The organism is Mesorhizobium sp. NBSH29, from assembly GCF_015500055.1.
Classification (GTDB): Bacteria; Pseudomonadota; Alphaproteobacteria; order Rhizobiales; family Rhizobiaceae; genus Neomesorhizobium.
This window is the reverse complement of record NZ_CP045492.1, coordinates 57429-285793: the sequence shown is the minus strand read 5'-3', so window position 1 is coordinate 285793 and position 228365 is coordinate 57429. Positions and strand designations below refer to the sequence as shown.

The 228365-nt window shown below is 58.1% G+C and carries 226 protein-coding genes, 2 tRNA genes and 2 pseudogenes (2 of these 230 cut by a window edge); 118 read left to right on the top strand and 112 right to left on the bottom strand.

Going from position 1 to position 228365, the window contains the following annotated elements:
• The 6 genes from GA830_RS01410 to puuE form a co-directional block, all read right to left on the bottom strand.
• Nucleotides 1-1505, bottom strand: partial view of an ABC transporter substrate-binding protein gene (locus tag GA830_RS01410; RefSeq protein WP_195163368.1) — the 5' portion only. Its footprint begins 85 nt before the window's first position; only the first 1505 of its 1590 coding nucleotides appear in the window; it begins with the start codon at nucleotides 1503-1505; its stop codon lies off the left edge, out of view.
• A gap of 149 nt (nucleotides 1506-1654) precedes the next feature.
• Nucleotides 1655-3664: a CocE/NonD family hydrolase gene (locus GA830_RS01405; protein ID WP_195163367.1), complete on the bottom strand. Its 2010-nt coding sequence runs from the start codon at nucleotides 3662-3664 to the stop codon at nucleotides 1655-1657.
• 105 nt (nucleotides 3665-3769) lie between these two features.
• Nucleotides 3770-4363, bottom strand: coding sequence for a nucleoside deaminase (locus GA830_RS01400; RefSeq protein WP_195163366.1), 594 nt, complete (start codon nucleotides 4361-4363; stop codon nucleotides 3770-3772).
• Nucleotides 4360-4863, bottom strand: a complete 504-nt coding sequence (locus GA830_RS01395; protein ID WP_195163365.1) for an ureidoglycolate lyase — start codon at nucleotides 4861-4863, stop codon at nucleotides 4360-4362. Before GA830_RS01395 ends, GA830_RS01400 begins: the two co-directional genes overlap by 4 nt.
• A complete protein-coding gene (locus tag GA830_RS01390; protein ID WP_195163364.1) occupies nucleotides 4860-5693 on the bottom strand; it encodes a bifunctional allantoicase/(S)-ureidoglycine aminohydrolase in 834 nt (277 codons plus the stop codon). The genes GA830_RS01395 and GA830_RS01390 overlap by 4 nt, the downstream gene beginning before the upstream one ends.
• 14 nt (nucleotides 5694-5707) lie before the next feature.
• Nucleotides 5708-7141: an allantoinase PuuE gene (gene puuE, locus GA830_RS01385; protein WP_195163363.1), complete on the bottom strand. Its 1434-nt coding sequence runs from the start codon at nucleotides 7139-7141 to the stop codon at nucleotides 5708-5710.
• 226 nt (nucleotides 7142-7367) lie between these two features.
• On the opposite strand from puuE, the gene uraH reads away from it, so the two are divergent.
• From uraH to xdhC, 4 genes are read left to right on the top strand one after another with little or no spacing between them, the layout of a single operon-like run.
• Nucleotides 7368-7730: a hydroxyisourate hydrolase gene (gene uraH / locus GA830_RS01380; protein ID WP_195163362.1), complete on the top strand. Its 363-nt coding sequence runs from the start codon at nucleotides 7368-7370 to the stop codon at nucleotides 7728-7730.
• 4 nt (nucleotides 7731-7734) lie between these two features.
• A complete protein-coding gene (gene xdhA, locus GA830_RS01375; RefSeq protein ID WP_195163361.1) occupies nucleotides 7735-9219 on the top strand; it encodes a xanthine dehydrogenase small subunit in 1485 nt (494 codons plus the stop codon).
• A complete protein-coding gene (xdhB, locus tag GA830_RS01370) occupies nucleotides 9216-11555 on the top strand; it encodes a xanthine dehydrogenase molybdopterin binding subunit (RefSeq protein ID WP_195163360.1) in 2340 nt (779 codons plus the stop codon). The genes xdhA and xdhB overlap by 4 nt, the downstream gene beginning before the upstream one ends.
• A 2-nt stretch (nucleotides 11556-11557) precedes the next feature.
• Complete coding sequence (xdhC, locus tag GA830_RS01365) at nucleotides 11558-12367, top strand: xanthine dehydrogenase accessory protein XdhC (RefSeq protein ID WP_195164705.1); 810 nt, start codon at nucleotides 11558-11560, stop codon at nucleotides 12365-12367.
• Nucleotides 12368-12373: 6 nt separating this feature from the next.
• Here the strand turns inward: xdhC and GA830_RS01360 are convergent, their stop codons facing one another.
• Nucleotides 12374-13294 carry a LysR family transcriptional regulator gene (locus GA830_RS01360; protein ID WP_195163359.1) on the bottom strand — a complete coding sequence of 307 codons (921 nt, stop codon included), beginning with the start codon at nucleotides 13292-13294 and terminating at the stop codon, nucleotides 12374-12376.
• Between the two features lie 157 nt (nucleotides 13295-13451).
• On the opposite strand from GA830_RS01360, the gene GA830_RS01355 reads away from it, so the two are divergent.
• The 4 genes from GA830_RS01355 to GA830_RS01340 are packed head-to-tail and all read left to right on the top strand — an operon-like array spanning nucleotide 13452 to nucleotide 17789.
• Nucleotides 13452-14669, top strand: a complete 1218-nt coding sequence (locus GA830_RS01355; protein WP_195163358.1) for a urate hydroxylase PuuD — start codon at nucleotides 13452-13454, stop codon at nucleotides 14667-14669.
• Entirely contained in the window at nucleotides 14666-15985 is a 1320-nt protein-coding gene (gene guaD, locus GA830_RS01350) for a guanine deaminase (RefSeq protein ID WP_258045522.1), read from the top strand. Before GA830_RS01355 ends, guaD begins: the two co-directional genes overlap by 4 nt.
• Nucleotides 15986-16026: 41 nt before the next feature.
• The gene (locus tag GA830_RS01345; RefSeq protein ID WP_195163357.1) at nucleotides 16027-16527 is read left to right on the top strand and encodes a heme-degrading domain-containing protein; all 501 of its coding nucleotides are present in this window, start codon (nucleotides 16027-16029) and stop codon (nucleotides 16525-16527) included.
• The gene (locus tag GA830_RS01340) at nucleotides 16524-17789 is read left to right on the top strand and encodes a glycerate kinase type-2 family protein (protein WP_195163356.1); all 1266 of its coding nucleotides are present in this window, start codon (nucleotides 16524-16526) and stop codon (nucleotides 17787-17789) included. Before GA830_RS01345 ends, GA830_RS01340 begins: the two co-directional genes overlap by 4 nt.
• A gap of 3 nt (nucleotides 17790-17792) precedes the next feature.
• Here GA830_RS01340 and GA830_RS01335 read toward each other — a convergent pair whose 3' ends face one another.
• On the bottom strand, nucleotides 17793-19184 hold the full coding sequence (locus tag GA830_RS01335; protein WP_195164703.1) for a glutamine synthetase family protein: 1392 nt from the start codon (nucleotides 19182-19184) through the stop codon (nucleotides 17793-17795).
• A 79-nt stretch (nucleotides 19185-19263) separates the two neighbouring features.
• Here GA830_RS01335 and GA830_RS01330 point away from each other — a divergent pair.
• Nucleotides 19264-19437: pseudogene (locus GA830_RS01330) on the top strand (type II toxin-antitoxin system VapC family toxin); the annotation flags it as partial.
• A 24-nt stretch (nucleotides 19438-19461) separates the two neighbouring features.
• Here GA830_RS01330 and GA830_RS01325 read toward each other — a convergent pair.
• Both GA830_RS01325 and GA830_RS01320 read right to left on the bottom strand, forming a co-directional pair.
• Nucleotides 19462-20436, bottom strand: a complete 975-nt coding sequence (locus GA830_RS01325; protein ID WP_195163355.1) for a WD40 repeat domain-containing protein — start codon at nucleotides 20434-20436, stop codon at nucleotides 19462-19464.
• 15 nt (nucleotides 20437-20451) lie between these two features.
• Nucleotides 20452-21507, bottom strand: a complete 1056-nt coding sequence (locus tag GA830_RS01320; protein ID WP_195163354.1) for a CobW family GTP-binding protein — start codon at nucleotides 21505-21507, stop codon at nucleotides 20452-20454.
• Between the two features lie 277 nt (nucleotides 21508-21784).
• On the opposite strand from GA830_RS01320, the gene GA830_RS01315 reads away from it, so the two are divergent.
• The 5 genes from GA830_RS01315 to GA830_RS01295 all read left to right on the top strand — a co-directional run bounded on the left by GA830_RS01315 (nucleotide 21785) and on the right by GA830_RS01295 (nucleotide 26110).
• Nucleotides 21785-22255 carry a MarR family winged helix-turn-helix transcriptional regulator gene (locus GA830_RS01315; protein ID WP_195163353.1) on the top strand — a complete coding sequence of 157 codons (471 nt, stop codon included), beginning with the start codon at nucleotides 21785-21787 and terminating at the stop codon, nucleotides 22253-22255.
• Between the two features lie 87 nt (nucleotides 22256-22342).
• Nucleotides 22343-23287 carry a DMT family transporter gene (locus tag GA830_RS01310; RefSeq protein ID WP_258045520.1) on the top strand — a complete coding sequence of 315 codons (945 nt, stop codon included), beginning with the start codon at nucleotides 22343-22345 and terminating at the stop codon, nucleotides 23285-23287.
• 64 nt (nucleotides 23288-23351) lie between these two features.
• Nucleotides 23352-24374, top strand: coding sequence for a LacI family DNA-binding transcriptional regulator (locus GA830_RS01305; protein ID WP_195164701.1), 1023 nt, complete (start codon nucleotides 23352-23354; stop codon nucleotides 24372-24374).
• A gap of 253 nt (nucleotides 24375-24627) precedes the next feature.
• The gene (locus GA830_RS01300) at nucleotides 24628-25599 is read left to right on the top strand and encodes a 2-hydroxyacid dehydrogenase (protein WP_195163352.1); all 972 of its coding nucleotides are present in this window, start codon (nucleotides 24628-24630) and stop codon (nucleotides 25597-25599) included.
• 103 nt (nucleotides 25600-25702) lie between these two features.
• Nucleotides 25703-26110 carry an AprI/Inh family metalloprotease inhibitor gene (locus tag GA830_RS01295; RefSeq protein ID WP_195163351.1) on the top strand — a complete coding sequence of 136 codons (408 nt, stop codon included), beginning with the start codon at nucleotides 25703-25705 and terminating at the stop codon, nucleotides 26108-26110.
• Nucleotides 26111-26113: 3 nt separating this feature from the next.
• Here GA830_RS01295 and GA830_RS01290 read toward each other — a convergent pair whose 3' ends face one another.
• Complete coding sequence (locus GA830_RS01290) at nucleotides 26114-26887, bottom strand: gamma-glutamyl-gamma-aminobutyrate hydrolase family protein (protein WP_195163350.1); 774 nt, start codon at nucleotides 26885-26887, stop codon at nucleotides 26114-26116.
• Nucleotides 26888-27182: 295 nt separating this feature from the next.
• Between GA830_RS01290 and GA830_RS01285 the strand changes: the two genes are divergently transcribed.
• Nucleotides 27183-28292, top strand: a complete 1110-nt coding sequence (locus tag GA830_RS01285) for a TRAP transporter substrate-binding protein (protein ID WP_195163349.1) — start codon at nucleotides 27183-27185, stop codon at nucleotides 28290-28292.
• 123 nt (nucleotides 28293-28415) lie between these two features.
• The gene (locus GA830_RS01280; RefSeq protein WP_195164700.1) at nucleotides 28416-29510 is read left to right on the top strand and encodes a TRAP transporter substrate-binding protein; all 1095 of its coding nucleotides are present in this window, start codon (nucleotides 28416-28418) and stop codon (nucleotides 29508-29510) included.
• 246 nt (nucleotides 29511-29756) lie between these two features.
• On the opposite strand, the gene GA830_RS01275 is transcribed toward GA830_RS01280, so the two are convergent.
• The 3 genes from GA830_RS01275 to GA830_RS01265 all read right to left on the bottom strand — a co-directional run bounded on the left by GA830_RS01275 (nucleotide 29757) and on the right by GA830_RS01265 (nucleotide 33106).
• Nucleotides 29757-31484 (bottom strand): TRAP transporter large permease, encoded by a 1728-nt coding sequence (locus GA830_RS01275; protein ID WP_195163348.1) that lies wholly within the window; start codon nucleotides 31482-31484, stop codon nucleotides 29757-29759.
• On the bottom strand, nucleotides 31481-32065 hold the full coding sequence (locus GA830_RS01270; protein WP_195163347.1) for a TRAP transporter small permease subunit: 585 nt from the start codon (nucleotides 32063-32065) through the stop codon (nucleotides 31481-31483). Before GA830_RS01270 ends, GA830_RS01275 begins: the two co-directional genes overlap by 4 nt.
• A 135-nt stretch (nucleotides 32066-32200) precedes the next feature.
• The gene (locus GA830_RS01265) at nucleotides 32201-33106 is read right to left on the bottom strand and encodes a branched-chain amino acid ABC transporter permease (protein ID WP_195163346.1); all 906 of its coding nucleotides are present in this window, start codon (nucleotides 33104-33106) and stop codon (nucleotides 32201-32203) included.
• 87 nt (nucleotides 33107-33193) lie between these two features.
• Here GA830_RS01265 and GA830_RS01260 point away from each other — a divergent pair, with 87 nt between their 5' ends.
• The 9 genes from GA830_RS01260 (at nucleotide 33194) to GA830_RS01220 (ending at nucleotide 41351) form a co-directional block, all read left to right on the top strand.
• On the top strand, nucleotides 33194-33781 hold the full coding sequence (locus GA830_RS01260) for a CGNR zinc finger domain-containing protein (protein WP_195163345.1): 588 nt from the start codon (nucleotides 33194-33196) through the stop codon (nucleotides 33779-33781).
• On the top strand, nucleotides 33774-34328 hold the full coding sequence (locus GA830_RS01255) for a hypothetical protein (RefSeq protein WP_258045519.1): 555 nt from the start codon (nucleotides 33774-33776) through the stop codon (nucleotides 34326-34328). The genes GA830_RS01260 and GA830_RS01255 overlap by 8 nt, the downstream gene beginning before the upstream one ends.
• Before the next feature lie 94 nt (nucleotides 34329-34422).
• Nucleotides 34423-36735 carry a putative bifunctional diguanylate cyclase/phosphodiesterase gene (locus GA830_RS01250; protein ID WP_195163344.1) on the top strand — a complete coding sequence of 771 codons (2313 nt, stop codon included), beginning with the start codon at nucleotides 34423-34425 and terminating at the stop codon, nucleotides 36733-36735.
• 121 nt (nucleotides 36736-36856) lie between these two features.
• Nucleotides 36857-37633 (top strand): N-acyl amino acid synthase FeeM domain-containing protein, encoded by a 777-nt coding sequence (locus GA830_RS01245; RefSeq protein ID WP_195163343.1) that lies wholly within the window; start codon nucleotides 36857-36859, stop codon nucleotides 37631-37633.
• An 80-nt stretch (nucleotides 37634-37713) separates the two neighbouring features.
• Entirely contained in the window at nucleotides 37714-37863 is a 150-nt protein-coding gene (locus GA830_RS01240) for a DUF3096 domain-containing protein (RefSeq protein ID WP_195163342.1), read from the top strand.
• Between the two features lie 101 nt (nucleotides 37864-37964).
• Nucleotides 37965-38195 (top strand): aa3-type cytochrome c oxidase subunit IV, encoded by a 231-nt coding sequence (locus GA830_RS01235; RefSeq protein ID WP_195163341.1) that lies wholly within the window; start codon nucleotides 37965-37967, stop codon nucleotides 38193-38195.
• Nucleotides 38196-38267: 72 nt separating this feature from the next.
• Entirely contained in the window at nucleotides 38268-39518 is a 1251-nt protein-coding gene (locus GA830_RS01230; protein ID WP_195164698.1) for a Re/Si-specific NAD(P)(+) transhydrogenase subunit alpha, read from the top strand.
• Complete coding sequence (locus GA830_RS01225) at nucleotides 39518-39943, top strand: NAD(P) transhydrogenase subunit alpha (protein WP_195164697.1); 426 nt, start codon at nucleotides 39518-39520, stop codon at nucleotides 39941-39943. Before GA830_RS01230 ends, GA830_RS01225 begins: the two co-directional genes overlap by 1 nt.
• A gap of 10 nt (nucleotides 39944-39953) precedes the next feature.
• Nucleotides 39954-41351, top strand: a complete 1398-nt coding sequence (locus GA830_RS01220) for an NAD(P)(+) transhydrogenase (Re/Si-specific) subunit beta (RefSeq protein WP_195163340.1) — start codon at nucleotides 39954-39956, stop codon at nucleotides 41349-41351.
• Nucleotides 41352-41417: 66 nt separating this feature from the next.
• Here GA830_RS01220 and GA830_RS01215 read toward each other — a convergent pair whose 3' ends face one another.
• From GA830_RS01215 to GA830_RS01200, 4 genes are all read right to left on the bottom strand, one after another.
• Nucleotides 41418-41897: a DUF992 domain-containing protein gene (locus GA830_RS01215; RefSeq protein WP_195163339.1), complete on the bottom strand. Its 480-nt coding sequence runs from the start codon at nucleotides 41895-41897 to the stop codon at nucleotides 41418-41420.
• A 104-nt stretch (nucleotides 41898-42001) separates the two neighbouring features.
• The gene (locus tag GA830_RS01210) at nucleotides 42002-42826 is read right to left on the bottom strand and encodes a tetratricopeptide repeat protein (protein ID WP_374939336.1); all 825 of its coding nucleotides are present in this window, start codon (nucleotides 42824-42826) and stop codon (nucleotides 42002-42004) included.
• A gap of 180 nt (nucleotides 42827-43006) precedes the next feature.
• Nucleotides 43007-43255, bottom strand: coding sequence for a 30S ribosomal protein S21 (gene rpsU / locus GA830_RS01205; RefSeq protein WP_195163337.1), 249 nt, complete (start codon nucleotides 43253-43255; stop codon nucleotides 43007-43009).
• A gap of 143 nt (nucleotides 43256-43398) precedes the next feature.
• A complete protein-coding gene (locus GA830_RS01200; RefSeq protein ID WP_195163336.1) occupies nucleotides 43399-44625 on the bottom strand; it encodes a GGDEF domain-containing protein in 1227 nt (408 codons plus the stop codon).
• Nucleotides 44626-44824: 199 nt separating this feature from the next.
• On the opposite strand from GA830_RS01200, the gene GA830_RS01195 reads away from it, so the two are divergent.
• Nucleotides 44825-45004 (top strand): hypothetical protein, encoded by a 180-nt coding sequence (locus GA830_RS01195; RefSeq protein WP_195163335.1) that lies wholly within the window; start codon nucleotides 44825-44827, stop codon nucleotides 45002-45004.
• A gap of 194 nt (nucleotides 45005-45198) precedes the next feature.
• Here GA830_RS01195 and GA830_RS01190 read toward each other — a convergent pair whose 3' ends face one another.
• Nucleotides 45199-45957, bottom strand: coding sequence for an SDR family oxidoreductase (locus GA830_RS01190; protein WP_195163334.1), 759 nt, complete (start codon nucleotides 45955-45957; stop codon nucleotides 45199-45201).
• 226 nt (nucleotides 45958-46183) lie between these two features.
• On the opposite strand from GA830_RS01190, the gene GA830_RS01185 reads away from it, so the two are divergent.
• From GA830_RS01185 to GA830_RS01150, 8 genes are all read left to right on the top strand, one after another.
• Nucleotides 46184-47437 carry a sarcosine oxidase subunit beta gene (locus tag GA830_RS01185; RefSeq protein ID WP_195163333.1) on the top strand — a complete coding sequence of 418 codons (1254 nt, stop codon included), beginning with the start codon at nucleotides 46184-46186 and terminating at the stop codon, nucleotides 47435-47437.
• A gap of 11 nt (nucleotides 47438-47448) precedes the next feature.
• The gene (locus GA830_RS01180; RefSeq protein ID WP_195163332.1) at nucleotides 47449-48264 is read left to right on the top strand and encodes an alpha/beta fold hydrolase; all 816 of its coding nucleotides are present in this window, start codon (nucleotides 47449-47451) and stop codon (nucleotides 48262-48264) included.
• Between the two features lie 16 nt (nucleotides 48265-48280).
• Complete coding sequence (locus GA830_RS01175) at nucleotides 48281-48649, top strand: sarcosine oxidase subunit delta (RefSeq protein WP_195163331.1); 369 nt, start codon at nucleotides 48281-48283, stop codon at nucleotides 48647-48649.
• Nucleotides 48646-51630 carry a sarcosine oxidase subunit alpha gene (locus GA830_RS01170; RefSeq protein ID WP_195163330.1) on the top strand — a complete coding sequence of 995 codons (2985 nt, stop codon included), beginning with the start codon at nucleotides 48646-48648 and terminating at the stop codon, nucleotides 51628-51630. Before GA830_RS01175 ends, GA830_RS01170 begins: the two co-directional genes overlap by 4 nt.
• Complete coding sequence (locus GA830_RS01165) at nucleotides 51623-52189, top strand: sarcosine oxidase subunit gamma (protein WP_195163329.1); 567 nt, start codon at nucleotides 51623-51625, stop codon at nucleotides 52187-52189. The genes GA830_RS01170 and GA830_RS01165 overlap by 8 nt, the downstream gene beginning before the upstream one ends.
• A 55-nt stretch (nucleotides 52190-52244) precedes the next feature.
• Complete coding sequence (locus GA830_RS01160) at nucleotides 52245-52526, top strand: hypothetical protein (RefSeq protein ID WP_195165043.1); 282 nt, start codon at nucleotides 52245-52247, stop codon at nucleotides 52524-52526.
• Nucleotides 52527-52915: 389 nt separating this feature from the next.
• Nucleotides 52916-54145, top strand: a complete 1230-nt coding sequence (locus GA830_RS01155; RefSeq protein WP_195163328.1) for an AAA family ATPase — start codon at nucleotides 52916-52918, stop codon at nucleotides 54143-54145.
• Nucleotides 54146-54240: 95 nt separating this feature from the next.
• Nucleotides 54241-54708, top strand: coding sequence for a hypothetical protein (locus tag GA830_RS01150; protein WP_210330841.1), 468 nt, complete (start codon nucleotides 54241-54243; stop codon nucleotides 54706-54708).
• 214 nt (nucleotides 54709-54922) lie between these two features.
• Here the strand turns inward: GA830_RS01150 and GA830_RS01145 are convergent, their stop codons facing one another.
• The 5 genes from GA830_RS01145 to GA830_RS01125 all read right to left on the bottom strand — a co-directional run bounded on the left by GA830_RS01145 (nucleotide 54923) and on the right by GA830_RS01125 (nucleotide 61816).
• A complete protein-coding gene (locus tag GA830_RS01145; RefSeq protein WP_195163326.1) occupies nucleotides 54923-55699 on the bottom strand; it encodes an SDR family NAD(P)-dependent oxidoreductase in 777 nt (258 codons plus the stop codon).
• A 123-nt stretch (nucleotides 55700-55822) separates the two neighbouring features.
• Nucleotides 55823-56302: a MaoC family dehydratase gene (locus GA830_RS01140; protein ID WP_195163325.1), complete on the bottom strand. Its 480-nt coding sequence runs from the start codon at nucleotides 56300-56302 to the stop codon at nucleotides 55823-55825.
• 182 nt (nucleotides 56303-56484) lie between these two features.
• Nucleotides 56485-59619 (bottom strand): efflux RND transporter permease subunit, encoded by a 3135-nt coding sequence (locus tag GA830_RS01135; RefSeq protein WP_195163324.1) that lies wholly within the window; start codon nucleotides 59617-59619, stop codon nucleotides 56485-56487.
• A 4-nt stretch (nucleotides 59620-59623) separates the two neighbouring features.
• The gene (locus GA830_RS01130) at nucleotides 59624-60793 is read right to left on the bottom strand and encodes an efflux RND transporter periplasmic adaptor subunit (protein WP_195163323.1); all 1170 of its coding nucleotides are present in this window, start codon (nucleotides 60791-60793) and stop codon (nucleotides 59624-59626) included.
• A 201-nt stretch (nucleotides 60794-60994) separates the two neighbouring features.
• Nucleotides 60995-61816 (bottom strand): MurR/RpiR family transcriptional regulator, encoded by an 822-nt coding sequence (locus tag GA830_RS01125; protein WP_195163322.1) that lies wholly within the window; start codon nucleotides 61814-61816, stop codon nucleotides 60995-60997.
• Between the two features lie 141 nt (nucleotides 61817-61957).
• Here GA830_RS01125 and GA830_RS01120 point away from each other — a divergent pair, with 141 nt between their 5' ends.
• The 15 genes from GA830_RS01120 to GA830_RS01050 all read left to right on the top strand — a co-directional run bounded on the left by GA830_RS01120 (nucleotide 61958) and on the right by GA830_RS01050 (nucleotide 76787).
• Nucleotides 61958-62764 (top strand): N-formylglutamate amidohydrolase, encoded by an 807-nt coding sequence (locus tag GA830_RS01120; protein WP_195163321.1) that lies wholly within the window; start codon nucleotides 61958-61960, stop codon nucleotides 62762-62764.
• Nucleotides 62765-62772: 8 nt separating this feature from the next.
• The gene (locus GA830_RS01115) at nucleotides 62773-63282 is read left to right on the top strand and encodes a TRAP transporter small permease subunit (RefSeq protein ID WP_195163320.1); all 510 of its coding nucleotides are present in this window, start codon (nucleotides 62773-62775) and stop codon (nucleotides 63280-63282) included.
• Nucleotides 63279-64604 carry a TRAP transporter large permease gene (locus GA830_RS01110; protein WP_195163319.1) on the top strand — a complete coding sequence of 442 codons (1326 nt, stop codon included), beginning with the start codon at nucleotides 63279-63281 and terminating at the stop codon, nucleotides 64602-64604. Before GA830_RS01115 ends, GA830_RS01110 begins: the two co-directional genes overlap by 4 nt.
• A 20-nt stretch (nucleotides 64605-64624) precedes the next feature.
• Nucleotides 64625-65695 (top strand): TRAP transporter substrate-binding protein, encoded by a 1071-nt coding sequence (locus GA830_RS01105; RefSeq protein WP_195163318.1) that lies wholly within the window; start codon nucleotides 64625-64627, stop codon nucleotides 65693-65695.
• 165 nt (nucleotides 65696-65860) lie between these two features.
• Complete coding sequence (locus tag GA830_RS01100; protein ID WP_195163317.1) at nucleotides 65861-67231, top strand: glutamine synthetase family protein; 1371 nt, start codon at nucleotides 65861-65863, stop codon at nucleotides 67229-67231.
• A gap of 48 nt (nucleotides 67232-67279) precedes the next feature.
• On the top strand, nucleotides 67280-67666 hold the full coding sequence (locus GA830_RS01095; protein WP_195163316.1) for a helix-turn-helix domain-containing protein: 387 nt from the start codon (nucleotides 67280-67282) through the stop codon (nucleotides 67664-67666).
• On the top strand, nucleotides 67635-68075 hold the full coding sequence (locus tag GA830_RS01090; protein ID WP_195163315.1) for a type II toxin-antitoxin system VapC family toxin: 441 nt from the start codon (nucleotides 67635-67637) through the stop codon (nucleotides 68073-68075). The genes GA830_RS01095 and GA830_RS01090 overlap by 32 nt, the downstream gene beginning before the upstream one ends.
• Nucleotides 68076-68092: 17 nt before the next feature.
• Nucleotides 68093-69490 carry an aldehyde dehydrogenase family protein gene (locus tag GA830_RS01085; RefSeq protein WP_195163314.1) on the top strand — a complete coding sequence of 466 codons (1398 nt, stop codon included), beginning with the start codon at nucleotides 68093-68095 and terminating at the stop codon, nucleotides 69488-69490.
• Between the two features lie 60 nt (nucleotides 69491-69550).
• The gene (locus GA830_RS01080; RefSeq protein ID WP_195163313.1) at nucleotides 69551-70720 is read left to right on the top strand and encodes an iron-containing alcohol dehydrogenase; all 1170 of its coding nucleotides are present in this window, start codon (nucleotides 69551-69553) and stop codon (nucleotides 70718-70720) included.
• Nucleotides 70721-70815: 95 nt separating this feature from the next.
• A complete protein-coding gene (locus GA830_RS01075) occupies nucleotides 70816-71697 on the top strand; it encodes an endonuclease/exonuclease/phosphatase family protein (protein ID WP_195163312.1) in 882 nt (293 codons plus the stop codon).
• Nucleotides 71694-72533 carry an EamA family transporter gene (locus GA830_RS01070; protein ID WP_195163311.1) on the top strand — a complete coding sequence of 280 codons (840 nt, stop codon included), beginning with the start codon at nucleotides 71694-71696 and terminating at the stop codon, nucleotides 72531-72533. The genes GA830_RS01075 and GA830_RS01070 overlap by 4 nt, the downstream gene beginning before the upstream one ends.
• Before the next feature lie 304 nt (nucleotides 72534-72837).
• Nucleotides 72838-73944 carry an ABC transporter substrate-binding protein gene (locus GA830_RS01065; RefSeq protein WP_195163310.1) on the top strand — a complete coding sequence of 369 codons (1107 nt, stop codon included), beginning with the start codon at nucleotides 72838-72840 and terminating at the stop codon, nucleotides 73942-73944.
• 103 nt (nucleotides 73945-74047) lie between these two features.
• Nucleotides 74048-74917: an ABC transporter permease gene (locus GA830_RS01060; RefSeq protein WP_374939335.1), complete on the top strand. Its 870-nt coding sequence runs from the start codon at nucleotides 74048-74050 to the stop codon at nucleotides 74915-74917.
• Nucleotides 74914-75705 carry an ABC transporter permease gene (locus GA830_RS01055; RefSeq protein WP_195163308.1) on the top strand — a complete coding sequence of 264 codons (792 nt, stop codon included), beginning with the start codon at nucleotides 74914-74916 and terminating at the stop codon, nucleotides 75703-75705. Before GA830_RS01060 ends, GA830_RS01055 begins: the two co-directional genes overlap by 4 nt.
• A gap of 17 nt (nucleotides 75706-75722) precedes the next feature.
• Nucleotides 75723-76787, top strand: coding sequence for an ABC transporter ATP-binding protein (locus GA830_RS01050; protein ID WP_195163307.1), 1065 nt, complete (start codon nucleotides 75723-75725; stop codon nucleotides 76785-76787).
• Between the two features lie 40 nt (nucleotides 76788-76827).
• Here the strand turns inward: GA830_RS01050 and GA830_RS01045 are convergent, their stop codons facing one another.
• Nucleotides 76828-77529, bottom strand: coding sequence for a GntR family transcriptional regulator (locus GA830_RS01045; protein ID WP_258045517.1), 702 nt, complete (start codon nucleotides 77527-77529; stop codon nucleotides 76828-76830).
• A gap of 183 nt (nucleotides 77530-77712) precedes the next feature.
• Here GA830_RS01045 and GA830_RS01040 point away from each other — a divergent pair, with 183 nt between their 5' ends.
• The 13 genes from GA830_RS01040 to GA830_RS00980 all read left to right on the top strand — a co-directional run bounded on the left by GA830_RS01040 (nucleotide 77713) and on the right by GA830_RS00980 (nucleotide 91870).
• A complete protein-coding gene (locus GA830_RS01040) occupies nucleotides 77713-78375 on the top strand; it encodes an aspartate/glutamate racemase family protein (RefSeq protein ID WP_195163306.1) in 663 nt (220 codons plus the stop codon).
• Nucleotides 78375-79751: a dihydroorotase gene (locus tag GA830_RS01035; RefSeq protein WP_258045516.1), complete on the top strand. Its 1377-nt coding sequence runs from the start codon at nucleotides 78375-78377 to the stop codon at nucleotides 79749-79751. The genes GA830_RS01040 and GA830_RS01035 overlap by 1 nt, the downstream gene beginning before the upstream one ends.
• Nucleotides 79748-80140 carry a VOC family protein gene (locus tag GA830_RS01030; RefSeq protein ID WP_258045515.1) on the top strand — a complete coding sequence of 131 codons (393 nt, stop codon included), beginning with the start codon at nucleotides 79748-79750 and terminating at the stop codon, nucleotides 80138-80140. The genes GA830_RS01035 and GA830_RS01030 overlap by 4 nt, the downstream gene beginning before the upstream one ends.
• Before the next feature lie 40 nt (nucleotides 80141-80180).
• Nucleotides 80181-81749 carry an ABC transporter substrate-binding protein gene (locus GA830_RS01025; protein WP_195163304.1) on the top strand — a complete coding sequence of 523 codons (1569 nt, stop codon included), beginning with the start codon at nucleotides 80181-80183 and terminating at the stop codon, nucleotides 81747-81749.
• 68 nt (nucleotides 81750-81817) lie between these two features.
• Nucleotides 81818-82783, top strand: coding sequence for an ABC transporter permease (locus GA830_RS01020; RefSeq protein WP_195163303.1), 966 nt, complete (start codon nucleotides 81818-81820; stop codon nucleotides 82781-82783).
• A 4-nt stretch (nucleotides 82784-82787) separates the two neighbouring features.
• Nucleotides 82788-83660, top strand: a complete 873-nt coding sequence (locus tag GA830_RS01015; protein WP_195163302.1) for an ABC transporter permease — start codon at nucleotides 82788-82790, stop codon at nucleotides 83658-83660.
• A gap of 10 nt (nucleotides 83661-83670) precedes the next feature.
• Complete coding sequence (locus GA830_RS01010) at nucleotides 83671-84657, top strand: ABC transporter ATP-binding protein (RefSeq protein ID WP_195163301.1); 987 nt, start codon at nucleotides 83671-83673, stop codon at nucleotides 84655-84657.
• Nucleotides 84654-85715 carry an ABC transporter ATP-binding protein gene (locus tag GA830_RS01005; RefSeq protein ID WP_195163300.1) on the top strand — a complete coding sequence of 354 codons (1062 nt, stop codon included), beginning with the start codon at nucleotides 84654-84656 and terminating at the stop codon, nucleotides 85713-85715. The genes GA830_RS01010 and GA830_RS01005 overlap by 4 nt, the downstream gene beginning before the upstream one ends.
• Nucleotides 85712-87157: an ABC transporter substrate-binding protein gene (locus tag GA830_RS01000; protein WP_195163299.1), complete on the top strand. Its 1446-nt coding sequence runs from the start codon at nucleotides 85712-85714 to the stop codon at nucleotides 87155-87157. Before GA830_RS01005 ends, GA830_RS01000 begins: the two co-directional genes overlap by 4 nt.
• Before the next feature lie 22 nt (nucleotides 87158-87179).
• On the top strand, nucleotides 87180-88634 hold the full coding sequence (locus tag GA830_RS00995) for an amidohydrolase family protein (protein WP_195163298.1): 1455 nt from the start codon (nucleotides 87180-87182) through the stop codon (nucleotides 88632-88634).
• A gap of 2 nt (nucleotides 88635-88636) precedes the next feature.
• Nucleotides 88637-90115 carry an amidohydrolase family protein gene (locus GA830_RS00990; RefSeq protein WP_195163297.1) on the top strand — a complete coding sequence of 493 codons (1479 nt, stop codon included), beginning with the start codon at nucleotides 88637-88639 and terminating at the stop codon, nucleotides 90113-90115.
• 43 nt (nucleotides 90116-90158) lie between these two features.
• Entirely contained in the window at nucleotides 90159-91088 is a 930-nt protein-coding gene (locus GA830_RS00985; RefSeq protein WP_195163296.1) for a dihydrodipicolinate synthase family protein, read from the top strand.
• Nucleotides 91088-91870, top strand: a complete 783-nt coding sequence (locus GA830_RS00980; protein WP_195163295.1) for an SDR family oxidoreductase — start codon at nucleotides 91088-91090, stop codon at nucleotides 91868-91870. The genes GA830_RS00985 and GA830_RS00980 overlap by 1 nt, the downstream gene beginning before the upstream one ends.
• A 289-nt stretch (nucleotides 91871-92159) precedes the next feature.
• Here GA830_RS00980 and GA830_RS00975 read toward each other — a convergent pair whose 3' ends face one another.
• The 3 genes from GA830_RS00975 to GA830_RS00965 form a co-directional block, all read right to left on the bottom strand.
• Nucleotides 92160-92366, bottom strand: a complete 207-nt coding sequence (locus GA830_RS00975) for a hypothetical protein (protein ID WP_195165042.1) — start codon at nucleotides 92364-92366, stop codon at nucleotides 92160-92162.
• A 445-nt stretch (nucleotides 92367-92811) separates the two neighbouring features.
• The gene (locus tag GA830_RS00970; protein WP_195163294.1) at nucleotides 92812-93297 is read right to left on the bottom strand and encodes an RrF2 family transcriptional regulator; all 486 of its coding nucleotides are present in this window, start codon (nucleotides 93295-93297) and stop codon (nucleotides 92812-92814) included.
• Nucleotides 93294-93743 carry a group III truncated hemoglobin gene (locus tag GA830_RS00965; RefSeq protein WP_308460480.1) on the bottom strand — a complete coding sequence of 150 codons (450 nt, stop codon included), beginning with the start codon at nucleotides 93741-93743 and terminating at the stop codon, nucleotides 93294-93296. The genes GA830_RS00970 and GA830_RS00965 overlap by 4 nt, the downstream gene beginning before the upstream one ends.
• 1502 nt (nucleotides 93744-95245) lie before the next feature.
• On the opposite strand from GA830_RS00965, the gene GA830_RS00960 reads away from it, so the two are divergent.
• A complete protein-coding gene (locus GA830_RS00960; RefSeq protein ID WP_210330840.1) occupies nucleotides 95246-95653 on the top strand; it encodes a GFA family protein in 408 nt (135 codons plus the stop codon).
• A gap of 448 nt (nucleotides 95654-96101) precedes the next feature.
• On the opposite strand, the gene GA830_RS00955 is transcribed toward GA830_RS00960, so the two are convergent.
• Nucleotides 96102-96176, bottom strand: a tRNA-Val gene (locus tag GA830_RS00955).
• A gap of 116 nt (nucleotides 96177-96292) precedes the next feature.
• Nucleotides 96293-96655, bottom strand: coding sequence for a cell cycle two-component system response regulator CpdR (gene cpdR, locus GA830_RS00950; protein WP_195164693.1), 363 nt, complete (start codon nucleotides 96653-96655; stop codon nucleotides 96293-96295).
• A gap of 227 nt (nucleotides 96656-96882) precedes the next feature.
• On the opposite strand from cpdR, the gene GA830_RS00945 reads away from it, so the two are divergent.
• Entirely contained in the window at nucleotides 96883-97773 is an 891-nt protein-coding gene (locus GA830_RS00945; protein WP_195163293.1) for an N-formylglutamate amidohydrolase, read from the top strand.
• Between the two features lie 206 nt (nucleotides 97774-97979).
• Nucleotides 97980-98789: a histidinol-phosphatase gene (gene hisN, locus GA830_RS00940; RefSeq protein ID WP_195163292.1), complete on the top strand. Its 810-nt coding sequence runs from the start codon at nucleotides 97980-97982 to the stop codon at nucleotides 98787-98789.
• Nucleotides 98790-98810: 21 nt separating this feature from the next.
• Here hisN and blaOXA read toward each other — a convergent pair whose 3' ends face one another.
• Nucleotides 98811-99623, bottom strand: a complete 813-nt coding sequence (blaOXA, locus tag GA830_RS00935) for a class D beta-lactamase (RefSeq protein ID WP_195163291.1) — start codon at nucleotides 99621-99623, stop codon at nucleotides 98811-98813.
• Between the two features lie 175 nt (nucleotides 99624-99798).
• Here blaOXA and GA830_RS00930 point away from each other — a divergent pair, with 175 nt between their 5' ends.
• Nucleotides 99799-100284, top strand: a complete 486-nt coding sequence (locus GA830_RS00930) for a DUF1579 domain-containing protein (protein ID WP_258045514.1) — start codon at nucleotides 99799-99801, stop codon at nucleotides 100282-100284.
• Between the two features lie 8 nt (nucleotides 100285-100292).
• Here GA830_RS00930 and GA830_RS00925 read toward each other — a convergent pair whose 3' ends face one another.
• A complete protein-coding gene (locus tag GA830_RS00925; protein ID WP_195164692.1) occupies nucleotides 100293-101243 on the bottom strand; it encodes an alpha/beta fold hydrolase in 951 nt (316 codons plus the stop codon).
• Nucleotides 101244-101597: 354 nt separating this feature from the next.
• On the opposite strand from GA830_RS00925, the gene GA830_RS00920 reads away from it, so the two are divergent.
• Together GA830_RS00920 and GA830_RS00915 are read left to right on the top strand one after the other, a co-directional pair.
• The gene (locus GA830_RS00920; RefSeq protein WP_195163289.1) at nucleotides 101598-101972 is read left to right on the top strand and encodes an HVO_A0114 family putative DNA-binding protein; all 375 of its coding nucleotides are present in this window, start codon (nucleotides 101598-101600) and stop codon (nucleotides 101970-101972) included.
• 165 nt (nucleotides 101973-102137) lie between these two features.
• Nucleotides 102138-102605, top strand: a pseudogene (locus GA830_RS00915) (Hsp20 family protein).
• A gap of 56 nt (nucleotides 102606-102661) precedes the next feature.
• Here the strand turns inward: GA830_RS00915 and GA830_RS00910 are convergent.
• A complete protein-coding gene (locus tag GA830_RS00910; RefSeq protein WP_195163288.1) occupies nucleotides 102662-103705 on the bottom strand; it encodes a threonine aldolase family protein in 1044 nt (347 codons plus the stop codon).
• A gap of 364 nt (nucleotides 103706-104069) precedes the next feature.
• On the opposite strand from GA830_RS00910, the gene gltB reads away from it, so the two are divergent.
• From gltB to GA830_RS00890, 4 genes are all read left to right on the top strand, one after another.
• Entirely contained in the window at nucleotides 104070-108797 is a 4728-nt protein-coding gene (gene gltB, locus GA830_RS00905; protein WP_195163287.1) for a glutamate synthase large subunit, read from the top strand.
• 65 nt (nucleotides 108798-108862) lie between these two features.
• Complete coding sequence (locus GA830_RS00900) at nucleotides 108863-109135, top strand: antitoxin (RefSeq protein WP_195163286.1); 273 nt, start codon at nucleotides 108863-108865, stop codon at nucleotides 109133-109135.
• On the top strand, nucleotides 109132-109533 hold the full coding sequence (locus GA830_RS00895; protein WP_195163285.1) for a type II toxin-antitoxin system VapC family toxin: 402 nt from the start codon (nucleotides 109132-109134) through the stop codon (nucleotides 109531-109533). The genes GA830_RS00900 and GA830_RS00895 overlap by 4 nt, the downstream gene beginning before the upstream one ends.
• A 54-nt stretch (nucleotides 109534-109587) precedes the next feature.
• Nucleotides 109588-111042, top strand: a complete 1455-nt coding sequence (locus GA830_RS00890; RefSeq protein ID WP_195163284.1) for a glutamate synthase subunit beta — start codon at nucleotides 109588-109590, stop codon at nucleotides 111040-111042.
• Nucleotides 111043-111090: 48 nt separating this feature from the next.
• Here GA830_RS00890 and GA830_RS00885 read toward each other — a convergent pair whose 3' ends face one another.
• Together GA830_RS00885 and GA830_RS00880 are read right to left on the bottom strand one after the other, a co-directional pair.
• Complete coding sequence (locus tag GA830_RS00885; RefSeq protein WP_195163283.1) at nucleotides 111091-112413, bottom strand: DUF459 domain-containing protein; 1323 nt, start codon at nucleotides 112411-112413, stop codon at nucleotides 111091-111093.
• 69 nt (nucleotides 112414-112482) lie between these two features.
• Nucleotides 112483-113709, bottom strand: coding sequence for a lytic murein transglycosylase (locus tag GA830_RS00880; protein ID WP_195163282.1), 1227 nt, complete (start codon nucleotides 113707-113709; stop codon nucleotides 112483-112485).
• A gap of 220 nt (nucleotides 113710-113929) precedes the next feature.
• Here GA830_RS00880 and galU point away from each other — a divergent pair, with 220 nt between their 5' ends.
• Nucleotides 113930-114835, top strand: coding sequence for a UTP--glucose-1-phosphate uridylyltransferase GalU (galU, locus tag GA830_RS00875; RefSeq protein WP_195163281.1), 906 nt, complete (start codon nucleotides 113930-113932; stop codon nucleotides 114833-114835).
• Between the two features lie 39 nt (nucleotides 114836-114874).
• Here galU and GA830_RS00870 read toward each other — a convergent pair whose 3' ends face one another.
• Nucleotides 114875-116572 (bottom strand): outer membrane beta-barrel protein, encoded by a 1698-nt coding sequence (locus GA830_RS00870; protein WP_195164691.1) that lies wholly within the window; start codon nucleotides 116570-116572, stop codon nucleotides 114875-114877.
• Nucleotides 116573-116718: 146 nt separating this feature from the next.
• Here GA830_RS00870 and GA830_RS00865 point away from each other — a divergent pair, with 146 nt between their 5' ends.
• Nucleotides 116719-117720, top strand: a complete 1002-nt coding sequence (locus tag GA830_RS00865; protein WP_195163280.1) for a KpsF/GutQ family sugar-phosphate isomerase — start codon at nucleotides 116719-116721, stop codon at nucleotides 117718-117720.
• Between the two features lie 6 nt (nucleotides 117721-117726).
• On the opposite strand, the gene GA830_RS00860 is transcribed toward GA830_RS00865, so the two are convergent.
• Entirely contained in the window at nucleotides 117727-118197 is a 471-nt protein-coding gene (locus GA830_RS00860; protein ID WP_195163279.1) for an NfeD family protein, read from the bottom strand.
• Between the two features lie 10 nt (nucleotides 118198-118207).
• Nucleotides 118208-119161, bottom strand: coding sequence for an SPFH domain-containing protein (locus tag GA830_RS00855; protein ID WP_195163278.1), 954 nt, complete (start codon nucleotides 119159-119161; stop codon nucleotides 118208-118210).
• Nucleotides 119162-119552: 391 nt separating this feature from the next.
• Here GA830_RS00855 and GA830_RS20330 point away from each other — a divergent pair, with 391 nt between their 5' ends.
• The 9 genes from GA830_RS20330 to GA830_RS00810 all read left to right on the top strand — a co-directional run bounded on the left by GA830_RS20330 (nucleotide 119553) and on the right by GA830_RS00810 (nucleotide 127570).
• Entirely contained in the window at nucleotides 119553-120065 is a 513-nt protein-coding gene (locus GA830_RS20330) for a Csu type fimbrial protein (RefSeq protein WP_195163277.1), read from the top strand.
• A 57-nt stretch (nucleotides 120066-120122) separates the two neighbouring features.
• Entirely contained in the window at nucleotides 120123-120635 is a 513-nt protein-coding gene (locus tag GA830_RS00845) for a Csu type fimbrial protein (RefSeq protein WP_195163276.1), read from the top strand.
• Nucleotides 120636-120688: 53 nt separating this feature from the next.
• Nucleotides 120689-121393: a fimbrial biogenesis chaperone gene (locus GA830_RS00840; RefSeq protein ID WP_195163275.1), complete on the top strand. Its 705-nt coding sequence runs from the start codon at nucleotides 120689-120691 to the stop codon at nucleotides 121391-121393.
• Nucleotides 121394-121648: 255 nt separating this feature from the next.
• Nucleotides 121649-122158: a Csu type fimbrial protein gene (locus tag GA830_RS00835; protein WP_195163274.1), complete on the top strand. Its 510-nt coding sequence runs from the start codon at nucleotides 121649-121651 to the stop codon at nucleotides 122156-122158.
• Between the two features lie 43 nt (nucleotides 122159-122201).
• Nucleotides 122202-122711 (top strand): Csu type fimbrial protein, encoded by a 510-nt coding sequence (locus GA830_RS00830; protein WP_195163273.1) that lies wholly within the window; start codon nucleotides 122202-122204, stop codon nucleotides 122709-122711.
• A gap of 42 nt (nucleotides 122712-122753) precedes the next feature.
• Entirely contained in the window at nucleotides 122754-123263 is a 510-nt protein-coding gene (locus GA830_RS00825) for a Csu type fimbrial protein (RefSeq protein ID WP_195163272.1), read from the top strand.
• A 139-nt stretch (nucleotides 123264-123402) separates the two neighbouring features.
• Nucleotides 123403-124164: a fimbrial biogenesis chaperone gene (locus tag GA830_RS00820; RefSeq protein WP_195163271.1), complete on the top strand. Its 762-nt coding sequence runs from the start codon at nucleotides 123403-123405 to the stop codon at nucleotides 124162-124164.
• A complete protein-coding gene (locus GA830_RS00815) occupies nucleotides 124161-126548 on the top strand; it encodes a fimbria/pilus outer membrane usher protein (RefSeq protein WP_195163270.1) in 2388 nt (795 codons plus the stop codon). Before GA830_RS00820 ends, GA830_RS00815 begins: the two co-directional genes overlap by 4 nt.
• Nucleotides 126539-127570: a Csu type fimbrial protein gene (locus tag GA830_RS00810; protein WP_308460462.1), complete on the top strand. Its 1032-nt coding sequence runs from the start codon at nucleotides 126539-126541 to the stop codon at nucleotides 127568-127570. Before GA830_RS00815 ends, GA830_RS00810 begins: the two co-directional genes overlap by 10 nt.
• A gap of 10 nt (nucleotides 127571-127580) precedes the next feature.
• Here GA830_RS00810 and GA830_RS00805 read toward each other — a convergent pair whose 3' ends face one another.
• The 3 genes from GA830_RS00805 to GA830_RS00795 form a co-directional block, all read right to left on the bottom strand.
• Nucleotides 127581-128789: an NAD(P)/FAD-dependent oxidoreductase gene (locus GA830_RS00805; protein WP_195163268.1), complete on the bottom strand. Its 1209-nt coding sequence runs from the start codon at nucleotides 128787-128789 to the stop codon at nucleotides 127581-127583.
• Nucleotides 128790-128854: 65 nt separating this feature from the next.
• The gene (gene hemH / locus GA830_RS00800; protein ID WP_195163267.1) at nucleotides 128855-129916 is read right to left on the bottom strand and encodes a ferrochelatase; all 1062 of its coding nucleotides are present in this window, start codon (nucleotides 129914-129916) and stop codon (nucleotides 128855-128857) included.
• 85 nt (nucleotides 129917-130001) lie between these two features.
• Nucleotides 130002-130601 carry a YdeI/OmpD-associated family protein gene (locus GA830_RS00795; RefSeq protein WP_195163266.1) on the bottom strand — a complete coding sequence of 200 codons (600 nt, stop codon included), beginning with the start codon at nucleotides 130599-130601 and terminating at the stop codon, nucleotides 130002-130004.
• A 135-nt stretch (nucleotides 130602-130736) separates the two neighbouring features.
• On the opposite strand from GA830_RS00795, the gene GA830_RS00790 reads away from it, so the two are divergent.
• Nucleotides 130737-131135, top strand: a complete 399-nt coding sequence (locus tag GA830_RS00790; RefSeq protein ID WP_195163265.1) for a YkvA family protein — start codon at nucleotides 130737-130739, stop codon at nucleotides 131133-131135.
• An 18-nt stretch (nucleotides 131136-131153) separates the two neighbouring features.
• On the opposite strand, the gene GA830_RS00785 is transcribed toward GA830_RS00790, so the two are convergent.
• Entirely contained in the window at nucleotides 131154-132008 is an 855-nt protein-coding gene (locus GA830_RS00785) for a class I SAM-dependent methyltransferase (protein WP_195163264.1), read from the bottom strand.
• 11 nt (nucleotides 132009-132019) lie between these two features.
• The gene (locus GA830_RS00780; RefSeq protein ID WP_195163263.1) at nucleotides 132020-132421 is read right to left on the bottom strand and encodes a cupin domain-containing protein; all 402 of its coding nucleotides are present in this window, start codon (nucleotides 132419-132421) and stop codon (nucleotides 132020-132022) included.
• 136 nt (nucleotides 132422-132557) lie between these two features.
• On the opposite strand from GA830_RS00780, the gene GA830_RS00775 reads away from it, so the two are divergent.
• Nucleotides 132558-133442 (top strand): LysR family transcriptional regulator, encoded by an 885-nt coding sequence (locus tag GA830_RS00775; protein ID WP_195163262.1) that lies wholly within the window; start codon nucleotides 132558-132560, stop codon nucleotides 133440-133442.
• Between the two features lie 53 nt (nucleotides 133443-133495).
• Here GA830_RS00775 and GA830_RS00770 read toward each other — a convergent pair whose 3' ends face one another.
• The 3 genes from GA830_RS00770 to GA830_RS00760 all read right to left on the bottom strand — a co-directional run bounded on the left by GA830_RS00770 (nucleotide 133496) and on the right by GA830_RS00760 (nucleotide 137979).
• The gene (locus tag GA830_RS00770) at nucleotides 133496-135853 is read right to left on the bottom strand and encodes a 5'-nucleotidase C-terminal domain-containing protein (RefSeq protein WP_195163261.1); all 2358 of its coding nucleotides are present in this window, start codon (nucleotides 135851-135853) and stop codon (nucleotides 133496-133498) included.
• Between the two features lie 199 nt (nucleotides 135854-136052).
• Nucleotides 136053-136448, bottom strand: coding sequence for a hypothetical protein (locus tag GA830_RS00765; RefSeq protein WP_195163260.1), 396 nt, complete (start codon nucleotides 136446-136448; stop codon nucleotides 136053-136055).
• A gap of 85 nt (nucleotides 136449-136533) precedes the next feature.
• Nucleotides 136534-137979, bottom strand: coding sequence for a homospermidine synthase (locus GA830_RS00760; protein ID WP_195163259.1), 1446 nt, complete (start codon nucleotides 137977-137979; stop codon nucleotides 136534-136536).
• A gap of 278 nt (nucleotides 137980-138257) precedes the next feature.
• Between GA830_RS00760 and GA830_RS00755 the strand changes: the two genes are divergently transcribed.
• Nucleotides 138258-138629, top strand: coding sequence for a VOC family protein (locus tag GA830_RS00755; RefSeq protein ID WP_195163258.1), 372 nt, complete (start codon nucleotides 138258-138260; stop codon nucleotides 138627-138629).
• A 35-nt stretch (nucleotides 138630-138664) separates the two neighbouring features.
• Complete coding sequence (locus GA830_RS00750; protein ID WP_195163257.1) at nucleotides 138665-139285, top strand: YdeI/OmpD-associated family protein; 621 nt, start codon at nucleotides 138665-138667, stop codon at nucleotides 139283-139285.
• A gap of 70 nt (nucleotides 139286-139355) precedes the next feature.
• Here the strand turns inward: GA830_RS00750 and GA830_RS00745 are convergent, their stop codons facing one another.
• The 4 genes from GA830_RS00745 to GA830_RS00730 form a co-directional block, all read right to left on the bottom strand.
• Nucleotides 139356-140219, bottom strand: a complete 864-nt coding sequence (locus tag GA830_RS00745) for a heme-dependent oxidative N-demethylase family protein (protein WP_195163256.1) — start codon at nucleotides 140217-140219, stop codon at nucleotides 139356-139358.
• An 85-nt stretch (nucleotides 140220-140304) separates the two neighbouring features.
• Nucleotides 140305-140973 carry an aminotransferase class IV family protein gene (locus tag GA830_RS00740; RefSeq protein WP_195163255.1) on the bottom strand — a complete coding sequence of 223 codons (669 nt, stop codon included), beginning with the start codon at nucleotides 140971-140973 and terminating at the stop codon, nucleotides 140305-140307.
• Nucleotides 140919-142088: an aminodeoxychorismate synthase component I gene (locus GA830_RS00735; RefSeq protein ID WP_195163254.1), complete on the bottom strand. Its 1170-nt coding sequence runs from the start codon at nucleotides 142086-142088 to the stop codon at nucleotides 140919-140921. Before GA830_RS00735 ends, GA830_RS00740 begins: the two co-directional genes overlap by 55 nt.
• Nucleotides 142089-142188: 100 nt before the next feature.
• Nucleotides 142189-144030: a M3 family oligoendopeptidase gene (locus tag GA830_RS00730; protein ID WP_195163253.1), complete on the bottom strand. Its 1842-nt coding sequence runs from the start codon at nucleotides 144028-144030 to the stop codon at nucleotides 142189-142191.
• A gap of 158 nt (nucleotides 144031-144188) precedes the next feature.
• On the opposite strand from GA830_RS00730, the gene GA830_RS00725 reads away from it, so the two are divergent.
• Complete coding sequence (locus GA830_RS00725) at nucleotides 144189-145751, top strand: sigma-54-dependent transcriptional regulator (protein WP_195163252.1); 1563 nt, start codon at nucleotides 144189-144191, stop codon at nucleotides 145749-145751.
• A 256-nt stretch (nucleotides 145752-146007) separates the two neighbouring features.
• Nucleotides 146008-147825 carry a DUF882 domain-containing protein gene (locus GA830_RS00720; protein ID WP_195163251.1) on the top strand — a complete coding sequence of 606 codons (1818 nt, stop codon included), beginning with the start codon at nucleotides 146008-146010 and terminating at the stop codon, nucleotides 147823-147825.
• Between the two features lie 60 nt (nucleotides 147826-147885).
• Here the strand turns inward: GA830_RS00720 and GA830_RS00715 are convergent, their stop codons facing one another.
• Together GA830_RS00715 and GA830_RS00710 are read right to left on the bottom strand one after the other, a co-directional pair.
• Nucleotides 147886-148524, bottom strand: a complete 639-nt coding sequence (locus GA830_RS00715) for a 2-dehydro-3-deoxy-phosphogluconate aldolase (RefSeq protein WP_195164690.1) — start codon at nucleotides 148522-148524, stop codon at nucleotides 147886-147888.
• A 66-nt stretch (nucleotides 148525-148590) separates the two neighbouring features.
• On the bottom strand, nucleotides 148591-149277 hold the full coding sequence (locus GA830_RS00710) for an N-acetylmuramidase family protein (protein ID WP_195163250.1): 687 nt from the start codon (nucleotides 149275-149277) through the stop codon (nucleotides 148591-148593).
• A 159-nt stretch (nucleotides 149278-149436) separates the two neighbouring features.
• On the opposite strand from GA830_RS00710, the gene trhO reads away from it, so the two are divergent.
• Both trhO and GA830_RS00700 read left to right on the top strand, forming a co-directional pair.
• The gene (gene trhO, locus GA830_RS00705) at nucleotides 149437-150360 is read left to right on the top strand and encodes an oxygen-dependent tRNA uridine(34) hydroxylase TrhO (protein WP_195164689.1); all 924 of its coding nucleotides are present in this window, start codon (nucleotides 149437-149439) and stop codon (nucleotides 150358-150360) included.
• A gap of 140 nt (nucleotides 150361-150500) precedes the next feature.
• Nucleotides 150501-151232 (top strand): tellurite resistance TerB family protein, encoded by a 732-nt coding sequence (locus GA830_RS00700; protein ID WP_195163249.1) that lies wholly within the window; start codon nucleotides 150501-150503, stop codon nucleotides 151230-151232.
• 49 nt (nucleotides 151233-151281) lie between these two features.
• On the opposite strand, the gene GA830_RS00695 is transcribed toward GA830_RS00700, so the two are convergent.
• The gene (locus GA830_RS00695; RefSeq protein ID WP_195163248.1) at nucleotides 151282-151869 is read right to left on the bottom strand and encodes a TetR/AcrR family transcriptional regulator; all 588 of its coding nucleotides are present in this window, start codon (nucleotides 151867-151869) and stop codon (nucleotides 151282-151284) included.
• A gap of 254 nt (nucleotides 151870-152123) precedes the next feature.
• On the opposite strand from GA830_RS00695, the gene GA830_RS00690 reads away from it, so the two are divergent.
• Entirely contained in the window at nucleotides 152124-152873 is a 750-nt protein-coding gene (locus GA830_RS00690; protein WP_195163247.1) for an SDR family oxidoreductase, read from the top strand.
• 19 nt (nucleotides 152874-152892) lie between these two features.
• On the opposite strand, the gene GA830_RS00685 is transcribed toward GA830_RS00690, so the two are convergent.
• The gene (locus GA830_RS00685) at nucleotides 152893-154092 is read right to left on the bottom strand and encodes a pyridoxal phosphate-dependent aminotransferase (protein ID WP_195163246.1); all 1200 of its coding nucleotides are present in this window, start codon (nucleotides 154090-154092) and stop codon (nucleotides 152893-152895) included.
• A gap of 82 nt (nucleotides 154093-154174) precedes the next feature.
• On the opposite strand from GA830_RS00685, the gene GA830_RS00680 reads away from it, so the two are divergent.
• Genes GA830_RS00680 through denD form a run of 5 tightly spaced genes read left to right on the top strand, consistent with a single transcriptional unit; the run spans nucleotide 154175 to nucleotide 157770 of the window.
• Complete coding sequence (locus GA830_RS00680; protein WP_308460461.1) at nucleotides 154175-154855, top strand: GNAT family N-acetyltransferase; 681 nt, start codon at nucleotides 154175-154177, stop codon at nucleotides 154853-154855.
• Between the two features lie 10 nt (nucleotides 154856-154865).
• Nucleotides 154866-155804 (top strand): cation diffusion facilitator family transporter, encoded by a 939-nt coding sequence (locus tag GA830_RS00675; RefSeq protein ID WP_195163245.1) that lies wholly within the window; start codon nucleotides 154866-154868, stop codon nucleotides 155802-155804.
• Nucleotides 155805-155829: 25 nt separating this feature from the next.
• Nucleotides 155830-156588 (top strand): SDR family oxidoreductase, encoded by a 759-nt coding sequence (locus GA830_RS00670; RefSeq protein ID WP_195163244.1) that lies wholly within the window; start codon nucleotides 155830-155832, stop codon nucleotides 156586-156588.
• Nucleotides 156588-156788 (top strand): hypothetical protein, encoded by a 201-nt coding sequence (locus GA830_RS00665; RefSeq protein WP_195163243.1) that lies wholly within the window; start codon nucleotides 156588-156590, stop codon nucleotides 156786-156788. The genes GA830_RS00670 and GA830_RS00665 overlap by 1 nt, the downstream gene beginning before the upstream one ends.
• A 1-nt stretch (nucleotide 156789) precedes the next feature.
• Nucleotides 156790-157770 carry a D-erythronate dehydrogenase gene (gene denD, locus GA830_RS00660; RefSeq protein ID WP_195163242.1) on the top strand — a complete coding sequence of 327 codons (981 nt, stop codon included), beginning with the start codon at nucleotides 156790-156792 and terminating at the stop codon, nucleotides 157768-157770.
• Between the two features lie 11 nt (nucleotides 157771-157781).
• On the opposite strand, the gene GA830_RS00655 is transcribed toward denD, so the two are convergent.
• From GA830_RS00655 to GA830_RS00640, 5 genes are all read right to left on the bottom strand, one after another.
• The gene (locus GA830_RS00655) at nucleotides 157782-158660 is read right to left on the bottom strand and encodes a nickel/cobalt transporter (protein ID WP_308460460.1); all 879 of its coding nucleotides are present in this window, start codon (nucleotides 158658-158660) and stop codon (nucleotides 157782-157784) included.
• The gene (locus GA830_RS20275; RefSeq protein ID WP_308460459.1) at nucleotides 158650-158874 is read right to left on the bottom strand and encodes a hypothetical protein; all 225 of its coding nucleotides are present in this window, start codon (nucleotides 158872-158874) and stop codon (nucleotides 158650-158652) included. The genes GA830_RS00655 and GA830_RS20275 overlap by 11 nt, the downstream gene beginning before the upstream one ends.
• 2 nt (nucleotides 158875-158876) lie before the next feature.
• Complete coding sequence (locus GA830_RS00650) at nucleotides 158877-159539, bottom strand: DUF1007 family protein (protein WP_195163241.1); 663 nt, start codon at nucleotides 159537-159539, stop codon at nucleotides 158877-158879.
• A gap of 72 nt (nucleotides 159540-159611) precedes the next feature.
• Complete coding sequence (locus tag GA830_RS00645) at nucleotides 159612-160514, bottom strand: LysR family transcriptional regulator (protein ID WP_195163240.1); 903 nt, start codon at nucleotides 160512-160514, stop codon at nucleotides 159612-159614.
• Between the two features lie 7 nt (nucleotides 160515-160521).
• Nucleotides 160522-161706 (bottom strand): amidase, encoded by a 1185-nt coding sequence (locus GA830_RS00640; protein WP_195163239.1) that lies wholly within the window; start codon nucleotides 161704-161706, stop codon nucleotides 160522-160524.
• A 546-nt stretch (nucleotides 161707-162252) separates the two neighbouring features.
• Here GA830_RS00640 and GA830_RS00635 point away from each other — a divergent pair.
• Together GA830_RS00635 and GA830_RS00630 are read left to right on the top strand one after the other, a co-directional pair.
• Nucleotides 162253-163386, top strand: coding sequence for a type III PLP-dependent enzyme (locus GA830_RS00635; RefSeq protein WP_195163238.1), 1134 nt, complete (start codon nucleotides 162253-162255; stop codon nucleotides 163384-163386).
• Between the two features lie 87 nt (nucleotides 163387-163473).
• Nucleotides 163474-164043, top strand: a complete 570-nt coding sequence (locus GA830_RS00630) for a GNAT family N-acetyltransferase (protein WP_195163237.1) — start codon at nucleotides 163474-163476, stop codon at nucleotides 164041-164043.
• Nucleotides 164044-164090: 47 nt separating this feature from the next.
• Here the strand turns inward: GA830_RS00630 and GA830_RS00625 are convergent, their stop codons facing one another.
• From GA830_RS00625 to GA830_RS00445, 37 genes are all read right to left on the bottom strand, one after another.
• Entirely contained in the window at nucleotides 164091-164372 is a 282-nt protein-coding gene (locus tag GA830_RS00625; RefSeq protein WP_195163236.1) for an SCP2 sterol-binding domain-containing protein, read from the bottom strand.
• Nucleotides 164373-164508: 136 nt separating this feature from the next.
• Complete coding sequence (locus GA830_RS00620; RefSeq protein ID WP_195163235.1) at nucleotides 164509-165045, bottom strand: hypothetical protein; 537 nt, start codon at nucleotides 165043-165045, stop codon at nucleotides 164509-164511.
• Nucleotides 165042-165464, bottom strand: a complete 423-nt coding sequence (locus tag GA830_RS00615) for a hypothetical protein (protein ID WP_195163234.1) — start codon at nucleotides 165462-165464, stop codon at nucleotides 165042-165044. The genes GA830_RS00620 and GA830_RS00615 overlap by 4 nt, the downstream gene beginning before the upstream one ends.
• Nucleotides 165465-165471: 7 nt before the next feature.
• Nucleotides 165472-166011 carry a rod-binding protein gene (locus tag GA830_RS00610; RefSeq protein ID WP_195163233.1) on the bottom strand — a complete coding sequence of 180 codons (540 nt, stop codon included), beginning with the start codon at nucleotides 166009-166011 and terminating at the stop codon, nucleotides 165472-165474.
• Between the two features lie 53 nt (nucleotides 166012-166064).
• Nucleotides 166065-166454, bottom strand: coding sequence for a hypothetical protein (locus tag GA830_RS00605; RefSeq protein WP_195163232.1), 390 nt, complete (start codon nucleotides 166452-166454; stop codon nucleotides 166065-166067).
• 2 nt (nucleotides 166455-166456) lie between these two features.
• On the bottom strand, nucleotides 166457-167209 hold the full coding sequence (gene fliR / locus GA830_RS00600; protein ID WP_195163231.1) for a flagellar biosynthetic protein FliR: 753 nt from the start codon (nucleotides 167207-167209) through the stop codon (nucleotides 166457-166459).
• Complete coding sequence (flhA, locus tag GA830_RS00595) at nucleotides 167206-169299, bottom strand: flagellar biosynthesis protein FlhA (protein ID WP_195163230.1); 2094 nt, start codon at nucleotides 169297-169299, stop codon at nucleotides 167206-167208. Before flhA ends, fliR begins: the two co-directional genes overlap by 4 nt.
• 105 nt (nucleotides 169300-169404) lie before the next feature.
• Nucleotides 169405-169671, bottom strand: a complete 267-nt coding sequence (gene fliQ, locus GA830_RS00590) for a flagellar biosynthesis protein FliQ (protein WP_195163229.1) — start codon at nucleotides 169669-169671, stop codon at nucleotides 169405-169407.
• Entirely contained in the window at nucleotides 169668-170084 is a 417-nt protein-coding gene (flgD, locus tag GA830_RS00585; RefSeq protein ID WP_195163228.1) for a flagellar hook assembly protein FlgD, read from the bottom strand. The genes fliQ and flgD overlap by 4 nt, the downstream gene beginning before the upstream one ends.
• Before the next feature lie 5 nt (nucleotides 170085-170089).
• Nucleotides 170090-170527 carry a flagellar biosynthesis repressor FlbT gene (gene flbT / locus GA830_RS00580; protein ID WP_195163227.1) on the bottom strand — a complete coding sequence of 146 codons (438 nt, stop codon included), beginning with the start codon at nucleotides 170525-170527 and terminating at the stop codon, nucleotides 170090-170092.
• Nucleotides 170524-170871, bottom strand: a complete 348-nt coding sequence (gene flaF / locus GA830_RS00575; RefSeq protein ID WP_195163226.1) for a flagellar biosynthesis regulator FlaF — start codon at nucleotides 170869-170871, stop codon at nucleotides 170524-170526. The genes flbT and flaF overlap by 4 nt, the downstream gene beginning before the upstream one ends.
• Nucleotides 170872-170894: 23 nt before the next feature.
• Nucleotides 170895-171944, bottom strand: a complete 1050-nt coding sequence (locus GA830_RS00570; protein ID WP_195163225.1) for a flagellar hook-associated family protein — start codon at nucleotides 171942-171944, stop codon at nucleotides 170895-170897.
• Between the two features lie 4 nt (nucleotides 171945-171948).
• Nucleotides 171949-173409, bottom strand: a complete 1461-nt coding sequence (gene flgK, locus GA830_RS00565) for a flagellar hook-associated protein FlgK (protein WP_195163224.1) — start codon at nucleotides 173407-173409, stop codon at nucleotides 171949-171951.
• A 38-nt stretch (nucleotides 173410-173447) separates the two neighbouring features.
• Nucleotides 173448-174701 carry a flagellar hook protein FlgE gene (locus tag GA830_RS00560; RefSeq protein WP_195163223.1) on the bottom strand — a complete coding sequence of 418 codons (1254 nt, stop codon included), beginning with the start codon at nucleotides 174699-174701 and terminating at the stop codon, nucleotides 173448-173450.
• Between the two features lie 100 nt (nucleotides 174702-174801).
• Entirely contained in the window at nucleotides 174802-175473 is a 672-nt protein-coding gene (locus tag GA830_RS00555; RefSeq protein ID WP_195163222.1) for a response regulator transcription factor, read from the bottom strand.
• A gap of 170 nt (nucleotides 175474-175643) precedes the next feature.
• Nucleotides 175644-176234, bottom strand: a complete 591-nt coding sequence (locus GA830_RS00550) for a transglycosylase SLT domain-containing protein (RefSeq protein ID WP_195163221.1) — start codon at nucleotides 176232-176234, stop codon at nucleotides 175644-175646.
• Complete coding sequence (fliK, locus tag GA830_RS00545; protein WP_195163220.1) at nucleotides 176164-177555, bottom strand: flagellar hook-length control protein FliK; 1392 nt, start codon at nucleotides 177553-177555, stop codon at nucleotides 176164-176166. The genes GA830_RS00550 and fliK overlap by 71 nt, the downstream gene beginning before the upstream one ends.
• On the bottom strand, nucleotides 177552-178709 hold the full coding sequence (locus tag GA830_RS00540; protein WP_258045512.1) for a chemotaxis protein MotC: 1158 nt from the start codon (nucleotides 178707-178709) through the stop codon (nucleotides 177552-177554). The genes fliK and GA830_RS00540 overlap by 4 nt, the downstream gene beginning before the upstream one ends.
• Nucleotides 178710-178792: 83 nt before the next feature.
• Entirely contained in the window at nucleotides 178793-180028 is a 1236-nt protein-coding gene (locus tag GA830_RS00535; protein ID WP_195163218.1) for a MotB family protein, read from the bottom strand.
• Entirely contained in the window at nucleotides 180025-180654 is a 630-nt protein-coding gene (locus GA830_RS00530) for a hypothetical protein (RefSeq protein WP_195163217.1), read from the bottom strand. Before GA830_RS00530 ends, GA830_RS00535 begins: the two co-directional genes overlap by 4 nt.
• Nucleotides 180654-182276 carry a flagellar basal-body MS-ring/collar protein FliF gene (gene fliF, locus GA830_RS00525; protein WP_195163216.1) on the bottom strand — a complete coding sequence of 541 codons (1623 nt, stop codon included), beginning with the start codon at nucleotides 182274-182276 and terminating at the stop codon, nucleotides 180654-180656. Before fliF ends, GA830_RS00530 begins: the two co-directional genes overlap by 1 nt.
• 120 nt (nucleotides 182277-182396) lie before the next feature.
• On the bottom strand, nucleotides 182397-183386 hold the full coding sequence (locus GA830_RS00520; protein ID WP_258045511.1) for a flagellin N-terminal helical domain-containing protein: 990 nt from the start codon (nucleotides 183384-183386) through the stop codon (nucleotides 182397-182399).
• Between the two features lie 241 nt (nucleotides 183387-183627).
• On the bottom strand, nucleotides 183628-184620 hold the full coding sequence (locus GA830_RS00515; RefSeq protein ID WP_195163214.1) for a flagellin N-terminal helical domain-containing protein: 993 nt from the start codon (nucleotides 184618-184620) through the stop codon (nucleotides 183628-183630).
• 159 nt (nucleotides 184621-184779) lie between these two features.
• Nucleotides 184780-185514 (bottom strand): flagellar type III secretion system pore protein FliP, encoded by a 735-nt coding sequence (gene fliP, locus GA830_RS00510; protein WP_195163213.1) that lies wholly within the window; start codon nucleotides 185512-185514, stop codon nucleotides 184780-184782.
• Nucleotides 185511-186002, bottom strand: coding sequence for a flagellar basal body-associated FliL family protein (locus GA830_RS00505; RefSeq protein WP_195163212.1), 492 nt, complete (start codon nucleotides 186000-186002; stop codon nucleotides 185511-185513). Before GA830_RS00505 ends, fliP begins: the two co-directional genes overlap by 4 nt.
• Before the next feature lie 13 nt (nucleotides 186003-186015).
• Nucleotides 186016-186723, bottom strand: a complete 708-nt coding sequence (gene flgH, locus GA830_RS00500) for a flagellar basal body L-ring protein FlgH (RefSeq protein WP_374939286.1) — start codon at nucleotides 186721-186723, stop codon at nucleotides 186016-186018.
• Nucleotides 186720-187151 carry a MotE family protein gene (locus GA830_RS00495; protein ID WP_258045701.1) on the bottom strand — a complete coding sequence of 144 codons (432 nt, stop codon included), beginning with the start codon at nucleotides 187149-187151 and terminating at the stop codon, nucleotides 186720-186722. The genes flgH and GA830_RS00495 overlap by 4 nt, the downstream gene beginning before the upstream one ends.
• A gap of 179 nt (nucleotides 187152-187330) precedes the next feature.
• Nucleotides 187331-188398, bottom strand: coding sequence for a flagellar basal body P-ring protein FlgI (locus tag GA830_RS00490; protein WP_258045700.1), 1068 nt, complete (start codon nucleotides 188396-188398; stop codon nucleotides 187331-187333).
• Between the two features lie 155 nt (nucleotides 188399-188553).
• Complete coding sequence (gene flgA, locus GA830_RS00485; RefSeq protein WP_195163210.1) at nucleotides 188554-189024, bottom strand: flagellar basal body P-ring formation chaperone FlgA; 471 nt, start codon at nucleotides 189022-189024, stop codon at nucleotides 188554-188556.
• 2 nt (nucleotides 189025-189026) lie between these two features.
• Nucleotides 189027-189815 carry a flagellar basal-body rod protein FlgG gene (flgG, locus tag GA830_RS00480; protein WP_195163209.1) on the bottom strand — a complete coding sequence of 263 codons (789 nt, stop codon included), beginning with the start codon at nucleotides 189813-189815 and terminating at the stop codon, nucleotides 189027-189029.
• Nucleotides 189816-189824: 9 nt separating this feature from the next.
• A complete protein-coding gene (locus tag GA830_RS00475; protein WP_195163208.1) occupies nucleotides 189825-190139 on the bottom strand; it encodes a flagellar hook-basal body complex protein FliE in 315 nt (104 codons plus the stop codon).
• A gap of 1 nt (nucleotide 190140) precedes the next feature.
• The gene (flgC, locus tag GA830_RS00470) at nucleotides 190141-190557 is read right to left on the bottom strand and encodes a flagellar basal body rod protein FlgC (protein ID WP_195163207.1); all 417 of its coding nucleotides are present in this window, start codon (nucleotides 190555-190557) and stop codon (nucleotides 190141-190143) included.
• Entirely contained in the window at nucleotides 190557-190937 is a 381-nt protein-coding gene (flgB, locus tag GA830_RS00465) for a flagellar basal body rod protein FlgB (protein ID WP_195163206.1), read from the bottom strand. The genes flgC and flgB overlap by 1 nt, the downstream gene beginning before the upstream one ends.
• An 85-nt stretch (nucleotides 190938-191022) precedes the next feature.
• Nucleotides 191023-191616, bottom strand: coding sequence for a hypothetical protein (locus GA830_RS00460; RefSeq protein WP_195163205.1), 594 nt, complete (start codon nucleotides 191614-191616; stop codon nucleotides 191023-191025).
• A complete protein-coding gene (gene fliI / locus GA830_RS00455; protein ID WP_195163204.1) occupies nucleotides 191597-192979 on the bottom strand; it encodes a flagellar protein export ATPase FliI in 1383 nt (460 codons plus the stop codon). The genes GA830_RS00460 and fliI overlap by 20 nt, the downstream gene beginning before the upstream one ends.
• A 6-nt stretch (nucleotides 192980-192985) precedes the next feature.
• A complete protein-coding gene (gene flgF / locus GA830_RS00450) occupies nucleotides 192986-193708 on the bottom strand; it encodes a flagellar basal-body rod protein FlgF (protein ID WP_195163203.1) in 723 nt (240 codons plus the stop codon).
• A 9-nt stretch (nucleotides 193709-193717) separates the two neighbouring features.
• On the bottom strand, nucleotides 193718-194494 hold the full coding sequence (locus GA830_RS00445; RefSeq protein WP_195163202.1) for a DUF1217 domain-containing protein: 777 nt from the start codon (nucleotides 194492-194494) through the stop codon (nucleotides 193718-193720).
• Between the two features lie 145 nt (nucleotides 194495-194639).
• Here GA830_RS00445 and motA point away from each other — a divergent pair, with 145 nt between their 5' ends.
• From motA to GA830_RS00415, 6 genes are read left to right on the top strand one after another with little or no spacing between them, the layout of a single operon-like run.
• Complete coding sequence (gene motA / locus GA830_RS00440) at nucleotides 194640-195530, top strand: flagellar motor stator protein MotA (protein WP_195163201.1); 891 nt, start codon at nucleotides 194640-194642, stop codon at nucleotides 195528-195530.
• Nucleotides 195531-195565: 35 nt separating this feature from the next.
• Nucleotides 195566-196504: a FliM/FliN family flagellar motor switch protein gene (locus GA830_RS00435; RefSeq protein WP_195163200.1), complete on the top strand. Its 939-nt coding sequence runs from the start codon at nucleotides 195566-195568 to the stop codon at nucleotides 196502-196504.
• Nucleotides 196505-196531: 27 nt separating this feature from the next.
• Complete coding sequence (fliN, locus tag GA830_RS00430; RefSeq protein ID WP_195163199.1) at nucleotides 196532-196915, top strand: flagellar motor switch protein FliN; 384 nt, start codon at nucleotides 196532-196534, stop codon at nucleotides 196913-196915.
• Between the two features lie 37 nt (nucleotides 196916-196952).
• Nucleotides 196953-197966, top strand: a complete 1014-nt coding sequence (locus GA830_RS00425) for a flagellar motor switch protein FliG (RefSeq protein ID WP_195163198.1) — start codon at nucleotides 196953-196955, stop codon at nucleotides 197964-197966.
• Nucleotides 197967-197990: 24 nt separating this feature from the next.
• Entirely contained in the window at nucleotides 197991-199082 is a 1092-nt protein-coding gene (flhB, locus tag GA830_RS00420) for a flagellar biosynthesis protein FlhB (protein ID WP_195163197.1), read from the top strand.
• Nucleotides 199079-199519 carry a hypothetical protein gene (locus GA830_RS00415; protein ID WP_195163196.1) on the top strand — a complete coding sequence of 147 codons (441 nt, stop codon included), beginning with the start codon at nucleotides 199079-199081 and terminating at the stop codon, nucleotides 199517-199519. Before flhB ends, GA830_RS00415 begins: the two co-directional genes overlap by 4 nt.
• 3 nt (nucleotides 199520-199522) lie before the next feature.
• Here GA830_RS00415 and GA830_RS00410 read toward each other — a convergent pair whose 3' ends face one another.
• From GA830_RS00410 to GA830_RS00365, 10 genes are all read right to left on the bottom strand, one after another.
• On the bottom strand, nucleotides 199523-200257 hold the full coding sequence (locus tag GA830_RS00410) for a response regulator transcription factor (protein WP_195163195.1): 735 nt from the start codon (nucleotides 200255-200257) through the stop codon (nucleotides 199523-199525).
• A gap of 2 nt (nucleotides 200258-200259) precedes the next feature.
• A complete protein-coding gene (locus tag GA830_RS00405; RefSeq protein ID WP_258045508.1) occupies nucleotides 200260-200853 on the bottom strand; it encodes a helix-turn-helix transcriptional regulator in 594 nt (197 codons plus the stop codon).
• Nucleotides 200854-201317: 464 nt separating this feature from the next.
• Entirely contained in the window at nucleotides 201318-201554 is a 237-nt protein-coding gene (locus tag GA830_RS00400; RefSeq protein WP_195163193.1) for a hypothetical protein, read from the bottom strand.
• Nucleotides 201555-201611: 57 nt separating this feature from the next.
• Complete coding sequence (locus GA830_RS00395) at nucleotides 201612-202361, bottom strand: ABC transporter ATP-binding protein (protein ID WP_195163192.1); 750 nt, start codon at nucleotides 202359-202361, stop codon at nucleotides 201612-201614.
• The gene (locus tag GA830_RS00390; protein ID WP_195163191.1) at nucleotides 202358-203191 is read right to left on the bottom strand and encodes an ABC transporter ATP-binding protein; all 834 of its coding nucleotides are present in this window, start codon (nucleotides 203189-203191) and stop codon (nucleotides 202358-202360) included. Before GA830_RS00390 ends, GA830_RS00395 begins: the two co-directional genes overlap by 4 nt.
• Nucleotides 203188-204105, bottom strand: coding sequence for a nickel transporter permease (gene nikC, locus GA830_RS00385; RefSeq protein WP_195163190.1), 918 nt, complete (start codon nucleotides 204103-204105; stop codon nucleotides 203188-203190). Before nikC ends, GA830_RS00390 begins: the two co-directional genes overlap by 4 nt.
• Nucleotides 204102-205169 (bottom strand): ABC transporter permease, encoded by a 1068-nt coding sequence (locus tag GA830_RS00380; protein WP_195163189.1) that lies wholly within the window; start codon nucleotides 205167-205169, stop codon nucleotides 204102-204104. The genes nikC and GA830_RS00380 overlap by 4 nt, the downstream gene beginning before the upstream one ends.
• Nucleotides 205170-205187: 18 nt before the next feature.
• Nucleotides 205188-206825 carry an ABC transporter substrate-binding protein gene (locus tag GA830_RS00375; RefSeq protein ID WP_374939334.1) on the bottom strand — a complete coding sequence of 546 codons (1638 nt, stop codon included), beginning with the start codon at nucleotides 206823-206825 and terminating at the stop codon, nucleotides 205188-205190.
• A 36-nt stretch (nucleotides 206826-206861) separates the two neighbouring features.
• Nucleotides 206862-207923 (bottom strand): dipeptidase, encoded by a 1062-nt coding sequence (locus GA830_RS00370; protein WP_195163187.1) that lies wholly within the window; start codon nucleotides 207921-207923, stop codon nucleotides 206862-206864.
• 113 nt (nucleotides 207924-208036) lie between these two features.
• Complete coding sequence (locus GA830_RS00365) at nucleotides 208037-208990, bottom strand: LysR family transcriptional regulator (RefSeq protein ID WP_195163186.1); 954 nt, start codon at nucleotides 208988-208990, stop codon at nucleotides 208037-208039.
• 135 nt (nucleotides 208991-209125) lie between these two features.
• Here GA830_RS00365 and GA830_RS00360 point away from each other — a divergent pair, with 135 nt between their 5' ends.
• The 9 genes from GA830_RS00360 (at nucleotide 209126) to GA830_RS00320 (ending at nucleotide 217567) form a co-directional block, all read left to right on the top strand.
• Entirely contained in the window at nucleotides 209126-209902 is a 777-nt protein-coding gene (locus tag GA830_RS00360; RefSeq protein ID WP_195163185.1) for an ABC transporter substrate-binding protein, read from the top strand.
• A gap of 65 nt (nucleotides 209903-209967) precedes the next feature.
• Entirely contained in the window at nucleotides 209968-210615 is a 648-nt protein-coding gene (locus tag GA830_RS00355; protein ID WP_195163184.1) for an amino acid ABC transporter permease, read from the top strand.
• Nucleotides 210616-210624: 9 nt separating this feature from the next.
• A complete protein-coding gene (locus tag GA830_RS00350) occupies nucleotides 210625-211284 on the top strand; it encodes an amino acid ABC transporter permease (protein WP_195163183.1) in 660 nt (219 codons plus the stop codon).
• Nucleotides 211285-211295: 11 nt separating this feature from the next.
• Complete coding sequence (locus GA830_RS00345; RefSeq protein ID WP_195164685.1) at nucleotides 211296-212054, top strand: amino acid ABC transporter ATP-binding protein; 759 nt, start codon at nucleotides 211296-211298, stop codon at nucleotides 212052-212054.
• Nucleotides 212051-213691 (top strand): N,N-dimethylformamidase beta subunit family domain-containing protein, encoded by a 1641-nt coding sequence (locus GA830_RS00340; protein WP_195163182.1) that lies wholly within the window; start codon nucleotides 212051-212053, stop codon nucleotides 213689-213691. Before GA830_RS00345 ends, GA830_RS00340 begins: the two co-directional genes overlap by 4 nt.
• Before the next feature lie 41 nt (nucleotides 213692-213732).
• Nucleotides 213733-215097 (top strand): aminotransferase family protein, encoded by a 1365-nt coding sequence (locus GA830_RS00335; protein ID WP_195163181.1) that lies wholly within the window; start codon nucleotides 213733-213735, stop codon nucleotides 215095-215097.
• 9 nt (nucleotides 215098-215106) lie between these two features.
• Nucleotides 215107-216039: a 3-keto-5-aminohexanoate cleavage protein gene (locus GA830_RS00330; protein WP_195163180.1), complete on the top strand. Its 933-nt coding sequence runs from the start codon at nucleotides 215107-215109 to the stop codon at nucleotides 216037-216039.
• Entirely contained in the window at nucleotides 216039-216551 is a 513-nt protein-coding gene (locus GA830_RS00325; protein ID WP_195163179.1) for a GNAT family N-acetyltransferase, read from the top strand. The genes GA830_RS00330 and GA830_RS00325 overlap by 1 nt, the downstream gene beginning before the upstream one ends.
• Nucleotides 216551-217567 (top strand): histone deacetylase family protein, encoded by a 1017-nt coding sequence (locus tag GA830_RS00320; protein ID WP_195164684.1) that lies wholly within the window; start codon nucleotides 216551-216553, stop codon nucleotides 217565-217567. The genes GA830_RS00325 and GA830_RS00320 overlap by 1 nt, the downstream gene beginning before the upstream one ends.
• Before the next feature lie 41 nt (nucleotides 217568-217608).
• On the opposite strand, the gene GA830_RS00315 is transcribed toward GA830_RS00320, so the two are convergent.
• Genes GA830_RS00315 through GA830_RS00305 form a run of 3 tightly spaced genes read right to left on the bottom strand, consistent with a single transcriptional unit; the run spans nucleotide 217609 to nucleotide 220436 of the window.
• Nucleotides 217609-218913: a TRAP transporter large permease gene (locus tag GA830_RS00315; protein ID WP_195163178.1), complete on the bottom strand. Its 1305-nt coding sequence runs from the start codon at nucleotides 218911-218913 to the stop codon at nucleotides 217609-217611.
• On the bottom strand, nucleotides 218910-219425 hold the full coding sequence (locus GA830_RS00310; protein WP_195163177.1) for a TRAP transporter small permease: 516 nt from the start codon (nucleotides 219423-219425) through the stop codon (nucleotides 218910-218912). The genes GA830_RS00315 and GA830_RS00310 overlap by 4 nt, the downstream gene beginning before the upstream one ends.
• A 12-nt stretch (nucleotides 219426-219437) precedes the next feature.
• Nucleotides 219438-220436, bottom strand: a complete 999-nt coding sequence (locus tag GA830_RS00305) for a TRAP transporter substrate-binding protein (RefSeq protein ID WP_195163176.1) — start codon at nucleotides 220434-220436, stop codon at nucleotides 219438-219440.
• 136 nt (nucleotides 220437-220572) lie between these two features.
• Here GA830_RS00305 and GA830_RS00300 point away from each other — a divergent pair, with 136 nt between their 5' ends.
• Complete coding sequence (locus tag GA830_RS00300) at nucleotides 220573-221028, top strand: MarR family winged helix-turn-helix transcriptional regulator (protein ID WP_195163175.1); 456 nt, start codon at nucleotides 220573-220575, stop codon at nucleotides 221026-221028.
• Nucleotides 221029-221062: 34 nt separating this feature from the next.
• Nucleotides 221063-224287 (top strand): 2Fe-2S iron-sulfur cluster-binding protein, encoded by a 3225-nt coding sequence (locus GA830_RS00295; protein WP_195163174.1) that lies wholly within the window; start codon nucleotides 221063-221065, stop codon nucleotides 224285-224287.
• 269 nt (nucleotides 224288-224556) lie between these two features.
• Here the strand turns inward: GA830_RS00295 and GA830_RS00290 are convergent.
• Nucleotides 224557-224633 (bottom strand) — tRNA-Met (locus GA830_RS00290).
• 241 nt (nucleotides 224634-224874) lie between these two features.
• Between GA830_RS00290 and GA830_RS00285 the strand changes: the two genes are divergently transcribed.
• The gene (locus GA830_RS00285; protein ID WP_195163173.1) at nucleotides 224875-225828 is read left to right on the top strand and encodes a Gfo/Idh/MocA family protein; all 954 of its coding nucleotides are present in this window, start codon (nucleotides 224875-224877) and stop codon (nucleotides 225826-225828) included.
• Nucleotides 225829-225848: 20 nt separating this feature from the next.
• Here the strand turns inward: GA830_RS00285 and mnmA are convergent, their stop codons facing one another.
• Entirely contained in the window at nucleotides 225849-227042 is a 1194-nt protein-coding gene (mnmA, locus tag GA830_RS00280; RefSeq protein ID WP_195163172.1) for a tRNA 2-thiouridine(34) synthase MnmA, read from the bottom strand.
• A gap of 306 nt (nucleotides 227043-227348) precedes the next feature.
• Between mnmA and sciP the strand changes: the two genes are divergently transcribed.
• Complete coding sequence (gene sciP / locus GA830_RS00275; RefSeq protein WP_006203587.1) at nucleotides 227349-227624, top strand: CtrA inhibitor SciP; 276 nt, start codon at nucleotides 227349-227351, stop codon at nucleotides 227622-227624.
• Between the two features lie 494 nt (nucleotides 227625-228118).
• On the opposite strand, the gene GA830_RS00270 is transcribed toward sciP, so the two are convergent.
• A protein-coding gene (locus GA830_RS00270) for a flagellar export protein FliJ (RefSeq protein ID WP_195163171.1) crosses the window boundary here: on the bottom strand, nucleotides 228119-228365 show its 3' portion. The gene runs 131 nt beyond the window's last position; the window shows 247 of its 378 coding nt (coding positions 132-378); the start codon falls outside the window, past its right edge; its stop codon occupies nucleotides 228119-228121.

Here is a 228365-nt window from a genome sequence, read left to right as displayed (position 1 = left end):
GACGAGGCATCAATGAAGTCGTTAAACATCGGCAGGATCACTCCGCCTTCGTCACGAACCATGACGGCTGCATCGCGATACATGGCCTTGCGTTTGGTGTCGTCCAGCTCACCGCGCGCAGCGATGATCAGCTTGTCGAAGTCCGGACGCAGGAAGCGGGTGTCATTCCAGTCTGCGGTGGAAAGATAGGCAGTGGAATACATCTGGTCCTGGGTCGGGCGCCCGCCCCAGTAGGACGTGGAGAAGGGCTGCTTGTTCCACACTTCAGACCAGTAGCCGTCGCCTGGCTCGCGCTTGATTTCCACCGTGATGCCGGCTTTCGCACAGCTCTGCTGGTAAAGCTGTGCTGCATCGACAGCACCAGGGAAGGCAACATCAGAGGTGCGCAGCAGGATAGCGCCGTCATGGCCAGACTTCTTGAAGTGGAAGGCGGCCTTGTCGGGATCATAGGCGCGCTGCTCGATATCGTTGGAATAGAGCGGATAGGCAGCGTTGATCGGGAAGTCATTGCCGACAGAACCATAGCCACGCAGGATCTTGTCGAGCATCTCTTCGCGGTTCATGGCGTATTTCAGCGCGAGACGCAGGTCCAGATTATCAAAAGGCGCGGTGTTGCAATGAGCAATGAACACATAGTGGCCTGGGCCGGACACGTTGCGGATAGTAACGCCCGGAACGCGCTTGACGAGGTCCACGATCTTCGGCTCGACGCGATTGATCATGTGGACTTGACCGCCCTGCAGCGCGGACGTGCGTGCCGTGGCGTCGTTGATGACGATGATCTCGATCTGGTCGGCATGGCCGACTTTGTCACCCATCCAATAATTGGCGAAGCGCTCTCCGCCGGCGCGCACGCCCGGCTCGTTGACTGTGACCTTGTAGGGGCCAGCGCTGATGCCGGCAGTCGGATCATCCTTGCCGCCATTGGGCTGGACGATCAAATGGTAGTCAGTCATCAGGTAGGGCAGATCGGCATTGGGCTGAGTGAGGGTCACGACAACGTTCTTGCCGTCGACCTTCATGGATTCAATGCCTTTCATGATGCCCAAGGCACCTGACTTTGATTCCTCGTTGGAGTGGCGCTCAAGCGTTGCCAGAACATCTTCCGCGCTGACAGTCTTGCCATTATGGAATTCCACGCCGTCGCGGATCTTGAATGTCCATTCCTTGGCGTCGGCGGAGGCGTTGACCTCTTCGGCGATGCGGTTCTCGATCGTGCCATCCGGCTTCAGCGCCAGCAGATATTCGCCCCAGCATTTGCCGAACGAAAATGGCACTTGGCTGAGGAACGTTGCCGGGTCGAGATTGTTGGTGGCTTCACCGCCTTGCATGCCGGCCTTGAGGATGCCGCCCTTGACAGGACCTTGGGCCAGTGCGGCCGAGCCCAGCAACGTGTTGGCAAAGGCGGCACTGACGCCGAGTGCGGCGGCGCGGCCTAGAAAATCGCGCCGGCTGAGTTTGCCAACAGCAACGTGACGGCTCAGAAATTCAAGTTCTTGCGACATATGTGTGGTTCCTCACTCTGTTGGGTTCGCCTGTATTCAGGCTGTTTTTGTTGCTGGAATAGTGGACGCAAGCCTTACCTTGCGACAAGGCCGATTGCGACATTACGTGGCGTAAATGGTATGTCGCATTTGGACCAATGGCCAGAGCCTCAAAGAAAGTCCCTGGCGACAGATTCTTCGAAGTTGCGTTCAAAGACGAGTTTTTCTCCTTCATAAGCAAGAATACGGCCGGTCAAATGGAAAGTTTCGGCGTTTGAGCGCATTTTTGTAAAAGTTTCCGTTCTCACCGACCATTCTGACCGCGACAGCGTTTGCGACCAGTGCGTTTCGCCCTCTGCTGACAGTGGGTTGGAGGGATCGATACTCCAGCTTTCTCGGGCAATGCTGCCATTGACCAGACCGTGGTCACAATCGCGGATTTCGCCGAAATCGTCGACAATTTCCAGTAACACCCGGCCGGTGACGCTGTTGTGACCAACCTTGCGCGTATTGCTGCCTTCACGCAGTGTTTCGGTCTGCCAAGGGGTGGCACCTTCGGGGTCAGGGAAATGGATCGGGCGGCTGGCGTCGTCGGCCGCCAGCGGAAGCACCAGGCTTCCCTCACACACGGTCAGCGCGACCGGCTGCGGCGAGGGCCACACCATCGGCCAGTAGCTGGACGAAATGGCGATGCGAAGCCGGTTTCCGGCCACGGCACGGTAGGCGATGTCGTCGAGCTTGACGGTGACTTCCATCACCCGTCCCGGCAGGACATCTTCGGGAAATTCATGGCTGTTGCGATGGCACAAATTAAGCACGCCATAGCTTATGCGGGTGGACGCGCCGTTTGGCTGCACCTCGCACAAGCGCACTGCCACCATGGCGCGGGCGCGGTCCGCGGAAAGTTTCAGACGCATTATCGGCGTGCCGACGATGTCGCACGGCTCTTCCAGAGGGTCGCTGTCGAAGCACAATGATTTTTCGTCGTCGATGCGCTGGTCACCCGGCAGTTCCGGGCCGAGCCAGATGGCGCAATATTCGCCGCCTGCAATTCCGCAGTCCTGCGGCGAAGCGATTCGCTGAGGCGCGAGCGTGGCCGGTTCGGTTGTCAGCGCGCCACTATCCGCCAGATGGAAACTCACAGACTGTGGCGCGGTGTTTGTCCAGGCCTCGGTGGCTATCCAGCGGCCCGGACGCTCGTTGTACCATTCCTTAGGCGCGACCGAATCCATGACATAAACGCGCATTTCCGGGTCGTTCTCGACACCGGTTTCGATATCCTTCAGCCAGCGGTCCCACCAACGCAGCGCCTCCTGCAGGAAGCCTATCGCTGGCTGTGGGACGGCAAAATGCGGATATTTGTGAACCCAGGGCCCGATGATGCCCTTGGCCGGCGCCTCAACGCCGGTAACAATGCGCGAGACTGCGTTCTTGTAGGCGTCGCCCCAACCGCCGATGGCGAGTGTCGCAGCCTTTATTTCCGAGAAATCTTCGCAGACCGAGCCGCGCTTCCAGTAGACATCGCGGCGCTGATGCTTCAGCCATTGGGCGGGCAGGAACGGCTCGTGCTCGAGCCGCGAGTACCACATCTCACGCCATTTGCTGTCGCCGACCAGCGCGGGATCGGGGGGACGGGATGAATAGGAGAGCATCGTCGCGCCCCAGCCCATATTCTCATTGAGCAGCATGCCGCCTTTGTAATGGATATCGTCGGCGTAGCGGTCGTCGGTCGAGCAGAGCGTGATGATTGCCTTCAGCGCCTCGGGCTGGCGCGCCGCCACCTGCAGCGCATTGAAGCCGCCCCACGATATTCCCATCATGCCGACCCTGCCGGAACACCAGGGCTGGCTTGCTGCCCAGGCAATAACATCGGCGGCATCCTGCAATTCCTGCTCGGAATATTCGTCCTCCATCACCCCTTCCGAATCGCCATTGCCACGCATGTCGACGCGGATCGCGGCATAGCCGTGGCCGGCGAAATAGGGATGGGTCAATGCATCGCGTGCGTTCGTGCCGTCACGCTTGCGGTAGGGCAGATGTTCCAGAATGGCCGGCACAGGGTGCTTTTCGGCGTCCTTGGGCAGCCACATCCGCGCCGACAGCCGACAGCCATCCGGCATGATAATGGCAACGTCCGGGCGCTCCTCGATAGCGCGGGGAAAATCGGTAACGGTCTTCATGCAGAACTCCTGAAATGACATCAGGGCACGGACCGACGTGCAATTTCAACCCGTTACGGGAAATTTTTCTGGGGTGGACAGAATATTGCGCCCCGTTCAACGCTTTCAGTTGAGCGGAATATCGTTTTCGTCTTTGGATTGCTGATAGGTCTCGGACAACGCGTTATAGTGGGACGCAATGGCATCGGTGCGGGCCTCAAGCCGGCTGCGGTCGGGCTCGGGAAGCGCCTTGACCAGCCGGCGTAGGCCAAAGCTTTGCCAGTACGCGTTTTCAGCGTTGTAGCCGCCGGGCTCGAGCGTGAAGACCTCTTTCAAAATCTTCAGATCGTGCGGGATAGCGAAGCTGTCGCGCGAATCCTCGTGGCTGAAAAGATAGTAGAAATTGTCGAATCCGGCCCAAGTTATGGCCGAGAGGCAAAGCGAACAGGGCTCGTGGGTCGACAGGAAGATGCAGTCTTTTGTCTCGGGACGATCGCCCTTCGGCATTTCGTAAAAGCATTTCAGGCAGTGCATTTCGCCATGCCAGAGAGGGTTTTCAGTCTCGTTGTTGGTCTCGGCAATCACCAGCGAGCGGTCGTCCTTGCGCAACAGCGCAGCGCCAAAGAGTTTGTTGCCCTCCGCGACACCTCTGGCCGTCAGGGGGATGATGTCCTCCTCGATCACATCGAACAGTCGGTCGATCAAAGAAACATCGATCACGGCTTTTGCTCCAACCGAATTTCAAAGGGCTCCGAGAAGTGGAATTCTTCGAGATTGACGCCATCGCCGGCTCGGTCCACGACGAGGAAATCCTGTGCCTTGCCCAGCGGGGTTAATACCCCATGCCACAGATTGCGTGGCAAGTTTACGCCTTGGCCGGGTTGCGTGATGAAGGCCTGAGGCTCGGCAGGTCCGTCATCGCCCTCATGGCACACCACCACGAGGAACGGATCGGACGACAACGGCATGAAGGCCTGGCTGCCGAAAGGGTGGCGCTCGACCAGGCTGAGCGTCAGCGGCAGCGTATAGGGCTGGCCGCGAAAAATGCTAAGAATGGTCCGCCCATTTGGCCCCTGCGCTTCTGCTTGTGCCAGCGCATGATACCGCTCGGTTTTTCCGCCATTAATTGGAAAGGGGTCAGGGCCATCGGTGTCGAGCACATCGCCGAATTCGGCAAAGTTTTCGCGGGTGAGTGTGCGCGCAATCAGAATGCGGCTCATCGGAGCGGCCTTCCAAGCTTCATGTGCCGGTTGACGTCTTTATAGAGCAGATAGCGGAATTTGCCCGGCCCGCCGGCATAGCAGGCCTGCGGGCAGAAGGCGCGCAGCCACATATAGTCGCCGGCCTCCACCTCGACCCAATCCTGGTTCAGCCGGTAGACTGCCTTGCCTTCCAGCACATAGAGCCCGTGCTCCATCACATGGGTCTCGGCAAAGGGGATCACGCCGCCGGGCTCGAAGGTCACCACGGTCACATGCATGTCGTGCGACAGGTCCTCGGGGTCGACGAAGCGGGTGGTGGCCCAGACGCCGTTGGTGTCGGGCATCGGCGTCGGCGCAATGTCGTTCTCATTGGCGAAGAAGGCACGCGGTGTCTCGATGCCGTCGACCTTGTCATAGTACTTGCGAAACCAGTGGAAGCGCGCCGGCGCAGCACTATTGGCCCGAAGGGTCCATTGTGCCGCCGGCGGCAGGAAGGCAAAGCCGCCCGGGTGCAGGATGTGGGTGGCGCCCTCCAGCGTTACCATGATTTCGCCGGAGACGACGAACAGCGCGGTCTCAGCTTCCGCGTCTGGTTCCGGCGTGTCGCTGCCGCCGCCCGGCTGCACTTCCATCAAATACTGGGAAAAGGTCTCGGCAAAGCCTGACAGCGGGCGCGACAGCACCCACAGCCGCGTCTTTTCCCAATGCGGCAGATTGCTGGTAACAATATCGCTCATCACACCCTTGGGAATGACGGCATAGGCTTCGGTGAACACTGCCCGCCCGGTCAACAGGTCGGTTTGCGGGGGAAGTCCACCTTCAGGAAAATAATAGGAACGGCCGGTCATGTGTTGGCTCATCACTAGAGGGGTAAAAGAGGACGCAGGCGCAACAGCGCGATGCGCTCGACCTGTCGGCAGGCAGTTTCGAACTCGGTCGTTTCATCATTGGCGAGGCGGGTCTCGAAGGCCGCGAGAATGCCGGCCTTTTCGTGGTCGCGCACGGCGATGATGAAGGGAAACCCGAAGCGCTCGACATAGGCGCGGTTCAGCGTCTCGAAGCGCAGCTTTTCAGTGTCGGTCAGCGCATTAAGGCCGGCGGAAGACTGCTCGTGGAACGAATTCTCGGTCAGCCGTCTCGCCTGGGCGAGCTTGCCGGCAAGGTCCGGGTGGGCGTTCAGCACATCGCGTCGTTCGCCATCTGTCGCTGCACGGAAGGCGCGGCAAAGCGCATTGTGCACGCCGCCAGCGCTGTCATGAGCGGGGCCGAGCTCTAGATCGAAAGCGCGGTCCGCGATCCAGGGTGAGTGTTCGAAAATTCCGCCAAAAGCATCGACAAAAGCCGCGCGGTCCATGCGCGAGGGGCGCAGCGCTGCAGGCTTGTAGGGATGGTGCTCGCGCCAGTGGTTGGCAATGTCGATACGGCGTGCCAGCCAGACCTTGTCGTGGCTTTTGACATAGTCGACAAAGCGTTTTAGCGCTGCCACGCGGCCCGGTCGTCCAACCAGCCGGCAGTGGAGACCGATGTTCATCATGCCGGGTCGCCCGGTTTTTCCTTCGGCATAGAGGGTATCAAAAGCGTCTTTCAGATAGGCAAAAAACTGGTCACCTGAATTGAAGCCCTGGGGGGTAGCAAAGCGCATGTCATTGGCGTCGAGTGTGTAGGGGATGACCAGTTGCGGCGCGATCGGGTTGCCGTGACCGTCATGGTCGAGCCAATAGGGCAGGTCGTCATCGTAGGTGTCGGACACGTAGGCAAAGCCGCTCTCCTCAGCGATGAGGCGCACCGTGTTTTCGGAACTGCGGCCGGTGTACCAGCCTGTCGGGCGCTCGCCGGTCACTTCCCTGTGCAGTCGAATAGTGGCGGCGATATCAGCGCGCTCGTCTTCCATCGCCGTGTCGCGGTAGTCGACCCATTTCAGACCGTGCGATGCGATCTCCCAGCCGGCATCTTGCATGGCACTGACCTGATCGGGTGAACGCGCAAGCGCAGTCGCGACGCCATAGACGGTGACCGGCACTTCGGCTGCGGTAAACAACCGGTGCAGCCGCCAGAAGCCGGCGCGCGCGCCGTATTCGTAGATCGATTCCATGTTCCAATGGCGTTTGCCCGCCCAGGGCGCTGCGCCCACAATCTCGGACAGGAAAGCTTCGGATGCCGCATCGCCGTGCAGGACGCAGTTTTCGCCACCTTCTTCATAGTTGACGACGAACTGAACACAGACATGGGCGCCGCCTGGCCATTGCGGATCGGGTGGATTGGCGCCGTAGCCGCGCATGTCGCGTTGGTATCGCATCAAACTTCCCTTGCCCGGCGCAGTGCCGGAAGCCATTTTTACACTTTTGGTTCGCTTGTTTTTTCGGGAAACCCGGCTTCCACTTTTCCCTGACAAACTATCGAAGGTGGTGGCAGGACATTCCCACGAAAAATTTTGAAAGTCTTTTTGTCGCCTCCGGCTTCGCCAGGACTTATGCATGGCATTTATTTGGCGCACAATCGGATGCGTAATTCTGGGAGATGGAATGTCAATGACGGGCGGAAAGCTCACCACCCACGTACTGGATACAGCAACCGGCAGGCCTGCTGCAGGCCTTTCGATTGCGCTTTACCGGCTCGAAGGGGAACAGCGCGCGCATCTCAAGACGGTCTCCACCAATGATGACGGGCGCTGCGATGCGCCGCTTCTGGAGGGTGACGCTTTCGCCATTGGCACCTATGAGCTGGTTTTCCAATCCGGTGACTATCTGCGTGGGCAGGGCATTGCGCTTGCCGATCCGCCGTTTCTCGACGTGGTGCCGATCCGCTTCGGCATGGCCGAAGCAAAGCACTACCACGTGCCTTTGTTGATCTCGCCCTACAGCTATTCGACCTATCGCGGAAGTTGATCGATTGACCAGACACGCCCCCATTCGCACCGAATTGCGCTTTTTGCTCAACGGCGTTCCGGTGTCGCTTTCCGAAGTCGCCCCTGACGCGACATTGCTGGATTATCTGCGGCTGGAGCGCGCGTTGCGCGGCACCAAGGAAGGCTGCGCGGAGGGCGATTGCGGGGCCTGTACAGTTTTGGTGGGACGGCTCTTTGCCGGTGAACTGGTCTATGAGACGGTCAATGCCTGCATCCGTTTCATGGGATCTCTCGATGGCTGTCATGTCGTCACTATCGAGCATTTGCAGGGCCGGGATGGCGCGTTGCATCCGGTGCAGCAGGCGATGGTGGATTTTCATGGGTCGCAATGCGGTTTTTGCACGCCGGGATTTGTGATGTCGCTTTACGCGCTGTGGATGCGCGATCCGCAGCCAGGCAACAGCGCCATCGAAAAGGCGCTGCAGGGAAATTTGTGTCGCTGCACTGGTTATGAATCGATCGTGCGTGCTGCACAGGCGGTCTCGCGGTACGGCGCGCCGGGCGAGGACGTCCTTGCGGGAGAGCGCTCGGCGGTGACCAGCCAGCTTGTCGCGTTTCAGGACGGCCTGCGTGTTGAGATCGCGACCGGTTCGGGGAAGTTGAAGGTGCCGACCAGTGTCGACGATTTTGCATCAATTCTGGAAGCCGAGCCGAAGGCCACCATCGTCGCGGGTTCCACCGATGTGGGGCTGTGGGTCACAAAGCATATGCGCGATATTTCGCCGGTGGTGTTCATAGGCGGGCTGAATGAGCTGAAGAAGATCTCGGAGGATGAGACGTCGCTTACCATCGGCGCAGGCGTCACGTATTCGGAAGCCTTTGCCCGTCTTTCGGCGCGTATTCCGGCGATGGGCGCGCTGATCGACCGTATTGGTGGTGAACAGGTGCGCAATATGGGTACGATCGGCGGCAACATCGCCAATGGTTCGCCCATTGGTGACATGCCGCCGGCGTTGATTGCGCTCGGCGCCACGCTGACATTGCGCAAGGGTGAAAGCCGGCGCACTGTCCTGCTGGAGGAGTATTTCATCGCCTACGGAAAGCAGGACCGGAAGCCCGGCGAATTCGTGGAGACGCTGACCGTGCCGGTGCCGGTCGAAGGGACGTATTTTGCTGTCCACAAGGTCACAAAGCGCCGCGATGAGGATATCACCGCCGCACTCGGCGCGTTCTTCCTGAAGCTTGGTTCAGACGGGATGGTCGAGACAGTTCGCATCGCCTATGGCGGCATGGCTGCGACGCCCAAGCGGGCGCGGGCGGTGGAAGCAGCCCTCACCGGAAAAGCCTGGAACGGCGATGCCGTGGACGCAGCGCTTGCCAATTATGCGGACGATTTCACGCCGCTCTCCGACATGCGTGCCTCTGCCGAGTACAGGATGCTGGTCGCCAAAAATCTGTTGCGGCGCTTCTACGCCGAGACGCAAGGCGGCAGCGAACCGCTTCAGGTGTCGCGAAAGGCGCTCGCATGACCAGCCATACTCCCAACCTTAAGGCGGAGGCGATCCAGGGTAGCGTCGCCACCAATCAGCGCCATGATTCAGCCCACAAACACGTCACCGGCGAGGCGATTTATATCGACGATATGCCCGAGCCAACCGGCACGCTGCATGGCTGTCTCGGGCTCTCGACGGTAGCGCATGGCAACATCACCGACATCGATCTGTCGGCGGTCAAGTCCGCGCCCGGTGTCATCGATGTTTTGACCGGCCATGACATGCCGGGCGAAAACGATATTTCGCCAACCGGTCGCCATGACGAGCCTGTTCTGGCGACCGAGAGGGTCCAATTTTTCGGCCAGCCGGTCTTTGCGGTGATTGCAAAGACGCGCGAACAGGCGCGCCGCGCCTGCCGCCTGGCGAAGATCTCTTATGAAGAACTGCCGGCCGTGTTCGACATTGGCGGGCTCGATCCGGTCAATGACAAGTGTGTAACGCCGCCGCTGGTTCTGAAGCGCGGCGATGCGGCGGACGCCATCGCCCAGGCGCCGCGCCAGCTATCGGGCAAAATGCGCGTTGGCGGGCAGGATCATTTCTACCTCGAAGGCCATATCGCCATGGCCATTCCAGGCGAGGATCGCGACGTTACCGTCTATTCGTCGACGCAGCATCCAAGCGAGGTGCAGCATATGGTGGCCCATGTTTTGGGCGTGCCAAGCCATGCCGTGACGGTCGAGATCCGCCGCATGGGCGGCGGTTTCGGTGGCAAGGAAACGCAGTCCAACCAGTTTGCGGCTATTGCCGCCGTCGCTGCCAAGCGGCTCGGGCGCGCGGTTAAAATCCGGCCCGACCGCGACGACGACATGATCGCCACCGGCAAGCGGCACGACTTCCTGATCGACTATTCGGTCGGGTTTGACGACGAGGGCAAGATTCTCGGCGTTGATCTCACTTATGCGGCGCGCTGCGGCTTTTCATCCGACCTGTCGGGGCCGGTCACCGACCGAGCGCTGTTCCACTGCGACAACTCCTATTTTTACCCGGCAGTGCACGCCCGTTCTGCGCCGCTTTACACCAACACGGTGTCTAACACCGCGTTTCGCGGATTCGGCGGGCCGCAGGGCATGGTGGGTGCCGAGCGCATCATCGACGAGGTGGCATTTGCGACGGCCAAAGATCCGCTCGAAATCCGCAAATTGAATTTTTACGGCACCACTGACCGCAACGTGACGCCCTACCATCAGACGGTGGAAGACAACATCATCGCGCGGCTGGTGGAGGAGCTTGAGGAAAGCTCCGATTATGCGCGCCGCCGCCGTACCATCCAGGCTTTCAACGCCAACAGCCACTTCATCAAGCGTGGGCTGGCGCTGACGCCGGTGAAGTTCGGTATCTCGTTCACCGCGACGCATTTCAATCAGGCCGGCGCGCTGGTGCATGTCTACACTGACGGTTCGGTGCATCTGAACCATGGCGGCACCGAGATGGGCCAAGGGCTCAACGTGAAGGTTGCGCAAGTGGTGGCCGAAGAATTCCAGATCGATATTGATCAGGTGAAGATCACAGCCACCACCACCGGCAAGGTACCTAATACGTCGGCGACCGCAGCCTCATCCGGCACCGACCTCAATGGTATGGCCGCTCAGAATGCTGCGCGCATCATCAAGGACCGGCTCTGCGATTTTGCTGCCGAGACCCACGGTATCCCGAAGGAACAGGTCATTTTCCTGCCCAACCGGGTGCGGATCGGCAATCAGGAAGTGGCGTTTGCAGATCTCGTTCGCCAGGCCTATATGGCGCGCATACAGCTCTCGGCGGCCGGCTTCTATAAGACGCCAAAGATCCATTGGAACCGCGACAAGGGCGAGGGTCATCCATTCTACTATTTTGCCTATGGCGCGTCGGTTTCGGAAGTTTCGGTTGATACGTTGACCGGCGAGTATGTGGTCGAGCGCAGCGACATTTTGCATGACGCTGGACGTTCCCTGAACCCTGCCATCGATCTCGGTCAGGTCGAAGGTGGCTTCATCCAGGGCATGGGCTGGCTCACAACGGAAGAGCTCGTCTGGGATGAAAAGGGCCGGCTGCGCACGCATGCACCCTCAACCTACAAGATCCCACTTGCATCCGACAGGCCCAAGGAATTTCACGTTAGGCTGGCAAGCTGGCCGGAAAACAACGAGCCAACCGTGCATCGGTCCAAGGCTGTCGGCGAGCCGCCCCTCATGCTGGCAATGTCAGTGCTTCATGCCCTGTCGGATGCGGTGGCAAGTGTTGCCGACCACACAATCTGTCCGCGCCTTGACGCGCCGGCGACACCGGAATGTGTGCTGATGGCGATCGAGCGCCTGCGCGCCGCTCAGGCCTGACGATGGCGCGGATCGCCGAGGCTGTGGGCGCGTTCCTGGCGCAGCATCAGCCGGTCGCACGGTTAAAGGTGAACGAGGCCAAAGGCTCGACGCCGCGGGAGGAAGGCGCATGGATGCTGGTGTCGGCGGATGCCATTTTTGGAACTATCGGCGGTGGCCAGCTCGAATTCATGGCGATAGACGCTGCGCGGGAGTTGCTGGCGGGGAATGCATCCGCTGTGCAAAGTCTCGATGTTCCTCTCGGTCCTGAAATCGGCCAGTGCTGCGGGGGACGTGTCGGGCTCGCAGTCGAACTGGTGACGCCTGATGTGTTGGAACAGGTTCTGGAGGCAGCGCGCATAGAGGATGCGCGACACCGCCCCGTCTTCCTTTTTGGCGGCGGCCATGTCGGTCACGCACTGGCATCGGCCCTTTCCCCTCTACCGCTGCAGGTCCATGTAATTGAGACGCGAGCGGATGCGTTAATCGGCCTGCCCAACACAATCGAAACGCAGCTGACGGCAGTGCCGGAAGAGTATGTGCGATCTGCCCCCGCCGGCTCGGCCTTCGTGGTGCTCACGCATGACCACGCGCTTGATTTCATGATCGTTGCCGCAGCTCTTGCCCGCGACGACGCGGCCTATATCGGCATGATTGGCTCCAAAACCAAGCGCGCTACCTTTACCAGCTGGTATCTCAAGACCGCAGATGGAGATGAGGCACGGTTGCCTCAGCTTGTGTCGCCCATCGGTGGCGACACGGTGGACGACAAGCGCCCGGCAGTCATCGCCGCACTGGCGGCGGCCGAAATAGTTTCTGCGCTGTTGGGATAACCTGCTTTATCGCTCGGCTAGCAATTCCTTGATCAGGCGCTGGCAGCGTTCGGCCATGAAGTCCAGCAGCAGGCGGACTTTGGGGTCCTGGAAGTTTTTGTGTGGATAGACTGCGGCCAGTTGGATAGGCGGCGGTGGCGTATCGGCCAAAATAACCTTCAGCCGGCGATCGCGGATGAAAGGCTCTACCTCAAAACGCGGCTTGTTGACGATGCCGCGACCGGCCAACGCCCAGCCGGTCAGCACATCGCCATCGTCGCTGTCGAAAGGCCCGTGAACTTCAAATTTCTTCGGGCCCTCGGGCGTTGCCAGGGTCCAATAATATTCCTTCGAACCGGGAAAGCGCAGCATCAGGCAATCGTGGTTGTCGGTAACCAGCGCCTCACCTGTCTGCGGTTCGCCGCGGTTTTCAAGATATTTCGGCGCGGCGACGAGTACGCGCTCGCAATCCATGATGCCGCGCATCCTCAGGCTCGAATCTTCGAGCAGGCCGAGCCGGAAGGCGACGTCGATACCTTCCTTCATGATATCGACATTGTGGTCGGAGAGCCTGAGCCGGACTTCGATTTCGGGATAGGTGTCGCGGAAGTCGGGGATTCCGGATGCGATCAGCCTGCGGCCAAGGCCCAGCGGCGCGGTGACCCGGATCGAGCCGCGCGGTTGACCTGAAAGTGCGCTCACCGCGGCTTCCGCTTCGAGGATGGATCCCAGCACCTGCTTTGCACCTTCGTAGAACACCGTGCCGTGTTCGGTCGGCATCAATTGTCGCGTGGTGCGGTTAAACAGGCGCACGCCCAGATGCTTCTCCAGTTCCTTGATGCGGTTGGAGGCGACTGCCGGCGAAATGCGCATGTCACGCCCGGCGGCGGACAGGTTTCCGAGCTCTACGACCCGGACGAAGACGGCAATGTTGTCGAGATAGGCCATTCAGTCTCCAGGTCATTCACACGGTAGCGCGGGCGAGAGTCACAGTATTTTCCATATTTTTTTGAAAGTCATCGCGTATGTTGGGTCTTTCGGTCGATCGTCGAAACGGCAACAATAGGGTGCCGCCAGATGGCGCGGCACAAGGATTGCAGACGGCATGAACGAATTCACGATTTTCTGGGATTGGGTGAGCTTTGCCGTGCGCTGGCTGCACGTGGTCACCGGCATCGCCTGGATTGGCTCATCCTTCTATTTCGTTGCGCTTGATCTTGGACTCAACCGGCGACCGGACTTGCCGCAAGGCGCGCATGGCGAGGAATGGCAGGTGCATGGCGGCGGCTTCTACCACATCCAGAAATATCTGGTGGCTCCGGCTGCCATGCCCGAGCACCTGACCTGGTTCAAATGGGAAAGCTATGCCACTTGGCTGACCGGCTTCGCGATGCTGTGCGTAGTGTATTACGCCGGTGCGGATCTATTCCTCATCGACCCCAATGTTCTCGACATTTCAGCACCGGTGGCGATCCTCATTTCGGTGGCATCGCTGGCTCTGGGGTGGATCGTCTACGACCTGTTGTGCAAATCGCCGCTTGGCCAGAACGATACGCTGTTGATGCTGGTGCTCTATGCGGTCGTAGTGTTCATCGCCTGGGGCTATACGCAACTGTTCACCGGGCGCGCGGCGCTGCTTCATCTGGGCGCATTCACCGCTACCATCATGTCGGCCAACGTGTTTCTTGTCATTATTCCGAACCAGAAGATCGTCGTTGCCGATCTTATCGCCGGGCGCACTCCCGATGCCAAATATGGCCGCATCGCCAAGACACGCTCGCTGCACAACAATTACCTGACGCTGCCCGTGCTGTTCCTGATGCTGTCCAACCATTATCCACTGGCGTTCGGCACCCAGTTCAACTGGGTGATCGCATCGCTGGTGTTTTTGATCGGTGTGTTGATCCGCTACTATTTCAACACGCAGCATGCCCGTAAGGGTAACCCGACCTGGACCTGGCTTGTGGCGGCAGTGCTGTTTGTCATCATCATGTGGCTGTCGACCGTACCCAAAATTCTCACCGGAGAGCCGAAGGTTTCGCAAGCAAGCCAGGCGCTGATGGCGTCGCCGCATTTTTCCACTGTGCGCGATACGGTGCTGGGGCGCTGCGCCATGTGCCACGCGGCTGAGCCCGGATGGGAGGGTGTGCATCGTGCGCCGAAAGGCGTGATGCTGGAGACGGACGCGCAGATTGCCGACCATGCCCGCGAGATCTATCTGCAAGCCGGGCGCAGCCACGCCATGCCACCGGCCAATGTTACCAGCGTGACGGAACAGGAGCGTGCGCTTCTGGCGACATGGTATGAGGAAGCGCGCCGGTGACCGCTATACAGACCTTGCTGCGTGGGCGCACATTGTCGTTCCTGCGCTGGCCTGATAGTGCCGAGGACCACGGTGCCTGTGCCTATGAGGAAGATGGCGCAGTGTTGATCGCCGATGGCGTGATCCTGGCTGCAGGCAGCTATGCCGGCGTAAAGGCCAAGGCTTCACCCTCCGCTATTGTGGTCGATCATCACCCGCACCTCATCTTGCCGGGGTTCATCGATGCGCATGTGCATTTTCCCCAGATGCAGGTGATCGCGTCCTATGGAGCGGAGCTGCTTGACTGGCTAAACACCTATACCTTTCCCGAAGAGCAGAAATTTGTGGATCTTCAACATGGCCGGCGGATCGCGCGGCTGTTCTTCGACGAAATTCTGCGCAATGGCACCACCACGGTTGCCGCCTATTGTTCGGTCCACAAGAGTTCGGTCGAGGCATTCTTCGGTGAGGCGCATCAGCGCAACATGCTGACCATCGCAGGCAAGGTGATGATGGACCGCAATGCGCCCGAAGCCCTGACCGACACGCCGCAATCAGGTTATGACGACACCAAGGCGCTGATTTCCTTATGGCACGGAAAAGGCCGCCAGCATTACGCAGTGACGCCGCGCTTCGCGCTCACCTCCTCGCCCGCGCAGATGGAGATGGCGGGTGCACTGATGCGCGAGCATCCAGACCTGCACATGCAGACGCATCTTTCGGAAAACCATGCCGAGATCGCCTACGCGCTCGAGCTTTACCCCAATGCCGGAGACTACACGGCGATCTACGAGCGCTACGGCCTGACCGGGCCAAAGGCGCTGTTCGGTCACTGCATCCACCTGTCCGAGCGCGAGGCCGATGCGCTGTCCGACAGCGGCTCGGTTGCCGTCTTTTGCCCGACTTCGAACCTGTTCCTAGGCTCGGGCCTGTTTGACTATCAGCGCCTTCGCACCCGTCAAAAACCGCTGCGCATTGCCGCCGCCAGCGATGTCGGCGGAGGCACCAGCTATTCCATGCTGCGCACCATGGATGAAGGCTACAAGGTCATTGCGTTGAACGGCGAAAAGCTGAACCCGCTCGCCTCCTTCTGGCAGCTGACGCGCGGCAATGCCGAGGCGCTGTCGCTGGCAGCGCGTATAGGTACGCTGGAACCCGGAACCGATGCTGATCTGGTGGTGTTGGATTCTTCCGCTACGCCGGCGATGCGGCTGCGCATGGAAACGGTGGGAACGCTTGCAGAAGAGCTTTTCCTTTTGCAGACGCTCGGCGATGATCGTGCGGTGCGCGAGGTCTATGTCGCCGGCAAAGCGATGAAAGCCGACCTTGCGTCATAGGCCGGCTGGCGGCTATGGCGGTAGGTAAGCAGGGGGAGCAGATGGATCGCGCACAGGACATCGCAAAAATAGCCGAGCAGGAAAAGGTGCTGGTCTTCGACAGTTTCGATGAGGCCCGCGCATTTTCTATCGGCTCACTGCTGCGCGAGCGCGGGTTGGCGGAAAGCCTGCCCATCATTATCGATATCCGCTTCTGGGACAGACCGCTGTTTTACGCCGCGCTGCCCGGCTCCACCGGCTCTAATTTCGACTGGGCGCGGCGCAAGCGCAATGTGGTGGAGATGTTCCACAAGAGCACCTACCGGATGGGGCTAGAACTATCGCGTGACGACAAGACATTTCCGCCGGGCCATGGGCTCGATCCGTCCGAGTTTATTCTTGCTGGTGGCGGCTTTCCGATAACGGTGAAGGGCGTTGGCGTGGTCGGAGTGATCGCGGTGTCGGGTCTGCCGCAGCGGCAGGATCATGAGTTGATCGTCTCGGCATTGTGCGAACATCTCGGGCGAAACGCGCGTTCGCTGACCCTGTCGGCAGCGGAATGAGCCCCCACACCAAAGCCTTCCTGACGGCCATCTTTGACGCTGCCGTCGCAGCGGCCGATCCTGAAATGACGCTGCGCCAGCATCTTCCTGCAAAACCGAAAGGCCGCACCATCGTCATAGGTGCCGGCAAGGGGTCGGCGCAGATGGCTGCGGCGCTCGAAAAGGTCTGGGACGGACCATTGTCCGGTCTCGTCGTCACCCGTTATGGCTACGGTGCATCCTGCCGCTTCATCGATGTAGTGGAGGCGGCGCATCCTGTGCCTGACGAAGCCGGTCTCAAGGCTGCCGCACGGCTCCTTAAGACCGTTGAAAACCTGTCGGCGGATGACCTGGTCATTGCGCTGATTTCCGGCGGTGGCTCGGCGCTTTTGCCCTCGCCTGCCGGTAACCTGACACTTGCCGACGAGATCGCGGTCAATGAGGCGCTTCTAGCCTCCGGCGCGCCGATTGCAGCGATGAATATGGTGCGCAAACATGTCTCGGCCATCAAGGGCGGACGGCTTGCCGCTGCGGCTTATCCGGCCAAGGTGGTGTCGCTGGTAGTCTCTGATATTCCAGGCGACAATCCGGCGCTGGTGGCATCTGGCCCGACTGTTCCTGACCAATCCACCCGCGCTGATGCGCTTGCTGTCGCCGATACCTACCGGATGACCTTGCCAGAAGCCGTGATGACGCACCTATGCTCGCCAGCGGCTGACGCGCCCTTGCCGGATGATGCGCGCTTTGCTGGCAACGAAACCCGTATCATTGCATCCGCCGCTGTCTCGCTCGCCGCTGCCGCCAGGTTTGCGGAGGACCACGGCGTCAAGGCAGTCATCCTGTCGGATTCCATTGAGGGCGAGGCGCGCGATGTCGGCGCAGTCCACGCGGCTATCGCGCGTGAGGTGGCGTTGCACGATCGTCCGTTCCAAAAGCCAGTACTCATTTTATCGGGTGGCGAAACTACGGTGACCCTACGCGCCAAGGGCGGCAAGGGAGGACGCAACAGCGAATTCCTGCTCGGTTTTGCGCTCGGCATCGACGGTATTGCAGGCATCGAAGCGCTCGCAGCCGATACCGATGGCATTGACGGTTCTGAAGACAACGCCGGCGCTTTCGCCGATGCCACCAGCGTCGCTCGCATGCAGACAGGCGGCATCGACGCCCGCGCCATGCTTGCCGCCAACAATGCATGGACCGCATTCAACGCCGTCAACGACATCTTCAGGCCCGGGCCGACCGGCACCAATGTCAACGATCTGCGGGCGATCCTGGTACGGTGAGGGTCACACCTCGTGCAGATACAGCTCATAGTCCAGCGCGCTTACCGTGCGGGCGACACGTTGGTATTCGGCGCGTTTAATGGCGGTGAAGGTGCGGTGGAGATCATTTCCCAGCGCAGCTTTGAGAAAATCGGAGCCTTCCGCAGCCTCGATTGCGCTGCGCCAGTCCTTGGGTATTGAGCTGGTATCGGCTGATTGCGCATAACCGTTTCCGGTTGTTTCCGGGCCGGGGTTCAGTTGCTCATCCAGCCCTTTGATAATGCCAGCCAGAACGGTCGCGGCGACCAGGTAGGGGTTGGCGTCGACTCCGGAGGGGCGATGTTCAATGCGGCGGCTTTTGGCGTCGCCGGCGGGAATGCGGAAGGCGACGGAGCGGTTGTTCACGCCCCAGCTCGGTGCAACCGGCGCATACGAGCCTGAGACGAAGCGGCGCCAGGAATTGGCGTGCGGAGCAAACACCAGCATGGTCTCGGCCATGGTGGCCGCCAGCCCGCCAATGGCGTGGCGGATGGTGGGCGACCAGTTTCCCGCGTCGTCGCCGGGTCCGACAAATGCGTTGTTGCCTGCGTCATCGCTGAGCGAAACGTGGAAATGCATGCCAGAGCCGGCATATTTCTCGATCGGCTTGGCCATGAAGCAGGCGGTTACGCCGTGGCGGCGCGCCTGCGTACGCACCAGGCGCTTGAGCAGGATGAGGTCGTCGGCTGCGCGCACCACATTCTTGCGGTAGTGCAGCGTCAATTCATATTGCCCTGGCGCAAATTCCGAGATCAGCGTTTCGACCGGGATTTTCTGTGCTTCGGCTGCTGCATAGATGTCGGCAAAGAGCGGTTCCATGCCGTGGAGATGATCGACCGAATAGACTTCTGTCTTGCGGCTCGCACGGCCATCCAGCACGGCTGCAGCAGGCTGCACGTTGCCTTCAGTATCGCGCTCATTGGCAAGTAGAAAGAACTCCAGCTCAAACGCGCCGGCCGGATGCAGGCCGCGGGCGGCGAGTGCTTCCACCTGACGCGCCAGCGCATGGCGAGGGTCAGAGGTCATCGGGTGATCGTCGAGCGTGTAGAGCGACAGCAACACCTGGCCGCGCGCCGGGCTGGTTGCGTGCAGCGGCAGCAACGTGCCGGGAAGCGGCCAGGCGCGCAGATCGCCGTCACCAGTTTCCCACACCAGTCCAGTCTCATGGACATCTTCGCCGGTGATATCGAGTCCGAGCACCGAAATCGGGAAATTGCGCCCGCCTTCATAGATCGCGAGAAGTTCGCTCCGGCGAATGATTTTGCCGCGCCCGACGCCATTGGTGTCCGTCAGGACAATGTCGAAGGCTTCAATGTCGGGATGCGCTGCTAGGAAGTTTTCGGCTTCTTCGAGGGTCGAGCCTGAGGGAGATGTCATGATTTCGGAATTCTTTGCCATCGTTGAGATCTAGCTTTTCTCACGGCTTGCACTCCGGAGCAACTTCCCAACTTGGCCGGCACTCAGCTATGGTGAGATCATGGCCACGGCGCGCCACGCCGGCCATGAAATGTCGGCGCAGGACGGAATGATCGCGGCCATTGCGCGTATCAATGGCGGCCGGCTGGCAACGCGCAATTCGAAGGATTTTCAGACGACCGGGCTTGATCTTGTCTCGCCTTGGGATTTTTGACGTCGACGCAGTCCGCGACAGGCGTCACCCCGTGATGTCGACCACGCCGCAATCGCCGGCTTCGGTGCCGAAGACAAGCCGACTGCCGTCGCGGTCCCAGGCCATCGAGGTGACCGCACCCTTGCCCGGGCGGCGCAGGAGCACTTCCTTCTGGTCGGCGATGCGCGCGGCCAAAACCATGCCATCGCCGTAGCCAATGGCCACGATCTCGTCGGTCGGATGGCAGGCAACCGCCGTCACCATCATGTTGCCGCGGGTGCCGAGTTCCAGCGGTGCCTTGCCCATCGGGCCGTCCTTGCCCGCAAACGGCCAGACAATCGCAGCCGGAGCGCCGGAGCTTGCAAGCCAGCGCCCCTTGGGGCTCCATGACATGGATTTAACCTTGGAAGGGTAGCCGGTCATCCGCATGTGCTTGCCATCGGCAAGCTTCCATCCATGCAGAGCGTTTTCCTGCATGCTAGTGACAAGGAAATTTCCGTCGGGAGAGAAGGTGATACCGATATGCGCTCCTTCCCATTGCAGGTCAGCGGGGCCACCTGTTGTGGCCGGAAAGTGCAGCGTCGCGCCATTATAGCGGGCGACCCCGATGCGCATGCCCTTGGGCGAAAATGCGACGCCCTCGGCCGAGCGCGGATGGGCAAAGTCCTTCAACCGGCCATCGGCGAAGCGCACATAGGCATTGCGGCCAGAGGCATAGGCAATCGCGCCCTGCGGACCGCTTGCCACACTGGTGATCCATTTGCGCGGCAGTTCGCCAAGTGTCTCCACGGTCCCGTCGGGTTTGATCGCACAGACTTTGCCATCCTCACCGCCGGTGATGAGGCGCGCGCCTCCCTGTTCTACCACTGCGCATAAAAGTCCGTCATGGGCGGGTGCGGTTTTGTGGCCGTGGTCAAGCCGGTGGACCGCGCCATCGGCCATGGCGAAATGCGGAATGTCGGCGACAAAGGCCGCAGCGACGCAGTGGCCATCAAGGTCGAGCGGGGCAACAGTCGGCATGCGTTTTCTTCCGGGTCAGGCAGCCTGGCAGGCTTCGAAGGTGCGCTTCAGCCGTTCGGCATCAAGTTCGCGACCGATGAAGACAAGCCGGCTCTCGTGATTCTCACCCTCTTTCCAAGCGCGCTGATGATCGCCCTCGATGATCATGTGGACACCCTGAATGACATAGCGGTCCGGATCGTCCTTGAAGGCGATGATGCCCTTAAGGCGCAGGATGTTGGGCCCTTCGGCCTGGGTGATCTTTTCGATCCAGGGGAAAAACTTCTTCGAATCCATTTCCGTGCCGCGCAGCGAAACCGATTTGATCGTCACATCATGGATCGGCGAGGCGTGACCCTGGTGGTGATGATCATGGTGATCGTGGCCACAATGCTCGTCATGGACGTGGTCATCATCGTGGTCGTGATGATGATCGTGAGCCTCGAGAAAATGCGGATCATTTTCAAGCGCGCGGGTCAGATCAAAAGCGCCGCGGTCCAGCACCTTGTCCAGCGCCACGCCGGCGCGTGTGGTTCGGTGGATGGCGGCTGCGGGGTTGATGGCGCGGATGGTGGCCTCGACGCTCTGCAGTTCGTCTTCGGTTACCAGATCCGTCTTGTTCAGCACGATGACATCGGCGAAGGCGATCTGGTCTTCGGCCTCGCGGCTGTCCTTCAGGCGCAGCGGCAGATGTTTTGCGTCTACCAGCGCCACCACGGCATCAAGTTTTGTCTTGGCGCGCACATCCTCGTCCATGAAGAAGGTCTGGGCGACGGGAACCGGGTCAGCCAGCCCGGTGGTTTCCACCAGGATGGCGTCGAAGCGACCCGGGCGACGCATCAGGCCTTCAAGGGTGCGGATCAGGTCGCCGCGTACCGTGCAGCACACGCAGCCATTGTTCATCTCGTAGATTTCCTCGTCGGATTCCACGATCAGATCATTGTCGATGCCGATTTCGCCGAATTCGTTGACGATGACAGCGTAGCGCTTGCCATGATTTTCCGAAAGAATGCGGTTGAGCAGCGTCGTTTTGCCGGAGCCGAGGTATCCGGTCAGCACGGTTACGGGGATCTGCGTTTGGGGTTCGCTCATCAAATTTTGTCCGGAATGGCTGATATGTTCGGCCTCATATAGGCAGCGGCATCGGCTTTTGCACGTGGGAAATGATGGCTTCCTGCCGTCTGCGCAACTTCCGTTTCGTTTGTCATCTAATTGAAATGCATCTCTGGCATGTAGCATTCGGGGTTCAGTCGATTCATTGCCGGCAAAGCGTTTGCTGGCGGCTTCGGTTGCGATAAAGGTTGCGCAGGCAATGAGCAAAGCGAAGCGGATCGAAAGTGAACCGGGGTTCGTCGCCAGGAGGGTACCGATGGCCAAGGCAGACAGGGGTGCAACGATGAGCCGGCTGCAATCTGCGGCGCGGCTTTCGCGGACGGCGCTTGCAGCGCGGCTGCTCGGCCACGGTTTTTATGCCGGGCAGGATCAGATTATGCTGGCGCTCGACCATGAAGATGGGCAAACGCCGGGGCAATTGGCCGGGCGGCTGGGTGTGCGGCCACCGACCATCACCAAGACTATAAACAGGCTTCAGGTGCAGGGATTCCTAGACAAGCGGGCGTCGGATTCGGATGCCCGTCAGGCACATATCTTTCTCACCGACACCGGGCGCGAGGCTATCCGGGCGATTGAAAAGTCGGTTCGCAAGACCGAGAAGCAGGCCATGAAGGGCATCGACAAGAAAGAGCAGAAAGCGCTTGCCAAGCTGTTGTCTCGGGTCGAGGCCAATCTCTCCAGCGGTCACATGGTCGAGATTGACGACGATGCCGAAGGCGACGACTGAGGGCTGAACCCAACGTTTATGCTTGCGGCCAGCGCAAGTTGAGGTCAAAGGATCGACCTCTCATACCAGTCTTCGGAAGTTTCTACAGTGCGCATACCCCAAAACAACGCCGGCGACGGCCCGACCCCGGGCGGCGCCATTCTTCTCGTTCTGGCCGCCGGGCTGTTATTTTCTTTCCTCGACGCAAGTGCCAAATTTCTGGTGCTTGGCGGTATGGATGCACCCTTCATCTCCTGGATGCGGTTTCTCGTCCACTTGGTGCTGGTCCTCGTTCTGTTCCGACCGTGGGTAAACCGGCAGATGTTGGCCACGAAAAGCCTTCCGCTGCAGGTGCTGCGCGCGGGCTTTCTCTTCGGCTCGACTTTCTTCAACTTCCTGGCGCTTAACACGCTGCAGCTGGCGCAGACCATGTCGATCTTCTTTTTCGCGCCGATGGTCATCACCGCACTTGCCGGGCCGCTTTTGGGCGAATGGGCTGGGTGGCGGCGCTGGATGGCAATCGTCGCCGGATTTGCCGGGGTTCTCGTCATCACCCGGCCAGGCGTGGCGACGTTCGAGGTCGGCCATATATTTGCGCTGTGCTCGATGATGTCTTACTGCTTCTACGTGATCATGACGCGGTCGATGGGAGCGACCGAAACACCGGAAAGTCTCATCTTCTACTCCGCGCTCGCTCCTGTGATCCTGATGCTGCCGGTGGTTCCCGCCACAGCCTCAATGCCGGACGGCGCCCTGCAATGGGTCGTGCTGTTGTCGCTCGGTTTTTATGGCGGCTTCGGCCATTGGCTGCTGATTAAAGCTTACAAGCAGGCCAGCACTACGGCACTTGCACCTTATCCCTATCTGCAAATGGTGTGGATGATCTGCTTTGGCTATGTCATCTTTGACCAGTTGCCGGATGCCTTTACGCTTATCGGGGCGGCGATCATCGTGGCGAGTGGGCTCTATATCGTGCACCGCGAGCGCCGGCTGAGGCTGGCGCGTAGCGCCGCCTACCATACAGAAGATCAGCAGCTGGCAAAAAAACTTTGAATTTCAGACTGCCGGTGGCATAAGCGATTTAAACAGTTTAAATCGCTTCGCCTCGGAGGGTGCTCTGGCCCAAAAGATCAAGCTTTCCACCATTGCCGACGCACTCGGCGTGTCGACCGCCACCGTTTCGCTGGCGTTGCGCGACAGCGCGCTGGTGGCCGATGCTACGCGCGAGCGCATCAAAGAACATGCGCGCGCCATCGGCTATATCTACAACCGCCGTGCGGCCAGTCTGCGCACCTCGCGCTCGGGTATTGTCGGCGTCGTGGTGCACGACATCATGAACCCGTTTTTTGCTGAGATTTTGCGCTCCATCGAGACCGAACTCGATCGCAGCCGGCAGACTTTCATCCTGTCCAACCACTACGACAAAGTGGAGAAGCAGCGTACCTTCATCGACACGCTTTTGCAGCTTGGTGCCGATGGCGTGATTATGTCTCCGGCAATTGGCACGCCGGCTGAGGATATCCAGCTGATCGAGGATAACGGCCTGCCGGCGGTACTGATCGCGCGCTCGGTCGAAGGTGTCGACGTGCCGGTGTTCCGCGGCGACGATGCCTATGGCACGGCGCTTGCGACCAACCATCTCATCTCGCTTGGCCATCGCCGCATCGCTATGATCGGCGGCACCGATCAGACTTCGACTGGCCGGGACCGCTATCAGGGCTATGCCAATGCGATGACCGCCGCCGGACTGGAGATCAAACCACATTGGCGTATTCCCGGCCCGCGCACCAAGCAGGCCGGCTTCGAGGCGGCGAGCCAGTTTTTGGCGCTCAAGGACAAGCCGACGGGCGTCGTCTGCTGGAATGATCTGGTCGCCATCGGCCTGATGAACGGCATCGCGCGCGCCGGGCTTGTCGCTGGCGTCGATGTGTCGGTCACCGGCTATGACGATTTGGAAGAAGCCGCGATTGCGATGCCCGCACTTACCACCGTCTGGAACGGCCAGCGCGAGGTTGGCCGCCGCGCAGCAAGCGCACTGCTCGACCGGCTGAATGGTATCGAGGTGCACAACAGCCACGAACTCATCCGTCCCGAACTGCATGTGCGGCAATCTACAGGCAAGCCAGTCGAGCGGGGGTGAGATGTCCGGTTTCGGCGGTTACGGGTGTCCCTGTGGTGGCAATCGGAGGCGCGGCTGCGCCGAGGCAGACACCCTTTCTTGCAACATCTCGCCATCTTGGTAAACTTGGCGCGGTGTCGGAGGGACGATCCTTAACAGGCGGTCATCTATCCGAACCGGCGGCCGGACTTCTTTCGCCATGCGCGAAGGTGCGCGATGCCTCATAGCATTGCGGTCCGGCCGTTCTGATGTTTCTCATTTCGAAAGCCATTTGATGTCGCACACGGAGAAACCAACCATTCTTGTGCCTGGACGACTGCATGAACATGCCGTGAAACGGATCGAGGCATTATTTTCAATTGTGCGTCTGGAGCGGGCTGATGCGGCGTTGGTGGCGCCCGAGCTTGCCGCAGATGTGCGCGGTGTGGCGGCGATGACCGGCATTGACGCCGCCTTTATCGACGCGCTGCCCAAGCTTGAGATTATTGCCAGTTTCGGGGTTGGCTATGATGCGGTGGATGCAAGACATGCGGCGAAAAAGGGTGTGATGGTCACCAACACGCCGGATGTTCTCACCGAAGAGGTAGCCGATACGGCAATCGGCCTGTTGCTCAATACGGTGCGAGAATTGCCAAAGGCTGAGACATATCTGCGTTCCGGGCGCTGGGTAGGCGAGGGCAATTATCCGCTGACCGGGACGACACTCCGGGGCAGGCGCGTCGGGATTTTCGGCATGGGCCGCATCGGGCTCGCTATTGCGCGGCGCATCGAGGCGTTCGGACTACCGATCGCCTATCACAATCGCAGCCGCGTCGACGGCGTCGGGTATGAGTACCACGAGACGCTGCTTGGTCTGGCGGGTGCGGTCGACACGCTGATCTCGGTCGCACCGGCTACGCCGGCAACCGAGAAGATTGTCAACCGGGCAGTATTGGAAGCGCTCGGACCTAATGGCATTTTCGTCAACATCGGGCGGGGGAGCACCGTCGACGAGGCCGCGCTGGCGGCCGCCCTTGCCGATGGCACCATCCGGGGTGCCGGGCTCGACGTTTTCGCGGATGAGCCACGCGTACCGCAAGAGCTGCTCGTTGCACCCAACACCAGCCTTCTGCCACATGTCGGTTCGGCCTCGGTACATACGCGCGACGCGATGGCCGATCTGGTGGTCGACAATCTGGTGTCGTGGTTTGCCGATGGAAAGCCGCTCACGCCGGTGCCCGAAGCCGTTTTTGTTCAGAAGGGTTAGCCGAGCCTTGATGCAGTCGAAACAAGTTTTACCATATCGTTAATGAGGAATTAACAACTCGCGTCCCATCTTGCGGCAACAATCTTTCGTTGCAGAGGCGCGCATGAATTTCTTCACGGTTTTGGCTGCAGCAGGCATGGCCCTTGGCATCAGCGTTGCTGTCAACCGCATGCCAACCGAGGCGATTGCACGCGCAACCGTAGCGGCCCCAGATGTCCATTCCACCGCCAACCGATTCATTTTGAGCGTAGCCGGTGCGCACTCCTGCGCGCTCACCCGCTCCTCGATTCCATCCAGCGATGGGTTTGAAGTCAGCGCGGCTGCCGATTGCGAAAGGCTTCTGCCTGGGCTTTCACAGGTAAAGGCCTGGCGCGTGCGTGATGACGGTGCGGTGATACTCAGCCGCGACGGTGAGGCAGAACTGCTCGCCTTCGGTGTCAGTGACGGTGCTGCCTATGAATCTTTCAAGCCGGCCTCGGTGATCATTGCCATGAACGAGGCGGCGGACTGAGAATTACTCAGCCGCAGTCCGCGCGTTCAGTTTTGCTGCCGCGTGTGCGCGGACTGCGTCGCCAAAGGCGCGAAACACTTTTGCTGACGTTTCATCGGTTGCGGCCCAATATTCGGGGTGCCACTGAACTCCGACGGCAAAGGCGCGTGCACCCTTGACTGAGACGGCCTCGACGGTGCCATCTTCTGCAACGGCCTCGACTTCAAGGCGGTCACCCAGCCGCCCAATGCCTTGCCGGTGAAGGGAATTGACTTTAATTTCGCCGGCACCGAACACGCCTGCCAGGCAGCTTCCCGGCGCAATTTTTACCGTTTGGCGAATGGCAAAGCGCTCTTGCTGGCTGTCGCTTTGCGGCGCGCGGTGGTCGAGCGCGCCTTCGCGTTCCTGCAACTCCGTAGCCAGCGTGCCGCCGAGCGCCACGTTCAGTTCCTGTATGCCGCGACAGATGGCCAAGAGCGGCACGCCATACTCGATCGCCTTGCGAATAAGCGGCAATGTGGTGGCGTCGCGGTCGGGGTCGTACGGGCCGTTGGCCTCGCTCGCATCACCACCATAAAGTGAGGGGTGAACATTGGATTTTGATCCGGTCACCATGACGCCGTCGACAGAAGCCAAAAGCTGGTCAAGGTTCAGACGGTCACCGAAGGAGGGAACCAGCAGTGGGAAGACACCCGACGCGGTGAGCGCTGCCTCCAGATATTGCTGCGGGGCGGCGTGCCAGCTGTAGTTTTCAAACTGGCGAACGTCGGTTGAAACGGCAATGAGTGGCTGATCCATGCTGTGCTTTCGGCGGTGCTATCTCGGCGCCGCGTAACGAGTTGATGCCTGGTTCGAATCTAACTCCAAATGCGGCAATTTTCTACTGTCTGCGCGGAAGAGCCGTTTGAGCCAGGCCGCAGGCATTCAACTATAGTCGCAGGCACCCCCGCAGTTGGCCGTTTACCGCCGTTCCGCACCATCGTACGGAGGTCCTTGGCTGGACACGTTTTTCGTAACATGTATTGTTCGAGGCTATACCGGGGGCGGGCGCAAGGGAGCGAACCCCGTGCCATCGGCAATTGGAGGAGAAAGCATGGATCGCCGTTCATTTATCAGGAAAGCCGGTGTCACCGGCGCAGGAGCTGCAGTCGCAGCAACGACGCTTGCCGCACCAGCCATCGCGCAGGCTAACCCAAAGATTACCTGGCGCCTCACGTCGTCATTTCCGAAGTCGCTCGACACCATCTTTGGCGGTGCGGAAGTGTTTTCGAAAATGCTGTCGGACGCCACAGACGGTAACTTTACAGTGCAGGTTTTTGCCGCCGGTGAAATCGTTCCGGGCCTGCAGGCAGCCGATGCTGCAACGGCTGGTACGGTTGAGGCCTGCCACACCGTTTCCTACTATTACTGGGGCAAGAACCCGACCTGGGCGCTTGGCGCTGCCGTGCCGTTCGCGCTCAACGCACGCGGCATGAACGCTTGGCACTATCATGGTGGCGGCATAGACCTGTTCAACGAATTCCTAGGCAAGCAGGGTCTTGTCGGTCTGCCCGGCGGTAATACCGGCGTTCAGATGGGCGGCTGGTTCCGCAAAGAGATCAACACGGTTGCCGATCTGTCGGGCCTGAAGATGCGTATCGGCGGGTTTGCCGGCAAGGTGATGGAAAAGCTCGGCGTCGTGCCGCAGCAGATCGCCGGTGGCGACATCTATCCGTCGCTCGAAAAGGGCACCATCGACGCTGCCGAATGGGTCGGACCCTATGATGACGAGAAGCTCGGCTTCCAGAAGGTCGCGCCTTACTACTACTATCCCGGCTGGTGGGAAGGTGGCCCGACCGTCCATCTGATGTTCAACAAGGCCAAGTTCGACGAACTGCCGGAGAACTATAAGTCACTTATCCGTACCGCCGCCCAGGCGACCGACGCGGATATGCTGCAGAAATACGACTACAAGAACCCGACCGCTCTGAAGAGCCTGGTTGCCAATGGCGCGCAGTTGCGTCCGTTCAGCCCGGAGATCCTCACCGCCTGCTTCGAAAAGGCCAATGAGGTCTATGCCGAGATGACGGCGACCAATCCGGAGTTCAAGACGATCTGGGATTCGATCACCGCGTTCCGCAAAGACTACTTCCTCAACGCGCAGGTGGCCGAATACAATTACGACACCTTCATGATGATGCAACAGCGCGGAAACAAGCTTTAATAGCATCTCATCTATGTCTGCGGGCGGGAGATTTTATCTCCCGCCCGTTTTTTTATACATTGAATTTTGACATCAAAAAATTTCGAACAAGCAATTTTTATTCTATTTTTTTGGAGAACTATGATGAACCGACGTACTTTCGTCAGAAGCACAGCTACGGCGGCCGCAGTATCATTCCTGGCAGCGCCGGCTGTCGCACGTGACAGCCCAAGGGTGTTCTGGCGCTGCACATCTTCCTATCCCAAATCCCTGGACACCGTTTACGGCGGCGCCGAAGCGATGGCTAATATCGTGCGAGAAATAACGAACGGGAACTTCGATATCCAGATATTCGCCGATGGCGAAATTGTGCCGGGGTTGCAGGCTGCAGATGCGGTAAGTGCCGGTACTGTCGAATGCGCCCATACGTCATCGTACTATTATTGGGGCAAGGACCCGAGTTGGGCGCTGGGGACAGCAATCCCATTCATGTTCAATGCCCGCCAGATGAACGCCTGGCTCTACCAGGGAGGGGGCAACGAGCTGCTGAATGAGTTTTTCGCAGGCTATGGCCTCTACAGTATGCCCTGCGGCAACACAGGTGCGCAGATGGGCGGATGGTTTCGAAGGGAGATAAGCACACTTCAGGACTTGAAAGGCCTGAAGATGCGAATCGGCGGGTTCGCCGGAAAGATCATCGAGAAACTAGGTGTGGTTCCCCAGCAGATCGCCGGAAGTGACATCTATCAGGCGTTGGAAAAAGGTGCACTTGACGCCGTTGAGTGGGTTGGACCCTACGACGATGAAAAGCTCGGTTTCCAGAAGGTCGCCAAATACTATTACTATCCCGGATGGTGGGAGGGTGGCCCTACCTTGCACCTGATGATAAATTTAGAGAAATGGGCCGAGCTTCCCAAGTCTTATCAAGCTGCGTTGCGCTGCGCTTGTGAGGCCGCAAATAGCAATATTCTTGCAAGCTACGACTATAGAAACCCCGCCGCGCTCAGGCGTCTGGTCGCAAATGGTGCCGAGTTGCGGCCTTTCAGTCCTGAAATCCTGTCGGCCTGCTTTAACGCCGCCAGTTCCCTCTATGCGGACATCAGCGCGTCCAACTCTGAGTTCAAAAAGATTTTTGATAGTCAGGCTGCTTTCCGGAAGGATGCCTATCTTTGGGCGCAAATCTCGGAATACACGTTCGATACGTTCATGATGCGGCAGCAGCGCGCCGGCGCACTGTGATGCGGGGCCAATAAAAGAAGGCCCGAAGTGATATCACTTCGGGCCTTTCTTGCAGGCTCCTGGCCGGGAGAATATCGCAAGAAGTATCTTTAGAAATTTATAATGTTTAAAATTAGTATATGCAGTAATGTATTCTTACAATATCGGCATTGTTGACAGCGGTGACGCCTTTTCACAAGCGAAAATGTTCCCGTTATGGGCATATATTTCCCCCGAAGCGGGAATATATGGGTGCGGATCTCGCGTTTAGTTGAATTTTGGTGGTGCCGAGAGGTCCATTGGCTGCGGCGTTGCCGTCTCGCCATCAGCGGGTGGAGTACCAATCGGCGGCAGGCCAAATTGCGGCATTGCAGGTGTGCCGCCGCTGCCAAAGCCGGGCACCACAATGTCAACCGTTGAAGGATCCACTGTCTTGCCCTTGTAGTGCATCACCATCTGCGGGAACGCGATGGTGAGTGCGACCATGATGATCTGGATGCAGACGAAGGGTACCGCGCCCCAATAAATCTGGGCCGTCGTGATGGGCTGGATCGTTTTGCCGGTGATGCGGTCGAGATAGGGGACGCGGGCGGCGACCGAGCGCAGATAGAACAATGCAAAGCCGAAGGGCGGATGCATGAAGCTTGTCTGCATGTTGATGCCCAGAAGCACGCCGAACCAAATCAGATCGATACCCAGCTTGTCGGCAGCGGGCGCCAGAAGTGGCACGATGATGAAAGCAAGCTCGAAGAAATCGAGGAAGAAGGCGAGGAAGAACACCAGCAGGTTGACGGCGATCAGGAAGCCGACTTCGCCGCCTGGCAGTGAGGTCAACAGATGCTCGACCCACAAATGCCCGTTGACGCCGTAGAAGGTCAGCGAAAACACGCGGGCGCCGATCAGGATGAACAGCACGAAGGATGACAGGCGTGTCGTCGAGGCCAACGCTTGGCGGATGACATCCATGCTGAGCCGGCTCTTGGCAGCAGCCATGATCAAAGCGCCGACGGCGCCCATGGCGCCACCCTCTGTGGGCGTAGCAATGCCGAGGAAGATTGTGCCGAGCACCAGGAAGATCAGTGCCAATGGCGGGATCAGCACGATGATAACTTGGCGCGCGAGACGCGACATTAGTCCGAGATTGAACGCTCTGTCAGTGATGGCAGCGCAGTAGATCACCAGAATGCCAATTGTGGCTGCCCATATGCCGGCGTTCGCTCCGTGCCCGGGCAGGAGGAGACGATAAGCGCCATAGCTGACGGCAATGCTGATAAGCAAGGCGACACCGAGTGATGTGACGCCAGAGCCCAACGTGCGCGCTTCCTTGGGCAGAGCCGGCATGGAGTCACGCCGGATAAAAGTCATCAGCAGGATGTAGCCGAGATACAGGCTTGTCAGGATCAGGCCCGGAATCAGCGCGCCCTTGTACATGTCGCCGACCGAGCGGCCGAGCTGGTCGGCCATGACGATCAAGACGAGCGATGGCGGGATGATCTGCGCCAGCGTACCAGATGCGGCTATGACGCCAGTGGCGACGCGGCGGTCATAGCCATAACGCAGCATAATGGGCAGCGAGATAAGGCCCATGGCGATGACAGATGCCGCCACAACGCCGGTTGTGGCTGCCAGCAGTGCACCGACGACAACCACAGCAAAGGCCAGTCCACCGCGCACCGGGCCAAATAGCTGGCCAATGGTGTCAAGCAGGTCCTCGGCCATACCGGAGCGCTCGAGAATGATGCCCATGAAGGTGAAGAACGGGATCGCAAGAAGCGTGTCGTTCGACATTACTCCCCAAAAGCGTTCCGGTAGCGCGTAGAGCAGCGGCCAGGAAAGATTGATCTCGTTGGAGAAGGGCGCCAGTTCGACGCCAATGAAGAAGAATAAAAGGCCATTGGCTGCCAGCGAAAATGCTACCGGGTAGCCCAGCAGCATGAACACGATCAGCGAAAGGAACATGATTGGTGCCATGTTCTGGGCGATGAACTCGATCACGGGCGGGCCTCCCCGGCGAGCGCTTTTGCTTCCAGTTCAGCCTGTTCATGGGCCGAAATGAAGGGTGTGGGATCGTCCATGGCGCCCCGTATGATAGCAATCTTCTTGATGATCTCGGAGATACCCTGCAGGCCGAGCATGGTAAAGCCTATCAGCAGCAGCGACTTGGCCGGCCACAGAATCAGCCCGCCGGCGCTCGAGGAAACCTCGCCAGAGCGATAAGACAGACTGACATAAGGAACAAAATAGAAGATCATCAAGACGACGAAGGGCATCAAAAAGAACACATGACCCAGGAGGTCGATCCAGTGCTGTACGCGCCGGGAAAACATGCCGTAGACGATGTCGATGCGGATATGTTCGTTCTGCTTCAGCGTATATGCGGCGGCCAGCAGGAAGGCGGCGCCAAACAGATACCATTGCAGCTCAAGCCAGGCATTTGAAGACATGTTGAAGGTTTTGCGGATTATGGCGTTGCCGGCACTCACCAGCACTGCAACGAGTATAAGCCAGGCCACTTTCTTGCCGATGAACTCATTGAGATGATCAATCCCTTTGGAGAGAGCGAGCAGCCCTGCCATCCTGTACCTCCCATTTGGTTTAGTGCGCCGCAGCGTTCCCGCACCGCGTTGTTGGCCTAACCATATGTCGGGAGTGGCGCGCTGCGTCAACTGACGTGACGATGGGGCAAGGTTGGTACTTTAGGATAAGATGCCTCAAGGTCGCCGGTCGGCATAACGGTGTGGCGGTTGCAGCACAAGCAGGGCTACGAGCCCCGCAAACATGGCAATATCGCGCCATGCAAACGGGAAATATCCTGACCACAATGCCTCCGCCATGCCGAATATCGCAGCACCTGTAGCAGCGCGAGGCGGTGACGTGTAACCGCCGATGGCCGTGACGAACAGGATCTTAAGACCGAAGATCAACCCGGTATCGAAACTGATATTGCCGAAATATAGCCCGGCCATCGCGCCGGCGAGTGCTGCTACCGCACCACCCAGCAGAATTGCCTTGTGGAAAACTTGCCGCACGTCGACACCGCAGAGGCGCGCGGTCTGCGGGTCGTCGGCCACAGCGCGAAGGGTGCGGCCGAATGCGGAGCGTGCCAGAAGGATAGAAAGCGCAATGATGGTCACAAGCGCCACAGCGCAATTGATCAGCTGGATCTGGGTCAGCGTGGCGCGAAAACCGTTCAGCTCTGCAAACACCACCGGTATTGCCAGCATGGGCGGCAGCCAAAAGTCACGGGTCTGTGCGGCAATGCGGGAGAGTTCCATCAGCACCAGCGAAACGCCAAGGGTCGCGGCTACAATGGTGTTGGGCGAGCTTTCGGCGAGTGGCTCGAGCACGCGGCGTGAAAGAATGTGGCTGGTCAGCGTTGCGTAGGCAAAACCTGCGGCGATACCCAGCGCAACTGTCGCCGGCAGTGTCAGCCACAGCACATACCAGCCAAACACAGCCACCAGAATTATGGTCTGCCCGGCAAATGCGAAAAGCGCTCCATAGGCGAGGTTGGTGCGGTGAAGAACGCTGTTGGTCAGGGCATAGCCAAATGCCAAGAGCGCATAGAGAGCGCCGGAATGAAGCCCGTTCAACAACTGCTGGAAAAAATACAGCATTGTTGCTGCCATCCGCTCCGTGGAAATTCGAAAATGAAACCCAAATTCTAACTTGTCAAATTCATTTTACCGGTTAGTTTTGTATCTATGACGGTTGCATGGACCTCGCACCGGTTCTCCGGTGGCACGCTGGCGCTCGACGCGACCAACACGGTTGTTCTGCGTGGGGATGCCTCGCGCAGTTTCGACCGGTTTGATGATCCGGGAGAAATTGCGCGCTTTGCACACGCTGCAGAAAGATACCGGGCCGACGAATTCGGCGGCGCACGACTTCTCTGTAGGGAGCCAAACCTGACCAAGCCCAAGGTTCTGGCTATCCGCGAAACGACAGATGCATTGTTTCGGCAGACAGTCGCGGATGGTGCGCTTTTTGCCAGGGCGTTGCCCGCATTTCTGCGCGCCTGCGCGGACGGGCTTGATAGTGTGGCAGGTCCGCAACCCGGCGAAGGTATCACTTTCGAGGCCGCCCTTGCGCGGTCAGCGCTCCGCCTCCTGGCGCCGGAAAGTCACCTCCGTATTCGCATCTGCGGCAATTGCCGCTGGCTGTTTCTGGACCGCAGCCGCAATGGCAGCCGGCTGTGGTGTGACATGGCGGTCTGCGGCAATCGGCAAAAGGCGCGGCGCAATTACCAGCGCCGCAAGGAGATCGGGAAAGGGGAGGCAGGACATGGGTGACCGCGCACACCGGTATCGCAGGGGGATGGGCTTGCTGATGCTTGGAGGTGCGCTATTGCTGGTCACCGCCTGCCGCGACAGTGGCGAAGGCGAGGGGTTCGCCATTGCAGGCAAGATCTTCGTTTTCAACTATCGCGTGGCGACGGCTACCTATCTTGTTAACCTGAAGACATTGCGCCCAGCCTCCGAGGGTTTGACCGCAATCGCGACATTCGAGGACCCGGCAGGCGGCGACCCGATCGTGGTGCGCCGTAAAATCTGGCCGGCGGCGGAAAAGACGACCATCGAAAGCCCGCCGCTGCGCTGCGTCGTCAAGGACCGACCCTACACGGTTTCAATCGCAATCGAGGCGGCGGATGGTGGGGTTTTGCAGACACTCGATACCACCATGGCATCGTCCGAAGACCAGTCCCTGTTGCCGGACCGGCCACTGGTGGTCGGTCCACTCTACGAGGCTAACCCCGAGCTTGTGGGGCATCCAGACGGTAAGCTTGGCGCAACCAACGAGGCAGACTGTCCGGCAGGGCGCTTGGGCAGTAAACCCTAAAAATCGACGGATTGTCCGCGAAGTTGTTCAAGCCTAAGCCTTTTTTAAGGCGCATGTGGCAAGGGTAAGGTCCCTCCTCGTGTGGGAATCCGGTGTGGCCAAAAGAAAAAACAACGAACTGCCAGACGACATCTATATCGCATTCGTAGAAACGTTGTTTCGCGACGGCTCGACTTTGATGATCGGTATGCTTGCGCAGGCGGTAACTGCCGGCCTGGTTTATTCGAGCACATCAGAACCAATTTACCTTGGTATCGGCCTTCTGATGCTGATGGTTGGCACGCTTCGTCTGATCAGTATCGGTCGCTATCGCAACGCCCCACGGTGTGTCGATCGCGCCGAGGCGCGGGCGCGGGAAAACGTCTATATTTTCTGGGGCACGCTGCATGCCTCGACCATCGGGTTGTTCTGTTTTGTCGGGATATACTGGGTCCCATCCCAATTTGCCGAGATCGCATCGGTCTGCGTCACCCTGGCTTCGGTTACATCGATCGCGGGGCGAAACTATGGATCGCCCCGATTGGTGATGGCCCAGATCGTAGCCGCGACCTGGCCGATATCGCTCGGATTCCTGCTCCGGGGCGACATCTACCATGTCATCTTGGGGCTGCTATCGGCACCGTTCTTTTTCGCCATTCGTAAGTTTGCAAAAATTGTGCGCGAGGTGTTGTTTGACGCGCTGTCGGAAAAGAAGAAAGCCAATACCTTGGCCGAGCGCTTCAACCGTGCGCTCAACACAATGTCACACGGCCTGGTTATGCTGGGGCCAGATGGCCGCGTGGTTGTCGCCAATTCAGAAGCTGCGCATCTGATGTCGCTTGCCTCGCCCGATGCTTTGCTGGGCCGGACGATGCACGGCTTGCTGCGGCGAGGTGTGGCTGGCGGAATGCTGGCAATGAAAGATTGTCACTATATCGAGGCTCAGTTGACCCGAGCGCTGAGAGAGGGCCGCGACCGAAAGGTTCTGGTCAGCTTCACCAATGGTCAGCACTACGAATTCTCGGCCCGTGAAGGGCGCAATGAACTTGGTGTGGTGACGTTCGAAGACGTCACCAAGCGGGTTCAGGCTGAGGAAAAAATCCGAACCATGGCGCGTTATGACAGCCTGACGGGGTTGATCAACCGAGCCTATTTTCACGAGCTTGTTTCCGAAGCGATGGCTGTCGGCGACCCGCAACGGCTTTGCGCGCTGGTTGTATTTGACCTGGATGACTTCAAGAGCGTCAACGACACACTGGGCCATCCGGTAGGGGATGGCCTGATCTATGCGGTGGGTGAACGCCTTTCGACCCTGAGTGGTGACGGTGTCTGGATCAGTCGTTTTGGAGGCGACGAATTCATCATCTATTTTGACCGGATCAACGACCGGAGCGAACTTGAGCAGATTTTGAGCGATGCCTTTGTGCGCCTTGAGGGCGAAGCGGATGTCGCGGGTCATGCCCTGCGAATCCAGGCTAGCGCTGGCGCCGTCCTTGCAAACCCGGATGATGGCGGCGTGGACGCGATGATTGTCAAAGCCGATCTTGCACTGCACCGGGCAAAGAACCACGGCAAGAACAACTGGCGGCTGTTCGAGACCGCTATGGATGAGGCGTTCCGCAGCCGACAGTTGATGAAGGCTGATCTGCGCAATGCGGTGGAAGCACGGCGGCTGCGGGTTGTTTACCAGCCGATCGTGTCAATGACGACGATGCGGATATCCAGCTGCGAGGCGCTGTGCCGCTGGGATCATCCCGAACTGGGTCCTATTTCCCCGGCGGTCTTCATTCCGCTTGCGGAGGAGATGGGGATCATCTCCGACATCACCACCTTCATGTTGCAGGCCGCGTGTCACGAATGTGCAAAATGGCCATTGCAAACAGGTGTCTCGATCAATCTTTCAGGCAAGGATTTCCGCGACCGTTCGTTTATCGGGAAGGTTCAGGATGCTTTGAGCAGCTCAGGCCTGGCCCCGGGACGCCTTGAGATCGAGGTTACGGAGACGGCATTGCTGGATGACAAATCGCTCACCAGCCAGTGGATCGCAGAGTTGAAGGCGCTTGGAGTACGGATTGCGCTCGACGATTTCGGGACGGGCTACAGCAGCCTGAGCTATCTGCACAAGCTGCCGCTCGACAAGGTCAAGATAGACCGCAGCTTCCTGGCCGATGTCACGCACAACAAGCGCTCGCTGGACCTGCTCAAGGGGGTGGTGGGATTGTCAAAATCGCTAGGGCTCACTGTCACCATGGAGGGTGTTGAAACGTTCGAACAGCTCAAACTTCTGGCAGTCGATGTTCGGCCAGACCTCGTCCAGGGTTTCCTGTTCGGTTCCGCACTCAGCGCTTCGGGTATCGAAACAATGTCGACCACCAGTTGGCCGTTTGCCAAGGATCTCAAAGCGGCAAAGCGCGCCAAGAGCACCTGAACTTCCCCAATGCGGAAAGCGTTAACCTTAACGTAGGGTTAAGATGCTGCTGCCATATTCTACCTTGAGTTTGCGCTGTCCTGAATTAGGTTGAGGCGCGGCGGAATGCGAGGCGAAATAGATGGATGGCAAGTCAGCACCCTTGGGGGAGGGGCGACGCTCGGAGGAACAAGCTGGAAACACATCCAGCTTTGCGCGCAACGTCCTTGCGGCGCTGGAGCGGACCGAATACCGCCGATGTGACAAGGGTGAGGATCTCGAAGATATCTACAAGCTTCGCTATGCATCTTATCGTTTGAACAATCTCGTTCCTGAGAATCCAGACCATCTCGTTCACGATCCTTATGATGACTTGCCGAATTGCTATCGCTTCGGAATTTACGTTGATGGCCATCTGGTCAGCACGATCCGTCTGCATCACGTGTCCGCTGCCACGCCGAAGTCACCTTCCATGTCGGTGTATGCGGATATCTTGCAGCCGCGTCTTGATGCTGGCGAAAGCTTCATCGACCCCAGCCGCTTTGCTGCCGATGTTGAGTGGTCGCGCACCTATCCCCAAGCGCCGTACCTGACATTGCGGCTGGCGGGGATGGCCTGCTTTTACTTTAACGCTCCCTATTGCATCTCGATGATCCGTGAGGACCACGCTGCCTTCTACAAGCGTGTCTACCAGTCGCGGCCTATCGGGGAAGAACGCCCTTACGCCGGGGTTATCAACTGCTACGCGCTGCTGTACCAAGCCGACGTGCTGGCTATCCAGGACCAGACATTCCAGCGCTTTCCCTTCTTTAAATCAACGCCGCTTGAGCAGCGGCTGATGTTTGGCAAGCAGTCGCATGGTGAGCTTGCACCGCTGACTATCTTGCCAACTGCCAAATATATCCTCGACGCAGCCTGAGGTCTGTCGGGAGCCTTCCCGAGCCTCATGCGTTTTTGTCGGACCCGTTCCTATAACCTGACCAACCACGGAGATTTCATATGGATATTTCAGCTCTGACGATCACGCCAATCATCGCGTTGATCGGTGGCATCCTCATTCTCGTGATGCCGCGGCTGCTCAACTATATCGTCGCGTTCTATCTGATACTGGTCGGTCTGCTCGGGCTTTATCCGAATCTTTTCGGTTGATTGCCGCGAAACAGTTTGCCTGATCCGCGACACGCTCGACCATTGCCCTTCGTCGAGCTTTTCGCTATGTGCCGGGGGAGCGAACCGAGAGGTATTTTCCTATGGCAGATAACACCCCGACCGGCCCGATCCAGCTGGGCGCAGAGATGGACTATAGCGAACACGAAAAGACTTATTCGATGTTCCTGGCTCTCTCCAAATATGTGACGCTGTTTTGCGTCGTGCTGATGATCGCCATGGCCTTCACCTTTTTCACCTCGGCCGGGTTTTTCTCCGGCCTCGTGATGTTTTTCGTGCTGAACGCTGTCGGCGCATTTCTGCTGCGCGGCTAACGTTCAACAGCACCCGCGGACGCGGGATCAATTCCCCCGCGTCTTTTCATGATTACAGTGGAGGATGTTGCGGTGGGGCAGATTGTCTTTGTGCCGAAGGAAACGGATGCGAGCGAGCCGCGTGTGGCGGCCTCTGCTGACACCGTCAAACGCCTGACTGGCCTTGGCCTGCAGGTTGTCGTGGAGGCGGGCGCCGGACGTTTGTCGCGCATTCCCGACGTGGATTTCGAAAAAGCCGGTGCGACAATCGGCAAGGCCACTGATGCAGGCAAGGCTGATGTGGTGCTGAAAGTGCGGCGCCCGAATGCGGCTGAACTGAAAACCTACAAGCCCCAGGCCATCGTCATCGCCACCATGGACCCTTATGGCCATGAGGCTGAGGTGGCTGCGATGGCAAAGGCCGGTGTTACCGCCTTTGCGATGGAATTGATGCCGCGCATCACGCGTGCGCAGGTGATGGACATACTGTCCAGCCAAGCCAACCTTGCCGGCTATCAGGCCGTCATCGATGCGGCAGCCGAATATGACCGTGCCTTGCCGATGATGATGACGGCGGCGGGCACCGTTCCGGCTGCCAAAGTATTCATCATGGGGGTCGGCGTTGCCGGACTTCAGGCCATCGCCACTGCGCGGCGCATGGGCGCGGTGGTTACTGCCACCGATGTGCGCCCCGCTGCCAAGGAGCAGGTTGCCTCGCTCGGCGCAAAATTCCTTGCCGTCGAAGATGAGGAATTCAAGGCGGCCGAAACCGCCGGCGGCTACGCCAAGGAAATGTCAAAAGAATATCAGGCCAAGCAGGCCGCGCTTACCGCCGAGCATATCGCCAAGCAGGATATCGTGATCACCACGGCGCTGATCCCTGGACGCCCGGCGCCCAAGCTGGTGTCGGCTGCCATGGTTGCCTCGATGAAGCCCGGCTCGGTGATCATCGATCTGGCAGTGGAGCGCGGCGGTAATGTCGAGGGTGCCGTTGCCGGCAAGATTGTCACCACCGCCAATGACGTGAAGATTGTCGGGCATCTTAATGTGCCGGGTCGCGTTGCCGCCTCGGCCTCTCTGCTTTACGCCAGAAATCTATACGCCTTCCTCGAGACCATGGTCGACAAGGAGACGAAGCAGATCGCCTTCAACCGCGAGGATGATCTGGTCAAGGCAACCATGCTAACCGTGGGCGGGCAGGTCGTGCATCCTAACTTTGCCGACAAGGCCGACAAGCCAGTGATGGTTGCGGACGCGAAGGCACCACAGGCAGCCAAGCCAGCCGCGCGCAAGAAACCGGCGCAGCCGCGCAAGACCGCTGCCAAGACCGAGGGGGATGCATGATGGAACAGAGTGGATTGGATAAAGCGCTCGAACAGCTCGACCAGGCGGTTAAAGCTGTGCATCAGGGCATTGCCGAGATGGCGCAGACCGATGGCGCGCAGGTTGCGGGCGATGCGCTCCATGCCGCATCAGGCGGCGTGATCGACCCGTTTGTCTTTAGGCTTGCGATCTTCGTTCTGGCGATCTTCGTCGGCTATTACGTCGTCTGGTCGGTCACCCCGGCATTACACACGCCGCTGATGGCAGTTACCAACGCCATTTCGTCAGTCATCGTGGTTGGCGCACTTCTGGCGGTCGGTATCGCTGCCTCCGGGCTTGCCACCGGCTTCGGCTTCATCGCCCTGGTGCTCGCTTCGGTCAACATTTTCGGCGGCTTCCTGGTCACCCAGCGTATGCTGGCGATGTACAAGAAAAAAGATAAGTGAGGGCGCCCCGATGAACGTCAATATTGCGTCTTTCCTCTATCTGGTTTCGGGTATCCTGTTCATTCTGGCGCTGCGCGGGCTTTCGCATCCCACCACCAGCCGACAGGGCAACCGCTTCGGCATGATTGGCATGGGCATTGCCATTGTCACCACGCTGGCGCTTACCACACCCTCGCTCAAAGGTTTGGGCCTGATCCTGCTCGGGCTGGCGATCGGCGGCGGCGTCGGTGCGCTTACCGCGCGCCGTATCGCGATGACCTCGATGCCACAGCTCGTCGCAGCCTTCCACTCGCTTGTCGGCTTAGCTGCTGTCATGGTGGCTGCAGCTGCCATGTACGCTCCCGAGAGCTTTGGTATCGGTGCAACCGGGGCCATCCACGCGCAGGCGCTGGTTGAAATGAGCCTTGGCGTTGCCATTGGCGCCATCACCTTCACCGGCTCGGTGATCGCGTTCCTGAAACTCGATGGCCGCATGTCGGGAAAGCCGATCATGCTGCCGGCTCGCCACATGATCAATATCGCGCTCGGTGCAGCGCTTATCCTGCTCATCATCCTTCTTGTGATGACGCAAAGCACGACGATGTTCTGGCTGATCGTGCTGGTGTCGCTGGCGCTTGGCGTGCTGCTGATCGTTCCTATCGGCGGTGCCGACATGCCGGTCGTGGTGTCGATGCTCAACTCCTACTCGGGTTGGGCAGCGGCTGCTCTTGGCTTCACACTTGGCAATCTGGCGCTGATCATCACCGGTGCTCTTGTCGGTTCGTCGGGGGCGATCCTGTCTTACATCATGTGCAAGGGCATGAACCGTTCGTTCATCTCCGTTATCCTTGGCGGCTTTGGCGGCGAGACGGCTGCTGTTGCCGATGACGGTATCGAGCGCACGGTCAAGCAGGGTTCTGCCGACGATGCCGCCTATCTGATGATGAACGCGCAGAAGGTTATCATTGTGCCGGGTTATGGCATGGCGGTGGCTCAGGCGCAGCACGCAGTCCGCGAAATGGCCGACAAACTGAAGGCAGCAGGCGTCGAGGTGAAATATGCCATTCATCCGGTCGCTGGTCGTATGCCAGGCCACATGAACGTGCTTCTGGCCGAAGCCAACGTGCCTTATGATGAAGTGTTCGAGCTGGAAGACATCAATTCGGAGTTTTCGCAGGCGGACGTTGCCTATGTGATCGGCGCCAACGATGTCACCAACCCGTCGGCGCGCGATGACAAGGCATCACCGATTTACGGCATGCCGATCCTTGACGTCGATAAGGCGCGCACCTGCCTGTTCGTCAAGCGCTCGCTCGGCTCGGGTTATGCCGGCATCGACAACACGCTGTTCTACAAGGATGGAACGATGATGTTGCTCGGCGACGCCAAGAAAATGACGGAGCAGATCGTCAAGGCAATGGACCACTAAGTCCTTTAGGGACGTAAAAAAGGCCCGGCTGCTCACGCAGACCGGGCCTTTTATTGGATCTTGGCGTCAGTTGCCGACCGAGCGGAGGCGAAATTGGGTGACGCCAACTGCCAGATTGAGACCCGTCTGCGCCTGGACACTAACGGGCTGCAACGTAAAGCTTTTGCTTGATCCGCCGATCAACACATTGGCGCCGGCACCCACGACTGCGGTTGCCTCGGCGCTGGCGCCGACATAATCACCGGCAAGTACTCCCGGCGCATAGATCTCGGGGCTTGGTGCCACGACAAGCCACTGCATCATGGTTGTGCCGGTCGTACCGATGTCGAGGCCGAATTTGGTAACGTCGCCGACATAGGTTTCAGCCGCGAACGTCTTCTCAGCGGAATTGAAGGTGCAGCTCAGTTCCTTCTTGGAGCCAATGATGAAGCCGGTGCCCGGCTCGATGGCGCAGTCCAGCACGCCCAGTTCCACACCTTCGGCGGCGAAAGTCGGGGATGCGAGCAGCAGCAGTGCAGTGGCGCTGGCGAGAGCAATGGTCTTCATAGGTATCTCCTGAATTCTTCGTACCGGAGATAACCTATGGCGCGCGACAAGGTTCCTTCGTCAAACGCCATAGCACAGGAGAATGCCAGCTATTGATACCCTGATCAGGTTCCGCGCGTACGGCCCAGGCCGTCCAGTGCGGGTTTGTAGTTTGGGTCGAGCTGCGTGGCACGCGCATAGGATTTTGCGGCGCGCGCCTTGTCGCCACGGCGCTCGTAGATCAGTGCCTGGTTCGCCCAGCTCTCGGCCACCCGGTCATCCAGCTTGATGGCCATGTTGAAGTCGGCAAAGGCGTTTTCTTCATCGTTCTGGGCGATGTAGGAGAGGCCACGGCCATTATAGGGTTCTGCGGAATCGGGTGCGAGCGAGATCGAGGTGGAGAAATCCTCGATGGCAAAGCCGTGCTGGCCCTGCTGCTGATAGATCAGGCCGCGATTGTGATAGGCGCGCGGGTCTGTCGTATCCAGCTGGATGGCCTTCTGAAAATCGTTGAAAGCGTCCTGCGTGCGTCCGGCTTTGCGATAGAGATTGCCCCGGCCGATATAGGCTGCATCATAGCTGGCACTGAGCTGGATCGAGCGGTTGTAGTCGGCAAGCGCTGCCGCCTGATCGCCCAGATAGCGATGGATTAGCGCGCGGTTGGCATAGGCCTGGTAGAAATCGGGCTTCAGCTGCAACGCCTTGTCAAAATCGCGCAAGGCCTCGCGGTATTTGCCGGCACGGCCATAGGCAGACCCGCGTACATTATAGGCTTCCGGGTCGTTCTGGTTGCGGTTGATCACCGCGGTCAGCGACGCAATATTTTCGTCGGAGCCTTGTGCTGTGTCGATGCTGGTAATCTCGCCGCCGGGTCCGCCTGTTTGGCAGGCAGCCAGCGGAAGCACAGCGATCATTGCCAGTGCCAGGGTGTGTCTGCGCCAGCCCGCCATGTTCGGGGCTATCAAAACTTTGCGCATACCATTCGTTCCCTCTCGCCTTGCCGCTTTGAACGACAGGTTCATCAATAGCAGTTCGGCACCATTTTACCCGCCGAAACTAAAAAGGTGGTGACGATTCTCATCGCCCCACCTTGGTAACTAGCGCGGGAAAAAGGATAAAACAGGGCGATCTCAGCGTGCCGGACGGGCAACGACCGGCGCCGGCTTGGCGCCTGGCAGCAGACCCTCGCGCTGGGCGCGCTTGCGCGCCAGCTTGCGGGCGCGGCGCACGGCTTCAGCCTTTTCGCGGGCGCGTTTCTCAGATGGCTTCTCGTAGTGGTCGCGCATCTTCATTTCGCGAAAAATGCCTTCGCGCTGCATTTTCTTCTTCAGTGCGCGAAGCGCCTGGTCAACATTGTTGTCGCGGACGAGTACCTGCACGTGGGCTCCTGCCTACCGTTCTTTTTCAGAGTAAAACCACCAAGCAAGCAGCAATAGCTGCATGCTCTCGCAGTGCTTCCACCGCGAATTGGAGCGGCTCTTAGCAGAATCGGATAGCGAAGTCGAGAGCGGTTATCGTTGCATCAGCCGGGTTTTTTGCGCAGCGCGTGAACCGTTGCATCGGCATCGCTTTTGGCGCGCATCAGCGGTGGCCACACCTGGTTGCGACCGTTCCTCTTGGCGGCATAGAGCGCGACATCGGCAGCTGCAATCAGCTCGGGGCCGGAAATCGTGGAAACAGGAGCCGCAGCCACACCGAAGCTCGCCGTGACGACGGCGCGCGCTCCCATACCTTCGTGCGGCATTGCCAAGGATTCGATAGAGCGTCGAATGCGCTCGGCGATCCGGATCGCGTCGGAAGCCTCGATATTGGGGAGCAGAACAAGCAGTTCCTCGCCGCCATAACGCACTGCAAGGTCTGATTGCCCGCGCAGCTCAGCACGGATGCAAGCTGCGATCCGTTTCAGACAGGAATCGCCCGCGGTGTGTCCGTACCAGTCGTTGAAGGGCTTGAAATGGTCGATGTCGAGCAGGATTACGGCGACAGGGGAGATGACATCACCCTGTTTCCATAGTTCCTGCATGCGGTCCGTCAAGTAGCGGCGATTGGCGAGGTCGGTCAGCGGATCGTGTTTGGCTTCATTTTCTACCTCATCGTGGCGCAGGCGGTCGCGCAGGGTGTGCAGGTATGACCGGCGGCTGTCGCGCTCGAGATAGAAATTGCTGACAAGGGTCAGGTAGGCAGCGACCGAAAGCGTCGTCGTTGAAATCGCTGCGGTTGCCCAGCTCATCTGGTCGCTCATGACGACCGCGATGGAATGCATGATGACAATAATAATTGAGGCAGTGAGCGCGTAGCGATGCGGCAGGCGCTGGATGGTGTTCATGTAGAGTACAACCAACAGGACAAAATACTGGTAATGCGCCGCCGCCGGTGACGTGGTCAGCAGGAAGACGGCCAGGACCTGTGCTGAAATGACAATGGGTATTGATGCGGCCAGGCTTTCACGAACAACCCTGGACGCGTTTCGGCTGATCACCCAGGCAATGGCGATGATCCACGGCGTTACCAGACCGAAATGCTGGAGGAATGCCCAATAAAACTGGTCGGGTATTAAAAGCCAGTCGCAAATCAGGAAGAGATTGTAGATCACGATCAGCGTGGGAATGGCGGCGCGGAACCGTTGAATCCGCCGTTCGCGCATGTCGATCTCGCGCTGCTGCTCGAGTTCAGGCGGAAAATCCAGCCCTTTATGACGCCTGGCAATGAACGCCTCAACGGTTTTCAGGCTTGGAGAAATTTCCGTCATTCCCATAGTCCCCCTGCAGGATCGGCCTATCTTGCCAGTTGCCCGCTTGAACCCATTGTCGCCCCTGGGTCTTAATCAATCCGTAATCGGTCCACGCTGGCAGCCGTTTCAGCCCACCGAGGAAGCGTAAAATAGTTGCAACCAAAAAGTGTATTTACTAAAAATACACCTATGATGAGAATCACCAAGTTGAAGCCTGATGCATGAACCGCTTGTCGACCTGTTGCCCGCACCGAGCATTCTTCAGGCGATGGCAGGGATCATAGGGTCGGAAATGACGCGTGCAACGGTCATCGTGCCGGTCTATCCGGGCAAATCCGGTGATGATCGAATCACCGTGACGTGGGCGAGGGTGAGGAAGCCTGGACCCACACTGTGATGATCTGGGAGCGTACGGTCGGATTGCCCTGCGAAATCGAGGTGGGAGCTGATTTTCTGGCGGCTCAGCGGGGTCGCATCGTAGATCTGGCCTACAGCGTCCGATGTGCCGATGGCAGGACGAGGCACTCGCATAAGCGCCCCATCCTGCTCTGCTTCGTGCCAAATTTCGATGGCAGGGAAGCGCCGCCGCCTTCAGGTCCGGGTGATGGAGACGCCACCATCGGCATAAAGCGCTGTGCCGGTGGTGAAACTTGACCAGTCGGACGCCAGATAGAGTGCCGAGTAGGCAATTTCTTCCGGCCGGCCGATACGCTTCATGGCATGAAGCCCCTCTACGAAGCTGCGTTCCTCAGGCGACTTGAAGGTTGCCATCGCGGTATCTGTGCCGCCGGGCAATAGCGCGTTGACGCGCAGGCCCTCGCGTCCATATTCGGCGGCCAGCACCTGGGTCAGGCCGACGACGCCAGCCTTGCCAGCGGCATAGGCGGCCATGCCAGGCAAGCCGACAGTCGAGCCGACGAAGCTGGAGGTGAAGATCAGTGACCCGCCGCCGCGTGCCAGCATCGCGGGGATCTGATATTTGGCGGCGAGGAAGGCGCTGGTCAGATTGGTATCGATGACATCGCGCCAGGTTTGTTCGGCCATCTCCGGCACCGGGCCCATGGCGCCGACAAGACCGACATTGTTGAAGGCGATATCGAGCCCGCCGAATTCGCTGACAGCCAAGTCCACCAGTGCTTTGGCATAGGCTGCGTCATTGACGTCGCCGGGCAGGATCATTGCACTGCCTCCGTCGCCGGCTATTTCGTCTGCCAGCGCTACCAGTTCCTTTTCGCGGCGTGCCGCAAGGACAAGACTTGCCCCGTGAGCGGCAAACAGCTTGGCCGTCGCACGGCCTATACCCGAGCTTGCGCCGGCAATAAGCGCGACCTTGTTTTGAAGTGTGTGCATGATAAACCCTCGTGACGGGCCGGCCCAGCGCCGGCTCGCTGGGGGAGATCGCAAATCACCAGCCATGCTCCCACCCGAAACCGGACAATGTCTGCACCGCAGTCGGCTGGCGCAAAACGGCAATGGCCGTCGCAAACAGTGCGAAGGTGACAGCGGCTTTTCGCTAGTGATACACGTCGCGCTCAGGTGAAGTCCGCTTCGCCGACAGGAAGAGGCACTGGATTTAATGCGGAAATATTCGGTTTTTGCCATCGCCCGTGAGGCCATACGCGGACACAAGGGGTGGGAAGCGCAGTGGCCGTCGCCCGAGCCCAAGAACGAATATGATGTGATCATCGTCGGAGCAGGCGGGCATGGGCTGGCGACTGCCTATTACCTGGCCAAGGAACACGGCATCACCAATGTCGCGGTGTTGGAAAAGGGCTGGCTTGGCGGTGGCAATACCGGCCGCAACACCACCATCATTCGCTCCAACTATCTCTATGACGAGAGCGCCGGCATTTACGACCACGCGGTGAAGCTGTGGGACGGGCTGTCGCAGGATCTCAACTACAACGTCATGTATTCGCCGCGCGGCGTCATGATGCTGGCGCATAATGTGCACGATGTGCAGGTGCTGAAGCGCCACGTTCATGCCAACCGGCTCAACGGCATCGACAATGAATGGCTGACACCGCAGGAGGCCAAGCATTTCTGCCCGCCGCTCAACATATCGCAGACGGCGCGGTACCCGGTCATGGGCGCCACATTGCAACGGCGTGGCGGCACCGCGCGCCATGATGCGGTGGCCTGGGGCTATGCGCGCGCGGCTTCAGACCGCGGCGTCGACATTATTCAGAATTGCGAGGTCACCGGCATCAAGCGCGCCAGCAACGGTCGGGTGACCGGGGTCGAAACCTCGCGCGGTTTCATTGGTGCGAAGAAGGTTGGCGTGGTTGCTGCCGGCCATTCTTCGGTGCTGATGAACATGGCAGGCGTGCGCATGCCGCTGGAAAGCTATCCGCTGCAGGCGCTGGTGTCGGAGCCGGTCAAGCCGGTGTTTCCATGCGTGGTCATGTCCAACACGGTGCACGCCTATATTTCGCAGTCCGACAAGGGCGAGTTGGTGATCGGCGCTGGCACCGACCAATATATTTCCTATTCACAAACCGGCGGCCTGCACATTCTCAATCATACGCTGGACGCCATCTGTGAGATGTTCCCGATGTTCACCCGCATGAAGATGCTACGTTCCTGGGGTGGCATTGTTGATGTCACGCCGGACCGTTCGCCGATCCTGGCCAAGACGCCGGTGCCGGGGCTCTATGTCAATTGCGGCTGGGGCACGGGCGGCTTCAAGGCAACGCCGGGCTCCGGTCATGTCTTTGCGCACACGATCGCCACCGACATGCCGCACGCCATCAATGCGCCCTTCACGATCGAGCGTTTTCGCACCGGCCGGCTGATCGACGAGGCGGCGGCAGCTGCCGTCGCGCATTGAGGCTTGTCGGGATGTGGAGCGTCGATCAAACCACGCAGACTGAAGCCGGCATTGTGGCCTGGGGCAAGGGCGGCAGCGGGCCAGATCTTATCCTGGCGCATGGCTGGCCGTGGTCATCGTTCAGCTGGCACCGGGTCATTCCCGAGCTGGCCAAACACTTCACCTGTCACTGGTTCGACATGCCGGGCTATGGGCGTTCTGAAATGCGCAGCGGCCAGTCGACGGCGCTCGATGTGCAGGGCGAGGTGTTTGCCGAAATGGTCTCGTTTTGGGGCCTGTCGAAGCCACGTGTGCTTGGCCATGATTTCGGCGGTGCGGTGACGCTGCGTGCGCATCTGCTCGGCGGTGTGGATTATGAAAAACTTGTGCTGATGAATGTCGTGGTGCTTAGCCCCTGGGGTTCGGCGTTCTTCGATCATGTCGGGCGTCATGTCGATGCGTTCACCGGCCTGCCACCGCACATCCACGAAGCGGTGGCGCGCGCCTATATCAAAGGTGCCATGGTCAACGAACTGGATGCCGGCGATTTCGATCAGCTGTTGAAGCCTTGGCTGAGCGAAGGAGGCCGTGCCAGTTTCTACGCCCAGTTCGCGCAGGCCGATGACCGCTACACGGATGATTTTGGACCGCTACTGAATCACATACGCTGCCCGGTCGCAATCCTGTGGGGTGAGGATGATCCCTGGATACCCATCGCGCGCGGAAAGATGCTCCACGAAAAGATCCCCGGCTCGACATTCGAGGCGCTGACTGGTGTCGGTCATCTGCCTCAGCTTGAGGCGCCGGACAGGGTTGTCGCCCGTCTTCTCCACGCGCTCCAGACATGAAGATTGCAGGATAGTCATGCTTTTGATCCACTGCCCCTATTGTGACGAAGAACGTCCCGAGCTTGAGTTTCGTGGTGCCGGTGAGGCGCATATAGCGCGCTCGGGCGATATTGCGGAAACAAACGATGCGGATTTTGAGGCGTTCTTCTTTATCCGCACCAATCCCAAGGGCGTGATTTATGAGCGCTGGCGCCATATCCATGGCTGCGGGCGATTTTTCAATGCCGCACGCGACACGGTCACCGACAAGTTTTTTCTCACCTACAAGGCCGGTGAGCCAAAACCGTCCAAATTGCCCAAAGCCTCGTCGGCGCCTGCAGCCTACGCCAACCGTCCGCCGCGCCAGCTGAATGCGCGTGCAACCGGCAAGAAGAGTGCGTCATGAGCCAGAATTTTCGTGTCGCCGGCGCAGGCCGGCTAGCTGGTGCCAAAACCGTCCGCTTCACTTTCGACGGCACATCCTTCGAGGGAATGGAAGGCGATACGCTGGCTTCCGCGCTTTTGGCCAATGGCGTGCATCTTGTCGGGCGCTCGTTCAAATATCACCGCCCACGCGGCATTCTCTCAGCCGGGTCTGAAGAGCCCAATGCATTGATGGAGATTTCTCGTGACGATGCCCGCAGGACGCCCAACGTGCGCGCCACCGTGCAGCAGATCTATTCCGGGCTGCAGGCGAAATCGCAGAACCGCTGGCCCTCGCTCGGGCTTGATGTCGGTGCCATCAATGATCTGATGTCGCCGATGTTTTCGGCCGGGTTTTACTACAAGACTTTTATGTGGCCGAAGGCTGCCTGGAAAAGCTTCTACGAGCCCAACATCCGCGCGGCAGCGGGTCTGGGCGTAGCACCTGACAAACCCGACCCGGATCATTATGCGGCACGGTATGCGCATTGCGATGTGCTGGTCCTGGGCGGCGGTGCTGCCGGCTTGGCGGCGGCGCTTGCGGCGGCGCAGACGGGTGCCACGGTTATCGTCTGCGACGAACAGGCCGAATTCGGCGGCGCGCTGCGCTTTGAAAATGGTGCGGAAATCGACGGCCGGAATGGCTGGGACTGGGCGCAGGCGACTGTCGCAAAACTCGCTGCCATGGACAATGTGCGGCTGTTGCCGCGCACCACCGGATTTGGCTATTATGCGCAAAATTTTGTCGCGCTTGCCGAGCGGGTAACCGAGCATCTGGCAGCACCAGAAGCCGACATGCCGCGCGAGCGACTGTGGCAGGTTCGTGCCAGCCGCGTAGTGCTGGCCACCGGCGCTATTGAGCGTCACATGGTGTTTGCCGGAAATGATCGGCCAGGTGTCATGCTGGCCTCTGCCGCGCGCACTTACCTCAATCATTATGGCGTAGCCGTTGGCAAGAAGGTCGGTGTCTACACAGCCAATGATAGCGCTTATGCCGCCGCCATCGATTTGAAGAAGGCGGGGATCGAGATCGCGGCGATTGTTGATATCCGCGACAATCCAACCGGAGTTCTGGTTGATGAAGTGCGCGCGCTGGGCATAGAGATTCTTGCTGGCCGCGCGGTGATCCGCACCCATGGCCGGCTGCGCATATCCTCCATGGTGGTGCAGCCCAAGGCAGGCGGCGGCGAGCGACGGATCGAGATCGACGCACTCGTCATGTCGTCGGGCTGGACGCCGTCGGTTCACCTGTTTTCGCAATCGCGCGGCAAAGTGGCGTTTGACGAGACGACACGGCGCTTTTTGCCCGGCACCTACGCGCAAGACTGCGTTTCCGTCGGTGCCTGCGGTGGAGCCGATACGCTTGATGTAACCATTTCCGGTGCGCTGAAGGCTGGCGAACGGGCCGCGCGCGATGCCGGCTTTACGGCAGGCGAGAGCTTAAAGCTGAAGGCCTCGTCCAGCGAAAGCTGGTCTGGCACCATGCTGGGCGATGGGCCGGGTGACGATCAGGCAAAAGCCTTTGTCGATTTCCAGAACGATGTCACTGCCAAGGATATCAAGCTTGCGGTGCGCGAAGGGATGCGCTCCATCGAGCATGTGAAACGGTTCACCACCACCGGTATGGCAACCGATCAAGGCAAGACGTCCAATATGCACGGGCTGGCGATTGCCGCCGAGGCGCTGGGCAATGAGATCCCGCAGGTCGGGCTCACCACCTTCCGCGCGCCCTATACGCCGGTGACGTTCGGCTCCATCGTCGGCCATGCGCGCGGCGAATTGTTTGATCCGACGCGCAAGACTGCCATTCATCCGTGGGCGCAGGCGCATGGGGCGGTGTTCGAGGATGCCGGCCAGTGGAAACGGGCCTGGTATTTCCCGCGTAATGGCGAGGATATGCACCGGGCTGTCGACCGCGAATGTGTCACCGTGCGCAAGGCCGCCGGCCTGTTCGATGCCTCGACGCTCGGCAAGATCGAGGTGGTTGGTCCAGATGCGGCCAAGTTCATGGAACTGCTCTACACCAATCCGTGGGAAAAGCTCGACGCCGGCCGCTGCCGCTATGGCATCATGCTGCGCGAGGACGGCTTTATCTATGATGACGGCGTGGTCGGGCGGCTTGCTGCAGACCGTTTCCATGTCACCACCACCACCGGCGGTGCGGCGCGCGTGATGAACCACATGGAAGACTATCTCCAGACCGAATTTCCGCATCTCAATGTCTGGCTGACTTCGATTTCCGAGCAATGGGCGGTCATTGCCGTGCAGGGGCCGAAATCGCGCGACATCATTGCGCCGCTGTTCGAGGGTATCGACCTGTCGGATGCGGCGATGCCGCATATGTCGGTGCGCGAGGGCAAAATCTGCGGCGTGCCGACACGGCTTTTCCGCATGTCGTTCACCGGCGATCGTGGCTTTGAGGTCAATGTGCCGGCCGATTATGGCCAGGCGGTCTGGGAGGCTCTGTGGGCAGAGGGTGAAAAGCACGGCGCCTGTGCCTATGGCACCGAGGCCATGCACGTGCTGCGCGCCGAAAAGGGCTATATCATCGTCGGGCAGGATACCGACGGCACAGTGACGCCAAGTGACGCCGGGCTCGATTGGGCCGTGGGCAAAAAGAAGACCGACTTCGTCGGCATTCGCGGTCTGAAGCGCCCTGACCTCGTCGCCGAAGGCCGCCGCCAGCTGGTGGGGCTGAGGACGAAGGATCCCAAGATCATGCTGGAAGAGGGAGCACAGATCGTTGCCGATCCCGCACAGCCAATCCCGATGAAAATGATCGGCCATGTCACATCGAGCTATTGGTCTGAAAATTGCGGTCATTCCATTGCTCTGGCGCTGGTGGAAGGCGGGCAGAAGCGTCTCGGCGAGACGCTTTATGTGCCGATGCCCGGCCGCACCATCCAGGTTGAGGTGACGGACATGGTGTTCTTTGATGAAAAGGGAGGGCGCCTCCATGGCTAAATCCGCCGCTAAAATCGCCACCGCCGAGCGCCGACCCGCGCAGGACGGACGGCAGCACGAAGCACCGGGCGTCGTGATCAAGACGCTGCCGCCGGCACAGCGGCTGGCGCTGCGTGTCGGTGAAAAGTCAGTACCTTCCCTGTCGCGCGCGCTCGGCCTGTCGCTGCCCAAGAAGCCCAAGACGTCGACCATCAAGGGAGGTCGCATGGCGCTCTGGCTCGGCCCCGACGAATGGCTGGTGATCGATGAAGCGGGCGGCGATCCGCTGGCTGATTGCGCCAGCGTCAAGGCTCTGCATTCGGCGGTCGGCGTCTCGCACCGCAATGTCGCGATCTCGGTTTCCGGTCCGGCGGCTGCGGCGACGATCAATGGCGGCTGCCCGCAGGATTTGTCGCTTTCCGCATTCCCGGTCGGCGCCTGCTCGCGTACCATTTTGGGCAAGTCCGAGATTGTCCTGCTGCGCACCGGGCCGGAAAGTTTCCGGGTCGAGTGCTGGCGGTCATTTTCGGATTATGTCTGGGCGTTTCTGACGGAGGCGTCCCGCTCGGCTGCGGCTTGACTTCCGGAACTGAGGAGCTGTTGATTTAGTTGCTGCATTCACAGGAGCAACAGCCATGAGCGACCAAACCTCTGACGCTGCCGTCACGCAGGCCACCACCACCCAAGTTGAGGTCACCAAGACCGAGACCGGTACTCATTCCAATTCCGATCAGCGCTTTGGCGACGGTGACAAGAAAAACGGCGGCACCGACAACGAAGCTACCAAATCCAACCGCAGCAAATTGTCCCGTCAGGATCAGGAAGACCAGCTGGATAGGGGGCTTGAAGGAAGTTTTCCGGCCAGTGATCCGGTGTCGATCACGGTCTCCACTATTCCCGGCAAACCGAGGCGGTAAGCCACGTGAGGCGCGGCGAACTTCCGTCGCCTCATCTAATTTGACGACAAGCCGCTGCCGTCGGCCGCCAGCACGTGGCCTTCATAGAGTAATTCTTCGGGTTGGCGGCAAATAGGATCGCTCGATTTGCATGACGGCAATCGATCTCGAGTCGGACGTTACGACGTTCATTGCCACTGTCCGCAAGCAAACATCCTACAGCTACTTACATCGACGGCTTGACGCCTGTTTTGGTAAATTCGAGAACCAACACCCGCTTCTGAAAAGCTGGCACCCATCCAGGTTGCCGCCGATGCTCAAATCCCTCGGTGAACACGAAACGTTGCTGTAATCGAATTATTGACAAAATCTTGTCAGAAATGATATTATAGATCTCAATGAGGTATCCCATGCTTTACAAGCTAGAGGTCGAAAACTTCTTCTCCATCCGCGATCCGCAGGTGCTCGACTTGTCGGTGGACGGAAAAGTGCCTGATCCTGAAGGCCGTTATGCCCCCATCTTCGAGGGTGCGGACATGCGCGCGCCGAAAGTCGTCGCCCTCTATGGCGCGAACGCCTCGGGCAAAACGACGGTGCTGCGCGCGCTCGAATTCGTCGTGACGATGATCCGCGACAGTGTAGCGCGCACGGTTCCAGACTTCGCCGGCATCGAGCGTTTCAACGACGTTGAATCCGCCAATCGACCTATCCGGTTCGCGATCGAGCTGGGGGGCATCATGAACCTGACGCCGGAAGTCTTTCAGCGCGTTACGAGCGGCGAAAAGGTCGAGCAAGGCACTTATCGCTACGAACTGGAAATCGAACTCAAAGAGGGGCTCGCGGTACGGATCGCGTCCGAGTCGCTACGCCAGAAGCCGAACGGACAAGGGAAATGGCAGCGCGTCTATGAGCGCGATGCTGAGGGAAAGGTGAAGGACTCTAAAAACTTCAGCCTCTCGGGCTTCCAGCACCTCGTGAAGACGCTCGCGGGCAATCACACGGTGCTGTCGTCATTCGCGAAATTCCAGCACCCGACCGCGCAGCTTCTCGTGGATACGGCTCGCAAAGCCTTCTTCCAAATTGAGTCTGTGCACTCCTTCGTCGATCGCGACGTGATCGACTATCTGAAGAACCAGCCCAACGTCGTCTCGCGGCTGAAGGATGAGCTAAGCCGCATCGACGTGGGCGTGGAAGGGATGCGCTTTCAGCATACGGACAACGGGCCGTTGCTGCTGTTCAAGCACGCGGGGCTTGCGGTCGAAATGCCATGGCTGATGGAAAGCCACGGCACTCGGGCCTTTATCAAGATGTTCCCGTTCATCATAAGCGCGCTCGACACTGGCGGTATCGCCGCGATCGACGAAATGGACGCGGCCATTCACCCGAACATGCTGCCCGAACTGGTGCGCTGGTTCTATGAGGCTTCGGGGCGCAACAAGTTCGAAGCACAGCTCTGGCTTTCCTGCCATTCGGCATCGCTGCTTGATGACCTTAACAAGGAGGAAATTGTGATCTGCGAGAAGGACCGGCAGGGCCGCAGCCACTTTTACAGCCTCATGGACGTGAAGGTGCGCCGTGACGAGAACCACTACCGCAAATATTTGAGCGGTGCATACGGTGGGGTTCCACACCTCGGATGAGCCGTCGTCGCCCGCCATATATCGCGCTTCGCCGTCCGGTTTATATCGGTTGCGAGGGCGCGTCAGAAGTTGGTTATGCCGGCTTTCTGCAAGATTTGATCCGCGACGCCAATTTGCCAGTACATCTGCACGTTGAGGAATTGGGGCCGGGGACCGGCGATCCGCTGTCGCGTATCGAGATGGCGGTGCTGCGCTTGAAGCTACTCCGCAGGAAACGCAGTGCGCCCGCGGAACGCTTCGCGCTTTTGGATTTTGACCAGGCCGAGCGCGATCCGCAACGTGCCGAGCGAACTCGCAAGCTCGCGGTCGACAACGGAATTACGATTCTCTGGCAACGGCCCTGCTTTGAGGCCATGCTGCTGCGCCATCTGGAGGGCAAGGCTGCCAACCGCCCGCCCGATACGCCGGGGGCGGTCAAGGCGCTCGAAAAGGAATGGCCGGAATACAAAAAGCCCATGACGCGCGCCAATCTGGCTCGCCGAATTAATCGGGATGCCGTCCTGCGGGCAGCTGGCGTCGAGGCCGAACTGCAAGCTCTGCTACGCTGTATCGGGGTGCTCTAGAGATCGAGAGACGCGCAACTTCCGCGCGCTGTATGGTCGCTGGCGGCGTGTACCGGTGGCAACGGCAGCTCACTACATGCATGCCCGGAACCGGATATTTTCGGAATCTGCCCCCTTATGGCTATTGAGGAGGTGTCCGCTTTCTCGACCGCCAACGCGAAAGCTGTCCGACCGGACCTCCCCCCATCTCAGCCTTTCGCGTCGCGCCCACGCTCTAAATCGACGTAACCCCACCATCCACCGCCAGCGCGTGCCCCGTCATGAACGAGTTCTTCGGGTCGGCGGCGAACAGCACGACCTCGATCACCTCGTCGATTTCGGCGACGCGGCGCATGGGTACGCCGCGGGTGAGGCCGGCAAGGGCTTCGGTCTGGTGGCCGCCTGCCAGTTTGACCAGGTCGCCGACCATCGCGGTGCGGGCGTAGGACGGGCAGACGGCATTGATGCGCACGCCCTTGGCGGCGTATTCGGCGGCGGCAGAGCGGGTCAGGCCGAGGACGCCGTGCTTGGCGGCGGAATAGACGGAAAGCCGCGTTGCACCGGTAAGGCCCGCGACCGATGAAAGATTGACGATTGCACCACCGTGACCGCGCGCGCGGTTCTGCTTCACCATGGCCGGAATCTGATGCTTCATGGCAAAGAACACGCCTAGCAGATCGACCTCGAGAATGCGCCGCGCCTCGTCGGAAGGCACCTGCGCCAGCTTCACGAAGCTTTGCGCTACGCCGGCATTGTTGATGGCGATGTCGAGTGCGCCGAAGCGTTTGACGGCAAGCTTTACCAACGCTTCGGAGGTTGCTTCGTCGGCGATGTCGCCGGCCAGCGTCGCGGTCTCGCAGTCCAGCCCGGCAGCGAATGCTTCAACAGCTTCAGCGTCGAGATCGGAAAGCACAAGCCGTGCGCCCTGATCGGCCAAGCGCTCGGCGGTGCAACGGCCAAAGCCGCCGGTTGCGCCGGTGATCAGAACCGTCAAACCCTCAAAACGGTTCATTGCACTTCCTGACATTCAACCCGTTATTTTCTATTGTCCCGGCGCAGTGCTTTTGGTGGTTTGGTGCGGATGCGTCAAGGGGAGGGGTGTTGTCGGCGGCTAAAGGATTGTGCACCGGGCAGATCAGGCAGTCTCTGCCTTCTTCTCAATCACTGCGATGGTCAGCCATTTGGCCTGGATCGCCGGTTTGAGCGAGTTCTCGACTTCAATCGTTACATTATAGGCGATCTGTATCCAGCCCGAGGGGCGTGCATTGACATCGGCCAGGACGAAGCGGGCGCGGATGCGGGCGCCGGATTTTACCGGGGTGATGAAACGCAGCTTGTCGAAGCCGTAGTTGATGGCAATGTCCGAGCCTGCAAGGCCCGGTAACGTTTCGAAAGTCATGGCGGAGAGCATCGAGAGGGTGAGGAAGCCATGCGCGATGGTGCCCCCAAACGGGGTCTCTGCGGCTGCCCGCTCTGGATCGACATGGATGAACTGGTGGTCGTCGGTGGCGTCGGCAAACTGGTCGATCATCTTCTGGGTCACCACGCGCCATGGTGACAGGCCGACTTCCCTGCCGACATTCGCCTTTAATTCATCCAGCGTGATCGATTTCAAGAAATTGCTCCATTCTCAAAATTGCATTCCTTGAAACGCATCATGGCTGGATCATTCATACCATGATCCAAAATGCACAAATACAATGACGATATGCCAATGTCACCACCGTCGCCCGTCGAAACGGTCGATCATGCTGTGTGTTCCCTGTATGGCTTGGAGGTGCGCCGCGCAGTGCCGTCTCAGGCGGGCTCGATAACGGTGTTGGCGGCCTCATCCAGTTCGCGCTTGAGACGGGTCTCTTCTTCCACGTTGGGTGTGACGAAGCGGCCCAGCAGGAGATACGCGACCGGGGTCAGGTAGAGCGTCGAGACCGTGGCAAGGCCAAGGCCGCCGACAATCACCCAGCCAAGGGCAACGCGCGCTTCAGCGCCGGCGCCCGATGCCAGCACCAGCGGCAGGCCGCCCAGAACGGTACAGATCATGGTCATCATGACGGGACGCAATCGGATATTAGCGGCTTCCTCGATGGCCTGGCGCACATTGAGGCCGCGCTCGCGCAACTGGTTGGCGAATTCGACGATCAGGATGCCGTTCTTGGCCATCACGCCGACCAGCAGCACCAGGCCGATCTGGCTGTAGGCATTGAGGCTGGTGCCGGTCAGGATCAGAGCGAACACTGCGCAGGCAAGGCCAAGCGGCACCGTCGCCATGATGATGATGGCGCTGACGAAGCTTTCGAACTGCGCCGCCAGCACCAGCAGGATGATGATGATGGCGAAGCCAAAAATGGTCAGCATGCCGGAATTGGTTTCGTCGAGTGTTGCCGCTTCTGCCAGTGGCACGATGCGCATGCCGGGCTTCAGGATCGGTGCGGCGATGGCGCGGACCTCGGACAATGCATCGCCGAGTGCTGCATCAGCGGCCAGGGTGGAGGTGACCGAGACCGATGGCTGCTGTTTTTCGCGGGTCAGCGAGGGAGGCACCGCGCGTTCGGTCAGCGTGGCAATCGTCGACATCGGTACAAAGCGTTCGTCGCCGGTCTTGATGAAAACGTTTTCCAGGTCGGTCGGGTCGTTGATCGGGTTGGAAGACGAGACCAGTTTCACGCCATAGGAGCGGTCGGCAATGTAGACATCGCCAATGTCGTTGCCATCGAGCATCGCCTGCAAGGTGACAGCAAGGTCGGTAATGTCGATGCCGAGGTCAGACGCTCGGGCGCGGTCGATCTGGACGGCGAGCTGGGGCTGGGTCGGGTCGACTGATAGGCGGGCCTGCTGGAAGCGCGGGTCCTTCTGCATCTCCTCGATGATCTGCCCGGCAACGCTTGCCAGCGCAGTGCGATCATTTCCCACCAGGGCGAATTGCAGGCCGCTGCCGGCACCACGAATGCCCAGGCTGTTGGGCTGCATGGCGAAGATGCGCAGGCTGGGGATCTGGCGGGTCAGTTGGTTGAGCTCGGCCACGATCTCCTGCTGGCTGCGGGTTCGCTCCTCCCATGGTGCCAGCTTCAGCACCATGAACCCGGAATTGTAGGAGGCGCTCATGCCGGCAATGGCAAACGTGCTCTCAATTTCTCCGGACTCGCGAAACGGGACGATCATCGCCTCGATCTTGCGCATCTGCTGGGTGGTGTATTCGAGGCTGACGCCCTGAGGCGCGTTGACCCGCAGCGCAACGACGGACCGGTCCTCGCTTGGCGTGAGTTCCTGGCGGATGGTGCCGAACAGCGCAAACGCCGCGCCGGCGAAGAGGACAGCAACCAGAACCACCAGCATCGGCGCATCGAGGCAGACTTTCAGGCTGCGCTGGTAGAGCCTGCCCAGTTGCGCGCCCAGCCGCGCCACCAGACCCGTGCGTTCGGCCTTTTGTGTCGGTGCGGATTTCAGCACACGCGAGGCGAGCATCGGGCACAGTGTCAGCGCAACGATGCCCGAGAGCGTGACGGCGATGGCCAGGACGAAGCCGAATTCGCGGAACAGCCCGCCTGTCTGTCCGGGCAGGAAGGAGATCGGCACGAATACGGCAATCAACGTGGCTGTGGTCGCCATGACGGCAAAGAAGACTTCCTGCACGCCAAGCACGGCCGCAGCGCGCGGGCCCATGCCGGCATTGCGGCGGCGTACGATGTTTTCCAGCACCACAATGGCATCGTCGACCACAAGCCCCGTCGCCAGCACCAGCGCCAGAAGGGTGAGGATGTTGATGGAGAAGCCGGCCAGATAGATCGCCGCCACAGTGCCGATCATCGCCACCGGCATGGCCGCCCCGGGGATCAGCGTGGCGCGCCAGTCGAGCAGGAAAAGGTAGATGACGACCAGCACGATCACGACCGACAGCGCAATTGCGATCTGCACCTCATGAACGGCCCCGCGCACGAAAACCGCATCGTCGCTGGTGATCTTGATGATCATGCCCTGCGGCAGGCTTTTCTGGATCGTTTCGATGGCCGAGGTGATGCCGGTCGAGATGTCGAGCGTGTTGGATTCGGCAGCGCGCACGATGCCGATGCCAATGCCTGTGCTGCCATCGGAGCGCAGCGAACTCTGGCCGATATCGCTGCCCAACGTCACCGTGGCAACGTCGCGGATATAGGTGCCGTCGGAGATGATCAGGCTTTCGAACTGCTCGGGCGTGGTCACGTCAGCGGTGGTGCGCACGATCAGGTTCTGGTCGCTGGTGGTGATGGAACCTGCGGGCGTATCAAAGGCGACACTTGCCAGCGCGCGACGCAGATCGGCAACAGTCAGGCCAAGACTTGCCAGCTTTGCCGGGTTGACATCGATGCGGAAAATCTTCTCACGGTCACCGTAGACCTGAACGTCTGCAACGCCCGGTACAGCGGCCAGTGTGTCCTCGATCTGGTCCTGAACCAGAATGGTCATGTCCTCGATCGACATTGTGGGCGACGTTACGGCAAGTCGCATCACTGCGTCTGAATTCGCATCGGCCTTGACGATCCGTGGGGCATCGGCTGCATCGGGCATCTGGTTGGTGACGCGGCTCACCGCATCGCGCACATCGGAGGCTGCGACGTTGAGATCGACACCGTCGCTAAATTCGATGGTGACACGGCTACTGCCGAAGGAAGAGGATGATGAGATTGCCTTGACGCCGGAGACGCGGGCTACAGCACCTTCGATCTTGTCGGTCAGTTCTCGGTCGACAGTTTCTGCGGCAGCGCCGGCAAACTGGGTCGAGACGGTGATCACCGCGCGATCCACGTCAGGCAGTTCGCGGATCTCGACTCCGTAGAGCGCGGCAAGGCCCGCGACCACAATCAGCGTGTTGAGAACAAAGGCCAGAACCGGGCGACGGATGAAGATCGCGGTGAAGCCCTTGGCGGCCGCGTTGGTGTCGATGTCGACGGTGCTCATGTGCTTACGAGCCGCTGGCCGGGACGGGTGCGCCGGCAACGCGCACATCTGCGCCCTCGCGGACACTTTGGACGCCTTCGGTCACCACCATCTGGCCTGGCGCGATGTCAGCATCCACCAACACCTCGTCGGTGTTGCGCTGGATGATGCGGACGAGCACGCGTTTGGTCTTGTTGTCGACCACGGTCCAGACGAACGCACCCTCGGTGCCCCACTGGATCGCCAGCGGGCTGACGGATGGATATGTGTCGCCGGCAAAGCGCATCTCGACCTGGAACGACATGCCGGCGCGCAGCGCATCGGATGGATTGTCGATCTTGGCCTGCACAAGCAGCGTGCGGCTCTTCTGGTCGACGCGGTTGTCGACGGCGGCAACCGTGCCCTTGAAGACAGTGCCGGGGCCGGCCAGAGAGCGAGCCTCCAGCTCGGCGCCCTGGGTAATCAACGCGGCAAACCGTTCCGGCACCCAGAAATCAACCAGAATGCTGGAGCGATCGTCTATGGTGGCGAGAGCCGACTGGCTGGTGACATAATTGCCGGCCTCGATAGGCAGGATGCCGACAACGCCCGCAATCGGCGAGGCGATGGAACGGCGGTTGAGCGCCAGCTCCGCATCGCTGACGGCTAACTCGGCGTTGCGGGCGGCCACTTCGGCATCGGCCAGCTGAACGCTGCTGACGGCGTTGGAAGCGCGCAGCGAGCGCAGGCGCTTGACCTTGGCGGCGTTGTCGTCCCGTGCGATTTTTGCACGGTTCAAGGCAATCTCCTCGGTCTCGGAATCGAGCTTTGCAACCACCTCGCCCTTCTTCACGTGGGCGCCGGAGCTGACCAGAAACTCCGTCAGGCGGCCGGCACTATAGGGTGTGACGGTGACCGTGGCGCTGGCGCGGCCGGTGCCGATTGCCTGCAGCCGGTCGTTGATGGTGGCTGTCTGGACAGGCTCAGTTGCTACAAGAACCGGGCCTTGTCCTGCTCCGCCGCCGCGACCGCGGCGTTCGCCCTGGTCTTGCCGGTTGCCGGCTGCAGCATCAGCAGCCTTTGGCGTTGCGGCGCTCGCCCAATCAATGCCCCAGCGTGCCATCACCTGCGATGCACCGGGGAAAAACCAAACCCAGGCTGCGAATGCGGCCATGAGAACTACAATCGACAACGCAATCTGTTTCCAGACGGACATTCGGATCTCCGGGTCAGGGACGAGGTGTAGGCAGGCTTTTGCGAACCAAACCAGATGCAAAACCCGGCAGCTACACCGTTGGTCCTACTCGCGCTCTTATGCCAAAGCCTGGCACGCAGCGCACACACTTTATCATTAAATCGCGGTAAGGTGGCACACCGATGCAAGTGCTTTGAATTCGGGGTGTATATTTCCTTGCTGCTACCGCAGGTTTTCCATCTCGCGGATGCGTCTGGCGCCATCGGCATCACATTGGCGGGTCACCTCGCCGATCAGCGTTTCAGCTGCCACGAACAGCGAAGCCGATGAGTCCCACGCCGATGGCACCGCCGTGCGGCCGGCCACGACATGGCGGGCAAAGCGGGCAATAGGTGACAGCCACTGGTCGGTGAAGAGTACGATCTGGACGCCACGCTGGTGCGCCTTTTCAGCGAAGCGCAGCAGGCTGTCCTGGTAGCGGCGGATGTCAAAAATCACCAGCACGTCGCGCTTGCCCATGTCGATCAGCCGGTCGCGCCAGTTGCTCTCCTGCCCTGACAGGTGGAAAACGCCGGCGCGCACGATGGTCAGGTGAGCTGCCATGTAACCGGCGATGGGATCGGTGAAGCGACCGCCAACCAGAAAGACTTTTGCACGCGGGCCAGCCAGCACTTCACCGATGTCGACGAGCTGCTTTTCGGACAGGTGACGAAACGTCTCGCGGATATTTTCCACCGTCTGGTCGAGCGCCGGAGAGGTGCCACGGGTGGAGGCTGGCAAGGCTGTGCGTGACAGTGGAGATTGCAGCTGAGCGGCCAGCTCATCTTGCAGCCGTGCCTGAAACTCCGCGTAGTTGTGGAAGCCGAGCCGCGCCACAAAACGCAGGATGGTTGGCGAACTGACGCCCGCCTGAACTGAAAAGTCCGCGACCGTTTTCAATCCGATCAGCGGATAGTTCGCCACCAGCGTCTGGGCGGCACGTCGTTCTCCGGTCGGCATGGCGTCGATGCGGTCGGCAATCAGCTCGGCAATACTCGTGCCCATGGTTTCCCCTGCGTCGTGTTTTTTGATCTCTGTGGCGAAAGCCGTTTGACAACGCTGCGTTATGTGTATGAAATCATCCGCAGAGGCGCAATGAAAACAAATCCGTATTATTCGGTACAGCGCCCGGGGAACGTGGGAAGCATGCAGGACGCGACGTCTGGCGCAGGCAATACCGGTGATCCATTCAGGGTGGTGAACCCTGAGGGACGCAGTCCCTATGTCCTGATTTGCGATCATGCGTCCAACAATGTGCCGGCCCGTTTCGGCCCGCTTGGCTTGTCAGAATACGACATGCAGCGCCATATTGCATGGGACCCGGGGGCCGCCGCTGTGGCCCGGCAGATAGCCGATGTGCTCGATGCAACGCTGGTGGAATCCACCGTGTCGCGCCTCATTGTCGACTGCAACCGCGCCGCCGATGCACCGGACCTTATCTGTGCGGTAAGCGAGACGACCGCCATTCCTGGCAACGAGAGCTTGTCGGCGGAAGATCGCGCCCAGCGTATCGCGCATGCCTGGCAGCCGTTCCATGATGCGTTGGACGCGGTGGTCGCCGCGCGCGTGGCCGAAGGTCGTGAAACCATGCTCGTGGCCATCCATTCCTTCACGCCGGTCTACAAGGGAATCAAACGGCCCTGGCACATCGGCGTCCTGCATGATGATGATGTGCAGCTTGCTGCGCCGCTGATTGCTGCGTTTTCGGCCGAGTCGGGTATCGTCGTCGGCGACAATCAGCCCTATTCGCCAGCTGACCGGGTCTACTTCACGCTGGAAAAGCATGGCCGGGCGCGCGACTTGCCCTGCGTGATGATCGAGATCCGCAATGACATCATTTCCGATGAAGCCGGCCAAGCGCGCTGGAGTGGGCTTTTGTCACGCCACCTGGAAGGAACGTTGGCCGGACTTGGCGGAGATGCTGTTTTTACACACATCGCAGGGGAGCTTTGAGCACGCATATGCCGAAAGCCATTGTCACTTATGTGAAGGCAGTCGAGAAGATCAGCTGGGTGTCCGGCCACTTTGCCATGTATCTGATCTTTTTGATGATCGGCATTCTGGCCTACGCGTCGATCATGAAAGTGTTCTTTCTGCCTGCCAACTGGACCGTGGAAATGGCCCAGTTTGTCATGGTCGCCTATTTCACGCTCGGCGGTGCCTTTTCGCTGCGGGAAGACGACCATGTACGCATGGATCTGCTCTATGCCGGCTGGAATGTTAAGCGGCGCTCGAAGACGGATCTGGTCACCGGGCTGGTGTTGATCGCCTTTCTGGTGATGCTGCTGGTCGGCGGGATCGCCTCGCTCGTCTACGCCTTCGAATATGGCGAGAAGAGCTATTCGGCCTGGGCACCAGTTATGTGGCCGATCAAGGTCCTCATCAATATAGGGGTCTTCCTCACTCTGCTCCAGGCCGTGGCCATCTGGTTCAAGGATCTTGCGGTCGCACGCGGAGAGCCGATCCAGTGAGTTATGACCTTATCGCCGTATTGATGTTTTCGGGCATGATGCTCTTGCTCCTTACGGGGCAGCGGGTGTTTGCTGTAATCGGGTTTGTCGGCGCCATTGCTGCTCTTCTTCTGTGGGGCGATGGCGGGGTGGAGCTGCCCTTCACCGCCATCATGAAGGTGATGAAGTGGTACCCGCTTCTGACGCTGCCGCTGTTCGTTTTCATGGGCTACATGCTGGCCGAATCCGGCATTGCCGATGATCTCTACCGCATGTTCCACGTCTGGATGGGGCCGCTGCGTGGCGGTCTCGCCATCGGCACCATTTTGATGATGGTGGTGATTTCGGCCATCAACGGGTTGAGCGTTGCCGGTATGGCGGTGGGCGCCACCATCGCGCTGCCGGAATTGTTGCGGCGCGGCTATGACAAGATCATGGTCACCGGCGTCATCCAGGCAGGTTCTACGCTGGGCATTCTGGTGCCACCAAGCGTCGTCTTGGTTCTCTACGGCATGATCGCGCGCCAGCCGGTCGGGCATCTTTGGATGGCGGGGGTGTTCCCCGGTCTTTTGATGGCGAGCCTCTTCATCCTCTACATCGTGGTGCGGTGCTGGATTCAGCCAGAGCTCGGGCCGCCATTGGCCGCTGAGGAACGTGCGCAATATAGCCGCCGCGACAAGCTCAAACTGCTCAGCGCAGGGCTTGTGCCGCTGGTGATTTTCATTGCGATGACTGGCCTGTTTCTCACCGGCGTCACCAGTCTTGTTGAAAGCTCGGCGGTGGGTGCTGTCTCGGCCCTTCTGGCGGCGCTTTTGCGCGGACGGCTGACGCGCACAGTGTTGCATGAAACGACGCGCAAGACGCTTGGCATCTCCTGCATGTTTTTCTGGATCATCACGGCGGCGCTCTGCTTCGGCGCGGTGTTTGACGGGCTCGGTGCCGTGAAGGGTGTGGAACGGCTGTTCGTTGGCGACCTTGGCCTTGAGCCATGGCAGGTGCTGGTGCTCATGCAGCTGACGTTTCTGGTGCTCGGCATCTTCCTTGATGATACGGCCATGCTGGTCATCGTCGCGCCGCTGTTCATCCCGTTGGCTGCCGCACTTGGCTTCGATCTTATCTGGTACGGCGTGCTCTACACGATCACTTGCCAGATCGCCTATCTGACGCCGCCCTTCGGCTACAATCTGTTTCTCATGCGCGCCATGGCGCCGCCTGAGGTGACGTTGCCCGACATCTATCGTTCGGTGTTTCCATTCGTCGGGATCATGCTCTTCACACTCATCCTGATCGGGGTCTTTCCGCAGATCGCGACCTGGCTGCCAGAGCATTACTACGGAAAATGAAACCAACCAGAAAAAGGGGAATGACCATGACCTTCAAGCCATCAAGACGCGATTTCATCCGCAAGGCAGGCCTTGCATCGGCTGGTGCAGTGGGCGCCACCGCATTGGCAACACCTTATGTTCAGGCGCAGTCGGCGCCGATCAAATGGCGATTGCAGACTTACGCCGGTGCGGCACTCGGCCCGCATGTCACCAAGCCAGCCGTTGATATGTTCAACAAGGCGGCCAAGGGCGAGATGGAAATCGAACTCTATTATGCCGACCAGCTGGTGCCGACGGGCGAACTGTTCCGCGCGTTGCAGGCCGGTACAATCGACGCCGTGCATTCCGACGATGATTCCATGGCAGCACCGGTCGATATTTCGGTGTTTGGCGGCTACTTCCCGTTCGCGACCAAAAGCATTCTCGATGTGCCAGTGCTGTTCCAGCAATATGGGCTGGCCGAGATCTGGCGTGATGCCTATGCCAAGGCAGGCGGCGTTGTCTGGCTTTCGGCAGCGGGTCAGGACCCGTGCCACTTCAACACCAAGAAGCCGCTGAAGTCGCTCGACGATCTCAAGGGCCTGCGCCTCTACACCTTCCCGACAGCGGGCAAGTTTCTGGCGCAGTTTGGCGTGGTTCCTGTGTCCATCCCTTATGAGGATGTGCAGGTTGCCGTGCAGACCGGCGAACTCGATGGCATGTCATGGTCGGGCATTACCGAGGATTATACGGTGGGCTGGGCCGATGTGACGGATTACTTCCTCACCAACAATATTTCCGGTGCGTGGATTGGTTCGTGGTTCGTCAATGAAAAGCGCTGGAGCGAGGTGCCACAGCATCTGAAGGATCTGTGGCTTGCCTGCGTTGATGCCGGTCACACCTACCGCAACCAGTGGTATTGGGGTGGCGAGGCAAATCTGCGCGCCACCGGCGACAAGCTTGAACTGACCACCATTCCTGCCGAAGAATGGGCGACGGTGGAAGAAGCCGCACTGAAGTTCTGGGACGAGATCGCCGCTGAAAGCGAAACACGCGCCAAAGTGGTTGATATCTTCAAGAAGTATAATGCCAACCTCAAAAAGGCAGGCGGGCTTTACGCCGCCGGCTGATGACAACAGGCGGGCAGGGCGCATCACGTCCCGCCCGCTTTTTCAGTGGTCTTTGACCGCCAGCGTGACGCAGCGTCTGGCATCCAGTTTTAACGGGCCTGCATCTGGCCGCCGGCCACAGGTCGGGCATGGTGCAGAATAATTTATCGGGTGGAGCGCTTTCACATGGCGAAAAAATATTCGTTCTCGGATCTCGGCAAGGACGTGGAGAGCGGAGCCGTTGATACGGTGCTCGCCTGCGCGGTGGATATGCAGGGCCGTTTGATCGGCAAGCGCTTTCTTGCGCGCTATTTCGTCGAAAGCGCGCATGATGAAACGCATGGCTGCAACTATCTGCTGGCCAATGACATCGATATGGAGCCGGTGCCCGGCTACAAGGCGGCAAGCTGGTCGAAGGGCTATGGCGATTTCGTCATCAAGCCTGATCTTGGCACGCTGCGCAAAATTCCATGGCTGGAAAACACTGCTTTGGTGCTGTGCGATCTTTTAGATCATCACAGCCATGAGGATCTGGCGCATTCGCCGCGCGGTATTTTGAAACGTCAGGTCAAGCGCCTGACAGAGCGCGGTTATATGGGCTATTTCGCCTCCGAGCTGGAATTCTACCTGTTTTCCGAAACCTATGATTCCGCGCGCAAGAAGCATTGGCAGGGGCTGGAGACAGCTTCGCCCTATATTGGCGATTATCTGATCGGCATCACCACCAAGGAAGAAGGCGTGATGCGGCGCCTGCGCAACGAGATGGAGTTGGCTGGCATCCCGATCGAAAACTCCAAGGGCGAGTGGGGTCCAGGTCAGGAAGAGATCAATGTGCGCTACGCAGAAGCGCTGGAGATGGCAGATCGCCATGTCATTCTGAAAAACGGCGCCAAGGAAATTGCGCAGACCGAGGGCAAGGCCATCTCCTTTATGGCCAAGTATAATTACGGACTTGCCGGCAATTCGAGCCATATCCACAATTCGTTGTGGAGTGCGGATGGTAAGGAGCCCCTGTTCTACGATAAGAAGTCGGATTTCACGCTGTCGAAGCTTGGCCAGCAATGGTCGGCTGGGCAGCTTAAATATGCCAGCGAGTTCACCCTGTTCCTGGCGCCTTATATCAACTCCTACAAGCGCTTCCAGTCGGGCACTTTTGCGCCGACCAAGATTATGTGGAGCGAGGACAACCGTACCGCCGGCTTCCGTCTCTGCGGCGAGGGCACCAAGGGTATTCGCATGGAATGCCGCATCGGTGGGGCAGACCTCAACCCTTACCTCGCTTTTTCAGCGCTGATTGCTGCTGGGCTTGCCGGGATCGACGAGGAACTGGAACTTGAAAAGCCGTTTGTGGGCGATGCCTATCAGGCCTCGCGGCTGCCGGAAATTCCCAAGACCCTGCGCGATGCGACCGAGACATTGGCGAAATCCAAAATGCTAAGAGATGCGCTCGGCGAGGATGTGGTGGAGCATTATCTGCACACCGCGCGCTGGGAGCAGCTTGAATATGACCGCCGCATTACCGATTGGGAATTGCACCGCGGGTTTGAACGTTATTGATAATATCGCAACACTTTCGTATATTGGTCGGCGTTTCTGGAGAGCGCCATGACAGCAGTCGTCAACAAAGCCTGGTTCGAGGATCGGTGGAAGCGCAAGGGGCTGACACTGCGCAAAACGGCGCAACTCATGGGCATTGATCCGAGTGCGCTGTCACGAACCCTGAGCGGTGAGCGGGAGATGAAGTTGGCTGAGGTTGGAAAAATCGCAACAGTCCTCGATGTTACCCTCAACGATGTACTGGCGCATATGCAAAGCGACGGCGGGCCGGTCGATGACGTATCGAGCGCGAACGAAAATGATGTGCGGATAAGCTCTCATTCCGGCTTCGGGTTCATGCGCGGGCTGATCAAGATTGAAGATGGGTTCGATGTCGCCGGGCCTTTCAGTGTTGAGCCTTTGGATGAGGGGTATCTCGGTGAAGACCGGCTTTGAGGCTGGCGTGCTGCTGGACACCTGCGCGGTTCTCTTCATCGCCATGGGGAAAGTTTTGAAAGACGAAGCTGACAGGGCCATCGGAATGGCTGCGCGGGACGGCACGCTTTACGTGTCGCCGATTTCCGCCTGGGAGATCGGCATGGGAACCGCTCGGGGCCGGCTCAGTCTTCCGACCGAGCCGCTGCAGTTCTTCAACGCGTTTGTGCAGACTATGGGTGCGCAAGTCGATCCGCTCTCCCCGGAGGTTCTTGTCCATTCATCGTGGATGCCCGGGAAACCGCACAAGGATCCCATGGATCGTGTGTTGATTGCCGCCGCTCGGCTGCGCAATACGGTCCTGGTCACCAGTGACGCATCGATCTTGCAATACAGCGCTGCCGGCCACGTCCGGGCGCTCTCGTGCTAACAGTTTGAAACGATAGGATGATACCTTTGGAAACCATTACACTCAAATCCCCCATCGATGGGTCAATCTACGCCGAGCGGCCTATCGCCGATGACAAGGCTGTTTCGGCGGTGGTCGAGCGGGCGCGAGCGGCGCAGGCCGGATGGGCGGCAACGCCGATTGATGAGCGTACTGGCGCAATCTTGAAGATGCTTGAGGCGCTTGTAGCGATGAACGATGACATCGTGCCGGAGATTGCCTGGCAGATGGGTCGGCCAATCCGCTATGGCGGCGAGTTTGGCGGCGTGAAGGAACGCACCAATTACATGGTTGAGATCGCGCAGGCGGCACTCGCGCCGGTCATGGCATCAAACCCCAAGGACGGGTTTCGTCGCTATGTGAAGAAGGATGCGCTCGGCGTTGTGATGGTGATTGCGCCGTGGAACTATCCGTATCTCACTGCCGTGAATACGATTGTGCCGGCGTTGATTGCAGGCAATACGGTAATCCTCAAGCATGCGGCGCAGACGCTTCTGGTTGGTGAGCGGTTTGCTCAGGCGTTTGAGGCTGCTGGTTTTCCCAAAGGCGTATTCCAGAACATTGTGCTGAACCATGCGCAGACCGAGAAGCTGCTTGGCTCGGGCAAGATTGATCATGTCAATTTCACCGGGTCGGTGGCAGGTGGGCGGGCCATTGAAAAGGCTGCGGCCGGTACCTTCATGACGCTTGGCTTGGAGCTTGGCGGCAAGGACCCGGCCTATGTGCTGCCGGATGCGAAGCTTGACCACGCGGTGGCCAATCTGGTCGAGGGCGCGTTCTTCAATTCGGGCCAATGCTGCTGCGGTATCGAGCGCGTCTATGTCCACGAGAAGGTCTATGACGCGTTCGTGGAAGGTTTTGTTGCCGAGACCAAAAGCGCTTACGTGCTTGGCAATCCGCTTGATGAAAAAACCACCATGGGTCCAATGGCTCAGGCGCGCTTTGCCGACATGATCCGCGAACAGAAGGCTGAGGCGTTGCGCAAGGGCGCGACCGCGCATCTGAACCTGAAGTCCGAGCAGGATGTTGCGGGCTCGCCCTATCTGTCGCCGGAGGTTCTGACCAATGTTGACCACCAGATGAGTGTGATGCGTGAGGAAAGTTTTGGACCCATTGTCGGTATCATGAAGGTGCGCTCAGACGAGGACGCCATCGCCTTGATGAATGACAGCCCCTACGGTCTCACGGCATCAATCTGGACCAGCGACACCGAGCACGCCATCGCCATTGGCGACCGCGTTGAAACCGGAACCGTGTTCATGAACCGCTGCGATTATCTTGATCCGGCATTGGTGTGGACGGGCGTGAAGGACACCGGCAAGGGGGCAGCTCTATCTGCCATCGGCTATGACAATCTCACCCGGCCGAAGAGTTATCATCTGCGCGAAAAGATCTAGGCGCCGGCCAATGGGTCCAGCCACTAAAATCAACAGTGTTATTCCTGAAAGAACACACACATGAATCTCGTTTCCAAATGGAATTATCCCACCACCGTGCGGTTCGGCGCTGGTCGCATTTCGGAACTGCCGGATGTGCTTGCAGCTACCGGCATCAAGCGCCCGCTTTTCGTCACCGATCCGGGGCTGGCGAAGCTGCCAGTGGTGGCTTCCACGCTCAAAATTCTTGACGATGCGAATGTGCCTTATGGGGTGTTTTCCGAGGTTAAGCCAAACCCGGTGGAAGCGAACCTGACAGCTGGCATTGTCGTCTTCAAGAGCGGTAATCATGACGGTGTGATTGCCTTTGGTGGCGGCTCGGCACTTGATCTGGGCAAGCTGATTGCATTTCAAGCTGGGCAGACGCGCCCGGTATGGGATTTCGAAGATGTCGATGATTGGTGGACGCGGGCCGATAGCGATGCCATCGCACCCATTATTGCCGTGCCGACGACTGCCGGGACTGGCTCTGAAGTGGGGCGCGCAGGTGTCATCACCAATGAAGCCACGCATACAAAGAAGGTCATTTTTCACCCCAAGCTTTTGCCGGCCATTGTGATTGCCGATCCGGCCTTGTCGGTCGGCATGCCGTCCTTCATCACGGCGGGCACCGGTATGGATGCGCTGGCGCATTGCCTGGAAGCCTATTGCGCACCGGGCTATCACCCCATGGCCGATGGCATTGCGGTGGAGGGCATCCGTCTTGTCTTCGAGAACCTGCCAAAGGCTTATGCCGACGGCAGCGATCTTATCGCGCGCGCGCATATGATGAGCGCTGCAGCGATGGGCGCTGCGGCGTTCCAAAAGGGGCTCGGCGCAATCCATTCGCTGTCGCATCCGATAGGAGCGCTCTACGACACCCATCACGGCATGACCAACGCGGTCTTCATGCCCTATGTTCTGGCCTTCAACCGGTCGGCCATCGAGGCTCGTATCGAGCGCCTTGCAGCCTATTGCGGCATCGAGGGCGGGTTCGATGGTTTTGCCGCTGCGGTGCTCAGCCTGCGCGAGAATTTGAAGGTGCCGCACACGCTTGGCGCCTTCATCAAGGATCTCGATATGGATGATGCCCGCAAGGCGCTGATCGCCGATATGGCAGTGGTGGATCCCACCGCCGGCGGCAACCCGGTCAAGCTCACCAAAGAGGCAGCGCTTTTGCTTCTGAATAACGCGATCACAGGCGAACTCTGATCCTTGGCCAACCGCCGGCTGACACCCATCGCTTGTGTTAGCCGGCGTAAAATTGTAGCAAAAGAGCATCCATTGCTCGCGCACCGGTGCGGCCGTTGAGACTTGTCAGCTACAACATTCAATACGGGTTCGGCGCCGATGGGCGCTATGATCTGGCGCGCGCTGCACAGGTCCTTGCAGGCGCCGACATCATTGCGCTTCAGGAAGTGGAGCGGCATTGGCGCCGCAGTGACGATGACGACCAGCCGCACCGCCTCGCCAGTCTTTTGCCAGATCATTTCTGGGTCTACGGTCCGGCTTTCGACATGGATGCCAGCCGCCGCGAGAATGGCCGTGTCGTCAATCGCCGACGGCAGTTTGGCACCATGCTGCTGTCGCGCTTTCCGATTGCGTGGTCGCGGTTGCATCTGTTGCCGATGCGGCGTGGCACCGCCCGGCTGAATACGCAAAATCCGGCGCTCGAATGCCTTGTCGAAACGCCGGCGGGGCCGGTACGCATTCTGTCACTTCATCTTGCGCATATTGATGCCGGTGAAAGGCTCGAACAACTCGATGTGCTCCTCGATCTGCATCGGCGCGCGGCCAGTATTGGCGGGCCGTGGAGCGGCGTCGATGACGAGACCTCGCGCGACTGGAGCCATGGCGAGCTGGAGCCAGCGTGCCCGCAGACGGCAATCTGGATGGGCGATTTTAACTGCCAGCCGGACAGTGCCGAGTATCGGCGCATCACCGAAGCTGCCGACCAACCGCACGGCTTTGTTGATGCGGCAGTGGCAGCCGGGGCAACACCCGAGGGATGCTACACGCATTTGCGCACCCTATCGGGGCAGGTGCAAAGGCGACGCCTCGATTACTGCTTCGTCAGCCCGAACCTCGCTTCAAGAGTTCACGCCCATAGCGTCGATACAGCTGAAACAGCCTCGGACCATTTTCCAGTCCTCGTCGACATCGATCTCGAAATGAAGCTGCCGGTATGACGCTTACTGTTTTCCTTGCTGTTCTTGCGGCAGCGGCCATGCATGCGACATGGAACGCGCTGATCAAGGTCAGGTCGGACCGCTTTGCCTCGATCTCGCTTGCCTCGCTTGGCATGGCCGTGTTCGCGCTGCCGGTGCTGCCTTTTGTCGAGGTGCCTGCGCTGGCGGTCTGGCCGTGGATCGCCACGTCGATGGTCATCCATGTTGGCTACCGGCTGTTCCTTATCCTCGCCTATTCGCACGGCGACCTGGCGCAGACTTATCCGCTGGCGCGTGGCACGGCACCACTGATGACCACCATCGGGGGCATTGCGCTGTTTTCGGAGATGCCGGGTCCTTTGGCCATTGCCGGCATTCTGTTCCTCTGTTTTGGAACACTTTTGATGTCGTTTCGCGGCAATGTCGGGGTGATCAACCGGCGTGCGGTGGGCTTTGCGCTCACCACGTCGGTTTTTGTCGCGGGCTACACGCTCACCGACGGAAGCGGTGCGCGCCTTGCCACCACAGCATCAAGTTATGCGGCGTGGTTGTTTTTGTGTGATGGCGTCGTATCCATGGCGATCGGTTTTTTCTATCGCGGCCGGCAGCTTCTGACTGCCATGCGGCAGGAATGGAAGATCGGCATTCTCACCGGCTTTCTGAGCGCCGGCTCCTACTGGATCGCCATGTGGGCAATGACCAAAGCGCCTATTGCATCGGTGGCGGCCCTGCGCGAGACATCGATCCTGTTTGCCATGGTAATCTCGGTGACGATGCTTGGCGAAAGCATGACACGCTGGCGCGTGGCAGCAGCTCTGTCCATTATTTTCGGCGTGATCGCGTTGCGTGTCGGGTAGCGGTGGCGGCAACTGAAAGAGCATGCCTCTGGCGAGTTGTCCCTCAATCGAAATATCGTTGCCGGACGCGCATATTCCTTTTGCCGGCTACCTTGCAACGTGCTTAGATATCATGGTCCAATCTGGAGGGGGACGCCGTTAGAACCAAGTGTTCTGGCGCGCATGGTGAAATCTCGGTTCGAGCATTTTGCGGTGCAGGCCACACGCACATAGCCTTCCATTAGAATTTCGTCATGCAACTGTCATTTGACGCGCGTAACGGCATCTCAGACGCCGATTGGCGTCAGATCAATGGAGAGACACGATGTTCAAGTTTACGGGAAAGATCCTTTCCCTCACCGCGGCAGCCCTTCTGGTCACGTCGTCCATCTCATCGGCCCAGTCGATGGATGAACTCGTCGCTGCTGCCAAGGCTGAGGGACAGCTAACCACCATCGCCCTGCCACATGACTGGTGCGGCTATGGCGCTGTCATCGCCGGCTTTAAAGCAAAATATCCGGAGATCACTGTCAATGAATTGAACCCGGATGCGGGCTCGGGCGATGAGATCGAAGCCATCAAGGCCAACAAGGACAATAAGGGCCCGCAGGCTCCAGACGTGATCGACGTTGGTCTGTCGTTTGGACCATCGGCCAAAGCCGAAGGCCTGTTGATGCCGTACAAGGTGTCGACATGGGATTCGATCCCGGACAGCGCCAAGGATGCCGAAGGTCATTGGTACGGCGATTATTACGGCGTTCTGTCGATGATGGTGAACAAGGACCTCGTCAAGAACGTGCCAACCGACTGGGCCGATCTTCTGAAGCCGGAATATGCCAACTCGGTTGCCCTGGCGGGTGATCCGCGTGCGTCCAACCAGGCTATCCAGGCAGTTTATGCTGCTGGTCTTTCAGGTGGCGCGGCTGCCGGTGAAGCGGCTGGTACGGCTGGCCTTGACTTCTTCAAGAAGCTCAACGCCGCTGGCAATTTCGTGCCGGTGATCGGCAAGCCGGCAACTCTGGCACAGGGCCAGACGCCGATCCTGATCAACTGGGACTACAACGCACTTTCGGGCCGCGATACGCTGAACGGCAACCCGCCGGTCGACGTCGTGGTGCCGAAGACTGGCGTGGTAGCCGGTGTGTACGTGCAGGCGATCAGCGCTTTTGCGCCGCATCCCAACGCTGCCAAGCTGTGGATGGAATATCTCTATTCCGACGAAGGTCAGCTTGGTTGGCTGAAGGGCTATTGCCATCCGATCCGCTTCAACGATCTGGCGCAGAAGGGCTCGATCCCCAAGGATATGCTCGACAAGCTGCCGCCAGCTGAAGCTTACGAAGCGGCGGTTTTCCCGACGCTCGAAGAGCAGGCCGCTACCAAGGAAGTCATTACCAAGAACTGGGATTCGGTGGTTGGCGCCAACGTTCAGTAATTGAGGCTCAGGCTGCGGGCGCCTGGCGCCCGCAGCCGCTTTTCTAAATGGCAACCGAATGACGGAACTCAGCGCTACCACCCGGCGGGCCGACGGGCATGACATGCCACCCGGCCAGACGGCCGGATTCCGCTTGCCGATGCAATGGCTCGGCGTGGCGCCGTTCTTCCTGTTCGCGCTGATGTTCCTGATCCTGCCGACCGGCTATCTGATTATCGGTGCATTTCAGAACGCTGAAGGTGCGTTTACGCTGGAAAATATTGCTGCGCTGTCGCAGCCGACGATCGCTGCCGCCTATTGGATTTCGATCAAGATCAGCCTGGCATCTGCCATCATCGGCGCTTTTGTCGGGCTCGCCATTGCCATTGCTATTGTGCGGGGCGGGCTGCCGGGATGGGTGCGCTCAGTCACCATGACCTTTTCCGGCGTCGCTTCCAACTTCGCCGGCGTGCCGCTGGCTTTTGCCTTTCTGGCGACACTGGGACGGCTGGGACTGGTCACCGTCCTTTTGAACACGCTGTTCGGGTTCAATGTCTATTCGACCGGGTTCAATATCCTGTCGTTCTGGGGCCTGACGCTGACCTATCTCTACTTTCAGATCCCGCTGATGGTGGTCATCATCACGCCAGCTATCGATGGCATCAAAAACGAATGGGGCGAGGCTGCCGCGACGCTTGGCGCCACCCAGTGGCAGTATTGGCGCATGGTGGTCATTCCTGTCCTGTGGCCAAGTTTCTTGGGCACCGTCATATTGCTTTTTGCCAATGCATTCGGGGCCATCGCGACTGCCTACGCGCTGACGGGATCGTCGCTCAACATCGTGCCGATCCTGCTGTATGCGCAGATACGAGGTGATGTGTTGCACAATCCGCATCTCGGCTACGCCATTGCGTTTGGCATGATCTTCATCACCGGGCTCGCCAACATCTTTTACATCTGGTTCCGGGTGCGCTCCGAGAGGTGGCTCAAATGAAGTCGGGACGCTTTTGGGCCTGGGTCACCTTCATTGTCGGGGCCTCCTATTTCTTCATTCCGCTGATCGCCACGTTCGAGTTTTCGCTGCGCATGAAGCGGGGCGAGTATTCCTTTGCAGCCTATGAAGTGGTGTTTGGAGATCCGCGTTTTCAGGCAACGTTCAGCTATTCGGTCATCGTTGCCATCTTCACCATCCTGCTTGGTGTTTTTCTTGTGGTGCCGACCGCCTACTGGATCCGGTTACGGATGCCACATCTGCGGCCGGTGATCGAGTTCATCACGCTGTTGCCGCTGGTCATTCCGGCCATTGTCATCGTCTTCGGCTATATCCGCATGTATGGCTCCAACTCGCCGCTGCCCTTTCTAGGCAGTGCGCGCGGCACGGATGCGCTGCTGATCATCGGCTATTCCATGTTGGCGCTGCCTTACATGTACCGCGCCGTTGATACCGGGCTCAGGACCATCGATGTGCGCACATTGACGGAAGCCGCGCAGATCCTCGGTGCCGGATGGGGCACCATCATTTTGCGTGTGATCCTTCCCAATGTGCTGATTGCGGTTCTGTCTGGAGCGTTCCTTACCTTTGCCATCGTGCTTGGCGAATTCACCCTGGCCAGCCTGCTCAACCGTCCTGCCTTCGGGCCGTATCTGCAGAACATTGGCGCCAACCGCGCCTATGAGCCGGCAGCGCTTGCCATCATCGCCTTTGGCATCACCTGGGGCTGCATGTCGGTCATTCAGGTTCTGTCCCGTTTCGCGCCGAAATCGGCCAGCCGCCCGAACTGATTTTTAGAAAGCACGTCATGGCCGATCCGTTTCTCAGTATCCGTTCCATCCGCAAGACGTTCGGGCAAATCACGGTCGTGAAGGATTTCGATCTTGATGTGATGCCTGGCGAATTCGTGTCGTTCCTCGGCCCCTCGGGCTGCGGCAAGACAACAGTGCTGCGCATGGTTGCGGGCTTTGAGGAGCCGAGCGCGGGCAGCATCATCGTTGCCGGCAAGGACGTGACGCGGCTCAAACCCAACCAGCGCAATGTCGGCATGGTATTTCAGGCCTATGCGCTGTTTCCCAATCTCACCGTCGCGCAAAATGTCGCCTTCGGGCTCAAGGTCGCCGGCGCGCCAAAGGCCGAGATCGACAGGCGCGTTGCTGAAATGCTGGAACTGATCAAGCTGCCTCAGTTCGGCGACCGCTATCCCTACCAACTCTCCGGCGGGCAGCAGCAGCGCGTGGCACTGGCGCGTGCCATTGCACCGAAGCCCAAGCTCCTGCTTCTGGACGAGCCTCTCTCTGCGCTGGATGCCAAGGTTCGCGTGTCGTTGCGCGAAGAGATCCGCGCGATCCAGAAAAGCCTCGGCATCACCACCGTTTTTGTGACGCATGACCAGGAGGAGGCGCTGTCTATCTCCGACCGCATCGTCGTCATGCATGGCGGCAAGGCGGAGCAGATCGGCACGCCATTCGAAATCTATAACCGGCCCGCCAGCAAGTTCGTCGCCAATTTCGTCGGCACGCTGAACGTCATGGAAGCCACGGTCAGCGATGCGAACGCCGGCACGGTCCGCGTTAATTCGGAGGAAATCACTCTCAAGGGTCAGTTGAACGGTGCGCGCGCCGGCGATGTGGTGTCGCTGGCACTTAGGCCCGAGGCCATCACGCTTGGCCGCAAGCCCGGCAATGACACCAGCCTTTCCGGAGAAATCGCCGAAGTGCATTTTCTGGGCTCGGTCATCCGCATGCGGATTGGCGTCGGCGGTAGCCTGTTTTCGCTCGATGCCTTCAATAGCCCTGCAGCCCCGCCACCGGCCGTCGGAGAAAAGACTGAGATCAGCTTCTCGTCAAAGGATCTGCTGGTTTTGCATTGAGGCAGGTCAGAGCCCAATGACCAGATGAACGATGTTCAGCTCAAAGAGTCAGACCCCTGGTATCGTTGGAGATGAGCGCGTGTAAGATGCCTAAACGGGTGTGTTCGCTGTGCTCAACCATGACTTGCTGCGCTTTTTCCGGATCGCGCAGACGAAGAACCTGAACGATGCGCCCATGGTCATCGCCAGTCTCAGGGTTCACGTCGCGGCTGCGCGCGCCAAGATGGAAAAGGCGTGTGCATTCTTCAAGATGCGCCGTTACCAATGCTAGAAGCCTCGGATTGTTCGCGCCTTCGGCGATAGCCACATGAAATGCATGGTTTGCGTTGACAAAAGATTTGATGGTGTCGTCCCGGTTCGGCTCATAGCGCACCGCGGCTAGCGCTTCGAGGCGATTTAGATCTTCCGCCTGCAAGTTAAGGGCGGCCATTGATGCGGCTGTCCCTTCGGTCATCGCGCGGATGGCAAAGAGGTCGTTAATGTCCTTCACCGTCACGGGCGTAACGCGGTAGCCGCGACGCGGGAAGGCTTCGATAAGTCCTTCTACGCAAAGCCGGCCAAGTGCCTCGCGCACAGGTGTCTTGCTCATGGAAAGCTGCTCGGCCAGTTCAAGTTCCGAAAACTCGAGGCCCGGCTTCATGTCACCGCTGATCACACGCAGACGCAACGCATTGTAGGCAGTCTCCGTGAGCGAAACGCGTCGCTCTCGAGGTGCCGGACCGTTTGCAGCAAGGTTGTTCAAAGGTATTGTTCTCCCGCTTTCAAGACAGGCGCATCAGCCGACCGCCTCACGGATCGCGTGTCAGCGCTCCCCTTTTCATTGCAAATTTGAACCAAGGCAAGCCCAAGCACATTGACGAGAGATATTGTGTAATATATTACGTAAGATATTAAAAGCATGACGTGCATAATCCGGGACTGTCACTTGGCTGAAATTCTTGTCATCAATCCCAATAGCTCCGCATCAATGACGCGCTCCATGGCGGGCTGCCTGGAGATTTTTAATGGCATCGGCCCGCATTCTATCACCTGCACGGAGTTGGCCAAATCGCCGCGCGGCATTGAAACAGATGCCCATGTCAGCGAAGTCATCCCGCATATTATAGAGGCTGTCGGGGCGACATCCGCGCACGCTATCGTGCTTGCCTGTTTTTCAGATCCGGGCATTGATACGGTTCGGCGCTGCACGAGCTTGCCTGTCATCGGAATTGCTGAGGCGGCCTATCTCGCCGCACTAGGCTTGGGAAAACGCTTCGGAATCGTGTCGCTGGGCTCACCTTCGATCGCGCGTCATCACCGTTATCTCTGCGAACTCAAGTTGCAGGACCGGCTTGCGGGAGACAGGTCGCTCGACACGACAATCGTTGATCTGATCGCCACCAATGTCATCGATAAGGTTTCGCGGATCGGTGCCCAGTTGCGTGACGAGGATGGTGCGGATGTCATCATTCTTGGATGCGCCGGTCTTGGTGCCTATCGCAAGCACTTGCAGGAAGCGCTTGGACTGCCGGTGATCGATCCGGTGCAGGCGGCGGTCGCGCTGGCCTGCACACAGCTTGACCTCGGCTATCGGGGGCGGGCGGGTTGATGCTCGATATCATCATCAAGGGAAATATCGTCACGCCCTCATCCATTCTAAAGAATGGCTGGATTGCCTTGAGTGGCGGCCTGATCCATTCGGTGGGAACTGGAGAAGCTCCTGCCGCTCACGAAGTACACGATGCTGGCGATGCTTTTGTGATGCCGGGTGTCATCGACGGACAGACGCATGCTGGCAGCTATGGTGGACTGCCGGGCATCGAATCGACCACGCGCTCAGCTGTGGCTGGTGGCGTTACGACGATCGTTGACATGCCCTATGACAATCCAGATCCGCTGAGCACGGTCGCGCATTTTGATGCCAAGGTTGATGCCATCAAGGCGCATGCGCATTCCAATGTTGCGCTCTATGCGACGATCATGCCGGGTCAGAGTATCGAGGATGCTCGGGCGCTTCTGGAAAAGGGTGTTGTTGCCTTCAAAATTTCTGCCTTTGAAAGCAGCCCAACACGCTTCCCACGCATTGATACGGCACTTGCGCTGGATCTGCTCGAATTGCTCGCGCAAACCGATGTTCCGCTTGGTCTGCACAATGAAGATCAGGAAATCGTCCGCTCGCGCATAGAGCGCTTTCGCACGCAGGGTGAGGACGGCATCCACACCCATTCACCAAGCCGGCCACCAGCGGCAGAGCTGGCATCGACAGCTCAGTTTCTGGAACTGGCAGCTGCTGCCGGTGCGCATGCCCATATTGTTCATATCAGCGTACCACGCGGTTTCGAGCTGGTTGACCGCTACGCAAGCGAGGGGTTCCGGGCAACAGGCGAGCTGTGCGTTCATTATCTCTCCTTCGATCCAGAGATCGACGGAGATGCGCTCGGCGCTCTTATGAAGGTCAATCCACCAATCCGGCCCGGCCAGTGTTCTGCCCTTTGGGCTGAGGTAATCAGTGGACGCGTCGCATTTGTAAGTTCAGACCATTCGAGCTGGCCGGTAGACAACAAGAAAACGGCTTCCATATTCGATGCTGGAGCGGGCGTGCCCGGGATGCAGACATTGTTGCCTGCGTTCTACACGGTGGCAGCTGCAAACGGTTGCGATGCAGCGCAGATGACTGTCGCACAATTGTCCGAGCGGCCCGCGCGCTTTTTCGGTCTCTGGCCACGCAAGGGCGGACTGATGCCCGGTGCCGATGCAGACATTGCCATTTTTGAAGCGATTCCAGCCTCTTGGGATGCCGCAACAGCAGAGGATGAACTTTGCTGGAGCCCATATCAGGGCCGCACATTCGCTGGTCAGGTCCGGCGGACCTATGTCGGCGGCAAACTCGCCTGGGATGGCGTGGCCGTTATCAACCAGCCCGGCGATGGACAGTTCGTTCCACGCGGCAATTCGCGCTGGTTCGAAGAGGAGGAAAGCATTTGACCCAGAAGCTGCAACTCCCTGAAGGGGGCGTCGAGAAGGCTATCACCTTCTTTTACTATGTGGATCTTCAGCGCGCGCTGACCTTTTACACCGAGGTGATGGGCTTCACGCTTGAGATCGACCAGGGATGGGCGAAGATCCTGCGGATTGCCGACCACGCCTATGTGGGGCTGGTTGACGAAAGCCGCGGCATGCACCGCGCAGCACCCGTCAAGCCGGTTCAGCTTTGCATCCGCGTGCCGGATGTGGATGCCTGGCACGCTTATCTTTCATCCGCGAATGTCGATGGCATCACGCCGGCCAAAGCGAGCACGGCGCTCGGCATTCGCGCTTTCGTTTGCAACGATCCGGAGGGCTATCAGATCGAGGTTCAATCAGTTCTACGCTAACGCCTAGTCTCAGCAATATAACCAATAAAGGGGAACTAACATGCTGAATTTACGTAAGAAGTCAGGGCGCGCAGCCCTTTTCGCAGCTGCGTTGATGCTGGTTTCGGCCGGCTGGGAAACCAGTGCCGACGCCAAATCCCTTACCATCGGCCTCACTTCCGATGCGGTCAATCTTGACCCGCAGGCGGGTGAGGAACTGTCCAGCAACATTCTGTTCTATCACATCTACGATCCGCTCGTGCGGCGCAATGCCGACCTTTCATTTGGCCCGGGCCTGGCTGAGAGCTGGGAATTGACTGATGATACGACTTGGGTTTTCAAACTCCGCCAGGGCGTGAAATTCCACAATGGCGAAGAGTTCAAAGCGTCTGACGTGGTCTTCACGCTTGACCGTTTGAAGAAATCCCTGATGGCCAATCTTGGTGCCAACATCTCGGAATTCCGGGCGGTGGACGACTATACCGTCGAGATCAAGACACCTCGCCCCTATGCAGTTCTGCCGAACGATCTGGCGGCGGTGCTTATCCTGAGCGAGAAATACGCCAAGGAAGTAGGCGACGAGCAGCTTGACCTGAAGCCAATCGGCACCGGCCCTTACAAGCTGACCGAATGGGTGAAGGAAGATCATTTGAAGCTGACCGCGAATGCGGACTACTTTGCCGGCGCACCGGTCATTGATGACGTGACCTTCCGCCCGATCACCAATGGTGCGACACGCACGGCTGCCCTTCTCACCGGCGAAGTCGATGTGATCCAGGATCTCAACGTGCGCGACGTGGACCGGGTGAAGGCCGATGACCGCTATAATGTGCTTAGTCAGCCAAGCCTGCTGAACATTGTCCTGTCACTCGACATGCGTGAAAAGAGCCCGACCATCGCGCTCGACAAGAACCCGCTGACAGACCAGCGCGTACGTGAAGCAATGGTTCGCGCCATTGACATCAACGCGATCAAGACCGTTATCATGAACGGCCTTTCCACACCGTCCGAGCAGTATGTTCCGTCTTCCCACACGGGTTATGTCGAAGGAATGAGTTTCCGCGACCTGTACCCCTATGATGTGAAGAAGGCAGCAGAGCTGATGGAAGCAGCCGGCTACAAGGACGGCTTCACGCTCACGCTCGACACCACCAATAACCGCTATGTCAATGATGCTCAGATCGCCCAGGCCTTGGCCAGCATGTTCGCCAAGGTCAAGATCGACCTGAAGCTCAATCTGATGCCTAAATCGAACTTCTTCGGCTATATCCGCGTTCCTTCGGACAAGTCGAGCATGATCATGAGCGGCTGGGACGTTCCATCCGGCGATGCGGGCTCGATGTATAGCGTGATGTTCTATTCACGCGGCAAGAAGGAAGGCTACGGCCAGGTCAATCGCGGCAGCTATTCCAATCCGGAAGTGGATGCGTTGATCGACAAGGCAGATGCGACCTCCAAGCTCGATGAACGTGATGGCTATCTGCAGGATGTAACCAAGATCCTGATGAAGGACATCCCGATGATTCCAGTCCATTACGAACAGGATCTCTATGCAGCAAAAAAATCGGTGAAACTCACACCGCGCGCTGACAAGTTCCTCTGGGCCTATGAAATCGACGTTGCAGAGTAAGCTCTGACAAAGGATGCCCGGCGTTTGCCGGGCATCCGTTTTTTTTGCTGCATACATAGGACGTTGCCGTGCTTGGATATACGCTAAAGCGCCTGCTCCAGATGGTCTTGGTTCTCTGGGCAGTGTCGGTCATCGTGTTCTTGATGATGAGCTTCACCGGTGACCCGGTCTTTATGGTCATCCCCATCGATTCCACAGCAGCTGAAATCGAACAGGCGCGCCGCCTGCTTGGGCTCGATCAGTCAATCTTCAATCAGTATTGGTACTTTATAGGCAATCTTCTGCAGGGTGATTTCGGGCGTTCCTATGTGTTCCGCCAACCCGCCCTCGACCTCATCTTGGAACGCCTTCCAGCGACCATGGAAATGGTTCTAGTGGCGATAACAATGGCTACCGTGATTGCGATACCGCTCGGTGTCTATGCCGGTGCCAATCCCAATCGCGCGTCTTCACGCTCCATCATGGCCGGGTCGCTCATTGGTATTTCACTGCCGGGCTTCTGGGTCGGCATGATGCTCATTTTCATCTTTTCTGTTCGCTACCAGCTTCTGCCTTCGTCTGGACGGGGTGATACAATCGAAGTGCTGGGCGTGCGGCTTTCCATTCTCACGGCAGATGGCTGGGCGCATATTCTACTGCCTTCCATCACCCTTGCCCTTGCCACTTTGGCCATCATCTTGCGCATCACGCGGGCCGGTATGATGGAGGTGACCCGGCAAGACTATATGAAATTCGCCCGTGCCAAGGGCGCATCGCGCCGGCACATTCTGTTCGCACACGGGCTGAAGAACGCGCTCATTCCTGTTGTCACGATATTTGGCCTGCAACTGGGTGACCTCATCGCCTTTGCGACCATCACCGAGACAATTTTCGCATGGCCGGGGACTGGCAAGCTTCTGATTGACTCCATCTATCGCGGCGATCGCCCGGTGATCGTGGTCTATCTCATGCTGACCGCCTTCATTTTCGTCGTGATCAATTTCCTTGTCGACATCGTTTACACGCTGATCGACCCACGCATCACCGTGAGGTAGCGACATGAAAAATTGGCTCTCCTCGGAGTTCTTCCACAATTATCGTCACAACACGTCTGCGATTACCGGCAGTCTGCTGCTTGGCGCCTTCGCGATCATGGTCATTTTCGGCCCACTCCTCGTCGCGCAGGATCCCTATGATGTTGCCCAGCTGGAATTGATGGATTCGTTCAAGCCACCCGTCTGGATCGAGGGCGGCGACTGGCGCTATCTCATCGGCACCGATGGACAGGGCCGCGATGTTCTTGCCTCCATCGTCTATGGCGCACGCATCTCGGCCTTTATAGGCGTGACCGCAATGTTGCTGTCGTGCCTGCTCGGCACGGTTCTGGGCCTGTTGGCGGGGTTTTACGGTGGCACGCTTGATAGCATCATCATGCGCATCGCCGATATCCAGCTTTCCTTCCCGTCGATGCTGATTGCACTGTTCATGATGTCGGCCTTTGGAACGGGCATCGACATGGTGCTGATTGCGCTCACGGCTGTGGGCTGGGTGGTCTATGCGCGCACGGTGCGCGGTTCAACGCTCGGCGAAATTCAGAAAGAATATGTGCAGGCGGCTCGTGTGGCAGGGTTGAATGATCGCAAGATCATCATGCGTCATATACTGCCAAACGTCCTGACGCCGCTTATCGTGGTGTCCACCATTCAGGTCGGAACCTTCATTCTGATTGAGGCATCATTGAGCTTTCTGGGCGTCGGCGTGCCGATTACCCAACCTTCGCTTGGCCTGCTGGTGAAGAACGGGTTTGACGTTCTGTTTTCTGGGCTGTGGTGGACCTCGGTGTTTCCGGGACTGTTCATCATGTTGCTCGTGTTCGGCATTAATCTCTTCGGAGATTTCCTGCGCGACGAACTCAATCCTCGTCTGAAGTAGGATCATGATAATGGATAGATCTGAAAAACTACTCCAGATCCGTGATCTGAAGACACATTTCCATACGTTTGGCGGCCTGGTCAAAGCGGTTGATGGCGTCAGCTTCGACGTTGCCAAGGGTGAGGTTGTCGGCCTTGTGGGCGAGTCCGGCGGCGGCAAGTCGGTGATCGGATTTTCAATATTGAGACTGATTGATCCACCCGGACAGATAGAGGGTGGCGAGGTTCTGTTTGAGGGTGAAAACCTGCTCAACAAGACTGAGACGGAAATGCGTGAGGTGCGCGGCGGCCGTATCGCCATGGTGTTTCAGGACCCCATGACGTCGCTCAATCCGGTCTACACTGTTGGCCGTCAGATGGATGAAATGCTGCGCTTGCATACTGATCTCGATGCAAGTGCGCGCCGCAAGGCCTGTATTGAAATGCTGGAAGATGTCGGCATTTCTCAGGCAGCATCCCGGCTCAATGCTTATCCGCACCAGTTCTCAGGTGGCATGCGGCAGCGCGTGGTTATTGCCATTGCGCTGCTTGCGGGTTCCCGCCTTATCATCGCCGATGAGCCGACGACGGCGCTTGATGTCACTGTGCAATCGCAGATCCTCAAGCTCATGCGCCGGCAGGTGCGCGAGCGACAGGCATCCATGATTCTGGTCACACATGATCTGGCTGTCGTCTCTGAAATGGCTGACAGTATCGTCGTTCTTTATTGCGGCAAGGTGGTCGAGAAGGGCCTGACCGAGGATGTCGTCAACCGTCCGGCCCATCCTTACACGCGCGGCCTTCTGGACTCGATCCCACATATTTCCAACCGTCAGGAACGGCTGAACCAGATACCCGGAATGGTCCCGGATATTCGCAACCTGCCAAGCGGCTGCAATTTCCGTGAGCGCTGTCCGCGGGCGCAACCGCTTTGTGCCGAAGTCGTGCCAGCGCTCGCGCCCGTGCGCCAATCGCTTGAGGCAGCCTGTCACTTTCCACTTGAAGGACCGTTGTCATGAGCCCGCTTCTTGAGGTCCGCAATCTCACCAAGATTTTCCGGGCAAGTGGCGGGTTCTTCGATCGCCTGAAATTCTCGAACGGGAAATTCAGCGCGGAACATTTGTTTGTCAGCGCGGTCAATGGTGTCACCTTCTCCATCAATCCCGGTGAAGTGTTTGCATTGGTAGGTGAATCGGGCTGCGGCAAGTCCACCGTCGCAAAGACCATCGCGCGTATCTACAATCCTGATGGCGGCGATGTGCGCATAGATGGGCAAGACATTGCCGGGCTCAGCTTCAAGGAGATGCGCCCTATTCGTCGCAAGATCCAGATGATTTTCCAAGATCCCTACGCATCGCTCAATCCCCGCCAAAAAGTCCGCGACATCGTCATGGAGCCGATGCTTGAGCAGGCTGAAAAGCGTGAAACACGCAAGCAGGTCGAAGAAAAGATGATCGCGCTGCTGGCCAAGGTTGGTCTCAACGCCGAACATGCGGGGCGCTATCCACATCAGTTTTCGGGCGGCCAGCGGCAGCGGATTGGCATTGCACGTGCGCTGTCGGTTCAACCACGCCTCATTGTTGCAGACGAGCCTGTGTCGGCTCTCGACGTGTCGATCCAGGCGCAAATATTGAATCTTATGATGGATCTGCGCGATGAGTTCGGGCTGGCCTATCTTTTCGTTTCGCACGACCTTTCGGTGGTTCACCACATCGCTGACCGTATCGGGGTCATGTATCTTGGCTTCATGGTAGAGAATGCGCCGCGTGAGGGTCTCTATCAGCGTCCCGCGCACCCCTATACGCAGGCTCTGCTTTCTGCAGCACCCTCGATTGATAGTGCGAACCGGCAGACTGAAATAGAGATCACCGGTGAAGTGCCGAGCGCACTGCGCATTCCTGCTGGCTGTCCCTTCCGCACGCGCTGTCCCAAGGCGTTTGACCGATGCGCAGTTGAGCGCCCAGCGCTGCGGTCAATTGCAACGGGCCACACAGTCGCCTGCCATTTGTATGATGGAGCGCCGCTGGTTGCGCCCCTTTCACCTTCTGAAGAAGCTTTGGGGGAGACACGCCTGTGACCAATTCTGTAACAATCGCGCAGGCACGTCTTCGGCTTGAAGACCCTCATGATTCTACCGACGCCAATGACGTTTTGACCATCTTCGATGCATTTTTCGATGGCCTTGTGCATTATGGCGCAAAGACCGGGTTTGAACCGGCGCTGGCTGCCAGTTGGACCACTTCGCCGGATGCGCTGGAGTGGAACTTTACCCTCCGCGAAGGCCTGACTTTCCATGATGGTGCGGTATGCGACGCACAGGCCGTTTGCCAGTCATTGCAGCGCATGGCGCGTGCCGACAAGGGCTACACACTGGGCGCACCGGGTGTATGGCACCAATATCTCGGCGATGCGAGGATAGAGGCCCTGACAAGCTCCACTGTGCGGATTGCTCTTTCACGTCCCGTTGCCGATCTTCTGGATGTTCTTGTGTATGGCTACATTGCCTCGCCGGCCTGCCTTGCGCGCATGGAAGCGGGAGATGTCAGCCAGCCGGTCGGTACCGGTCCCTATCGGTTCGAAAGCTTCGATGGCAAGGAAATGCGTGCCACGCGCAATGATAAATGGTTTGGCGCGGCGCCGAGAAATGGTGCGATCCGCTGGGTGCTCGAAACCGATGCATCCATCCGGCAAGACATGCTCGTTTCAGGCAAGGCCGGCATTGCCAATACGCTCGATTTCACGCGATCCGGTTCGATTTCCGCTGATGGTTTCCAGCGCGAGATCTCGCTGGTTCCTGTTGCGATCATCTATCTCTTCAACAGCAAGGGCGGTCCGTTGCGTGACCCCCGCGTGCGGCGTGCGCTCAACCTTGCCATCAACCGGACCGAGCTGATCGACGGCGTGGTCGACGGTGCAGCTGTCCCGCTTGCCGGGTTTGTCAGTCCCCGCCATTTCGGCGTGGTTGCTGGCGATGAAATCACACAAGATTTAGCTGAGGCCAAACGCCTTCTGGCAGATGCGGGCCATGGAAATGGACTGACGCTTGAGGTTGATTGCCCCACACGCCTGCCCGATGAAGCTGAACGCCTGACACAGGCTGTTGCGCGCCAACTGGAAAACATTGGCGTTCGGTTCAACGTGCATCTGCATCAGGACCGCGAGGCCTATGCACATATGATCCGCCGCAAGGAAATCCGAGATCTGTGCATTTTCGATTCAAGCCCGCTCTCAACCTTCCGCGTCCTTTACGAAAAGATTGATGCACGCGTGCAAGGTTCGTGGTGGCAAGGCTATCACAATGCAGCAGTCGAACAATTGCTCGATGAAGGGCGTGCCACGGTGGACGACACGGCGCGCGCCGCAATCTACCGCAAGGCTTATGAGGAACTCCAGCGTGATCCCCCTTGGCTGTATCTCTACAATCCACTGCGGGTAACCGGCCTGCGCGCCCATAAGGGCCAGTGGGCGATGCGTCGCGACAGTGTGCTCGATGTGAGTATGCTTCCTGAATTCCTATAGAACTGCAGGAACTGAAAACCCTATGCGAGACATAGACATTCTCATCAGTGGTGGCACTGTCATCACTATGGATGGCACGCGCCAGATCCTTGAAAAAGGCGCGGTTGCGATTTTGAGCGATCGCATTGTCGATGTGGGATCTGCCGATGCGCTGGCTGAACGATATTCGACAAAGCGCCATATTGATGCAACCGGCAAGGTGGTTCTGCCCGGTCTGATAGATGTGCACGCCCATGCCGGCCACGGCCTGATCAAGACGATGGGCATGGAGCAGGAGAATTTCTGGGAAGAGACCTGTCACGCGGCCTATACGGTTGGCTCGACGCCTGAGTTCTGGCATGCCGAGGCGCAGCTCGCGGCTTTGGAGCGCCTGCGGTTTGGTGTTACTTGCGGCGTATCGCTTCTGGGCGGCGGTGACACGATCATGCGCACGGATGACAGGGTTTATGCTGACGCACATTGCGAGGGTGTTGCAGCTGTCGGCACACGATCCGTTGTTGCTATCGGACCAACGCGCCCACCGCATCCGCGCACTTATGCAAGTTGGGCGAAGGGTGTGCGAAGCGACCATTCCGTGACATTTGAAACGCAGTTCGCGGTCACTGAGGCACTGCTTGAAACCTGGCATGGCCGCTACAATCAGCGCATCAATATCGCCTTGCTTACACCTGTTCTGCGCGATGAACATTTGAAGTCGCTTGCGCCTGCCGATTATGAGGCCGCCGTCTCGCAAACCCAGCAAGTGCGTGCCCTTTCGCGCGCCGCCGGCGTGGTTTTCACACAGGACGGCCATTGGCGCGGTTCCGTGAAGCGCGCAGCCGAGATCGGCATTCTTGGCCCCGATGCGCTGTTTTCTCATGCCATAGACCTGACCGACGAGGAAATCGCACTGTGCGCTGAAACGGGAACACGGATTGCCCACAATCCGAGTGCTATCGCATCCGTCATGGGCCGCTGTCCGGTCATTGAGCTTCTGGATGCGGGAGCCATTGTTGCGCTCGGTTCGGATGCCACGGCGCCAGACCGGTCTGCCGACATGTTTCGGCATATGCAGCAATGCATGCATTATCATCGGACATTCTTCAAAGACCCTAAAATTCTACCTCCCGGCAAGGTCTTGGAAATGGCCACCATTGATGCCGCACGCGCGCTGGGCATGGAACGCGAGATTGGATCGCTGGAGGCGGGCAAAAAGGCCGACATTATTCTCATTGATATGGACCGCCCGCATTTGCGGCCATTCAACATGGAAGCATTCCGTGTCGTTTATTTTGCCAATGGCAATGATGTGCAGACCGTCCTCATTGATGGTGAGGTTGTGCTTGAAGATGGCGTGCCTTTGCGAGTGGCACAAAGGGATGTGCTCGACGCAGCAGACCGCGAAGCGCGCCTGATGATCGAGCGCACGGGAACGGCCCATTTACTCGGCATTCCCGATGGCTTTTTCGGCCATAGCCGATATCCCGAAGGGAACTGAGAATGGTTGATGTGGCTTCCACAGCACCGACGATCATCCGCAATGCCCGTCATGCGATCATCTGGGACGAGGCCCAAAGCAGGCATTGTTTTGCTGAGAATTTAGATATCGCTTTTGACGAGAGCGGCATTCTGTTCATCGGCGCATTTTATGAAGGGCCGATCGGAGCCGAGATTGCGGGCGACAATCTCATGGTCATGCCCGGACTGGTCAATATTCACTGTCATTCCAGTGATGAACCTCTGGCCAAAGGGCTGTTCGAGGATGTCGGCACGAAGGCGCTTTGGGGCAACGGGCTTTATGAATATTCGACGCTGATCGATTCCGACGCGGACGCCAAAGCGGCCTGCCAGATGGTGATGATCGGAGATCTTCTGCGTTCAGGCGTCACTTCGTTTCTCGATATTGCAGGCGGACATGACACATGGATTGAGACAGCCCGCAACAGCGGCGCACGCGTGTGGTTAGCGCCGGGCTTCAGGCAGGCGCGCTGGCATGTCGAGAACAGCCACCGGCTCGATTATATCTGGGATGAGGAAGCGGGCCGCACGAAATATGCTGAGGCATTGAGGTTTCTTGATCAGATATTGCAAGAGCCGAGTGGGCGGCTTTCAGGCGTCATGGCGCCATCGCAGATCGAAACATGCCGCGAAGCGTTGATCGTTGAGGCGGCGGCAGAAGCGCGCCGTCGTGGCATACCCATTACCATTCACAGCGCCCAGACAATGTCCGAGCACGAAGAACTGTTACGCCGTAGCGGTGAAACAGCTCCACAGCTTCTCTCCCGGTTGGGGGTCCTTGGTTCCGATCTCATCTTAGGCCACTGCATCTTTCTCGATCACCATCCATGGACCCGCCAGCGCAGCAGCAATGATCTGGCCTTACTCGCCCGTAGCGGCACGTCGGTAGCGCATTGTCCGGTCACTTTCGCACGAAGCGGACAGGCGCTCAGCACTCTGGGTGGCTATCTACGCGCTGGCCTCAATGTTGGCATCGGGACCGATACATATCCGTTCAACATGCTGGAGGAGATGCGCGCAGCGATTATCGTTTCGCGGCTTGGGTCAGGCGATGTTCACGACATTGATACAGGGCAGGTCTTCCATGCCGCGACGGTGGGCGGAGCGGCTGCACTTGGCCGCACGGATATTGGCCGGCTCTGCGTCGGCGCGCGGGCGGATCTTGTTTGCGTGGATACGACCCATCCAGCCATGCAGCCGCTGCATGACCCATTGCGCAATCTTCTCTATTGCGCCGCCGAAAGGGCGGTCCGTGATGTCTATGTGGACGGACGACAGGTGCTGCGTGACGGAGTGCCTACGTTGTTCGATTACAACGCGGCCGTTGGCATGCTGGATTCTGCCCAGACACGCGCAATCCGCGCAGCCGAGCAGATGATGGCTGACAAGCGCGGCTTGGGTGCGCTTGCCCCTCTGTCATTGCCGCACATGTCAAAGCCCGACGACACTTCAGTCGTTTGAGGCGGATTTTAATTACTTCTAGCTTGAACAGGGAGCGAGCCAAATGGAACGACTGAATGAAAAGGCTAATGGCGTCTATGTGATTGCTCTGACGCCGTTCACAGAAACGGGAGAGCTTGATCTCGAAAGCACCGATAGCATGGTGGATTTCTACCTTGAGAAAGGGGCTACCGGCCTGACCATTCTGGGCATGATGGGTGAAGCGCAGAAGCTGACGATCGCGGAATCGCAGACCTATGTTGAACGGATTTTGCGCCGCGTCGATGGACGTGTGCCAGTGGTGGCGGGTGTTTCTTCGCCCGGCTTTGCCCAGATGAAAGCGCTGACAGACATGGCGATGGATTTGGGCTGCGCTGGCGTGATGATCGCTCCAACGAGCAATCTGCGTTCTGACCAACAAATTCTCACATACTACAAGCAGGCGGTTGAATTCATCGGCGATGTGCCTTTCGTATTGCAGGATTTCCCTCTCGTCACCAATGTGGTGATACCGGTTTCGGTCATCCAGCAGATAGTCGATGAGTTGCCTACCTGTGTCTGCCTCAAGCATGAGGATTGGCCAGGACTGGCCAAGATCACGGCACTCAGAACCCATAGTCAAGCAAAGGGCTCACGACGGATCTCCATTCTTTGCGGCAATGGTGGCATGTTTCTTCCCGAAGAAATGGCGCGTGGTGCAGATGGCGCCATGACCGGCTTTGGCTATCCTGAAATGATGGTGGATGTGGTGCGCCATTACACCAGTGGTGATCAAGATCGCGCGCAGGACCTTTTCGACGCCTATTTGCCCCTTGCTCGCTACGAACAGCAGCCTGGACATGGCCTTGCGATCCGCAAATATATCATGGCAAAGCGCGGTGCCATTGCGTCACCCACGCTGCGCAAACCCGGCGGAACACTTTCCAAAGCAGACATTACCGAGATCGAGCGCCTGATCGCGCGCCAAACGAAACGACTGGAGGAACTTGCCTGATGGATATGGGTTTAAAAGGAAAGACCGCACTTGTGCTTGGCGCAAGCCGCGGTCTGGGTGCTGCTATTGCAAAAGGCTTGGCCGCTGAAGGCGTAAAGGTCTATGCGGCTGCACGAACGGTTTCTGCTATTCAAGGTTGGGCCTCTGAACTGCCGCCGAGCGCTGGCGAGGTTATTGCGATCGAACTTGACGTTTCCAAGGTGGACGCAATCGACACGCTCATTGACCGCCTATTGGGTGAAGAGGGTGTCGACATCCTCGTCAACAACACTGGCGGTCCTCCTCCATGCGATGCAATTGAGGCTACGCGCGACCAGTGGCTGAGCAATTTCGAAGCCATGGCTGCAAATGTATTCCATCTGACAGGACGGCTTTTGCCAGCCATGCAGAAGCGCCAATGGGGACGTGTTATTTCCATTACATCGTCTGGCGTTGAGCAGCCCATCCCACGTCTTGCATTGTCAAATGGCATTCGTTCCGCGGTGGTCGGCTGGTCGAAGACTTTGGCCGCTGAAGTGGCAAAGGATGGAATTACCGTCAACATCATCATGCCTGGCCGCATCCATACAACACGCGTGGATGAGTTGGATGCCAATGCTGCGAAGCGCTCAGGAAAGTCCGTCGAGGACGTCGCTGCAGGATCTGCTGCTGCCATTCCGACAGGCCGTTATGGCCGCCCGGATGAGTTTGCCGATGTCGCGGTTTTTCTCGCATCGGAGCGGGCATCTTACGTCACTGGCTCCAAGATCCGGGTCGATGGCGGTGCGACGCGTTCAGTCTAGGCTCGTCGATTGGACTGACGAGGATTTGGAGGAGGGGCTTTTACACTTCAATTGCGATTTCGGCCTCAAATGAAGTCGGCGAATTGTATCGTAGTGTGGAATGGTGGCTGCGGAGATATAAATGGTGCGCAGTACGTCACTCGGGCGCGCGCGCACCTTCTCTGGCTCATCGCCGCGAGCCTCCGGTCGGACTCGATGACTGCGAGAAGGGTCCTGAGATCATGGCAGTGCTCCGTTCAGCATAGCTCCGCACTGGCCCTCGCAAGTCAGCGGATTTCACTCCGGCTTTCTAGACAAACGTCATCACGACGATGGCACCGATGACAATCATAACGAGACCGCCGATGAGCATCGGCAACAATGTGTTGCCAGACCCCTCCCGAGTGTCTTCGGCCGTATCGATGATCCGCTCGCCGCTGTCCTTGGGCCTAGCTACAGCTCGTTTGCGTTCCGATGGGTTGAATAAGTTCCTATTACGGTCGGGAAACATGCTCATGATCGTTCTCCTTGTTTAAGTTCCACTCCATCCCTAGCCTGCGTAGATCACTCGTTCGAAGCTGATAAGCGACGAACCGCCGGCATCAGGTTCGGTCGGGCGGATCGCCGATCAGGCACCCCTGAGATCGCCCGACGGGCGGCAGGAATGGAACTTTCGCTACCGAGCCAATCGAACGCCGATTGACCGGCGGATGCCTATTCGATCGCCCTTGTCGCCAAAAGGCAATCACCAGCGCGATCGGCAGCCAGAGCCAAATGTTGGTTAGCGTCTCACTTGTGGGAAGGGGTGCGGCGTCGGTGATATTGGGCGCAAACCATTTCACGTGTGCGAGAGCCGGCATGGGCCCCATAGCGAGTGGGAAAGGCAAACCGATCAGTGCCGTTTGCAAGCTGAAGGACAGTTTGCTACCCGCGTGCAGGTATGAACGTGTCCAGATCATTTTCTAGGCCCGCGTGGGCTCGGGGAGAGTTGCACCCTGCGCCGCAGCCGGGGGAACGGTGAGATCGAAGAGCGTCCGAAGGGAAGGTGCGTTAACTAATGCATCTTGCAGCGTGTACTTCTCGAGGGTCGCCATATAGGCAGCGAGCGCTTCGCTGAAGATCCCCTTGATCCGGCAGGCCGGGGCGATGATGCAGCTTCCGCCGCCATCCTTGAAGCATTCAACCAGAGCGAAATCTTCTTCCAAACTGCGGATAACCGCGCCGATCCCAATTTCGTTCGGAGGCCTGCCAAGGCGCACGCCGCCTGTGCGACCGCGTACAGCTTCAACGAAGCCTGCATTCTTGAGATTGAGAGCGACTTTGAGGAGATGGTTGCGCGACAGCCGATAGCTGGTGGCGATCTCGCTCACGGTGCACGGCCGGTCGGGGTGAAGTGCGAGATATGTCAGTACCCGCAGTCCGTAATCGCTATGCAGTGTCATCCTCATGGCATATCTTTTCCATGAGGCGGAAGACGGAAGAACATCGCGAGTTGCAAGCTCTTGGCGATCCGCTCAGCCCGGTCGATGAACACGGTCGCCACCTCCGGTTCGCAGAACTCCCGCGCGGTCTCGCGGAATATGCCGAGCCAAACCGCGAAATCGCCTTCCACCACGGTTTTGAGCTTAAGATGGGCGGGGACGGGACGACCGTCGTAGCTCCCGCTCTTGAGAATTACAGAACACCAGAAATCAGTCATCTTCTCCAGATGCGGTTCCCAGTCGCCGACGATATGACGGGCGAAAATCGGTCCGAGCCGTTCGTTTCGACGTACCCTGGAATAAAACTCGCGAACCAGCCCGCCGATGAAGATGCGGTCGACATCCGCGTGGGTCAAAGGTCCCTCGGCCGCTGGGTGCGCTTTTTGGATATGTTTAAAGTCCATCCTGCTCACATGCTTCAAAGTGGTATTTCATTTGCCACTTTTAAGCGGTCGCAATAATTTTCACAAGTGAAAACCTCGCAGGAGATTGCGAATGACAATAGGGTCGCTGGAGACGCTCGGAATTGATTGGCCCGTTCGACAGGCTGATCATCTGCGCCGCGGCGTGGATCGTCAGTGAATGTGTAGCGCCGTTGCGACAGGTCGGAGGCAACGTACCGAACAAGATCGGCCCATAGTTGCGACCCTCTCGAACAGACGCGCAATAGTGGTTTTCATCACGCTATTGCCATGATCGCGTTCGAAGAAGGCGCCATTCAGGTTGATGTCGTTCGGATGAAATTCTGGCGTGCCGATTATCGCGAATCGTCAATAAAGGCTCGAGAAAGCCGATCGGCAGCCGGATGCGCATGATCCGCTATCTGACCCCCATCGTCCGCCCATCGGGCAATACAAGGATCATATCGAATCCCTGCCCGCGCCTGCGCTCCTCGAGGATTGGAGCCTTGGGAATTCGATGAATATGTATTTCGGACATCTGTCGAAAAGGTCATGCTCGGCTCCTTACATCTGCTGATCGTGCATCGCACCGATCCGACAACTGATCGCCGGCATATCAAGCGGCGCCATTTAGTTGAGGGCATTCACCGTTGCGGCTGACAGTGGTCGGCTTTGTCACTGCCTCACGGTTGTTGGGTGGTGCAACCAGTCCGTCGACCACCTGCGGAATATCGTGTCGACGTCAAACGCGCATTCGGCGTGAAGAACTTTATCGCCCCTGAGCGCGGAAACAGGCAGTCTCGCGCACCTGAGCGCGTTTTTATTGCCGGCCTATTGCCGGCCTCTTGGATGAAATGGCAGCCCCGAGCTTGCCGCAGGCGAGAGCGCCTTCGCCACTCGGGGCTAAGAGGGGCTTTTCGAAAGTCCTGAAAGAAGGTGAATTTTCCAATGAAACTTAAACATCATGTTTGGGATATAGTAATCTAACAAATACTTTCAATGTAGAAAGTTATTTATGCGACTTTTGGTCGCTATATTTCGAAATAAATTCGATCTCTATTTAAAAATTAGCTTTCTTGAAGTCGAAGATTGCAAAATCTTTGTGGCCTTTTGATTTTTCATCAAGTTTAAGAGAACAAACCGCAAGCCGGACTTGCGGGATTGAATGAGGCTCCTTCTCTTCGGTTTGCCCTGAGGCCGTTGCCTTAGGTGTGGCTTGGCGATGCCAGCATGGGACTGGCCCGCGCGGGACGTCTGGGGGGGTCGAAACGGAATAGTGAGCGCTGCGATGGCGCCACGGAGCTGCTCAGATCGGTGACTTGCCAGCTGGGCAGCGACGATTAACAGACTATGCGTAAAGACATCAGATCGTGCTGGCGCAATATTCACGTCAGGACCGGCAGGCGCCACGGAATGTTGCGCGCACCCGGTCCGTAGACGCTCAAGGCTTGCTCATCCGCACCACTGCCAACTCCCCAACCGAACATGGCTGATGAGGCCAGATGGAGACTTTGATGACAAAATTCACCGGCGGATGCCTTTGCGGTACCGTGACATACAGCTGCGAAATCGACCCGCCCCTGATGATGAACTGCCATTGTTCCGATTGCCGCAAGGCAATGGGCTCGGTTCATGCCACCACCATGTTCGTGCCCGAAGACAGCGTTACCATCAAGGGATATCCGCGCACATACGATCACGGCGCTGACAGCGGATCGAACATGACCAAGATGTTCTGCGAAAACTGCGGTTCACAATTGTTCAGCAAGAACACAAGCCGTCCGGGCGGAATCGGCATTCGGGCCGGCTCGGTTGACGATCCATCAGTGATCAAGCCGATGATGAACATCTTCCTCAGCAGCGCCTTGCCGACTACGCCGTTGGACCCGAACCTTCCGCAGCATCAAAAGATGCCAGGCTGAAGCCTCCAAGGCATTGGATTTCGCCCCGTGTCTCAGCAGTTTCCGCACGCCTGCGAAGCCATTCGTAAGCACACGGACCCAGGGGCGCTCGACGTCGTTACGCTTTTCGGGATCAAGTCCGGGTGCCGTTTGATACCGTTTTAACCGACCGGCTTCCCATGTCACCAACCGGCTCATCCAGTGTCTTTACGAGGAGATGAGGGTCGGGTTGGTGGCCAAAGTCTAGCGGTGGCAGCAGCATCCCTTCGCAGACCGTTCGGCGGCTAGTTGAATCTGTGACTGGATTTGCTCGAGCAACGAACCGTTCCCGCTCTGCTGAACGGTGTGGGCGCTGGGCAGTCCAGCCGCTGGCGCGTCGATTGTACTGCTGATCAGTCTCAATAACTCCAATTTCCCGCTTACACGGGCTATTCGGAAGCAGCCAAGACTGGAAGAAAAGTGGTTCGGATGGTGGGCGTGACAGGGATTGAACCTGTGACCCCTGCAATGTCAATGCAGTGCTCTCCCGCTGAGCTACACGCCCATCCGAAGCCGCGCATACACCATTTTTGGTCTGGCGCGTCAAGTGCGGGGCGGGTGGAAAGGTCGCCGTTTTGGCATGGCCGCGAAAACGGCGTGCCGACGGTGGAAACGCAGGCCTCAGGCGGCCTGCAGCATCTTCTCTACTTCGTTGACGAGATCGCGCAGGTGGAAGGGTTTTGACAGGACCTTGGCGTCCTTGGGTGCCTTTGAATCGGGGTTCAGCGCAACAGCTGCAAAGCCGGTGATGAACATCACTTTCAGGTCAGGATCGATTTCGGTGGCGCGCCGCGCCAACTCGATGCCATCCATTTCGGGCATCACGATATCGGTCAAAAGAAGCGAGAAGGGTTCTTCGCGCAGCCGCTCATAGGCGCTGGCGCCATTGTCAAAATCGCTCACCTGATAGCCGGCGCGCTCCAGCGCCTTGACCAGAAAGCGGCGCATATCGTCGTCGTCTTCCGCCAGAAGAATTCGTGTCATCATTCCCGTCCGAATCAGCCCGTTCGAATCAGCATCGGTGCGACGCAACGCCGCCCGTAAACCCACCAGCCTGTATATGTAGAATATACAGTAAACATCAAGTGAATGCCGTCCGGAAAAGGTTCAACCTTCCGTACTGGAAGATTTGCCCGACTGGACAGAATGCCGGGGTGGTGGCACCTTTGACGCAGCATGGGAGGTCACGTTTTGAATTTCGGGCACAAGGCATGACAGTTGCCGAGGATTTCAGGACGGTTCCGCCGTTCGAGGTTCTGAGCCCGGCACAACAGCGCGTGCCCTTCGTGTTCAATTCTCCCCATTCCGGCCGCCACTATCCCGAGCGCTTCCTGTCGATGACGAGGCTGGACCGCAATGCGATCCGCCGCTCGGAGGATTGTTATGTCGAGGCGCTGTTCGGCGGTGCTGTGGGGCTTGGCGCACCGCTTCTGGCAGCCAATTTTCCGCGTGCCTATCTCGATGTGAATCGCGAGCCATGGGAGCTCGACCCGCGCATGTTTGCCGAGCCGATCCCGCCCTTTGCCAATATCCGCTCGGCGCGGGTGGCCGGTGGACTTGGCACGGTGCCCAAACTTGTGGGTGAGGGGCTCGATATCTATCCTGGCCGGCTGCCGCTGGCCGAGGCCGTCGACCGTATAGAAACCATCTACAAGGCTTATCACAACGAGCTGAAACGCCTGGTCACCCGCACCCATGCGCAGTTCGGTTTTGCGGTGCTGGTTGACTGCCATTCGATGCCGACGAGCATTCGGGTCGGTGAAAATGGCGCGCGGCCGGATTTCATTATCGGCGACCGCTTTGGCGTTTCGGCAGCGCCTGCCTTTAGCGAACATGCCATTAGCCTGTTGCTCTCGATGGGCTACAGCGTCGCCCACAACAAGCCCTATGCCGGTGGCTTTATCACCGAGCATTATGGGCGTCCGGCGAAGGGTCTGCACACGCTGCAGATCGAGGTCAATCGCGGGCTCTACATGAACGAGCGCACTTTCCAGAAGACGCCCGGCTTCGAGGCGCTGGCACAGGATCTGCAGCGCTTCTGCGCCGATCTGATGGCGCTGCCGGATGCGTATTTCCTGTCACACCCGCTGGCTGCCGAATAGAGTTTCCCGGTCGACCCTTCTTGGCCTCCCGGCCAGAAAAAAGACCGCATCGCTTGCACGACGCGGTCGAAGTCTAGGGAGGAAACGCCCAAGAAGGGCATAGACAGGAACAACCTGCCCGCTGCCAAGTTTATGTTGCGCTGCACAAAAGTCAATCTTTCGGTTCGGGCTTTTTAAATTATTTGCGATGTGCCAATCGAGGGGTCATGGCACACGTCAGCAAGGGGGAGCATGCTTTGGCCAGTTCAGATATCGGGGCAGGTTTCTTTCACCATATCGCGGCTGCGGCTGCGGCAGAAACCCTACCGCGCTTTCGCCAGAAGGGTGTCGTCACCAACAAGCTTGCTGCCGGTTTTGATCCGGTCACCGAGGCCGACCGGGAGGCAGAAAAGGCCATCCGCCGTGTCATCACTGAAGCCTATCCGGCACACGGAATTCTGGGTGAGGAGTTTGGGCTCACAGAAGGCGATGGAACGCATCTGTGGATCATCGATCCCATCGACGGTACCCGCGCCTTCATCTCCGGCATTCCGCTCTGGGGCACGCTCGTTGGGCTGATCGAGCATGGCAATGCAGTTGCCGGCATGATGGCGCAGCCGTTTACCGGCGAACTATTTTACGCCAACTCCACCGGAGCGTTCTATGAGGGGCCGGGGGGTGCGCGACAGCTTTCCACCCGCAAGACCGTGGCGCTTGCCGAAGCCACGCTGTGCACCACCACGCCGGCGCTGTTCAACGCGGAGCAGCGGGCCGCGTATGACCGGATCGAGCACGCGGTTCGCCTCGCCCGTTACGGCACGGATTGCTACGGCTATGCCATGATCGCTGCGGGCACCGTCGATCTGGTGATCGAGAGCGGGCTGCAATCCTATGACATTGCAGCCCTCATCCCGATCATCGAACAGGCCGGAGGCGTCGTCACCACCTGGGATGGCGGCCCGGCAGAAAACGGCGGCAACATCGTGGCTGCGGGTACGGCAGAGCTGCACGCAGCGGCGATGGCGATGTTGGCGTAAGGGGACTGAGGGTAGCCGCCGTTAACCGCCAAAACCTGCCACGAACTGCGGCCAGTTCTTCAGCATGTCGCCCTTGGTGCGTACGCCGGCGGATTGTTGCCCCGCCTTCTCGTCCTGTACAAGCCGTGTAAAGATAATGGTGCGCTCGCCTTTTGTCGCCCAGCCGACGAACCAGCCCCAGCCATGGGCGCGGTCAAAGCTGCCATCTGGCAAGCGCGGAAAAGCAGCGCCCGTCTTGCCATGCACTGTCCAGCCGTCGGCCACCTTGCTGCTTTCCACGCTCTGGCGGGTCAGCGTCATCGCTTCGGGTGTCACCGGCAGGGTGCCATTCACCAGCTTGCGGGTGAACGCTGCCTGCTCCTGCGGGGAGATCTTGAGTGACGAGCCGATCCACGAGCGGTCGAGCCCGTTGTTTTTGCCCTTGTCGCCAGAAAAATCGGCATTGCCCAAACCCAATTCCGTGCCGTAGCGCGTGAGCTTTCCTGCGCCCAGTTCATGGGTGATTTTTTGCGAATACCAGATGACCGAATGTTTCAGCCAGGCTGTCGGATCGGTCGCCACCTTTTCTGGTGCGCCACCCCAACTGGCCTTGGGGTCCTTGTTGTCCAGAAGCGGCTCGTGCGGCGTTTTCAGAAAGCCTGAATCAAAGCCTATGACAGCGAGCGGCACCTTGAAGGTAGAAGCCGGCGTGACGCGCGTCTTGCAGTCGCCATCGGACATAAGTGTCGTGCCGGTTTTGGCATCCAGTACCAGTGTGCAGATGGTGCCGGCCTCAGCCGTGCCGGTGAACAGCAATGTGGAAAATAGCGCTGCAGAGAGAAGGGTGAATTTCATTCGTTAAATCCATTCGTTATCAAATGCCGGCTGTTTCGCGGTTAAATCGGGCCGAAAGATGAGCAGTGCGCCTGATCGTGCGGAAGCTGCTGACACTGTGCTGTCAGCAGCCATGGGATAGGAGCGGGGACGCTGCGCCGGGTTTCGAGCGCTGCTTAGCTGGAGGGACATGATAATGGCAACGGAACCATCAGATGGGCGGTACGATTTTGATCCGCTGTTCGGGCGCTGGACAGTGCGCCACAGACGGCTTCGGACACGGTTGACCGGAGCCAGAGACTGGCAGGATTTTGACGGAAGCTCGCATATGCAGCCTTTGTTAGGCGGGCTTGGCAATGTTGAAGACAGTACCATAGACATGCCTGGCGATCCCTATTGCGCCGTAGCGCTGCGCAGCTTTGACCCGGTCACGAAATTATGGGCGATCTGGTGGCTCGACGGGCGTCATCCGCACAGTGTTAACGTGCCGGTGCGCGGCAGGTTTGAGAACGGCACTGGTACTTTTTTGTGTGACGATACATTTGAAGGAAAGCCCATCACCGTACGGTTTACATGGACCAATGTCGGCACCGATGCGCCGAGCTGGCGGCAGGCCTTTTCTGCCGATGGCGGCGTGAACTGGGAATTGAATTGGGAAATGCAGTTTTCGCGTCTGGCCTGACCGGGTGATCAGGCTGCGCCGCTGCCGGGAATAAACGCCTCGATGGCCGCCAGCGCCTGTTCGCGAAAGAAATCTCTCTCCTGCAGCATTTCGTGGCGCGCGCCATCAACGGTCACGACCATACCCGAGCGCAGCCTTCTGGCATACAGCTCGGCGGCGCGGGTGGACACCACGGTGTCGGCGCCTGCCACGATAAAGAGCGAGGGCACGCGGATTTTTGCCATGAATTCGGGGTCAGTCACCGTGGCTGCGGCGCGGCTGGCGGCATAGAGCCAGCCGGCGGTCGGACCACCCAGTGCAAGTTCAGGAAAATTTTCCACGATGGCGCTGTTGCGTTGGAAACGCGCGGCATCGCTGGTTACCACATTGGTGGCGAAATCCGGCTTGGTCGTTCCCGGCTTGCCGGCGAGGTAAACACGGCCCAGCCCTGTCCAGCGCATCAGTCCGGTGAGCTGGCGCACACGGGTCATCGAAAGCGGCATGTTGACCAGCTGGATCAAGGGCGCCGACAAAACCATTCGGCGCACCCGGTTCACCAGCATCGGGGCGGCCAGCAGCGCCACCAGCGCGCCGGCTGAATGGGCGAGCAGGTAATAGGGCCCCTTGCAGTCGGGCAGAACGACCTCGTCAAAGAACTGGTCGAGATCGGCAACATAATCGTCAAAACTGTCGACATAGCCGCGAAGCCGATCGCGTGTCAGCCGGTCAGAACCACCCTGACCACGCCAGTCGGAGATCGCTACCCCAAAGCCTAGTTTCTGCAAATCTTCTATGGTCTCGAAATATTTTTCTATGCACTCATTGCGCCCGGTGAGCAGAACAACCGTGCCTTTGGCCGGCTTTGCGGTTTCGGCAAAACGCGCGAAGCGGATGGTGATATGTCCACGCGCAGTGAAATGACCCGCGACTGCGTTTTTTGGCAGCGGGTTTTCCGGCATCGGATGGAGAAGTTCGGACATTTTTACCGGAAGTTCGCGGAGCATTCCTGTCCCAGATAGAAGGCGCGGGTTCAAATGGAAAGCACATTTGCCCGTCTCCCGGCAAGCGGGCATCATAACGAAAAAGGCCGGAAGACGCCTCGGGGGCGTTTCCGGCCTTCTGTCGGTGTGGGTGGAAGGGACGTTACACCCTCACCGAACTCTGTGCAGCCGTTCGTGTCGGCTGCGTGTCTGAATGTTGAGGAGAGTTTACGTCCGGGTGCCTGAACGCACGCCGAAGCGATGGTTCATGATAGGTTCATCGAATTGGAGGCGATTGCTGTCGTGAATGGCCCTACGGAGCATGGGTGTTGCAGAGCTCAAAAGGAGGCTGCCATGAACCGCGCGGTGATCCAGATACGCAAAGCGAACGACAATGGCGCGGCTCGGCTCGAGGCGATGGGACAGCGGTTTTCGGCAGTGTGGAAATCGGGCGCGCCCAGCGCGCCACTTGCCACCTTCACCTTCGATGCACCGGCGCATCTGTTTGCGGTGCTGACGCCCAAGCGCTGGGAGTTGATCGAGCACCTGCAAGAGATCGGGCCAAGCAGTATGCGCGGGCTTGCGCGCGCACTGTCCCGCGACATTCGCCGGGTCCATGATGATGTCGCCGCGCTTCTGGAATGGGGCATTGTCGAGAGCACAGGCGCAAAGATCTGGGTGCCGTTCGACGTGATCCACGCCGATTTCGATCTTCGCGCGGTCGCCTGAACAGGGTTTACGCCCACGCTAAAAAAAACTCTTGAAATCACTTCTTGCGGTTCCCAAATCAGGTCTGCGGCCGCCGGTATCGGGGTCGCTGGCCAGTTTCGGGCGCCTTTTGGGCCTGGAGACGCGCCACACGCAAAACCATGTTGCTCAACAGGAGAACATTCCATGCGACACGTTGATTTTTCACCACTCTACCGTTCCACCGTCGGCTTCGACCGGCTGTTCACCATTCTCGACTCGCTGGCGTAGCCAGAGGGCGGCCAGAACACCTATCCGCCTTACAATATCGAGCGCACCGGCGAGGATGCCTATCGCATTTCGATGGCGGTAGCGGGATTTGCCGATGACGAGATTGCCATTGAGGCGCACCGCAATGTGCTGACCGTCAAGGGCGAACGCAAGCCGGAGACCAACGAGGACGGCGCGGAAGTGCTCTATCGCGGCATTGCCAGCCGCACCTTCGAGCGCCGCTTCCAGCTCGCCGACCATGTCGAGGTCAGTGGTGCCAACCTCAAGAACGGCTTGCTGCACATCGACCTCAAGCGCAACATCCCCGAGGAGATGAAGCCGCGCAAGATTGAGATCAGCGTTGCTGCCACGAAAGCCAAGCAGATCGAAGCCAAGGCCAGCTAATGCCGGTTTGAGCATGGTTTGATAAGAGGCGGTCCCGTTCGGGGCCGCCTTTTGCATCAGGCGATCAGCGCGCCGAAGCGGTCTACCTCATCGGGCGTCGTGGCAAAACTTGTGACCAAGCGGCAGAGTGTTTCATCGGTCTGGATGCCCAACCCATGTGGGGTGTGCCAGTCGTAAAACAGGGCGCCGGCAGTCTTTAGCGACTCAATCATCGCAGTCGGGATGATCGCAAAAATCTCGTTGGCGTCGGGCTGCCAGCCGAGTCGCAGTTTTGGCGAGGCGGTAATATGAGCGGCCAGGCGCGCGGCCATGGTGTTGGCGTGGGTGGCCGTCTCCAGCCAAAGATCATCTTCGAAATAGGCATCGAACTGGGCGGCGATGAAGCGCGATTTTGAAAACAGCTGGGCCGCACGCTTGCGGATGAAGCTCATGTCGCGCGCGCCTGCGGGATCAAACATCACAATCGCCTCGGCACACCAGCAGCCGTTTTTGGTGCCGCCGAAGGAGAGAAGGTCAACGCCGCGCTTCCAGGTCATTTCCGCGGGGGTCACCCCCAGCGAAACCAGCGCATTGGCAAAGCGTGCGCCGTCCATGTGGAACGGCAGGTCGCGTGCCCGCGCTATCCCGGCAATGGCGTCGATCTCATCGAGGCTGTAGACCGTTCCGGCCTCGGTCGCCTGGGTAATCGTCACCGCCATCGGCTGGCCCGAATGGACGCCACCCACCTCGGAACGTGCAATGGCGGCTTCCAGCCCGGCCGGGTTTATGCGGCCAAGTTTGCCATCGACAGGCATCAACCTGCCGCCGCCGGTAAAGAAATCGGGCGCGCCGCATTCGTCCTCGATCACATGCGCCTCGCGGTGGGCAAAAGCGATGCCGCCTGGCCGGTTCACGGCCGTCAGCGCCAGGGAATTGGCTGCCGTTCCTGTACCGACGAAAAACACCGCGACGTCGCGCTCGAAAATCTCGCAGAAGCGCTTTTCAACCTTTTTGTCGAGCGTGCTGGCGCCGTACGCAGCAGCGAACCCGGTGGCATGGGTAGCAAGGGCGGCAGCGATTTTGGCATGCGCGCCAGCCCAGTTGTCGGAGGCGAAATTCATCGGTGTTTCCAGTCATTTATCATCGGTGTGGCAAGGCTTCTAGCATGCCGAAGGGCGGCTGCGAACTATGGATAGCGCTCAATACCAAGGCCGTAAAAAGGCCGTTTCGGTGCTTTGTTACCGACCTTGCGGCAGTCTTGTAATTTTATTGCGCTGGCTCGCTCGAAAAGTTCCATTTCGGTCTTGTGCCCAGTTTCCTTATCTGTCATATCATTTAGGACAGTAATGCTGTCTTATTTAACCGTACGAAGCCGGCTGGATTTGGCGTAGTATATCGCCTGCCCGGCCTCGCCGTGCGGGCGGGGAGCCGCAAAGAGGACGATTAAGGCCCCGCAAGGGATAGCGAGACAAGGGAGGAACGACGATGACGGATCTGACGCCATCTGTGACGCTAGCCAACAGCGCAGCCACGCAGACCAAAGCGGCGTCGGAAAAACGTCCGACCTCGTTCTATCAGCCGCCTTCGGCGCAGGGCCTTTATGATCCGCGCAATGAGCATGATGCCTGCGGTGTCGGCTTTATAGCCAACATGAAGAATGTGAAGTCGCACCAGATCGTCAAGGATGGTCTGGCGATGCTTGAAAACCTCACCCATCGCGGCGCTGTTGGTGCTGATCCGCTTATGGGCGATGGCGCTGGCGTTCTGGTGCAGATTCCTGATGGGTTTTTCCGTGAGGAAATGGCCAAGCAGGGTGTTGAGCTGCCACAGCCGGGCCATTATGCGGTCGGGCATTTCTTCATGCCGCGCGATGAAGCGCTTCAGGCACATATTGAGCAGATCATCCGCGATGTTGCGCAGGCGGAAGGGCAGCCGGTTCTCGGGTTCCGCGATGTTCCGGTTGATAATTCAACACTGTCCAAGGCACCTGATATTGCAGCATCGGAGCCTGTGCACCGGCAGGCATTTATTGGGCGCAATCCCAATATTGAAACAGATGATGATTATGAGCGCCGGCTGTTCATTCTGCGCAAGGTCATTTCCGCGCGCATCTATGCCGAGACTGAGGGACGCGACAATGGTTCCTATACGGTGTCGCTGTCGTCGCGCACCATTGTCTACAAGGGCATGTTTCTGGCTTTTCAGGTTGGCGCTTACTACAAGGATTTGTCAGACCCGCGCTTTGAGACGGCGCTTATCCTCGTGCATCAGCGGTTTTCGACCAATACATTCCCATCGTGGAAGCTGGCGCATCCTTACCGAATGGTCGCGCATAATGGCGAAATCAACACGCTGCGCGGCAATGTGAACTGGATGGCGGCGCGGCAGGCCTCGGTGGATTCCGAGCTGTTTGGCAATGATATCGCCAAGCTCTGGCCGATTTCCTATGAGGGCCAGTCGGATACGGCCTGCTTTGACAATGCGCTCGAATTTCTGACGCAGGGCGGCTATTCGCTTGCCCATGCGATGATGATGCTGATCCCGGAAGCGTGGGCCGGCAACAAGCTCATGGGCGCGGATCGCAAGGCGTTCTACGAATATCACGCGGCCTTGATGGAGCCATGGGACGGCCCCGCCGCCGTGGTGTTTTCGGATGGCCGCCAGATCGGCGCGACACTTGACCGAAACGGCCTGCGTCCTGCCCGCTATATCGTCACCGATGATGACCGCATCATCATGGCATCCGAGGCCGGCGTTCTGCCGGTGCCGGAAGAAAAGATCATCAAGAAGTGGCGCTTGCAGCCGGGCAAGATGCTTTTGATTGATCTTGAAAAGGGCTGCATCGTTTCTGACGATGAGATCAAGTCCGAGATTGCATCTAAGCATCCCTACAAGGATTGGCTCTCACGCACGCAGCTAATCCTTGAAGACCAGAAGCCGGTCGAGCCGCGCGCACTGCGCAAGGATGTATCGCTGCTCGATCGCCAGCAATCGTTCGGCTATAGTCAGGAAGACACAAAGCTTCTTATGTCGCCCATGGCGACCACCGGTCAGGAAGCAGTCGGCTCGATGGGTACCGATACGCCGATTTCGGCGATGTCGGACAAGTCGAAGCTGCTGTTCACCTATTTCAAGCAGAACTTTGCGCAGGTCACCAATCCGCCGATTGATCCTATCCGCGAAGAGCTGGTGATGAGCCTTGTTTCCTTCATCGGGCCGCGTCCGAATATTTTTGACCTAGTTGGCTCTTCGCGCCGCAAGCGGCTGGAGGTTCGCCAGCCAATCTTGACCAATGGCGATCTCGAAAAGATCCGCTCCATCGGCCACACGGAAGACCGGTTCGACACCAAGACGATCGACGTGACCTATAGCGCGCTGGAAGGTGCGTCCGGCATGTCGGGCGCTGTTGACCGCTTGTGCGAACGGGCCGAAGCTGCGGTTGCGGGTGGCTATAACATCATCATCCTGTCTGACCGTCAGGTCGGGCCGGACCGGATTGCCATTCCGTCGCTGTTGGCGACGGCTGCCGTGCATCATCACCTTATTCGCAAGGGGTTGCGCACATCCGTTGGTCTGGTTCTGGAAACAGGCGAGCCGCGCGAGGTGCATCATTTCTGCTGTCTTGCAGGCTATGGCGCGGAAGCGATCAACCCCTATCTTGCTTTCGATACGCTGCTCGATATGCACGCCCGCGGCGACATGCCAGAAGAGGTCGACGCGTATGAGGTCGTGCACCGCTATATCAAGTCCATCGGCAAGGGCATTTTGAAGGTCATGTCCAAGATGGGCATTTCCACCTATCAATCCTATTGCGGCGCGCAGATTTTCGATGCGGTCGGGTTGAAGACCGATTTCGTCAATCGCTATTTCTTCGGCACGGCCACAACGATTGAAGGCATCGGGCTGGAGGAAGTCGCGCAGGAAACCGTCAGCCGTCATGCGCAGGCATTTGGAGATGATCCAGTGCTGCGCAATGCGCTGGAGGTGGGCGGCGAATATATGTACCGGATGCGCGGCGAGGCGCATATGTGGTCGCCAGATGCGGTTGCCACCTTGCAGCATGCGGTGCGCAAAGGCTCATGGGATACGTTCAAGGATTATTCGCGCCAGATTGATTCCGAAACGGCTAATGCACAGGCCATTCGCGGTCTGTTCAAGATCAGGCTGGCCGAGGATACGGGCCGCTCCCCCGTGCCGCTCGATCAGGTGGAGACGGCGGCTGATATCGTCAAGCGTTTCTCGACAGGTGCCATGTCGTTTGGCTCGATTTCGCGTGAGGCGCATACCACGCTGGCGCGCGCCATGAATGCGATGGGCGGCAAGTCCAACACCGGCGAGGGCGGCGAGGAGCCGGATCGGTATCTGCCACTGCCCGGCGGCGGGGCGAACCCCGAACGTTCGGCCATCAAGCAGATTGCATCGGGGCGCTTTGGCGTCACGGCGGAATATCTCGTCAATTCGGATATGATGCAGATCAAGGTCGCGCAGGGTGCAAAGCCCGGTGAGGGCGGTCAGTTGCCCGGTCATAAGGTCGATGCGACGATTGCCAAGACACGCCATTCCACGCAGGGCGTTGGCCTGATTTCCCCGCCACCGCATCACGACATCTATTCCATCGAGGATCTGGCGCAGCTCATCTATGATCTGAAAAACGTCAATCCGGCTGCCGATGTTTCGGTCAAGCTGGTGTCGGAAGTGGGTGTTGGTACGGTTGCGGCCGGTGTTGCCAAGGCGCGTGCCGATCACATCACCATTTCGGGCTATGATGGCGGCACCGGTGCTTCGCCGCTGACCTCGCTCAAGCATGCCGGCAGCCCGTGGGAAATGGGTCTGGCCGAAACGCAGCAGACGCTGGTGCTGAACGGCCTTCGTTCGCGCGTGGCGCTTCAGGTGGATGGCGGTTTGCGCACGGGCCGCGATGTCATCATCGGCGCGCTGCTGGGAGCCGACGAGTTCGGCTTCTCGACGGCACCATTGATTGCGGCAGGCTGCATCATGATGCGCAAATGCCATCTCAACACATGCCCGGTTGGCGTTGCCACGCAAGACCCGGTTCTGCGCAAGCGCTTCAAGGGCACGCCAGAAGATGTCATCAACTTCTTCTTCTATGTGGCTGAAGAGGTTCGCGAGCTACTGGCTGCGATGGGCTACACGCATCTCGACCAGATTGTCGGCGAAACCGGCCTGATCGAAAAGCGCGCCATGATCGAGCACTGGAAGGCCAAGGGGCTGGACTTCACCAAGATATTCTACAAGCCGGAAGCCCCGCGCGAGGCCATGCACTGGACCGAGCGCCAGAAGCACCCGATTGATGATGTTCTGGATCGCCGCCTGATCGAAATGGCAAAGCCCGCGCTGGATGCACGCGAGCCGGTGTCGCTCGACGTGGAGATCAAAAACGGTGACCGTTCTGTCGGCGCCATGCTGTCTGGCGAGGTGGCGAAGAGATATCGCCATAAGGGGCTGCGCAGCGATACGATTTCGGTCAAGCTCACCGGCACTGCCGGGCAATCCTTCGCGGCATTTTTGGCGCGCGGCATATCGTTCGAGCTGATCGGCGATGCCAATGATTATGTCGGCAAGGGCCTGTCAGGTGGCCGAATTGTTATTCGCCCGCCTGAAAACACGCGCATTGTGGCCGAAGAGTCCATCATTGTTGGCAACACTGTTCTCTACGGCGCAACCGAGGGCGAATGCTATTTCCGCGGTGTTGCGGGAGAGCGCTTTGCGGTGCGCAATTCTGGCGCTATCGCGGTTGTCGAGGGCGTGGGCGACCATGGCTGCGAATACATGACCGGCGGCGTTGTCGTCGTCATTGGCAAGACGGGTCGCAACTTTGCTGCCGGCATGTCAGGCGGTGTCGCCTATGTGCTGGATGAGGAAGGCGACTTTGCCGAGCGCTGCAACATGGCGATGGTCGAGCTTGAGCCAGTGCCGGAAGAAGATGACATGATGGAAAAGCTCCATCACCATGGTGGCGATCTTGCCCATAAGGGCCGTGTCGATGTTTCAGGCGACATGACCAGCCATGATGAGGAACGGCTCTATCAGCTCATCTCCAAACATGTGCACCATACGGGCTCCGAACGCGGCAAGGCGATCCTTGCTGATTGGACGAATTATCGCCCGAAATTCCGTAAGGTCATGCCGGTGGAGTATCGCCGCGCACTGATCGAAATGGAACGTATGCGCATGGGCGTTGCAGCTGAATAGCACTGTTATTGCGGGGATGGTGAGTTTGGCATATGCTTTGTCATATGCCAAACATGGAGGTTGCCATGAATACTCATGAAAAGAACACTCGAACGGCAAGCCTGTTTCGAAACGGACGTAGCCAGGCTGTGAGAATACCCAAGGAGTTCGAGTTCGAAGGAGACGAGGTTTTGGTCAGCAGGGGTGAGGATGGGGCGCTGAGACTTGAGCCGAAGCCCTCCCAGAAGTCTTTGGTCGACGTGCTGGATTGGCTGGCTCAGCAGCCCCCGTTCGACGAGCAGATGCCTGAGATAGAAGATTTTCCCCCGGAGCCTGTCGATCTGGAAGATAAAGGATGAGGTATCTGCTGGACACGAACATCATCTCGGATGTCATCAATCTACCGACCGGGCAGGTGGCAGCGAAGATTAGGCAGGAGGCGCTGCGGGCTTCCATTGTGACGAGCATCCTCGTCGTGTCAGAACTGCGCTACGGTTACACGAAGATTTCGTCAAAGCGGCTCAAGGCAGCCTACGAGATGTTCTTTGAGAATCTCGTGATCGAAAGTTGGGAGACGCCGTTCGATCATGTCTATGCCGACATGAGAAGTGCACTGGAGGAGAGGGGCAAGCCGATCGGTGCGATGGACATGCTGATTGCTGCGCATGCTCTTGCTACCGATGCGACCATCGTTACGGCAAATGTCAGGCATTTTTCACAAGTGCCGGATTTGAAGGTTGAGAACTGGAAGAACTGATGCTTGCGGGCCGCAAGTCGAAGCACAAAATGATTGAACCGGGTGTTGGAATTCATGGGTAAGGTAACAGGGTTTCTCGAAATTGACCGGCAGGTGCACAAGTACCAGCCAGCGTCTGATCGTATTCGCCATTTCCGCGAATTCACGCTGCCCATGTCCAACAAAGAGGTCGAGAAACAGGCCGCGCGCTGCATGGATTGCGGCATTCCCTATTGCCACGGGCCGACCGGTTGCCCGGTCCACAATCAGATCCCTGATTGGAACGATCTCGTCTATAGCGGTGATTGGGACAATGCGATCCGCAATTTGCATTCAACGAATAATTTTCCCGAATTCACCGGCCGCGTGTGCCCGGCGCCTTGCGAGGAAGCGTGCACGCTGAACCTTGAAGACGTACCGGTCGCCATCAAGACCATCGAGCAGGCGCTGGCCGACAAGGCGTATGAGAACGGGCATATCCGTCCCTATCCGGCTGAGAAAAAGACGGGCAAGAAAGTCGCCATTATCGGCTCTGGTCCGGCCGGCATGGCGGCGGCACAGCAGCTTGGCCGCGTTGGGCATGATGTTCATTTGTATGAACGCGAGGCCAAGGCTGGCGGGTTGATGCGCTATGGCATTCCCGATTTCAAAATGGAAAAGCACTATATTGACCGCCGCGTCGAGCAGATGCAGGGCGAGGGCGTGACTTTCCATTACGGCGTCAATGTTGGTGTCGATATGCCTGTCGCCGAGCTTTTGGCGGAGCATGATGCGGTGCTTTATTGTGGTGGCTCCGAAACGCCACGGCCAGCCGGTATTCCGGGTGCAGAATTGCATGGCGTGCATGATGCGATGCCGTATCTCGTTCAGCAGAACAAGCGTGTTGGTGGCGAGGATATCCAGTCAGTCGCGTGGGCGTCAGAAGAAATCCATGCCGGCGGCAAGCATGTTGTTGTGGTTGGCGGCGGCGATACGGCATCAGATTGCGTTGGTACGGCGTTTCGTCAGGGCGCTGTGCGCGTCACCCAACTCGACATTCGCCCGCAGCCGCCCGAGAAGGAAGACAAGCTGACTGTCTGGCCCTATTGGGCGACCAAAATGCGCACTTCATCCAGCCAGGCAGAGGGTGCCGAACGCGAGTTTCAGGTCGCCACGCTGGAGTTCATCGGTGAAGAGGGTGAGTTGGTTGGCGTGCGTTGCTGCGAGGTCGACGACAAGCGCAAGCCTATCGCGGGCACCGAATTCGTCATCCGAGCAGACCTTGGCTTCATCGCCATCGGCTTTGCCGGTCCTCTCAACGCTGGTGTGATCAGCGAACTGGAAGGGTCGATGAACGTGTCAACAGACAACCGCCGCTCGACCAATGTCGGTGCCAACGAGCGCGACTACAGAACCAGCGTCGACCGGCTTTATGCCGCTGGCGACGTGAGGCGGGGTCAGTCACTCGTTGTATGGGCGATCCGTGAGGGGCGTCAGGCTGCGCAGTCCATCGACACGATGCTGATGGGGTCGTCGGTGCTGCCGCGGTAGGACGTAAATGGTCGACCTTCAAATGCCAACTGTACCCAACTCTTCCGGCTAGTTTTCGGTACCAGCGGTTGGCTCCGCTGCGCTTTGCAGTGGCGACGGATCGCGCAATGCGGAGGCTGAAAAATCATCCGCGCGGCCTGCGGGAGGCGACGCGCCGATGCCTTCCAACACGATGCGTCGGGACTGTCCTGATGCCGCCGAGGTCTGCGTTACTACTGCACCCAAGAGTTCGCTACCGCCATCCAGGTCCGGGTCGTTCAGTGCCATGGGAGGTGTCCGCTCGATCTTTTTGGGTGGCAGGTCGGGCGCCATAATATCAGGGACCACGGCAGGTGCGCCAAGCCCTGCGGGTGCGTATGGAGCGCCCGGTTTTGCCTCCGTTGCGGCATTGCCCAAAAGCTTGTTGAGCGGCTTTTCAACATAGAATGCAACCTTGCGGCGTGCCGCCTGGGTGAGGTTGATTCCGTCTGAGCCACGTAGGCGCACAGGCTGGCCGTTCATGTCTGGGCCGGAAAAGACAAACACGCCGTTTTCATCGACGAAACCGTCCCAGATATCGACGAATTCAGCTTTTGCTGTCGTGGCCGTGCGCGCGAAAATATCGTTCAATGTCAACATGTCAGAGGTCATGCTGGATGATTTGAAGGCTGGCATGCCGACCCAGATCAGCGGCGCATTTGTGCTGCGCGCGGCCTTGGCAAAGGCGTTTGCACGCCTTTCATATTCGGTGGTCCAGGCGTCGGAAAACTTTTCCAGGCGATCAGTATTGGTCGCCATTTGCTGGCGGTCGTTTGATCCTATCATCGCCACCACGGCTGCCGGTTTTTCGGCCTCGATGATGGTGACAAGTTCTGTCGGCCAGTTGTAATGATCCTCGCGTACCAGACCCGATGAGCCATTGGTGCGGTCGAGGATCACGATCGTGTCGTCGCCGGCATAGGCATCGATCAGTCCCTCGGCCAGGCCGGAGCCCAGAAAGTCGCCGACCACCACGACCTTGCGCGCATCTTCGCGCTTCTCGACGGCAGATTCCAGAGCCGCAGAGCCACCCTGATGTGCTGGTGCGCGGATTGGGGTGTCGGCGCGTTTCGCGGCAGGGGTACGGCGTGAAGTGGGTTCGGGGTCGCGCTGTCGACGGGTGCGGCTCTTCTGTGGCTTCTGCCGTGGCTTGGCACGCTGCAATTGGCGCGGCTGCTCAGGTTTGTCATCGCCAAAAAGCAGGCGTTGCAGGAAGGTGCGGCGCGGCTGTCCGCTATCTTGGGCAAGGGCTTCGGGTGTGAAGGAGGCTGCAAAGGGCAGAGCAAGTGCCAGCGCGAGGCACGAGATGGTGAGCCGACGATAAGCAGCAAAGATATAAGTATTTGAAATCAACACCGCCTCCGCCCAAGCGGTCGCTTTCTCGCGACCGCCTCATTCGTGCCTGGAGCGGCGGGGATTGGCCTACCGCTGCTTACGTAGAACCTTCAGCACTTCTTTGCTGGGGTGGCCGTCCTGCGTCAAGCCCGCTGCGTTCTGGAACGCCTTGATGGCAGATTCGGAACCCTGCCCGATTTTGCCATCCAGCTTGCCGTCATAATAGCCATAGGTGGACAGGTGCTTTTGCAACTCCTGGCGTTCTTCGAAGCTGAGCTTGGTAAAGGGGCGGCCCCAATCCTGAACCAGGCCACCATAACCGGCGATTTCATCGGCCAGCAGGCCGACAGCAATCGCATAGCGGTCGGCATTGTTGTAGCGCTTGATCATGAAGAAGTTTTTGGTCATCAGGAAGGCAGGGCCGTTGCGGCCGTCAGGCGTCTTGAGTTCTGCCTTTTCGTTGCCGCGCGGAAATGCCTTGCCATTGGCGCGTACAACGCCAAGATCTGCCCACTGCGACAGTGTCAGCGAGCCGGCAGGCAATTTTCCGGCAGGCAGCTTCACTTCGTAGCCCCAGGTCTTTCCGTTCTGCCAGCCGTTCTTTTTCAACAGGTTAGCAGCTGTTCCCAAGGCGTCGGGAACGGAATCCCAGATGTCGCGGCGGCCATTGCCATCCATATCAACGGCGTAGGCCTGATAGCTGGTGGGGATGAACTGGGTATGACCCATCGCGCCAGCCCAGGAGCCGGTCAGGTGGCTCTCATCGATGTCACCGCTCTGAAGGATTTTCAGGGCCGCAATCAACTGACTGCGGGCAAACTTCGCGCGTCGCTTGTCGCCATAGCCAAGGGTCGCCAGCGAACGCACGACGTTACGCATCACCTTGTCATTCTTGAGGACCTCGCCGTAGTTCGATTCCATCGACCAGATCGCCAACAGGATGTGGCGGTCAACGCCGAAGCGCTGTTCGATGCGGTCAAGCCAAGGCTTCCACTGGCGCGCCATCTGGCGCCCGACAGCGATAGACTGGTCGTGCACGCGATTGTCGAAATAGTCCCAGACCGGCGCCTTGAACTCGGGCTGGTAGCGGGCTTTTTCCAAAACTTCCGGATCCGGTTCGGTAACGCCGCGGAAAGCGCGATCATAGGTTGATCCGGACACGCCGTTCTTAGCTGCTACAGCGCGAAAGCTGGAAACCCATTCGCGAAAACCGGCATCGGCAGAAGCGGGTCCTGCAGTCAATGCAGCGCTCGCAGACAAGGCAATCGCTGCCAGCAGCGTGCCTGCAAATTTCCTGACTCGTGGTTTGAACATGCTACCCTCTTTATATCTCGAAATAAGAGGCATTCTGGGTAAAAGCGGTTAGGATTTGGTTTACCATGGAGCCGCTTCGACGATAAAATGTAAGCGCGATGCAATTGTCCACATCGAATTTACTGAGGTCTTCAATATTCTTCAATTTCGGCGTGAAAATGTCCCAGCCACAATCGGCAAGCGGCATTTGAGAACATAGTAAAGGGGAGGCAACCGGTAGATGAAAAAAGTTCGCAAGGCAGTGTTTCCGGTGGCCGGTCTTGGCACCCGATTTTTGCCGGCCACCAAGGCAATCCCGAAAGAAATGCTGACAGTCGTCGACCGCCCGGTAATCCAGTATGTCGTGGATGAGGCTCGTGAAGCGGGCATTGAACATTTCATCTTCGTCACCGGGCGTAACAAGACCGTCATCGAAGACCATTTCGACATGCAGTTCGAGCTTTACAATACACTGGAACAGCGTGGAAAGCATGAGCAGCTGGCACGGTTGCAGCGGCTGCAGCCGGGACCGGGCGAAACCAGTTTCACGCGCCAGCAGGTTCCCATGGGGCTCGGCCATGCGGTGTGGTGCGCGCGCGATCTGGTGGGCGATGAGCCGTTTGCGCTCCTGCTTCCGGACATGATCATGCAGGCTGAGACAAGTTGCATGAAAGAGATGACCGAGCTTTACCAGCAGAGCGGCGGCAATGTTATCGGTGTTCAGGAATGTGATCCCGCCGAGAGCCACAAATACGGTATTGTCGGCAAGGGCGCGGAAAAGGGCACCGGCTTTGCGATCACCGGCATGGTGGAAAAACCGGCCCAGGGCACGGCGCCCTCGAACCTCTTCATCAACGGGCGCTACATTCTCCAGCCGCAGATTTTTGATATTCTGGCGAAGCAGGAGAAGGGGGCTGGCGGCGAAATCCAGCTCACTGATGCAATGCTTGCGCTGCAGGCGCAGCAGGATTTTTTCGGCTACCACTTTCGCGGCAATACCTATGATTGCGGCTCACCCGAAGGTTTTGTCGAGGCAAATGTCGCCTTTGCGCTTTCGCGCCCGGATATTCACGACAAGGTTGCCGACACAATCCGTAAGCTGGCCAATGAAGTTGTGCCGATGGAGCGCAGGAAAGAACCGCGCTAAGCGGTTCGCCTGGAGCCGGGAGTGCCTGCCGCAATTGGCCTAGCGTTGCAGCTTCACGCCGAGGAATACGCTGTTGGTCTGGCTGTCGCGACCGGGAAGGTTGCTCTTCAACTGCTCGTGGCGAGCGCGACCGACAAGACCCATGTAGCGGTTGAACCAGTAGGTTGCTCCCGCTTCTGCCGAAAGGATGGTGTCGTGGCCGTTGGTGCTGGCGTAATCGCGATAGGAAGCGCCGATAGCGGCGTTTGCGGTGAGGTTGGCGCGCAGCTCGCGGTCTACCGAGAGTTTCGCTGCATGCAGAACTGAGCCACTTTCACCGGCGGTTGTGGTGCCTTCGACAGTGGTATTGGCTGCCAGCCCGACTGTCGTGCCGCGCTCCGGCGACCATTTGAGGTCGGCGTTCAGCGTCAAACCTGAGATCGCGGCAAGCCGCTCATCATCCAGTTCTTCGCGCAGCCAGCCGGCGGAAAATTCGCCGCCGAATTTTTCACCCAGATCAAGCGCCACGCCGGCGCGGGCACCCAACCGATCAGCTGAGCGTTGAAAACCGCTAGCGTCCAGTTTCTCATCATAGTTGCGGCGGCCGATTTCCACTTCGGCAAAGGGCGTCAGCGCTGGCGAGATCTCGTAGCCCCCGCGCAGTTTGACGGTCGCCAGCGTAGAATCGCGTTCCCGTTGCGAGAGCGTGCCGCCTGACGACAGTTCGGCATCGCCGAAGAAATCACGTTCCACGTTGCCCAGGACACTCAGCCGAAGTTTGCCAAGATCTTTTTGCAGACCAAGCCCCGCCGTCACTGTCTGGCGAACCGGTCGGGAGGCTGTGCCTTCAATAACGACCGGAGATGAAGCGGATTCCGGACGTATCACATAGCCCAGCGAGCCAACCGCGCGCAGCTCATTGTCGATCTCGTAGATGCCGGAAGCTTTGATGCCGGCCTCCTTCTCGTCGAGATCGGCGCCGGAGATGGATTGGCGCAGCGTGCCATAGGCCTCCAGCGAGGCGGAATGGCGAACCCAATCCGAGACGGCGTTCAGACGCAGCGTGGTTTCCGACAGGATCGCTGATTTTCCGTTGGCGCTGGAATCGGCGTTTGAGGTGGCGGTCAGTCCGGTCTCAAGCGTCGGCGTGACCGTAAAGGTGCCGAGCCGCAAGCCGAGTGGAGCGTAGGGGTTCTCCTCAGCGTCGCGATCAAGCCCTTCTATTGCCTCGACCCTTTCGGCGCCTTTGTCGAGTGCCAGGTCATTTTCAGAATCAACTGTTCTGGCGCGCACGGTCCCTGTCGTGAGGGTATCGTCTTGTTCGGACGGTGTTCTGCGGGCCGGAGCCGAACTTGTCCCGGACGCGCGGTCGCGCGCTTCCGATGTGCGTCGTTGAGCGGTCGAAGGGCGCCGCGCGCCGGCGGCGGTTGGTTCAGTGCCGCCATCAATACCTTGGAAAATAGAGTCGGATTCTGCGTCGACGGGCTCGTCTGCCGGGGGGGTGATTGCCTGATAGGCGGGGTGGCCCTGGATTTGATCTTGTTTTAGTTCGGAGGCTGGATGCAGTGCGGAGCGCCGCGCGGCCAACGGCTTCTTGGTCAGCGCATCGGTGCTCATATCCTGATCGTCAACGCGGCCTGAAGCCTGCTGTGCGGTCGCCGGATACGCCATCAATGCGGCTGCGCAGACCCCGGCGAGCAGGGCCAGAACTGGCAGCGCATATGCGCGTTTGGTCGTGTGAGGCCGGGCCGGAAACATTGCCACCTGACAGGTTCGAAAGGCGCCCAAGCGCCATGCTTACGGAACCGTAAATGGGGATGGTTAATGGAGCGTTGAGAAAACGCGCTTTGTAGCGTCGGCAAACAGCATTGGACAGGCCAAGCCGAAAGCGGTAATCGCAATCCATGCATGCAGGTCATCTCAAGACGCCGGTTGATGCCGGTTCGGCAATCGCTTCGGCGCTGCGCACAGTAAACACCGAGCAGGCGGGACTGACCGCGCTGGCTGCGGCGCTCGACAACGGCTTGGCTGAGCCATTTGCGCAGGCCGTGCAGATCCTCTCGGGAATCGGCGGGCGTGTTATCGTCACCGGCGTTGGTAAAAGCGGCCATATTGGCTCCAAGCTTGCGGCAACGCTGGCTTCAACGGGCACACCTGCCTTCTTCGTCCATCCAGTCGAAGCACTGCATGGCGACCTTGGCATGATCGCACGCGATGATGCGATCATCGCGCTTTCGTGGTCCGGTGAGACGCTGGAGCTGAAAGGGATCGTTGCCTATGCGCAGCGCTTTTCCATCCCGCTAATTGCCATTACGGCCGGCGAAAACTCTGCGCTGGCACGCGAGGCGAGCGTTGTCTTGAACCTGCCTCGTGCGCCTGAAGCGTGCCCGCATGGGCTGGCGCCGACGACCTCGACCTTGATGCAGCTTGTTGTAGGAGACGCGATTGCCGTCGCGCTTCTGGAAGCCCGCGGGTTCACGCCGGATCATTTTAGAGCGTTGCACCCAGGCGGCCAACTGGGCGCCAACCTGACCCATTTGAGTGAAGTCATGCATCGCGGCGAAGAGATGCCGCTGGTCGGGCTTGGAACCCGGATGCCGGAGGCGGTGACCGTGCTTTCAAAAAAGCGCCTGGGATGTGTCTGCGTTGTCGACGCCGATGGCCGGGTAGCCGGTATCGTGACCGACGGCGACCTGGCTCGCAATCTTAACCGTAACCTCGCCGAGGCCACGGTCGACGAACTGATGAGCCGTCAGCCCAAGACAGTCAAAGCGCAAACTCTGGCCAGCGCAGCACTTGGTCTGCTCAACGAGCACAATATCAGCGCCCTGATTGTCGTGGATGAAGACCAGCGCCCGGTTGGCGTGGTGCATTTCCACGACCTTTTGCGGATCGGCGTCGCCTGAGGCGCTTTAGCCGACCGCTTCGACGGTCAGATCCAGATCTGTCTTGTCGACGGAGGTCACCCGCACGGTAGCGCCTGTCGGCAAATCGGGGCCGGAGATGCGCCAGAGAGTGTCGCCGATTTTCACGCGGCCATGGCCGTTGACGATGGGTTCGCTCAGCGTTGCGGTGCGGCCGATGAGTTGGGCACCGCGGCGGTTCAGCAGCGGTTGGTCGGTGTCGCTTTCACGGCCGCCGCCCATCAGGCGGTTTCCAGCATAGGCGATGCCTAGAGAGGCTGCCAGAAAAACGATTGTTTGCACCTGCCAGCTCCAGAACGCGGCGTCCCAGATCGCCAGTGACAGCGCGCCGACTGCAAGCGCCCCGAGGCCGATCCACATCAGGAAAATGCCCGGCACGATGATTTCCAGCGCCAGAAGCACGAACCCCAGAACCATCCAGTTCCAGGGGCCGAGCTCCATGACAATGCGTTCGATCATCGCCACTGCCTCAGCTTGAAGGGCCGGTGCGCGGGGTGCGGGCCGTCGAGACGGTGTTACGTTGGGCTCCGGCGGTGCCCTCGGAACGGAACACTTCCTTGGCAATCTCGCCAATGCCGCCCAGAGTTCCGATCAGCGATGATGCTTCCATCGGCATCATGATGATCTTGGAATTGGTGGCAGAGCCGATCTTGGCCAGCGCCTCGGTGTATTTCAGCGCGACGAAATAGTTCAGAGCCTGGACATCGCCTTTGGAAATGGCCTCGGAGACGACCTGGGTAGCCTTTGCTTCCGCCTCGGCGGAGCGTTCGCGCGCCTCGGCATCGCGGAATGCGGCCTCGCGGCGGCCTTCGGCCTCCAGAACCTGCGCCTGCTTCATGCCTTCGGCTTCAAGGATCTGGGCGCGTTTGTTGCGCTCGGCCATCATCTGGCGTCCCATGGATTCGACCAGGTTGGCCGGCGGGTTGATATCCTTGATCTCGACGCGGGTAACCTTGATGCCCCAAGGGTGCGCGGCTTCATCGACAACGCGCAACAGCCGCTCATTGATGGTGTCGCGGTTGGACAGAAGCTCGTCGAGGTCCATCGACCCCATGACGGTTCGGATGTTGGTCATCGTCAGGTTCAGGATGGCATTTTGCAGCCCGGCAACCTGATAGGCCGCCTGTGGGGCGTTGAGCACCTGATAAAAGGCCACCCCGTCGACGGCCACAATGGCGTTGTCCTTGGTGATGACTTCCTGAGTCGGAACATCCAGCACCTGTTCCATCATGTTCATCTTCGCACCGATCTGGTCGAAGAAGGGGATGATAAAGTTGAGGCCGGGCGTCAGCGTGGTGGTGTAGCGACCGAAGCGCTCGACGGTGTAATTAAACCCCTGCGGGACGGTCTTGATGCCTGCAAACAGCAGCGCCAGAACCAGTATCACCAGCACCGCGATGACAATGTCGAAGCCGAAAAACATTCTGCTCTCCCTATTAAATTGCTTTAATTGATTGCCGAAATCATGCCGCGCCGCGCGCAATCAGCGACGATATCCCAAATGCTTAGGCGGGAATGCCGCCCGACACAATCACCGCGGGCAAAAAAGGCCGAGCACCGCTAAGTGTGCGCTCACGCTCGAGTGGACGACTGTTCTCGAGAAAGCTGCTCCCAATGTGGGATTATAAAAGGACCAAACTGGAGGTAAATTGGCTTGCAAAAGCATATCGTTTCGGGAAAAGAAGATGAATAAATCTGGCTGATTGCAATCCTAATGGCGGGCTACAGTGCCGAAGTAAAACTTGCAACATAGCAATATTAAGTTGATCTATTTATATATAGAACTTATTTTTTTGCGTAAATCGAGAGCTTTAATGTTGAAAATTTCGCTGTGCTTGACTCCGTTGTTACTTTTCGCAACCCAATCGCACTCGCAAATAGTAAACGGGAACCTTGAAATAAAGGCGACTGTGGTATCCGGTTGTGATTTCGAATCTGGAGGCGGAGATGCTCTCCTTGATTTCGGTTTGCTAACGCATTTTGAGGAGGCCCATCGAGCCGTCACGGCGCCAGGGTCTGGAATCAGGCTGATATGCACCAGCGGGCAAGAATACAGTGTCGGGCTCGATGGTGGTTTGGATCCGTACCTTATACAACGGCGGATGACCTCAGCATCTTCGACATCAAAAATCTTTTATTATTTGTATCAACCGGATGGCACATCATATTGGGGAAATGACCGCGGGTCCAATACTGTCGACGGTGTTGGGACAGGTGAGGCCGTTGAATATGCAGTGAATGGTTTTATAGCGCCATATCAGTGGCAAGATGGTCCAATAGCTTCAGGAAACTATTCAGACACTGTTACGATTTCAATATACTTTTAAAGTATATATATAATATGCTGTATATATCTTGATTATTTTTCAAAGTTGAGCTTCATCATGAAAAACATTGCTCTTACAATTTCGGTCGCATTTTTTGTTGCGGCGCCCAGTTCGGCAGCTTTGGCGGAAACTGCGTCCGGGGTCGTCAGGGTCAAATCAACGGTGTTGAGCGCCTGTGCGTATGAGGCTGGCGGTGATGATGTCTTGATTGATTTCGGTATCTACAACGGCCAGGTGGGCGAGGCGACGGTGCCTGCCGGGTCGGGAATCAGGTTTACGTGCACCGAGGGGACGCCATATCAGGTCGGTTTGGACCTTGGTTCGTTTCCGCAGCTTCCCTTTCGGACCATGCAAACGCCGGGAGATCCTAGTCCGTCCAGACAAATCCTCTACCGGATCTATCGACCGGGCACCTTTTTTGATTGGGGCGACGATCAAGGTAATGATACCGTAGACGGGGTCGGAACCGGTCAACCGATAGAGCTTCTGCCAAGAGGATTTATTGACAGAAAGCAGGTTGTAGAGCCTGGGGACTATTCTGATACAGTGGTTATGTCCCTCTATTTTTAGTTTGCTTAGAATTTAGACTGCACAACTGTATTTGAGATCTAGGCTATTAGATAATGACTCTGCTTTCCATTCTTGCATTCACCCTTTTGTCGATCTCTATTCCTTTCGCTCATGCTGCGTCGCTTAGTGTGTCGCCGGTGTCTTTGGATCTCTCTGCAAATCTCCGCACCGCAACGGTACAAGTGGAAAATCGCGGAGGCGCCAAAGTCAGCTTTCAGGCGCGCGTCATGAATTGGGCCCAAGTTGATGGAAAAGATGTCTTAACATCCACTCAGAGTGTCGTCGTCAGTCCACCTGTAGCTTCGATCGACCCCGGTGTTGCGTACACATTTCGCATTTTACACAAGGGGCGGCCTTCCAGTGGGGAGGAGACGTATCGGTTGTTAATTGACGAACTACCGAATGTGAATGTGAAGCGCCCCGCTACGTCGGTGTCCATGCTCGTCCAGCAATCGATCCCTATATTTTTCAGCAGTCCAGATGCTGCTGCAGAGCTCATCTGGAATATTGTGAAGGTCGACGAAGGTTACGAAGTTTCTGCGATGAATACTGGGAACCGACATGCAAAGATCTCAAACTTGAAGTTGGACAGTTACCTCGTAAAACGCGGATTGGCAGGATATGTGCTTCCTGGAAACCGGAGAACATGGTTTGTTGAGAACGAATTTGCGGAACTTCGGATGGGCGAATCAGTAAGCATTACCGCTAAAAGTAGTGATTACGGAATTAGTACATCGGTAATAGTTTCAAACAAGTAAACACACAATAAATTGATGATATAAATGAACGGGTTGGAGCCAACTAAAAAGAGCCTAAGTAATTCTATTATTGCATTCTTTTCTTTCTTTAGTATCTGCTTTTGCTCAGGCGTTTGTATATCTTGGGGTAAAGGCTAACGTCGGGTCGGGTGTGTGTTCAATCCAGGCGGTGGCGCTTTCTTTGTTGGTATTGAAGCGGCTTGTATATTTTTGCGTAGAAAATGAACTTCTGATTGAGAAAACAAAGGATTTAAGATGAAAAAGAGCTTTATCTGCGGATTGTTTTCAGCGTCGCTGCTGTTGGGTGTTGCGCCGGCCATGGCTCAGCCGACCGGAAATCTCCAGGTGAGGGCGACCGTTGGTTCAGGTTGTCAGTTCCGCACGGGCGGCGACGAGGTCATGATCGATTTCGGATTGATACCTGAAGTGATCAGTGAAACCACTGAAGCATCGCCGGCACCGGGTTCGGGCATTTCGTTTATCTGTTCGGCAGGTCTAGCCTATCATATTGGACTTGATGGAGGTCTGAATCCGGAATCTCCACTGTTACGGAACTTGGTTTCGCCAGCGGGCGATAAGATTGTGTACGCGATCAACGCTCCAGGTTTGCCTGCATGGGGCAATGAGGAGGGAGTGAATACGTATGATGGCGTCGGTGATGGACAGGCAGTTGAACTTCTTCCGATTGCGTCTTTAATGGTCTCTCCCGTCCCATATCCGTCCGGAGATTACTCGGATACTGTGAAGATTTCGATTTTCTATTGATTATTAGAATATAAACTCAATAAAAATATTACTGGAGATATAAATGAAAAAACTTGCTCTATTAGCTGCTCTTTCGATGTCACTTTCTTTGCCTGCGGCATCTGCTTTTGCTCAGCCGACCGGAAATCTTCAGGTGAGGGCGACCGTTGGTTCAGGTTGTCAGTTCCGCACGGGCGGCGACGAGGTCATGATCGATTTCGGATTGATACCTGAAGTGATCAGTGAAACCACTGAAGCATCGCCGGCACCGGGTTCGGGCATTTCGTTTATTTGTTCGGCAGGTCTAGCCTATCATATTGGACTCGATGGAGGTCTGAATCCGGTATCTCCACTGACCCGGAGATTGGTTTCGCCAGCGGGCGATGAGATTCGGTACGTGCTCAAAGCTCCAGGTTTGATTGGATGGGGCAATGAGGAGGGAGTGAATACGTATGATGGCGTCGGTGATGGACAGCCAGTTGAGCTTCTTCCGATTGCGTCTTTAAAGGTCTCTCCCGTCCCATATGCGCCTGGAGATTACGCGGATACTGTGAAGATTTCGATTTTCTATTGATTATTTGAATATAAATTCAATAAAATATTACTGGAGATATAAATGAAAAAACTTGCTCTATTAGCTGCTCTTTCGATGTCACTTTCTTTGCCTGCGGCATCTGCTTTTGCTCAGCCGACCGGAAATCTTCAGGTGAGGGCGACCGTTGGTTCAGGTTGTCAGTTCCGCACGGGCGGCGACGAGGTCATGATCGATTTCGGATTGATACCTGAATTGATCAGTGAAACCACTGAAGCATCGCCGGCACCGGGTTCGGGCATTTCGTTTATCTGTTCGGCAGGTCTAGCCTATCATATTGGACTCGATGGAGGTCTGGGCTCGGAAGAACTTGTCACCCGGAGCTTGGTTTCGCCAGAGGGTTTTATAATACCTTACCTCATCTCCGGTCCAGATTTGGTGGACTGGGGTAATGAGGAGGGAGTGAATACGTATGATGGCGTCGGTGATGGACAGGCAGTTGAGCTTCTTCCGATAGCGAAACTCGCCCAGAGGGAAAATCCATATGCGCCTGGTGATTACGCGGATACTGTGAAGATTTCGATTTTCTATTGATTATTAGAATATAATTTCAATATATACCAGCGGGGCCAATAGAGGCCCCGCTATAGTGACTATTATTTCGCTCATATGAAAATAATCTTATAATATTTAGAATTCACGTAAGAACGAAAATTTATATTACAAAATATTTATGACGACTTTAGTTTCTATATCGACTTTGTTTTGTTCAGAATTTGGAAGAATTATGATCCGCTCTTTTATGATATTCTCCATTTTGTTGTCTTTCCAGTTCATGCCGGCTGCTTATGCAGCTTCACTTGGCGTATCTCCAGTTTCACTGGATCTGGCAGCGAACCGTCGCTCGGCGACTGTCCGGGTGGAGAATTTGGGGCGGTCCAAGGCCAGCCTCCAGGCACGGATGATGAAATGGACGCAGGTAGACGGCAAAAACGTTCTCCAGCCGACGCAAAACGTCGTGGTCAGCCCGCCGCTTGCGTCTATAGAGCCAGGAGTGACCTATACCTTTCGGATCTTGCATAAGGGGAAGCCCACAAGCGGTGAGGAGACCTATCGCCTGTTGATCGATGAGTTGCCCAGCGTCAATGTCGGGCGCCCCTCGACTTCCATTTCCATGCTGGTGCAGCAGTCCATCCCTGTGTTTTTCAATAATCCCGATACTTTGGCAAAACTGACGTGGGATATAAAGAAAACAAAGAATGGCTATCAGCTTTCGGCAACCAATAGCGGCAACCGTCATTCGAAGATCGCCGATATCAAGATCAATAATAAGCTCGTCAAGCGTGGAATGGCTGGCTATCTACTCCCAGGCACCACGCGCACCTGGCCGATGGCCGGCAGCAGTTTTTCCAAGCTGAAGCCAGGCTCCACCGTCACCGTTACGGCATCCGGAAGCGACTATGGGGTCAAAACTGATGTCACGGTCGGTGGATGACCATGCGGGCGTACCTTGGTGTTGCTGTCCTTGTTCTGGCCAGCACCGGGCCTGCATTCGCGTCATCGATTTCAGACGAGGATGCAGAGGCCGGTGTAGAACTTGTCCTCTCCGTGAGCGTTAACAATCGCAGTGTCAAAGATCTGATTGTTGTCCGGCAAATGGCGGACGGTGCGATTTGCGCGACGGCAGAAAGCCTCGAACAGATTGGGCTGAAAGTTAAGCGTGCCGCCATCTCCAGATCGGGACAGGTGTGCCTGCAGGATTTGCCTGGGATAACCTTTAGCGTTGATGAGCCCGCTCAGCGGATCGATTTCGAAGCGATTGATGCGGCTCGAATGCCCCTTCAACTGAACAAGCAGAATCAAGCTGCACCCGTGGACTGGAGCGCGTTGCAGACCAGTCCCACCGCCATCATCAATTACGCATTCTACGGCGGCGCCGAGTTTGATTGGGACAAAGACATCAATACCCAGTTTCTGTCCGGCTCTTTCGATACGCGACTGTCGTCAAGATTTGGAGTGGTTTCGAGCAGTTTGCTGGCCCGTTTGAGCGAGACTGAATATCATGCCCAAGATGCCGACAGTGTCGTGCGTCTGGACTCTGCCTGGGAGTACATGCATCCGCAACGGGCTATGGCTTACCGCCTGGGTGACAGTTTATCCAGCGCACCACAGTGGGGAACCTCGTACCGTTTGGGTGGCATCCAGATTAGCCGTAACTTTGATATCCGGCCCGATTTGATCACCGCAGCCACGCCCGACTTCTCGGGCAGTTCGGCCGTGCCTACCGAGCTCGACGTCTATCTCAACAACGTCAGGGTTTATTCCGGTGAAGTGCCTGCTGGGCCTTTTGCGTACTCGCCCGGAAATTTGGGAGGTGGGGGAACTGCACGCCTGGTTATGCGCGACGAGTTGGGACGCGAAGTCACAAGGGATGTTCGTTACTACCTCATGCCAGGTCTTCTCACGCCGGGTCTGGCTGACTTCTCGCTGGAGGCTGGTTTTCCGCGGCTCTCCTACGGCAGGGAGTCTTTTGATTACGAGCAAACACCGGTCGCATCAGCGACACTGCGTTACGGGTTCACTAATCAGTTCACTGGCGAAGCGCATGTGAAGACCTTCGACGGCCTGGTCAATGGGGGTATCGGCTTCGTTGCAGCAGGCGGCCTGGGCGGCATCCATCTCGGTGTGGCCGGGAGCCATTTCGAAGGGCTCACCGGTGGTCGGGTCTATGCGCGATATCAGGGCGGCGGACGTGAGCTCAGCTACTACGCAGGCACAGAGCGCGGTTTTGGGGACTATCTGGACGTCTCAACGCTGCTGGCACGCCAAGATGATGAAAAGATTCCTGTTTCGGCACGCGCACGCACGATTGATCGTGCTGGGGTGTCGTTCCCTGGTCTGTTCGACAAGTCTCGACTGAGCTTCGGCTGGACCCAAATACGTGGCGCAGGAGAGGGTGACGATGGGCACTATATCAACGGCTCGTGGACAAACCCAATCACCGACAACATATCGTTTTATGCCAACGCGTACGGCAAGTTCGACAGCAGCGACAATTATGGTGTTTTTGCCGGTCTTACGATGAGGTTCGGAGATAACAAGTCAGCAAGCGCAAACGTCGTTGCGGATAAGAATGGTGTTGGGCTGTCGGCGCGAGCGAGCAAATCGAGCGGGTCAGAAGAAGGTGCCGTCGGCTGGACCATCGCGGCGCGTCAGCATAGCGATGGCGGCGGAACCCGCAGCGCTTCGGGCACCTATCGAACCGCACCGGTTTTCCTGGCGGCTGGGGTCGACCAATCCGATTCAAGCAAGGCTCGTGTGACTGGCAGCGCCGAGGGGTCCATCATAGCGGCCGGGGGAGGCGTGTTCGTCGCAAACCGTGCAAATGACTCGTTTGCGGTCGTCAATGTGGGGGTTCCCGGCGTCGATGTCACGCGCAACGGGCGCCGAATTGCCACCAGTGGGCGTAACGGTCGTGCCCTGATCACCAATCTGGAATCCTTCCGACAGAACCGCATCGGCATCGATGCCGCCAATCTGCCGTTGGAGCTCCAAACGGAAACGACCAACGCAACCGTTGTGCCGAATTACCGTTCCGGAGTCGTGGTGGACCTTGGGGTACGCAAGGTTCAAGCAGCTTCAGTAACAGTTCAACTGGCCGATGGGTCTGTCGTTCCTATCGGCAGTGTCGCCGCGCGGTCAGGCACCATAGACAATACTGTGGTGGGCTATGACGGTCTGATTTATCTCACCGGTCTTGTGGCTGGCCGAAACGATATTCAGGTCACCATGCCTGGCAATGAAACCTGCCAGACTTCGTTCGAATACGACCCAAAGGGCGGTGCACAGCAAACGATTGGACCTGTCACATGTCTTTGATCAGAGGGCACTATGTAAGCGGATCTATGATGCGCTGCCGGAATCCTGGCTTGGTCGCTGCTTCGGCAGCGGTTGTTCTGTTCTTTTCATCATCCCAGGACGCCGCAGCATTTTCATGCGAGATGAGCGGATGGGCGATGGATGTGGGCCAGATTGACCCAACCTCAACTGTTCCACTCGACAATTCGGGCCGTATCCAGATCCGGTGCCGGGATGGAAACCCAGGCGACACTGTTCTCCTGTGTCCTGCTATCGGTGCGCTGCATTCGACACACGACAAGAGCGCACGAAAAATGATCCCGTTGAGCGGAGCCGGATCTGAAGAGCGTTTCGTTGCTTACAACCTGTTTACAGATGCGGCGCGCACGCGGGTCTGGACGCATCCTGCATGGGGTGCGCCAGGAGATGTTCCCTCTGTCAGAGCGCATATCCGGGAAGATGGTACTGCTGAGGCCGAGTTCGGCATTCACTCACGTGTCTGGCCCAACACACATAGCGGGCACTCGGGAATGTATCGGGGCTCAACCGTGCCGGGTTCAGGTGACCAGCAGCTGTTTTTCGATATCAATTCTTCAAGCGATCAATGCAGTTACACCAGTTCCAGCACTGGAGGTGGAGAAATTGAGGTGTTGGGAACGGTCATAGACAGTTGCACCATCACCGGCAGCGATGCCGTCGACTTTGGCCGACGCGGCGTTGGAAGTGGAATTGTGGAGGCGCAGGGCAATATTTCCGTGCGCTGTACCGAAGCGACAGATTTCTCGGTGTCTTTGGGCGGCGGCGCGCAGAACAATATTCTAGACCGCCGCATGAGCAAGGGCAGCGACATGATCAGCTACCAGCTCTATACCGATCCTGGCCGCAGCAGCATATTTGGCGATGGCGTACGGGGCAGTCAGCGCGCAGGAACCGGCATGAATGCAGCGGATGTGAACGTTCCGGTCTACGGTCTTGCAGACCTGTCAAAAAATCCGCCCGCTGGCGAATATTCGGACCGGGTGATCATTACAGTCACCTATTAGGGTGCTCTGCTCACAGCGCATAAAGTCCTGCATCGCTATCGGTGCCGCCTTCAATCGCGGTGCCGATTATTTCGGAGGCGATCTGTGAGTAGGTGATGCCATTGCCGCCATAGCCCATCAGGCTGAAAATGCGCTTCTTGCCTTTCAGCCGGTCTATCAGCGGCAGGCCGGTGCTGGTGGTGCCGAAGGAGCCGGCCCAGGCGAATTCCGGCGTGACATCGAGCGCGGGCAGCAACGCCTTCAATTTCCTGGCGATGGTTTTGGTTTTTGCATCAAGCAGCGCATCCCGTTTTTCGGTGTCAGTGAATTCCTCATCCTCGCCGCCGCAGATAATACGGCCGTCCTTGGTGGCGCGCAGGTAGAGATAGGGGTCTGAGGCTTCCCAGATCAATGGCAGGCTTTTCCAGTCGAAATCCTTTTGCGGCGCGGTGGCAATTGCCCAGGTGGAGATGATCGAATGGCCGCCGGCCGGTACCTTGTCCATCAGTTCATAGCCGGTCGCGATGACGACGAACTTTGCCGAAATGGTGATGCCCTGGCTGGTGGTGACGGTGACGCCGTCCTTCGTCTCGCTGAATGTCTTGGCCTCAACAGGCGTGTAGAGGCTGGCACCCCGTTCGGCGGCTTTTAACAGCAGTCCTGCCGTCAGCTTGCGCGGATCAAGGGCCAGATTGCCATGGCCCAGAATAGCGCCATCGCGGCTGATGCCGAAGCGCGATTTGATCTCCTTGCGTTTCAGAAACAGCGCATTAATGCCGGCAGAGCGACGCGCTTCGGCCTCCTCTGCAAGGTCATCGGCGCTCATTTCATCGCCGGAGAGATAGAGTGAGGGCTTGGGTGTGGCATTGCATTCAATGCCCAGTTCCTCGATGCGGCCGGTGAGGTTTGCGACAGCCAGCCGCGAGCGACGATATGCAGCCTGCGCCTTTGCCTTGCCGATCTTCTTTGTCAGGACGGTGAGTGGCTGGTCGATCTCGAATTGCACCAGAGCGGTTGTGGCAGGCGTTGAGCCAAGCATTGCGCCATCGCGCCTGTCGATCATCACGACCTTGTGGCCCGATGCGGTGAGGCGCTCGGCTGCCATTGCGCCGCTGATGCCGATGCCGATGATGATGACATCCGTCTCGATATCGCGCTTCAGCGCAGTGGTCTCGATCTTGGGAACCTTATAGGCGCTCCAGACCGTGCGGCCCGTTCTCAGATCAAGTTTCCGGGCCATTGTCGTCCTGCGCGCATGATGGAATGGACATTCAACGCGTCGAGCAGGCTCCGGTTCCGTGCTGGCTAGAACCAGCCTTCAAGCTCGCGGCGCACCACTTCTTCGATGACGGCCATTCCTTGCACGCTGTCATTGAGGCAGGGAATGTGGCTGAACTTTTCGCCGCCGGCTGCGAAGAATTCCTCAGCCACTTCGCGGCCGATTTCATCCAGCGTCTCGATGCAATCCGCCGAGAAGCCGGGATTGATAATGGCGATGTTCTTCACGCCGTCATGCGCCAGCTTTTCAACGGTCTTGTCCGTATAGGGCTGCAGCCATTCCTGCGCGCCGAAGCGGGACTGGAAGGTTGTCATCAACTGCCTTGCGTCCAGCCCCAGCCGTTCGCGCAGCAGGCGCGTCGTCTTCTGGCAGTGGCAATGATACATGTCGCCTTTATCGAAGTAGGCTTTCGGGATGCCGTGAAACGAGGCCAGGATGATTTCCGGCTTGAAATCGAGCGTCGCCAGATGCTGCTCGACCGACTGGGCAAGCGCTTCGATATAGACTGGCTCATCATGATAGGGCGGCACTGTGCGCACGGCAGGGGCGGCGCGCATTTTCATCAGAGCGCGGAACAGCTGGTCATTGGCGGTGGCAGTGGTGGTTGCCGAATATTGTGGGTAGAGCGGGAAAGACAGGATGCGGTCGCACCCTTGAGCGTGCAGTCGCTCGACCGTTTCGGCGATGGATGGCGTGCCATAGCGCATGCCCCAATCGACGATGATTTCGGGATCACCGGCAAAAATGTCTGCCAGCTTTTCGCTTTGACTGCGGGTGATGGTGCGCAGCGGTGACTCATCTTTTTTACGGTTCCAGATGCGGGCATAATTCGCGCCAGACTTTTGCGGGCGCGTTGTCAGCACGAGGCCATAGAGGATCGGATACCAGATGGCGCGGTTCAGCTCGATCACGCGTGGGTCCGACAGGAACTCGCGCAAATAACGCCACATGGGTGCGTAAGTGGTGCCGTCTGGCGTACCCAGATTGACCAGCATCACACCCACCTTGCGCCGTGGCACGGAGGGATGCCCAGCGGGCAGGGGGCCTGTTGCCTTGTTGGCATCGCGGGAGGCAGTTGGTTTTTTCATCTTGGTTCCTTGCCGCAGGATATCTAGCGGCAGGAGGCGCGATTGCAAATGCAGCGTGTGGCCGCAGGGGAGCGTGGCGAGAGAATTACGTCATCTTTTGCGGGTGGATCGTGTCGCCGCGCTTCAGCATTTCGACAAAGGTGGCGATCTTCTTCCTGCGGCCTGCCTCAGTTTTCAGATGGCCGATCTGGAATGCCAGCGCGAAGCGGTTTTGGGCGTTCAGCTTATCGAAGGTAGCGCGTGCTTGCGGCACGGCGTCGATAGCGGACTGCAACTCGGGCGGGATTTTCATCTCCTTGCTGCCGGCATAGGCGTTGTCCCAGCGGCCATCAGCTTGGGCGGCCTCCACATGGCGCAGGCCATGTTCGGTCATGCGGCCTTCTTCGATGAGGCGCGCCACATGAGCGACATTCACCTTGCTCCAAATGCTTTTTTTGCCCCGCGGGGTCAGGCGCTGGAGGAAGCTGTCCTTGTCGAAGCTTTTGCGGATGGCGTCGATCCAGCCCCAGCACAGAGCCACATCGACGGCATCTGCCCAATCGATGGAGACGAGGCCCGATGCCTTTTTGTGCATTTTGATCCAGATTTCCGGCTCGCCTGCATGGTTCTGGCGCAGCCAGTCCTCAAACGATCGGGCATCCTCGAATACGTGCACCCTGTCGGAGTTGACGGTAAAAGGAGCCATAGAATGTCTCGCGCCGAAATCTTGGTGACACTATCGTGGCGATGCGGCTTTCGTACAGTCCGCATGGATTTCATCCTGACAGGCTGTGCGCTATGAAACTCCGATGGTTCGCGGGCCTTGCAAACGGGTGGCGGTGTGACAATTTTTTCGACGCTTAAAACATGGGCGAAAACCATAAAGCGCGACGTCGTTGCCCTCTGGATCGCTGCACGCGATCCGCGCGTGCCGTGGTATGCGAAAGTCGTGGCAGGTGCAGTGGCGGCCTATGCGCTCAGCCCGATAGACCTGATACCCGATTTCATACCCGTGCTTGGATATGTCGACGATATTATCATCGTGCCGCTGGGTATTGTATTGGCTGTAAAACTCGTCCCGGTCGCGTTGATGGTAGATTTTCGAGCTGAGGCAGTGCGAAGGCAAGCGCGCCCTACGAGTCGCGTTGGCCTCGTGTTCATCGCCGCAACCTGGGTGGTAGCCGCTGTCTGGATCGTCTGGTTTTTCTGGCCCGTGCGGGGTATCCGGCCTTTCCCCTGATCCGCCTTGGTCCATCGGCTATGACGCTTTACGGCCCGCCGTTAAAAGCAGTTCGTTTGGTCCCTCCCAGCCGTCCGCCGTCTGGAACACCGTCAGGCGTTCCTCCATCTCGTTCCAGCCTGCCGCCTGTGCTGCAGGGGAAAGCCTCGCTAACAGTGCCACGATGGGGCCCCCGCCGGCGCGCACGAAGTCGAGGTAGTGCCGGGCTGAGGGCAGGCGAAAGGGCGCCGCAACGGCGGTGGTTGCCACTTCAGCAAAGTCTGCCGAACGAAACAAAGTGTCGAGATGACCGGGGCGCCCAAGGCTCAGAAGGCCCCCGGGCTGAAACGGATCTCGTGGTGGCAGGCCAGCATGTTTGAGCGCCGTCTGCATCAGGATCACCACGCAGGGGTTCTCAGCGGGACCCGCGAACACCATGGTGCACACGCCGCCACCGGGTTTCAGCACGCGCGCCATTTCCGCCAGTCCGCGTGCCGGATCGGGAAAGAACATGAGGCCAAGCCTGCATACCGCAGCGTCGAACTGGGTATCTTCCACTGCCAGTGCCTGCCCGTCGCAGACCCTGGTTTCGACAGTGGGGTGGCCTTCAGACGTTGCACGTTCTGCGGCGAAGCGCAGGATATCGCCCGAGATGTCGGTTGCCAGGACGTGTCCTTGGCTCCCCACACGGGCGGCAATATCCATGGTTTGGTCGCCGGCACCGGCAGCGATGTCGATAACCCGGCTGCCGGGGTTAATGCCTGCCATCGAGATCATCGCGGCGGTTACCTCTGCCAGCCAGGGGCGGATGACGGCGGCGCTGTCGTGCCAGCCCTTTGCGACCCGATCCCAGTCGGTGGCAGCGGTGGGTGTGGAGCGCGGCGTTTCGGTCATCAGGACTATTCCTATTTCATTGCGTCAAGGAAAGGCTCTGCCGGCTTGCTGAGGTAGAATATCACCACGCGGGTTTCGCCGTCAGTGCGATTGTAGCCGATCATTTCGGAATCGGCCGGCTCAACCATTGCTTCGCCGGCCTTCACGATGACAGGTTGCTCCCCCTTCACTTCGAGCGTGAATGCGCCTTCCAGGACGTAGACAGTGACTGGATATCGATGCGTGTGGGGAACCGTGCGGTCGCCGGGCTTGAAGGTTGCCGTCAATACGCGCACCGATTGGGCTGAGCCGGAGGGCATGCCGGCAACAGGTTGCTCAATGACGAGAGTGGGTTTGGCGAAACCGCCTTCACCTGCGGAAGCCGGTGTGAGGGCCATGGCAGACAGCAGGCATGCCGCAAAAGCGCTGCGCATTTTTATTCTCCATTATTGGACGTTTTACCCGAAGTGGCCGGTCGGCTGTTCAAGGCATGACGCACTCTAGGCAATGTGCCGAATGCGCGGGAGCCGCAGGATTGCCACGAGGGGCCGCAAACATGCATGATGGTGCATGTTCGATTGGGACGACCTCAAATATCTGCTTGCTCTGGCGCGTAACGGCAGCACCATCGCTGCGGCCAAGGCGCTGGGGGTCAATCAGTCAACGGTTCAGCGGCGCGTGGCCGAATTCGAACGAAAAATCGGTCGGCCGGCCACTGTGCGCAGTGCAGGGGGCTACCGGCTCAACGAGTTCGGACACAGCCTCCTCGTCGATGCCGAGAGGGTGGAAGCGTCGGTGCTGGACTTGGAACGGCATATCGCAGACCGGTCCAACGACATAAGCGGCGTCATTCGGCTCACTTGTCCCGAACCCATCGTCTTTCGCATGACGGCGTTCATCGAGCGGTTTCACGCGCGCTATCCGGGGCTGCGCGTCGAGTTTGTCACCAGTGACCGCTACCTCGACCTGAGCAAGGGCGACGCTGACGTTGCCTTCCGCTCGGGCGATACGGACGAAGAACTGGTCGGTCGTAAGGTCGCGGATTCGCTTTGGGCGGTTTATGCCAGCCGCGCCTACATTGAAGCGCATGGGCAGCCGGCAGAGATCGGCGACCTTGTGCGGCATCCGTTAGTCGCATTTGACGAAACGCTTTCGGCCCACCGTGCGCTGCAATGGCTTTCGATAGTGGCACCCGGCGCGCGGATGGCGGCGCGCAACAACAGCGTGCTTGGGCTGGTCTATTCGGTGAGATCAGGCATTGGCATAGGCCCGCTGCCAACGGCTATTGGCGATGCCGAGGCGGATCTGGTGCGCGTTCTCGGCCCCATCCCCGAACTGGCGCGCGCGTGGCGACTACTTGCCCATCCGGATGTGCGCCGCACCCCGCGCGTCTCGGCGTTCTTTGATTTCGTCGCGAACGAGAAAGAGGCGCTAAAGGCAATCCTGACAGGGTAAGGTGACGGCCTTCCCGTTTGTCGTCGGGAAGGCCGAGTTCACGCATTGGTGCGTTATTGTGCCGGAAGCTTCAGCGTGCCGCCAACTGGCAGGTGATGCGGTCCAAACTTTGGATTGGCGCGGGCAATGCGCTTCCATTTCGAGCCGCTGCCATAGGTCTTTTCGGCAATATCCCAAAGCGTATCGCCGCTGGCGATCACATGCTCGCTGGGGTTCATAGCCTTGGCAGGCTCAGCTTCTGCCGGTGAGGCTGCAGCTTCTGCCGGCTTGGCGGGCTCGGCTGTCGGGGCAGCAGCTTCTGCCGGTATGGCGGGTTCGGCTGCCATGGCCGGTGCGGCGTCGACCTTGGGCGCTGAATTGGCGATATCGCTCGATGCAGCGGGCATGTCGGGCAGCGTGATTGCAGGTTCTGCCGCCATTGGTGCAGGTTCGGCAGGCTTTGCGGGCTCTACGGCTGCGGCAGCCGGTTCAGCCGGCTTGGCGGGCTCGGCGGCTGCCGGTTCGGCAGCGGGTGCTACAGCTTCTGCTGGTTTGGCGGGCTCGGCTGCCATGGCCGGTGCGGCGTCGACCTTGGGCGCTGAATTGGCGATATCGCTCGATGCAGCGGGCATGTCGGGCAGCGTGATTGCAGGTTCTGCCGCCATGGGCGCCGGTTCGGCAGGCTTTGCCGGCTCGGCTGTAGCCGGTGCCGGTTCAGCAGGCTTTGCGGGCTCTGCCGGTGCTGCTTCCGCGGGCTTTGCGGGCTCTACGGCAGCGGCAGCCGGTTCAGCCGGCTTGGCGGGGTCGGCGGCAGCGACCACTTCGGTGATGCGACCTTCAACCTTCGGCATATAGGGGCGGTTGGCGGCGAGATAATCGGCAACCACCTGCTCCAGTCCGGGGCCGAAATCATAGGCGTTCTTGGCATTGTCGGCGAAGAGTTTGTAGCCATCACCGCCACCTCTGACGAAATTGTTGGTGGCCACCACATAATCCTTGGCCGGGTCAATCGGCTTCCATGCGCCAGCATCCATCACTTCGACACCGGAGACGCGGCCTGCATTGGGAGCGACGGATTTGTCGAGCGTGAATTTGAGGCCGGAAACCTGAGGGAACTTGCCTTTGCCTTCTTCGATCGCGCTGACGCCGGCTTCAAGCGAAGTCACAATATCCTTGCCCGAAATCTGGAAGGTGGCGAGCGTGTTCTGGAAGGGCAGCACGGTCAGCACTTCGCCCATGGTGATGACGCCCTTGTCGATGGAGGCACGGATGCCGCCGCCGTTCTGCACGGCAATCGTCACGCCCTGGTCCTTCACGCGGTCGACCATCGCGTCAGCGATGAGGTTGCCCATGGCGCATTCCTGCGCGCGGCAGGTATCGCGGCTACCGTCGATCATATCTGCGGCTTCCGATACCTCCTTGGTTTTCAGTTCCTCGATTGGCGCGCCAAGTTCCTTGATGCGTGCCAGCACGGCTTCGTCGGGCACGACCGAATTGTCGAGAAAGATCGGGTCGCCCGAGGCTTCCTTGACCACGCCATTGTCATCAAACACAACCTTGAAGGCGCCGAGATATTTCGAATAGGAGGCGGCCTGGGTCACCGGAACCTTGTAGCCGTCCGGATTGTCGATCATCGTGGGGTAGGGGCCTTCGGCCTTGTCGTCGGTATTCGACAGGAGCGAGTGCGAGTGGCCGCCCACCACCACATCGATGCCGGGGATCCTGGCGATCATTTCCTTGTCGCGCGGATAGCCGACATGGGTCAGCGCGATGATCTTGTTGACGCCTTCGGCCCTCAGTTTTTCAACTTCGGCGGTGATCGTCTTGATGTCCTCGCTGACAGTAATGTTGGGGCCGGGTGATGCCAGTTCCGGCGTATCGTTGGTGACCGCGCCGATGATGCCGATCTTCTGGCCACCCAGTTCCACCACGATGGATGGCTTGATGCGGTCGCCTACCTTCGAGGCCGCGCTCGCTGCCACATTGGCCGATAGGACCGGAAACTTGACCACGTCGAGGAACGGCACCAGCGCGTCCTCGCCATCGTCGAATTCGTGGTTGCCGACGGTCATCGCGTCGAATTTCATCAGGTTCAGGAACTCTGCTTCCACTGCACCCTTGTAGGTGGAGTAGAAAAGCGACCCCTGAAAATTGTCGCCGCCGTTCAGCAACAGCACGTTTGCGTCTTTCAGCTTGTCGCGCTCGGCTGCAATGGCGGTCACCAGGCGTGCGGCACCGCCGATGCACTCGCCCTTGCCTTCCTCCTCGGCCGAACAGGTCGATTCATACTTGTTGTTGCTCTCAATGCGGCTGTGCCAGTCATTGATGTGCAGGATGTTCAATGTGTAGTCAGCAAAGGACGGTGCCACCGACAGCGCTGAAGACAGTGCAAGGGCCGATACCGTCACGGCAGCGCGTGTGAACTTTTTCATGCTTGATCTCCCGATTGATGCCACCGGTGGCGTTTACCGCCACTCATTGTCAGTTTTGTTGCAACAGCGGCACTAAATGCAAGGCGCGGTTGTTTATCCCCCGGCATGTTCCCATCGGGATATACGCGATGCAAGCGGAATGTGTCGCTCAAACCTGATGTTCAGAAGGGGGTGCGGCCCGTGCGACGGGCCACACCGGTCAAGCGCCGGCAGTTTTGCGCCGGTTCAAGACAAATGTCTGGCCGCCCGATGAGGTGCAGTTGAGCTGGTCAGCGGTGGCGATTGCGCAAGTCACATTCGTCGTGGTCTGGCGGATCAACGATATCACGGTGATATCAACGGCGCGCTCATTGGCCATGCGGTAGTTACCATCGGCCAGCTTGTTGCCGGTATCGGTCGCTACGGTTTCGAAGGCCCCGCCGGAAAAGCGCGAGATGGCGACGCCGTCGCTGCTCATCCACTCGCCTTCGACGCTGACTGCCCTGGACATGACGCGACCGCTGCCGCCACCATCAGGACCGCTGCTCATGCAGCCGGCCAGAAGCGCGGTGGCTACGATTGAGCTTGCCGCAATCATTGTGCGTGCTGTTGCCATCACCTTGTTCCTCTTCTCATTCCGCACCCGTTCAATCGCCCCATTTGGTCATGAACGCAAGGGGTGCAACCCCTTGCACCATGCGTCATCGGACCAGGATGTTGCGGAATTGCCACGGGTCGCGGGTGTCCAGATCCTCTTTAAACAGGCCCGGACGGCCCTCAAGCGGTGTCCAATCTGTGTAGTATCCCTTGACCGTTCCGAGATAAGGCGTCTGCACCTCAAGGCAACGGGCAAAATCCACCTCGTCGGCTTCCACAATGCCGGCTTCCGGATTTTCGAGTGCCCATACCATGCCAGCCAGAACGGCAGATGTGACCTGAAGGCCAGTTGCGTTCTGATAGGGGGCAAGCTTGCGAGCCTCTGCCAGGGAAAGCTGCGAGCCGAACCAGTAAGCGTTTTTCTCGTGGCCATAGAGCAGTACGCCAAGTTCATCCACGCCATCCACCAATTCGTCTTCTTCCAGAACGTGCAGCACGGGCTGGGCTTTGCCGGCGGCGCCGAACATCTCGTTCATGGACAGGATGGCGTCATTGCAGGGATGGTAGGCGTAGTGGCAGGTCGGGCGGTAGGAAACTTCGCCCTTCTTGTTCGTTACCGAGAAGAAATCGGCAATCGAGATCGCCTCGTTATGGGTGACCAGCAAGCCATATTGCGGCCCAGGTGTCGGGCACCAGCTGCGCACGCGCGTGTTGCCACCTGGCTGTTCCAGGAAGATGGCTGCCTTTGAACCGTGCTTCTGTTTCTGGGCGTTTTTGGGCATCCACTTTTCATGGGTGCCCCAGCCCAGTTCGGCGGGCTGCAAGCCTTCGGAAATGAAACCTTCCACCGACCAGGTGTTCCAGAACACGTTCAGCGGCTTTGGCTTTGCGGCGCGCTGGGTGTCGCGTTCGGCAATGTGGATGCCTTTCACGCCGGTCTTTTTCATCAGCTTGGCCCAGGCCTCGCGATCATCGACGGCAGGAATTTTGAATTTTATGTCGAGGTCGTTGGCGAGGTTTACCAATGCCTGTTTGACAAACCAGGATACCATGCCCGGATTTGCCCCGCAGGTGGAGACAGCAGTTGTGCCGCCGGGGCTCTTGGCCTTTTCTTCCAGCAGTGTTTCGCGCAGCGCATAATTGGTGCGCGCAGCATTGTCGGCCTTGGCATCGAAGTAGAAGCCGAGCCATGGCTCGATCACGGTATCAATATAGAGCACGCCCATGTCGCGGCACATGCGCATCAGGTCCACCGAGCCGGTATCAACAGAAAGGTTGACGCAGAAACCTTGTCCGCCGCCCTTGGTGAGCAGGGGCTTCAACAGCTTTTTGTAGTTCTTGGCCGTCACCGCTTCCTGCACGAAGTTGACGCCGCGCTCAGCGACCTGCTTGCCGGCTTCTTCGCGTGGGTCGATGATGGTCATCCGATCCCGGTCAAATTTGAAATGGCGCTCGATGAGCGGCAGTGTGCCGCGTCCAATTGAGCCGAAACCGATCATCACCACTGGGCCGGTGATTTCACCGTATACGGGCCATTTTTCATTTGCCATTTTCGGGGGCACTCCTTTTGCTGTTGATCCTGGGTCGTCCGGGAATTTTAACGCGAAAGTTCCAACGCGCTCATGACGCAAAGGATGCGCATTGGCCTTTTCGCAAAACAACCGGGCACAGATGCCCGGTCATTTCAGCCTGACCATACATCCTTGTGACAATAAAGCGAATCCGTATACCGGTGCTGTGGCATCCTGACGAGCCGCTCCTCACCGCTGTCGCCTTGCGTGGCGTGTTACGATCAAGCCGCGGCTGAGGCGCAACCTGGAGGGACGAGATGGCAGTGAAACGCATAGTGGCCAACATCGCGGCCGAGGACCCTGCAGCGGCGACCGCGTTTTACGGCGACGTGCTGGGGCTCGAAATCGTCATGGATCACGGCTGGATCAAGACCTTCGCGGCTGCACCCGTTGAGACCGCACCGCAAATCAGCATCGCCAGCGAAGGGGGCTCGGGCACGCCAGTCCCCGACCTGTCGATTGAGGTCGACGATTTCGCCGATGTCCTTGCCCGCGCCAGGGCGGCGGGGCACGCCATAGAATACGGGCCAGTGCAGGAGGCCTGGGGCGTTCTCCGCTTCTATGTGCGTGATCCTTTCGGTCGCCTCGTCAACGTGCTGACCCACAGCGCCGTTGAACCCGACCGCTGACGCCCATTCTGCGAGGCCTGAACATGACGCATGCTATGATCACCGACATCGAGGATTTCTTCGCCGAGGGGTGCGGGCGCTGCGCCCGGTTTCAGACGCCGGACTGCTCGGCGATGCTGTGGGCCTCCGGTCTGGCGGAGCTCAGGCGCATCTGCCTCGATGCCGGGCTGGTCGAGACCGTCAAATGGGGCCATCCCTGCTACATGCATGCGGGCCGCAACATCGCGATCATCGGCGCGATGCGCGGCGATTTCCGGCTTACCTTCTTCAATTCCGCGCTGCTGAAGAACCCGGAAGGCGTGCTTGAGAAACAGGGCCCCAACACGCGCCATCCCGACATGATTTCATTCAGCGATAGTAGCGGGCCGGCGGGCATGGAAAGGGTCATCTCTGCCTATCTCAGGGAAGCGATGGGCTATGCAGAGGCGGGCATCAGGCCGGTCAAGGAGCTGTCCGAATTCGAGCTTCCCGAGGAACTGGTGGAAGCGCTCGATGCCGACCCAGAAATGGCCGAGGCGTTCCACGCGCTCACGCCCGGGCGGCAGCGCAGCTATGCGATCGTGCTGGGATCGGCCAAGACGGCGGCCACACGGATCGCCCGCATCACCAAGCTGCGCGACAAGGTTTTGGCCGGCAAAGGGGCGAATGAGTACTGAGTGGGCCGGCCGAGCGCCACGGGGCGAACCTTCCACGCGAGCGGAGCGCCAGCCGAGTGCGCTTGCCTCACTAAGCAGCCAGCCCCGCCAAATGCATTACCAACCGGTCGCGGTCGGCGGTGAGGCCCTTATAGTCGAGTTGGGCGATGTCGAGTGCCGTCAGCTGGGCGGCGAAGCCTGAGGCGATGTTTTGCCGATCTGGATGGCGAGCAAGAAGATCGAGCGGGTCGAGATAGATGCGGATGGTGAAGAGAATGTCTCCCGATGCGGGAAGCTTGCGCAGTGTTTGGCGCTCGACACGGATGAAGGCTGCGGCAAAATTGTCGCCGGCAAAGAGGTCGGGGCGTTCTGCTGCGCGCTGGATGCGCTGGCGGCCCGAAAGCGGATGATAGAGCGCATCGCCCGCCTGCAGCGACCAGTTCCAGCGCAGGACGGGCTGGTGCAACCTGTCGAACATGCGCGCAATGAGTTCGTCCATGCGGGTGCCCTGACCGAAACCCGGAACAGGTTGATGGATTTCATGCAGCGGACGTCCAAACTTTTCGGTGAGCGACCATGACGAGGGAAAGCACAGCGAGCCGGCCGCCAGCCGCCAGCCATTTTCTCCGCGCCGCATGAGGATAAGATCTTCCTGTACCATGAGGGATGCGACGGCGAGGGGCGCCTCTGCAAGGTTGGGCGGAAGGATATCGGATTGCCGGTTTTCGGCGATGCCGGGATGGGCCGCGAGAAGATCAAGCACCTCCTGCTGCGCGGCACGGGTGGCAAACTCTTCGACAAAAACCTTGTCAGGGATGTCGCGATAAAGACGCAGCTTTTCAGCGCGGTAGGCATCAAAATGCCGGTCCGGCTCGATCCATTCTTTCAGGTCAAGCGGCAGAAGACCGATGGTGAATGGCTTCGACGAGCCATCATAGGGCGTGTGGACAGGCACGTTGGTGCAGGCTCGCGTTCACCTCCAAGCTAGCCAGTTCGGGTTGCCGGGGCAAGGCGAGGCGCGTGGGCCAGTAGCCCGCCGCTTAGGCCATCCGCGCCGGGATCAGGCCACGTAGCGCGTTGCCGACATGGAGTGTTTTGGCGCTGGCGAGAGTGTCCGGGGTCAGCACCGCTTCGCGTGCCTGCCCGGATGCCAGAAGTTCGGCGCGCAGGATGCCGGCGAGAAGGCCGCAGGACAATGGCGGGGTGGCCAATATGCCGTCGCCCATGTCAGCAAACAGGGTGGTGATGGTGCCTTCGCACAGGTCGCCGTGCTCGTTGAGCAGGAGAACCTCGTCTGCCTCCTCGCCGGTAAATTCGGCACGGGCGGCCGCATAGGCGTCGCGGCGGCTGGTTTTGTGGCGCAGCAGTGGATCGGCCGAATCGAGCTGTGCCCGGGTGGCGATGCGCAGGGTCCAGATTGTTTCGGGAGCCACGGGTGCGAATGGTTGCGCGGTGATCTCTGCCAGACCGTCGCGGCTTAAAAAGAGGCGCATACGCAGGGCGCTCGTCGCATGAAGTGTTGCCGCTTCCAGCGCCTGCTGCACCTGTTGCAGATTGCAGGGGATGCCCAGTTCCCGCGCCGATAGCTCCAGCCGCGCCAGATGCCGGTCGAGGCGCTGGAAACCACCATCGGGTTCATAGCGCAGTGTCTCGATCAGGCCGAATGGGCCGGAACCGTCCCCGTCGCGAAGCGGGCCTTGAGAAGACATTCCTGATATTCCTCCTCGGCAGTGGAATCGAATACCAGCCCGCCGCCGACATTGTAGACTGCTTCGCCTTCGGGAAAGAGCGTGATGGTGCGGATGGCGACGGAAAAGCGCATCGGGCCCTCGGGCGCTATCCAGCCAATGGCCCCGCAATAGGCGTCGCGGGGTTGGGTTTCCAGCCCGCGCAGGATTTCCATGGCGCGGATTTTTGGCGCGCCGGTGATCGAGCCGCAGGGAAAGAGTGCTGCAAGAATGGTGCGGATGGTGAGATCGGGCAACAGTTTTGCGCGCACGCGGCTGACCATCTGGTGGACTGTCGGGTAGGTCTCGATGCGGAAAAGTTCTGGCACATCCAGCGTGCCCACCTCAGAAATGAGCGAGATGTCGTTGCGCAGAAGATCAACGATCATGCGGTTTTCGGCCTGGTTTTTCGGATCGTTGCGCAGCGTTTCGCGCAGTGTCTCATCCTCCTGCGGGGTGTCGCCACGCCGCATGGTCCCTTTCATCGGATGGGTTTCGATCCAGCCTTGACGATCAATCTCGAAGAAGAGTTCGGGCGAGCGTGACAGGATGATTGGTCCGCCAAGATCGACCAGCGCACCATATTTCACCGGCTGGCGTGCGGTCAGCGCGTTGAAGGCGTCCAGCGGTGTGCCAGACCATTCGGTCTCAATGCCAAAGGTCAGGTTTGCCTGATAGCAATCCCCCTCGCGCAGATGGCGGTGCACACGCTCGAAGCGTGGGCGGTAATCATCATAGTTCCAAGTAGCGCGCGCGTTGAAAATCGGGCCGTTGCTGTTGGCGTGCCCGGCATCAGGAGCGACAGCGCGTTGCAACGGTGCCTCAAAAATGCCGAGGCACATCAACGGCACGCGGCGCTCTGATTGCGCGGGCAGCAGGGGGGCAAGCTTGGGCTCAAGCACATAGCCCGCTTCATAGGCAATGGTTCCGGCCAGCCATTTGCCGGCACGGCGCGCGGCCTGCGCCTTTACAAGTGCTGCCTCAAATTCCAGCGCATTGGTGGGCGCTAAAATTTCAAGGGGCTTTGTAAACAGCGTTTCGTGCCCGCCCGGATCATCGCGGAAGAGGACGAATGGGCCGGTTGGCGAGGCGGACATGGAAGACCTGAGCGCGAGTGGTTGTTGCGCCACGAAACACGTTGATCGGGTTAGTGGCGCAACTTAAACGACATGTTCGGGCTTTGCACTTCTGTGCGCATTAATCCAGAGCTTCCAGTTCATCAATCAACCCGCTGATCACTGAAAGGCCGCTCTGCCAAAATTGCGGGTCCGAGGCGTCAAGGCCGAAGGGTTTTAGCAGCTCGGAGTGATGCTTGGTGCCGCCAGCTTTCAGCATGTCGAAATATTTCTGCTGAAAGCCGCTCTCGGCGTTCTGGTAAACGGCATAGAGTGAGTTCACCAGGCAGTCGCCGAAGGCATAGGCATAGACGTAGAAGGGCGAGTGGATGAAGTGCGGAATATAGGCCCAGAATGTCTCATAGCCTTCGCGGATGGTGATTGCCGGTCCAAGGCTCTCAACCTGTACTTCCAGCCATAATTCGCCAAGCTTGTCGGAGGTCAGTTCGCCCTTGCGGCGCTCGGTGTGTACCTTGCGCTCGAATTCGTAGAACGCGATCTGGCGCACCACGGTGTTGATCATGTCCTCGACCTTCTGGGCGAGCATGGCTTTGCGCTCGGCCTTGTCGCGGGTTCGGTCCAGCAGCATTCGGAAGGTCAGCATTTCGCCAAAGACGGATGCCGTTTCGGCCAGTGTGAGCGGGGTGGAGGCCATGAGCGCGCCTTGCGCACCGGCCATCACCTGGTGCACGCCGTGGCCAAGTTCATGGGCCAGCGTCATCACATCGCGCGGCTTGCCCATATAGTTGAGCAGCACAAAGGGATGGGCTGAAGGTACCGTCGGGTGGGCAAAGGCGCCGGGTGCCTTGCCGGGGCGGGCGGGCGCGTCGATCCAGTTGCGGTCGAAGAAGGTTTTGGCAATGTCGCCCATTTCCGGCGAGAACTGGGTGTAGGCTGACAATACGGTGTCGCGCGCTGTGTCCCAGCCAATCACGGCCTGAGGCGTTTCAGGCAAAGGCGCGTTGCGGTCCCAATGGTTCATTTTTTCCATGCCCAGCCATTTTGCCTTCATGGCGTAATAGCGGTGCGACAGGCGCGGATAGGCTTCGCGCACGGCTTTTGCCAGCGCATCGACCACTTCGCGCTCGACGCGGTTGGCCAGATGGCGTGAATCAGCAATGTCCTTGAAGCCGCGCCAGCGGTCGGAAATTTCCTTGTCCTTGGCCAGCGTGTTGGTGATGAGCGTGAAGGTACGCAGGTTTTCCTTGAAGGTTTTGGCCAGTGCCTGGCTTGCCTTGCGGCGCACCTCGCCATCGGCGTCCTGCAAGCGGGTGAGGGTCTGTTCGAGCGCCAGTTCCTCGCCGTCTACGTCGAAGCGCAAATCGGTCATGGTCTCGTCGAACAGACGGTTCCAGGCGCCGCGACCGGTGACGGATTTTTCGTGGAAAAGCTGTTCTACCCGGTCTTCCAGCTGGTAGGGCTTGTCCAGCCTGAGGTCGAGCACCCATGGCCGGTAGTGGCCGAAGCCAGCATCAATCTCGAGCGCGGCGAGAATGAGCGCGTCGTCGACAAGATTGAGTTCCAGCGTGAAGAAAAGCAGATGCGAGCTCGCATCCGTCATCTTCTCCTGTACATCGCCGTAAAATTTGGCGCGTTTGGGGTCTGCGGTATTGCCGGCATAGAGCAGACCGGCATAGGAGGCGATACGCCCGATCAGTTCCTCGATCACCTCATAGCGCGCCAGGGCCCGGCCCATGTCGCCCTTTGCAGGGTTGGCGAGTGCTTCGGCGAGCCTGCCTTTCCACTCATCTTCAAATTGAATGGCGTCGGCCAATGCGCGATCGAGGTCGCGGTGCAGCTCCTGCGCTTCCATGCCGTAATAAAGCGCCGACAAATCCCATTCCGGCAGGTTACCGAGTTCCGGGGCCTTTAAAACAGTAGCATTATCGGCAGGTGATTCATTGCGGGCAGGCGCGTTAAACATGCTTTTTCTCAATTTCTGATAGTCGCAAATGCAAGGGTGGCCGGTTAAAACGGCGTGAATAAGATTTCGTTCACCGGGTTTTTTGAAGTCTTATTTAGAACCCCGTGCGAAGTTGGGCCAGCATAGTTTCAATCCATGCGCAATTTAACGAAGGCGGGATGACCGGACCTATCCTCATCGTCGATGACGATCCTGTCCAGCGGCGGCTGCTTGAGGCTGCGGTGGTCAAGGCCGGCTATCGCGCGCTGCCGGTCGACAACGGCGTGGCCGGGCTGGCCATGCTGGACGGGCCGCAGGGCCGCGACATTGCGGTGGTCATTCTCGATTTGATGATGCCGGGCCTCGATGGCAACGGTGTTTTGGAAAAGATGCGCGAAAGAGGAATCTCCACCCCGGTCATTGTCCAGACTGCGCAGGGCGGCATCGAGACCGTGGTCAGAGCCATGCGCGCAGGCGCCTTTGACTTTGTGGTCAAGCCCGCATCACCCGAGCGGGTTGCAGCCGCTATTGGTAGTGCGCTGAAGGTCGAGGCGCTCGAAGGTGCCGCGCGGCGGTCGGGGCGCAAGGCTGCCGGCACGCTGACCTTTAAAGACATGGTCACGGGCAGCGCCGTGATGGAGCGGGTCATACGGCTTGGGCAAAAGGCCGCCTCGTCCAATATTCCAATCCTGATCGAGGGCGAATCGGGTGTCGGCAAGGAATTGGTCGCGCGCGCCATTCGCGGAAGCGGCGAGCGGCGGTCAAAACCGTTCGTTACCGTCAACTGTGGCGCCATTCCAGAAAATCTTGTCGAAAGCATCCTGTTCGGCCACGAAAAAGGTTCGTTCACCGGTGCTACTGAAAAGCATGCCGGAAAATTCGTCGAGGCGCATTCAGGAACGCTGTTTCTGGACGAAATCGGGGATTTGCCACCCGATGTTCAGGTCAAGCTGCTGAGGGCAGTCCAGGATGGTGAGATCGACCCCGTCGGCGGCCGCCAGACGATAAAGGTCGATATTCGTCTCATATCGGCCACCCACCGCGACCTCCTGCAACAGGTGAAAGACGGGCAGTTTCGTGAGGACCTGTTTTACAGGCTGCATGTATTCCCGATTTTCGTACCGCCGCTGCGGGCCCGGCGTGAGGATATTCCGGCGCTGGTCGGCCATTTCATGGGCAAGATCGGCCCGGTCGAGACGCGCGCACGGGTGACCGCAATTGCGCCGGCAGCGCTTGCCATGCTTACAGCCTATGATTGGCCCGGCAATATTCGGCAGCTGGAAAACGCAGTGTTTCGGGCCATGGTGCTGTGCGAGGGCGATACGCTGATGCCCGGCGACTTTCCACAGATCAGGGCGCAGGTTGATAGCGTCGCGATCTCCGACACGCCTGATCGGCCGATTGCCGTCACCATGCCTGAAGCAACGCAGCTGCGCCCGGGATCTGGATTTGCCGAAATGGCTGTCGACATGCGCAATGGCGAGGCAGCGCGACCGCAATTTGGCATTGTTCGGGCGCTGGATGAGCGCGGCAATGTGCGTCCGCTTGCCGATATTGAGCTGGAGATGATCAAACTCGCCATCGAACACTATCACGGGCACATGAGCGAAGTGGCGAGGCGACTCGGTATCGGCCGATCGACGCTCTATCGCAAGTTGAAGGAATACGGGCTCGACCCGGAAACCGGTCGCGCAAGTGTCAGCCCGGCGGAAGGTGCAGGATTGACCCGTGGGAGCGAATAAGCTCTAAACTTTGTGTTTACCACGTTGGAACGGGGTCTGTTCCTGACCTGTCTCTGCCATCCTGTTACCGCATTTCGCCGTCAATAAGCAGTGATTAACCATTACGGGCGATAGTCGGACGGGAAATTTTCGCGTCCGGGTGTCAAATCCGGGGACAGAATGGCAGCCTGCAAGGCCTTTTGATTTGATACAGAGCGTACAAAACAATCTCGGGCGGCGTTTCAGAATTTCCGTTTGGGCCGGATGGCTGGCGTCGATGGTGCTGGCTCTTGGCTTTTTGGGTCTTGCACCCGCTGAGGCGCAGGCGCAAACCCGCAGCCTCAAGATCCATTTCGTTCATACCGGTGAGAAGGCCGAGATCGTTTTCAAGCGCAATGGCCGCTATGATTCCGACGGGCTCACCAAACTCAACCGTATTTTGCGCGATTTCCGCCGCAATGAACCCACCAAGATGGACCCGCGGTTGCTGGATCTGGTATGGGAAGCTTACCGCGCTTCTGGATCTCGCGGTTACATCAACGTCATCTCCGCCTACCGGTCGCCCGCCACAAATTCTATGCTGCGCAGCCGCTCCAAGGGCGTTGCCAAGCAGAGCCAGCATACACTTGGCAAGGCCATGGATTTCTATCTTCCCGACGTGAACTTGAAAAAGCTGCGTGACATTGGCTTGAAAATGCAGGGCGGCGGCGTTGGATATTATCCACGATCCGGCTCGCCTTTCGTGCATATGGATGTCGGCAATGTGCGCCATTGGCCGCGTATGAGCCGCAAGGAACTGGTCGCAGTATTTCCCAACGGCAATACGCTGCATGTGCCGAGCGACGGCAAGCCACTACCTGGCTTCGAACAGGCGCTCGCCTCCTACAGCCAACGGCGCGGCAAGGGTGAACTGGCAATTGCCAGCGCACGCAGCAGTGGCGGAAGCAGCCGCGGCGGTGGTCTTCTCGCGGCCCTGTTTGGCGGCGGCGGCGGTGCCGATGAGGCTGAAGAAGGCGGTGTAGCCGTAGCTTCCGTAGCGCCGGAAAGGCCAGTTGCCAAAGCCGCGCCCAAGGCCTCTTCGAAAGCTGCCGAGGCTGCCAAATCTGAGATACTTATCATCCCACCGGACCAGGCACGCCCGGCTGCGATCCAGCCAGTCGAGACGGCTAAGCCTGATGAGCCCGTTCAGCAGACGCCAGAACAGATCATTGCTGCGCTGCCGCGCCGCTCGATCCCGGTTCCCGGACTGGCACCGCGCCCATCAGTTGATGTTGCAGCGGCCCCGGTTGACGTACCGTTCGAGGTTGTGTCGACCGACAACATGCCGGCTGAGCCTGCTGCCGAACTGCCGGTTGAAGTGGCAGCGCTTGTGCCGCTGCCTACGAGACGTCCGAACTACCAGCTGCCCGTCGAGTTAGCTCCGCAGGATAGCGAGATGTCAGCGCTTCTGGCGCTTTCAGAACCACTTGAGGCCGACACCAAGCCCGCCATTCCTCTGCCGGCAACGCGCCCTGCTGGCGCTGAGTATACCGTTGCAGCGCTGCCTGCGCCGCGGCCAGAGCTTGCGCCGCCATCCGAAGCCACTCCGGTGGCCGTGGCGCCTGCCGCAGTTGCCAATGCCGCCGCGCCGGCGGAAACCAACCCGTTCGGCATCGCGCCTGCTGACGCTGTGGCGCAGCCACGACCCATGGACCCTGTGTCCAAAGGCGCCCGCGCGCCTGTGGCCGTTGCCGCAACACCGCGCGCTGTAGCCGCTGCCAAGAAGCCGGGAACCACCGCGGTGGCTTCCCTTTCCTCCGGTGTTAAAACGACTGCAAAATCGGCGCGACCGACAGGAGTGCCTGCAAAGGCCGAACCGAAAGCAGTGGTTGTCGTAGCGCAGCCACAGGCCGCACGCTGGGCACTGGATTCAAACTATGTGAAGCAGAACACCAAGGGCACCACCGCGCCTTCCTTCGCGTACAACATCGTTCGGACAGCGCCGCGTGAGGTTTATACTGCTGGCTTCCAGGCCGAGACCAAGATGGCGGATGCCAACAAGTTCTCCGGCAAGGCCGTGGGCTTCCTACCCGTGGCGCGCTTCAAGACGAACTAGAAAAGCCCGCTACTGCTCAGTGTTGCGGGCTCATTCAAGCTGGCCGTGTGCCATCCACTTTCAGCGACCGATGCGGGATGCCTCGCGCGCGAGTTCCTCGATTGCGTCCCATTTGCCATCGCGAACCAATTCGTCAGGCGCTACCCATGAACCGCCGACGCAGATGACGTTGGGAAGGCTGAGATAGTCGATCGCGTTTTTGGGGCTGACGCCGCCGGTCGGGCAAAAGCGAATTCCGGCGAAGGGTGAGGCAAGTGCCTTCAGGAAGCTGACGCCGCCGGCCTGTTCGGCGGGGAAGAATTTCAGGAAATCGAGACCGGCTTCATGGGCGGTCATGATCTCGCCGGGCGTGATGGCGCCGGGGAGCAGTGGCACCTCGCTTTCATTGGCAGCTGCCAGAAGCTCATGGGTGATGCCGGGGCTGACGATGAATTTTGAGCCGGCTTCTGATGCCTGATCAAACTGGGCTGGAGACAGGATCGTGCCAGCGCCCACAACTGCGTCTTCAACCTCGCTGGCGGCAAGCCGGATCGCCTCAAGCGCTGCGCTGGTGCGCATGGTGATCTCGATCACCCGCAGCCCACCCCTTGCCAAGGCGCGCGCCAGCGGCACTGCATCTGCGGCACGCTCAATCTTCAGCACTGGAATGACAGGCTGGCCGTCCAGCAGCGCAAGAAGTTTTTCAGTCTTTACCGACATACCCATCTCGATCTCTGTTGACGAATTTCAACCGATTAACAGAAGCTGGAAAACGTGTCCATGAAGCTATCGCCGTCGCAGCTTCAGCGCCCCTAGCCATGCGGGTATGATGCGAATGCCCAACACGCTTTGTGGTTCAGGGGCGGGTTCGGGCTCTGGTTCAGTCGCGATGGTGTCGTAGCGGTGATAGGCTTCGGCCATGCGCTCGTCGTAGCGGTTTTTGGCAAAACCGGGTCCGTTGTAGCCAAGGGCGAATGCTTTCCAGTCTCTGGCTCGCAAGGCCGGTGCCAGCCCTGCCTTTTCGATATAGCGCGCCATCAGCCTCACCTGGCCGGCAACGCCCGAACGGGCCTCGTTTGCCAGTGCATCGACACTCGCGTAACCAAGCCAGGCCCAGTGGGCACCCATCACCTGGCCGAGACCCCAGGAGACAGATTCATAGGCGGCTTTGCGGTCAATGGCGGCTGCCCGTTCCAGCATCGCCCATCGATCAACCTGCAGGGCGGGGTTGCGGACCCGGCCTGCGAGCGGGGAGGCAAGTTTTGCCAAGCGCGCCCGTGATCGGTTGTCAGGTGAGAGCCGACGATCGAAGTAGTGACCCTCGAAACGGATCACAGGTTCGCGCCGACCATCGACGCTGGCAAATGCCTTGCCGCCGCTCTCGATTTCGGCGACTGCGAGCAGGGTTGCCGGCTCGATTTTGAGCTCACGGGCGACTTGTCTGATTTCGGTGGCTGTACTGGCGGAAAACATGGCGTTCCTTTTGTTTCTGCCATCATTTTGTCGCTGCGCCGCCGGTAGTGGACAAAAACGCGGCCAACAACCACTTCCGTTTTCAGCCATAGTTCTGATTCTAAAAGGTATTTTTGAACTCACTTGAAACCGGTCGTCAAAATCGATACCGCAACCCGCATGGAAGCTCCGTTGCCCGCAATCCGCGTTGCTGCGCTCTACCGGTTTTGCCGGCTGGCGCATTTTGAGACATTGCGTGCGCCGCTGGTCGCATTTTGTGGTGAGCATGGCATCAAGGGCACCATCCTTTTGGCGCATGAGGGCATTAACGGAACTGTTGCCGGACGTGTTGAGGCGATCGCGGCTCTGGTCGCGTATCTCGAGGCCATGCCTGAGTTTTCCGGCCTCGAGTTGAAGTTTAGCCACGCTCAAACCATGCCCTTCCACCGCATGAAAGTGCGATTGAAGCGTGAAATAGTCACCATGGGGGTGGAGAATATTGATCCGCTGCAGGACGCCGGCGCTTATGTTGAAGCCGCGCAGTGGAACGCGCTGATTGCCGATCCCAACACGGTGGTCATCGATACGCGCAATGATTACGAGGCGGCAATCGGCACGTTCCAAAACGCTATCGACCCGAAAACAAAGAGCTTTCGCGAATTTCCCGGCTGGGTCGAAGAAAATCGCGCCAGTCTCGAGGGGCGCAAAGTCGCGATGTTCTGCACCGGCGGGATACGCTGCGAAAAGGCGACGGCCTATGTCCGCTCTCTTGGGCTGGAGGAGGTTTTCCATCTCAAGGGCGGTATCTTGAAATATCTCGAAGAGGTGCCTGCCGAGGAGAGCCTATGGGAAGGCGAATGCTTCGTTTTCGACGAGCGGGTATCGGTCACGCATGGCCTAGCGGTCGGCGAAGCCGAGCTGTGCCGGGCCTGCCGCCACCCGCTGTCGCCTACCGAGCGGCAGTCGCCGCTCTATAGCGAAGGGGTCTCGTGTCAGTATTGCCACAATGCACGCAGCGAGGAAGATCGCCAGCGCTATGCCGAACGCCAGAAGCAGGTGGCAATTGCGGCGGCGCGCGGATTGGGTCCGCACATCGGAAGCTAAGGATTAACGACACCAGCAAAGGCTGAATTTTTCCAATCGTTTATCCCGCGCCCTCATAGTAATGTCGCCTCGCAGTGCCTACGTCCAGGCATACGCAAACCATTCGGCTGCCGCGGCGGCAGCCCTTACGGAGGCCCGCAATGCTTGATCCAAAACGCATGCTCGACGAATTGCTCGGCACCAAAATCCCCGGTTCCGAAACCACTTTACGCGACAAGGCCGGTCAGGCGACACAGATGGCCAAGGACAATCCACTGGCTGCCGGCGCGCTTCTGGCGGTGCTTCTTGGTACCGGTACTGGCCGTGCTGTCACTGGCTCGGCGATCAAGCTCGGCGGGCTCGCGGCAGTCGCAGGCGTCGCCTACAATGCTTACAAAAACTACCAGAACGGTGGCGCGCCCGTGCAGGAAACTGCTTCTGCCGATGGCACACTTCTGCCACCCCCGCAGGATAGCGGCTTCCATCCGACCGACGCGCCACAGGGCGAAGACGAGTTCGCGCTGACACTGATCCGCGCCATGATTTCGGCAGCCAATGCCGACGGACATGTCGATGATGAGGAGCGCAAAAAGATTGGCGACCGCCTCGCTCTATCAGGGCTTGGCGATGAAGCTCAACAGTTCTTTGATCAGGAGCTCAGGAAGCCGGCAACCATAGACGAACTGGTGGCAGCTGCGCGTAGCGAGGCACAACGTATTGAATTGTTTACTGCCGCGCGCCTGACGATTGACCCGAACACGCGTGTGGAGAGAGGATATCTCGACATGCTGGCCGGTCGGCTGGAACTGCCTGACGCACTGGTTGACCATGTCGAGGCAACGATTTCGTCAGTCAAATCGGCGGATGCAAGCGCGACAAACTCGCCCTGGTGATACGGGTTGCGTGCTGCTCGTAGACGCGGGTGGCACACACCTTTGGGCTTCAGTTCATGCCCCGTTCAATGATCTCGATCAGTGCCTGATCCCGTTCAACGCCGGTGAGCTGTTCGAGTTGCGGCATACGCCCCGCAAGCATCAGTTCAGACAGTCCGTGGACAAGTGCCCACGAAGCGGCGAGAAAAGGGGCAATATCTTCGCGGCCCGACTGCCCCTGTCGCTCACGCACGGCATCAACCAGCAAGCCATAGGCGGCATCGGCAGACTGGTTCAGTGCTAGATCGGAGCGATCCGGGCGCGCTGAAGAAAACATCAGTCGAAAAAGCGCCGGTTTAGCTAAAGCGAAGTCGATGTAGCCGAGACCCGCCGCGACATGCGTTGACATGCCTGCCGGCCTCCGCTGCCGGCGCTGCCGCATCATGACAACGAAACCGTCAAAGCCGCGTACCGCAAGTGCGGTCAAAAGCGTATCGGCGCTCCGGAAGTGGTGAGCGGGCGCTGCATGCGAAACACCTGCGCGCCGTGCACAGCCGCGCAACGTGAATCCTTCAACACCCTTCTCGGTGAGTTCAGTCTCGGCGGCATCGAGAAGTGCTATCCGCAAATCTCCATGGTGGTAATTTTTTCTAGTCACACTCTAACCTCCGAAGACAGCTTTGCGCGAACGGGCTATTTATAAGCAATTGCAAATGTTTGAGCAATCTTTACGATGTAAAAACCTGTTAATCTCTCGTTAAGAATCGAGGCGCATCCTGTTCCTTGTTCGGATCGGCTTTCTCCTCCCAAGCACGGTCCTTTATTGAGGGCGGTCACCGGTGACCGCCCTCTTTTCATGTCTTGCCATGTCAGGGCAGTTCTGGAATGCAGGATAAGCGGGAGGATTTTTGCATGGCAAAAACAGCAATTGTAACCGGTGCGGGAACTGGTGTCGGCAAGGCGGTTGCGCAGGCGCTTGTGCGCGAAGGCTGGAATACGGTGTTTTGCGGACGCCGTCTGAAGCCGCTGGAAGAAGCAGTCCGGGAAGCCGGTATGGGCGGCGGCATCGGCATTGCTGTTTCCTGCGACGTTGGCAAGGCTGAAGAAGTCGACCGGTTGTTTGCGATGGCTGTGGAAAATTTCGGCCGTGTCGATCTCCTCTTCAACAATGCCGGCATGGGTTACAAATCGACCCCCATCGACGAGATTCCCGTCGAAGTGTGGGAGCAAGTTGTCAGCGTCAATCTCACAGGTGCATTTTTGTGTGCCCGCAAGGCCTTTGGCGTGATGCGCCATCAGTCGCCTTTGGGCGGGCGCATCATCAATAACGGGTCCGTTTCGGCCTATACGCCCCGCCCCGGTTCGGTGCCTTATACGGCCACCAAACATGCCATTACCGGCCTCACCAAAACGCTGGCACTCGACGGTCGTCCATTCGATATTGCCTGTGGCCAGATCGACATCGGCAACGCGCTGACCGAGATGGCCCACCCCATGACGGTTGGGGTGCCGCAGGCCAATGGTACGATGGCGGCGGAAGCGGTCATGGATGTTGACCACGTGGCGAACGCCGTTCTGCACATGGCCGGGCTGCCACTCGATGCCAATGTGCTATTTATGACGGTTATGGCCACCAAGATGCCCTATGTCGGGCGTGGTTAGGGCCCGTCCCCGAGGGGCGCTAGCCTGAAGGGCTGTTCTCATCAAGGAACGCCGCTATGCGATCAATGGCGCGCAGAATATTCTCCTCGGAATTGGCGTAGGAAAGGCGCAGATAACCTTCTCCCAGAATGCCGAAGTCCGGACCTCCGATTAGCGCCACGCCGGATGTTTCCAGAAGAGCACCCGCTAGTTTTTTGGCCTTCCAGCCAGTCGCAGACACATTGGGGAAGGCATAGAATGCGCCTTTGGGGGCGATGCAGGACACGCCGTTAAGGCTGTTTAACCCCTCGACCACGACTTTGCGGCGGTGGTCGAAGGCACTCATCATGTTATTGACTTCGCCTTGGGGGCCGTCGATGGCAGCGATGCCAGCGTACTGGCTCGGTGCGTTCACGCAGGACCAGCAATTGACCGCTAGCTTGCGCACCTTGTCGTAGAGATTAGCGCTTTGAGGGCCGTTCGGCCAGATCGACCAACCCATGCGCCAGCCAGTCATTGCCCAAGTTTTCGACCAACCGTTCAAGACGATCAGCCGGTCGCGGATTTCAGGGAAACTCAGGAGAGAGCAGTGGCGTCCGCCGTCGTAGGTCATGACGTCATAGATTTCGTCGGAAAGGATCGCGACATTGGGGTGGGCCTCAAGCCCCTTGACCAGTTTGGAGATTTCTTCGGGCGGCGTAACGCCTCCCGTTGGGTTTGCCGGTGAGTTAAGGATCAAAAGGCGCGTGCGCGGAGTGATAAGCGCCAGTGTTTCTTCAGCGGAAAACGCAAAGCCATTTTCCTCACGGATTGGGACCGGGACAGGGTTGGCGCCAGTAAATTCGATCATCGATCGGTAAATTGGGAAACCCGGATCTGGGTAAAGGATATCGACGCCCGGCTCGCCAAACATGATGATTGAGGCAAACATCGTCGGCTTGCCGCCAGGCAGGATCATAACGTTTTCAGGTGAAACCTCGACGCCGGTGGTGGTCAGGGTTCGCCGCACCACTGCCTCGCGTGTTGCCAGCAGACCAGTTGCCGGCGTGTAACCGTGATGGCCGTCGCGCAGCGCCTTGATGGCGGCCTCGACGATGTGGGCAGGCGTTTTGAAGTCGGGCTGGCCGATGCCAAGGTTGACAATATCGCGCCCCTCACTGGCGAGCGTGGTGGCGCGGGCGAGAACGGCAAAGGCGTTCTCCTCGCCGAGCCGGCCGAATGCAGAAACAGTTTGGAGCATGGTAAGCACCCTGGTTGGTTCTGTTGCCAGAGCAGCGTTTTTGTGAGCGTCTCCGGTGAATGTCAAATAAAACGGGTGGACCATGGTGGATGAATTAGCAAACTGGCAGGCGCGACCAAGGCCGCAGCGCACCATTCTGGAGGGTCGCTATATCCGGCTTGAGCCGCTTTCAGCAGTCAGCCACGGCGATGACCTTTACGAGGCCTCTACCGTTGCGGATGTTGACCAGCGCTTTCGCTACCTGTTTGACCTCCCACCCCATAGCCGCGCGGAATTTCAGGCCTGGCTGGAAAAAGTAGAGGCAAGTGAGGACCCGCTGTTTTTCGCCGTCATCGATAAGAAGACCGGGAAGGCAGCAGGGCGGCAAACTCTGATGCGCATCGATCCTGCCTTCGGCGTGATCGAGATAGGCAACATCTATTGGGGTCCTGGGATTGCACGTACACCTGCCGCCACGGAGGCACAGTATCTATTCACCAAATATGTGTTCGCCCTTGGCTACCGCCGTTATGAGTGGAAGTGCAATAACGACAATGCACCGTCAAAGCGGGCTGCAGAGCGGTTCGGCTTCAGCTTTGAGGGGATATTCCGACAGCATATGGTGGTGAAGGGCGAAAACCGCGACACGGCGTGGTACTCGATCATCGACAAAGAATGGCCGCGACTAAATCGGGCCTATGAGGAATGGCTCAATCCGGCTAATTTCGATGCCGGAGGCCAGCAGAGGCGACGGCTGGAGGAGATTCGCGCCGCGCTCAACTAATCAGGACATTATGGGACAAACGCATAGCGACGGCGATCACGGCCATTCGGGCCACAGCCATGCCGGGCATAGCCATGGGGCCAGCGATAAAACACGGGTCCTGATTGCAGCCTTGCTCACCTCTGTCTTCATGGTGGCAGAGGCTGTTGGTGGCGTCTTGACGGGATCGCTGGCACTTTTGGCCGACGCTGGGCACATGCTGACGGATTCGGTCGCGCTGGTGCTGGCGTGGTATGCTTTCCATCTTGCCGGCCGGGCAGCGACAGCCCGTCTGACCTATGGCTTTGACCGCGTGAAAACGCTGATTGCCTACACCAACGGGCTTACGGTTTTCGCGATCGCGTTGTGGATTGTTTACGAGGCGTGGCAGCGGATGGCAGAGCCCGCGCTCGTGCTCGGCGGCCCCATGCTGGTTGTGGCTCTCCTGGGCTTGCTGGTCAATATTGCCGCCTTCTTCGTTCTCCATGGAGGTGACCGCGAGAACCTGAATATGCGTGGCGCGGTATTGCACGTTCTGGGTGATCTTTTAGGCTCGGTCGCGGCACTGGTTGCAGCAGTGGTGATCCTAACTACCGGATGGACGCTGATCGACCCTATCCTTTCCGTTCTGGTGGCGGTGCTATTGTTCCGCAGTGCCTGGGGCTTGATGAAGGAGGCTGGGCATTTGCTACTCGAGGGCGTTCCGGTCTCGCTGGATCGCGACAGCATCGCCCGTGACATTGAAGATCATGTCGCTGGTGTGCGGGAGGTTCACCACATGCATGTCTGGTCGATGGATGGCGCGCGCAACATGGCAACGCTGCATGCGTGTCTTGAAGAGGGTACGGACGCGCCGGGCACAATCCGCATCATAAAGGAGCGGCTTGCATCCAATCATGGTATCGACCATGCAACGGTTGAACCGGAATTCGGGAAATGTGCTGACGCCAGCACTGCGCACCAACATTGATTACTAGACAGGATTTGGGGAAACCATGGCAGGCAGATTGAAGGGGAAAGTTGCAGTCGTCACTGCTGCAGGGCAGGGGATTGGTCGCGCAATCGCCGAGGCATTCATCGCAGAGGGTGCGACGGTGCACGCTTCCGATCTCGACCGCTCCAAGCTTGATGGATTGACGCGCGCCAAGAAAGCCAAGCTAGACGTCCTGTCGACACGGGCAGTGGAAGCCTATGCGCAGAAGATTGGTCCGATCGATGTTTTGGTCAATGTCGCGGGTTATGTGCACCATGGTACCGTGCTCGATTGCAACGAGAAGGACTGGGATTTTTCTTTTGATCTCAATGTAAAATCGATGCACCGGATGATACGGGCGTTTTTGCCTGGGATGCTCGAGCGTGCCAAGGATATGTCCGGTTCCGGTTCGATCATCAACCTTTCCTCCGGGGCGTCTTCTATCAAAGGCGCGCCGAACCGCTACACATACGGAGCGACCAAGGCCGCCGTGATAGGGCTCACCAAATCGGTGGCAATTGACTTTATCCGGCAGGGTATCCGTTGCAACGCCATCTGCCCCGGAACGGTGCAGTCGCCTTCCCTGGACGGACGCATGGATGATTTGGCAAAAACGGTGGGCGGAAAGGACAAAGCAATGGAACTGTTTATCTCTAGACAGCCAATGGGCCGATTAGGCCAGGCTTCGGAAATTGCTGCGTTGGCGCTCTATCTGGCGGCAGACGAATCCGCGTTCACAACGGGAACGGCCATTCCCATCGACGGCGGATGGACACTCTGATGGCTACAAGCAACCGGAACTCTGCCATAGCCGCAGCGGTGATCGTTCTAGGCTTTGGGTTGGCAGCCTTTTATCTGCCGACCATCATGCTTGCGGTAGGTTCCTTCTCGTCCATAGCAGCCGGCGCTGTCGGCATGCTCTTCGTTGCGGCATTTTTTCTGGTGTTTTGGCTGCGGGCGCGCCATCAGCGGGACAAGTGAAATGCGTATTCTCATAACGGGTGCCGCCGGGATGGTGGGGCGAAAGCTCACCGCGAGGCTGGCAAAAGACGGTACCCTTGCCGGTCAGAAAATCACCGCGCTCGACCTGCACGACATTGTTCCATCAGACGCATTTTCGATGCCGAGCGCTCATGTTTCGATTCATGTCGGGGATCTTTCAGATACGGCAGCCGTGGCGGGGCTTATCGCTGCGCGGCCAGACGTCATCTTCCACCTGGCCGGCATCGTTTCGGGTGAAGCCGAAGCCAATTTTGACCTCGGCTACGGGGTAAACCTGGATAGTACGCGCGCGCTGTTTGATGCCGTGCGGCTTGAAAATTATCAGCCACGCATTGTGTTCACCTCATCCATCGCCGTCTTTGGTGCGCCGTTTCCTGATGTGATCCCGGATGAGTTCCACCCCACGCCGCTGACTTCCTACGGTACGCAGAAGCTGATGGGCGAGGCGCTTCTGGCTGATTATACAAGGCGTGGCTTTTTCGATGGCATCGGCATCCGCTTGCCCACCATCTGCGTGCGCCCGGGTAAACCCAACAAGGCAGCGTCTGGCTTCTTTTCAGGGATTATCCGTGAGCCACTTAACGGACGGGAAGCCATACTTCCGGTGCCGCGTTCGGTGGTACACACCCATGCCAGCCCGCGGTCGGCAGTCGGGTTTTTGATCCACGCTGCCGGCATAGACGGCAATAAAGTCGGACCGCGGCGCAATCTTTCAATGCCGGGTGTCGGCGTTACTGTCGGGGAACAGATCGAGTCCCTGGAACGGATTGCCGGTAGCGATGTTGTCAAGCACATTCGCGAAGAACCTGACCAAACGATCTGGCGGATCGTGCAAGGCTGGCCGACCCGCTTTGAAGCAAAGCGGGCGCTAGAGTTGGGTTTCACAGCCGAGAGCAGCTTTGACGATATTATTCGCGTTTATATCGAGGACGAACTCCAAGGCGGCCTGCTGCGCGCCTGAGCACCCCAGCCTTATGCAGAGAGGCTGGCGCTCAGCAAAAGCAGGCCGAGAATGAATACCATTGCCGCGCCGCCAACTTCGAAGGCTGCGTGAACATAATTGCCGATGCGGCCATCGCCTGCAAACAGTACCGCCCAGTTCTTGGCGGTTACCGCCAGCGTTGCTATCGCCGAGACGGTAATAGCTGTGCCGAGCGCCATTGCGAGCACCGACAAAATTCCACCAACCCACAGTCCATTCAGGAATGCGAAGCTCAGCACAATAAGCGCGCCGGAGCAGGGGCGGATACCGACCGCAGCCACGGCAGACCATGCGGTGCGCCAGTCGAAACGGTCGCCGGAAAGCAGGGTCGGATCTGGCGCATGAGAGTGGCCGCAGGTGTCGCAGATATCTGCTGCGCCATGGGAATGCGAATGGGCGTGCGTATGGGCGTGGGTGGTATGTTCATGGTGGCTGTGGGAGGCGTGCGTGTGTGTGGCGGCGCTCTGGTCTTGGCCACTATGGCTGTGCGCGAGCGCAGAGAGGCTTTGTGCGGGAGCGTGGCCAAACACCCTGCGCAGATGAGGACCGGCTTTTCGCCATAGGAGCCAGGCACCGAAGGCAGTAATCGACGCATAACTCACCACTTCCAGAAACCAGGTGGCGTCCGTCATCGAGATAGAAGTGCCGCGCAACACCATGAACACGAGCGTCATCAGAATGATAGCTGTCGCGGCCTGCAGGAAGGCGGAAACGAAGGACAGCATGATGCCGCGCCGGAGCGCCACTTCGTTGGCTACCATGTATGATGAAATGACAGCCTTGCCATGGCCCGGGCCTGCCGCATGAAAAACACCATACGCGAACGAGAGCCCGACAAGCAGCCATAGTTTCGAGCCATCATCGCGCATTGCTTTCAACGCGCCAGTGAGCGCCCGATAAAACCCCTGCTGCTGCACGTTGATCCAGTTTAGCCAATTTGAAAAAAAACCCGGTGGAGGGCAGCATGGCTTCGTTGGTGCCGATGCCGAGTGAGCTTTGCGCGTTTCCAGAACCGATCAAATGCGTGCTGGCAATGGCCAAGGCAAGCCAAACTATCACTAGCCGGGTTTCAACTTTATTCATGGTCAGCCTGTGCAGGTGAGTTCAAAACGGGTGGCGAAAATTTTTGAAAGATCGGTCCCGGTCGGGTCGCTGAAGAACGCGTCCGTGAGCTTAGACTGGTTCTGCGCGATTGCTTCGTCCGGATCCGGGCGGATGACCGTGCTGCTGCAACCGGAAGGCAAGCCGCCATCGACGGCCATATTCTTGTCCTCAACGAAATCGATGGCAGTGTAGAAGGTTGGGTCGTAGACGCCGAAATCTACTTTTCCGGTAAGTTTTAGCGGCTTCTTGGGCTCGGATTCAAACAGTATAATCAATTGATCCTGCTCGTAATTGGCAATCAGCTGCGCCGGCGGCTTCATCGAAATCTCCTTGCCGTCGGCGGTCACCAGCTGAAAATAGTCATATTCGGCGAGAGACTCGAATACGGTTTTGGAAACCTCCTGGAGTTCCGAATCGTCGAGCTTCAAATCCGCATTTTTGTCGAACTCCAGCAACACAGTGCTGGAGAAGAGGTCGTCAAACCGCCAAAGGTGCCGAAGGGATTTCAACGACCTGTCGGGATTGAGCACCACGTCAAGGCGCGCCTCAGCGAACACATGTGGGTGCACCCGTGCCGGTTGAGTGGACGCAAGAAGCGATAGTGCGGCGGTCGCCAGTATCGCCGCCGTAGCGTTAGTAGGCATCAGAAAATCCTCAACAATTGAATGTGCCAAAGTTACTTTAAAACGGACAAAATTGAGACGAGGCGCAACCGTTCAATGTGGCAATTCGTGCATTTTGAACCATTGAGCCAGAAAATCGACCAATAGCCGAACCTTAGCAGGTAGATATCGTCGGTGCGGGTAAACTGCGAAGATTCCGCCGCCTGATACGGTACGATCCTTTAATACTGCCATGAGGCGACCGGCTGCGATTTCTGGCTCGGCTATAAAATCTGGCAGCGTAGCAAATCCGAGACCTGACAGTGCTCCCGCTCTTGCCATGAGCGGGCTGTTGGCCTCGATTGGGCCTGTTACCGGTACCCCTACCACCTCGCCATTGTCGCCGAGAAACTGCCAGTTGGCGAGACTGCGACCATTGGTGTCGATGATACAGGGCAGTTTTGAAAGCTCCTGCGGACGATGCGGCGTTCCATGCTTGGCGATAAGCTCCGGGGAAGCGCAAACGACAGTGGCGAAGGGCGCAAGGCGGCGCGCGATGAGGGAGGAATTTTCCAGCCTTGAGATGCGGATCGCTAGATCGAAACCTTCCTCGACCAGATCGACGAAGCGATCGTCGAGATGGATCTCCAAGGTAATGTCTGGATGCTGTTTCGCGAAGTCAATTATTGACTGTCCGATCGGGGCGTCGGCAAAGGTGCGCGGCGCTGAAAGCTTGATGCGGCCACGCACATCGCCGGATGTTCCGCGTACTTCTTCCTGCAGGCTATCGATCTCGCTGATGATTTCAGTCGCGCGCTTGTAGTAGGTATGGCCGGCTTCCGTTAGGGAAAACTGGCGCGTGGTGCGATTGAGGAGCAGGGCGCCCAGCTCGTCTTCCAGCTCGCGCACATATTTCGACAGCAGCGCCTTGGAACGGCCGATCTTGCGCGCCGCTGAGGAAAAACCCTCGGCTTCGACCACTGCCAGAAAGGCGCGTATGCGGGTCAGAGTGTCCATGGCATCCTCAGTGTGCCGACGCCATGATGCGAGTGCCAAGGTCAAGAAGCGTTAGATCGCTGTTTTTCGGGCCAAGCAATGAAATGCCGAAGGGCGCGCCATTCACCGTCCCAAGCGGCAGCGTGAGCTGAGGCAGCCCGGCCAGACCGGAGAGGCATAAAAGATGCAACGCTCGCTCGCGATAGGCCTGCGTGTCGCCGAAACTCAGAGAACGCAGGGGTGCAGCACCGGGCACGGTCGGCATAACCAAAATGCCGTCGTTGCCCAGACGCGCGGTTAGTTCTGCAGTAAAATCCTTGCGGCGGACAGTTTCTTCAGCAACCGTTTCGTTGCTGATCGTAGCGCCGTATTCAAAACGTTCTTTCACGCCCGGCCCTAAGTTGCGATCCTGATCGCCTATCCATTCGCCGTGAACCGACCAGGCTTCGTGGGATTGGATGCGGCGGAAGCACCAGTAGAGATCTTCCAGATCATGTGAGAGCGGCGCCAAGACTACCGGGTCGCCCAGTGCCTTTGCAACAATCCGTTCCAGACGTTGGTATTCGTGACGGTCCGCGTCGCCCAATAGAAGTGCTTCAAGGCCGCTGAGACGCATGGGACGCCAAGTTTGAAACGCAGTACCAGTAAGCAGAACTTCCGCCACTTTGCGATAGCACAACATGTCTTTCGCAAACCACCCGAAGGTGTCGAGGCTAGGGGCCAGAGGCATGGTGCCTTTCAGCGATATTGCGCCATGGGTGGTGCGCAGGCCGACCAATCCGCAAAAGCTGGCAGGGGCGCGGATCGAACCGCCGGTGTCTGATCCGGTGCCGATATCGGCCAGCGCTCCGGCTACGGCTGCTGCCGACCCGGAGGATGAACCGCCGGTGACCCTGTCGGGGGCAGCGGGGTTAACCGGTTGGGGATAATGAGCATTGTGGCCGATCAGCGAGAAGGCGAGTTCGTCGGTCTGCGTCTTGCCAATGAACGTTGCGCCCGCGTCAAGAAGTTGCTGAATCGCTGGTGCTGTTAAGGTGACGGGATCTGCGACTCGGGCTTTTGAGGAGTTGCCACATCCAGTGGGATATCCGGCGACATCGTAGATATCTTTCACCGCGAGTTGCATGCCCGACAGCGGACCGGATGGCGCACTGGTGACCGGCACAGAAGGCAAGTCGAGAAAAGCATTCAAGGGATCGCAGGTAGGCAGCATGTTCAAGATCCGGATACAGTCCATCACCATTGTTCGATGGCATATTATTTTCAACCATCCCTTCGATTTTTATTGATTGTGACGCAAGTCGCCCCTATGTACGCCTTGCCCAAAGTCGCACGTGCCTGTGGGTGTCCGCCGATCCTCAAAATGGTGAGATAAATCGGTAAGGTAACTGGAGCTAACCCCTCCAGTCGGTTTCGCGGCCCAACCGCAAAATCGAGGACATCTTGAAGCAACGACGGTGCGGGCCTTTCTGGTTCTCTGCCGGCTGTCCAAAAGCCGGGGTTACTGAAGAGGCACACCATCATTGCCGGCAGTGCGGAACGGGTTCTCCCAATCCAAGCCATGGCAGACAAAGCGAACCGAAGCCGGGCAGGCCTAGGTTCACCGCCGCGCGAAACGCGTTCATGATTCCAGACCCTCCACCGGCTGGCTTCAGGAAAAGCGATCACGCCTTTGTCCACCGCGGATCAACACGGCGAGACTGCCGTGCCGCAGCTTGATTTTGCGTGTTCGCGAAAGCGGTGCGCTATGGAGAAACCGATGGCAACACAGCGCGTTCTTGATTTCCTCGCCACCCGTCGTCCAGCCGGCCCTTGCCTGGTTGTTGACCTTGATGTCGTGCGCGATAATTTCTGTGCATTCGAAAAGGCTTTGCCGGATTCGAAAATCTTTTATGCCGTGAAGGCCAATCCTGCGCCGGAGATCTTGCGTTTGCTTGCTTCCATGGGCTCTTCCTTTGACACTGCTTCGGTTGCCGAAATCGAAATGGCGATGGATGCTGGTGCGCCAGCAGAGCGCATCTCCTTCGGCAACACGATCAAGAAGGAACGCGACATTGAGCGCGCCTACGAGCTTGGCATTCGTCTGTTTGCAGTTGATTGCGTTGAAGAGGTCGAGAAGATCGCGCGTGTCGCACCTGAGGCACGGGTGTTCTGCCGCGTTCTGACCGATGGTGAGGGCGCTGAATGGCCTTTGTCGCGCAAATTTGGTTGCGTGCCAGAGATGGCAGTTGATGTGCTTCGTCGTGCAAAGGTTCTTGGCCTCGACGCTTATGGCGTGTCGTTCCATGTTGGCTCGCAGCAGACCGATCTGACCGCGTGGGATCGTGCGCTGGGCGATGCGCAGACCGTGTTCGCGACATTGGCGAATGAAGGCATTGTGCTGAAAATGGTCAATATGGGCGGTGGTTTTCCAACGCGCTATCTGAAAGATGTTCCAGCTGCACAGGCCTATGGTCAGGCGATTTTCTCGTCGTTGCGCAAGCATTTCGGAAATCGTTTGCCAGAAACCATCATTGAGCCAGGTCGTGGCATGGTTGGCAATGCTGGTGTCATCAAGTCGGAGGTCGTGTTGATTTCCAAGAAGTCCGACAATGACAATGTGCGCTGGGTCTTCCTCGACATTGGCAAGTTTGGCGGCTTGGCCGAGACGATGGATGAGGCAATCCGCTATCCGATCACGACCATTCATGATGGTTCCGAGACAGCACCTTGCGTGCTTGCGGGGCCGACCTGTGACTCTGCTGATGTAATGTATGAGAAGACGCCGTATCCGCTGCCTTTATCACTGACGATTGGTGATGATGTGCTGATCGAAGGCACGGGTGCCTACACCACGACCTATTCGGCGGTTGCGTTTAACGGGTTTGAACCGCTCCGATCCTACGTGATCTGACTTTAGGTCAGATCACCCCCAAGCCAGCGTGTGCGTTGGCCTTGGGCTCGCCTGTGGACCAATTCTGCACGTGAAGGATCGCGCATCATGGAACGCGCTTATTTTCAGCCGGCCTTTGAGCCGCAAATTACCATTGCCTGCGAATTGCCGGCTGACATTGCTGCGCGCGAAGCGCTGCTCGACAGGGCTATGGGCCCAAAGCGCCGCCGTAAGTCTTCGGAGAAGCTGCGCCGTGGCCGTTTGCCTTCAGCGGGACTGGCCTTTGCCGCACATGATGCGGACGGGTCTTTGGTCGGCACCGTTCGTCTGTGGGATGTGCGCCTGAGTGAAAGCGGCACGCACGCTTTGCTGCTTGGGCCGTTGGCTGTCGATCCGTCGCTGAAGGGGGCAGGGATCGGGAGCCTTTTGATGCAGCGCGCGATTGAAGCTGCAACTGAGCTTGGGCACGGGTCCATCATTCTGGTTGGTGATGAGCCTTATTATGCGCGGTTTGGATTTTCATCGGAGAAGACCGCGGCTTTGGCGATGCCAGGACCCTATGAACGGCACCGGCTGCTTGCCTTGGAGTTGGTGACACAATCCTTGGACGGGGCTTGCGGTACGCTTAAAGCTTCTGGTCGCAAGTGCAAATTTTCCCAGTCTTCTGTGGCTGTTTAAAAAAAGGCCCGGCATTTCTGCCGGGCTTTTTCTTACTCAAGATCTGATCAGACGAGTTTGCTCAGCGACATTGCAACGCTCATGTCGCCCTCAACTTTGATCTTGCCGCTCATGAAAGCCATTGTCGGGTTCAAATCGCCGGCGAGCAAGGATTCGAAATCGTCCATAGACAGTTTCACCGTGCAGTCGGTCGGCGCTTCTGTGGTTGAAATCGTCGTGCCATCAATGACGATAACGCCATCTGGGCCGGTATCGAATTTAACGGATCTTTCGAAACCGGAAGCTTCTACTTTCGCCTTCATCTGGTTGGCGATGTCCTGAATAGACATGATATACCTCGTTCGCTGATGGTGAGCGGGCCTCAAAAGCCGCGTTGGTGGGAACCCCAGCCAAGCCGAATTCACGACCAGGCGGTTCCCCAAACCATAAGGGACGATTTACGTTTACGTCAACGTGATTTGAAGCTCAGTGTGCTTTTTTGGCGGGTAGCGGACCGGTACTGCGGGCGTTGTCAGCAGCCTTCTGCTGGCGCTCGGTATTATCGCGGATGTCGGCTTTGGACAGGTAGTCCAGTTGTTCCACAATCACTTCATGTACCAAGGTGTCGCCAACGCGTTTGTTCAAGCTGTCCTTGATGCCCGTCTTGAAGACATCCATGTCGAGCATGTCGGCGGCAGAAAAATCGATTCCCGGATGCGAGAAAAGATAGGTGTAGACCTCGTCGACGATGAGTGACTGTGCGGGGATCGACAGTTTTTTCATCTTTTCTGGATCGACCGTGTAGACGAGCCGAGCGATGAAATAGCCGTTGATGGCGTTGTCCTTGACCACGGGGACCGAAATGACATCGGTCTTTACGTAATCGAGGCCGCCAAAATAGGCCGGCTCGACGCCTGCCTCGGCTCCTGCCTCGGGTCTGGCTGCAGACGACTGAAACGAATAGACCATAGCGCCGATGGTGACGGCGCAAATCCAGATCGCCGCGACGAGGAATTTTATCATCCGGCACCGCCGAATTGTCCGGCGGAGTAGGTACCGTCAGTTTCCGAGGCGCGGATCGCGTCTTGCAGCAGGGCTGCAACTTCGCCGACGGCGCTCAAATGCGCTTTGATAGCGGCTTCGTTGGCTGCTAGCTTGTCATGCAGGCGGATGATGCCATCGCGGTGAACGGCAAGATCGGATGCATCGCCGAACCCCTTCATGGCGCGGGTGAGTTCGTAGAGGTATCGGCTCTTGCGGGCGTTTGACGCTTTTACGTCAAAATTCACATCTGTGTTGATGGACGCCGTTTCGTCGTCGACAGCCTCCTCGATGCGCCCGATGATCGAGGAGAGCGAAGCTGGACGAAACTGAACCAAGGCGGCGTCGACCGGTGCGCGCGCCGGTGCGTTTTGCAGCGTGGAAAGCGAATAATCTGACATGGAATGCCTATTTCTTCATGCTGGCTGATGCATCCTCGGCGAGTGAGGCGGCGAGTTTGCGTTGCATTTCCTGAACAAGTGCCGTCGAGAGCATATTCTGGCGGTCGCTTTCGGCCTTTTGCGGTCCGGATGAGATGTCGCTGAGAGCGACTGTCATCTCGCCATTCCGGTAGTGGTCTTTGAGGAGGCTTTTGGCGATACCGATGCCACCACGTTCGGCAATGACATCGCCTAGCTGCTGGGCAAGCAAGGATTGCCACATATCACCAGCCATACCTTTGCCGTAAACTGCCTCGGTTTGTTTTGGCAACATTTCCTGAACGAATGTTTGCAGCACCATGGCTTCGAACTTGACGAAGGTTTTGGGAACGGCCGCGTTTGCGTTGCCTGAGGTACCGCGCATATTGCCGGCGTCGAAGGACGCCGAAGCCGATGAATACGGTGCTCCACCGCGCCGTAGCAGTGCGGCACGCGCTTCCTCGATGCTGGCAGGTGCTGCCGCTCGGGCAACATCAAGCACGATATCGCTGGGTGGGGAAATTGCCACGGAAGCCCTTTCTTGGTCTCGGCGGATTATTGCCGATCAATCTTGCGGCAGCCTTACGTGGGATTCTTCATGGATTTGCGCTGGACAAGCTCCAGACGCTCCAGCTCGGCGCGGTCGCGTTCGTCGCTTCGGCGAACTTCTCGCCATGCGCGCTCCACCATTTTTGTGCGCGCGGTCGCCGTTGCCACGCGCCCAGCCTCCGCGCGCGCGCTGGCGAGCTCGGCTTGTTGGCGGTTCAGGGCTTCGGAGATTTTTCGGGTATAAAGCTCGGGAAACAGGCTGGCCAAAGAGCCCTCCGAATCCGATCGCTCGGCAAGGTCGCGCGCCTCAGCTTCGGCACGTGTGGCTGCGGCCAGAAACGATGCATGGCGCGTTTCATGCAGGGCCTTCAACTGTTCCTGCACTTTCACCAGTTTTTTCAGGCGTTGGGTGCGTGTTGTCATGTCTACCTTCCCAACGTGGTGGCAAGAAAGCCGTCGGCAAATAGGCTCAGTAGGGTCGGCGCTGCAAAATAGAGCAAGATGAGCCCACCAGCGATGACGAAGGGAAGCGAGATGAAGTAGACCGGAATTTGCGGTGTCAGCTTGTTGACGAAGCCGATCGCGAGGTTGACCAGGATGGCGTAGGCGATGAAGGGGCTGCCCAGACGCAGCATCATCAGAAAAGCTTCCGACAGAGTGTCCGTAATGTCCACCAAGGCAGCCTGAGCGTTAAAGAAGCCGTTCAAAGGAGCCACCTGATAAGATTCGACCAAAGCCTTGATAACCTCATGATGGAAGTCGAAGACGAACAGGAGCAGTAGCGCCGAGAATGATATCATGGTGGCGAGTGGCGCCTGTGGTTCGCTGTCGTCAATACCCGGCGCCAGCGCTCCGCCAAAGCCGATCATCATAGCGATGCCTGCGCCTATGAATTGTAGCGCCAGAACATAAATACGTGTGACCAAGCCGATCATTGCACCAATTAGGACTTCTGACACGATTGTGGGCAGGAGAATGCCCGGCTGCTTGCTGGCGAAGGGCAGGATCTGGTCCCACAGGTGGATAAGCAACGCACCAGTAGCCGCGACTGCGATGAACAGCCGGACCTGAACCGGAACGCGAACGCTTGAAAGCCCCGGCATCAGCATGAAGCAGCCGCCGATGCGGCAAAAGGCAATGAACGCCGCAAGCACATAGCTTTCGGCGATGGCATTCATGAGATGGTGCCGAGCACACTTATCTCAACGCCCTTGGCGATTTCCACATGGCTCAGCACCGGCAGGGTGGGGAACAGGCGCTCTATGATCATGCGCACATAAGGCCGCGCGTCGGGTGCGGTGACAAGAACGAAGCGCTCGCCAGCATCGAGATGCGTGCGGATGGCCTTTGCCGCTTCCTGACCAAATTCTTCTAGCTGGCGCGGATCAATGTCGAACTCGCGGATTTCACCTTTGCCATCACGTTTAAGGCTCTGATGGAAGGCGAGGTCCCACCGGTTGCCGAGGCGGAGGACCTTGAGCACGCCGCCGTCCGACAGGTCACCGCAAATTTGCTGCGCCATACGGATGCGCACATGCTCAACGATCTGCTCGGTGCGCCGGATATGTGGAGCGATTTCGGCGATTGCTTCGATGATCAAATGGAGATTGCGGATGGAAACGCGCTCAGCGAGCAACAGTTTCAGCACTGCCTGCAGGCCGGGATACGAAAGATGCGTTGTGCAGATTTCGTCGGCGAGCTTGCGGTATTCAGGGTCCTGCCGTTCGAGAAGCGCCTTCATATCCTTGTAAGACAAAAGTTGCGGCAGGTTATTGCGGATCACCTCGGACAGGTGTGTGAGCAGCACTGACATGTTGTCAGCATAGGTAAACTGTTCGCGTTTGAGGTCCTCGGCAAACATCTCTGGTACGGAATAGGCTCGCATGCCGAATGCTGGTTCGCGCACTTCTTCGCCTGGAATATCGGGCGCGTCACGGCTGCCCAGCAGAACCATCACCTCGCCAACGCGCATCTGGTGCTCGGAAACTACGGTGCCATGGACCTTAATCTGATAGCTTTTACTGCCAATATTGAAATCGTCGGTAAGGCGCACTTCCGGAACCACGAAGCCATATTGGGTAGCGAACTTCTTGCGCATCTTGCTCATGCGAAACGCCAGTTCCTGGTGCGCTATGATGAGCCGGGCTGAAAGCTGTTTGCCGATGAGAAGTTCGATTTCAGCAGTCCGCAGCGAAGATTTGACCGAGTTCTTTTCTTCCTCGTCCTTGGTAGCCTGCGTCTGCTTTTCTGCCTCCACCGCCTCCGCGACGCGACGGTTCTGGCGCATCGGAATGATGTAGCCGATTGCCGACATCATCATTGCGAGCGCCATAAATGGAAAGAAGGGCAGGCCAGGCATTACAGCCAGAACAACGAGCAGGAGTGCTGCTACATAAAGCGCACGCGGGTAGGCACCAAGCTGCCCGAATATTGCCTGGTCGGCTGAACCGCGGGTGCCGCCTTTGGAAACCAGCAGGCCCGCAGCCAGTGAAACGATGAGCGCCGGGATCTGGGTGACCAGACCATCTCCAACCGAGAGCTTGACGAAGACATCAGCTGCTTCGCCCATAGTCATGTCATGGCGGAAATAACCAATGATGATGCCGCCAAAGATGTTGATGGCGGTGATCATCAGTCCGGCGATGGCATCGCCACGGACGAATTTGGATGCGCCATCCATGGAACCGAAGAAAGAGCTTTCTTCTTCCAGTTCGCGGCGGCGGTGCTGAGCCTGCTTGTCGTCGATCATACCGGCTGAAAGGTCAGCATCGATTGACATCTGCTTGCCGGGAATGGCGTCGAGGGTAAAGCGCGCTCCGACCTCGGCAATCCGCGTTGCGCCCTTGGTTATGACGATGAAGTTAACGATGACCAAGATGAAAAAGACAATGAGTCCAATGACGAAATCGCCACTCATAACGAGTTTGGCAAAGCCACCGATAACATTGCCGGCAGCCGTGGTACCCTCATTGCCGTGCGAGAGAATTACCCGTGTTGTCGCGATGTTAAGCGACAACCGCAGCATTGTTGCAATCAGCAAGATTGTTGGAAACGAGGAGAAGTCGAGCGGGCGCTGGATCCACAGCGCTACCATCAGGATCAGCACGGAAAGCGCGATTGAAAACGCTAGGCCGATGTCGATCAGAAAGGGCGGAATGGGAAGGAACAACACCGACAGGATGCCGATGATGCCGATTGCAAACCCCACATCACGGCCATGGCGCGTGCCAGGATTGACGCCTGCTGTCAGGGTTTCTGGAATCGCCATTCACACAATGCTTTCTCACGCCGGAAAGCGTTTCGTCGCTATCCGGTTCGGCGGACGATAAACATCCAAGCTTGTGCGAGGGTGATATGGAACGGGTCGCTAGCGTTAGAAGCCAGTCTCAATCCGCTCGAATATGACGTTGGTAAAGGCGGAGATCTGGGCGCCCATGAACGGCCCGGTGAAGGCGACGACCAGTAGGATGGCGACGATTTTGGGCACGAAAGTAAGCGTGATTTCCTGAATTTGGGTCAGTGCCTGAATGAGTGCAATTATGATGCCGACGAGCATGGCAGCCGCGACCGCTGGGCCTGCGGCTGTCAGTACGGTCCAAATAGCATATTGGACGATGTCCAGCGCGTCGGCCTCGTTCATAGATTGGCTGAGCGGATCGACACACCTGGCGTGATGGGAACTTCCTTTCCGCCAGCGAGGATGGCAACGATGCCGTCTGCCTTGAGTTTCACTTCCATCACAGTGCCAGACATTTTGCCATCGGCTGAGGTTATGTCGCGGCCAATCAGAGCGTCGGCCTGAGCTAGTGACGAGGCCTGCAGGATCTGGTCGAGCTTCCGGTTGACCTGAACCGATTGTTCAACCTGCGAAAACGTGGCGAGCTGAGCGACGTAATCGGTCGATTCCATCGGACTGGTAGGGTCTTGGTTTTTCATTTCGGCAACCAAGAGTTTAAGAAACGAATCGTAGTCGACTGAGGTCTTGGACTTCTGGTCAGTCGCGTTCACACCTACCGGAAGTGGCTTCTGGAATGAAATGTTTGGAACGTTCATGAGATTTATTCTCCTACCGCAATTGCATAGGGCGGCTGATAGTTTTCGGCGCTTTTGGCAAGAACTGCTTCTTCGATGCGATAAAGCGTGCGGATCGATTTCAATGCTTCAAAAACCTGACCCTCGCTGACCAGCCTGTCGACATCTTTCAACGACGCTCGGATCTGGTGGTCATTAAAGCTGGCCAGAAGCAGCGGTAGCGATTTGCGGAACATGGCGCGCGCGCTGTCGGCGTCACCGGGGTTCATCAGCATCACCTGAACGATGAAGTAAAGCTGGCGGAGCGGCGTGTCGGCGTCTTCGGGCTGCAGAACATGGTTTTCCAGCAGAAACTGCACATCGTTGAGAAATTCGAGCGACACCTTCCGGTCCGCCCGGATGACAGCCCCGTTGACGTATACTTTCTCGTTTGGTTTCAGCGTGATTTTCAGCGTGTTTTTCATTGGATGCCATCGCGAATGATCTGTGACACTTCAATCAGACCCTCGAAGTTATTGGAGCGCCCCTGGCGTACTTCCTCGCATTCACGCAGAAGCCAAAGGGCGATCGAGATGAGATTGGCGCGCAGTTCAGTTGGGAATTCATTGTCGGAGCTTCCGAGGTCTTCGACGAACGCTGTCCAGACCTTGTTCATGAAATGCACCGCCTCGATGGCCTGCATGGAGTCTGGCCCCACTTCGCGCGCAGCGATCAGAAGGTCGATGGATCGGGTCAGCAACTGTCGCTCGCGATCGCGTGCGTCAGCGACGGAGTCGGTCTGAATGTCGGCATATGAAAACTGGTACATGTCGGTTCCGCTGTTTGGCGCCGTCAGGGCAGGAATTTGAGCAGGCTCAGTTGCCGAATACGCGCTGTAAGCGCGTAGGAAGTTTCGATCTGGGTCAGCAAGGTGGAAACACGGTTGGAGGTCTCGTAGGGGTCCACGCCTTCCATGTCTAGAATGTTGCGCTTGAACAGATTGACCTGCATTTCAATGCGGTCACTGGCGTTCTTTACTCGGTTCTCGGCAATGCCGGCTTGCGACTGTTCGGTAGAGAGATTGGCGATGGCTTCGCCAACCAGACCCAGGGAGCGACCGATGATCGCCTTCTTGGCAGCGTCTGACATTTCGGCGGTAAAGAGGGCGCTGATTGATGCCGCAGCCATCGCAAGCTTGCGGACGCCAGCATTGTTGGCGCTGACAGAAGTGTCGGCGGTCTCATTGAGTGCAATTCGGCTTACGATCTTCTGATCTGTGGCATTGGACCAGGATCCCTGCCAGCCGGCGCCGAGAAATTGCGGCTCGACTACGGTTGTCAGAAAATTGTCCATCTGAGCAGTGGTGATGCCGCCGGCCAACGGATCGGACTGGGTGAAGCCGAAATGCCCCTGGAAGGCGGTATTGAACGCTGCCTTGGCAATTGATCCCGGTGCGCTGAAATCGTCGAGCGGCTTAACATCCGTATTGATGCCGGCGAAAAGATACTCACCGTTGAGGCTGGTATTAATGATCGACGTGAGGGCGTTCAACGTGCCCTTGGCGTCGGTCAGTGTGACTGTCGAGCCGGCATCGCCGGATGTGCTTGCTGTCAGGGTGCCGAGGAAAGATTGGGCCGCGCTGGCGATCTGGGAAAGGGAATTCTGGGTGGCTGAAAGGCGCGATTTCACCAAACCGTTGGAATCGATGATGCCCTGGAGACGGTCGAGGTCACGATTTAAAGAAACCGCCTGACCTGTGCGGGTGCCAAGTGCCAGACCAGTGTCGGCTACGCGCCCCGTGGAGACTTCCTTCTGACCCTTTACCAGATCTGCCTGCAAGCGACCGATCTGGTAACGCATCGCGTTGGAGACGGCGGAAGATGAGACGAAGGAAGCTTTCATGAAGCTATCTCACCGCTGCCAAGAGCGCAGAGAGCATGTCGTCGACCGCCTTCATCAGACGCGCTGAAGCTTGGTAGGAGTGTTCCAAGTCAAGAAGCAGGGACATTTCGTAATCGATGTTCACACCGGTTTCGTTGGAAAGCGCTTCGGCTGTGTGCATCAGCATGGCACTCTTGGTGTTAGCAGCGCTAGACGCTTCTTTGCGGAGACCTTCAAGCCAGCTGATGGAGTTGGTGGAGTAGGTCCCGATGGTCGCATTGCTGCCGATTGCGGCTGCGGGATCGAAGGTCATTGGCGTGTCGAGCTTGCCACCGAAGGAGATCAGCAGTTCGGAATAGGAAGCGCCACCGGTGGTATTCCAAACATAGGCTGCTCCATTGGCGCCGCCATCGCGCAACAGTTCAGGATTGCCAGCCTGAGAACTGTCCATCGCCGCATTAACAGTGATTGATCCCCCAAGCCCGTTTACGAGCGCGCCGGCAGCCGGGACGGCTGGAGCGCCAGGCCAGGTAAAGAGGCCGGCCATAGGCGACTGGACACCCGAAGGATCGGATTCAGCAAAAGCGGTAACCAGACCGCGCGCGATCTCATCAAGCTGCCGCTGCATTGTCGGAGCAACAGTGTCGCGCAACTGGATAAGCCCGGCGATATCACCAGCCGCGTCGGTGTTGGCGCCATTGCCGCCAGCGATCCGGACGCCGTCGACGTACACACCGTTGCCGGTCGAGCCCGCGGAATATCCGGCGAGCGGCTGGAAGGTGACCGTTCGCGGCACCGCTTCGTAAAGCATGGCGCCGTCCTTGGACATAACGACCATGTCGTTGTCGCCGCGCGTGACGGTTGAGACGGGGACGTGTTCGGAGATTTTCTTTAGAAGTGAATCGCGCTTGTCGAGGGATTCCGAGACGTCGCGACCGGCGCGCGTTCCGGCGACGACTTCCTTGTTTGCATCATGAAACTGGGCGAGTAACTGGTTGAGGTCTGCGACAGACGCGGCGATCTGCTGATCAGCCTGCGTGCGAAAAGTCTGGAGCGCTTCAGAACCGTCGTTTAGCCCGCGGACAACCTGTCGTGCTGCCTCAATGGCGTTTTCTGCCAATGTACGGTTTGAAGGCGTTGAGGAATAGAGATGCAAAGCCTCCTGCAATTTACCAATGAGGGTTGCAGGGGACGAAGCGCTGTCGACGCCATTGACCGACGTCTTGAGCGTATCCAGTCCCGCAAGCAGCGTGCTTTGACCCTGCCAAGAGGATGTCGCTGCTAGATTGCGACGAAAGAGCTGATCGTTGACGGCTCGCTGAATCTCGACAACGCGTGCGCCCGGCGCGGAAGACGAAACGACCGCGATGCGCCGTGAGTAGTCCGGGTTCGACGCATCGGCGATGTTGCGCGAGACGACACTTGTCTGCCGCGATGTGTTCAACAACGCCGATTGTGCGATACTCAGGGCTGATGTCAGCGACATTGTTTAACTTTCCCGGGCTGACTCATTCAACTGACGGCCTACCTTTTGAGGTTGACGAGAATGTCCATGAGATCGGCACCGGTCTGGAACACTTTCGAATTGGCGGTGTAGGTGCGCTGGGACTCGATCATATTGGTGAGTTCCTCAGCGATATCGACATTGGAGTTTTCGAGCGCACCCGAAACTACAGAGCCCATTCCGCCTTCATTGGCAAAGCCGACCCGGATGGAACCGGAGTCACTGCTTTGCGAGAAGACGTTGCCGGGCAGAACCGCCAATTGGTCGGGGCTTTGAACGGTGGCGATAGGGATGCGATAGAGCGCCTTGAACGAGCCGTTTTCGTATTGCGCGTAAATGGTGCCGTCGCCGCTTATCTCGATTTTGTCGATGCCGCTTGGCGCGTTGCCGTTCACCTTGGGCTCCAGAACCGTATAAGTGGTTGCAAGCTGTGTCGTCTTGCTGAGATCGAGGCTCATAGATGCGCCGCCTGGGACAGGGATCGTCAAGGTGCCGCCGCCAGTCAACTGGCCGGTAGTCGGGTCGAATGTCATAGCCTGGGTCGAAAGTGCTGCACCGGTGTAAGGGAATGATGTTGACGGCGCCGCGTCGGCCTGGTTGTAAACGGCGACTTCCCAGCTATTGGCAGCGGTCTTGGTGAAATAGATATCCAGAATGACCTCACCGCCGAGATTATCGTAGACGACGAGTGACGATTTGGCTGAATGGGTGGCAGAAGCCGCGTTGGAAGACGGCAGGTCGGCAGCCGGCACAATAGGTGCATTTGACGGCAGATTTGCCGTGAACACGCCGTTGGTTGATGCGGTGGCCGTGAGTTCGTTCTGCGATATCTTTACAGCCTCAAGACCGCCAAAACCGTTGGCTACAGCGCTGGGCGTGCCATTGGCGAAGTTATAACCCATCAGGTAAAAGCCGGCGGCGTTGACTAGGCGTCCCTGCGCATCCGGAACGAACGAGCCTGCCCGAGTAAGGAACGGCGAACCACTCGGGTTCTGGACGACGAAGAAGCCGTCGCCGTTGACGGCAAGGTCGCTCGACGATGTGGTATAGCGCAGGTCGCCCTGCTGTGATGTCGAATAGCGGATGTCTGTGGTGACGCCGCCCGATGTGTAGTTCCCGGTAGAATTCGGGATGATCAGCGAGGAAAACTCAGTGCTGGCGCGCTTGTAGCCGGTGGTGCCGGAATTCGCGATGTTATCTGCGGTGGTCGACAGGCGGTTGGCCTGCGCATTCATACCGGATACGCCGGTGCGCATCATTCCATACAAGCTCATCGAAAAATCTCCTCAGGCCCCTTGCGCCAGATCATGAGGGTAGATGTTTTGACTTGCGCGAGGCTGATCTTTGAGCAGACGGCATGGCCGTGCGTCTTCATCAGATGATGAGCCGATAACCGAGAAACCTTTTGGAATCGATGGGATCGAAGCCGATCTTTTCGCGCAGTTTTTTGCGCAGCTTGGAAATGTGGCTCTCAACTACATTCTCTTCGACTTCTTCGTCGAAAATGCCATAGATCGCGTTGAATACCTGCGTCTTGGTGACCCGTCGCCCGCTGTTGTTCGCTAAATATTCGAGGATCCGACGTTCGCGGCGGGGAAGAGGTAGCGGCTCGCCGTTGATCTCGGGGTCGCGGCCATCCATGAAGATTGACATCGCCCCGACCTTGACGAACGGAGCTTCCTCTTGCGAGGCACGCCGACGGATGGCTGCAATGCGCGCCAGGATCTCGCGGATGTGAACAGGTTTGCGAATGACGTCGTCGACGCCGGACTCAAATAGCCGCAGAGTGTTTTCAAGGGTGTGCTGTTCGCTCAACGCAATCACCGGTGCCCGGGTGCGGTCACGCAGCCGATTGGGTGATACAATATCGCTTAAGCATTCGCCAATCAGGAAGGCACGAACCGACCTCAGATCATCGTCAGCGACGCTCGTTACCCATTCACCGAATTCGCTCGTATCGAAGCTTGCACTTGCAACCCCTTCACGATCAAAAAGTGAACAATAACCTTCTTTAACGAGCTCACGCTCATCCACGATCACAATCATCGGCCCGCCCCCGAATCAGTCCAATTTATAAGGTGACGAAGGGGTAACCTTTGGGCCGAATCAGGAGCAATTGCGATTTCTTGTAGCTTGTTTCTTGGGAGTCTAGAAAAAGCCATAATGCCTTTCCTTAGCAAAGCAAATTCATGGTGAGCGGGTTACCGGCTGTACAGCTATTGGTTGCAGAACGCCCTCGCGTTGGGCGTCCAGTTGCCAAAACCTGTGGCCACCATGTTGGTGATGACCTGGCACACGTAGCGCTTCTGCGCCGGGTCATTGTTGGGGCCGGCATGATATCGGGCGACGGCCATCGACCAGCTTTCGTGCTTGCCCTTCAGTGTGATCAGAAATCGCGCCGCATAGTCGACGTTCCGACGCGGATCGAGCATATCGGCGACGTTGCGAAAGTGTTGGGAATGGAAGTGGTGGTTGATCTGCATGCAACCGAGATCAATGAATTTAGCACCGTTACGCTTAGCCTCTTCGAAAGTTGAAACTGCCTCGCGCGGAGAGCGGGCAAAGACGGGTTTACCGTCTATATTCAACGCATTAGGTTGCAAACTGCCTTTGTTTCCAGTCTCCGTAAGACCTACGGCGTAAAGGATACCGACCGGCACGCTATAGCGATCCGCAGCACGCAAGATCTCGCGCTCGCAGGGGTTGGCTGCAGCATTGGCGCTGAGTGGAGGCGTGCTAAATATAGAGGTCGCGAGAAGCCCGATCGCGGGAAGATGCGCCAGAATTTTCACCCATTTTGGTTTCATTTCCACCTCCTGAACTATTACCACGAGCACCGGATTGTTCCCTGTCGCCGGCTGAGCTGCCCGCAAATCCAGATGTGAGGTCGCGTTGCGAGGAGGTCGCGGTGTCTGATCTGACAGCCTGGCTGCCCGGTTGTAGAGGCTGGATCGACACTTTGTCGATGTCGTATCCGAGGGCGCGGAGCGACTTCAGGATGGTTTCGGAATCGCTCGACAAACGGTGATGAGCTTCGGCGGTCTCAGCGGTCAACTCAACCGAAAGTTGATCTCCTGCGATGCGTAGTTCTGCGGTTACCATCCCCAGCTCAACAGGAGTGAGTTGTATTTTTATCTTTGTCAATGCTACAGGTTGTGACGGGGCATGGGTTGTTGGTGTGGCAGAGGCTGTATGAGCCTGGGCTTTCCAACTTGGATCGGTGGTCAACATGTCAAGGAATGCCGCCGTAGTGGTGGCAGGCGAAGATGCTGCGGGTGCAGGCAAAGTCTGGGTCGCGACCACTGTAACCTTTGAGGTGGCTGGCTGGCCGTCTTCGTCGGGCTGCCGCTTTTCTTGGTTGGCGATCCGCGGACTGTGGGAACTATCGATGGGAGTAGTGCGGTCGCCTGGAAGCGGAGCGGCTGCCAGGCCAGATGTTGTCGTAGGGGATGCGGTCGGGGCGGCATTAATTCCCTTACGGCTTTCCATTTTTGCCGGTTTCTCAGCCGCCGCAGCGCGCTGCTTTTCTGGTGCGGCAGTCATTGCTGCAGTGACTTGCGTACGATGATGCTCGCTTGCTCTCATCAGGGACGGCGCTGCCGGTGGCGAAATCACCGCCTCGGATTTACCGCTGAGAGCTGCCAGTTCGGCGGAATCTCCTTTGGCGGGGAGGGCCCTTGCCGCTGCTTGGCCGGGCGGATGAGGTAGTAGTTTCTCTCTCGTCGGGGCCGTTGCTACCAACGCCAGACCTTTGTCTTCTACCGCGATTTCTTCCGGCCTTTTTTGGGGGCTGTAGGGAACTCGCCAATCGATATCGGTGGCCCTTATGGGTCGGCTGTGCATAGACGGATCAGGGTGGTGCTCTACCTCTTCCGCTGCTCCGGCCGGATCGACGGAACTTATTTCCGCCGCCGTCTGAGGATCCCAATTGGATAAATATGCTTCGCCTGTAAGCTGCTGCCTGTCGGCGTTCTCCTTCGTTGTGGTGCGCCGCGTTGCGACGGCGCTCTTTTCGCCGGCCTTGACCAGATCTCCGAAGACATTTGCTCCTTTATCATCCCCGCGACGTTGATTGCTGCCTCCCACGGAAGTGAGTGCTAGACCTGCCTGGGCTAATAAAGGGGTCATTCTGCGGATGCTCCGAGAAGTTTATCAACGGCATCAAGTTTGGCTCGCGCAGCTTGTGCGGTAGTGGTGGCTGCATCGACCGGAGCATTCTGATATGGTGGCGAAGGACTCGTCGCGACGACATGCGTCGCCGATGGTGGTATACGTGGCGACAATTCTTCAGAGACGGTGGCGGCCTCAACCCTTTCGGGCATCAGAGCTTTTGGCGCCGCAACTGGCTGGGCGATCATTTCGAAGGCGACGGCCTGCGCGGCGTCAAGCAAACGCCTGTCATTCTCAGATAGACGTTCGCGATCAATGCCCCGCAACCGTGTCAGCACTTCGCCATTTTCGGTGCCGGTGATTGCGGCAAGGCTGGAATAGAGTTCAGCCCTCGGGTCAGCTTCCGTATCCGCTTTCTGGGAAGCGGCTTCGATACGCTCGGAAGCGAAAGCGGAAAGTGTGGTGTAACCATCGATCGCGCCTCGCCTAGCGATGCGAAGATAGATGAATTTCTGCTGCTCTGGTTCCATGGCAGAAATGATCTTTCGAACAGCCGATAGGTCCGCGGTTACGTGTAATGTAACGACGCCGTCAACAAAGCCATCTGCAAACTGGCTGGCATAGGGGGAGTTGAGGAAGCGACGAACATACTGGCTGGATAGTGTCAGAAATCTTTCCGCGTCGGACAGTGAAACGGCAAGACTGAGTGAACGCCGCAGGGCAGCCTCCTCAATCAGGGTGCCAGGTCCTAGCAAACGGGCCTGGTCAAATAATCTCGAGGCAGAAACGGCATCTTCGTTGGTAGCTACCGACGCTTTGACGAGTGCCAGAAACGCGCCAAGTTCAGGCACTTCGGCCATCGGGTTGACGTCATTGAGCGCGGTGCGGGCTTCACCTGGCTTGCCACGAAGGTAGTTCAGAACGCCCTCCGCCACTTTCCTATCTGCGGGCTCCGGCGGGAGCCTGCGAAGCACACCCTCGATGGTGGCTGGATTGCCACCGCTCATGGCGTAGATGAGCATGGCGCGAAAGTTCCGCTTGTCGGAAAAGTCCTGCGGATTCGACTGACGTAGACGTCCATCGATCATTTCTAGGAGCTTAGTCTGCATCGGCAGTGCAGCGTGGTCCCCCGATGCAATCTTATCCTGCAGAAGCTGTAAAGAACGTACCATTTGATACGGCTGCAGAGGCACAGAGCTTGCAGCAACAGGTTTAACAACGGCGGCAAGCGCGACAAGGCCAACGACTGCGGCTCTCATTCGGCCGGCTCAAGAACAATTTCGATGCGACGATTATGGGCGTCGAACGGATCACCCGCTACCTTGAGTTCGCGATCAGCATAGCCTGCCACTTCTTTGATGCGTGCCTCGTCGAGGCCGCCTCTTACCAACATATAGTACGCAGAATGAGCGCGCGCCGTGGATAGCCGCCAGTTATCATAGTTCTCGCTGTGAAATTGTCGGCCATCTGTATGGCCGCTGATGGTGATCTTGCCGGGTTTGTTGCTTAAAGTGCGGCTGATCTTTTCCATAGCAAGCACCAGCTCACGATGTGGCACTGCCGATCCTATTTCGAACATGCCGAAGTCGAGCTGGTCGGTCACGGAAATTGTTACTCCCTTATCAGTCACGGTTACTGACAAGCCATCATACAGTTTGTCGCCGGGCTCGAAGGCTTGCGCAAGTTCCTGTTTGATAGCCGCAGCAGCTTCCTTTGTGGCGGCATCCGGCTCAATATTCTTTTTGCCTGATGGGGCCCCCGACTTTTCAGCTGCTGGGTCATGGGCCAATACGGTTTCCAGCGGCGAATGATCTTTTGGGGCGTCGCCGGGCTTTCCTTCGATGTGCGCGGCGGAGTTTGGCTCCTCAGCGGAAACCGCTTCTGCAGGCGCTTTTGTCTGTAAGGTGTCGATCTGTTGCGACCAGAAATCGGGTGCAAATGGGTCGCGGAAGGAGGTTCCACCTGAGGCACCCGTTGCCGGGCCAGCATCTTGTGCGCCGCCTTCGCCCTTGCTGCTGACATTTTGCCTTGTGCTGGTATCTGCGGCGATTTCGGCAAGAACTGCGTACGGATCGGCAAACAGATGTTTGTCGGAATGCTCTTCGGTTGGGGACTGGTCGGAGGAATTCTGAGCTTCAGTTGGTCCCGAACTGGAATTTCCCTGAACCCCTGCTTTCCCTTCTGTTTGGTCGGTGGACTTGGAGGATGAGCCGAGGGAACTGGGCCCTTCATTGATTTCATCCAAGCCCTTGCCACCGGAACTGCGGTCTACAAGTTTTACAGGATTGAAGTAGCTAGCGACCGAAGCCTTGGTCTGATCATTGGCAGCATTTATCAACCACATCACAAGAAAGAAGCACATCATCGCCGTCATGAAATCGGCAAATGCGATCTTCCAGACACCACCGTGGTGAGCCTCGTCATGGTCCCCCATGTGTCGGCGCACAATAATGATCTCCTGCCTGTGTTCGTCTGGCGAATGGAGTGTCATGACAAGGCACCTGCAAGAGCTTCCGACCACTCAGAAAGTCTCGTTTCAACAACGTTGCCATCAATCGCGACGGTTAGGTCAAAGCCTGGAGATTCAACGTAAGTGACGCTAGGCGAGCGATCGCCCAATGAGTCCGCGAGGGTTTCAAACAGCGATTGCGGACCACGCACCTGGATGCGAACAGCCTCATTGTCGCGTATCGCATCGCGGATGGTCGCTGCCAGCTTTTCAAGGCTGCGTTTTCGCAAATCATCCGTAAGGATGCCGCCCAAGATGCGAGCCGCCAGCGATGTCGCCAACTCGCCGATAGCGGTTTCCATCTCGGCCAGACGCACGGCGATAACTGTGCCCGAACTGGCCCCAAATTCCTTGGCAATGCGTTCAAGTTCGTGCGCGTGACTGTCGCGCTCCGCCTGCAGTGTCGCCTCGTAGATCGCTGTCAGGCGGTCGGTGACATCGGCCTCCGCCTTGATAACTGCGGTCGAGACCAGGCTCTCGACGTTGAGAGGGGGAGATGTCAGAGTATTATCGTCGAACCGCCTGTCCAGCTCACGCGAGACCGCGTTTGTTCTATTATTGAGTGACGCAAAATCCGTCAGGAAATCGGCAAGTTGTGGAGAACCCATCAGGCTGCTGCTTCCTGGGCTGCCCATTTGCGCAGGATGTGAGCGGTACGCTCCTCGTTAAGGTCAACCATACGGGCTAGTCGCTCCTGCGGCGCGGGCCGAATTTTGCTGCGTAGATCATCCAGCGAGTTGGACTGATTTCCCGGCAGTGCGCCTATTCCTGCTTGCGCCGGGTCGGGAGTAGGCAAGGAGCGCTGCACGTCTTCGAAGCTTTGTGCAGGAGCGGCGGCAGGTTTGGCCAAAGCGGCGGCGAGGGGCTTGAGACCGAACCAGGCGACAAGGAAGACAACTACGATAAACGCCAAGGCGTTTATGATAGTGCCCATCTGGCGCCCGGCTGCATCCATAAATCCAGGGGCCTCGATTACTTCACCATCTAAGCCATCGATAAATTCGACAGACGACACATTGATCACGTCGCCACGCGTTTCACTAAAGCCGGTGGCTGATGCGACCATCTTCTGGATATCGACGACCCGGGCATCAATTTGCTCCTGAGTGGCATCCTTGCCAAGTATCGCGACAAGCCGTTCCCGGTTCACGACGACTGCAATCGACATTTTCTCAACGGTATACCCGTTGCTGGTGGTTGCGATACGCTTGGAATTGAGCTCGTAGTTCGTCGTTTCTTCCTTGCGCTCGCTTTTTTCCGAAGATTCGGGACCGGCAGTCGTTGCAGTTGTCGGGTTTGGCAAGTTTTGCTCGACGGTTGCCGGTGATGCAGTGGAGCGCTGGCTGGTATCAGCATTGGACCTCACTACTTGGACTGAACGTTCGACCCGAGATTCCGGATCGAAGATTGTTTCCTCGGTTTGCCGCTGGTCGGTGTTGACGTCGGCCTTTACGCTGGCACGGAAATTGTCGGGGCCAAGATAGGGTGCCAGCGCGCGGCGGATGTTTTCCTCGAACTGAGCTTCCACCGTGCGTTCAACTGTGAGCGATCGGTTGGCGGTGGTATTGGTAGGATCATCACCTGAGGCCAGAAGTGTGCCATTGGAATCGAGTACCGTAACCTTGTCGGCACTCAGACCTGGGACGGCGGCTGCCACCAAATGCCGAATCGACATGGCGTTTCGCGTTGCGTCCATACCGGATGCGCGGATGACTACCGAAGCAGACGGTTGCTGTTCGTCGCGGCGGAAACTGGCGCGCTCTGACAGGACTATATGGACGCGCGCTGCGCGGATTCCTGCAATGGACTGAATGGTGCGGGCAATTTCGCCTTCCAACGCACGTACGCGTGTTATCTGCTGCATAAAGGAGGTCAGCCCGAGCGAGCCTACATTGTCGAACAGCTCATAGCCTGCATTTGCACTGGTGGGCAGGCCCTTCTCGGCAAGCAACATTCTGGCCTGCGCTGTCTTGCCGGCGGCGACCAATACCGAGGTTCCATCCGAATCCACATCAAAGCCAATTCCCGCCTCTCCGAGAACCAGCCCTATCTGGTTCACGTCGGAGCGCTCGAGACCGACATAGAGCGTCTCATAGGCTGGCTTATTGAGATAGACCGATCCTAGCCCGATAATAGTGAAAACGAGTGTGGCGACAGCGGCAAGGATTCCCAACCGTCTCGGCCCGAAATCCTTGAGATTGGCAATGATGTTCTGAACTTGCTCCGGCACGGACGCACTACCCCCTGACAAGGACTGCCAGCGTGAAAACTAGACCGCGAACCTTGTGCGAAAATGAAATGGGCCGCAGCGCGGTACGCTGCGGCCCAATTAATTGCGAGAAGCGTGGCGCTATTTGAAGAGCGCAAGAATGTTCTGCGAATTGGAGTTCGCAATCGAGAGGGCCTGGATGCCAAGCTGCTGCTGAACCTGAAGTGCTTGGAGACGTGTGGATTCCTGGTTCATGTCGGCATCAACTAATTGACCGACGCCTCGGTCGATTGAATCCATCAACGCCTGAGTGGCATTTTTCTGGAGATCGATGCGGGTTTTCGCTGCGCCGAGGTTGGTTGCTGCGTCGGTAAGTTCCCTGGCGGCGGCATCGACCACATTGAGCATCTGCTGGATCTGTGTGTCGTTGAAGCCGACGACGGTGAGTGTTGAGACCGCATACCCGTCAGTGGCAGCGACTGTGCCGCCGGCTGCCGCAGTAGCCGTATTGTCTCGAACGCCGGACGTCGCTAGCCGCAGACCGTCTAGAATGCCTTTTTCGACATTGGTTGCTGTGCCAAAAGCATCGTAGAGTTTTACGCTCTGGACATTGATGTCGATGGTCTGGAGCGCAATCTTCCCAGCGGCGTTGCGCGTGAATGCTGAGACAATCTGGGCATCGTCATGGGTGCCCGGCGTCGTTTGTCCAGTTGTGGTATCGACCGAAAGCCAGTTGGCGCCGCTGAATACTGCACCATCGGCAGCGGTTTTCAGCTGTAGTTGGAACGCGGTGATTTCAACCTGGATTTTAGCCTTGTCGGCAGCACTTGCACCGACTGCGGCAACAAGCTTGTCTTTGATCAGGTTGACAATCTTCACGGTGTCATTGGTGACCGAATAAGCTGTGTCAACTTTGCCAGCACCCAATCCGAGCGCATCCTTGACGACCGAGAGCGAACTCTTGTCGGAGCGCATGGTGGTGGCGATAGACCAATAAGCGGCATTGTCGCTGGCCTCCGCCACGCGATAGCCGGTTGAAATACGTGCCTGGGTCATTTCCAGGGATTTGTTGGTTGCGCTGAGACTCTGTAATGCGGTCAACGCGGAAGCGTTTGTCAAAATACTTGCCAAGGCAGTCACCCCTCTATCAAACCAACACCGGGCTGCATTTTGCACGCTTCGGTGGCAGCGGTTTCCAAGCGCCGTAAGCGATTGGTTAACCATAACTAGAAGGATATGGTTAACGCGGGGTAAAGGATTTGGATGTGCTGGGGACGGGGTGGGTCGCTAAGGTCGCTAGAAAACAAAAAAAAACGGGCCGCGCTTTGCAGCGCGACCCGGCCCCCGATCAGTGTTGCCTGAGACGGTCGGCCTAGCGGAAGAGCGAGAGAATGCTCTGTGAGTTGCCGTTGGCGATTGACAGCGCTTGGATGCCGAGCTGCTGCTGAACCTGCAGGGCTTGGAGGCGGGTCGATTCCTTGTTCATGTCGGCATCGACCAACTGTCCGACGCCGCGGTCGATGGAATCCATCAGCGACTGTGTGGAGTTCTTCTGCAAGTCGATACGGACCTTGGCGGCGCCGAGCTTGGTGGCAGCGTCGGTCAGTTCCTTCGACGCGGTATCGACAACGTTGATCATGTCAGCGATCTGTGTGTCGTTGAAACCGACAACAGTCAGTGTCGATACTGCGTAACCGTCGGTAGCAGCTGCGGCAGCGTTGCCAACAGTCGCCACGGCGGTGTTGTCGCGCGCGCCGGATGAAGCAAGGCGTGTGCCGTCGAGAATACCTTTTTCGGTGTTGGTTGCCGACGCATAAGCTTCATAAAGCTTGACGCTCTGGACGTCGACATCGATCGTCTGTAGCGCAACTTTACCGGCCGAATTACGGGTATATGCAGCGACGATCTTGGCGTCGTCATGGGTGCCGGCAGCCGTCTGGCCACTCGTGGTGTCAACCGACAACCAGTTCGAGCCAGCAGCCGTAGCACCGTCAGAGGTCATTTTCAGCGAAGCCTGCAGGGCCGACACTTCAACCTGAATCTTGGCCTTATCGGCAGTAGACGCACCCGAAGCAGCAACGAGCTTGTCTTTAATGGCGTTTACGGTGTCGATGGTCTTGTTGATATTGGTGTAGGCGGTGTCAACCTTGGAAGCGCCGAGGCCGAGCGTGTCCTGAACAACCGAGAGAGAGCTCTTGTCCGAGCGCATCGTGGTTGCGATTGACCAGTAAGCAGCGTTATCACTTGCTTCGGCAACGCGGTAGCCGGTCGAAATGCGCGACTGTGTCGTCTCAAGGTTCTTGTTAGTGGCATTGAGGCTCTGAAGCGCGGTCAATGCCGACGCGTTCGTCATGATACTAGCCATGGATGATACACCTTACTCATACTGGGATTTTTTTGGCATACCGGATCGGCCGGTATAACGGAGCGGCATCATGCCAATGGTCGCTAGGACGCAACCAACCCGTCATGACGATGAATATGACGGGTATTCCCTACTAAACCGCTAATTGCGGAAAAGTTCTTAGGTGAAAGATCGCACTAAGCTGCCGACGAGCAGGTTCCATCCGTCGATCAGCACGAAGAACAGGATCTTGAAGGGTAGGGATACGACGGTCGGGGGAAGCATCATCATGCCCATTGCCATCGTTATGGTCGCCACAATCAGGTCGATCACGAGAAATGGCAGAACGATGAGGAACCCGATTTCAAAACCCCGGCGGATTTCCGATATCATGAAGGCAGGCACTAGGATACGAAGATCGACGGCTTCCGTCGAGACTGTCTGGCCACGCTCGCGAGCGAGGTCAGCGAAGAGTGCAAAGTCTTTTTCTCGGACGTTTTTTACCATGAATGCACGAAACGGTTCCGCGATGCGCTCTACTGCTACCGTCTCGCTGATCTGGTTATCCATCAACGGTTTGACGCCATTGTTCCACGCTTGGTCGAATGTCGGAGACATGACGTAGAAGGTCATGAACAGCGATAGGCTGATCAGGATGAGGTTGGCTGGTGTTGACTGGAGACCTATGCCGGAGCGCAAGATCGAAAATGCGATGACGAAGCGAGTGAAGCTTGTGGTCATGATCAGCAGGCCGGGCGCTATAGATAGCACGGTCAGCAGGCCGAACATCTGAATCATGTAGCCGATGGTTGCGCCATCGGCGTTGGCCAGACCGCCAAGGTCAATGGTCTGCGCGTGTGACGCCGACGTGCCGAGTGCGACCAGCTGAAATGCCGCAAGCAGGAATTTTTTCATTCGAAGATCAAAGTCCGGATCAGCAGCTTCTTGGCCGCCCCGTTGCTGCGGATCTGGGCGCGCTCCTCTAGGTCAGCCTTCAGATGCTGAAAACCACTGGCACCCTCGATCTGATGCAGCTTGACGGTGCGGAGGAAGCCGAGAAGGTCTTGGTGGATTTCGTCGAGCATGGGTTGTTCTGGCGGGGTCTCGAACACGAGCGCAACCTCGAGTCGAACCCATATCTGATCGGGCGCTGCAAGATTGGTGGTGATGGCTGGAAGAGAAACCGTTGGAGAAGGAACTCCATGTGCCGAAGCTCCAGCCTCTCCAGCTTCGCCATGGGCAGAAGCAATCTCCGATTTATCCGCGCCCGCATTGCCGTCGAGATAGCGCCCGGAAAACCAGCCCATACCGATAGCGGCCGCGGTCACCGCCAGCAACATCACAAGCTGTATGATCAGCGAGGGACCTTTTTTTAGTGGTTCAGTTTCTTCGATAACAGCCATTGAGATGCTTTCCTCAGAACGGCAAAACGTTATCGAGATATTGCTGACCGTACCCCGGCTGCTGAACTTCAGTCAGGCGCCCGCGGCCGCCATAGGAGATGCGTGCTTCAGCGATGCGTTCGTAAGGAATGGTATTTTCGCCACCGATGTCGGAGGGTCGGACGATGCCGGCGATGGTCAGGATACGCAGTTCGGCGTTCACGCGCACCTCCTGCGAACCCTGGATCATCAAATTGCCGTTGGGCAGCACAGAAGTAACAACTGCTGCGACCATCAGATCGATGTTTTCGGAGCGTTGCGTGGCGCCTGCACCCGATGTTTCTGTTCCCGATGAAATGTCACCTTTTCCTGCGCCGGATGTGCTCAAGCCCTCCCAGCCAAGGTCGACACCGAATCCGAGCTTGCGGCTGGCAGTGCGACTGCGATCTGACTCGTTTTTGAATTTCGCACGATCATTGATCGAAATCTGGACCGTCAGAATATCCCCCAGCGACAAGGCGCGGCGGTCGGTAAACAACCGGCTCTGGCGGTCGTTCCACAACGAAAAGCGTTTGACCGGCGCGGCGGGCTGCTCCGGGTAGGTGTAGACAGACTCAGGCGTCGCCACGCCCGACCCAACAGGGGACATTTTTGGTGGAATTCCGATTTCGTCGCGAGGCGCAGTTGCACAACCGCCGAGAGCGCCGAATGTGACGATCGCGACTGCAAGATAAAGTTTCACGTTGGGTCCACCTTGCGTGCTGCGCTTGCCATGATGCCAGTAAGGGTTGCGGCAGAGGTCCGCTCCATCTCGTTCAAGATGACACCTGCCTGGCGAGAATCGAGTTTCATTAAAATGGCCGCCGCGAGTTCCGGACTGACTTCAGCCAGGCGTTCAGCCGCTGCATCGGGCTTCATGCGCGCGTAGATTTTCACGACGCCGTCTTCGGCGGATGCGAGGAAATCATTCCTGCGTTTCAGCCATTCTTCATATTCGACGCGTTTTTGATCAAGTGCCTGCATTCGTTTGTCGATATCCGCACGCAGTGTTTCGAGTTCCTGTGCCTGAAGCATATATCGGCGGTCTCGCGCAGCATCTGCGATATTTGAGCAAAAGCGTTCAATCTCGGAGCCCTGGTCGGCGGGGGTGGCGGAAGTTGCCGCAACGATTGGTTTGTCGCCGACGGTTCGAGTGGCAACGTTGGTATTCACCGGGGCAGCGGGGGTCTCATTTGCCGCCGAACGGCTGACGAACCCTAGCAAAACGCAGAGCGCGGCCGCCGACACCACTGTACGTGAATGCGAGGTCGTCGCTTGTGGGTTGTGGGGAAGGGCGGTCACCTGCATCACTACTGTACCAAGAGATCGGCTTGAAGTGCGCCAGCCGATTTAATGCCTTGAAGGATGGCGATGATACCGTCCGGTTTCACGCCGAGACGGTTGAGACCGGCGACTAGGGTCTCCAAGTCGGGACCATCGAGCAGAGCTACCTTGGCGTCGGGCTGCTCGGCGTTGATGTCAGTGAAATCCTCTACCGCGGTTTGACCGCGCGAAAAGGGTTCCGGCTGTACCACGCGGGGCATTTCCTTAATTCGCACAGTCAGCGCGCCATGACTTATCGCGACCTTGGAGATCTTGACGTCCTGTCCAATGACGATAGTGCCGGTGCGCTCGTCAATGACGACGCGAGCGGGCGTGTCAGTGACCACGGAGAGATTTTCGAGTTCAGCATAGAAGCGGGCTGCGGAAATGCCCTTTGGTTTGTTGATCACTACGGTGCGGGCATCCTGCTCGGCTGCCAACCGCTTGCCGAAACGCTGGCGGGTATAATCGTTGATGACGTCCGCGATCATCACAGCTGTTGAGAAATCGGGATTTCGGAGCTGCAAGGTCAATGTCGACAGCTCCGAAAACTGCGCCTCAACCTGGCGCTCGACGATAGCGCCATTAGGCACGCGCGCGCCAGTCGGTACGCCTTGACTCAGTTTTTCAGCATCGCCCTGAGCGCTAAATCCGGAGACCACCATAGGCCCCTGAGCGACGGCGTAGATTTCTCCGTCAGCCGCCTTGAGCGGCGTCATGATCAGTGTGCCGCCGGCTAGTGAGGTCGCATCACCCATCGAGGAGACGCTAACATCAATGCGCGCCCCGGACTGGACGAACGGCGGCATGTTTGCGGTTACAATAACAGCGGCAACATTCTTGGCTCTTGCGCGACCACCTTCGGTCGCAATGCCGAGGTTCTCCAGCATGGCGCGGATCGATTGTTCTGTGAACGGGGAGTTTCGCAGGCTGTCGCCCGATCCCTGCAGGCCGATTACAAGACCGTAGCCGACGAGCTGGTTATCGCGAGCGGCCTGGAGCTGGGCAATATCCTTGATGCGCGAAACAGGACCGGTGGCGCCGCGGATCGGCATGCCATTAGCGACATATCCCGCCGCGGATGCTGCCGCAATCTGGGTATCAGCGCCACCAACTTGTGCCTCGCCAAGCTTAGAGGCGCCCAGCGGACCGTCGGCGTATCCAGGGGCAGGGCCAACTAAAAGCATAGCAACAAGTAAAAGGGCGCGCTTCATGTGGCGCCGACCCGGATGGTGCCGTCGGCCATGACAGTTCCGCTGAATGTTGTACCACTGTCGATATTGCGAACCTTGATTTGATCGCCCGCTGATCCAGGCTGGAGCGTCATTGCTGTTGCAGAGATTGTCAGAGGGCCTTGGACAAACATCACCTGCACGGCAGCGCCCTGCTCAACCAGATAGGCGTCGCGAACGGCATTGATGTCGATGAAATGGCCAGGCAGAAGGGTGCGCTTCGCAACCTTGCCGTCAACCTGCTCGACAAATGTGGCTACGGTAGAAAGGTCGCGTGTCCTGTTGGTAACGGGCACTTCTTCCAAAGCCTGGGGGCTGATAATTTCTCCCGGGTAAATCACCTTGGTGGTGACGATAGCCACGCCACCAGCCGATGCAGGCGCGCAGAAGCTGGCTAAGAGCATGCCTCCCGTCATCAGCGCCGCATAGCTGGTCAAGCGCGCCATCATGCTCACCGCATGTTCTTGGATACGGTCGCAGCCATCTCATCGGCTGCCTGAATGACTTTCGAATTCATTTCGTAGGCCCTCTGGGCAGAGATCAGCTCGGTGATTTCTTTGACCGGGTCTACGTTGGAGTTCTCCAGATAGCCCTGCTGTATCGTTGCAAAGCCGGGATCGCCCGGAACCCCGACATTGGCTGGGCCGGATGCGGCGGTCTCCTTGAAGAGATTGTCGCCAAGCGGCGCAAGACCGGCCTCGTTGGCGAAGCTTGCCAGGGTGAGCTGGCCAAGATCCTGAAGGTCGGCCTGTCCATCGATACGGGCGAAAACCTGACCAGATTTGTTGACGATAACTTCGGTCGCTTCTGCCGGCACGTTGATAGCGGGAACCACGGACTGCCCGTCGATGGTTACCAACTGACCAGTGGCGTTGGTGTTGAATGCGCCTGCACGCGAATAGAGCGTCTCGCCATCGGCGCCTTCGATTTGGAACCAGCCTGTCCCGGTCAGAGCGAGATCAAACTTGTTGCCCGTGCTGGTCAACGAACCCTGCATGTGGACGTTGCGAATTGCCGACGTCTTGACGCCGAGCCCGACGCTGGCACCTTCAGGTACGATCGCCTGATTGGCGCGGTTTGGGACTCCCTGTAGCCGTTCCGTCTGATAGAGCAGATCGGTGAATTCAGCGCGGGCGCGCTTGAAACCGGTGGTATTGATGTTGGCGATGTTGTTTGCAATGACCTCAAGATTGGTCTGCTGAGCATTCATGCCCGTGGCTGCGATGGCGAGTGCTTTCATAATTGTTCCTCAGATCGCCATACGGCTGACTTCGAGATAGGCGGAGATAATTTTGTCGCGGATGGCGACAGCTGCCTGAAGTGACTGCTCGGCATTCATCACAGCATCCACGACATCGCGTGTCTGGATGTCCCCGCCTTGCAAGGCCTTTACCGAAAGCTGTTCGGCGTGATGAAGCTTGTCAACGGTTGCGGATGCTGCGTCGGAGAGAGCAACTGAAAACGCATTGCCGATACCGGCACTCGCGCCAGCGCCTGAGGTTGCTGCCCCGGCCTGCTCAGCCAGTTTCCCCAGCCCATCGATGATACCGATTGATGCGATCATATTATTGGCCTCTCATTAGGTCGATCGTCATGGAAATGAGCTCTCGGGCCTGCTTGATGACCTGAAGGTTGGCTTCGTAACCGCGATTGGCCTCTCGCATGTCGGCCATCTCGATCAACGCGTTGACGTTGGGCATCTTGACGTAGCCATTCTCATCAGCAGCAGCGTTGCCGGGCTGGAATTCCACGGGAAAATCGCTCGTGTCGCGCGAGATTGCAACGACATCGACCATCGCGCTGCCGCTGGCGCGGTCCATCTCAGCGGCGAAGGTCACGGTCTTGCGCTGGTACGGATCGGCGCCCGGCGTGGAGCCTGTCGATTGGGCGTTCGCAAGGTTCTCGGAAACGATGCGTAGCCGTTCCGACTGGGCGGTCATGCCAGAGGCTGCTACTTTCAGGGCGGTGGATAAGGGGTCCATCAGGTCTTCATGCTCATCAGCGTCATGCGGTGAAACGCTTTGACGATTGCAGTATTGAGCTCGAAGGTGCGGCGTACTTCGCCGGCCTTCATCAACTCGTTTTCCATCACCACGCTGTTGTCTGAAGGCAGCGCTGTACCGCCCTTGTCGACAGTCCGGACAGCGAGGCCTGCTTCGCCCGCGCCGATTGAAATATGGCGCGGGTCGGTGGAGCGCATCGCAACATGCTTGGAATCGAGGACTTTTTCGAAAGGCTCGACGTCAGTCGCGTGGTAGCCCGGGGTATTGACGTTCGCGATGTTACCGGCAACGGACGCCTGGCGCACCGAAAGCCATCGCGCCTGCTGGGCGGCAAGATCAAAAAGAGAGACGGGCTGCATGATAAATCCCCGGACAGATTTGCATGCAACCTAGTAAGCCAGTCTTGCGTGGGCCTTACGAATGGCTTCCATCCTGCGTGCACCTTCAGGGGTTGGTTTCCAGAACCTGATTGGAAGTAGTAACCACTACCCATTTGCCGCTGCGCTGTTCAATCCTTGCCACATTAGAACGGTCCGGCAAGCGGGAGCCTTGCTGAACCACAAAAAGGCCGGTGTCGTCTTGGATCATGGCGCGCCCGTTGGCGACGTAGACGAGCCGAAATTCGTGGTCGCCGGGAAAAGGCTGAACCTCAACGCCGGGCGACTTTTCGGCGTTGTCATCGGGACTTTTAGGCAGGGTTCCCGTAGCAAAAAGGTCGATTTTCGACGGATCGAGTTCAAGCGGCTCGATCCCCGCGCCGACGCGATCAGGCTGCGGGGTAAGCTCGATTGGCCCCTTTATCTCGCGGTTTCCCTCAAACTTTAAAGCGCGGATGCCAAACTGGTCCTGATTAAAGAAAATGTACCAGGGAAACAGCGCGCAGAGGAGACCGAGCCCGATGCCGAGCGCGGCAATCACGATATCGCTGGTGCCCTTGTCCGAATGCCTTTCGGCCGTAAAGGCAATGCGAGGTTTGGGCTTACGACGCCAGAACCTCGAAACTCCAGGGCGCGGCACGTCAGCCCGGTTGTCCGGCATGCGCCTGCTCCTTGCTTCTCAAGTGTTGGGCGAGATCGGAAAACGGGTCGGTGGAAGCGCCATCTTTTGGCGATTGCATCAGGCCTTCATAGATCGCTGGCACCTGCCGCACGGCAGTATCCAGTTCGACGTCCGCGCCGGGCTGATAGGCGCCGAGCAGGCGGATGTCGCGCGTGTCTTCAAACCGTGAGATCATAGCGCGCAAGCGAGATACCAACGTCTTCTGATCGGCACTCCACGCCTTTTCGGCAAGGCGCGAAATGGATGAAAGAGGATTGACCGGTGGGTAGCGACCTTGCTCGGCGAGAGCGCGGTCAAGCACCACATGGCCATCCAGGATGCCACGCACGGAGTCTGCCACAGGATCATTGTGATCGTCTCCGTCGACAAGGACGGAAAGGATGGCGGTGATCGAACCCGTGCCGTCAATACCTGGGCCGGCACGCTCCAGCAGTTTGGGCAGGTCGGTGAAAACTGACGCGGGATAGCCGCGCGCTACCGGAGGTTCGCCGGTGCCCGTGGCTACCTCGCGCAATGCATGGGCGAAGCGGGTGATGGAATCGAGCACCAGCAGCACCCGATCTCCGCAGTCACGAAAGTGCTCGGCCACACGCATGGCAGTGCCGGGCGCCCGTTTGCGCATCATCGGGCTTTCGTCGCTGGTGGCTACTACTGCGATGGTTTTGGCCATGTTGGTGGGGCCAATGGTGTCTTCGAGAAATTCACGGACTTCTCGACCGCGCTCCCCGACCAGCGCGATAACCACCGTGTCAAACGCTTCGGCTGATGCCAACATGGCCAAGAGGGTTGACTTACCAACGCCAGAACCTGCGAAGACACCAAGCCGCTGCCCAAAGCAGAGCGGTGTGAAAATATCGATCACCTTTACCCCGGTGAGAAACGGTGTGCCAACCCGCTGGCGCGAGAGTGCACCGGGTATGGTCGGATGTTCTGTATCCGCATCACCCGGGAGCAATGGGGGCTTGCCATCGATTGGGCGGGCTAGTGCGTCGACGACGCGACCGCGCCATGATCGGTCCGGAACCACTTCGAAGGGTCCGCGGTTGAAAACCATGTCGCCAACGCCGGCATCTGCCGCCTTACCATAGGGGGACACGATGACTTCGTCGGGGCCTATCTGGACGATTTCGCCGATTCGAGCGCCTGCCTTGCTGCGATGGTCGACGATATCGCCGAGCCGCGCTCTCCTAGACAGGCCGCGGACTCGGTATTGGGTGGGGGAGACTTCGGTGATGCGTCCACCGTAGCGCAGCAGCGCATTTTCGTCGGAAAACCGGTTCTGGATGCGATGCAGCACCGCAAGTGCGCTGCCTGTACCTGCAGATTTGGGTTCAAGCACCATGGTTGGTTATTTGGAGCCGAGAGTTTTAATTGCGTCTTCGAAAGCTGATTCCGAATCCCGCATCAGTGCGGCGGCGTTTTCGAACGCGCGCTGCACCATTATCAGCCGTGTCATCTCCAGGATCGGATTGACGTTTGCATCTTCAACGAAGCCCTGCATGACGCCGACGTCGGAACGATCTACCACGGGCTGCGGAGCGGCTGTCGGGATGACGCCCGAATTATTGAACCGGGTGAAATTTGGGCCCGGTTCGAAGTCGAACAGCCCGATGGCGCCGGCGGCCTGACCGTTTTGATGCAGCATCCCATCGCGTCCGGCTGTCGGCGCGCCATTGCGGGGATCCAACTGTATTGGAGCGCCGCCTGAATCTAGAACGGGATATCCTTCGGTAGACACCAATTGACCAGTTTCCAACATGGTGAAGCGCCCGTCGCGCGTCATCACGGTGCCGGCTGGTGTGCTGATGCCGAACCATGCATCGCCCTGCACGGCGAAGTCATAGGGATTTCCGGTCTCGCGCATGGAGCCGTGGGTGCCCGACAGAAAGGTCTCGCCAGCGCTGGTGAATGCCACCGATTTTTGGCCGAGGCCCGTCACAACATCCTCAAACTTTACGCCAGTTGCGCGGAAGCCAACGGTGCCTGAGTTTGCAACATTGTCGGCGATCGTTGTCATACGCTTTTCCAGCGCGATCTGGGAGGAGAGAGATACATAGAGGCCGTCTTGCATGATGATCCGTCAGCGCTTCATCTGCTGGATGGCCAGCAGGACATTGGTGGAGACGCCGAACTCAACCGGTTGCCCGAAAAGGATGCCCAGCGAAGCTTGGGTGGTAGAGGTCGGATTGGACAGTTCCCATAGGCTGGTGAACCGCTTGAGGAAAGTTCCGAGCTTCTGCGGATTCTTGAAGTCCTCGATGTTCAGCTTTTCCTCGAACAGCTTTGCTTGCCGGTCGATATCGGCGGCGGCGAAGCTGTCCGGCAGGCCGAGCGCGGTGCGCACGACACGCGATAGCGCCGGATCGGCCAGGACGTCGTAAAAGCTGGTAATTGCCGGGCCTTTGCGCTCGAAGTAGAGCGCCAGGCGAACGCCTTCGTTTTGCTTGCCGGCATTTTCCTCCAGCGTCTGGCGAAGATATTTTTCGGCGGTACCCTTCTGGGCGCGGGCGAAGATTGTTGCTGTGTTACCGTGGCGTGCGAAATTGAAGGTGGTGACGAAGTCGCGATACCGCTTGTCTGAAAGCTTGTTGGCGAAGCTGTCGCTGTCGTCAATTCCTTCCTTCAAGGCTTTCTTGATGAAAGCCTTGGCGTAGGACATGTCCTCCAGCCCATGCGCTTTCATAGCATATTTGAAGAGCCGATCGTCCTTGAGGAAATCCTCAATCGATTTCACCTTGGTGATGTTGTCGAGATAATATTCCGTATCCCGTTTCACCACTGGCTGCGCCTCGACGCGGTCAATGGACTTGGCGATGTCGCGAGCGATCAGCTGATAGCTGGTATAGGTGTTGAGCACGTCAAAGCCTCCGGCAGGAGCGATTTTTTTACATTAGGAGGGTTTGCTTGTGCGAAACTGGTTCAAATTCGAAGCAAGGCTTCAAGCCTCACACAAGGCCCGCATTGTAGGTCCGGACTATGAGTAGAGTCTGGAAGGTCGTGACGTGGGCATACTGATCGGATTGGTAGTGACGCTGGGCTGTGTGCTTGGTGGCTTCATGGCGATGGGCGGCCACATCGACGTGCTGATGCAGCCATGGGAAGTGGTCATCATCGGCGGCGCTGCTCTTGGCACCTTTCTGGTGGCAAATCCCATGACGACCGTGAAAGACACAGGCAAGGCTATTGTCGAGGCGCTGAAGCAAGCGGTACCCAAGGAGCGTGACTATCTGGAGACGCTTGGCGTGCTGCACAGCCTGATGCGCGAGCTGCGATCAAAGTCTCGCAGCGAGGTGGAAGCACATGTAGACAACCCTGAGGAATCGGTGATTTTTCAGGCATTCCCCACCGTTTTGAAGAATCACGATCTGACGCATTTCATTTGCGATTACTGCCGCCTCATCATTATCGGCAACGCCCGTTCACATGAGATCGAAGCACTGATGGACGAGGAGATCCAGGTTATTCGCGCCGACAAACTCAAATCCTATCATGCCATGGTCGCGATGGGTGATGGCTTGCCGGCGTTGGGTATCGTGGCTGCCGTTCTTGGGGTTGTAAAAGCCATGGGTGCACTCGACCAATCACCAGAAATCCTTGGTGGCCTGATCGGTGCGGCACTGGTAGGCACATTTCTTGGCATCTTCCTCTCCTATGCGGTGGTTGGGCCGATCGCAACAAAGATCAAGGTCGTACGGGAGAAGAAGAACAGGCTCTATATCGTCGTGAAGCAAACGTTGCTCGCCTATATGAACGGCGCCTTGCCGCAAGTGGCCATCGAATTCGGTCGAAAGACCATTTCCGCCTATGATCGTCCGTCAATTGATGCAGTCGAACAGAGCACGCTGAATGCAGGTCGTAGCGAAGCTGGTGATGCCAGCAAGAAGGCCGCTTGATCAATGATGCGCCACGCGACCCAGACTCAGCGACCATGAGCGCCCGCCCCAAAAGCCCGGCTGACATGCAAGCGTTCATCATCGAGCGCCTTGTTGGTGACCGTGGTGACCCTAGCGATGTGATCGGAGCAGGACAGACGCTTGGGAACGAAGCGCTTGAGGCATTCCTGTCGGGGCTAAATGCTCAGTTGGCTTCTCCAATTGGCATTGAATTGAGAAGTGTGGAAATCACACGCTTTTCAGACGTGAAGCCAGAAGATGTGAGTAGCTACGCCATGACCATTGGCTCAGCCCGGCATTCGGCGGATGCGCTGGTGATGCTGGTTGACGCCGACGCGCTCGCTGTTGTGGTGAGCGCGCTGTTTGGAGCCGACCCGCAACTGCCAGTTTCGCCAATAACACGTGATCTCTCGCCCACCGAGCTTGATGTCGCGGCTATTATCTTTAACGAAGCGGCAACAGCGATAAACGGAATAGGTGAACGTGGGCTGGGCGTCCTGTTTCCTCTGCCAGCGCCGATCAGTGGGGCTGAGCTGAAACGTAAGGTGTTGCGCAACGGGCCAGCTGCACGGTTGCTGTTTTCCTTGTCGATCGGTTCATCCACCGGACTTCTGGCCGTGCACCTTCCGCAGCGGGTCCTGATGGAGAAAACGGGTGCGGTCGCAGCCGAACCAGAGGTGGCATCCCCTGCATGGTCTCAGCGCTTCAATGACGAGGTGATGCGCTCAAAGGTGATGCTGGAAGCGACAATGCCATTGCAGACGATGACACTTGGTGCCCTAGCAGGACTGAAGGCGGGTCAGATTATCGAACTCGCACCCAACGCACGCGTTCAGGCACGGCTTTCCGCGCGCAAGAAGGTGCTTTTTGAATGTGAGTTCGGAAAGCTCGACCATCATTATACAGTGCGGATCAACAATCCCTTCGATGAGGGAAAAGATTTGATGGACGGCCTTCTGCCCCGCGAAAATTAGCAGACGAGCGTCAGAACGGAGAACGGCATGACACAAGCAGCGGCCAATGAAGAGCTTCAGGAAGACGACCAGCTGAACAAGGCTATAGAAGAGCTGCGCGGGGTTTTGAAGGACGAGGAAAAACGCCCCGAAGTTCAGGGACCAGCCGACAATTCGGTCAACGCCGCGTTGATCATGAACATCCCCGTCGACGTGCAGATTGTTCTAGGCAGCGCAGAGATGCCGGTCTCGGAGTTGATGGCATTACACAAGGGTTCGACGGTTGCCCTCAACCGGCGCATCGGCGAACCGGTCGATGTGGTGGTGAACGGCCGCAAAATTGCCAAAGGTGAAATTACAGTGCTCGAAGATGATCCATCGCGCTTTGGTATCAAGCTGACCGAGATTATCACGGCGGCAAAGGCATCCTGATGCGACCGGTCATCTATGACAGCGCGGGGGTGTGTGCTTGAGCCAGATCGCTACGTTAACACGCCCCCAAAAGGCAGCTGCAATCCTAGTGGCGATGGGCAAACCTGCCGCTAGCCGCTTACTGAAATTTTTCAAGCAGGAAGAATTGAAAGCGCTGATCGAAGGTGCGCGGCTGCTGCGTACGATCCCGCAAGGTGATCTTGAAAAGATTGTCGCAGAATTTGAAGCGGAATTCACCGAAGGCGCCGGCCTCCTGGATTCCGCGGACAAGATGGACACGATCCTCAATGAATCGCTGTCGCCGGAGGAAATGAGCGCCCTGATGGGTACGGACGTGGCGGCGTCCAAAGTGGAAGGACCACTGCCCGTCTGGCCGCAACTTGAAACTCTTGATCCTGCAAGGCTCGGGGCGTTCCTGATTGGTGAGCATCCGCAGATTGCGGCCATGGTACTTGCCAAACTTTCACCTTCGACCTCGGCAGCTGTTCTGGTGACGCTCGACAAGCCCCTGCGTGGTGACATTATCAAACGGATGATGACAATGACCACTATTCCTGATGCAGCAGTACGCATTATCGAAAATCAGATACGCAGCCGAGTTCTGGTTGAAACTGGCGCGAAGGATATTTCGGTAGGGCAGGCGCGAGTAGCCAACGTATTGAACGAGCTCGACAAGAGCCAACTTGACGAGGTGATGCGCGATCTTGAGGAAGCAGGTACCGGTGATCTGGAAGGCGTGCGCGCGCGGCTGTTTGCATTCGAGGATATCGAGATACTCACCCAGAAAGCGCGTATTGCGCTGCTTGACGGGATATCGACCGAGATCGTGACACTTGCGCTTCGCGGCGCCCCAAATGGGCTTGCAGAATGCATCCTGTCGGCGATCAGCCAGCGTTCGCGTCGCATGGTCGAATCCGAGCTTGGCAGCGGCGGAGCGGAGATCGCGCAGGAAGATATCATGCGGGCGCGAAAGTCGATTGCCTCCACCGCCATCAAGTTGGCAGACGAGGGTTCAATACAGCTGCCTACCGCTCAAGACGTTGCTGCCTGAGCGCGTTGACCGGGTCATTCAATCATGTCCGATTCATCTGACAAAGACAGCAAAACAGAAGATGCAACAGAAAAGAAGATTCAGGATACGATAGAGAAAGGCAAGCTTCCTTCCTCACGTGAAGCGCCCATTCTTGCTTCCTTCGTTGCGATCTTGCTGTTTGCTGTCTTTTTTGGACGCGATAGCGTCGTGCAGCTAGGCATGTTTCTTTCAATGTTCCTTGAAAAGCCGGAGAGCTGGCCGCTTGGAACCGAACGCGACGTCGTGGAGCTCTATGAAGTGGTTCTCGTTCAGGTGGTTCGCGCCGTCAGTGCAATGATGATCCTCCTCGTAACTGCTGGCATCGCCGCCTCAGTGCTGCAAAATACTCCAAGTGTCGTGTTCGAACGGATCAGGCCGCAGGCTTCCCGCCTTTCGCTGACCAAGGGTTGGTCACGGTTGTTTGGCAAGCAGGGGTTTGCAGAGTTCTTTAAGTCCGTCTGCAAACTGGGGTTTGTCCTGGCGGTGCTTGCCTTCGCCGTGGGTGAGGCGCGTTTTCGCCTGCTATCGGGAATGATCACCAACCCTGTGGCCTTTGGCGAGGTCATTCGCGAGGTCATTGTCCAAATTCTGGTGTCGATCACGGTGGTCATGACAGTAATCGCCATCGCAGATCTATTCTGGTCCCGCTTCCAGTGGCTCGAGGACCTGAAGATGACCAAGCAGGAGGTTAAAGATGAGCTGAAACAGAGTGACGGCGATCCCATTATTAAGGCACGTATGCGCTCACTGGCTCGTGACCGTGCACGGAAGCGTATGATCGGGGCTGTTCCGCGCGCAACGCTGGTGATCGCCAATCCGACGCATTTTGCCATAGCTCTCCGCTATGATCGCGATGAAGATGCAGCACCTGTCGTTATCGCCAAAGGCCAGGATCTGATTGCGCTGAAGATCAGGGAAATTGCGGAGGCAAACGGGATACCGGTATTTGAGGACGTCGCTCTCGCGCGCTCCATGTACAAACAAGTTTCGATTGATAGCGTGATACCAGCTCAATTTTTCCAAGCGGTCGCAGAATTGGTGCGCATCGTTTACGCAAACAAGGCGACATCGTCGCCACGCAGAGAGACGACATGAACCGTCAACCTCATTCCTTGTGCCGTGAAGCGGTGGTCGCCAACGCCATACAGTCCGTCGTGAGCGAACTGCGATTGGTCGATGTGGCCGATTACATCGCGTTCGTCCGTCTTGAAAGTTTTGCCTGTGTGGCTGACATCGTGGACTCGGCCGCTGAGCTTTATTTCATGCCGGGAACATTGCGATTGGGCCATAGCGGTGAGGCGCATGTAGGATGGACGGAAAATCCGCGCATCGTGCTTGACTTGGAACTCCATCCACGCGGTGCAACTGTTTATTTCCAGCTCACGCTTTCGGCGCTGCATGCCTCGGTTGTTGTCAACTATGTGGCTTTCGCGGACGCGTCATCCAATCCGGAAGAAAACACTGAGTTTCTTGCGCGCGCACTGGACGAGGCACGTATCCGCAAAACGGCGGCCCTCAGGATGACCGGGTAGGCGCTATTCAATCAGGCCGTAACGAAGGGCTTTTGCTACAGCATGCATGCGGTTGACCGCGTTCAGCTTGTGCGTGGCATTGGTAAGATACTGGTTAGCCGTGTGGACAGAAAGGCCGAGTAGGCGTGCAATATCCTCGCTGGTCTGACCATTCGCCGTTAGTCTGAGACATTCGGTCTCGCGCTTCGAGACGAACGGTATTGTTCCACGAGCGGGGACCTGAACGCTGGCGATCTCGCTAAAAAGCGAAAAGCACCGCGTGTGAACATCACAGAGTGATTGCTCATCCAGCGACAGCGCCGTGCCCATGAACACTACCATGCCGGTCTGGCCCTGTTCATAGACCGGGAAAGCCAAGCCCGATGTGCCGGGCAGGCAGGGATCAGCTTTCAGGGCCCAGAACAGTTGCTCGAGGTTTTGTGCTGATACCGCTTTCGGATTGGATGACCACCATAGTGGCGCAGCCGACGCAAGAGCATGGCGTGCCAGCACATCTCCTGAACGGACCGCAAGCAATTTTGTAAGCGGCGCCAACTGCGAGGCCTTTTCGCCATCTAGGCAAGGAACAAGACGTCCGCGTTCTCCGGCCTGACCGATCACATAGACCGCGAAGTCGACGGCGCCGATGCTATCGGCGATACGTCGGCCACTTTCAGCCTGTTGGGAGAGAAGCTCTGATGCCCGGTCAGCAACGCCGATGCCTGCACACTCCGATGGCCGTGAGGAAGTTCGTGTCACTGCTATATGATCCCGTTTCGAATGGCGGTCGCAATTGCCATTGCACGATTGCTGGCGGCAAATTTCTGGATCGCATGAGTGATGTAGCTGTTGACGGTGTTGGACGACACGCCGAGGATCACTGAAACTTCGTCTGTAGTCTTGCCTTCGGAAACCCAGAATAGGCACTCGCGCTCGCGGTCGGAGAGAGGGTCCTGATGCAGGGCTGGAGCGATAAGATCGGGGGCTTGTGACAGTGCGTAGGCGCAGTGCATCTGCGCTTGCCATGCTGCCTGTTGATCAATTTGTCCGGTACGTCTGGCAGACAGAATGAGATAGGCGCGAGCGCGGCCGATCCCGAGGACCAGACAACACATTTCGCGGTGACCATTTGAGGTAAGAGTTTCGGTCTGATCGGAATTCAGCATCGATTGCCGATTCCCAATGTTGCCAAAGCTCACGAGGCGTGGACGGGTGCCCGGGACAGTTGCACCGGCGCTGAGCACGATCGCTACGATCAGATCATGTCCAATGGTCTGGATCGCGTCATAGATCCAGTTTGAGGCGATGATGCGGACGTCGTTCCGGTCTTGGTCATGAACGACCGATACGAGCATGTAGCTATCAGCGCCAACGCTCTGGCACGTTCCACCGAGAAAGGCGCTGAGGCCGCTGCGGCTCTCCAGAAAATTGGATGCCGTCGGTTCATTTTTTCGCGCGGCTCGGCTTGTCATCTGTGTTGAGTGGCCAATGTTAGAATCGGTTTCGATTTCCGGCCCGATTCTTCGGTTCCGAAATGTAACGCACGCAGATTTTACGAAACTCAATGCCGTGAAAGGCACTTACAGAAGCGCGAGACTCCAGGTTGTTGCGGCGCCTTGCAACAGGTGTCGGGGTTCCGACCTAACTGCTCCAAGTGCTCGCCCCGCCCCCGAGGATCGACTGATTCGGTCTAATTTAGCCTCACCCGAATCAGACATCAAACCCATTCGCAAAGTTTTTTCGCTGCGTTTGTACCGGCGGCCCGACTGTTTAAACGACAACCAACCGTGGCAATGGGAGAGGCTCGAAAATTGGGGTTCTATTTCGAGACTTCCGTTGTAGGCCGGTCGCTACCGTCGGCAACCTCTCCGTGCCATTTACCTTGGGCGTCTTCATATTCAATACCCGTCGTTTCGCCACCAACCTGCTGTTCGGCAGCTGCTGTTTTCGCAGCTTTGAGAGCTTCTTCGTGAAACGCAAAAGTTTCTGAAAATGTGTTTCCTACCTTGTAGGCAAAGCCGCCATCATGTTCGACCACGTCATAGACCACTGGCATTCTGGTTCTCCACTTTTGTTTATCAAGCGCAACGGTTCAGCAGCCGCGGAGTTCCGTTCAGTCAGGCGTTACGAAGCCTTCACTCGCAACCAGCAAGGCACGGGTATAGTCGCTCGTAACGTTGCGCTTCGCGAGGTCGGAAGCGAACAGGTACTCGACCGCCTCGCCATTTTGCATCACCAGCAAGTGTTCACACATGTGAGTGATGACGGCTAGGTCATGGCTGACCATCAGGAAGGTGAGATTGCGAGCAGCACGCACCTCTTCTAGCAGGTTCAAGACTTCAGCCTGCACCGAGGCGTCAAGCGCCGAGGTTGGTTCATCGAGCAAAAGGATGCTCGGTTCGAGGATCAGTGCCCGCGCGATCGCGACACGCTGGCGCTGTCCACCCGAAAGCTGATGTGCATAGCGAAAGCGAAATCCGGAACCAAGGCCGACTTCATCCAGCGCTTGTCGAATCCGTTTATCGTGATTGCTGAAGCCGTGAATTGCCAGCGGTTCGCGCAGCAGCCGGTCTATCGTGTGGCGGGGATGCAGGGACCCGTAGGGGTCCTGAAACACCATCTGCACCTCTCGGTAAAATGTCTTGTCACGGTGTTTTCCAAGCGGCCTTCCCAAAACCGTGATGTCACCGGCGGTGACCGGCGCAAGCCCAGCTATGGCACGCAGGAGCGTTGACTTCCCCGAACCCGATTCTCCAACCAGTCCGAAGGATTCGCCGGCGCCCACCTTGATGCTCACGCCTTTCAGAGCGCGAAAACGGTTATAGGTCACTTCAAGGTCGCGGGTTAAAAGTGCTGGTGTCACCTTGCCCACTCCGGCTGGCGGTCAAGCACGGGAAGCGGATGGCGGGAATCACCGATCTTTGGCATGCAATCGAGCAGGCCGCGCGTATAGGGATGTTCAGCGCGATTCAGTTCCGACGCTTTAAGTTGCTCCACCACCTTGCCGGCATACATGACTATGACGCGGTCGCAAAACGAGGCCACGAGCCGCAAATCATGTGAGATGAAAATCAGGCCCATACCGCGGTCGCGCACGAGATCATCAAGGATACGCAGGACATCAAGCTGAACGGTGACATCGAGGGCTGAAGTTGGCTCGTCGGCAATCAAAATCTCGGGACCGGCAATCAGCATCATGGCGATCATGGCACGCTGGCCCATGCCGCCGGATACTTCATGCGGATAGAGGTCAAACACCCGTTCGGGATCGCGGATCTGTACTGAGGCGAGCATAGCAAGCGCGCGTTCGCGTGCCTCTCCCCGGGCGACCCGCTCATGGGTACGCAGGGTCTCGACGATCTGGCCACCAATGGTCATCACCGGGTCAAGTGAATATTTGGGGTCTTGCAGGATCATCGCAATACGATTGCCACGGAGCTGGCGGCGCAGCTTGGCATTGGCATTTAGGAGGTCGATGCCATCGAACTCCAACCGTTGTGCGGTGACGTTTGCATGGCCAGGCGTCAGACCCAATATGGCGCGACCGGTTTGCGATTTGCCTGAACCGGATTCGCCGACAATACCAAGGCGTTCGCGACCAAGTTCGAAAGAGACACCGCGCACTGCTTCAATCAGACCGGTTCGGGTGGGGAACGAGACGCGCAGGTCTTCGACTTGAAGTAGCGTGCTCATTGCTCTGCATCCCGTGGGTCGAGAGCGTCTCGCAGGCCGTCGCCCAGCAGGTTGAAACCAAGGCTGACGATGAGGATGGCCACGCCGGGTGCGGCTGCAACCCACCACTGGTCAAGAATGAAGCGCCTCCCGGATGCAATCATTGCACCCCATTCGGGCAGCGGAGGCTGAGCGCCAAGGCCAAGGAAGCCGAGGCCGGCCGCTGTTAGGATGATGCCCGCCATATCAAGTGTCACCCGCACAATCAGTGATGAGATGCAGAGTGGCATAATGTGCATGATGACGATCCGCAGCGGTGAGGCACCCATCAGGCGCACAGCTGCGATGTAATCAGAGTTGCGGATTGTCATGGTTTCGGCGCGGGCGATACGCGCGTAAGGCGGCCAGGATGTGATGGCGATAGCGAGTACTGCATTGCCGATGCCTGGCCCAAGTGCTGCAACAAGCGCCAGCGCAAGAATAAGCTTTGGAAAGGCCAGAAAAATGTCGGTGACGCGCATCAGGATTGCATCCGTCCAGCCGCCAGCATATCCGGCAACGGTGCCAACTAGGAGGCCGATCGGAGCAGCGATCACTGCCACGAGCGTCACAATATAGAGCGTGAGCCGGGAACCAAGGATGACGCGCGAAAGAATGTCGCGACCAAGGTCATCAGTGCCAAACCAGTGGCTGGCGCTTGGCGGCTGTAGTCTTGCATCCTTCAAATTGCCGATAGTAGCGGAATGGGGCGCCAGTATATCGGCAAATGCAGCCACCAGCAGAAGCGCAACGAGGATGGCAAGTCCGATCAGTGCCAGCCGGTTCGCGGAGAACTGCCGCCACGTAACGTATGCCCGGCCAAGCCTTGCCTGCATGCGCGATGCAGGCTGCTCGCTGAGCAGCCAATCGCGCCGGTTCTGGACGACTGTGCTCATTGCGATTTGGTCCTCGGATCGAGCAAACGGTAGAGAAGGTCGGAAAGGAGGTTGATTGCAATAAAAACAGAGCCGATCACGATGGTCCCTCCAAGGACGGCGTTCATGTCGGCATTCTGGAGGGAATTGGTGATGTAGAGCCCGATGCCTGGCCAGGAAAACACGGTCTCGGTTAGCACGGAGCCCTCCAGCAGGCCTGCATAGGAAAGTGCGATCACGGTCACCAGCGGCACTGCTGCATTGCGCAAAGCGTGACGCCAGATGATGCGCGCTTCGGACAGGCCTTTTGCACGTGCAGCAACGATATATTCTTGCTGTAGTTCGTTCAGCATGAAGCTGCGCGTCATGCGGCTAATATAAGCAAGTGAAAAATAACCGAGCAAAGATGCTGGCAGTATAATGTGACGAAACAAATCCTGAACAACGGCCCATTGCCGCTGCCATAATGCGTCGAGGAGGTAGAATCCGGTGACTGGGGTGAAACTGTATTCGTAGATCACATCGATTCGACCGGGAAACGCTACCCATTGCAGTTTTGCGTAAAAGAGTACGAGCGCGAGCAACCCGAGCCAGAAAATCGGAACTGAATAGCCGACCAAGCCAATCACCCGGACGATCTGATCGATTAGGCTGCCGCGCTTTACGGCAGCCAGCACGCCTAGCGGCACGCCTAGCAAGGTCCCGATTAAGGTTCCGAGCGTTGCCAATTCAATGGTTGCAGGGAAGGCGCGGCGGATATCAGTCATAACCGGATTGGTTGTGAGAACCGAGGTACCGAAATCGCCGCTTAAAGCGCCTTTTACGTAGATAAAAAATTGCTGGATCAGTGGCAGGTCGAGGCCCATTTCGCGACGCGTCCGCTCTACGACGCTGGCCGGCGCACGGTCGCCCAGAACGGCCAAAACGGGATCAATCGGAATCACACGCCCGATGAAGAAAGTGACGGCCAGCAAGCCGAGATAGGTCGTCACCGCGATCAGGACAAACCGTCCTATCGCTAGTGCAACGGCTGCGGCACGGGCACGATTGTGCCCGGCCGCAACCCTGGTTTCAGTTTCACTCACGTCAGAATTCCGAAAGATCTATTCTTTCGAGACGGTTCCGACGTAATTGTTGTCGAAGCTCGGGCCAAGCTTGAAGTCTTTAAGGTTGCTGCGTAGCCCCGCGACTTCCGTCTGCTGGAAAATTACCACAAATGGACCATCATCAAGCACGGCCTTCTGCAACTCCTTGTACATCTCCGCGCGCTTGGCCGGGTCGCGTTCCAGAAGGGCAGCTTCCGTTTTTGTAGTAAGCTCTGGGACATCCCATGCGTTGCGCCAAGCGAGCGTCTTCGACTTCCCTTCATCCGAATTGTCCGGGTTGCTGGCAAAAGTCTGTGCGTTGGAGTTGGGGTCAAAATAATCCTGGCCCCACTGGCCGATATAGATGTCGTGGTTGCGGGCGCGGTATTTGGTCAGTGTCTGCTTGCCATCACCGGGAATGATTTCCAGTTTGATGCCAGCTTGGCCGACAGTCTGCTGGATCGATTCAGCGATGCCAGTCACAGGCTGAGTGTTGCGCACATCCATGGTGATCGTGAATCCGTCCTTCAGGCCGGCTTTTTCCAACAGCTCCTTAGCCTTGGCGATATCCAGCTTGAACGGGTTCTCGTCCAGTTCACCGAGCACGCCCTTGGACAAGAAAGTCTGGTGGATTTCACCGATCCCCTTGATCAGGGTCGAGCCGATGGCGTCGTAGTCGACGAGGTATTTGAAGGCCTCCCGAACTTCCGGCTTGGCCAGCGTCTCATTTTTCTGGTTAAGGCTGATGTAGTAGACGGTGCCCTTTGGTGCACTTGTGGAGGTCAGGTCTTTGTTGCTGGCAATCGCGTCAAGGTCATTTGGCGCAAGGTTACGAGCGACGTCTATATCGCCTGCTTCCAGTGCAAGACGTTGGCCGGAGCTTTCCTTCATGTGACGGTAGATGACGCGTGCAAGCTTCGCCTTCTCGCCATGGTAATTGTCGTTGCGCTCCATCACTACCAACTCATTGGCGCGCCATTCGCGAAGCGTGAAGGCGCCAGACCCGGCATAGCCGGTTTTCAGCCAAGCGTTGCCGAAATCATTGTCGTATTTGTAGTCGTCGCTGGGAGTCATTGGAGCGACATGTTCAAGAACTAGCTTTTTGTCGACAACTGAAGCGACGGTTGCCGAAAGGCAGTTTAATACAAAGCTCGGCGCATAGGATTTGTCGACGGTGAAGACGAAGGTTGTCTCGTCAGCTGCCTTTGCCTTTTCAGCTACATTCTCGCCGGTCAGGCCAAACTGGCCAAGGATGAAGGCCGGGCTCTTGTCGAGTTTGATAGCGCGCTCAAATGACCAGGCAACGTCTTCTGCTGTAATAGGATTTCCCGAAGCGAATTTCAGGCCCGGCTTGAGCTTGAAGGTGTAAGTCAGGCCGTCGTCGGAAACCGTCCAGCTTTCAGCGAGGTCGCCCTTTACCTTTGATGTGTCGTCAAGGTCGAGGCGCACGAGAAGATCATAGGTGTTGCTTGTCACTTCAGCGGTGGAAAGCTCAAATGCTTCGCCCGGATCCATGGAGATGATGTCGTCGATGGCGAAGCCCTCGACCAAAGTGTCCGGTGGTGTCACGGCAAAGACCGGCATTGAGCCCAGCATCAGCGCGGAGACGGCAGCGCCCGCAAGCCAAAGACGTGAACGTGGTGTGATTTTTCCCATTAGCATGTTTAGGTTCCCTGTTTCGGTTGGTTTTTATTATTCGTTTTCAGTTTCATGCCACGCAGTGCGCAACACGCGAAACCAATTGTTCCGGCAAATTTTCACCAGTTCGTCGTCACCATATCCGGCGGCCCGCAGTGCGGCAACGAGGTTTTGTAACCCAGCGGCATCTTCGATTTCTGCAGGTATGAGCGCGCCGTCGAAATCCGATCCGAGCGCAACGCAATCAATGCCCAGCCGCTCTACAAGGTGGTCGACATGGCGAACCATATCCGAGAGCGGGGTGTCGGCCCGGTCTCGGCCATCCGCTCTCAACATGGTCACTGCGAAGTTCAGTCCCACCAGCCCTTTGCGTTCGCGGATCGCGTCGAGCTGCTTGTCAGTCAGGTTGCGCGCAACGGGTGTGATGGCGTGGACGTTGGAGTGACTTGCGACGAGCGGCTGATCAGTCACGCGCGCGACGTCCCAAAAGCCTTTCTCGGTGATATGCGAAAGGTCGATGAGGATGCCCAGTTGGTTGCATGCCTTGACCAAATTGCGGCCCGCGTCCGTCAATCCGGGGCCGCTATCAGGGTTCATTGGGTAGGCGAAGGGCACGCCATGACCAAAAATGTTGTTGCGGCTCCAGACCGGGCCAAGCGAGCGCAAGCCAGCAGCATAGAACACGTCAAGCTCGGCTAGATCGGGGCTGATCGCCTCGCAGCCTTCCATATGAAGTACAGCAGCAAATTCACCTGTTGAAAGCGCGCCCCCCAGATCTGGACCGCTGCGGCAGAGGCGCCAGCCGCCCGATCGCTCCAGTCGCAGTGCTATCGCGGCCATTTCCATGGCGACAACCAGAGAGGATTGGTGTTCGAGGGGTTCTGAAAGCGGTGTCACATAGTGGCCAGCAGCATCGGGCTCCTTCAGAACCAGTTCTCCGGACGGGACATAGATAGCGCAAAGACCGCCGGCCAGGCCGCCTTTTCGGGCGCGGGGCAGGTCGATATGTCCTTTCGCGGAACCCTTGATGAACTCTTCAACTGGGTCGCCTCCAGCGGAAGCGCTGCGCCATAGCCGCAACAGCACGTCGTTGTGGCCGTCGAATACTGGCTGCATTGAAATTTCCCCTGCTCGCGAGATGATGCCTGCCTCACAGTGGAGATCAAGTGGTAAAATTCAAACTGTCCGTTGTGGACCGTTGGAATGGCCAATCTGGACGGGTTGAATTGTCAGATCTTGTAGGTTCGCTCTTCCAACGGTGTTTTCAGGATGAGTTCTGTAAGCAGCGTCAGGAGTGCGCGTTCAGCCCGGTTGAGAACCTTTTTGGGGTTGGTTATGAGGAAAATATCAATGGCCGGCGGCGCTTCGTAAGGTGGTAGTCTCCAGAGCAGGTTTTCCTCGACATCGCGGCGGGCGACATGGAGAGGAAGAGGACCGATGCCCAGTCCGGCCGTAATCATCCGCCGCACTTCTTCCAGACTTGAAGATACACCGATTACGTTGGCTTCAAGCTGCGCTTCGCGACGCAGCAGGGCGACAGGCCAGAGCGCATCGGAAACAGTGTCGGTCTGGAATGACACTGATGTTTCACCCGCGAGGTCCTTCAGGTTTAGCCCAGCCGTCCCGAAAAGGCGGTGCGTCGGACCGCAGAAGAATGCGAAAAACTCGCGATACATCAATGTATATTCGAGTGCAGCATCGCGTTGGCTCACAAGGCAAATGCCAAACGATGCCCGGCGGCCGCGGACGAGTTTGGCGACCTCCACGCTTTGCGAGACGGAAATGTTCAGCGTCGCCCGAGGGTGATCAGCGTGGAACCGCGCAAGCGCTTCGTCAAAAATTGGCGAAACTACATGGCTAGCCACCGATATGTCGACATGTCCGGTAACTTCTTCCCGCACATCGCGCATGGCGACGGGGAGACGAGAGACCGTGCCGAACATATCTATGCTCTCATCATAGACCAGACGTCCGACCTCGGTGAGCGCAAACCGGTTGGCATCGCGCTCCACGAGACGTCGGCCCAAATGTTGCTCGAGCCGCTTGAGTGCGTTGCTAACACTTGGTTGTTTCAGGGAAAGGCGCTCAGCGGCGCGGGTAATGCTTTTTTCTTCCGCAATCACCACGAAGGTGCGCAGAAGGTTCCAATCCAGATCCCAGACCAAGCGATCCGGTCGCGCCACTGATCATTCTCCAAATCTATGCCAAGCATTTCTATTATCTATTTGCGCAATGACGCAGCGAAAGCAATCATCCCGTTGCGGCATCGTGCTGCCAAGAACGACGGCAAACCGCCGCACCAACAAGAGGATGAACTTATGCGAACCGTTATTTCCGGCCTTTTGGCCGCAGCGATGGCGTTTGCCTTCGTCGTTTCGCCCGCCGCTGCGGACGATTTAGAGAGTGTAAAGTCTTCCGGCGAAATGAAGATCGCGATGAGCGGTGCCTATCCCCCCTTCAATTTCGTCAACGGTGAGAACGAAGTTGTGGGATTTGACGCATCAATTGGCACTGAAATTGCCAAGCGCATCGGTGTCAAAGGCACGATCGTCACGACCGCATGGGATGGTATCATCGCGGGTTTGCTGGCCAACAAATACGACACAATTGTCGGCTCCATGACGATCACGCCGGAGCGTGAGAAAGCAGTCGATTTTGTTGGACCTTATTATCATGCCGGACGCGGCGTTTTCGTGAAAGAAGGTTCCGCGATCAAGTCGCTCGACGATCTGAAGGGCAAAACGCTGGGCGTGACGCTTGGCGAGACGCATGAGAAGTGGGCGCGTGAACAGGGCGGATGGGACCTTCGTACCTATAAGGGCCTGCCTGAACTCTTGCTCGAACTCAGGGCCGGACGTGTCGACGCAATCGTGGTCGACAACATTCCTGTCGCGGTGGCGGTGAAAGAGAGCGGCGAGAAAGTGACGCAGCTCGATACACCCGACATTGAAGGCGGCGCGGTGGCCATCGGTATCGCCATCCGCAAAGGGAACCCGGACCTTAAGGCTGCAATGCAGAAAGCATTGGACGAGATGATGGCTGACGGCACCTACGAGAAAATCTCGATGGAGTGGATTGGCCGCGACATCCGCTAGCCCCAACTCCCGGTCCGCATGTGCGGGCCGGGAACCACATTCAAGATCTTCAAGAGGGTGTTGCTATGGACTTCGCGCTAATGCAGCGGGTCTTCCCCTACTTCGTGGAAGCGGCGCTGGTAACGGCGCAACTCTCGTTCGCAGCATTGATGCTGGGCCTTTTGGCTGCTGCTTTGGCTGCTGCGGCGCGCATGTCGACATCGCGTCTCTTGCGTTTCATTGGATCCGCTTATGTTAGCGTATTTCGGGGTACGCCAGCGCTCATCCAGCTCTTCATTCTTTACTTCGGCGGACCTCAGGTGGGTATCAATCTTGATCCCTTCGCAGCCGGAGTGATCGGCCTAGGCCTCAACATTGGTGCTTATATGGCGGAAGGTATTCGGGGTGCCGTTCAGGCCGTCGACCGTGGTCAGGCTGAAGCCGCACGCACCATTGGCTTCAGCAAGATACAGACGATGTTTCGGGTGATCCTGCCGCAGGCGGCGCGGCTTATGATCCGGCCACTGGGCGTCAATACTGTCGCGCTTGTTAAGGGTACTGCACTCGTTTCCACCATTTCCATGGTGGAACTCACATATACGGCGCAGCGGTTCATTGGGTCGACCTACAAGCCGTTTGAGATCTTCGGCGTAGCCGCAGTGCTCTACATGATTCTCATCTACGGTGTTTCGGTTACCGTTGACGCGCTCGACAAACATTATGCGATTGATTGAGGCGCCCTGATGCAAGGTCTCGATTTCTCAGTAGTGCTGCCCTATTCCGGACTATTGTGGACCGGTATGTGGTGGACTGTGGTGCTCAGCCTGTCGGCGGGGGCTATAAGCTTTTTTGCCGGCATAGCCTTTGCGCTGGCCGTTCTCTACGCGCCCGCGCTGATCGCCTACCCGGTGCGGCTGTTCATGTGGCTGTTCATGGGAACACCGCTCCTTTTGCAGTTGTTCCTCATATATTTCGGACTGGTTCAGATTGGCGTCGACATTCCAGCCCTTGCAGCCGGGATTATGGGGCTTGGTCTGCATTTCGCAGTATACAATGCCGATATTTTCCGCGCTGGAATCGTTGCGATCGATCAAGGTCAGGCAGAAGCTGCACGCAGCCTTGGCTTCAGCAGGTGGCATACACTACGCCATTTTGTAATTCCCCAAGCGGTGCGGAACACGTTGCCGCCTGTCGGTAGCAACATGATCGCGCTGTTGAAGGAATCATCCATAGTCTCGGTCATAGGCATCGCCGAGCTCGTGCATTCGGCACAGCTGGCGATTAGCGAAACGTTCCGGCCATTCGAGTTCTACATCGTTGCCGCGGCCCTCTATTACGGCCTCAACCTCATTCTGGAAGCGGGACTTCGTCGCGTCGAAAACAAAGTGGAGATGGCGCGATGAAAGCACATCCGATGATCGAGGTTCGCAATGCGCGCAAGGCGTTTGGTGCCAATGAAGTTCTGAAAGGTATCGATCTGACTGTCGACCGCGGCCAGATCGTTGCGCTGATTGGGCCGAGCGGTTCGGGTAAAAGTACGCTACTGCGTTCGATTAACCAGCTTGAGGCGCTGGATGCTGGCGAGGTTTGGCTCGATGGCGTCCAGGTTAACCAGCCACTTAAGGGGCGCGCGTTTGAACGCCACATCAATGCAGTGCGCCAGCAGATGGGCATGGTATTCCAGCACTTTAACCTGTTCCCGCACCTCAGCGTGCTCGACAATATCGCGATGGGCCCTGTTATACTTAGGGGTGTTGCCAAGTCGCGTGCGCGCGAGCTGGCACTAGAGCTACTGGGAAAGGTAGGGCTCGCCGATAAGATCGATGCCTTTCCTTCAAAACTTTCGGGTGGCCAGAAACAGCGCGTTGCGATTGCAAGGGCTCTTGCGATGCAACCCAAGGTCATGCTGTTCGATGAAGCCACGTCTGCGCTCGATCCGGAGTTGGTCGATGAAGTGAACTCGGTGATGAAGCAGCTTGCCGCAGAGCACATGACAATGCTGATTGTAACGCATGAGATGCGCTTTGCAGAAGAGGTTGCTGACCGGGTGTTGTTTATGGACGGAGGCGTTATCGTTGAGGAAGGAAAGCCTGAGGTAATGTTCAGCGCGCCTCAGCAGGAGCGCACACAGCTGTTTTTACGCAAATATCTCTCGCCGACGGCGGGCGTATGAGCATGGCGCATTTTGATCCCTATCCCGATTTCGGGCTGACACCTGCGGAGCGCCGCGAGGCGGTGATGGGGAACAAATACGAGTGGCCCGGGATGGACGGGCCTTTGGGCGAGATCTGGTGCTATTGCGACCGCTATGCGTATCGGCCCGGGGAAAGCATGAGGTTGCAGATTTCGTCTACGGCACGGGAATGCCGACTTGAGATTGTCCGTGATGGCGGACGCGAGCAGACGATGCTGTCGCGTGACGGGATTGCGACGCGGTGGCAGGACACACCAGATCAATGCTCAGTTGTCGGCTGCGGTTGGGAGACGACGCTGGAAATTGCCATTCCGCGCGACTGGTCATCCGGTGCCTATCGCGTCACTCTTCAGGCCGAGGGGAGTAGTGGCAAACCTGTCATTTGCCATCAGCTGTTTATCATTTACCCGGACGCGCGGCCAAAGATCGGGCGTATTCTCCACGTGGCATCCACCGGCACCTGGACCGCCTACAACACGTTCGGTGGCTCCAATCATTACCAGGGTATCACCGGCCCAAACCGTGACATGTACGCGCCGACAGTCAGCATAGAGCGTCCCTTCTGCCGGGGCTTCGTTGTTTTGCCGCCGGATGCGCCGCGCGTGCCACTTGAGATTACGGTTCCGCCGGCAACGGCGGCGCGCTACCCGCATATGGAGTGGGCGTTTGCAAACGGCTATTCGCGCAAATACGCGTCGTCCGGGTGGGCGAGTTACGACAGTCATTTTTTCCGCTGGGCAGAGCGCGCCGGCTACGGTGTCGACCTCGCCAGCCAGCACCAGCTGCATTTCGAACCTGAACTTCTCGATGCTTACGATTGTGCGGTGTTCGTCGGACATGACGAATATTGGACATGGGAGATGCGCGACACCGTTGATCGCTGGGTGGAACGAGGAGGGAGTGCTGCGCGCTTTGCCGGCAATTTCATGTGGCAGACGCGTCTCGAAGACGGTGGCCAGCGGCAGACGTGCTTTAAATATCGGGCGCGCGCCGAGGACCCTGTTTATCGGCAGAATGACAAAACACGGACGTCGACATCGTGGGAAGCTCCGGAAGTAGGACGACCCGGCGCAGAGACTTTTGGCCTCAATGCGACATCCGGGCTTTATGTCGGCTGGGGCGGCTGCGCGCCGCGCGGGGTCAGGGGTTTTCCAGTTTACCGACCGGAGCATTGGGCCTTCAAGGGTGCAGGGCTCTACTATGGCGATCTCCTCGGCGCAGATAGCCATGTGTTCGGATATGAAGTGGACGGGGTAGACTACATCATTCGCGGCGGACTGCCTGAACCGATCGGAGTGGGAGGCGCCCCGAACGGTATGGAGATACTCGCTCTAGGAATGTCATCGTTGCAGGAAGAAAGCGCCGACATCCCCGCCGATGACCAGTTTCTGTCCGATGCTGATGCCCGGTTCGTTGCCGAGACGCTGGTGGGCGACGATAGTGCCGCTGCGGTGGAGAAAGTGAAACGTGGCGCCGGCATGATTGTCAACTTCGAGCGAGGCAAGGGCGAGGTGTTCAATGCGGGAAGCTGCGAATGGGTTGCTGGTCTGCTGCGCGGTGACGCAATGGTCGAGAAGGTGACTACCAACGTGCTCGACCGATATCTCAATCGATGAATCAGCCTGCCCAATTGTTGCCGATCAAGGACCTGTGCGCAATGAATAACCAGCAGCTCGAGGGACGTAAGCCGTCCAACCTTTTCTACCTCGCTAATCTGCGCCGTCCGTTAATTGATCGCGCCGAAGGCATTTATATGTGGGACCAGGACGGGCGCCGGATGATCGACGGATCGAGCGGCGCGATGGTCGTCAATATAGGTCATGGGAACAAGAATGTGCTTGATGCCATGAAGCGACAGATGGATCGCGTGACGTTTGCTTACCGCCTGCATTTCGAAAATGAGCCCGCGGAGGAACTGGCAACGGCATTGGCGCACAAGCTGCCCGAGGGAATGGATAAAATATTTTTCGTGTCGGGCGGCTCGGAGGCGGTGGAGTCATGCCTCAAACTGGCACGGCAATGGGCGGTCGCTACCGGGCAATCGCACCGTTGGAAGGTAGTATCGCGCTTTCCGTCGTACCATGGTGGAACCCTTGGCTCGCTTTCGGTAACGGGTGACGATGCACTCGGTGAAAACTTCGTGCCCATGATGCGTCCAATGCCGACAATCCCTGCTCCGACTGCATGGCGCGACCGCGACAATTTTTCGATCGAAGAACGCGGTGTTCGCTATGCCGACATGCTGGAGCAGACGATCCTCGAAGAGGGGCCTGAATCCGTTCTTGCATTCATCATGGAGCCCATTGGTGGCGCGGCTACTGCTGCGCTGGTGGCTCCCGATAGCTATTACGGGCGCATCCGACAGATTTGCGACCAATACGGCGTGCTGCTGATCCATGACGAGGTGATGAGCGGGGCCGGGCGAACAGGCAAATTCCTCGGAGGTGACCACTGGAATTGCAAGCCCGATATTGTTGCCCTTTCTAAAGGACTGGGCTCTGGTTATGCGGCGCTCGGCGCGCTCGCCGCGCCCTCGCGGCTGGTTCAGCCTCTGCTCGATATGGGCGGATTTCAACACGGCCACACCTATGCTGGAAATCCTCTTGCCTGTGCCGCCGGGCTTGCGGTGTTGGGGGAGATGGACCGGCTAGATCTTTGCGCCAACGCGGCCGTGATGGGGGATTTTCTCATGAACGAACTGCGCAGTCTGGCCGCGCGCTTTCCGTTCATCGTCGATGTCAGGGGCAAGGGACTGCTGCTCGGCGCGGAAATGGTGGCCGACCCTGAGACACTTCAGCCGATCGAGGCGGCAAAGAAGGCAAACCAGAGACTGCTGGATCATGCCTATCGACGTGGGCTGATCATCTATTCACGGCGGGTGAAGGGCGGGCCAGATGGCGATAATTTTATGGTCGCACCACCGTTGATCATAACTCGCGAACAGGTTGGCGAATTTGTCAGCATTTTGGGCGATTCGCTTCAGGCGCTGGCAGATGAACTCGACCTACCGGTCAACGGCTGAGGGGGAAACATGGCCCAGCAAAAAGTCATCGTGACCTGCGCGGTCACGGGTTCGGTGCACACACCTACGATGAGTCCATATCTGCCGATCACGCCCGATCAGATTGCGGCAGAATCGATTGCAGCGGCGGAGGCGGGAGCCTCCATCCTGCACCTTCACGCGCGTGACCCGCAGACGGGGCGTCCTACCGCCGAACCCTCCGTGTTCATGCAGTTCCTGCCACGCATAAAGCAGTCGACTGATGCCGTGATCAATATATCAACCGGCGGATCGTCCCTGATGAGCCTTGATGATCGGCTTGCAGCTTCGCTGTTAGCGGAGCCGGAAATGTGCTCGCTCAATATGGGTTCTATGAATTTTGGTATTTTCCCGCTGGCCAAGCCGGGCACCGAATGGAAGAACGCGTGGGAACCTGAACTTCTGGAGGCCACGCGCTCGACGGTCTTCAAGAACACATTTGCCGACATCGAATCGATCCTGAAGCGGCTGGGCGATGGTTGCGGAACGCGTTTCGAGTTCGAGTGCTATGATGTTGGACATCTTTATACGCTCAAACATTTCCATGAGCGCGGGTTAGTTCAGGGTCCGCTGTTCATACAGTTCGTGCTCGGCATTCTGGGGGGCATCGGGGCGGACGTAGAAAACCTTGTTCACATGAAAAGGATTGCCGACAAACTTTTCGGCGACGAGTATCGCTTCTCGGTGCTGGCTGCCGGGCGCGCCCAGATGTCACTAATTACAACAGGAGCGGCAATGGGTGGCAATGTACGCGTCGGGCTGGAAGACAGCCTCTACCTCGGACCCGGTGAACTGGCGAAATCCAATGCCGACCAAGTGTCGCGCATCCGACTGATCCTCAAGGGTCTTTCGCTGGAAATTGCCTCGCCAACAGAAGCCCGCGCGATGTTGTCGCTCAAAGGCGGTGACCGGGTGGCGTTCTGATGGACGGAGACGCAGCGGTTGAGATCACGATCCGCGTTGCCAGGCGCGAGGACGCCGCGACAATTCACCAGGCCATTCGCGATCTTGCTGAGGCAGTCGGCGACAGCGGCAAAGTATTGTCGAGTGCCGATGATTTTAGGCGCCATGGGTTTGGAGCCAGTCCGGCCTTTGGCTGTTTGGTGGCCGAGAAGGGTAAGATATTTGCCGGACTCTGCCTCCATTTTCCAAGCTTTTCAACTTGGTTTGGAAAGCCCGGTGTCTACGTGCAAGATCTGTTCATAGCGCCGGAGTTCCGGGGCAGGGGTGTCGGGGAAAAACTACTCCAGCGGCTCGCCGCCGACACACGCGAAGCAGGAGGCGAGTATCTGAGGCTGTCGGTACATGCCAACAATAGCGCCGCTCAACGCTTTTATGAACGGGCTGGCCTTTCATGGTCAAAGGATGAGCGGATTTTTGCGGCGCGTGGCAACTCTTTCCGGCGTCTCGCTGAGGGTGATAGGAAAGACCGATGATGAAGACGTTTTATGCTGTGGAACAAAAGCGGCACGATCCGAAAGGTTTTTTGTCGAGCGGCGCGCCAAAGCCCAATCCCGAGCAACCTGAGCGCGTTGATCGGTTGATTGCCGGGGCAAAAGCTGCCGGATCAGAAATTCTACGCCCACGCGATTTCGGCCTGTCGCCAATCGCTGCGGTGCACACGCCGGAATATCTTTCATTCCTGCAAAACATTTATGCACGCTGGCAGCGCATTCCCGATGCGTCACCAGAGGTCATTCCCAATATCCATCCGCTTGCGCGGGACGGCAGCTATCCGGCCTCGGCGGTGGGGCAAGCGGGATATCACATGGCCGATACTTCCTGCCCGATCTCTGCTGAAACCTGGGAGAGCGCTTGCTGGAGTGCGTGGAGCGCCACCGAGGCTGCGGAAGCGGTAATGTCTGGAGAACCGTCGGCGTATGCGCTGTGTCGACCGCCTGGCCACCACGCGTTCGCAGATGTGGCCGGTGGTTTCTGTTTTATCAACAATTCTGCAGTCGCAGCGCAGCGCCTTCGCCGGACAGCTTCAAGGGTTGCAATCCTCGATGTCGACCTGCATCACGGCAACGGCACGCAAGGTATTTTTTACGGGCGCTCCGATGTGCTTACCATATCCATTCATGCCGATCCGGTCAGGTTCTATCCATTTTTCTGGGGACATTCCGATGAGCGGGGCGAAGCTGCGGGCCTTGGCTACAATCTGAATCTTCCGCTGGCTCGCAAGACCGGTGATAACGGGTTTCTCGAGGCGCTTGATGCCGCGCTCAACCGCATCGACGCATTTGCGCCAGACGCTTTGGTGGTGGCGCTTGGACTGGATGCGTTTGAGGGTGATCCCTTTGGCGGACTTTGCGTCTCGACTGATGGTTTTGCTCGGATTGGCGAGAAGATCGCGACGCGCGTCATGCCTAAGGTAATCGTACAGGAAGGCGGCTATCTGTGTGATGAGCTCGGAGACAATCTCACCGCGTTTCTTGGCGGTGTAGGTTAGCTGATTGGGGCCGGGCCAAGGCAGCCTGAACCTGAAGCGTTTTAATGAAACATCGCGTTTGGCAGAAGCAGCGCTATCTGGGGAAATGCCACGAGTATTGCCAGACAGATCATCATTGCCGCCCAGAATGGCATTACGCCGGCGAAAACCGTTTGTAGCTTTACGTCTTCCGCCACCGTTTTCACCACAAAACAATTGACGCCGACCGGTGGGCTGATGAGCCCCATTTCGAGCACAACGACCATTATGACGCCGAACCAAATGGGATCGAAATGCAGCGCCATGACCACGGGAAAAACAATTGGAAGGGTGATAACCAATAATGACAGACCCTCGATGAACATTCCGAGAATGGCGTAGGCGACCAAGAGAAGGATTATCGTTCCGTAGGGTCCGAGGCCGAGGCCTGCGAACATGGCCGCAGCGTCGCGGGGCAGTTCAGACAAGGCTATGAAGGGGGAGAACGCACTTGCTCCAATTAGGATGAGAAAACACATTCCTGACGTCTGCAGCGTTTCCATCATTACACTGGTCAGGTTGCTCCTACTCGCCTGCTTCCTCGCGATCAGCATAATGAAGGCGAAAGCAGCCCCAACACCAGCAGCTTCGACGGGCGTAAAGATGCCGGTGTAGATGCCACCTATCGTTAAGACGATGATGGTGAGAATGCCCAACGCACGGCGTGAAGCGGCAAGACGCTCGCGCGTACTCGAAAGCGGTCCGGCGGGACCTTCCTCAGGTCGGAAATGAACGATCAAAGCGATGACGAGCAAGAACAGGGTCGTCAAAAGGAGGCCCGGCAATATCCCCGCCATAAACAGCCGACCAATCGATTGCTCGGTCAGGATCGCATACATGACGAAGCCGGTAGACGGTGGGATCAGGATGCCGAGAGTTCCGCCCGCAGCAATCACGCCTGTCGACAGTTTTGCGCCGTAACCGAAGCGCCGCATCTCGGGGTAGGCGACGCGGCCCATTGTAACGGCTGAAGCAATTGAGGAGCCCGATAGCGCTGCAAATCCTGCACAACCGACAACAGTTGCGCTGGCCAAGCCGCCCTTCCTGTGGCCAAACCACGAATATGCCGCCGCATAGAGATCCCGGCTTAGACCGCTGGCTGACGCCAGATTGCCCATCAGGATGAACAGCGGCAGAACTGAAAGGTCATACATCGACGCGATTTCGAATGCCTGTCCGGATATCGTGTAGGCAGCAGCGTTCAACGATGAAAGGCTGACAATACCGACAAAGCCGACAAGGAGCATGGCAACGCCGACGGGCATTCCTATCCCCATAAGAACAAAAAGCGCGCCAAACCCGAGTAAACCAATGACTGACGCGTTCATTTAGCCGGCCTTTTCGGGAGCAATGGAAGAAGCAGAGTGATGGCGCCGAGCGCGAGGCCGGAAGCCAGCGCCACATAAAAGGGCGCATGGGATATCCGCAGAAGCATTGTTGTTTCGCCGAAACTCGATGCCTCCATACCGTTCAGCAGACAACGCCATGCCAGATAGAGCAGCATGACTGCACCCGTGGAGCCGAGGATCCGTTCGACAATGGTGCGCATTCTAGGTGCAAGCATATCTGCCAGAATGTCGATTCTGATTGCCTGGCCTGCGAGAATGCACAGCGGAACCGCAACCGCGACGGTGCTTACCAGCAACACTTGCGTGACGTCGTTGGCGCCAAACACCGGCGCGTTGAAAAGGCTGCGCCCGAGGGCGTCATAAACTGACAGTGCCATCATGGCAAAAAGGGAACAGCCTCCGATCAAGCCCAAAACCCGCTTGATCACAAGTGTAGCTCCCGCCACCGCGCCGGTATCAGGCGCGGTTTCCGTTCCGGTTTCCAGCTTCATCTCCGTGTCTTGTTAGTGGCTTGAAACAGTGGAGAGAATGGCCTTGGCATCAAACCCGCCCTTGGAGGACGCTTCGTTCGCCAGTTCCTCAAGAATTGGATTGCTCTTGTCACGCAGTTCGGTTGCAGATTCTTCGTCAAGCGTGATGAACTCAATACCGGCCTTGCGTGCAAGGTCGAAGCCTTCGTCCCCGGCTTTCTCGAACGCGTCTGCGGCCGCCATTGACAGATCGCGCCCGCTCGCCTTGTCGAGTGTTGCCTGTTCTTCTGGCGTCAGCGCCGCCCAGCTGTCCTTGTTCATCGCCAGGTAAAAAGTCGCCAGCGGGCTTGGCAGGTTGGTAGTGAGATACTTTCCTACCTCGTGCAGTTTGTAGGAACCGATGCCGGATGGTCCGATCCAGACGGCGTCGACCACGCCGGTGCTCATGGCATTGTATGCCTCGGTTGTCGGGATTGACACTGGAACAGCTCCCCAGGCTTCTGCCATCTTAGCGGCGGCCGGATCGGGGACGCGGATCTTCAATCCCGCAAGATCGGCAATGCTGCGTACGGGCTTATTGCGGGTAATCAGGATCGCTGGACTGTTGGTCCAGAATGCAAGCATTTTGACCTGCGCAAAATCGGGTGCAAACAGATCGTAACTGTCCCACAGAGCCTTGGTGCCGGCTTCCGGGGTTTCAAACAGGCCTGGCAAGTTCATCAACGTCGTGCGCGGAAACTGTTCGGGCGTGTATTCGGGGATCCCAAAAACGATATCGGCGATACCGGTTACTGCCCGCTTATATTGCTGCACCGGTCCGGCGCCCAGTTCGCCAGACGGGTAGATCTTGATCGTTGATGTTCCATTGGTGCCTGCATTGAACGCGTTGACCATCGGGGTTATCGCGCCGCGGTCCATTGGATGCTGTGGTGGCACGAACGACGCAAGCTTTAACTCGGTAGCTTCCGCGAATGTTGCAACGCACATTATCGCCGCGGCCGCGAAGGCCGCTGACAGCTTTCCAGAAAACATTGATCTCTCCCTAGCCGCATACTTTGCGGATTTTGCCCAATTTTTTTAACCCGCGGACAGCTCCTCCAATTTGCCTCCCGAACTGTTCGCGATTATCAGTTGTATACGAAATGAGATAATTGACAATGACAATTACATGACTGAAGATCAGGTTTACGAGCTCCGCGACGGGCTAGGATTTCGTATGTCGCGCACCGCGCGGCTAATGGAACGCCACTACGAACTATTGCTAAGCGAGATCGGTGTGTCGCGGTTGATGTGGTGCGTCCTGGTTATGTCGGGTTCCTATGGGGTAACGACACCTTCGGGCATGGCAGAGTTTCTACACGTTGACAGAACGGCCATTTCGCGGGTGCTGAGGGAGATGGAAAAACAGGGGCTGGTCGTGCGTACGCGGCAGGAAGGAGACCGGCGCGGACGTGACATAGCCCTTACAGATCTTGGGCGAGATAAGCTCGAGGCTTTCCTGCCCAAGGCGATGTTCACGACGGAACACTTCAAAAGCAAGCTCACAGCTGACGAGTTTGAACAGATCAAACTCCTGCTGGACAAAATGTCGGATGGTGAGGAGGGTGCGCTGCCGGCCCTTTGATCTCTCCAGGAGAACCACAAGGTGAGCCACCTCCATGCGCTTTTTTAGTTATAAGAACCGTCCCTTTCACCTCGGACCTTATCCGCTTGAAAGGCTGAAGCGCAGCGATGCGCAGACAGAATTCCATGATGTGCCGGCGATGACGGCGGCAGCACAGGGCGTTACGGGCGATGATTCTCTTGCATCGCCGCTTATGCTGTTCACAGGCATGCTCGACGTTATTCGCAATGGCCCTGTGGCGGCAAAGCGTTCCATCATTCCGGATTGCCCACGGGAACGCGCGCGCCACATGAAAGCGGCGGGGATGTTCTTTGATGCAACAATGGCAGGCATCTGCCGTCTTCCTGCCCAGGCACTGCTGGACCGGCCAATTCGGAACCCGGTGATTGACGAACTCGCAAAGCGTGCCGAAAATATTGAAACGAAGACGTTTGCTTCAGGCATTGACGCCATTATGGCTGATGTTCGAGATTCGGCACGTGCGAAATTGGGCAGCGTCGCCGATCACAGCCATGTGGTCGTCTATCTCGTAGAGCACCCCCGCGAGCCGGTTGCTACCGAGGCAGGTGGAGGCTGGATCGCGGGTACTACAGAGCAGCGCTCGGCGCTTCGCGTGGCAGAAGTGGCAGTCGTACTTGCCAACTATCTCCGTATTCTGGGCCATCCCGCGCGTGCGCATACGATGACCAGTACAGATGTGAATCTCGGAATGCTGGCGCTCGCAGCCGGGCTGGTGGAAAAGCGAAACAAGGCTGGCGAGATTGAATTGGTCAATCCTTATGTCGGCACACGATACAGTCTCGCCGCGGTGACGACCACCTGCGAGATGGAGGTCGACAGGCCGCTCGCGAAAGGTGGCCTTGCTGATAAATGGCGTTCCCACGGGCCCGCATGGTGGGTGGGTAAGGGTTTTTACAAGAGCGCTCTCAACAAGACGCCCTACGCCCGACGTGACTTCGCCAAAGGTGCGTTACCTTTTGAAAAGCTCAAGACTGTGGAGCAGCCAACCACTTTCATCGATGAGCCCCGTGTGCCCAGGGTGCCCAAGCGCGCCGACATGTTTGCCCGTGCTCTCTTCGGAGATATGGGCAAGGCAATGCAGGCCGCTGCCAAAGGCGGGAATTATGTCCTCAAAAGCCCTATTGGATATTGTGCGCGGCGGGCCCTTGGAGCGTTCATCCTGCTGCAGAACGGTGAAAAAGCGCCGCAGATTGCTGCAAGCGCGGTGGACCCCCAGAAAAATGCGCACGATGTGAAGGCCGCGCTCTATTTTCTTGGGTGCGATGCGGTGGGCATCTCACGGTGTCCGGATTACGCCTACTATTCGCATGATGCGATGGGGGAGCCGATCACACCCTACCACAACAACGCCATTTCGACGATCATCGACCAGGGTCATGAGACGATGGAGGGATCCAGCGGCGACGACTGGATCGCCGTGGCGCAATCGATGCGCGCCTATCTTCGCTCGCAGATTCTGGGCGGCGTTGTTGCAGAACAGATCCGGCGCCTCGGATATTCCGCCCGCGTGCACTCGGTCGTTGACGGTGAGGTGTTGCAGCCGCCGCTGCTGCTGCTCTCTGGCCTTGGCGAGGTGAGCCGTATTGGCGATGTGATCCTGAACCCTCTGCTCGGTCCGCGCCTCAAGTCGGGAGTCGTGACCACCGACATGCCGCTGGTACACGACAAGCCTATCGATTTCGGCCTCCAGGCATTTTGCAGCGCCTGCAACAAGTGCGCTCGCGAATGTCCGTCCGGATCTATTCCCGCAGGCCCGAAGAAAATGTTCAACGGCTACGAGATCTGGAAATCCGATGCGGAGAAATGCACGCGCTACCGCGTTACCAATGCGGCCGGGGCGATGTGCGGCCGATGCATGAAAACCTGCCCGTGGAACCTGGAAGGCCTGTTTGTTGAAGCTCCGTTCCGCTGGGCCGCGATGAACATGCCGCGCGCCGCCCGCTTCCTGGCCTGGCTTGATGACAGATTGGGCAACGGCAGCATTAATCCGGTCAAAAAATGGTGGTGGGATGTAGAGTTGGGCGCAGACGGCTCCTATCTGCCGGCCAGCCAGGTCAATGTACGCGAGCTCAATACGCGACTTGTGCTGAAGCCCGAGGACCAGACCCTTGCCGCCTATACCGCTGATCTGACGCCGCCGCCCTATCCCTTTCCGCTCCCTCTGGATCGTGAGAAAGGCATAGCAGCCTACCGCAGTTTGCTTGACCCGGCCGAATACAAGGCGCGGCTTTCCGCCGGGCGTACCGATGAGCTTGTGTCTTTGCCAACCCTGCCAGAAGGACCGGCCCCCGTGATTCAGGTTCGACTCGACAAGGTAGACATGATGTCAAACGCCGTTGCCCGCTATGAGTTTGTCTCCACGGATGGCTCACCTCTGCCGCCTTTCGAGGCGGGTGCTCATATCGACGTGGTGGTGGCACCGGAATATTTCCGCCAGTACAGCCTTGCCGGCGATCCCGCCGACCGCAGCCGCTATGTGATTGGCGTGCTTCGCGAGGATGAAGGGCGTGGCGGTTCGAAACTGATGCACCGGATCTTCGATGCCGGGCGAAAGGTTTTTGTCTCGCGGCCTATCAATCACTTTCCCCTCCATGAGGACGCCCGGCGCAGCCTACTCATAGGCGGCGGCATCGGCATTACGCCGATGATCGCGATGGCGCATCGGCTGCATCGGATCGGGAAGCCCTTCGAACTGCACTACAGCATTCGCAGCCGCGCTTCGGCTGGGTTTGTCGACACGCTTGAAAGTGTTGCATGGCGCGAGCAGGTACATCTGCATGTTTCGGCTGAGGGAAAACGGGCAGACCTTTCCGCCGTGTTCGGCCTCTATCAAGAAGGCGATCACATTTATACCTGCGGATCGCCGGTGTTCATGGATGCCGTATTCGATGCCGCTCTGGCGCAAGGTTGGCCCGACGACGCCATGCACAGGGAGTACTTCACCTTACCGGAGGCTCCCGACTGGATAAACCACGAGTTCCGTCTGACACTTGCCCGCACAGGTAAGACAGTTTCGGTGCCCGCTGATCGATCCGCAACGGACATGCTGGCCGAAATAGGGATCCAATTGGATACGAAGTGCTCGGAGGGTATTTGTGGTGTCTGTGCCGTCCCCCTGATCAGCGGTGATGCCGAACACCGGGATTTTGTCTTGTCCAAGAAAGAGCGGGAGGAAAGGGTTCTTTTGTGCTGTTCGAGGGCGGCGCTAAAGGATGGCGAGCTTGTGGTAGACCTCTAGTGCGCTTATTTGAGCGAGACACTGACAAACGCAAAGAATGCGAGGAAGGTCACCTATCAGCTACCTCTCAGGATGAAGGGTCGTCTCGAGGCGAGCGATGTTCTCCATCAGTTTTGAGCGCGAAAGCTCAACCTGCCAAGCCGCACAATGGGATAGGAAGTAGGCAGTGGCACACTCCATCAGTTTCTTCCCGCGTGCATCCCACTAAATGAGACCGCATTTGAACACCTGTTTTCTTCCTACAGCTTGGTAATTCAGTCTCGATTCAATGGTAGCGGAGGAGGGATTCGAACCCCCGACACAAGGATTATGATTCCTCTGCTCTAACCAACTGAGCTACTCCGCCACTTTGGCAGATGCGTGAGGGCCGGTGCCGCAGAGGAGCGGGAGGCCCGGCCACTGCCGAAGTCGCGCGGATATAAGGTGGCGGGTGCAAAGCTGTCAAGCGTTGTGGGGCCGGTCAGTAAAAAGGTTTCAAGGCGGGTGACCACACAATCAAACGATTGCCGACAGCTGATCGGGTTCGGGGTTGAGTTCCCGGCGGGCGACCGGTATGTCTCCGCCACACTTTTCTGGCTACGGTATTGATGAAACCGCGCATCGCAGTTCTTGGTTGCGGCTATTGGGGCAGCAACCATATTCGAACACTGAAATCACTGGGCGTCCTCCACGCGGTCTCCGACGCCAACCTTGCACGCGCCGAGGGTTTTGCGAGTGAGCAGAACTGCCTCGCTGTTTCGCCGGATGATCTATTCACGCACAGTGATGTAGACGCCATCGTGATGGCGCTGCCGCCACAGTTTCATGCAGCGCTTTCCATCAAGGCTGTCGAAAACGGCAAGGATCTTCTGGTGGAGAAACCGATAGCGCTTACTGTGCCCGATGCCGAGCGCGCTGTTGAGGCTGCCAGGGCTGCGGGACGCGTTTTCATGGTTGGCCATGTGCTGCGCTTTCATCCGGCTTTTGAGATGCTCAAAACACTGATCGACGATGGAGAATTAGGTGAGGTAAAATATATCCACTCGCATCGACTAGGGTTGGGTAAATTCCACACAGAAAATGATGCTCTGTGGGATTTGGCGCCGCATGACCTTTCGATGATCCTGGCGATCACGGGGACAGAGCCGACGGAAATTCGCGGCGAGGGGGCAGCGCTGCTGGATCATCTGAGCGATTTCGCGCATTTGCACATGCGTTTTCCGGGCGGCTTGCGCAGCCATCTATTCACATCGCGGCTCAATCCCTATCGCGAGCGGCGCTTGACCGTCGTCGGGACCAAGGCGATGGCTGTGTTCGACGATGTCGAACCATGGGAGCGCAAGCTGGCGGTCTACCGCCATGCGGTGTGGCAGGATAGCGGCCACTGGGCGTTTACTCAGAACGAACCGTCCTATGTGCCTGTCGAAGAGGGTATGCCTTTAACGCGTGAACTGGAGCACTTTATTTCCTGCATCCAAACACGTGCCAAGCCACGAACCGACGGCGAAGAAGCGGTGCGCGTGCTGAAGATTCTGACAGCAGGCACTGTCCTGCACGACTGACGTACCCGTGGGTTAGAAAGTTATTCGGCGGGGATATGCGCTGGCATCTCGGCCAATCGGTTCAACATCGCCTCGGCGTCCGCACCGCGCTCCGAGCGCTGGATGAAACCGCCTCCAAAGACCCGAGCTTCATCGCTATCATCGCTGTAGAGCACGCAAGCCTGTCCCGGGGCGATGCCGGATTCGCCATCGGCGAGCTCAACCCAGACATTTCCTACGCTATTGTGAAGCATGGCCGGTCTTGGTGGACGGGTCGAGCGTACCTTGGCGAATAGCTCCAAACCATCTGAAGGAATGTCATCAAGAGCGATGTCACCTAGCCAGTTCATGTTTCTGAGGTAGATCTTGTGCGTTTCAAGCGCCTCCCGTGGGCCGACAACCACGCGGGCACGCTCGGCATCGAGATGGACGACATAAAGAGGCTCGCTTGATGCGATGCCGATGCCCCTGCGCTGGCCGATTGTGTATCGTAAAATACCCTCATGATGCCCTAAAACCCGTCCATCGAGGTGAACAATTTCACCCGGTGAGGCAGCCAGTGGCTTCAGTTTGGCGATGATATCGGAATATTTTCCCTGTGGCACGAAACAGATGTCCTGGCTGTCGGCCTTGTTTGCGACGGTCAGTCCCATTTTTTCGGCCATGGCGCGCACAGCGGGCTTTGGCATTTCTCCGAGTGGGAAACGTAGGTAGTCGATCTGCGCCTGCGTTGTTGCAAACAGAAAATAGCTCTGGTCTCGTTCAGCATCTACCGGGCGATAAAGAGCTCGGTTGGCACCGTTGGGGCGGCTGCGGATATAATGGCCGGTGGCCAGTGCGTCGGCGCCAAGTTCCTGCGCGGTCGCCAGCAGGTCGGCAAATTTCACCGTTTGATTGCAAGACACGCATGGAATCGGCGTTTCGCCGGCTATATAACTTTCGGCAAACGGATCGATAACAGACTTGCGGAAGCGCTCTTCGTAATTCAGCACGTAATGCGGAATGCCCAATGTTTCGGCCACGCGCCGGGCGTCTTCTATATCCTGGCCGGCGCAACATGAACCCGTGCGGTGGGCGGCCTTGCCATGATCATAGAGTTGCAGCGTAATGCCGACGACATCATAGCCTTCGCTCTTCAAGAGGCCCGCGACCACGGACGAATCAACGCCTCCCGACATCGCGACAACAATGCGATTGTCTCCGGGCTTTCCGGGGAGGTCCAGGCTGTTCTTCATATCAATCGGATTCCGTAGCGATTTTTGGAGGCGTCCAATGCCAATAGCGAGAATATAGGTCAAGCCGTACCAGAGCGCCACCTGCAGCGGTCAACGACAGAAACCCACTGGAGTTTTTGGTCTCTGGTTCTGGCCGTTTTCCGGGGAGATTCAAGTTGAATTGAATTGCCTCGAGCCGCCTAACCAAGTGTTGACCGTCCTTAACTATCGTTACGTTTCACTTACCAAGCGCTTAGGCAATTTTTAAAGGCATGCCGGTATGGTGAACATCGATTGGGTCTTTGTGTGTTTTGTGTAGAGAGTAGAATGACCGATCTGGTTAGACCACGAGTTAAATATGTTATCGGGCCTGACGGCAGTCCACTTACGATTGCTGATCTTCCGCCTACGAATACGCGGCGCTGGGTTATCCGGCGTAAAGCGGAGGTTGTTGCAGCGGTGAGAGGGGGGTTGCTCAGCCTGGAAGAAGCCTGTCAACGCTATAAACTCACAACAGAGGAGTTTCTGTCGTGGCAAGCATCGATCGATGAGTACGGCCTGGCCGGCTTGCGAACAACGCGGATTCAACAGTACCGGCACTGATATAGCTGTCGAAAATACAGACAAACCGGCTCTCGCGCCGGTTTTTTTGTGTTCAAGGTGCGGGGTCGTGCTTCATTGACGTTTATGTAAGTGCAGCGCGACTGAGGGTGCGACGAACTACAGTCCGGGCTTCGTGAGAGTGATAGCAAACGGCCGCCCGTCTTAATGGATATAACTTAAGCCACCAGCGGTGTCTTCCATTTTGATCTTCGCGCGCATAAGCGCTCATTATGTAGGAGCGCTATCTTCAACTGCGGGAGAATGATGGCCGATATCCAGCCTTGTGCCCAGCAATGACGATTCGTCTGCAATTAATAGAGCAACTCAACGTGGAGCAATGTCAACGCGATGCCGAGTGCAAAGCAGAGTGGATAATTGCCAGCATTCCACGCTATAACCGAAGCATAATTCTATGAACACCAAGGGAAGCGTGACAACTTTGCGGCCAGGAATGCAGTGGGCCGACTGGCAGACGGCGTAGGTTAAAGTTCGTTTCAGCCGATCATGGCACTACGATTGTCGGTGCCGGTCTCGCGCATTTTCGTATCACGCGACTCGAGCAATTCCGCCTTCGCCAGCTCCGCTTCAGCTTCGCCAAGTATGGCTTCGGCAGCGCTTTTCTGTTGTGCGAGGTCAAATTGCGAATTTTTAAGATTGTCGCGTCGCAATCGCGCTGCCTTGGCGAAGGTCGGGTACGCGAAATGATTGATGTCGGTGATGCCGGCCTTCTTTTCCTCGGCG

Coding starts and splice junctions, on each gene's coding strand:
- GA830_RS01260 (WP_195163345.1), top strand. CDS start 33,194: ATGACGGTTGCATGGACCTCGCACCGGTTCTCCGGTGGCACGCTGGCG.
- GA830_RS00460 (WP_195163205.1), bottom strand. CDS start 191,616: ATGCCGGACAACCGGGCTGACGTGCCGCGCCCTGGAGTTTCGAGGTTC.
- GA830_RS00810 (WP_308460462.1), top strand. CDS start 126,539: ATGTCTTTGATCAGAGGGCACTATGTAAGCGGATCTATGATGCGCTGC.
- GA830_RS01005 (WP_195163300.1), top strand. CDS start 84,654: ATGAGCCCGCTTCTTGAGGTCCGCAATCTCACCAAGATTTTCCGGGCA.
- GA830_RS00835 (WP_195163274.1), top strand. CDS start 121,649: ATGAAAAAGAGCTTTATCTGCGGATTGTTTTCAGCGTCGCTGCTGTTG.
- GA830_RS01300 (WP_195163352.1), top strand. CDS start 24,628: ATGTCGCACACGGAGAAACCAACCATTCTTGTGCCTGGACGACTGCAT.
- GA830_RS00645 (WP_195163240.1), bottom strand. CDS start 160,514: ATGGACACTCTGACCCGCATACGCGCCTTTCTGGCAGTGGTCGAAGCC.
- GA830_RS00755 (WP_195163258.1), top strand. CDS start 138,258: ATGGCAGTGAAACGCATAGTGGCCAACATCGCGGCCGAGGACCCTGCA.
- GA830_RS01215 (WP_195163339.1), bottom strand. CDS start 41,897: ATGAAGACCATTGCTCTCGCCAGCGCCACTGCACTGCTGCTGCTCGCA.
- GA830_RS00815 (WP_195163270.1), top strand. CDS start 124,161: ATGACCATGCGGGCGTACCTTGGTGTTGCTGTCCTTGTTCTGGCCAGC.
- GA830_RS00765 (WP_195163260.1), bottom strand. CDS start 136,448: ATGGCAACAGCACGCACAATGATTGCGGCAAGCTCAATCGTAGCCACC.
- GA830_RS01355 (WP_195163358.1), top strand. CDS start 13,452: ATGAACGAATTCACGATTTTCTGGGATTGGGTGAGCTTTGCCGTGCGC.
- GA830_RS00535 (WP_195163218.1), bottom strand. CDS start 180,028: ATGACACTCCATTCGCCAGACGAACACAGGCAGGAGATCATTATTGTG.
- GA830_RS00880 (WP_195163282.1), bottom strand. CDS start 113,709: ATGTTCAAACCACGAGTCAGGAAATTTGCAGGCACGCTGCTGGCAGCG.
- GA830_RS00795 (WP_195163266.1), bottom strand. CDS start 130,601: ATGGCTCCTTTTACCGTCAACTCCGACAGGGTGCACGTATTCGAGGAT.
- GA830_RS00685 (WP_195163246.1), bottom strand. CDS start 154,092: ATGCTCCAAACTGTTTCTGCATTCGGCCGGCTCGGCGAGGAGAACGCC.
- flgK (WP_195163224.1), bottom strand. CDS start 173,409: ATGTCGCTGACATCAGCCCTGAGTATCGCACAATCGGCGTTGTTGAAC.
- GA830_RS01265 (WP_195163346.1), bottom strand. CDS start 33,106: ATGCTGTATTTTTTCCAGCAGTTGTTGAACGGGCTTCATTCCGGCGCT.
- GA830_RS00985 (WP_195163296.1), top strand. CDS start 90,159: ATGGAACGACTGAATGAAAAGGCTAATGGCGTCTATGTGATTGCTCTG.
- GA830_RS01280 (WP_195164700.1), top strand. CDS start 28,416: ATGAACCGACGTACTTTCGTCAGAAGCACAGCTACGGCGGCCGCAGTA.
- GA830_RS00710 (WP_195163250.1), bottom strand. CDS start 149,277: ATGTTTTCCGCCAGTACAGCCACCGAAATCAGACAAGTCGCCCGTGAG.
- GA830_RS00830 (WP_195163273.1), top strand. CDS start 122,202: ATGAAAAAACTTGCTCTATTAGCTGCTCTTTCGATGTCACTTTCTTTG.
- GA830_RS01395 (WP_195163365.1), bottom strand. CDS start 4,863: ATGAGCCGCATTCTGATTGCGCGCACACTCACCCGCGAAAACTTTGCC.
- xdhB (WP_195163360.1), top strand. CDS start 9,216: ATGACCAGCCATACTCCCAACCTTAAGGCGGAGGCGATCCAGGGTAGC.
- GA830_RS00945 (WP_195163293.1), top strand. CDS start 96,883: ATGACAGTTGCCGAGGATTTCAGGACGGTTCCGCCGTTCGAGGTTCTG.
- GA830_RS00340 (WP_195163182.1), top strand. CDS start 212,051: ATGAGCATGGCGCATTTTGATCCCTATCCCGATTTCGGGCTGACACCT.
- GA830_RS00750 (WP_195163257.1), top strand. CDS start 138,665: ATGATCACCGACATCGAGGATTTCTTCGCCGAGGGGTGCGGGCGCTGC.
- GA830_RS00680 (WP_308460461.1), top strand. CDS start 154,175: ATGGTGGATGAATTAGCAAACTGGCAGGCGCGACCAAGGCCGCAGCGC.
- GA830_RS00665 (WP_195163243.1), top strand. CDS start 156,588: ATGGCTACAAGCAACCGGAACTCTGCCATAGCCGCAGCGGTGATCGTT.
- GA830_RS00840 (WP_195163275.1), top strand. CDS start 120,689: ATGACTCTGCTTTCCATTCTTGCATTCACCCTTTTGTCGATCTCTATT.
- GA830_RS00760 (WP_195163259.1), bottom strand. CDS start 137,979: ATGGCAAATGAAAAATGGCCCGTATACGGTGAAATCACCGGCCCAGTG.
- GA830_RS01255 (WP_258045519.1), top strand. CDS start 33,774: ATGGGTGACCGCGCACACCGGTATCGCAGGGGGATGGGCTTGCTGATG.
- cpdR (WP_195164693.1), bottom strand. CDS start 96,655: ATGACACGAATTCTTCTGGCGGAAGACGACGACGATATGCGCCGCTTT.
- GA830_RS00325 (WP_195163179.1), top strand. CDS start 216,039: ATGGACGGAGACGCAGCGGTTGAGATCACGATCCGCGTTGCCAGGCGC.
- GA830_RS00330 (WP_195163180.1), top strand. CDS start 215,107: ATGGCCCAGCAAAAAGTCATCGTGACCTGCGCGGTCACGGGTTCGGTG.
- GA830_RS00865 (WP_195163280.1), top strand. CDS start 116,719: ATGCATGCAGGTCATCTCAAGACGCCGGTTGATGCCGGTTCGGCAATC.
- GA830_RS00625 (WP_195163236.1), bottom strand. CDS start 164,372: ATGTCTATTCAGGACATCGCCAACCAGATGAAGGCGAAAGTAGAAGCT.
- GA830_RS00655 (WP_308460460.1), bottom strand. CDS start 158,660: ATGCGCGATGATGGCTCGAAACTATGGCTGCTTGTCGGGCTCTCGTTC.
- GA830_RS00335 (WP_195163181.1), top strand. CDS start 213,733: ATGAATAACCAGCAGCTCGAGGGACGTAAGCCGTCCAACCTTTTCTAC.
- GA830_RS01270 (WP_195163347.1), bottom strand. CDS start 32,065: ATGGCAGGGCTGCTCGCTCTCTCCAAAGGGATTGATCATCTCAATGAG.
- GA830_RS00355 (WP_195163184.1), top strand. CDS start 209,968: ATGGACTTCGCGCTAATGCAGCGGGTCTTCCCCTACTTCGTGGAAGCG.
- GA830_RS00700 (WP_195163249.1), top strand. CDS start 150,501: ATGCTTGATCCAAAACGCATGCTCGACGAATTGCTCGGCACCAAAATC.
- GA830_RS01325 (WP_195163355.1), bottom strand. CDS start 20,436: ATGCCGACTGTTGCCCCGCTCGACCTTGATGGCCACTGCGTCGCTGCG.
- GA830_RS01285 (WP_195163349.1), top strand. CDS start 27,183: ATGGATCGCCGTTCATTTATCAGGAAAGCCGGTGTCACCGGCGCAGGA.
- flaF (WP_195163226.1), bottom strand. CDS start 170,871: ATGTACCAGTTTTCATATGCCGACATTCAGACCGACTCCGTCGCTGAC.
- GA830_RS00890 (WP_195163284.1), top strand. CDS start 109,588: ATGGGTAAGGTAACAGGGTTTCTCGAAATTGACCGGCAGGTGCACAAG.
- GA830_RS01160 (WP_195165043.1), top strand. CDS start 52,245: ATGAGCGACCAAACCTCTGACGCTGCCGTCACGCAGGCCACCACCACC.
- GA830_RS00650 (WP_195163241.1), bottom strand. CDS start 159,539: ATGCCTACTAACGCTACGGCGGCGATACTGGCGACCGCCGCACTATCG.
- fliP (WP_195163213.1), bottom strand. CDS start 185,514: ATGAAAAAATTCCTGCTTGCGGCATTTCAGCTGGTCGCACTCGGCACG.
- GA830_RS00295 (WP_195163174.1), top strand. CDS start 221,063: ATGCGCTTTTTTAGTTATAAGAACCGTCCCTTTCACCTCGGACCTTAT.
- GA830_RS01050 (WP_195163307.1), top strand. CDS start 75,723: ATGGCCGATCCGTTTCTCAGTATCCGTTCCATCCGCAAGACGTTCGGG.
- GA830_RS01175 (WP_195163331.1), top strand. CDS start 48,281: ATGCTTTTGATCCACTGCCCCTATTGTGACGAAGAACGTCCCGAGCTT.
- GA830_RS01085 (WP_195163314.1), top strand. CDS start 68,093: ATGATACCTTTGGAAACCATTACACTCAAATCCCCCATCGATGGGTCA.
- GA830_RS01200 (WP_195163336.1), bottom strand. CDS start 44,625: ATGACGGAAATTTCTCCAAGCCTGAAAACCGTTGAGGCGTTCATTGCC.
- blaOXA (WP_195163291.1), bottom strand. CDS start 99,623: ATGAAATTCACCCTTCTCTCTGCAGCGCTATTTTCCACATTGCTGTTC.
- GA830_RS00315 (WP_195163178.1), bottom strand. CDS start 218,913: ATGAACGCGTCAGTCATTGGTTTACTCGGGTTTGGCGCGCTTTTTGTT.
- GA830_RS01060 (WP_374939335.1), top strand. CDS start 74,048: ATGCCACCCGGCCAGACGGCCGGATTCCGCTTGCCGATGCAATGGCTC.
- fliR (WP_195163231.1), bottom strand. CDS start 167,209: ATGAATGCCATCGCCGAAAGCTATGTGCTTGCGGCGTTCATTGCCTTT.
- GA830_RS00415 (WP_195163196.1), top strand. CDS start 199,079: ATGAACCGTCAACCTCATTCCTTGTGCCGTGAAGCGGTGGTCGCCAAC.
- GA830_RS01105 (WP_195163318.1), top strand. CDS start 64,625: ATGACCATGACCTTCAAGCCATCAAGACGCGATTTCATCCGCAAGGCA.
- GA830_RS01295 (WP_195163351.1), top strand. CDS start 25,703: ATGAATTTCTTCACGGTTTTGGCTGCAGCAGGCATGGCCCTTGGCATC.
- GA830_RS01115 (WP_195163320.1), top strand. CDS start 62,773: ATGCCGAAAGCCATTGTCACTTATGTGAAGGCAGTCGAGAAGATCAGC.
- GA830_RS01155 (WP_195163328.1), top strand. CDS start 52,916: ATGCTTTACAAGCTAGAGGTCGAAAACTTCTTCTCCATCCGCGATCCG.
- GA830_RS00895 (WP_195163285.1), top strand. CDS start 109,132: ATGAGGTATCTGCTGGACACGAACATCATCTCGGATGTCATCAATCTA.
- GA830_RS01130 (WP_195163323.1), bottom strand. CDS start 60,793: ATGTCCGTCTGGAAACAGATTGCGTTGTCGATTGTAGTTCTCATGGCC.
- GA830_RS01025 (WP_195163304.1), top strand. CDS start 80,181: ATGCTGAATTTACGTAAGAAGTCAGGGCGCGCAGCCCTTTTCGCAGCT.
- GA830_RS00735 (WP_195163254.1), bottom strand. CDS start 142,088: ATGTCCGCCTCGCCAACCGGCCCATTCGTCCTCTTCCGCGATGATCCG.
- GA830_RS01100 (WP_195163317.1), top strand. CDS start 65,861: ATGGCGAAAAAATATTCGTTCTCGGATCTCGGCAAGGACGTGGAGAGC.
- GA830_RS00910 (WP_195163288.1), bottom strand. CDS start 103,705: ATGAATTTCGCCTCCGACAACTGGGCTGGCGCGCATGCCAAAATCGCT.
- denD (WP_195163242.1), top strand. CDS start 156,790: ATGCGTATTCTCATAACGGGTGCCGCCGGGATGGTGGGGCGAAAGCTC.
- gltB (WP_195163287.1), top strand. CDS start 104,070: ATGACGGATCTGACGCCATCTGTGACGCTAGCCAACAGCGCAGCCACG.
- GA830_RS00320 (WP_195164684.1), top strand. CDS start 216,551: ATGAAGACGTTTTATGCTGTGGAACAAAAGCGGCACGATCCGAAAGGT.
- GA830_RS01335 (WP_195164703.1), bottom strand. CDS start 19,184: ATGACATCTCCCTCAGGCTCGACCCTCGAAGAAGCCGAAAACTTCCTA.
- GA830_RS00920 (WP_195163289.1), top strand. CDS start 101,598: ATGAACCGCGCGGTGATCCAGATACGCAAAGCGAACGACAATGGCGCG.
- GA830_RS00900 (WP_195163286.1), top strand. CDS start 108,863: ATGAATACTCATGAAAAGAACACTCGAACGGCAAGCCTGTTTCGAAAC.
- GA830_RS00825 (WP_195163272.1), top strand. CDS start 122,754: ATGAAAAAACTTGCTCTATTAGCTGCTCTTTCGATGTCACTTTCTTTG.
- GA830_RS00390 (WP_195163191.1), bottom strand. CDS start 203,191: ATGAGCACGCTACTTCAAGTCGAAGACCTGCGCGTCTCGTTCCCCACC.
- GA830_RS01315 (WP_195163353.1), top strand. CDS start 21,785: ATGGCCAAGGCAGACAGGGGTGCAACGATGAGCCGGCTGCAATCTGCG.
- GA830_RS00405 (WP_258045508.1), bottom strand. CDS start 200,853: ATGCTCGTATCGGTCGTTCATGACCAAGACCGGAACGACGTCCGCATC.
- hisN (WP_195163292.1), top strand. CDS start 97,980: ATGGCACACGTCAGCAAGGGGGAGCATGCTTTGGCCAGTTCAGATATC.
- GA830_RS01290 (WP_195163350.1), bottom strand. CDS start 26,887: ATGGATCAGCCACTCATTGCCGTTTCAACCGACGTTCGCCAGTTTGAA.
- flhA (WP_195163230.1), bottom strand. CDS start 169,299: ATGGCGATTCCAGAAACCCTGACAGCAGGCGTCAATCCTGGCACGCGC.
- GA830_RS01015 (WP_195163302.1), top strand. CDS start 82,788: ATGAAAAATTGGCTCTCCTCGGAGTTCTTCCACAATTATCGTCACAAC.
- flgF (WP_195163203.1), bottom strand. CDS start 193,708: ATGCAAGACGGCCTCTATGTATCTCTCTCCTCCCAGATCGCGCTGGAA.
- GA830_RS01345 (WP_195163357.1), top strand. CDS start 16,027: ATGGATCGCGCACAGGACATCGCAAAAATAGCCGAGCAGGAAAAGGTG.
- GA830_RS00605 (WP_195163232.1), bottom strand. CDS start 166,454: ATGACAACACGCACCCAACGCCTGAAAAAACTGGTGAAAGTGCAGGAA.
- GA830_RS01190 (WP_195163334.1), bottom strand. CDS start 45,957: ATGCACACACTTCAAAACAAGGTCGCGCTTATTGCCGGCGCAAGCTCG.
- GA830_RS00620 (WP_195163235.1), bottom strand. CDS start 165,045: ATGATAAAATTCCTCGTCGCGGCGATCTGGATTTGCGCCGTCACCATC.
- flgC (WP_195163207.1), bottom strand. CDS start 190,557: ATGGACCCCTTATCCACCGCCCTGAAAGTAGCAGCCTCTGGCATGACC.
- GA830_RS20330 (WP_195163277.1), top strand. CDS start 119,553: ATGTTGAAAATTTCGCTGTGCTTGACTCCGTTGTTACTTTTCGCAACC.
- GA830_RS01185 (WP_195163333.1), top strand. CDS start 46,184: ATGCGGAAATATTCGGTTTTTGCCATCGCCCGTGAGGCCATACGCGGA.
- GA830_RS00870 (WP_195164691.1), bottom strand. CDS start 116,572: ATGTTTCCGGCCCGGCCTCACACGACCAAACGCGCATATGCGCTGCCA.
- GA830_RS00975 (WP_195165042.1), bottom strand. CDS start 92,366: ATGAGCATGTTTCCCGACCGTAATAGGAACTTATTCAACCCATCGGAA.
- GA830_RS01225 (WP_195164697.1), top strand. CDS start 39,518: ATGGAACAGAGTGGATTGGATAAAGCGCTCGAACAGCTCGACCAGGCG.
- GA830_RS00400 (WP_195163193.1), bottom strand. CDS start 201,554: ATGCCAGTGGTCTATGACGTGGTCGAACATGATGGCGGCTTTGCCTAC.
- sciP (WP_006203587.1), top strand. CDS start 227,349: ATGACCGATCTGGTTAGACCACGAGTTAAATATGTTATCGGGCCTGAC.
- flgD (WP_195163228.1), bottom strand. CDS start 170,084: ATGAACGTTCCAAACATTTCATTCCAGAAGCCACTTCCGGTAGGTGTG.
- GA830_RS01035 (WP_258045516.1), top strand. CDS start 78,375: ATGCTCGATATCATCATCAAGGGAAATATCGTCACGCCCTCATCCATT.
- hemH (WP_195163267.1), bottom strand. CDS start 129,916: ATGAAAAAACCAACTGCCTCCCGCGATGCCAACAAGGCAACAGGCCCC.
- GA830_RS00635 (WP_195163238.1), top strand. CDS start 162,253: ATGGCAACACAGCGCGTTCTTGATTTCCTCGCCACCCGTCGTCCAGCC.
- GA830_RS01165 (WP_195163329.1), top strand. CDS start 51,623: ATGGCTAAATCCGCCGCTAAAATCGCCACCGCCGAGCGCCGACCCGCG.
- GA830_RS00435 (WP_195163200.1), top strand. CDS start 195,566: ATGAGCGCCCGCCCCAAAAGCCCGGCTGACATGCAAGCGTTCATCATC.
- GA830_RS00475 (WP_195163208.1), bottom strand. CDS start 190,139: ATGATCGCATCAATCGGTATCATCGATGGGCTGGGGAAACTGGCTGAG.
- GA830_RS01120 (WP_195163321.1), top strand. CDS start 61,958: ATGCAGGACGCGACGTCTGGCGCAGGCAATACCGGTGATCCATTCAGG.
- trhO (WP_195164689.1), top strand. CDS start 149,437: ATGGAAGCTCCGTTGCCCGCAATCCGCGTTGCTGCGCTCTACCGGTTT.
- flhB (WP_195163197.1), top strand. CDS start 197,991: ATGTCCGATTCATCTGACAAAGACAGCAAAACAGAAGATGCAACAGAA.
- GA830_RS00930 (WP_258045514.1), top strand. CDS start 99,799: ATGGCAACGGAACCATCAGATGGGCGGTACGATTTTGATCCGCTGTTC.
- GA830_RS00375 (WP_374939334.1), bottom strand. CDS start 206,825: ATGGGAAAAATCACACCACGTTCACGTCTTTGGCTTGCGGGCGCTGCC.
- GA830_RS00370 (WP_195163187.1), bottom strand. CDS start 207,923: ATGCAGCCAGTATTCGACGGCCACAACGACGTGCTGTTGCGGCTATGG.
- GA830_RS00725 (WP_195163252.1), top strand. CDS start 144,189: ATGACCGGACCTATCCTCATCGTCGATGACGATCCTGTCCAGCGGCGG.
- GA830_RS01010 (WP_195163301.1), top strand. CDS start 83,671: ATGGATAGATCTGAAAAACTACTCCAGATCCGTGATCTGAAGACACAT.
- fliQ (WP_195163229.1), bottom strand. CDS start 169,671: ATGAACGAGGCCGACGCGCTGGACATCGTCCAATATGCTATTTGGACC.
- GA830_RS00360 (WP_195163185.1), top strand. CDS start 209,126: ATGCGAACCGTTATTTCCGGCCTTTTGGCCGCAGCGATGGCGTTTGCC.
- GA830_RS00730 (WP_195163253.1), bottom strand. CDS start 144,030: ATGTTTAACGCGCCTGCCCGCAATGAATCACCTGCCGATAATGCTACT.
- GA830_RS01320 (WP_195163354.1), bottom strand. CDS start 21,507: ATGAGCGAACCCCAAACGCAGATCCCCGTAACCGTGCTGACCGGATAC.
- mnmA (WP_195163172.1), bottom strand. CDS start 227,042: ATGAAGAACAGCCTGGACCTCCCCGGAAAGCCCGGAGACAATCGCATT.
- GA830_RS01195 (WP_195163335.1), top strand. CDS start 44,825: ATGCATGAACCGCTTGTCGACCTGTTGCCCGCACCGAGCATTCTTCAG.
- GA830_RS00970 (WP_195163294.1), bottom strand. CDS start 93,297: ATGAGGATGACACTGCATAGCGATTACGGACTGCGGGTACTGACATAT.
- GA830_RS00845 (WP_195163276.1), top strand. CDS start 120,123: ATGAAAAACATTGCTCTTACAATTTCGGTCGCATTTTTTGTTGCGGCG.
- flgA (WP_195163210.1), bottom strand. CDS start 189,024: ATGATGGCGCGCTTGACCAGCTATGCGGCGCTGATGACGGGAGGCATG.
- GA830_RS01340 (WP_195163356.1), top strand. CDS start 16,524: ATGAGCCCCCACACCAAAGCCTTCCTGACGGCCATCTTTGACGCTGCC.
- GA830_RS01170 (WP_195163330.1), top strand. CDS start 48,646: ATGAGCCAGAATTTTCGTGTCGCCGGCGCAGGCCGGCTAGCTGGTGCC.
- GA830_RS01210 (WP_374939336.1), bottom strand. CDS start 42,826: ATGGCGGGCTGGCGCAGACACACCCTGGCACTGGCAATGATCGCTGTG.
- GA830_RS00980 (WP_195163295.1), top strand. CDS start 91,088: ATGGATATGGGTTTAAAAGGAAAGACCGCACTTGTGCTTGGCGCAAGC.
- GA830_RS01180 (WP_195163332.1), top strand. CDS start 47,449: ATGTGGAGCGTCGATCAAACCACGCAGACTGAAGCCGGCATTGTGGCC.
- GA830_RS00820 (WP_195163271.1), top strand. CDS start 123,403: ATGACGACTTTAGTTTCTATATCGACTTTGTTTTGTTCAGAATTTGGA.
- GA830_RS01235 (WP_195163341.1), top strand. CDS start 37,965: ATGGCAGATAACACCCCGACCGGCCCGATCCAGCTGGGCGCAGAGATG.
- GA830_RS00350 (WP_195163183.1), top strand. CDS start 210,625: ATGCAAGGTCTCGATTTCTCAGTAGTGCTGCCCTATTCCGGACTATTG.
- GA830_RS00720 (WP_195163251.1), top strand. CDS start 146,008: ATGGTGCTGGCTCTTGGCTTTTTGGGTCTTGCACCCGCTGAGGCGCAG.
- GA830_RS00515 (WP_195163214.1), bottom strand. CDS start 184,620: ATGGCTAGTATCATGACGAACGCGTCGGCATTGACCGCGCTTCAGAGC.
- GA830_RS00560 (WP_195163223.1), bottom strand. CDS start 174,701: ATGAGCTTGTATGGAATGATGCGCACCGGCGTATCCGGTATGAATGCG.
- GA830_RS01240 (WP_195163342.1), top strand. CDS start 37,714: ATGGATATTTCAGCTCTGACGATCACGCCAATCATCGCGTTGATCGGT.
- GA830_RS00925 (WP_195164692.1), bottom strand. CDS start 101,243: ATGTCCGAACTTCTCCATCCGATGCCGGAAAACCCGCTGCCAAAAAAC.
- fliI (WP_195163204.1), bottom strand. CDS start 192,979: ATGGTGCTTGAACCCAAATCTGCAGGTACAGGCAGCGCACTTGCGGTG.
- GA830_RS00630 (WP_195163237.1), top strand. CDS start 163,474: ATGGAACGCGCTTATTTTCAGCCGGCCTTTGAGCCGCAAATTACCATT.
- GA830_RS00505 (WP_195163212.1), bottom strand. CDS start 186,002: ATGGCTGTTATCGAAGAAACTGAACCACTAAAAAAAGGTCCCTCGCTG.
- GA830_RS01245 (WP_195163343.1), top strand. CDS start 36,857: ATGGATGGCAAGTCAGCACCCTTGGGGGAGGGGCGACGCTCGGAGGAA.
- GA830_RS01090 (WP_195163315.1), top strand. CDS start 67,635: ATGAGGGGTATCTCGGTGAAGACCGGCTTTGAGGCTGGCGTGCTGCTG.
- GA830_RS00740 (WP_195163255.1), bottom strand. CDS start 140,973: ATGTCTTCTCAAGGCCCGCTTCGCGACGGGGACGGTTCCGGCCCATTC.
- GA830_RS01070 (WP_195163311.1), top strand. CDS start 71,694: ATGACGCTTACTGTTTTCCTTGCTGTTCTTGCGGCAGCGGCCATGCAT.
- GA830_RS00530 (WP_195163217.1), bottom strand. CDS start 180,654: ATGGGTTCTCCACAACTTGCCGATTTCCTGACGGATTTTGCGTCACTC.
- GA830_RS00310 (WP_195163177.1), bottom strand. CDS start 219,425: ATGAAGCTGGAAACCGGAACGGAAACCGCGCCTGATACCGGCGCGGTG.
- GA830_RS01055 (WP_195163308.1), top strand. CDS start 74,914: ATGAAGTCGGGACGCTTTTGGGCCTGGGTCACCTTCATTGTCGGGGCC.
- GA830_RS00555 (WP_195163222.1), bottom strand. CDS start 175,473: ATGATTGTGATCGTGGATGAGCGTGAGCTCGTTAAAGAAGGTTATTGT.
- GA830_RS00775 (WP_195163262.1), top strand. CDS start 132,558: ATGTTCGATTGGGACGACCTCAAATATCTGCTTGCTCTGGCGCGTAAC.
- GA830_RS00305 (WP_195163176.1), bottom strand. CDS start 220,436: ATGTTTTCTGGAAAGCTGTCAGCGGCCTTCGCGGCCGCGGCGATAATG.
- GA830_RS00285 (WP_195163173.1), top strand. CDS start 224,875: ATGAAACCGCGCATCGCAGTTCTTGGTTGCGGCTATTGGGGCAGCAAC.
- GA830_RS20275 (WP_308460459.1), bottom strand. CDS start 158,874: ATGAATAAAGTTGAAACCCGGCTAGTGATAGTTTGGCTTGCCTTGGCC.
- GA830_RS01220 (WP_195163340.1), top strand. CDS start 39,954: ATGAACGTCAATATTGCGTCTTTCCTCTATCTGGTTTCGGGTATCCTG.
- GA830_RS00780 (WP_195163263.1), bottom strand. CDS start 132,421: ATGCGCAGCGCTTTTGCGGCATGCCTGCTGTCTGCCATGGCCCTCACA.
- GA830_RS00640 (WP_195163239.1), bottom strand. CDS start 161,706: ATGCTGCCTACCTGCGATCCCTTGAATGCTTTTCTCGACTTGCCTTCT.
- GA830_RS01405 (WP_195163367.1), bottom strand. CDS start 3,664: ATGAAGACCGTTACCGATTTTCCCCGCGCTATCGAGGAGCGCCCGGAC.
- GA830_RS00615 (WP_195163234.1), bottom strand. CDS start 165,464: ATGTCAGATTATTCGCTTTCCACGCTGCAAAACGCACCGGCGCGCGCA.
- GA830_RS00345 (WP_195164685.1), top strand. CDS start 211,296: ATGATCGAGGTTCGCAATGCGCGCAAGGCGTTTGGTGCCAATGAAGTT.
- GA830_RS00785 (WP_195163264.1), bottom strand. CDS start 132,008: ATGACCGAAACGCCGCGCTCCACACCCACCGCTGCCACCGACTGGGAT.
- flbT (WP_195163227.1), bottom strand. CDS start 170,527: ATGAAAAACACGCTGAAAATCACGCTGAAACCAAACGAGAAAGTATAC.
- GA830_RS01145 (WP_195163326.1), bottom strand. CDS start 55,699: ATGAACCGTTTTGAGGGTTTGACGGTTCTGATCACCGGCGCAACCGGC.
- GA830_RS01125 (WP_195163322.1), bottom strand. CDS start 61,816: ATGGGCACGAGTATTGCCGAGCTGATTGCCGACCGCATCGACGCCATG.
- GA830_RS00960 (WP_210330840.1), top strand. CDS start 95,246: ATGACAAAATTCACCGGCGGATGCCTTTGCGGTACCGTGACATACAGC.
- GA830_RS01135 (WP_195163324.1), bottom strand. CDS start 59,619: ATGAGCACCGTCGACATCGACACCAACGCGGCCGCCAAGGGCTTCACC.
- GA830_RS00570 (WP_195163225.1), bottom strand. CDS start 171,944: ATGAAAGCTTCCTTCGTCTCATCTTCCGCCGTCTCCAACGCGATGCGT.
- fliN (WP_195163199.1), top strand. CDS start 196,532: ATGACACAAGCAGCGGCCAATGAAGAGCTTCAGGAAGACGACCAGCTG.
- uraH (WP_195163362.1), top strand. CDS start 7,368: ATGTCAATGACGGGCGGAAAGCTCACCACCCACGTACTGGATACAGCA.
- GA830_RS00855 (WP_195163278.1), bottom strand. CDS start 119,161: ATGTTTTTCGGCTTCGACATTGTCATCGCGGTGCTGGTGATACTGGTT.
- GA830_RS01080 (WP_195163313.1), top strand. CDS start 69,551: ATGAATCTCGTTTCCAAATGGAATTATCCCACCACCGTGCGGTTCGGC.
- GA830_RS01360 (WP_195163359.1), bottom strand. CDS start 13,294: ATGGCCTATCTCGACAACATTGCCGTCTTCGTCCGGGTCGTAGAGCTC.
- flgB (WP_195163206.1), bottom strand. CDS start 190,937: ATGCAGCCCGTCTCTCTTTTTGATCTTGCCGCCCAGCAGGCGCGATGG.
- GA830_RS00715 (WP_195164690.1), bottom strand. CDS start 148,524: ATGTCGGTAAAGACTGAAAAACTTCTTGCGCTGCTGGACGGCCAGCCT.
- GA830_RS00860 (WP_195163279.1), bottom strand. CDS start 118,197: ATGATCGAACGCATTGTCATGGAGCTCGGCCCCTGGAACTGGATGGTT.
- GA830_RS00990 (WP_195163297.1), top strand. CDS start 88,637: ATGGTTGATGTGGCTTCCACAGCACCGACGATCATCCGCAATGCCCGT.
- GA830_RS00690 (WP_195163247.1), top strand. CDS start 152,124: ATGGCAAAAACAGCAATTGTAACCGGTGCGGGAACTGGTGTCGGCAAG.
- GA830_RS00995 (WP_195163298.1), top strand. CDS start 87,180: ATGCGAGACATAGACATTCTCATCAGTGGTGGCACTGTCATCACTATG.
- GA830_RS01390 (WP_195163364.1), bottom strand. CDS start 5,693: ATGACCGGCCGTTCCTATTATTTTCCTGAAGGTGGACTTCCCCCGCAA.
- flgG (WP_195163209.1), bottom strand. CDS start 189,815: ATGAAAGCACTCGCCATCGCAGCCACGGGCATGAATGCTCAGCAGACC.
- GA830_RS00300 (WP_195163175.1), top strand. CDS start 220,573: ATGACTGAAGATCAGGTTTACGAGCTCCGCGACGGGCTAGGATTTCGT.
- GA830_RS00540 (WP_258045512.1), bottom strand. CDS start 178,709: ATGGTACGTTCTTTACAGCTTCTGCAGGATAAGATTGCATCGGGGGAC.
- GA830_RS00550 (WP_195163221.1), bottom strand. CDS start 176,234: ATGAAACCAAAATGGGTGAAAATTCTGGCGCATCTTCCCGCGATCGGG.
- GA830_RS00675 (WP_195163245.1), top strand. CDS start 154,866: ATGGGACAAACGCATAGCGACGGCGATCACGGCCATTCGGGCCACAGC.
- GA830_RS00490 (WP_258045700.1), bottom strand. CDS start 188,398: ATGCCGATCCGCGGCGCCACCGGTCCTGTTTCGCGCATCAAGGATATT.
- GA830_RS00770 (WP_195163261.1), bottom strand. CDS start 135,853: ATGAAAAAGTTCACACGCGCTGCCGTGACGGTATCGGCCCTTGCACTG.
- nikC (WP_195163190.1), bottom strand. CDS start 204,105: ATGAGCACAGTCGTCCAGAACCGGCGCGATTGGCTGCTCAGCGAGCAG.
- puuE (WP_195163363.1), bottom strand. CDS start 7,141: ATGCGATACCAACGCGACATGCGCGGCTACGGCGCCAATCCACCCGAT.
- xdhC (WP_195164705.1), top strand. CDS start 11,558: ATGGCGCGGATCGCCGAGGCTGTGGGCGCGTTCCTGGCGCAGCATCAG.
- GA830_RS00805 (WP_195163268.1), bottom strand. CDS start 128,789: ATGGCCCGGAAACTTGATCTGAGAACGGGCCGCACGGTCTGGAGCGCC.
- fliK (WP_195163220.1), bottom strand. CDS start 177,555: ATGACCCCTTTATTAGCCCAGGCAGGTCTAGCACTCACTTCCGTGGGA.
- GA830_RS01065 (WP_195163310.1), top strand. CDS start 72,838: ATGTTCAAGTTTACGGGAAAGATCCTTTCCCTCACCGCGGCAGCCCTT.
- GA830_RS00670 (WP_195163244.1), top strand. CDS start 155,830: ATGGCAGGCAGATTGAAGGGGAAAGTTGCAGTCGTCACTGCTGCAGGG.
- galU (WP_195163281.1), top strand. CDS start 113,930: ATGAAAAAAGTTCGCAAGGCAGTGTTTCCGGTGGCCGGTCTTGGCACC.
- GA830_RS01095 (WP_195163316.1), top strand. CDS start 67,280: ATGACAGCAGTCGTCAACAAAGCCTGGTTCGAGGATCGGTGGAAGCGC.